The following is a 207,424-nucleotide window of genomic DNA, read 5'->3' on the forward strand; positions in this document are numbered from 1 at the left end:
TACGTTGTTGATGGCATTTGTTGCAGATATGCCGTTTGCACAGGCGTGTGGAATGGGACTCAATTCCTTCTTCTGTACAATCTTCGTAGCTGGCTCTTTCTTCGCTGGTGAGGATGTTAAGACAGGCTATCAGGCAGGTCTTGTTATCGTATTTTTGTCAGGTGTTGTATTCCTGCTTCTTTCCGTAACCGGACTTCGTAAGTACATTGCAGTATCTATGCCGGAGTGCCTGAAGAAAGCAATTCCTGCAGGTATCGGTCTGTTCATCGCAATGATCGGTTTCAAGAATGCAGGTATCATCGAGGACAACCAGTACACATTTGTACAGTTCTACGATTTCCATGGCAGAATCAAGCAGATCGGTACAGAGGTTGACGGCGTGATGGTAACAGGTCTGGATGTATGGCATCAGATTGTACCGGTTGTCGTCGCTTTGCTCGGTGTGCTTATCATTGCAATCCTTGCGAAGAAGGGAATTAAGTCAAACGTGATTATTGGAATCCTTGCATCAGCAGTACTTTATTATCTGTTTATGTGGGAGGTACCTTCTTTTGATATGAGCAATATTTCCCAGTCTTTCAAGGATTTTGCAAAAGTAGGTTTCTTAGGCGTATTTAATGGTGACGCATGGGATGCCGCATTTAACAGTTCGTATGTCGGCGGTGTATTCTCCGGAATTATGCTGATCGTAGCATTCTGTCTCGTAGACATGTTCGATACGATCGGAACCATCTATGGTACAGCCGCATCTGCAAACATGATGGATGAGAATGGTGATCCGATCAGCATGAATGAGTGTATGCTCTGTGACTCAATCGGTACAGTATCCGGTGCTCTGCTCGGTACATCTACATGTACAACATTCGTAGAGTCTGCATCTGGTGTTGGTGCCGGTGGTAGAACAGGATTTACAAGTATTATAACAGCACTTTGCTTCGTATTCTGTTTGTTCTTAAGCCCGCTTGCAAGCGTGATCCCAAGCTGTGCAACTGCACCGGCTCTGATCTATGTAGGTGTTCTTATGGCCAGAAACTTTGCAAAGGTAGATATGGACGATATGCTTTCAGCAGTTCCTGCGTTCCTTGCATTGATCATGATGCCTTTGACATATTCTATCTCAAATGGTATCGGTATCGGTGCAATCGCTTATGTTGTAATCGCTCTGTTCACAGGCAATTACAAGAAGAAGGATATCGTAATTACAGTTATCGCTGCATTGTTTGTATGTAAGTTTATCTTCGTCACGATGTAGCCGGATTGTAAAGCAAATAATATGGAAACAAAAGAGGATCGTACTTGCGGGGTGCGGTCCTTTTTTATTGTATACGGACCGCCACTATACAATGTTCACAATCCAAATTGTGCAAGATGACGAATAACAGGAAGAAAACAGATTAAAATATTGGATAGTATTGCTTGTTGACTAATTTGCTATATGTGTTATACTTCAACTAGAACAGAAAGAGAGATACAGATCCGGAAGGGAGTTGAGAAGTATGGATGCTGAAAAGTTTACAAAGAAGTCATTAGAGGTAATAGAAAGTTGTGAGAAGCTTGCGTATGAGTATAACAATCAGGAACTGACGCAGGCGCATTTAATGTATGCACTTGTGACGGTGGAAGACAGTCTGATTGCGAAGCTGCTTACGAATATGGGAATCAATATGGATGCGTTTACCGGCGAATGTGAGAAACTGGTTGCAAACCGGCCGAAGGTATCGGGCGGACAGTTGTTTACAAGTCCGGAATTTTCCAAGGCATTGATTCAGGCAGAAAAAGAAGCAAAACAGATGGGTGATGACTACATTTCTGTCGAGCACATTTTCTTGGGTCTGCTTGAGAAGGCAGATAAGGATATCAAGCGAGTGATAAATGCGTATGGTATCACAAGAGGTAAATTCCTTGAGGTGCTGGCGAATATCCGTGGCAACCGGAAGGTAGAAAGTGATAATCCAGAGGATACTTACGATGCATTGAATAAATATGGATACAACCTGGTAGAGCGGGCGCGGGAGCAGAAGCTGGATCCGGTCATCGGTCGTGACAATGAGATCCGAAATATTATCCGAATCCTGTCCCGTAAGACAAAGAACAATCCGGTCTTAATCGGTGAACCGGGTGTTGGTAAGACTGCCGCAATCGAAGGACTGGCACAGCGTATCGTGCGTGGCGATGTGCCGGATTCGCTGAAGGATAAAGATATTTTCGCATTGGATATGGGTGCACTGTTAGCGGGTGCCAAGTATCGTGGTGAGTTCGAGGAGCGTCTGAAGGCAGTCCTTGATGAAGTGAAGAATTCCGAAGGTCATCTGATCTTATTTATCGATGAGATTCATACAATCGTCGGAGCTGGTAAGACCGAGGGCTCTATGGATGCGGGCAATATGCTGAAGCCTATGCTTGCGCGTGGTGAGCTGCACTGTATCGGTGCGACAACGCTGGATGAATATCGGAAATACATTGAGAAGGATGCGGCATTGGAACGTCGTTTCCAGCCGGTTATGGTAAATGAGCCGACCGTGGAAGATACGATTTCCATCCTGCGAGGTATCAAGAACCGTTACGAAGTGTTCCACGGTGTCAAGATCAGCGATGGTGCATTGGTCAGTGCGGCAACACTTTCAAATCGTTATATCACAGATCGTTTCCTGCCGGATAAGGCAATCGACCTGGTTGATGAAGCATGTGCGATGATTAAGACAGAACTTGATTCGATGCCTGCCGAATTGGATGAGATTTCCAGAAAGATCATGCAGCGGGAAATTGAGGAAGCAGCACTTAAGAATGAAACAGATCATCTGAGTCAGGATCGTCTGGAGGTACTCCGGAAGGAATTGGAGGAACTGCGGGAACAGTCCAAACAGATGAAGGCAACATGGGAACACGAGAAGCAGGATGTTGAACGTGTACGGAAGCTTAGAGAAGAGTTAGAAGATGTGAATAACCAGATTCAGGTTGCACAGCGCGAGTATAATCTGGAGAAGGCAGCAGAACTGCAATATGGTAAGCTGCCGCAGATCAAGCAGGAGTTGGAACGTCTCGAAGCACAGGTTAGTGAGAAAGACAGAAGCCTGGTGCATGAGTGTGTTACAGAGGAAGAGATTGCGAAGATTGTTGCAAAGTGGACAGGAATTCCAGTTGCAAAGCTGACGGAGAGTGAGCGTAACAAGACCTTGCACCTTGGCGATGAGCTACACAAACGTGTTGTTGGACAGGATGTGGCAGTGCAGTTAGTCAGCGATTCCATCATTCGTTCGAAGGCAGGTATCAAGGATCCGACAAAGCCGATTGGATCGTTCTTATTCCTTGGACCAACTGGTGTAGGTAAGACAGAACTTGCGAAGTCGCTTGCTGCTGCATTGTTTGATAATGAAGCAAACATGGTGCGTATCGATATGAGTGAGTACATGGAGAAGCACAGTGTGGCACGACTGATCGGAGCACCTCCGGGATATGTTGGATACGATGAAGGCGGACAGCTCACAGAGGCAGTCAGACGGAAGCCATATTCCGTAGTCCTTTTTGATGAGGTAGAAAAGGCACATCCGGATGTATTCAATGTACTGTTACAGGTGCTTGATGATGGACGTATCACAGACTCGAAGGGCAAGACCGTCGATTTCAAGAATACGATTCTGATCATGACATCCAACATTGGCTCCGAGTATCTGCTTGAAGGTATTGATGAGAATGGTGAGATCAAGCCAGAGGCATCGGCACAGGTTATGGCAGGCTTGAAGAATCATTTCCGTCCGGAGTTTTTGAACCGTCTGGATGAGATTATCATGTTCAAGCCGCTTGACAAGGCGTCTATCAGTGGTATTGTCAACCTGTTGCTTGCAGATCTGAATAAGCGGATTGCAGATAAGGAGCTGACACTGAAGCTTACCGATGCAGCGATGGATCATGTCATTGAAGCCGGTTACGATCCGCATTACGGAGCACGACCACTCAAGCGTTATCTGCAGAAGAATGTGGAGACACTGGTTGCAAAGAGCATCCTGTCGAATGAGCTTCGTGCAGGCGATACGATTACGCTTGATTATGATGGCAATGCGTTGTATATCAAGAAGTAAGCTATATAGAATTGGAATACCGTCAATATGGGAGCAATCCTGTATTGACGGTATTTTTTTCGCCCGATTACGTGGGAGCATGATTTCGTACAGCAATTCTGCTTAAGTATCAGACTGTGCGCATAGTTGCTCGATGTCAATATTGGAGCAAATGTCAGTATTTGACATATTGCTCCTAAAAGGTTGTTCAGCCTACAAAAAAATGGTAAAATAAGCAAGGCAAAAGTGATGGGAGTTGCACATGAACGATGTTTGTGGAAAACTCTGCGAAAGGAGACAAAACTATGTGGGCAAACGAAAGCGTATTTTATCAGATTTATCCGCTTGGCTTCTGTGGTGCACCATTTGAAAACGATGGAAAATTGGTGTCACGAATCAAGAAGGTGGAGGACTGGATTCCTCACATCCAGAAGCTTGGCGCAAACGCAATATATTTTTCACCGGTATTCGAGAGCGATACACACGGCTACAATACGAGAGATTATACGAAGATCGACTGCCGTCTTGGCACGAACGAGGATTTCAAGGAGGTTGTCGATAAGCTGCATGCAGCAGGAATCAAGGTTGTCTTGGATGGTGTATTTAACCATGTGGGACGCGGCTTCTGGGCATTTCAGGATGTATTGAAAAACCGTTGGGATTCCCCGTACAAAGACTGGTTCCATATCAGCTTCGATGGCAATTCCAACTATAACGACGGACTCTGGTACGAGGGCTGGGAAGGAAACTTTGACCTTGTCAAATTAAACCTTCGGAACGAGGAAGTGATCCAGCACATCTTGTCCTGTGTTAAGGGCTGGATCGATGAGTTCGATATCGACGGTCTCCGTCTGGATGTGGCATATTGCTTAGACCACGATTTTATCCGCAGACTACGCGCACACTGTGACGGACTGAAACAGGATTTCTTCTTATTAGGAGAATTGCTGCACGGCGATTACAATGTATTTGTAAATGATGGCATGCTGCACAGTGCGACAAACTATATGTGCTATAAGGGACTTTACTCAAGCTTCAACTGCATGAACATGTTCGAGATCATTCACAGTCTCCTGCAGCAGTTTGGACCAGAAGAATGGACGCGATACAAAGGAAAGCATTTCCTGTCCTTCGTCGATAATCACGATGTGACAAGAGTCGCAAGCATCCTGACGAATAAGAACCATTTGCCTCTCATTTATGCACTTGCGTTTGGTATGCCGGGTATCCCTTGTGTATACTATGGAAGCGAGTGGGGTGCAGAAGGCAGAAAAGAAGAGGGCGATCCGTCCTTGAGATTGAGCTATGAGAAGCCGGAATGGAACGAACTGACTGACTGGATCAGCAAGCTCGCGGAAGCGAAGAAGCACAGCGAAGCATTGAACTATGGTGGATTCCGTTCGGTTGTACTTACGAATCATCAGTGTATCTTCGAACGTCGTTCGGAGCATGAGCGTGTGCTTGTGGCAATCAATGCAAGCGACCAGCCGTACACGGCGCATTTTGATGCCGGATGCGGAACCGCACAGGATCTGATTACCGGACAGCCACACGACTTCGGTGGTGGCTCTGAACTTCCTCCATATTCCGCAGCATTCTGGAAGATGGAGCACTAATCATCAACAAATAAAAAGTCTCGCATAAACTATACAGAAAGTGTATGTTTGCGAGGCTTTTTTATGGCAGTGAAAATCGTAATCGACGCCGGACATGGCGGATATGACGCCGGTGCTACGTATAATGGAAGAAGAGAGAAGGACGATACGCTGGCACTGGCACTTGCGGTCGGTGAGATATTGGAGGCACAGGGATACGATGTTGTCTACACACGGACGGACGATGTCTACGATTCGCCAGTGCAGAAAGCGCGGATTGGAAATGAAAGCGGTGCAGATTTCTTTGTATCGATTCACCGGAATTCCTCCCCGACACCAAACCAGTACAATGGCGTGCAGACACTGATCTATAACAACGCCGGACTCAAGGCAACAATGGCGGAAAATGTGAACAAAGAATTGGAACAGGTCGGCTACCGGAATATCAACGTGGTGGAGCGACCGGATCTTGCGGTACTCCGACGGACGAGAATGCCTGCAATCCTGGTAGAAGCAGGATTTATCAACAGCGATGTGGATAACAATCTTTTTGATACGAAATTCTCTGAGACAGCAGAGGCAATTGCGCGCGGCATCGATGAGACAATCCGAGATGCCGGATATACGGTTGCGCAGGGAGATATGCGAAGCGATGTTGCACAGGTGAGTGCTCCTGTATCAGAGGAAATGTATATCGCTAAGTCAGAGAACGATGCATCCGGTACGCAGATGGTAAATGAATATTATGGAATTTCACGGACGATTCCAGTATTTGCAGAAGAAACGTCGCAGCAACCAATCGGCTATCAGATACTGGTTGGCATCTACCGGGCGTTTGGAACTGCATCGTATCAGGCAAATCGGTTTATCAATGCAGGATACGACGCAATGGTATATGAGGATGAAGGGCTGTATCAGGTGCGTGTCGGAAATTATGATACGATCGAAGATGCAATTATTGCACAGCGGGAATTGCGCGATCGTGGATATGATACGCTGATTGTGCGGAAAATGTAAATAAAAGTGAAAATGGGTATTGACAACTATAGGTTTACGTGATAAAGTAGCAAATGATGAACTGCCGTAGACAGTAGGTGCCGCGAGGCATAAGCAGGAAAACGCCTACCGAGGAAGAGTCGTGATGAACGAATTTTAACTCTCATACTGCGGTGTGGGAGTTTTTCTTTTAAGTGCAGTTTCCGTTAATATTATAAGGAGGTGCAAGACTTTGGCTAAGATCGAGTTAAAACAGCCTGTCGTTGAGGAAATCAAAGAGAATATTAAGGACGCTAAGTCAGTAGTATTGGTTGATTACCGTGGACTTACAGTTGATCAGGATACACAGCTTCGTAAGTCAATGAGAGAGGCAGATGTCATTTACAAGGTATACAAGAATACCATGGTAAAGCTTGCTATTGCTGGTACAGAGTTCGAGTCTTTGAAGGACGAGCTCGAAGGACCTACAGCCGTTGTTATCTCTAAGACAGATGCGACAGCTCCTGCAAGATTGGCAGCTAATTTCGCTAAGGCGAACCCAGCGCTTGAACTTAAGAGTGGTGTTGTTGAGGGTACTCATTACGACACAGACGGCATTAAGAAAATCGCTACAATTCCTTCCAGAGACGAACTTATCTCTAAGTTCCTTGGAAGCATCCAGTCACCAATTACAAACTTTGCTCGTGTTATTAAGCAGATCGCTGAGAGCAAGGAAGCTTAATTGGAATCGTTGAGATTGGAAATTACAAAACAAATTTAAATTTATAATGGAGGATTATTATTATGACAACTCAGGAAATTATTGAAGTTATCAAAGGTTTATCAGTATTAGAGTTAAATGACCTTGTAAAGGCATGTGAGGAAGAGTTCGGCGTATCTGCAGCAGCAGGCGTTGTAGTTGCAGCAGCAGGTGCAGACGGTGCTGGCGCAGCTGAGGAGAAGGATTCCTTCGACGTAGAGCTTACAGAAGTAGGTCCTAACAAGGTTAAGGTTATCAAGGTTGTTCGTGACTGTACAGGTCTTGGACTTAAGGAAGCTAAGGACGTTGTTGATGGCGCTCCTAAGGTTCTTAAGGAAGGTGCTTCTAAGGAAGAGGCTAACGAGATCAAGGAGAAGCTTGAGGCTGAAGGCGCTAAGGTTACTCTTAAGTAATTTCGACTTAAACATTAAATGTCCGGTTTGGCAGATGCCAAGCCGGATTTTTTATCTAAGAAATGATACAAAGAAATCTTTTTTATTTTTCTGCAATTTTTTTCAAAAAGTGTGTTGACACAAATTTCCAACCATGATAGTATAGTAAAATGTCATTACTATGGATATGTGTGCTATAAATTCGGATAGTAAAGAAAAAACCAAATAAATTCAAGGGGTGAATGCGTCGATGAAAAAGTACAGAATGCGTCCTGTGAAATCGGGAAGAGGTATGCGAATGAGTTTTTCAACTGAGAAGAGAGTTTTGGACATGCCAAACCTCATCGAAGTGCAGAAGAATTCATATCAGTGGTTCCTTGACGAAGGTTTGAGAGAAGTGTTTAAGGATATTTCTCCAATCGTCGATTACACAGGCAATTTGAGTTTGGAACTGGTTGATTATCAGTTGTGTAAGGAAGACATCAAGTATTCTATTGAAGAATGCAAGGAACGTGATGCAACTTATGCAGCTCCAATCAAGGTCAATGTGCATCTTCGTAATGAAGAAACAGGTGAAATTGCACAGCATGATATCTTCATGGGTGATCTTCCACTTATGACAGAGACAGGTACATTCGTAATCAATGGTGCAGAGCGAGTTATCGTCAGCCAGTTGGTTCGTTCTCCTGGTATCTACTATGCAATCGATCACGATAAATTTGGTAAGACCTTGTACTCATCTACAGTGATTCCAAACCGTGGTGCATGGCTGGAGTATGAGACGGATTCCAATGATGTATTTTACGTACATGTTGATAGAAATAGAAAGGTGCCAATCACAGTTTTGATTCGTGCACTTGGCTTTGGAACAAACCAGGAGATCATTGATCTGTTTGGTGAGGAGCCAAAGATTATGGCGAGCTTGGAGAAGGATGTTTCAAACAGTTTTGAGACAGGTGTCATCGAGCTTTATAAGCGACTTCGTCCGGGCGAACCAGAGGAAGTAGAAAATGCGACAAATCTCTTCATGGGTATGTTCTTCGATGCAAGAAGATATGATCTGGCGAAGGTTGGTCGTTATAAGTATAATAAGAAGCTTGCATTAAAGAATCGTATTGCAGGTCATGTTCTGGCAGAGGATGTCATTGATCCAAGTACTGGTGAAGTTTTGTTTGCAGCAGGTACCACTCTTACAAGAGAGGATGCAACTGCAATCCAGAACGCAGCAGTTCCTTTTGTGTACATTCAGACGGAAGAGAAGAATGTAAAGGTACTGTCAAACCTGATGGTAGATCTTTCTGAATATGTAGGTTTCGATCCGAAGGAAGTTGGCATACATGAAGCAGTTTATTATCCGGTATTAGAGAAACTCTTACAGGAGTACGATGACGAGGACGAGTTAAAGGCAGCCATCGAGGCAAATGTAAGCGAGCTTGTACCAAAGCATATTACAAAGGAAGATATCATTGCTTCCATTAACTATAACATTCATCTGGAGTATGGCATCGGTAACGACGATGATATCGACCACCTGGGCAACCGTCGTATCCGTGCAGTCGGTGAATTGCTCCAGAACCAGTACAGAATCGGTCTTTCCCGTATGGAAAGAGTCGTTCGTGAGCGAATGACAACGCAGGATAAGGATACTGTTACCCCGCAGTCTCTGATCAACATCAAGCCTGTTACAGCAGCCGTGAAGGAGTTCTTCGGAAGCTCTCAGTTGTCACAGTTCATGGATCAGAACAACCCACTTTCTGAGCTGACACATAAGAGACGTCTGTCAGCCCTTGGCCCGGGTGGTTTGTCAAGAGATCGTGCCGGATTCGAGGTTCGAGATGTACACTACACACATTATGGTAGAATGTGCCCAATCGAGACACCTGAAGGTCCGAATATCGGTTTGATCAACTCTCTTGCTACGTATGCAAGAATCAATGAGTATGGTTTCGTTGAGGCGCCATACAGAAAGCTGGATAAGTCAGATCCTGCCAATCCGGTTGTTACAGATGAAGTTGTATATCTGACAGCGGACGAAGAGGATAATTATATTGTTGCACAGGCGAATGAGCCATTGGATGAGGACGGTCACTTCAAGAAGAACAACGTATCTGGTCGTTTCAGGGAAGAGACATCTGAGTTCCCGAAGGCAAACGTTGACCTGATGGACGTATCACCAAAGATGGTATTCTCTGTTGCTACATCCATGATTCCTTTCCTGGAGAACGATGATGCAAACCGTGCCCTCATGGGATCCAACATGCAGCGTCAGGCAGTGCCACTTCTTCGTACAGAAGCTCCGGTTGTTGGAACAGGTATGGAAGCAAAGGCAGCTGTTGACTCAGGTGTATGTATTGTTGCAAAACACGATGGTGTTGTTGAGATGTCATCCAGCGAGAAGATCATTGTCAAGTGTGACGATGGTACATTGGATGAGTACCATGTAATCAAGTTTGCCCGAAGCAACCAGGGTAACTGTATGAACCAGCGCCCGATCGTGAAGAAGGGTGATCGTGTAACAAAGGGAATGGTAATCGCTGATGGTGCATCTACATCAAACGGTGAGATTGCACTTGGTAAGAACCCATTGATCGGATTCATGACATGGGAAGGTTACAACTACGAGGATGCCGTTCTTCTGAGTGAGAGACTGGTAAAGGAAGATGTGTATACATCTGTTCATATTGAAGAGTACGAGACAGAAGCAAGAGATACAAAGCTCGGACCAGAAGAGATCACAAAGGAAGTTTCCGGAAACGGTGATAATGCCCTGAAGGATCTGGACGAGAACGGTGTTATCCGTATCGGTGCGGAAGTTCGTGCCGGTGATATCTTAGTTGGTAAGGTAACTCCAAAGGGAGAGACTGAGGCAACAGCCGAGGAGAGACTGCTTCGTGCAATCTTCGGAGAGAAAGCAAAAGAGACAAGAGATACATCACTGAAGGTGCCACATGGTGCTTACGGTGTTGTTATGGATACAAAGATCTTTACGAGAGAAAATGGCGATGAACTGCCACCAGGAGTAAACAAGTCTGTTCGTGTATACATTGCACAGAAGAGAAAAATCTCCGTTGGTGATAAGATGGCTGGTCGTCATGGTAACAAGGGTGTTATCTCGCGTATCCTTCCAGTTGAGGATATGCCATTCCTGCCAAATGGTCGTCCACTTGATATCGTGTTGAACCCATTGGGCGTACCTTCCCGTATGAATATCGGACAGGTGCTTGAGATTCACCTTAGCCTTGCTGCAAAGGTACTTGGATTTAACGTATCTACACCAGTCTTCGATGGTGCAAACGAGCATGATATCATGGATGCTCTGGAGATGGCAAATGATTATGCAAACTCCGATTGGGAGACATTCTATGAGAAGTATAAAGATGATACAGAGAAGGAAGTTATGGATTATCTGTATGAGCACCGTGACCACCGTGAAGAGTGGAAGGGTGTTCCAATCAACCGTACAGGTAAGGTAAAGGTACGTGATGGTAGAACCGGTGAGGAATTTGATTCACCAGTTACAATTGGATTCATGCATTACCTGAAACTGCATCATCTGGTTGATGATAAGATTCATGCACGTTCGACAGGTCCTTACGGAATGGTTACACAGCAGCCACTTGGTGGTAAGGCACAGTTCGGTGGACAGCGTTTTGGTGAGATGGAGGTTTGGGCTCTTGAGGCTTACGGTGCATCTCATACATTGCAGGAGATCCTGACTGTGAAGTCCGATGATGTAACAGGACGTCTGAAGACTTACGAAGCAATCATCAAGGGTGAAAATATCCCGGCTCCTGGTATTCCAGAATCCTTCAAGGTATTGCTTAAGGAGTTCCAGTCACTTGGTCTGGATGTCGGAGTTCTCGATGAGAACGGTGAAGAGGTAGAACTCGGAGAGTCTATGGATACCGGAAATGAGAACGTGAAGAAGTATATGGGCGAAGATCCAGACGACTTCAATGAGGATCTTGGAGAGAACGGATACAGCGGAATTAACGAGGATAACGAATTAGAGTCTTTGAATGATGATTATCTGGACGATGATTTCGACGGTAATTTCGATGATGAATTTTAAGGAAGGAGATTTGTAAGAGATGTTAGCGATGAATAACGAGAAAAATCAAGAGCAGCCTATAAATTTTGATGCCATCAAAATTGGACTTGCATCTCCTGAAAAGATAAGAGAATGGTCTCATGGCGAGGTTACAAAGCCAGAGACAATCAATTATAGAACTTTGAAGCCAGAAAAAGATGGTCTTTTCTGTGAGAGAATCTTTGGACCAAGCAAGGACTGGGAATGTCATTGTGGTAAGTACAAGAAGATTCGTTTTAAGGGCGTTGTCTGTGACCGTTGTGGTGTAGAGGTTACAAAAGCTTCCGTACGTCGTGAGCGTATGGGACATATCGAGCTTGCTGCACCAGTGTCACATATCTGGTACTTCAAGGGAATTCCAAGCCGTATCGGATTGATGCTTGACATTTCTCCAAAGCTTTTGGAGAAGGTACTGTACTTTGCATCTTACATTGTAATTGATCCGGGAGAGACGAATCTGGAATACAGACAGGTGCTCTCTGAGGCAGAATACAGAAAGGCAGAAGAGGACTTCGGCGGAAAGTTCCGTGTTGGAATGGGTGCCGAGGCAATTAAGGAGCTTCTTCAGGCAGTTGATCTGGACAAAGAGGCTGAGACTTTGACAGAGGAGCTGCAGACAGCAACCGGACAGAAGCGTGCACGTGTCATTAAGCGTCTGGAGGTTGTAGAAGCATTCCGTAACTCACATAATAAGCCTGAGTGGATGATTCTGGATGCAATTCCAGTTATCCCACCAGATATCCGTCCAATGGTACAGTTGGATGGTGGTAGATTCGCAACTTCCGATCTGAATGATCTGTATCGTCGAATCATCAACCGTAACAACCGTTTGAAGAGACTGTTGGATCTGAAGGCACCTGACATCATTGTTCGTAATGAGAAGCGTATGCTACAGGAAGCCGTTGATGCATTGATTGATAATGGTAGAAGAGGACGTGCGGTAACTGGTCCTGGTAACCGTGCATTGAAGTCTCTTTCTGATATGTTAAAGGGTAAGCAGGGACGTTTCCGTCAGAACCTTCTTGGTAAGCGTGTTGACTATTCCGGACGTTCCGTTATCGTAGTTGGTCCGGAGCTGAAGATTTATCAGTGTGGACTTCCAAAGGAAATGGCAATCGAGCTGTTCAAGCCTTTCGTAATGAAAGAATTGACAGCACGTGGTATTGCTACAAACGTAAAGGCAGCAAAGAAGAAGGTTGAGTCTTTGGAGCCAGAAGTATGGGATGTATTGGAGGATGTAATCAAAGAGCATCCAGTTATGCTGAACCGTGCCCCGACGCTTCACAGACTTGGTATTCAGGCATTTGAGCCAATCCTGGTAGAAGGTAAGGCAATCAAGCTTCATCCATTGGTATGTACCGCGTTCAACGCCGACTTCGATGGAGACCAGATGGCTGTGCACCTTCCACTTTCTGTAGAGGCACAGTCTGAGTGTAGATTCCTGCTTCTGTCACCAAACAACTTGTTGAAGCCTTCTGATGGTGGTCCGGTAGCCGTTCCTTCTCAGGATATGGTACTTGGTATTTACTATCTGACTATGGAGCGCTATGCAAGTATTTCTGACGAAGAAGCTGCAAATGTAGAGATTAAGAAAGAATATCTTGCTGACGACGAGAAGGGCAATCTGGAGCAGTTGCATACAGATTGTTATGCAGGCGAGTTAGATGCAGATGATTATATCAGAGTTCGTGTCGTTGCAAAGAAGACAAAGGCAGAGACATTCTACAAGAATATTGTAGGAACAGTCAGAAACTTCATGAAGCCGAAGTTCAGCAGCGAGAACCTTGCAATGCTCGCATATGAGAACAAAGAGATTACATTACATCAGAAGATCGAAGTTGTTCGTACTGTTACGACTCCAGATGGCGAGAAGCATACAGGATTCGTTGAGTGTACACTGGGACGTCTGATCTTTAACGAGATTATTCCACAGGATCTTGGATTCGTAGACAGAACAAATCCAGATAATATCCTGGAGCCAGAAATCAACTTCCATGTTGATAAGAAGCAGTTGAAGAAGATCCTTGACAAGTGTATCAATACACACGGCGTTACAAAGACCGCAGAGGTATTGGACGATATCAAGGCAATGGGTTATAAGTACTCAACAAGAGGTGCGATTTCAGTATCTATTTCTGATATGACAGTGCCTGCATCTAAGAAGGATATTCTGGAGCATGCACAGGAAATCGTAGATAAAGAGAATATGCTGTTCGGTCGTGGATATCTGACCGACGAAGAGCGTTATCATGCCGTTGTCAAGACATGGCAGGATGCTGATGACAAGCTTACAAAGGCTCTGTTGGATGGACTTGACAAGTATAACAACATCTACATGATGGCAGATTCCGGTGCCCGTGGTAGTGATAAGCAGATCAAGCAGCTGGCTGGTATGCGTGGACTGATGGCAGATACATCAGGACGTACCATCGAGCTCCCAATCAAGTCAAACTTCCGTGAAGGTCTTGACGTATTGGAGTACTTCATCTCTGCGCATGGTGCTCGTAAGGGACTTTCTGATACAGCCCTTCGTACAGCCGATTCTGGATACCTGACACGTCGTCTGGTAGATGTATCGCAGGATCTGATCATCCGTGATGTTGATTGTAGCGTAGATCGTGAAGAGAAGCCAGGCATGTATGTCGAAGTATTTATGGAAGGTGATCGTGTAGTCGAGAGCCTGAAAGATCGTATCACAGGTCGTTACGCAGCGGAAAGCATTTACGATAAAGATGGTAACATGCTTGTAAAGGTAAATCATATGATCACTCCAAAGCGTGCAGAGAACGTTTTGAAGAATGGTGTAGATAAGGATGGTGTTCCATTTACACTCGAAGGTGAGTCAGAACCAAGAAGAGATGCAAAGATCAAGATTCGTACGATCCTCACATGTCGTTCACACCTTGGCGTATGTTCAAAGTGCTACGGTTCAAACATGGCAACCGGACAGGCGGTTCAGGTTGGTGAGGCAGTCGGAATCATCGCTGCGCAGTCAATCGGTGAGCCTGGTACACAGCTTACAATGAGAACATTCCATACAGGTGGTGTGGCCGGTGGAGATATTACACAGGGTCTTCCTAGAGTTGAGGAGTTGTTCGAGGCAAGAAAGCCAAAGGGACTTGCAATCATCACAGAACTTGGTGGTGTGGTTGAGATCCGTGAGACAAAGAGAAAGCGTGAAGTAGTCATTACAAATCAGGAGACAGGTGAAGCAAAGGCTTACCTTATTCCTTATGGCTCACGTTTGAAGGTACAGGATGGACAGGTACTTGAAGCCGGTGATGAGCTGACAGAGGGTTCTGTAAATCCACATGATATCCTGAAGATCAAGGGTGTACGTGCTGTACAGGATTACATGATCCAGGAAGTACAGAAGGTATACCGTCTGCAGGGTGTTGAGATCAACGATAAGCATATCGAGGTTATCGTTCGTCAGATGCTGAAGAAGATTCGTGTTGAGGAAAGCGGAGATAGCGATTACTTACCAGGAATCAACGTAGATGCACTTGAGTTCACAGAGCTCAACGAGAAGCTGGAAGCAGAAGGCAAGGAACCAGCAAAGGGAACGCAGATTATGCTTGGTATTACCAAGGCTTCTCTTGCTACAAATTCCTTCTTGTCAGCAGCATCCTTCCAGGAGACAACCAAGGTATTGACCGATGCCGCTATCAAGGGCAAGGTTGATCCGTTGATCGGTCTGAAGGAGAACGTCCTGATTGGTAAGCTGATTCCTGCTGGTACAGGTATGAAGCGTTATCGTAATGTGAAGCTTGACACAGGCGATGGAAACATCGATATGTCAGAGGTAACAGGCGAAGAGACAGGTGATTTCGAGGAAGCAGATGCAACCGTAGAAGAAACTGTTAACACAGAAGAGTAATAAAATAAACACACATGGTTGGTGACAGCCATGTGTGTTTTCTTATAAATGACTTTATATTCTAAAAAAATGAAATTTTTTCTTATATTTTGCGGGTTTCCCTGTTGACATCCGACGATTTGAATAATATAATAGTCAAGCATGCGTTTAAGGCATGTGATTTGTGTGTATACTTGTGTATGCATGGTGTAAAATATTTTGAATGGAGGTGAAAACATGCCAACTTTTAACCAGTTAGTTAGAAAGGGAAGACAGACTGTAGAGAAGAAGTCTACTGCACCAGCGCTCTTAAGAAGTTACAACTCACTTAAGAAAAAGCCTACTGATACAGCTTCACCACAGAAGAGAGGTGTTTGTACAGCAGTTAAGACAGCTACTCCTAAGAAGCCTAACTCAGCTCTTAGAAAGATCGCCAGAGTTCGTTTGTCAAACGGAATCGAGGTTACATCTTACATCCCAGGAGAAGGTCACAACCTTCAGGAGCACAGCGTTGTTCTGATCCGTGGTGGTAGAGTAAAGGACTTACCTGGTACAAGATACCATATCATCAGAGGTACTCTTGATACAGCAGGTGTTGCTAAGAGACGTCAGGCACGTTCTAAGTACGGTGCTAAGAGACCGAAGGATGCAAAATAAATCGGTAGATTAGTATTGTAACAGTTCGTATTTCAAGAACTAAAAAGTGCGAAAGTGGGTTATGTTTTCCGTATTATATATTTATAGAAGGAAAGATAGCAATTTCCGCACGAACACATTTCCACAATACTCAAGTACAGCAGGTAACGGTTTGCTGTATCTCTATTGAGGGGAATGTGAGTACCGTTGAATTAATTCGGATTGAAAGATCCAAAAATAATTAAGGAGGGAAGAACCGTGCCACGTAAAGGACATATTGCAAAAAGAGACGTATTAGCGGATCCAATTTACAACAATAAGATCGTTACAAAGCTTATCAACAACATCATGCTTGATGGTAAGAAGGGTGTTGCTCAGAAGATCGTTTACGGTGCTTTTGATCGTATCGCAAACGAGACTGGTAAGGAGGCTTTAGAGGTTTTCGATGCTGCTATGAATAATATCATGCCATCACTCGAAGTTAAGGCCAGACGTATCGGTGGTGCAACATACCAGGTTCCAATCGAAGTAAGACCTGACAGAAGACAGGCTTTAGCGCTTCGTTGGTTGACAACTTACTCACGTGCAAGAAGTGAGAAGACTATGGAAGAAAGACTTGCAAAAGAGCTTATGGATGCAGCAAACAATACAGGCGCATCTGTTAAGAGAAAAGAAGACATGCACAAGATGGCAGAGGCAAACAAGGCATTTGCTCATTACAGATTCTAGTTTTCGGGTGCATATATACTAAAATAAGGAGGAAAAAACCTTGGCTGGAAGAGAATATCCACTTGATAGAACAAGAAACATCGGTATCATGGCACATATTGATGCTGGTAAGACAACTCTTACAGAGAGAATTCTTTACTATACTGGTGTAAACTATAAGATTGGTGAGACTCATGATGGCGCTTCTACCATGGACTGGATGGAGCAGGAGAAAGAGCGTGGTATCACAATCACGTCTGCTGCTACAACATGTCACTGGACATTAGAGGATCATCATAAGAAGAAGCCAGGTGCTTTAGAGCATCGTATCAATATCATCGATACTCCGGGACACGTAGACTTTACTGTTGAGGTAGAGCGTTCACTTCGTGTATTGGACGGAGCTGTTGGTGTATTTGATGCAAAGGCTGGTGTTGAGCCACAGTCAGAGAACGTATGGCGTCAGGCTGACACATACAATGTTCCACGTATGGCATTCATCAATAAGATGGATAAAATGGGTGCAGACTTTTTCATGTCTGTACAGACAATCATTGACCGTCTTGGCAAGAATGCAATTCCTGTACAGATTCCAATCGGACAGGAAGATGATTTCATCGGACTGATCGATCTGTTCGAGATGGATGCATACTATTATAAGAACGATGAGGGTACAGATATCGAGATTACAGATATCCCTGCAGATTTGAAAGAGCTTGCTGATAAGTGGCATGAGAATCTGGTAGAGAAGTGTTGTGAGCTTGATGATGACCTTATGATGCAGTATCTTGAGGGTGAGGAGCCATCTATCGCTGATATGAAGGCTGCACTCCGTAAGGGTACAATCGCAAACGAGGCAGTTCCTGTATTCTGTGGTTCTGCTTACAAGAACAAGGGTGTTCAGAAGATGCTCGATGGCGTTATCGAGTACATGCCTGCTCCTACGGATATCCCTGATATCACAGGTACAGACGAAGATGGTAACGAGGTAACTCGTCCTTCATCTGATGAAGCTCCATTTGCAGCACTTGCATTTAAGATTATGACAGATCCTTTCGTAGGAAAGTTGGCATTCTTCAGAGTATATTCCGGTACATTGAACTCAGGTTCTTATGTACTGAACGCAACAAAGGGTAAGAAGGAGCGTGTAGGACGTATCGTTCAGATGCATGCAAATTCCCGTACAGAGATCGACAAGGTTTACTCTGGTGATATCGCTGCAGCAGTTGGATTCAAGGTTACAACAACCGGTGATACAATCTGTGACGAGCAGCATCCAGTAATCCTTGAGTCTATGGAATTCCCTGAGCCAGTTATTGAGCTTGCTATCGAGCCAAAGACAAAGAATGATCAGGGTAAGATGGGTGAAGCTTTGGCAAAGCTTGCTGAAGAAGATCCTACATTCCGTGCACATACAGATTCAGAGACAGGTCAGACAATCATCGCAGGTATGGGCGAGCTTCACTTGGAAGTTATCGTTGATCGTCTTCTCCGTGAGTTCAAGGTTGAGGCAAACGTTGGTGCACCTCAGGTTGCTTACAAGGAGACATTTACTAAGGCTGTTGATGTAGATAGCAAGTACGCTAAGCAGTCTGGTGGTCGTGGTCAGTATGGTCACTGTAAGGTTAAGTTCGAGCCTATGGATCCAAACGGTGAAGAGCAGTTTATTTTCGAGTCAACTGTTGTCGGTGGTGCTATTCCTAAGGAATACATCCCAGCTGTTGGTGAAGGTATCGAGGAAGCAGCAAAGGCTGGTATCCTTGGCGGATATCCGGTACTTGGTGTTAAGGCAAACGTTTATGATGGTTCTTACCATGAAGTCGATTCTTCAGAGATGGCATTCCACATCGCTGGTTCTATGGCATTCAAGGATGCTATGGCAAAGGGTGGAGCAGTGCTTCTTGAGCCTATCATGAAGGTTGAGGTTACAATGCCTGAGGAGTACCTCGGTGATGTAATCGGTAGCTTGAATGCAAAGCGTGGACAGATCCAGAGTATGGACGATATCGGTGGTGGAAAGATTGTTAAGGCATTGGTTCCACTTGCTGAGATGTTCGGTTACTCTACAGAGCTTCGTTCTTCTACACAGGGTCGTGGTAACTACTCTATGTTCTTCGAGAAGTATGAGCAGTGTCCAAAGAACATTCAGGAGAAGGTTCTTGCAAACAAGAACTCTTAATTCTGCAAAGTATATATTTGTAGGACAATTTTAAAAAATTGCTTGAAAATATCGCTATATTTTAATATAATGATTTTTAGCCGAGTAAACGCCCGGAAAGGGCAAATAAATTGCCCGGAGGGGCTATATTAAGGAGGAAATTATAATGGCAAAGGAAAAGTTTAACAGATCAAAGCCACATTGTAACATTGGTACAATCGGACACGTTGACCACGGTAAAACTACTTTAACAGCTGCAATTACAAAGGTATTGGCTGCTAGAGTTGCTGGTAACACAGCTACAGATTTCGAGAACATCGATAAGGCTCCAGAAGAGAGAGAAAGAGGTATCACTATCTCTACAGCTCACGTTGAGTACGAGACAGAGAAGAGACATTACGCACACGTTGACTGTCCGGGTCATGCTGACTATGTAAAGAACATGATCACTGGTGCTGCACAGATGGATGGTGCTATCCTCGTTGTTGCTGCAACTGATGGTGTTATGGCTCAGACAAAGGAGCACATCCTTCTTTCTCGTCAGGTAGGTGTACCTTACATCGTAGTATTCCTGAACAAGTGTGATATGGTTGACGATGAGGAACTTCTTGAGCTCGTAGAGATGGAAGTTACAGAGCAGCTTGAAGAGTATGGTTTCAATGACTGCCCAATCATCAAGGGTTCTGCTCTTAAGGCTCTTGAAGATCCAATGGGTCCTTGGGGCGACAAGATCATGGAGCTTATGGATACAATTGATTCATACATTCCAGATCCACAGAGAGCTACAGATAAGGACTTCATCATGCCTGTAGAGGACGTATTCACAATCACAGGTCGTGGTACTGTTGCAACTGGTAGAGTTGAGGCTGGTGTTATTCATCTTAACGACGAAGTTGAAATCGTTGGTATCAAGCCAGAGAAACAGAAGACAACTGTAACAGGTATCGAGATGTTCCGTAAGCTCCTTGACGAAGGTCAGGCTGGTGATAACATCGGTGCTCTTCTTCGTGGTATCAAGAGAGAGGATATCGTACGTGGACAGGTTCTTTGTAAGCCAGGTTCAATCACATGTCATACAAAGTTCACAGCTCAGGTTTACGTTCTGACAAAGGACGAGGGTGGTCGTCATACACCATTCTTCAACAACTATCGTCCACAGTTCTACTTCAGAACAACTGATGTAACTGGTGTATGTAACCTTCCAGCTGGTACAGAGATGTGCATGCCTGGTGATAACGTAGAGATGACAATCGAGCTCATCCACCCAATCGCTATGAGCCAGGGTCTTACATTCGCTATCCGTGAGGGTGGTAGAACAGTAGGTTCTGGACGTGTTGCTACTATCATTGAGTAATCTTTGATTTCGTATCATAGAAACTTAAATACAAGCCGCAATTCCTCATTTTATGAGGAGTTGCGGTTTTCTTTTGTTTAGAGAAGATTAACGAACAAAGAAAAAGCCCGTTTCAAGTTCTTCACTCAAAATGGGCTTGTGATACGCGTGTGATACACGTTGTTTTTAAGACATCAAATCCACACCAAATCAATCTTCGGTGTGAGGCCAGTTAATTTTCCATTCAAAATACTCTTCTTTGGTAATTTTACCGGAGGCTAAGTCCTCTTTTTTCCTTTTCCAGGTATTCAGGAAATCATCCAGTAAAGAATAATCAAAACCAACAGCGATATGCTTCTCGGTAGGATTCTTGGGATTTGCAACTTCGTAGAGGGGCATATTGTAGTGCTCATCCAGTTTGAAGAGTGCATACATCACATCCTCGGCTGCGTAGAGGGAAGGCTCGTAAATGGAGCGGTAATTACAGTTCAAGGCTTTTGCCAGCTCCTGTATCATATCTTCCTTGGGTGTGCGGTTGCCGGTTTCGTACTGACGGATTCGCACGTCGGATAAGCCGACTGCTTCGCCAAGCTGTGCCTGTGTTAATTTGCGGAAATTTCTGATTCGTTTTATTCGTTCACCAATAGCCATCGTGTAACTCCTTCCAACTTCAAAAAGTAACATTATAGTTACTAATAGTAAGCGGGAGGTTAGAGTCATGTGCAAACGAGTACATAAGTTTTATCTGAATCAGGACTATAAGCCAAGAGGATTTTACAACGAGCAGAATAATACGGTGAATGTGATTCACTATGATACTAACTGCATCGTAAGTCTGGATTGTGGGAAGTGGGAGAGTGGTCTTCGGACCACGCCCAATTCCCAAGGAAAGATGGATGCAATGGCGATTGAGAACCCGGTGGAGTATGTGAGGTTGATGCTTGACGGAGAGATGCAGGTATGGCTGGATGCATTGGATGATATAAGTGTGTGGTAGCAAGATAAGCAGAAGTAGAGCCGGCTGGTGAAATCCAGTCGCTTTTTTTACGTGCCAGAATGGTATTTCTATACCGTAAAATGACACAGGTGAATTTAGATGTGTCTTCTGCCAGATACGCATTTTGGATATCCGGGGCAAAATGTTGTATCGGTTAGGGAAAAATCCCTAAAACCCTTTGGATATAACATAGGTACTCCACTTTTTGGAGCACCTTTTAGAAAATGACGCCAATAAATGGAGTACATAGAAAATATACAGGGTTTCAGGGGAAAATCCCATGTATTGATGTACGAATGGGGCTGTGGGCACAGAATGCGTATCTGGCGAAGGACTGGGGGAGAAGCGGAGTAATAGTTGGAGAGGTGGTTGAGGAAGGGGAAATTTAGTACTGAGCATAAGGTGGAGCATACATTTTGAAAAATGATATATGCTTAATGTTTGCGTTGATTTTATCAATAAATACGTTTATAATGGTAATGTTAGGAGGATTGTTATATGACGATATCTGAACAAATTAAAATCTTGTGTGTTAGATGTAATGTGAGTGAGGCTGAACTAGCACGCAGATTAGGTAAATCTCCACAAAGTTTTAATGCGAAGATGAAAAGAGAGAGTTTTACCATTGATGATTTAAATGAAATCGCAGATGCGGTTGGTGTCGAGTTTAAACGGAATTTTATATTAACGAATGGAGAAGAAATATAATGAAGTCGAAAAAAGTTAAGGAATTTAGACTGGGAGAATTGTTTTGTGGTCCGGGTGGACTCGCTTATGCTGCAGTTAATTCTCAAATAGCGGATTCAGAGTATAAAATTATACACAAGTGGGCAAATGATTATGATTTAGATACGTGTAAGACATATACTCGGAATATTTGTCCGGATGATCCGGAGTCGGTTATATGTGGTGATGTTCGTAAATTGGATATAGAACCTTTGGGAGATATAGATGCATTAGCTTTTGGATTTCCTTGTAACGATTTTTCTGTTGTAGGAGAACAAAAAGGATTTAATGGTACATTTGGACCGTTGTATTCGTATGGCATAAAAGTGTTAAAAAGATATAAGCCATTATGGTTCTTAGCAGAAAATGTGGGTGGATTAAAAAGTGCAAATGAAGGAAAGGCTTTTGAAAAAATTAAAGAGGATATGATTGAAGCCGGATATAGAATATATCCAAATTTGTATAAATTTGAACAATATGGTGTACCGCAAGCAAGACACAGAATGATTATTGTGGGTATTCGGGCAGATTTGCCGTATGAATTTAAAATACCTAGTCCAGAACCATACAAGAATATAGATGTAACTTGTAAAACTGCACTGGAAGTTCCCCCGATACCTAAGGATGTAGCAAATAACGAATTAACTAAGCAATCTCATCAGGTTGTAGAGCGATTAAAATATATTAAGCCGGGACAGAATGCATTTACTGCTGATATTCCGGAAGAATTGCAATTGAAGGTTAAAGGGGCTAAGATTAGTCAGATATATAAACGATTGGATCCAACCAAACCGGCATACACAGTAACTGGTTCAGGTGGTGGCGGAACACATATATATCATTATGATGAACCAAGAGCTTTAACAAACAGAGAACGAGCTAGATTGCAGACTTTTCCGGATGATTATGTTTTTGAAGGAAGCAAGGAATCAGTAAGAAAGCAAATTGGAATGGCTGTACCTCAAAATGGTGCAAGAGTGATTTTTGAAGCAATTCTTAAAACATTTGCAGGAATTCCGTACGAAAGTATTGATGCATATACCGGAAATGATGATTAGGGGTGATTAAATGCAAGATTATTGGTGGGTTACTCGCCCAAAGAGAAAACTAAATCCTATTCCAGAAGAATTGGCGGCATTTTGTAGCACAGCTCTTGGGAAAAAGTGGACAAGAAATAGAGATTCTCATATTGAGTTTGAAATAGAATTGGAGCAAACAGGAACAAAGCGCGTAGGAGAACGAAGAGATGCTTCTGGTTCTGGCGGAAGAACTCATGCGGCTATGCTGTATAGTTTGGGACTATGGTTTGAAAAGAATGAAACAGTGTTTTTAACACTTGCAGGTGAGGCAATTATGCAGGGAAAATCACTGGTTCCAGTTCTAAAAAAACAGGTGTTAAGATTTCAGTATCCATCTGCATATTCTGCATCTGTTAAGGTTGCTCCACGTTTTAAGATTAGACCTTTTTACTTCTTGCTTAAGTTGCTTTTGGATGAAAGATTATTAGTATTGTCACAAAGGGAAATAGCCCTAATTGTTGCAATTCAAGCAGAAAATGAGTCGGATAAGTGCTATAACGAAGTTGTTGAAAAAGTATTACAGCATCGTTCATATGGGGATGAAATATTTGAAAGCGACTATTTAGAAAAGCATAATGCATCAGAAGGTAATTTGATGGATGTTGCGAACACGATGATGAATTGGCTTGATTATACTCAACTTGTATATCGTGAAAAGGGGACAATTGGGATACCAGATGAAAAGAGGAAAGAGGTTGAAGATTTAGTAGCTAACATGCCGACATTTATCCAGTATCCTGTGGAAAACGATGTATATCAAAGGAAATATGGTGTGGATCCGTGGCATCAGAAGGATACGAGAAACCTTTTAAATACAGTAGCTGTTTCAAGTAAGGTAATAGATAGGAATAGAATTTTACGTGCGTTTTTTAACTACTCTTCTTTAAACCCTGTAAGACGGATTAATGCTGAAGTGGTAGATTATATTTGTAATATATCCGGCACAGACCCAAGGTATACAGAAAGTGTTTTGATTGAGACATATCCAAACGGAGCGGTAGGAGGATATCTGAGTCATTATCGCGATATGGCATTTCAAGGAAGAGACGAAGCAGTCGATTTTGAAAAAGCAACGACTAGCTTGTTTCAAGATATATTTGGATATGAAGCAATTCATTTGGGACAGACAGGATCAAAATCAGCACCAGATGTTCTGTTAATTTCAGATGAGGAAGGTTATCAGGCTATTATAGATAATAAAGCATATAGCAAATACAGTATTAGTGGTGATCATCATAACAGAATGGTGCATAATTACTTGGAAAACATTAGTAGTTATAGTACTTGTACACATCCAATAGGATATTTTACATATATTAGTGGCGGATTTGTGCCACATATTGATAGACAGATTATGGATGAAGTAAATGCATCAGGTATTCACGGTTCCGGTATTACTGTATCCAATTTAATAATGCTTATTGAAGATCATATGGAAAATCCATATTCTCATGCAGAGTTGTGTAGGATATTTGGATTAGATAGACAGATTATGCTATCGGATATACATCATTAAAGATATTTATATTAAGAGCGGAGGTAGAGCTATGGCTAATGCGGGAGATGGTTTTGAGGTTGTATTGTCACAATCACATGTTGCATGGGGAACTTATAGATTTACAAATAGTAGAGAACCGATAAATGGAGAAGGTTATATTCCTATTCCACTTAATAATGCACGTCGGTTGGGATTGTTTAATGGTAATGGAACAAATCATGTTGATATATTGGGAAAAAATTTATTTGAATGTGAATCTGTGGATGGATATTTTCATGGAATTTTGAGGGCACAAGGTTCAAGATCATTAGGAGATATTTATGCAAAACAATTTGCAGGGGACGGAGATTTAAAGGCATTGGGTAGGTGGTATGCACAGATTGGTGCAAGACCAGGCGATAGAATTAGAGTATATTGGATTAGTAAGGTAAAAATTCAAATTGAAAAACTCTGAAAATATTCGGGATAATGTGAGTTTGAAAATAGATTGGTCGGGTGAGTGTATTGGATAATTTGTCACAAGAACAACGACATAAGAATATGAAAAATATACGAAGTCATGATACAAAAATAGAAGTGATATTAAGGCGGGCATTGTGGAACAAGGGTTATCGATATCGGAAGAATTACAAACAGCTTCCGGGGAAACCGGATATTGTATTAACTAAGTATAGGATAGCTATTTTTTGTGATGGCGAATTTTTTCATGGTAAAGATTGGGAGGTTTTAAAACCAAGACTGGAGAAAAGTAATAACAGTGAATTTTGGATTAGTAAGATATCCCGGAACAAGGAAAGGGATGATGAAATTAATAAGAGATTGCTGTTTGAAGGATGGACTGTTATACGGTTTTGGGGCGATGATATAAAGAAGCATGCGGATGAGTGTGTGAGAGTTGTCGAAGAAGTAATATTTGATAATATGTTATTTGACAACAGTAATGATGATTGAAATTTGGAGGAAGCACAAAAGTGCGATGATAATATGAAGAAAATAAAGATATATTCATTTTTTTCTGGATGTGGATTGTTAGATCTAGGAATGGAGAAGGCTGGTTTTGATATTGTAATGGTATCTGAAAAATATTTGCCTTTTTTAAATGCTTATAAATATTCAAGAAAAAAAATGAAAATGGAAGAACCAGAACATGGTTATTTTAATGATGATATAGCTGATTATCTTCAGTCGGATTCGGTGTTAGAGAAATTTGTTAAGAAAGATAGTAAAGATAATATAATTGGTTTTATTGGTGGACCTCCATGTCCGGATTTTTCAACTGCAGGGAAAAATAAAGGAGTAAACGGAGATAATGGGAAATTAACGAAAACATATTTTGACTTAATTTCAAAAATGAAACCAGATTTTTTTGTGTTTGAAAATGTTAAAGGCTTGTGGAAGACCAAGAAACACAGAGAATTTTATGATAAGATGTATCGAAAAATGAAACGAAGAGGGTATTATATTATAGATAAACTTGTTAATTCCTTAGAATATGGCGTTCCTCAAGAGAGAGAAAGAGTCATAATGATAGGAATAAAGTGCACTGGTAAGGCCGAAAAGGAAAAAATCCAGAAATTAGTACAGAATTTTAATTGGGGGGTATCAAAATACAATTCGTTGGAGGTTATTAAGAATATGGAATGGCCTACCACAGATGTGTTTAATGAAAATGAAATTAAAATGGAGCCGGAAGGTATAGATAAGGAACTTACAATTCAGTATTGGTTTGAAAAAAATTGTGTGGAACAACATGCAAACGCAAATGACTTCTTCAAACCGAAAGCAGGATTAAATCGAATGCAGACTATAGATGAAGGGGATGTTTCTAGAAAATCTTATAAGAGATTGCATCGGTGGAGATATTCGCCAACAGCGGCATATGGAAATAACGAAGTACATTTACATCCATATAAAGCAAGAAGATTAAGTGTAGCAGAAGTATTAGCAATACAGTCTGTTCCTAAAGAATTTGAATTGCCTAAAGAAATGTCGTTAACAGATATGTTTAAAACAGTTGGAAATGGAGTACCTGTCTTAATGGCAGAGAAGATAGCTGTTGAATTAAATAAATTACTAAAAGCATATTTTATGTAGAAAGGAAATCAGGAATGGTATATACAGAAGAAAATATCAAAGAAGATTTATTAAACTGTAGTGTCAAGGAATTTTATATGAAATACTTGTTAAGAGCTGATAATTGGTATTTTGAAAAAGTTTTGGGAATTAATGAAAAAGATATTATTCATGCTGTTGATGATTTTAAAATGTTGGTTAGTGATGCTATGGGCATAGGTTTTAACAATGTTGTTATGGTTGGCAGTGCAAAAACTGGTTATAGTTTATCTCCTAAGAAATTCTTAAAATCATTTTCTGATGAGGAAGAATGTAGGTCTGACATTGATATAGCAGTTGTTTCGCCCCAATTGTTTGATTATTTTTGGAAGTTATTTAGAGAGTCATATGACGTTACAAAAGAGGGGCTGTATAGGTATATTTGTAGAGGGATTTATCGTGGGTATATATCAGATATAGACCTGTACAATATAGATAATTGTCGTGTGAAATGGTTGGAATTAAGTAATGAAGCCACAAGACAATTGCAGAGAAAAATGTATTTTAAACATGAAATCCATTATAGAATCTATAGGGATTGGAAAGATATGGAAGAATATCATATTCAAGCTATTGAAAATTTGAAAGGAGTTGCAGGAAATTATGGGAAATAAGTTTACAAGAAATACAATGAAAATAACAGCAATATATAACGGGTTTAAAGATGGAACATTAGTAGTTGACAGAACATATCAGAGAAAAACTGTTTGGGGTGTAAAAGATAATATAAGATTAATAGAAACAATATTGCTTAAATTGATTATTCCAGAGATATTCCTGTGGGATTTTGATACAGATCCAAATAATGGTGCAACAATAACACATATTGTCGATGGACAGCAAAGAATCAATGCTATATTTGATTTTATTGCAGGAAAGTATAAGTTACAAAAAAAGTATTTGACAGACAATGAAATAATAGATGAGTATGGTGATAAATATTTTGAAGATTTAGATGATAATACAAAAAAATCTATATGGTCTTATGAGATGTCTATAATTTATTTAGATAAAGATTTTTCAATTGAAGAAGTAAGAAAGATGTTTTATCGACTTAACTTAACAGATTATAATTTGAATGAACAAGAGAAAAGAAATAGTCTGAATAGTAAATTTGGAACAATTTCAGAAGAATTGGCTAATGAAGAATTTTGGAGCGATTATAAAGTCTTTAGTCCACGAGATGTGAGAAGGATGCAAGACATAGAATATTGTAGCAGTATTTTGATATTAGCCCGCGAAGGTATAATAGATCAGACAAAAAATGAGAGATTGGACCAAGTTTATAAAGAATTTTGTGAGGATTATAAAGACGCAGAATCCGATGTTCAAAAGGTTCATAGGGCAATGGAACTGATTAAAAAAATAACAAATGGAGAGACTAATGGTTTTGTTAATAAAAAAATTCAAATGTATACTTTATTTAGTGTAATGTTTGATTTTGTAGAAAATAACATAGATGTCTCTGAAAGTGTTATTCAGATGTTTTTGACCTTTGAACAATGCTACACTATATTTAAAAACGAATATGATTTGCAAGGAGAAACGGAAGAGGAAAGAAAGGTACTTGAGTATCTTAAAAAGTACAAATTAGCGTCATCAGAAGGTGTAAATAAATTAAGTAATAGAATGATTCGTTTTGAAGTACTTAAAAAAATATTATTACAGTTTGATTCCATTGAATCAAAAGTTTTTGAATTGATAAAACAAAGAATGGAAGAATTAGTTGAATAAAATGTATTTTGAATATTTGAGAATGAAAGGAAGGGAAGCAAATGCCTAATATTTTTGACCTTTCACAATTTGATGAATACAGAGAAGATAACAGAAGAGAAGTAAAAAAAGCAGAGGGCGGTTTGCCAGTTTCTTTGTGGGATACCTATTCTTCCTTTGCGAACTGTTATGGTGGAGTTATTATTCTTGGAGTTAAAGAAAATAAAGATGGTAGTTGGAGAACTACCGGTCTCCGGAATGCATCTAAGCTTCGTAAGGAATTTTGGGATAATATGAACAATCCCAAGAAGGTAAGCATCAATCTCCTGTCAGAAGATGATGTTCAGACTTATGAGGTTGGCGATAATCATGATGTTATAATGGTTATTTATGTGCCGATGGCAAAGCGTGAGCAGAAGCCGGTGTACATTAATAATGATATTTTTAATGGCACATTCCGCAGAAATTATGAGGGCGATTATCATTGTACTAGGTTACAGGTAAAGACGATGCTTCGTGATCAGACTGAGCGCACCATGGACATGGAAGTGCTGGACAAGGTTCCGATGGAAGATTTGAATTATGATACCATTCATGGATATCGTAACAGCCATCGTTCTTTAAAAGAGGGACATCCGTTTGAACGCCTGAGCGATCATGAATATTTGCGAAGTATTGGTGCTGCTGCAATTTCTGAGGAAGATGGACAGTTACATCCTACGGCAGCAGGCATGCTGATGTTTGGGGATGAGTATAACATTGTGCGTCAGTTCCCTGAGTATTTCTTGGATTATAGGGAAGAGTTAGACCCTACCACGCGTTGGAGTGACAGATTGCAATCCAGTTCCGGTGAATGGTCCGGAAATGTGTGCGACTTTTATTTCAGGGTTTATAACAAAATTATTAAAGATGTTAAGGTGCCATTCAAAATGTCCGGTGGCGAGCGTGTTGACGATACGCCGGTACACAAGGCAATTCGTGAGGCATTGGCAAATTGTTTGATTAATGCAGATTATCATGGTTTGCGTGGCGTTGTTATCCGAAAAGAGCCGGATAAGCTAGTTTTGGCAAATCCCGGTTATATCAGAACGGGTAAAAAGCAGATGCGTCTTGGCGGTGAATCCGATCCACGAAACAAGGCTCTTATGAAAATGTTTAATCTTATCAATATCGGTGAACGTGCCGGAAGCGGTGTGCCGAATATCTTTAATGTTTGGGAAGATGAAGGCTGGGAAGAACCGGTGATTGAGGAGAGATTTGATCCGGACAGAACGGTACTGTCGCTTTCTTTCAAAAAAAGCGGCGATAAAAAAACGGCGATAAAAAGCGGCGATAAAAAATCGGCGATAAAGAGCGGCGATAAAAAAGTGACAAAGAAGACACAGATGCAATATGATAAAATTCTTGGCTTTATGGAAGAGGGAAAAGAATATGGCATTTGGGATTTCTGTGAATTGTTAGGCTTAAAAGAAAGTCGAACAAAAGATATTTTGAAAGGTCTTTCCGACTATATTGATATTATTGGCAGTAATCGTGATAGGCGTTACAAGAAAAAGTAAATAGTGACATGAAAATGAAAAAAACATATCATTAAACTTGCATGCTATACATGCAAGTTCGTATGCAAGATACATGCAAGTTTAATGTTTTGTTAAAGACTATGTAGTAAGAATTTGAAACAGCAATCAGATAAGGAGATGAGGTACGTTGAATATTACATTTTTTATTGGCAATGGATTTGATATTAATATTGGGTTAGCTACTCGATATTCACAATTTTATCCGTATTTTATAAAAAATGCGAATGACAATAATATGATCAAGTCTTGGATTAATGGAAAAGAAAAACTCTGGTCTGATTTGGAAGAAAAGTTAGGACAAGAAATAGGCAAAATTCCGGAGGGGGAATTAGATAAATTTTATGATGATAAAGATGAGTTGGATAAGCTATTAATTGAATATTTGGAACAAGAGCAAGCAAAATATGGATTTGAGGCTCCAGAGCCAATAAAAAAAGAATTTTCCAAAAGTATGTTGAATTTTTATAGTGAATTACCGGTGGAGGATGTTGCATCTATTAAAAAAACAATGGATGTGTATAAAGATGAGGATTTTGAATATTCATATATAACGTTTAATTATACTAATATATTAGACAGAATAGTTGGTTTATATGATGGCAAGGCAACTATAATAGCGACTCATCAAGGAAAGGTCTATACAAGAAATAATAAAATAAATCAAATAATTCATATTCATGGAACAACAGATGAAGAAATGATTTTGGGTGTAAACGATGTGGAACAAATAGGAAATGATTTATTAAAAGATGAGGAACTGTTTTTAGATACTTTTATTAAAAGACGAATGAATAATAGCATAGGACAACGAAAGACGGAAAAGGCGACTGAAATTATTAATAAAAGCCATATTGTTTGTGTTTTTGGTATGTCAATCGGAAATACAGATAAAATGTGGTGGGAAGTGTTGGTTGACTGGCTAGTATCAAACGAAAATAATAAGCTGGTAATTTTTTGGAAAGGTTTTGAAGATGCATTAAAGAAAAAATTACCATCAAAAGTGGTACGTTTAAATGAAAGTATTAAGAGAATGGTCTTTGATAAAGGAAGAGGAAAATACGATGAAACTTATTATAAGAAGATAAAAAATAGGATGATGATATCTTATAATTCAAATATTTTTTCCTTGCCAAAACTAAAAGATGAAATGCTAGAATGAAATGTTATCACTAATTAATGAGGGTGTGCATATTTTATCTGCATAGATATTCGAAGAATATCTATGCGCTTGTGATTGTGCAGCAATCGCAAGATGTATACGTAATATAGGGCGTGGGCCCGCGAGACAAACACGCGAAGCGTGGTTGTCATAGGCGGCTGAGTGTATTATATTTTATTTAGTCAAAGCTATGTTTGGCAGGTGAAAACAGCGGAACACATAGGAGGTGTCAGGCAGCATGAGCAAGGCAACGACAAAGTTTGCAATCGCATTTGCGTTTAAGGAGTTATTATTAGAAAAATCAATTGATAAAATAACAATCAACGACATTACGGAAAAATGTGGGATAAACCGGCAGACTTTTTATTATCATTTTCATGATATGTATGAGTTGATTGAATGGATTTGCGAAACAGATGCAGATCATGTCCTCAAACAGAATAAAACATATGATACGTGGCAGGAAGGATTTCTGGCAATATTTCATCTATTGAAAAAGGACGAGCCTTTTGTTGTCAACATCTATCATAATGCTCCGCGAGGATATATTTACCGATATTTGTATAAAGTAACATATCAGCTGATATATGATGTACTCGAAGAAAAAGCGGCAGGTATGGTCGTGCGGGAAGAGGATAAAACATTCATTGCGGATTTTTATAAATATGGGTTTGTTGGTCTGGTGTTAGAATGGATTGACAAGGGAATGAAGGAGGATCCGAAACAGATCATAGAAAGATTGAATGCATTGATTCAGGGATCTTTCGCACATGCATTGAATAATGCAAAACTGAACAAGAGCTGATTACGACAAATCTGCTGGTTTGTCGTATATGGATGCAATGTAAGAGGATTGTCGCTTTCTATGACAGTTCTCTTTTTTTGTGCATAGTAGGAAGAAGATTTTGTGGATATACTGTGTATATGGAAACAAAGAAAAATGTCACAGTTTAAACAAAAAAGGAGTGTGTTTATTATGTATTATTCAGCAGGAACTTATGAAGCATTTGCAAGACCAGAAAAACCGGAGGGTGCTGACCGGAAATCAGCATATATCATTGGAACAGGATTAGCGGGGCTTTCTGCCGCCTTTTATCTGGTGAGGGATGGGCAGGTAAAGGGAGAGCGTATTCATCTCCTTGAGAAGCTGGATCTTGCCGGAGGCAGCTGCGATGGAAGAAAGGATGTCCGAAAAGGCTTCTACATGCGTGGCGGAAGAGAAATGGACAACCATTTTGAATGTATGTGGGATATGTTCCGGGATGTTCCTTCGATAGAGACACCGGGCGTCTCTGTTCTGGATGAGTATTATTGGTTAAACAAGCATGATCCGAATTACTCCCTTTGCAGGGCTTCTGAGAAATGCGGGCAGGATGCACATACAGATAAGAAATTTACACTTGATAAGGATTCAGCCCTGGCATTGTCAAAGTTGTTTATGACACCGGAAAAAGATTTGGAGGATAAGAAAATCAGTGAGATATTGCCGGATTCCTTCTGGGACACGAATTTCTGGCTGTACTGGCAGACCATGTTTGCATTCCAGAGATGGTCATCTGCATTGGAAATGAAACGGTATTTATGCAGATACTGCCATCATATTGATGGACTTCCGGATTTTTCCGCACTCCGCTTTACGAAATACAATCAATACGAGAGCATGATTCTTCCGCTTGTAAAATATCTCGAAAGTCACGGTGTGTCAGTCGAGTATGGCATGGATGTCAAAAATGTTGTCATCAAAGATGAAAATAGTAAAAAAATTGCCACACAGATCGTATATGAGAAGGATGGAAACCCGGGTACAATAGATTTGATCGAGGATGATCTGGTCTTTATAACAAATGGTTGCTGTACAGATACTTCCTGCTATGGAGATCAGAATACAGCGCCGGATTTGAGCCGGATTAAAAACGGTGCAGGCGAATCTTGGGATTTGTGGAAGAATATTGCTGCACAGGCAAAGAATGGCGAGTATGGTAATCCGGATAAATTCTGCGACGATTTTGAAGCAACAAACTGGATGAGTGCAACTGTAGAAACCTCGGATGAAGAGATTATCCAGAAGATTATCAGCATTTGCAAGCGGGATCCGAGAGAGGGAAAGGTAACAACCGGAGGAATTGTGACAGTGAAGGATAGTACCGACAACTGGTATCTTTCGTGGACAATCAATCGTCAGCCGCAGTTTAAAGCACAGGATAAAAATACGGTTTTGATCTGGGTATATGCACTTACAACGAATAAAGAAGGAAATTATGTGAAGAAGGCAATGCGGGATTGTACAGGTGAAGAAGTTTGCCGGGAGTGGCTGTATCACATTGGCGTGCCGACAGATCAGATTGACGATTGGGCAAAAAATCGCTGCAATACAACAACCTGCTTCATGCCATACATCAATGCGTTCTTCCAGCCAAGAAAAGAAAGCGATCGTCCGCTTGTTGTTCCGGAAGGCGCTGTTAATTTTGCATTCCTGGGACAGTTTGCAGAGACACCGAGAGATACTATTTTCACAACAGAATACTCCATCCGTACGGGTATGGAAGCAGTTTACACACTTATGAACGTAGATCGTGGTGTTCCGGAAGTGTGGGGTTCCAAGTACGATGTACGGGAATTGCTGCGGGCCGCATATTATGCAGTTGATAAAAAGCCGATTGATGAACTTCCGCTTTCCCTCAAAGAAAAGATTGTCTTAAAGAAAGTAATAAAAGCTGTGGAAGGAACCGACCTGGAGATTTTGCTAAAGGAAAGTGGATTGCTCCGGTAAGAGAGGTTATTCATCGATATGGATTTAAGCAAAATATCTCAGATAATAATATAAGTAAGAGCAAGGAAAGAGGAAGCATGTGTGATGTTTCCTCTTTTGTGCAATATGCCATTGATTCTGATTATTGTTTGAAGATTATAATTGTTATGGTACAATATATTCGTAAATTCCCATTTAACATTGAAAGAGGGGGTGCAATAAGTAATGAATCAGGTAGAGGTTTTGGATAATGGTGTAGTATTGAATGGCAATTTGCTGACATTTCCACTTTCCTATGAAGATATACGTGCATTATTTGGAGAGGCCAGGATAAATGTTCAAAGTGATAATCATTGTGAATATTTCTATGATGAGCTGGGAATATCGTTTGAGGGGGCAACTGCATATCTTCGGAACTTGAAAAAACAGAAGGCCTATATAGATGATGTCCATAATATCACATCTATGACGCTGTATGTTACAGGGAAAAACGTATTCGCAGAATCAAAGACAGAAAAATGTTATATTGGTGGACTAAAAGTCTTAAATCAAAATATGTCACGCGACAGATTATATCCATATATTCTAGGCTACGGCTATAATTCAGAAATTAAGGATGAGCAGGGGGATATGGTTCGGCAGATTCATATGGATATTGTTCTGAAAGTAGAAGATGAACGAAAGAGAAAAGATATTCCAGTCTATGATGGAGATCAAATTCTATTAGATGTATATATCGGATTCAGACCGGAACGTCCAAAGAGTGATGAGAACTATAATATCACTGTTCCTGATGAACCTTGTCTGATATTCGATACATTTAATTTTAAGCTCGCCGTAATACAGGAACTCATGTACAATCAGGAAGTCTTGAAGCCATATTTTGATATATACGATTATATGATTTTCAAAAAAGCACATTGGAATCTTGAAACAGATAAAAATGTACGCGCCGCGGTAAGCTTCTTTAAGGAATTACCGATTCCGGCAAGTCTTGCAGGGCTGGTCAAAGAAATTAATATGGATGGTTCCGATGAAATCTATATGCAGATTGCACCAGAGTGGGACGGAAGAGACGAAAGATTCGATTTCAGAAAAGTAACAAAAGCGGAGATGGAGCAGTTCCCAAATCTGAAGAAAATGCTCATTTTCGGAAATGAACGTGACGCAGAAAGTCTTAGAAAAGTATGTGCTCCGTTGGGGATTGAAGTGGAACCTATGGCTTGTACGTCTGTTTAGATTAGAAGAGATATATTTATATATTCTTGGCTTTTATTTATATTACTTGAATTAAAAGGTTAACAAATCCCCTACCCCAGCCGATAACATACATATAAAAGCTCAAAAGGAATTGAGCTCAAAAACTTCAAGGATGAAGTAATAAGGTTTTCAGAGGTATAGGGGATTACTATACCTATTTCTGTATTATTTCTTTACCCTTGTAGTGGGCTTATTTCCTATGTGAAAATGCGTAATTTATAGTTGTGATAAAAAGATCGGAGCCTGTATTATGGAAACGCAGGTGAAACAGTATAAATTGGGAGGTGAGACGATGTATACAGGAACGATTCAGAGTCAGGTCAGTCTGCAAATGCTGGATCTGAAATGGCAGAAAAAGAAACAGGATATCAACAGTAAGAAGGATACAGAGGGTATGACGCAGGATGAGATCCTGTTGGACAGTCTGGAACGACAGGCGCAGACGGAGAGGGAGCGTTCTGCGACCAGTGAGCTGTATACGAAGTTGAAAACCGGCGGAACGCTGACGGAAGAGGAAATCGCATATCTGAAAGAACATGATCCGGAAGCACTTGCAGAATATGAGAAAGCACAGACGGAGAAGAAAGCGTATGAAAATGCACTGAAAAATTGCCGGACAAAGGAAGATGTACAGCGACTTAAATTGAATCGTATGGGAAGCTTTGCGGCACAGGCAAAGGAAATCGCAAGCAATCCGTATATTCCAAAGGACAAGAAGGTAGTGCTTATGCAGCGGCTGAATAATGAAGTGTGTATGATCCGTGATGCACATCAGGCGTTTGAGAAGAGTCGGGCATATGAGGAGCTTCCGGAGGAACAAGAGCTGCGCAGGGAGGCGGCAGAGGAATCTGCAGAGAAAATGGAGCATCAAAAGGATACAGAGCAGGCAGAAACGACAGAAGATTCAAAAGTCGACAATAAAAATAAGGCAGATGCAGCGGATGAGGAAGTGGATGAACCGCAATCTGATGTAAAATCGGAAATGTCTGATGTATACGAAACGGTAGAAATTGCAAATGTAGAAACACATGCAAAAATAAAACCGCCGGAATCGCCGAAGACAGCCGGTGATGCAAGCATGGCACGCAGGCAGCAGGAGGCTGCACAGACATTTACAGAGATAACAGAGGAAATTGAACGATTTCTGCGACGCAATCACAGTGGCAGAGGAAGCTTTACAGCACAGGTATGAGGAGGAACCGATATGAACGAAGTTCATATTTAGGATCGGTTCCGACGACCAGCCGCCGAACAGATGTGAGGGGGCATTACATATTAGACGAAGGGAGAGAAAGAAATGGCAAATTTATATGGAGTATCTGCATATCAGCAGACGAACAGCACGTGGAACAACACCCGCACGAATAACACGAAGACAGACCGGAAGAATGCGGAGAAAACAGATGTACAGAAAACAGAGACAGACAGCGTGAAGACAACGACCTTCAACCCAGCCGATACGACGAGTTCTCTCGTCCCTACAACGAAGAACGGATATGGGACGGTGATTGGAGATGTGGAGCTGTCTGACAAAGCGAAGGACTATTACAACAAACTGAAAGCCAAGTTTGGAAATATGGATTTTATACTTGTAAGCAAGGACATGAAATCACAGGTGCAGGCAAATGCGGCGGCATATGGAAATGCGAGCAAGCAGGTTGTTCTGATCGACGATGAGAAAATTGAGAAGATGGCAACGGATGAGTCTTTCCGGAGAAAATATGAAGGAATTATTGCGATGTCACAGGCAAAGCTGCAGGAGGCAAAAAACAGTCTGACAAGCAGCGGTGCCAGTGTAAATAACTTCGGTATGTCTGTTGATGCAAATGGAAAGGCAACCTTCTTTGCAACTGTGGAAAAGGCGGCGAAAAAGAAGGCGGAAAAGAAAGCAGCAGAGAAGAAGGCTGCACAGAAGAAAGCGGAAAAGGCGAAAGATCAGAAGCTTGCTGAGAAAAAAGCAGCAGAAAAGAAGGCCGATGAGAAGCGCGCGGAAGAATCCAAAAATGAGGAAACAACGATTGCAGATGAGAAGGAATACGTGCAGATCACAGCCGGTTCAATGGAAGAGCTGATTGACAAAGTTTCTTCTTATGCATATGAGAACTCCGAGCGAAATGTACTCACAGAAAGCGAAAAGAGCGTTGGACAGAAATTTGATTTTCGGGGATAGAGGTGACCGGTATGAAGATTGAAGATGCGAGAGTACGGTACAACGTACAGATCAAAACCTACTACTCGAAGCAGAAGGAATTGTATGCGCAGAAACAGAAACTCGAAGAGAAGATAAAGACGACCGAGAATGGCGCGGAAGTTTACAAGGATGAGTCGGCGATTCTTGAGCTGCAATACAGTGCGGTTGATGAGAAGAGACAGGAATATCAGGATTACATGGACAAACTGATGGAACAGTGGCGCATGATCTCGGACAAGATAGCAAGCAAACAGCAGTCGGACGCTATGGCAGATCAGGCAAAAGAAATGAACAAGATCATGCTTGTTGCAAGGCGCATTATGCATGGGGACAAGGTTCCGGCGAAAGATGAGAAAAAGCTGATGGAATACGATCCGAAGCTTTATATGATGGCAAAAAATGCAGCGGCGATGCTGGAGATGCGAAAACGCAAAGAACACAAATCGCTGTGGGAGGATGAAGAAGAAAAGGAGCAGATAAGCGCAACCGAAGAAGCAAATAATACGGAAGCATTTGCAGATGGACCGGAGGTCGTGGATGTAGAAACTACAATCAGCAATGCCACAGGGGAGCTTGATGCATCCGGAGAATAAGAGATACATTTATGATGTCAGTGTAAGTAGTTACAGATATAGATGCAGAAAGGGCTTCCCCCAAAGTGGGAAGTCTTTTTTGTTGACAAGATCATATGACTATCGTAGTGTACATAAAAAGAAGCGTCCCCAAGGAGGAGTACAATGGGAAAACGATGGAGCAAATTGCAGAGCAGACTTTATAATCTGATGGATGAAAAAGCGGAATTTCAGATTCATTGCGCTTTGTATGAGATGAATTCAAATGATGGGTATCATGGAAATAAATTGCCGCGGTATTTTATAACGATAGGCAAGGATGTGGTGTTCGATTATCCGAAACAGTTTGATACGACGTTAAAATATGGGTGGAATTCATATCCGTGCGATTGCGTTAATCGGGGATGTTGTTTGAATTGACAAACTAATACTACGGCTGTAATATATAAATATTACAAATGTAGTATTAGGAGGAAAACAGATGAAAAAACAACACTTGATAGCTATGGTGATAAGTATGATATTCCTTTTGACAGGGTGTTTGCACAACAACGGAAAGGGAAATATCAGAATTGAAAGCGAAGAGGAGCAGACTGGTATTTTAGATGAAGGGACTCTGGATCAGTGCTTGCGTGTCTATCAATCCATTTATGATGATGCCAGCAATGATATAACGGATGTTAAAAAACAAACACAGGTTGTGCAGGGGATTGGCTCACTTGGATATGTTGCTATTGATGTGGAAAATAAAGTCGATATGGCATGTGCAGAACAATTGCAGGCGTTTATTCAGAGTAAAAAACAGACAAAGGATGCAGACTGTATTATATTTCGTATTGCAGTGGATCAGAAGTTTTGGGTATATCGTCTTTTGTCACGTGGGGAAAAAGTGACTATTGAGCAACAGTGTATACAATATCATAATCAGCAAATGGAGATTTCAGATTTGCAGGAGTATGATGCAACGGAGTTTTGTTATACGCAGGAGGGATATTTATTTATAGAAGGGTATTGGGTTTCGAATCAGATGTCGGCGTTGCTTGCGGCACCGGAAGAGGAACATATTGCGTTTCGTGTGGAAGCATTAGATGCGGCGTATAAGGCAATGAATGAAGCTTATATAGAACCTATTTCGTATAGTTTGAATAATGTATTTCTTGTAGATTGGGACGCTGAACATTGGGGACAGCTGGATTTCTATGATATCTTTGTCAAATTCTATCAGGAATGTTATCAGAAAGAATGTCCATACAAAAGGAGCGAGGATTTGTCGGTTGGAATGGAATATCAGATTCCACAGGATGAATTCGAAAATGTAATAAGGAAACATTTTCCGATTGAGGTTGAAACATTGCGCAAACTGCTTCGGTATAATTCGGACACACAAACATATCTTTTTCGACCACGGAGTATGGATGAGATAGATTATGCGGAAATTCCGTATTCCGAGGTTGTCGGTTGTGTGCAAAATGCAGATGGTTCAATGACACTTACAGTAAATGCGGTTTTTCCTTTGAAAAATACTTCCCGGTTATTTGCACATATGGTAACAGTAAAAAATGAAAATGGTACAATTCATTATTTGCAAAATCGCATAATAAATAATTCCGAGGGAGAACATTGGTGGCATAGTGATCGTTATACGGATGAGGAATGGCAGGAACGGTATGGGATTTCGGATGAAAACAATATATTTCCAAAGCCGGAAACAGAATTCTCTGGAGTCGTGGCGGTAACTGATGGCGAAGATATGAGAAATGGTGATTTGCTGGTCGCATTTTATGAGTCGGTTCAGGAGGGCGTAGATGCAGATGTAACTGTATATAGTGTGTTGGAGGATGGGCTGCTGACAGGAATTACATTTGTACATCGTAATGGGCAATTACAAACGTATTATGTTGGTATTCGACCAGATGAAAACAAGAGACCGTCGATGATCGGAAGAAATGCATATGATGTCAAATTTATCAATTATACAGAGAAGGGATATTTTATCTATGCTTACAAATATATTCCCGTACATGCGAGTCTGTGTAATTATTGGCGTGTAAAACCACTTTCCGATACGTGTAAGGCATTGACGGAGAAATATGTATCCGGTTTGGATTATCAAAAATACAATTTGCTTTTGATAGATTGGAACACAGAGACGGCAAGTGATATTCTGATGGATGGAATTTTTGAGGATTTATATCATATTGCATATGGCAAGCCATATAGAGAATCTACAGATTGCATTCCGGGCGACCTGTTTGAACGGATTATGACAACATATCTTCCGGTTACCATAGAACAGCTCCGAAATGCATATACCTATGATGCGGAAAAAGATGTGTATTATCAGGATATTGTGTACAATTATCCATATTCACCTTTTGGAGAAGTGGTTGATTATCAATATAATGCAGATGGAACTTTAAGCCTGTATGTAGATGGTGTCTGGCCAGATAAAAATTCTGATTGTGCATTTGTGAATAAGCTGGTTGTACAGACTTTTTCGGATGGAACATTTCGAATCTTATCCAATCACGTAGAGGAAAAGGAGCTGGAGCTTCCTACGATTCGTCCCAGAGATGAAGCATCGACAGAATCGCCAATGTGAGTGTAGATGCGGTTTTACCGTTCGCGTAGTCAGAAGCCTGTATATTGGTTGCAAAGATGTAAGTGTTTGTATCCGAAATCACATATCCGATAAACCATCCGTTCGTATCTTTCTCATCTATCCGTCCGGTTCCGGTTTTTCCATATAGTTTTCCATGTGTAGATGAGGTTATGTAAAGGGAGTTCTTGACGGCATTCATCTGGTCGGTGGAAAAAGGAAGTTCGTTTTTATATAGTCTGGTCAGCAGGAGCACCTGCTCGACTGGAGAAATCTTCAGAGAAGTTTCCATTCCAAATATACTGGATGTATCTTTGGGTGACTGGTTTCCATATTGTAACAGGCGCAGATAATTGCTTTGCATTTCTGTACTGAGACTGGACAGGATTGTGTCGAAGTACCAGTTGACAGAATATTTCATTGCGGAGGAGAGTGTTTGATCCGCTTCCCAGTTGGAAAAAGGATATGACTCATGATTCCACTCTAATTTGGAATTATCAATCGTGATGATTTGCTGATCAAGACCGAACAGGGCACAGTACGGTTTATAGGTGGAATTTGGAGCAATACGCGTGACTGCCTGATCCAGATTGTATATGCTCCATGTGTCTTCGGCAATATCATACAAAACAAAACTTCCAGAGTACGACTGATACTGATCAGATAAATCAAGTGAAGTTATGGAGACCGATTTTGTATCCCACTGGTAATGGAGTGAGTCAGAAGCATGAACGGACAGCCAGGGAGTACCACACAGGATTACAAGAAGTGACAGCAGAAAGGATAAAATGCTGCGCAGTTTCTTCTGAATAGTCAGAGGCGGGTGCTGTTTGATGTTCAAAATCCGACGTTTCATCTGCTTGGCATTTTCACTCAAATTATTTAGCAGGGAAAGGGGCGTGTTAGTTTGCTTATCAACAAAATGGAGCAGGGTTACGCCATATGAAATCTGTTCGTTCGCACCAAGTAACCGTAAGACGGAGGTGTCACAAGCAAGTTCACGCTCCGTATAAAATTCCTTTGTGATAAGCCAAATGAGTGGATGAAACCAATATAAGATTCGTATGATATTCATACAGTAATTGAAAATGGCATCTTTATAATAACAGTGCATAAGCTCGTGCAATAATATATATCGGATTTCTTGTTCTTCAAAGTTGGAGATGTGGTGTAATGGCAGAAAGATGGCAGGACGTAGAATTCCTGTGGAGACAGGTGTGTCGATTATGGATGAAGAATACAGTGGGATGGATTTGCGAAGCTGTAATTCGGAAAGACATGTCATATAGATGTCGTGTATGCGTTTGTCCTGCATAAGGTTTGCCGTGCGGCGCATATGGTGCAGTAATACAAGGGAACGCACAAAAGAGAATAGCATAACGAACATGCCGATTCCCCAGATCACACAAAAAATGGTAGAAATATAGACTGGAAACTGTGTACGCATGGAGATTGCGTAATCATAGATTTGATTTGTGGATGAGGATGTATATTCCGAAGTATTTGTGGTATGGACTGCGTGGCTAAAATGTGCAAGAGGGTGGAACAGATCCTGCATTTTCGTTGATAATGTAGAAAATGAAACTGGCAGAAACGGAACAAGCAGTGAAATCGTAAATGGAATCCAAAGATTAAACTGCATGCGGGGAGTGAGACAATGTTTAAATATTCTCTTCATACATAAAAGTATAAGAACGAAAAGACCGATTGTTATATTGCATATTACGAAGTGAATAAAAAAATTATCCATAGAGATTACTCCTTGTTTTCTTGTTCCAGTAGTGATTTCAGTTCATCGATTTCTGCCTTTGATAAATTTCGATGATCCAAAAAGGTTGAGACCATAGAGGAAAGATTCCCGTTGAAAAATTTGTCCAAGAAAGACTTGCTTTGCTGGCTGATATAGTCCTCTTTCTTTAACAGTGGCGTATAGACAAAGACACGTCCCTGCTTCTCATAGGTAATAATATTTTTTGTTGCCAGCCGTTTAATTAAGGTCTGGATTGTACGTGGATTCCAGTTAGTTGTCTGCAATAGCTGTTCTGTAATCTCATTTGTGCTAATTGGATAATTATGCCATATTATTTGCATAACTTCGTATTCTGCTTCTGTAATCTGTGGCATTTTTTTCATGATAAAGCTCCTAAATCCTACAAGTGTAATAATATCATTATTATATTATAATGAAGAGGGGAAGTCTTGTCAATTTTTCTTTTATTTTATATACTTGAATGATCGGGAATGTAGCTTCTGTCACAAGGAGGAAAAGCAATGATTGAAATACACGAAGCAAAAGAGGCAGATGCAGCCGGGCTGCTTGCCATCTATGCACCATATGTGGAACATACAGCCATTACATTTGAATATGAAGTACCGACGCTGGAAGAATTTACCGAGCGGATCCGGCAGACGAAAACAAAGTATCCATATCTTGTTGCCAAGCAGGATGGAAAGGTGCTTGGGTATGCATATGCCGGGCAGTTTCATGCCAGAGAAGCGTATGCATGGGCGGTTGAGACATCCATCTATGTAGATGAAAGCTGCAAGCATATGGGAATCGGTGGAAAACTGCATGCGGCACTGGAAGAAGCATTGAAAGAACAGGGATTTTTGAACATGAACGCCTGCATCGCCTATGCACCGAAGGAGGACGAATACCTGACGAACAACAGCGTGGAATTCCATGCACATCTTGACTATCGTATGGTCGGACAGTTCTATCAGTGCGGGTATAAATTTGGACGCTGGTATGATATGGTCTGGATGGAGAAGCTGATCGGAGAGCATGGAGCGAATCCGAAAAGACCATTTTAATAAAATGTGAATTGACATAGCCGTACGGCTTATATTATACTAACAACAGTAAAATTAAGTCGAACGGCTTATTTTTATAAAAGAATTTTAAAATTATGCCGTACGGCAAAGAGGAATGATAAATATGAAGATAAGAAGTGTAGAAGAATTAGGCGAAGCGATTCGTACGCGAAGAAAAGAACTGCATTATACACAGGCGTTTCTTGCAGAATTTACGGGGTTCAGTGTCAGCTTTATTTCAGATGTTGAACGTGGGAAAGCGACGGCGGAGATAGGAAAGACATTACAGCTTCTGATGATATTGGGATTGGATCTGTCGGTGGAAAGGAGAGCATGAGTTGCGGAAATTAGAGGTATACATAGAAGAAGATGGGGATTTTGTGCTGGCTGGACAGATACAGGGTGAAACTTGGGAAGATGCAAGATTTATATATGAGAAGTCTTATCTGGAAAATCAAAGTCATCAACCGATTTCAATTAGTTTGCCCTTTCAGGAAGATGCTTTTTCGCCTTTTGAGACACGATGCTATTTTGAAGGGTTACTGCCAGAAGGATATACGAGAAGGTGTGTGGCAGGATGGATGCATGTTGCAGAGGAAGATTATTTGTCTGTGCTTGCGGGACTTGGAAATGAGTGTCTGGGTGCTGTTCGGATTTGTGAGCCGGGTGCAGGTGGATGTAGTCCGTCGTATAAAAAAATATCAAGGGAAGAATTGCTGGAATTTGCCAAAGAAGGGGCTTCAAAATCAGCCCAGTTTCTGGCAAAGGCACATCTATCATTGACTGGTGCGTCCGGAAAAACAGGTTTATATTATGATAACAAAGATGGATGGTATATGCCGTTTGGGACGGCACCAAGTACACATATTGTAAAGCAAAGCCATGTTCGGCTGAGCGGAATCGTTGCAAATGAACAACTATGTCTGCGTACAGCAAAGATATTGGGAATAGATGTACCGGAAAGTTTCATTATATCAGTTGGAACAGGAGAGCATATATTGTTTGCGACAAAACGTTTTGACCGGCTGATGCAGGAAGATAGCCGGGTGATAGATGGTAAAAAAGTTCCGTTCCGGTTGCAACAGGAAGATTTTGCACAGGCACTCGGTGTTCCGGCTTCTCAGAAATATGAGAAGATAGGGGGCTCGTATTTAAAGCGTGTGTTTACATTATTAAGGCAGTATTCAGACAATCCGGTGGAAGATCAATTGAAATTATGGGATATATGTATCTTTAATTATTTAATCGGGAACACGGACAATCATATTAAGAATATTGGATTACTGTATGGTAAGGATCGAAGGACAATCCGGCTTGCTCCGGCATATGACATTGTCTCAACGATGATTTACGAAGAGAGTACAGAACAAATGGCAATGGCAATTGATGGAGAACTGGATATTCGCAAGATTACAAAAGAATCATTTCGCGCAGAGGCAAGGCATATTGGACTCGGAGAGAGAATCGCAATGCGGAGGTTTGAACAAATGCAGAACTCTTTTGAACGTGCACTTGCACAGGCGAAGGAAGAAATACAGGATGCGGGATATCCGGGCGTTGAGGAAATCTATGAGAAGATTTTGAGGAAAAACCAACCAAATCACCACTTAAATCGTCAATAAGATGAAGGGCTATACAAAACTTATAGGCGAGAAAGGAAACATACATATGGAAAATATTCCGGATCAGGAAGAAGTCGAATATCCAATCAAAGAAGATCTCTGGAACACGGAGAGCAATATTGTACGCAACACAGTGAAAAATAATCTACATAAGAATGGATGATGAATGACGCGGGCGTTGCAGAACAGCTTGACTATGAAATACAGGATGTGTATTTTACAGACAAGAACAAGATTGCTCCGAACTATGAACGAAAACCAAAAGAAGGGGACGGGGTAGTCGTGGATAATGATCAGGTGCGGATTACGTACATTAACTCCTATATCATTGACGAGCTTGACAAAAATGCATTTTCAAATAATCCATATTTCTATGTGGAAAATAAGACGGACCATGACTTAAAGATAGAAGTGGAAGGAACCGCGATACTGGATGGGAAGATTGTCCGGGCGCAGATCCCATTTGACGTGACATTCAAGGTATATAATTACACGGAAAGATATGGGGAATATATCAATGATAATGTGTATGGCGTCGCCCATAATAATTCAATAAAAGAGATTTTAGATCCAACCATGAAGCAGTACGACACGCAGATTGTGATGAGAGATATAAATGATTAGAAAGGCGGCTCCGGCAACGTCTGACGGTAAGAAAAGTTGTGCATTATCTCAAATCAATAATCTATTAAAAAACAAAAAAATGAATTTAATACAATGCCAAGATGAAATGCATCAATTTAACCTTGAATTTGTTTGACATACATTTGATAATTATGGTAAAGTTTACCATAAGAAACTAGAGTTTGTTGTAAGCGGGAGAGGTACAATCTATGGAGAAACGAATTCGGGCGTTAAAAGCGATTATATTAGTGGTTGTGATGATTGTAGAATTGTTTGGCGTGGATGCCGTGCGTGTAGTTGCAGAAACAATTAATGTTACGGGGGATACGACGATTTCAACGGAAGACAATCGTGACTATGCTGTGACTGATTGCACGCTGACTGTTTCATCTACCGGAAATATCACCGGAACGGTGTATGGATCTGGTGGAAAAATTGTCAATCAGGGATCCATCAGTAAAATTGAAAGAAACATAGAAGTTGATAATCAGGCGGGAGCCAGCATTCAGGATCTTCAAAGTTCAGTCGGCATTACGAATGCCGGACATATTACATCCGCGACATATAGTTCGACATACACTTTGACAAATAGTGGAACGATAGATACCCTGAATGTTCAAAATCCTGGATATTCTGGCAGCACTGCGACAGTCAACATGAATGCAGGAACGATTTCTTCTTTGAATGTAACAAATTATTCGGGGATGAATCCGGTCATTAACTATGCAGGAGGAACGATTACATCCCTGATTGCCGAAGGAACGAATGGTGCAGATCTTGTCGTATCCGGAAGCCATGAGATAAGTCAGCTAAAGGGCACCGTAAATGTATCGGGCAGCGGTATGCTTACGGTATCAGGGGCATTACAGCTGGAAAAAGGCTATACAGGAGAAAAACTGGGGGTTACAAAGGATACAGCTTTAACTGTAAAGGATGGTTATACTGTACAGGTAAATTATAAGGATCATGTGTACAGTATTTCGTCTGCAACAGAACAGAAAATAAACGGGAATATACATGCGATATTCCGTAGAAATGCATTTATAGAAAGCACCGGTCCATGCAGGCTGCCGGCATCTTCGTTTACCCGTGTGGAGGCGGATGATAAAGCCTGTGCAAAGATATTTCTGTTCAGAGCAATCGATGTAATGCTCCATTTGGCAATCCAGGAAGCCAGATAGCCGATGCCCCAGCAGACAGAACGCGACAGAATGATTTTAAAACCGGTTTTTGCATCGCATAACCGGTTATTTTTCTGCATCAGGACAAGTAACAATGCAAGCGGAAAAAGGAGTGTAATTGTCTCGGTTGACAAGAAATCAAAATATGCGGTGATATTTCCGACAAGCAGGAAGAATAGTCCGGATACCTCCTGTTTCTTCTGATAGAGCAATATTGTAAGGATGCCTGCTATAAGCATGATTAGAAAGCACCAGATGTATTCGAGACTCATAGGAATAAACCAGAACGATACCGACAAAAGCGCAACAGACATAGCCAGGGCACAGATTGTGTGTCCGGATTTCGTCAGCTGCGTAAATAAAACAATAAATAGTACTGCCAGTATAATGGCAAAAAAGATATAAATCTGCCGGATGTTTAATATCGTTAGCAATGGACGTATGAAAATAGTTGAACCATGCCAATACCGGAAATAATCGTAGGTAGGTGTTACGTTGGAGGTTACTGCTGTATAGAGATTCTCATTTTCGTTGTGCGTTTCTGTATAATAATAAGAAGCGGTAAGCGGCGAGGTAACCGGATGAGCCGAATCAAAGTGATATAGGATATTCAGAAGGATCGCATCCGCATAGTGGTCGATGTTAGAGGCAGGATCCTGTTTTACTACACGGTAAAAGACCGGCTTTTCCAGTAGATATTCCGCCGACTCCTGCGTGTGCTTCCGGATGGCAGAACGCGGAATCAGGGAAACAGCGGAAAGTAAAAAAACTTCCAGAAACGTGAGAACAAGAAAAGAAACGATTCCGATGAGAATCGTTCTGCATAATTTCTTGTGAGATTTCAAACTGTTGTTTTGCTTGAAAGAATGTTTCATATCGCCTCTCCGTGAACTTTGATCAGTATGTGTCAAACGGTTGTGATAGGTGCCGGTTAACGGTTGGGAAGATGTGTGGCAGGAAGCGCCTTGTTCAGGTCATCCACCGGCGTCAGAAGACAGGCACAAAACCCTTCGAGTGGCTGAAAACAGCGCACAAAAATCTCTTTGTTTATTTCCGGGCTATAATCGCGGATGTAACGGCTGCTGCCATTGACTGCGACATCGGTATATGCAACCAGCCATTTTTTGTCAGCATTTGGAAATACTGAGAAGAAAGAATGATTCATCATTTCTTCGATCGTTTTTCCTTCGATAACTGCCATCTCGTTGTTACAATAACGGAATACAAAATCAATCCCATGCCCGTCATTGTTAAATATAAGTTCAATAACACAGAAGGCAATCGGCATATTGTCCAGAATCGAAAAACGGTTTCGGATATCGACCACTGTCTCGATGCTGTCCGCAATGCTTTGGTGTAAGGTCGCATTCAGTTTTTTGTGGGCAGCGGCCGTGCGTTTCCTTCCCTGAAATTCGGCACCATCGAGCATATGATAGATGCCATCTGCAATATAATTAATCTGATTTTTGGCAACGACAATCCCTTTGTTTACACAGATAAAATCATGCAGTTCCAATGATTCAAAAAAGTCTTTGATTGTTATATAAGTAAGGAATGTCTGATTATCCATCGTGTGAATACACGTTTTACCATCAACACGTGTCAGATATTTGATATCTTCAATCTGAATATGGTTTTTCTTGAAATATTTTAATATTTTGCTGTCCATTGCAAAACTCCTCAAATTACTTTAATATCTATGATGTGAGTTTAGCAAAGAAAAATGTAGAAGTCAACGAAAGCCCCATAAAACGATGGATTTCAAGAAATTTTGAAAAAACCCAACCGAAGGTGCGCATATATCGTCTATATAATGTAATAAGGAAGAAAGGAATAAACATATGGAACAAATTCAGGAATTGATAACCCGTGTTATAAACGGAGACACGCAGGCATTTGAGGAGATTTATCAGGCAACATACCGGCAGGTGTATTATACGGCGTTCAGCTTTTTGAAGAACGAACAAAATACGCTGGATGTGATGCAGGATACATACATTACGGCACTCACGCATCTGCAACAGCTTGAAAACCCGGAGCGGATTGTGGCATGGTTAAACCGGATTGCCGTGAACAAATGCAAGGATTTTCTGATGAAGAAGATCCCGGAGCCGGTAGAAGAAAACAGCATCGATACAGAATTGCTGGAGGAAAATGACAATTTCCTGCCGGAAAGCTATGTGCTGAATGCCGAAAAACGAAAGATCATTTTGACGATCATGCAGGAAGAGCTGTCAGCAGTGCAGTACCAGACGATTATTTTATATTATTTTGACGGAATGAGCGTACCGGAGATTGCAGCATGCATGGAATGCCCGGAGGGGACAGTCAAATACCGGCTGTCAACCGCGCGGGGGAAAATCCGGAACGGTGTGCAGGATTATGAGGATACAAGCGGAATCAAGCTGTATTCCTCCGGCAGTGTTGCACTGCTTACTGCGATCTTTATAGCAGAGTCACAATCTTTGAATATTCCGAATGTAATAAGCAATATTTTTGCGGGAGCAGCGGGCATTGCCGGAACTGCAGCAGGAGCGAAGGCAGCGGGCATTGCTGGAACTGCAGCAGGAGCGAAGGCAGCGGGTGTAGCCGGAACTGCAGCAGGAGCGAAGGCAGCGGGTGTAGCAGGAAAAGCAGGAATAAAAGGCCTCTTTCAGACGTTAAAGGCAAAGGTGATTGCAGGTGTGACAGCGGCTGCACTTGTTGCCGGAGGTGTGACAGCCGGTATCCTTACACACAACAAAAAACCGGATACAGGCAACCATTACCGTCCGGTAGAGATAACCGTCTGCGATGATGAGTATATAACATTGACAATCAAACGTGTATATGAACAGGGCTATGTTCCAAGCGAGGAAGAAATGCCGATGTATCAGTTGGATCCGGAAGCATGGACGGGGGAAGACTGTCTCATTTATTATACGGTGACAAATAAGACGGATAAACTGGTTTATTATGACCTGCAAATCCGGAGTGTAAACGATGAATGTATGGATTATGACTGGGAAGCAACAAACTGGTGGTACTTAGATCCGGGACGGGAAAATATGGAAATCTGTGCAAATAACTGCAATGGAATCATGCCATACAAGGCAGGCAGAGATCCGATGACCCGGGCAAAAATCGAGCTCGCGGTCTATACCGAAGGAGAACTGGCAGAGCCGATCCTGCAGGATCATAGCGTGCAGGAGATTGATTTTACAGAGGATAAAGAGACGCAGGCGAAGGCTTATACACGGACACCGGCGGAAACGGATCAGGTACTTGTTGACAACGACGAATTGCGTATTACTTATATAGGAGCCGAAGTGCATAATGCACCGGAGAGAAGCTCATTTAATGCTTATCCAATCTTTTATGTTGAAAATAAGACTGATCATGATCTGCTTGTGACAATGAATGGAACATATGCACATTATATAGGCGAATTTGCTTTGTTTGCGGGATGCAGCGGATATATGACAAGAACGAATATAAATGATTGGGATATATCGGATTCAGATGATACAGGAGCGGAGTATCAGGAATTTGCGCAAATGTATCAGGACAAGGCATCATTTGATGTAACGTTTGAAGTATATGATTATACGGCAAGTGGCATTGATTATATTGCTGGTGATATGTATTCTGCAAAGACAGGGCATACAGCTAATCTGCAGGATGCCTTAGCAGCTTCGAAAAAAGAATATCCGGCGAGCTTTGTGCTTGTGGATTATTCAACGCAGCAATAAAGCTACCGGAATAATGAAATAGGTGTAAAATGTCAATATGATGGTTTAAAACTGAGACGATAAACAAAATAAAACATTTTTTGAAAATTAAAGAAAAATGAGAGAGAAAATATGGACAAAAATCAAAAATAAGTGAACGGAAGAGTCAGCAGGAGAAAAAAACAGAAGGAAAATAAAAGAGAAGATGTAGAATTATCTCTTGCTATATTGTTGAAAAGTGTATAAAATACAAAATATCAAAATACTAAACCAAAAAGGATATATGGAAGATTATGAAGAAAGTAGTAAAATTCGGTGGTAGTTCATTGGCAAGTGCGGAACAGTTCAAGAAGGTTGGAGCAATCATTTCAGCCGATGAGAGTCGTGTCTATGTTGTTCCTTCTGCACCGGGAAAGAGATTTCCGGAAGATACGAAGGTAACAGATATGCTTCTCCATGTGTATGAGACAGCAAAAGCAGGAGAAGATATTACGGAAGAGATGAAGGCAATCAAGGCAAGATATGATGAGATTATCACAGGGCTTGCGCTGAAGGATTTCTCGCTGGATAAGGATTTTGAAGAAATCACAAAGAAGCTGATCGAGAATCCACAGGTTGATTATGCAGCGTCCAGAGGAGAATTTTTGAATGGTAAGATTATGGCTGCATATCTTGGTGTTGAATTTATTGATGCCGCAGAGGTGATCTTCTTCAATGCAGAAGGAAATCTCAACAGCTATAAGACAGAGAAGGTTCTTAGTGAGAGATTGTCAAAGGCACCACGTGCAGTTGTTCCCGGATTTTACGGACTTGGCAAAGATGGGAATGTCAAGACATTTTCCCGTGGCGGTTCGGATGTGACAGGATCTATCGTTGCACAGGCAAGTCAGGCAGATGTGTACGAGAACTGGACAGATGTGTCCGGTTTCCTTGTAGCTGATCCACGTATCGTTCCGAATCCAAAGCCGATTAAATATATTACTTACAGAGAGCTTCGTGAGCTTTCTTATATGGGAGCATCCGTCCTTCATGAAGATGCGATTTTCCCTGTCCGTAACTGTGGTATACCAATCAACATCCGTAATACAAATGCACCGGAAGATCCGGGTACATGGATTGTTGAGAGTACATGCCAGAAGCAGGATTATGTAGTGACAGGTATCGCAGGTAAGAAGGATTTCTGTACAATTTTTATCTCCAAGGCAATGATGAATTCCGAGATAGGATTTGGAAGAAAAGTACTTCAGGCTTTTGAAGAAAATGAGATTTCGTTTGAGCATATGCCATCCGGTATCGATACCATGACAATTGTTGTTCATGAGGATGAATTCATGCACAAGGAGCAGCGGGTGGTATCTGCAATCCATCGTCTCGCAAAACCGGATTCAGTTGAAATCGAGTCAGGACTTGCGCTGATCGCAGTCGTTGGACGAGGCATGAAGTCTGCAAGTGGTACTGCCGGTAAGTTATTCAGTGCACTTGCCAAGGATGGAATCAACATCAAGATGATCGATCAGGGGTCTTCTGAGCTGAATATTATTATCGGTGTTAAAAATAAAGACTTCGAGCCGGCAATCAGGGCAATTTATGATACATTTATTGTAGATAAAAAGAAGAACTAATTCTAAAGATATCTGATTTTTAACGAGCAGGCTGGGAATGCCTGCTCGTTGTTGTATATAACTTGGGAGACAAAAGATATGACAGAGCTACAGCGAAGATTGTTTGAATTGCAGGATAAAAAGTATCAGGCGTTCCACTCAAAATTGATACCGAATATTGAACCGGCACATGTGATCGGAATCCGGACACCGGTGTTGCGGAACTTTGCGAAGGCGTTTGCGAAAGAGGATGGTGCGGAAGTATTTCTGCAGGAGCTGCCACATACCTACTATGAAGAAAATAATCTGCACATGATGCTGATCGGTGGCATCAAGGACTATGCGCAGTGCTTATATGAGGTAAAGCGCATGCTGCCATATGTTGACAACTGGGCGACATGCGATTTCCCGGTTCCGAAATGTTTTGCGAAGCATAAGGAGGAACTGCTTCCGGAGATCCACACATTTCTTGCATCCGGGGAGACTTACACGATCCGCTATGGCATAGGACTTTTGATGCGGTTATACTTAGATGAGGATTTTAAGCCAGAATATCCGGTGATGGTTGCGTCGGTCACATCGGAGGAATATTATGTGAATATGATGATCGCGTGGTATTTTGCAACCGCACTTGCCAAGCAGTGGGAGATGTGTATCCCATATATCGAAGAGCGGAGATTATCACCGTGGGTGCACAGAAAGACGATTCAGAAGGCGGTGGAGAGCTACCGGATTACGGATGAGCAAAAGGTGTACTTGAAGACATTCCGGTAAGCGTGTACTATAATAAAAAGTATGGAGGCAGGGAAGATGCAGACAAGAGAAGAAGTCTTAGCGTTTGCGCTGTCCTTTCCGGACACATATCAGGACGCCCCGTTTCATGATGATAACTGGCAGTTGGTACGTGTGAAGGGCAGCAGGAAAGCGTTTATATGGACATATGAACGGAATGGATATATGAATCTGAATGTTAAGGTAGACCCGGAGTGGCGTGATTACTGGCGGGATGCCTTCGAGTCGGTTCTACCGGGGTGGCATCAGAACCGGGAGCATTGGAACACGATTATCTTAGATGGAAGTGTCCCGGACGATGCAGTGCGGGAAATGATTGCAGAGAGTTACCGGCTTGTTACCGATAGCCCGTCGAAGCGGATCTATGAGGCAGTGAAGAAGATTCCGCGTGGAAAGGTAGCAACATACGGACAGGTCGCAGAGCTTGCCGGGGATAAGAAGATGGCGCGTGCAGTCGGAAATGCACTGCACAGGAATCCGGATCCGGAGCATATCCCATGTTATCGCGTGGTAAATGCGAAGGGCGAGCTTGCCGGAGCGTTCGCGTTTGGCGGTGCGAATGTACAGGAGCAACTGCTTGCGGCAGATGGAATTATGGTCGTGGACGGACGCGTGGATCTTGAAACGTATGGAATGAAACTACCGGAGAATTAAAGAATGAAGAATAGGGGGTTGAGGGGGCAATACCAGGAAAGGAGTGGAACAGTTTGAAGAATAAGATAAAGAAGATAGCAGTGGCGCTGTTGGCATTTACCGTCGGGTGCGTAAGTCTGACCGGCTGTAATGTGCGGCAGGATACGATCCGGTTCGGTGCGGCAGGCGTTGGTGGCGGATATTATGCGTTTGCGACGGCATATACACAGCTTGCAAATGCAGAGGATGCGGAAATGAAATTCAATATAAAATCAACGGCCGGTTCGATGGCGAACCTGCGGCTGCTGTCCGAGGGATATGTAGACGTGGCAATTGCGCAGGCCGATCTTGCCACAGCCGCGTATTATGGAACGGATGAAAAAGGGGAATCCTATCAGGGATACCGCGTACTGGCAGGCCTTTATACCGAGGCGTGCCAGATTGTTGTACGCAAGGATTCCGGAATCAAAAGCTTAGATGATCTGCAGGGAAAGATGGTAAGTATCGGTGAAGCAGAGTCCGGAACTGAGCGGAACGCATTGCAGATTTTACAGGTGAGTGGACTTGCTTCTCCGATTACAGAGACGGTCAACCTGACGTATATTGAGGCAGCAGAGAAGCTCAAAAGCGGCGAGATTGACGCGATGTTTTATACAGGCGGTGTGCAGACCAATGTGATTGCGGAGCTTGCAGATAGCTGTGAAATTGCGCTTATTCCGGTCGATGCGAAGACCGTGGATAAGCTGAAGCTTGCATATTCATCGTATGAAACGTGTGAGATTCCGGCGAACACTTACAATGGACAGACAGAGCAGGTGGCAACGGTCGGTGTCAAGGCGCTGTTGCTTGCGAGTGAGAAGATGTCTGATGAGACAGCCGAAAAACTTACAAGGCAGCTTTTTGCACATGCAACAGAAATCGAGTATGCAACTTCATTAAAGGAAATAGCGGATGTAAATGCGGCTGTGGATGGTGTGCAGATTCCGTTCCATCCGGGGGCAAAAGCATATTATGCATCACAGGGCATCTCGGTAGATGCACAGGAAAATTAACAGATAGGAGAACCATTTTACATGGAAATACAAATTGATATGTATCAGACATTGGCACTTTCGGTCGTGGTGCTGATGCTTGGACAATTCTTGAAACAGAAAATAAATTTCCTGGAAAAGTTCTGTATTCCATCTCCGGTGGTCGGCGGATTGATCTTCTCGGTACTGACTTGTATTTTATATAGCACAGGGGTGGTGGAATTTACATTTGATGATACGCTTCGGGAAGTCTGTATGGTATTCTTCTTTACATCGGTGGGATTCCAGGCGAATCTGAAGGTGCTAAAGAGTGGAGGAAAGGCACTTGCAATCTTCCTTGGATTAGTCATTGCCCTGATTTTTATGCAGAATTTACTGGCAGTCGGCGTGTCGCATCTGATCGGGCTTGACTCGCTGGTCGGACTTTGTACCGGCTCCATTCCTATGGTCGGCGGACACGGAACAGCAGGTGCATTTGGCCCGGTGCTTGAGGATTTTAATGTACAGGGGGCAACGACAATCTGTACGGCAGCGGCAACCTTCGGCCTGGTGGCAGGAAGCCTGATCGGTGGACCGATCGGGAAACGTCTGATTGAGAAGAAGCATTTGCTCGATACAATCGTGACAGAGGATGACAGCCTGCTGATCGAGGAAGAAAAGAAGCATGAGAGACATTCGAATATGTATGCCGCAGCTGTGTTTCAGCTGATTCTGGCAGTCGGACTCGGTACGATCATCTCCGAGCTTCTGACGAAGACGGGACTTACATTTCCGATCTATATCGGAGCTATGATCGTCGCGGCGATTGTTCGAAATGTCGGCGAGTATTCCGGAAAATTTGACATCTATATGGGTGAGATCAACAACCTTGGTGGTATCTGTCTGTCGCTTTTCCTTGGAATTGCGATGATCACATTGAAGCTGTGGCAGCTCGCGGAGCTTGCATTACCGCTTATGATCTTGCTCGGGGCACAGCTTCTGCTTATATTCCTGTACACATATTTTGTAGTATTCCGTGTGATGGGAAAGGATTATGACGCGGCAGTGCTTGCGGCCGGAACATGCGGATTCGGTATGGGTGCGACACCGAATGCTATGGCGAACATGCAGGTGCTTTGTGACCGCTATGCGCCATCGGTCAAGGCGTATCTGCTTGTACCGTTGATCGGAAGTTTGTTTGCAGACTTCATTAACAGTCTGGTGATTACGTTGTTCATCAATATTATATAGTGTAGTGAGACGAATATTTGGAAGGAATCCTTATCTTGAAATGAAGATAACGGTTGGAGGAATCGCATGAAGGACAAGAAAGAGAAGAAGGAAAAAACGAAATTCAATCTCGCATTTGATAATCTGGCAATCCCGGAAGTGCATATTGGAGGAAATGCGCATGGTCAAGGAAATGTGGAACATAAGCATCCGGATGCGGACGGAGAGATGGAGGAAGAGGTTGTAACATTTGCGGATGTTGCAATTCCGGAGATCCATATCACAAGATATAAAGAGCTTTCTGATATGATTCACAGTCTGCGCAAGAAGCTCCACGAGAATCCGGAGCCTTCCATGCAGGAAGAAAAGACACAGCATATATTGCAGGAATTTATAAAACGGCATACAACGTTTGAGGTTGTAGATAAAGGCGTGTGGTTTTATGCCGTGAAGAAAGCGGAGAAGGAAAGCGGGAAAGCACCGATTGCGTTCCGGGCGGATATGGATGCGGTATGTGGAAAGGATGGAAAACCGGGACATTACTGCGGACATGATGGGCATAGCAGTATTCTGTGCGGCGTAGCGTTGTATCTTTCAAAGCGGGAAGAATTGCCAGACCGTGATGTGTATCTGATCTTTCAGCCGGGTGAGGAGATTGGCGCGGGCGCGAAGATCTGCAAGGAATTACTTGCGGAAAAGCAGATCGGGGAGATATACGGATTGCACAATATTCCCGGCTATCCGAAGAATCAGGTATTGCTTCGCAAGGGAACATTTGCGTGTGCATCGACCGGGCTTTCGATTCGCATGACCGGAACACCAAGCCATGCGGCATATCCGGAAGCTGGCAGGAATCCGGCTATTCCGATGGCGAAGCTTCTGCTTGAGATCGAGCGGATTACGAAGGAGATGCAAGTGCGGGAGAATTTCGTGCGTATGACTGTGATCGGGGCGGATGTTGGCAGTGCAAATTATGGCGTATCAGCGTTTGAAGGTACGTTGCGGCTTACGGTGCGCGCAGAGAAAGAAGATGCATTTGACACATATGTGAATGAGATTAAAGCTCTGGCTGCGACACTTGCAGAAGAAAATCAGCTTACTATAGCCATAGAGGAAATCGAGCGGTTTCCTGCAACGGAGAATCACGATGCAAATGTAGATAAGCTGCGTGCGTGTGCAGAGAAATTACAATTTCCTGTGACAGAGCTTGCACAGCCGATGCGCTGGTCGGAGGATTTTGGATATTATCTGCAGGAAGTGCCGGGGGCATTCTTCGGTGTAGGCGATGGCGAAGACCATGCACAGCTTCATACAGCGGAGTATGAATTCCCGGATGAGATTATGAAGACCGCGGTTGCAATGCTTGTGGGATTGATATAGGAAAGAAGAATAAAACCATGAATATCGAAGTAAGAGCATATACAGACAATGACATCGAGGCGATGGTGACGATCTGGAACCAGGTTGTCGAAGATGGCGTGGCATTTCCGCAGGAGAAATGTCTGACACCGGAGTCAGGAACAGCATTTTTCGCAGAGCAGACATATTGCGGAGTCGCGGAGGATATGGACACAGGCAGAATCTACGGCATGTATATCCTACATCCAAACAATGTAGGAAGATGCGGACACATCTGCAATGCCAGCTATGCGGTCGACCGGGAATCGAGAGGATTGCATATCGGCGAGAAGCTGGTGTCTGACTGTCTGGCGCAGGGCAAGGCACATGGTTACCGTGTCTTACAGTTCAATGCGGTTGTCGCAAGTAATGTGCATGCACGACATCTGTATGAGCGTCTTGGATTCAAACAGCTCGGCACGATACCGGGTGGCTTCCGCATGAAGGATGGAAGTTATGAAGATATCTGCCCATATTACCATGAGTTGTAAAATGTTAAAAGCATGTAAACTTGGTTGACGAGCCAGGGAAAATGGGGTAGACTACATCTTAGGTCGAGGAAGAACCATGGCGAGATCTGGTTCGGATAGATCTGGCAGTGATAAAGCTGCGAATAGAATAAAAAATTATGGAGGTGAGACTATGGACGGTTGCGATAGTACGAGTCGAGCGATACGCGGTGGAAGACATATGGATATACGAACGCAGTTTGGATATAGTCTCATTTTATTTATGACGATATAACTGCGTTTAGTTTTCTGTTGTCTGAACCACCGTATGAAAGACGGTGGTATTTTTATGCCCCGGAATAAGGAGGTAGAAGACAATGAAGAAATGGATGAAAAGAAAGAATTACACAGCGCAGTCAAAGAAGCATTTGCGGGATAAGAATCTGCAGGAGGCAGCAAAGGTACTCTCCCTGATGGAAGTCGATGATGCGGTCGATGTCCTAGACGAGGTCGATGATGCAACGAAAAAGCAGGTTGTGGATATGCTCCCGGAGGATGCCGGAAATGATATCCAGATGATCCTCTCCTACGAAGAAAACGAGATGGGTAGTCGTATGACGACGAACTATATCGCCATCCGCAGAGGCATAGATATCCGGCAGGCAATGCGCGAGCTGGTTTCACAGGCAGGTGAAAATGATAATATCGGAACGGTCTATGTATTAGACGAATCCGATAAATACTATGGCGCGATTGACCTGAAGGATCTGATCGTCGCCAGAGAAAATGATACATTGGAATCTATCATCAATACGACGTATCCATTTGTGACCGATCATGAGAAAATCGAGGATTGTATTGACGAACTGGTGGATTACGCAGAGGATTCCATTCCGGTTTTATCTGAGACAAAGGAATTACTTGGTGTTATCACCGCACAGGATGTCGTAGAGGCTGTCGATGATGAGATGGGCGAGGATTACGCAAAACTCGCTGGTTTGACAGACGAGGAGGATTTGAGAGAAACTACAAAGGAAAGCATGAAGAAACGATTGCCATGGCTGATCATCTTGTTGTTCCTTGGCATGGGTGTGTCTTCCGTTGTAGGAGCTTTTGAAGCGGTTGTCGCTGTGCTTCCGATTGTGATGTGCTTCCAGTCGTTGATTCTGGATATGGCAGGGAATGTTGGAACACAGTCGCTGGCGGTTACGATTCGTGTATTGATGGATGAGAACCTGACTGGTAAACAGAAACTGCATCTCGTATGGAAGGAGATGAAGGTCGGTTTTGTAAATGGCTTGTTGCTCGGCTCTCTGGCATTTGTATTTATCGGCATTTACATCGCCTGCTTCAAGCACAATGCATGGCTGCATGCATTCCTGATTTCCGGTTGCGTAGGTGTATCACTGATGGTTGCCATGGTGATTTCGAGTCTGGTTGGAACCTTGATTCCGATTTTCTTCCACAAGATCAAGATTGATCCGGCAGTTGCATCCGGGCCACTGATTACAACGGTCAATGACCTTGTAGCAGTCGTAACGTACTATGGACTGGCATGGTTGTTCTTGATCCAGATCATGCAGATTGTTTCGTAGGAAAGCGGTAAGAGAAATGGATTTAGGAGTTTATATGCTTTTATTACAAGACGTCAAATAGTCAAATAAATGAAAAAAATAAAAAGCGAATTGCTTGAAAAATATTTTATGCATGTTAAAATATAGTTCGGTTATGAATTGTTTGATTGCGAACAATTCATAACCGAACTTTTTCTTTTGCAAAATAGGTAAGCGGAGGACAGAGTGTTGGGAAGATACTACTAAAGGAGGGAATTCATGGACGATTGGAAACATGATCATCTGGGAAACCAGATTATTATATTATCAAATCAGGTGAAGCATTATCTGCATCAGGCAGCGGAAGTGGAAGGCATCAGCGGTTCTCAGAGCCGGATTCTGCATTACATTTCCGAATTCAGTAAGAAGACAGAAGTATATCAGAAGGATGTGGAAGAATTCTTCTATCTGCGCCGGTCTACCGTCACCCAGACGTTACAGGCGATGGAGAAGAACGGACTTATCAGGCGCTCCAGCGTTGCCAGAGATGCACGCCTGAAGAAACTGGAACTGACCGAAGCAGGGCAGGCACTCGAAGCACAGATACATACACGTGTGATGCAGATGGAACAGCGGCTGAGAGAAAGCTTAACAGAGGAAGAAATCACACAGTTTTTATCAATTACAGATAAGCTTGGAGCCGAATTGACAAACCTTGGAGCACCAGAAATCAAACAAGCCTGTAAGTAACCAGAAGGTCACTTGGCTTGCTTTCCTATGATTAAGAGAGTGAGCGAGATGATGCAATTTGTAAATGTCCATATTCAATTCTGGAAATATAGATATGTTTGGAACTTAGAAGTACTTGATGTTCTGTAAGTAATCAGCAATGTTTGAACACGATGTTCAAACAAGCCGCCATTGAGCCACGGATGGCGAATTGGCGGCGGTTGCGTGCAGGAGTACTGTGTGAATCAGAACATCTAGCACTTCTTAGTTTCAATACATCATATATTACCAGAATTGAATATAGACATATATACAAATGCATCATGGACGAAATTGAAGCATAAGAAAGGAGACAACATGTTAAAGACGTTAGGAAAACAAATCAAAGAATTCAAAGCCGCGTCCATCGCAACCCCACTGTTTATGCTGCTGGAAGTTCTGATGGAAACACTCGTCCCGTTCCTGATGGCATCCATCATTGACGATGGCGTCAATGTGCCGGGCGGTGACATTCACCATATCTGCGTAGTCGGTGCATGGATGATCGTGGCAGCGGCAGTCGGACTATTTGCGGGACTTATGGGAGGTCGTTACGGTGCGTATGCATCTGCCGGGTTCGCGAAGAATCTGCGGCAGGCGATGTATTATAATATCCAGACATTTTCATTTACAAACATTGACAAGTACAGTACCGCCGGACTGGTGACTCGTATGACGACCGATGTGACGAATGTGCAGAATTCCTATATGATGATCCTGCGTATGGGTATGCGTGCCCCGGCGAGCATGATCTGCGCGATGGCAGCTGCATTTTTAATCAATGCACGAATTGCAAGTATTTACCTGGTTGCAGTTATTTTGCTTGGCATTGTGTTACAGTTCATTATCCGCAAGGCAAATAAATATTTCAATATCGTATTTGAGAAGTACGACGACTTAAATGCCAGCGTGCAGGAGAATGTATCTGCAATCCGAGTCGTTAAGGCATATGTCCGCGAGGAGTATGAGACAAATAAATTCGCACAGGCAAGCGCGAAGCTTTACAACATGTTTGTGCGGGCAGAGAGCATCATCGCCTGCAATATGCCGGTCATGATGTTCACGGTGTATAGCTGTATCCTGTTAATCAGCTGGGTTGGTGCGCACATGATCGTGAGCGATTCGCTTACGACAGGTAATCTGATGAGCCTGCTTGCATACTGCATGAATATCCTGATGAGCCTGATGATGCTTTCGATGGTATTTGTCATGATCAGTATGAGTATGGCGAGTGCGAGACGTATCGCAGAGGTGATCAACGAGGATACGACCTTGAAGAATCCGGAACAGCCAGATATGGAAGTAGCGGACGGAAGCGTGGAGTTCGATCATGTATATTTCCGTTACAAGGAGACGGCGAAGGATTTCGTATTGAAGGATATCAATGTAGCGATTAAATCGGGTGAGACGATTGGCATCATCGGCGGAACCGGTAGCGCGAAGACGAGTCTTGTCAGCCTGATCAGCCGTCTGTATGATGTGTCGAAGGGCAGCGTCAGAGTTGGAGGCAAGGATGTCCGGGAATACGACATGGAGACACTTCGAAATGAAGTCGCCGTTGTGCTGCAGAAGAATACATTGTTCAGCGGAACGATTTACGAGAATCTCCGCTGGGGTGATAAGGATGCTACTGACGAGATGTGCAGACGTGCGTGTGAGCTTGCCTGCGCCGATGAATTCATCGAGAAGATGCCGGATGGCTACAACACATATATCGAGCAGGGTGGTTCGAATGTATCCGGCGGACAAAAGCAGCGTCTGTGTATTGCGCGTGCACTATTGAAGAATCCGAAGATCCTGATCTTAGATGATTCGACGAGTGCGGTTGATACGGCGACGGATGCGAAGATCCGTGCGGCATTTGCAACCGAGATTCCGAACACAACGAAGATTATCATTGCACAGCGTATCTCCAGTGTGGAGCATGCCGACCGGATCATCGTCATGAACGAGGGTGAAATCAACGGTATTGGAACGCATGAAGAGCTGCTTGCCGGAAATGATATTTACCGCGAGGTATATGAGTCACAAAACGGTGCCGGCGCCAATGCAGATTTTGACGAGGAGGCGTCATCAAATAAGGAGGTGAATCAACATGCGTAATCAAAGAGGAAAAGGACCGGAGAATCCGGGCAGACTTCTGAAGCGGTTGATGGGAATGCTCATGAAGCATTATGGCGTGGCGATTATTATCGTTGCAATCTGTATCATCATCAACGTTCTTGCAAATGTACAGGGAACGATGTTCATGCAGCGGTTGATCGACGACTATATCACACCGCTGTTAAAGAGTGAGACGAAGAATTACACACCATTGCTCCATGCAATCGGACGTGTCGCATGCTTCTATGGGATCGGAATTATTGCTTCGTATTCCTATAACCGGATCATGGTTAATGTCACACAGGGAATGCTGAAAACATTCCGTGATTCGATGTTCACGAAGATGGAGCAGCTTCCAATCAAATATTTTGACACCCATGCGCACGGTGATATCATGTCCATGTATACAAATGATACCGATACGCTGAGACAGATGATCAGCCAGTCGATGCCACAGCTTTTCAACAGTGCGATTACGATTATCAGTACGACCGTCTGTATGTTCATGCTGAACATTCCACTTACGGCACTGACATTTTTCATGGTTGGCATCATGTTGGTGCTGACAAGAAAAATCGGTGGTTTATCCGCGAAGCATTTCATTGCGCAGCAGAAAGATATCGGTACGGTCAATGGTTATATCGAGGAGATGATGCAGGGACAGCGCGTAGTCAAGGTGTTCTGTCACGAAGAGGAGAGCAAGGAAGCATTTGACAAGCTGAATGATGCTTTGTGCGAGAGCTCCTACAAGGCGAATAACTATTCGAATATTTTAGGACCGATCAACGCGCAGCTTGGAAATATCAGCTACGTGCTCTGTGCGATCGTCGGTGGTGTACTGGCGATTGGAAATGTCGGCGGATTCACGCTGGGCGGTCTGGCGAGCTTCCTGACGTTCAACAAGAACTTCAACATGCCAATCAACCAGATCAGTATGCAGATCAATGCAATCGTAATGGCACTTGCCGGAGCGGAGCGAATCTTCAATTTGCTGGACGAGGAGCCGGAAGTGGACGAGGGCTATGTCGAGCTTGTGAATGCAAAGCGCGAAAATGGACAGCTTGTGCCAAGTGAGAAGCGTACCGGACTCTGGGCGTGGGCACACAAGCATACAAATGGCGATCCAACCACATATGTGGAGCTGAAAGGTGACGTCGTATTTGACGACGTGGACTTCGGATATACCGATGATAAGATTGTGCTGCACAATGTTTCGATGTTTGCACAGCCGGGACAAAAGCTTGCGTTCGTCGGTTCGACCGGTGCCGGAAAGACGACGATCACGAATCTGATCAATCGGTTCTACGATATTCAGGATGGAAAGATCCGGTATGATGGCATCAATATTAACAAGATCAAGAAAGCGGATCTGCGAAGATCACTTGGTATCGTATTGCAGGATACGCATCTGTTCAGCATGAGCGTGCGGGAGAATATCCGTTATGGACGGCTTGATGCGACAGACGAAGAGGTCGAGGCAGCTGCAAAGCTTGCGAATGCTGATGGGTTTATCCGTCGTCTGCCGCAGGGCTATGATACCGTTCTGACTGGCGACGGCGCAAACTTAAGTCAGGGACAGCGTCAGCTTCTCGCCATTGCGCGGGCGGCAATCGCCGATCCACCGGCGCTTATCTTAGATGAAGCGACAAGCTCGATCGATACACGAACCGAGCGTCTGGTACAGGATGGTATGGACAAGCTGATGCATGGAAGAACGACATTTGTAATTGCACATCGGTTGTCCACGATCCAAAACAGCGACTGTATTATGGTACTTGAACAGGGACGAATCATTGAACGTGGAACACACGAAGAACTGCTCGAAAAGAAGGGAAGATATTACCAGTTGTATACCGGAAATGCAGTGCTGGCGTAGGAGAAATAAGGGAGATAGAAGATGCCATTTAAGATAGTCAGAAATGATATAACGAAGATGCGGTGCGATGCGATCGTGAATACTGCGAATACAAAACCAATTATAGGAAGTGGCTGCGATTATGCGGTCTATAAGGCAGCGGGAAAGCGACGTTTGTCAGAATACCGGGAGAAAAATATCGGTGAGGTCCCGGAGGGAGACGTATTCCTGACACCGGGATTCCGGTTGCCGGCGCATTATATCATCCATGCGGTCAGTCCGCATTATATTGACGGGGCGCATGGCGAGGAAGAAAAGCTGCGGGACTGTTATCGGAAGAGTCTGTCGCTAGCGTGGAAACAGAGCTGCCGGTCCATTGCATTTCCTGTGATTTCAACCGGAAGCTTTGGCTATCCGAAGGAAGAAGGTATCCGCATTGCTGCGGATGAGATTCAGGCATTTTTGCAGAATCATGAGATGCTTATTTATCTTGTTGTATTTGATGCGCAGTCAGCACGATATGGAAAACGATTCGACAAAGACCTGCAGGCATATATTGACGAGAACTATGTCGGTGCAAAACATCATGAAGAATATAGCGTGCAGACGATGGCGCTACGGCGTGACCTGGACGATGCAATCTGTCAGCCAGGTGAGACGAAACAAGACGATGCACCCTGCCAGCCTGGTGAGGCGGAACTGGACGATGAATCGTTCTCGCCTTATGAAGACAATCTGTACGAGGACGATCTGTATGAGGAGGATTCCGACGAAGATTCCGAGGAAGAAAATGAGTTCACAGAACTGCATGAGAGCAAATTAGAAGAGCGCATGAAGCATCTGACGGATTCATTCTCGGAATATCTGCTCTATCTGATCGAAGAGAAAGGCATGACGAATGCGGATGTCTACAAGCGGGCGCTCGTGGATAAGAAAACATTTTCGAAGATAAAAAATCATGCAGAGTATCATCCGCAGAAGATGACCGCGATGTGTCTGTGCATAGGGGCGAAGCTCAATTTGGATGAGACGAGAGATCTGCTTGCGCGTGCAGGATATGCATTGAGCCCGTGCGATAAGACGGACATTATCTTCTCTTATTTCATAGAGAATCAAATCTACGATATGATTGAGTTGGATATCCAATTAGAGGAGCATGGACTTTCGTGCTTGATATGATATATAAGGTCGCTTGTGTGGCGACCTTATTTTTTATGCTTTGTGATATGATTCCTTCAACAACAAACAAAGCAACTGATAAAAACGATTGGCAGATATAAGCATATAGGATTGAATGCATGTATGCTGCATATCAAAAATATCAGAAGGATGAAAATGGAGGTAATCATTATGAAGAATTTGACAGAGCTGGTATTTATTTTAGACAGAAGTGGATCAATGAGCGGGCTTGAGGCGGACACGATAGGCGGATTCAACAGTATGATCGAGAAGCAGAAGAAGGAAGCAGGCGAAGCGCTTGTATCGGTCGTATTATTTGACGACCAGACAGAGGTAATCTATGACCGGGCGGACATCAGGCAGATTCAGCCGATGACAGACGAGCAGTATTTTGTGCGGGGCTGTACGGCATTGTTAGATGCAATCGGTGGTGCAATCAGTCATATCAAGGATGTACGCAAACGTATGCCGGAGTCGGAACGCCCGGAGAAGACAATCTTCATTATCACAACCGATGGGATGGAAAATGCAAGCCACAGATATAATTATGCGAAGATCAAGAAAATAATTGAGAAACGGCAGGCGAAAAACTGGGAATTTATCTTCCTTGGAGCAAACATCGATGCAGTCGCAGAAGCAGGACGCATGGGAATCAGAGCCGGTCGCGCCGTCAATTACCATTGTGATGCTGCCGGAACAGCACTCAATTACAAGGTCTTAAGTCAGACTGTAGCCATGATGCGTAGCTGCGAATCCGCACAGGATATGACAGACTTTCTAGATGAAGAAGATTGCTTCGAGGAGATTGAGGAGGATTATGCAAGGAGGAAATAGTTTGAAATGTCTATAAAAACACTTTCCGTTTTTATGTTTTATATGTTAGAATAAATAAAAAAATGGGGATGTGAGATTATTGATAATTTCTACTGATGTAGATTAAAGCGGTTTGCTAAAAGAAAAAATATCCATAGAAGCGATATCATGTAAGGGAGAGATTTGCATGGCAATATCATCTATCTGGTTGTTAAAGGGGTTCTGCAGAATAAGGCACAAATATAATGAAATGTTTGTGCTTTGTTTTTAATATGATATTTTATATTAATGCACCGCTTTATAAAAAATATGTTGATTTAAAAAACTTATTGCGGTATATTATATCGTATAATAAAGAAAAACGGAGGAGAAACAAATGGGTAAAAATCAAAATTTTCAGGAATTTATGGGGGTATCACCACTTCAAAAGACTTTAAGAAACGAATTGATCCCAACAGAAACAACAAAAAAGAATATTACTCAGCTTGATCTTTTGACTGAGGATGAAATCCGTGCGCAAAATCGAGAGAAGCTGAAAGAGATGATGGATGACTACTACCGGGATGTGATTGATAGCACTTTGCATGCGGGTATAGCTGTTGATTGGAGCTATTTATTTTCGTGTATGCGAAATCATCTAAGGGAGAATTCCAAAGAGTCAAGGCGGGAATTGGAACGAACACAGGATTCTATTCGTTCACAAATCCATAATAAGTTTGCTGAACGAGCGGATTTTAAGGATATGTTTGGAGCATCGATAATAACAAAATTACTTCCGACATATATAAAACAGAATCCAGAATATTCCGAGCGGTATGACGAGAGCATGGAAATTTTGAAACTGTATGGAAAATTCACAACATCGTTGACCGATTACTTTGAGACAAGAAAGAATATCTTTTCTAAAGAGAAAATATCTTCTGCCGTTGGATATCGAATCGTAGAGGAAAATGCTGAGATCTTCTTGCAGAATCAGAATGCTTACGACAGAATCTGTAAGATAGCGGGACTGGATTTACATGGATTGGATAATGAAATAACAGCATATGTTGATGGAAAAACATTAAAAGAAGTATGTTCGGATGAAGGATTTGCAAAGGCTATTACACAAGAAGGGATTGATCGCTACAACGAGGCAATCGGTGCAGTAAATCAATATATGAATCTGTTATGCCAGAAGAATAAGGCATTAAAACCGGGACAATTTAAGATGAAGCGGCTACATAAACAGATTCTTTGCAAAGGAACAACCTCTTTCGATATTCCAAAGAAGTTTGAAAATGATAAACAGGTGTATGACGCAGTTAATTCTTTTACAGAGATAGTAACGAAGAATAATGATTTGAAGCGACTGTTAAATATTACACAGAATGCAAATGATTATGACATGAATAAAATATATGTAGTAGCCGATGCATATAGTATGATTTCACAGTTTATCAGTAAAAAATGGAATCTGATTGAAGAATGCTTGCTGGATTATTATAGCGATAATTTGCCGGGAAAAGGAAATACGAAAGAAAACAAAGTTAAAAAGGCGGTAAAGGAAGAAACGTATCGCAGTGTTTCACAGTTGAATGAACTTATTGAGAAATATTATGTGGAAAAGACCGGACAGTCAGTATGGAAAGTGGAAAGTTATATTTCTAGTCTGGCAGAAACGATTAAGCTGGAATTGTGCCACGAGATAGATAACGATGAGAAAAATAATCTGATTGAAGATGATGAGAAGATATCCGAGATCAAGGAACTGTTGGATATGTACATGGATGTATTTCATATTATAAAAGTGTTCCGGGTGAATGAAGTATTGAATTTCGATGAAACCTTTTATTCGGAGATGGATGAGATATATCAGGATATGCAGGAAATCGTTCCATTACACAATCGTGTTCGAAACTATGTTACACAGAAACCATATAAGCAGGAGAAATATCGTTTATATTTCCACACTCCAACATTGGCAAATGGCTGGTCCAAGAGTAAGGAATATGACAACAACGCAATTATATTGGTGCGAGATGATAAATATTATTTAGGTATTTTGAATGCAAAAAAGAAACCATCGAAAGAAATTATGGCGGGCAAAGAGAATTGTTCAGAACATGCGTATGCAAAGATGAATTATTATTTGTTGCCGGGCGCGAACAAGATGCTTCCAAAGGTATTTTTATCTAAGAAAGGAATACAGGACTATCACCCATCATCATATATTGTTGAAGGATATAATGAAAAGAAACATATTAAAGGTTCCAAGAATTTTGATATCCAGTTTTGTAGGGATTTGATTGACTACTTCAAGGAATGCATTAAAAAACATCCGGATTGGAATAAGTTTAACTTTGAATTTTCTGCGACAGAAACATATGAGGATATCAGTGTCTTTTATCGCGAAGTTGAAAAGCAAGGATATCGCGTAGAGTGGACGTATATCAATAGTGAAGATATTCAGAAACTGGAAGAAGATGGACAGTTGTTTTTATTTCAGATATATAACAAAGATTTTGCTGTGGGAAGTACAGGTAAACCAAATCTTCATACATTGTATCTGAAAAATTTGTTCAGCGAAGAAAATTTGCGGGACATTGTATTAAAACTAAATGGGGAAGCAGAAATATTCTTCCGTAAATCAAGTGTTCAAAAACCGGTGGTTCATAAGTGCGGCAGTATTTTAGTCAATCGTACCTATGAGATTACCGAGAATGGAACAACACGGGTACAATCAATTCCGGAAAGTGAATACATGGAATTATATCGCTACTTTAATAGTGAAAAGCAGATAGAATTATCAGATGAGGCAAAAAAATATTTGGACAAGGTGCAATGTAATAAGGCAAAGACAGATATTGTGAAAGACTACCGATACACCATGGACAAGTTTTTTATTCATCTTCCGATTACGATTAATTTTAAGGTTGATAAGGGTAACAATGTTAATGCCATTGCACAGCAATATATTGCAGAGCAGGAAGATTTGCATGTGATAGGAATCGATCGAGGAGAACGGAATCTGATTTACGTTTCTGTAATTGACATGTATGGAAATATTGTTGAGCAGAAATCCTTTAACCTTGTGGAACAGATATCATCGCAGGGAGTGAAACGATATTACGATTACAAAGAAAAATTACAGAACCGGGAAGAGGAACGGGATAAAGCAAGAAAAAGTTGGAAGACAATCGGTAAAATTAAAGAATTAAAAGAAGGGTATCTGTCGTCAGTCATTCATGAGATTGCACAGATGGTCGTAAAGTATAACGCAATCATTGCAATGGAAGATTTGAATTATGGATTTAAGCGGGGAAGATTCAAAGTAGAGCGCCAGGTATATCAGAAATTTGAAACGATGTTGATCAGTAAGTTGAATTATCTGGCAGATAAATCTCAGGCTGTGGATGAACCGGGAGGTATATTGCGGGGATATCAGATGACTTATGTGCCGGATAATATTAAGAATGTTGGAAGACAATGCGGAATAATCTTTTATGTGCCAGCAGCATATACCTCTAAGATTGATCCGACAACCGGATTTATCAACGCATTTAAGCGGGATGTGGTATCAACAAATGATGCAAAAGAGAATTTCTTGATGAAGTTTGATTCTATTCAGTACGATATAGAAAAAGGCTTATTTAAGTTTTCATTTGATTACAAAAATTTTGCCACACATAAACTTACACTTGCGAAGACAAAATGGGACGTATATACAAATGGAACTCGAATACAAAACATGAAAGTTGAAGGACATTGGCTTTCAATGGAAGTTGAACTTACAACGAAAATGAAAGAGTTGCTGGATGACTCGCATATTCCATATGAAGAAGGACAGAATATATTGGATGCTTTGCGGAAGATGAAAGATATAACAAGTGTTGTAAATGGTATATTGGAAATCTTCTGGTTGACAGTTCAGCTTCGGAATAGCAGGACAGATAATCCGGATTACGACAGAATTATCTCGCCGGTATTGAATCATAAAGGAGAATTTTTTGATTCTGATCAATATAAAGCATATGCGGATGCGCAAAAGGCACCATTACCGATTGATGCTGATGCAAATGGTGCATATTGTATTGCGTTAAAAGGAATGTATACTGCCAATCAGATCAAAGAAAACTGGGTTGAAGGAGAGAAGCTTCCAGCGGAATGCTTGAAGATCGAACATGCAAGTTGGTTAGCATTTATGCAAGGAGAAAGGGGATAGTGGATGGAGGATTTGATCCTGATATCGAATCTAAATGATTTTATATTTTGCCCGGCATCTATATATTTTCATGGGTTGTATGGAGGTGCAGATAAGCTGACGTATCAGTCAGCTTATCAGATAAATGGAACCAAAGCACATGAAAATGTAGATGCGGGTAAATATTCTACAAGAAAAAGTATAATTACCGCGCTGGACGTTTATTCACAGGAATATGGGGTAGTAGGAAAAATCGATATCTATGATAAAGATAAGAAAATGTTGATTGAACGAAAGAAACACATAAGTGTAGTATATGATGGATATGTATTTCAGTTATATGCTCAGTGCTTTTCGTTGCGAGAGATGGGATATGATGTAAAAAGACTACGTATTCACAGTATAGATGACAACAAAAATTATGAGATTGCATGTCCGGAAGACGATGATGATATGATGAAGAAATTTTGTTCGTTAGTTGATAAAATGCGTATATTTGATTTAGAAAAATTTCACCAAACCAATATTGAAAAATGTAAAAAATGCATCTATGAGGAGGCTTGTGATCGTTCATTAATAGAATAGAGGGGGAGATTTTATATTAAGTGCAAATGATTTTAGTAAGAAACAGATTATTTTCCTTTTCACGAAGGAAGGAGAAAAACTTTCATTTTCAAATGATAATGTTGTGGTGAAAGATAAAAATGGAAAGACCAAACACCAATCAACATGTTATCAATTATTTATGATTTGTGTAATTGGAAATATTTCTATTACAAGTGGATTGATTCAAAGAAGTAAAAAATTTGGATTTTCTATATGTCTGATGAGTACAACATTCAAGGTATATGAAGTACTTGGCGCTAGAATGGAAGGAAATACATTGCTACGAACGCATCAATATGCGTATCAGGATAATGAAATTGGAAGAAAAATAGAGCAAAATAAAATTGTGAATCAGAGAAATGCGCTTAAAAAGATTCGCAGCAAAAATGAGTATGTCAAAGAGGGTGTAGGTTTGCTGAATGAGATGGTAGAAAAGTTAGATGCTACACAAGATTATTTGACAATTATGGGTGTAGAAGGAAATGCGGCGAAGGTTTACTTTCCAAGGATGTTTGATTGTGCGAATTGGAATGGCAGGAAACCTAGAATAAAAAGCGATTATTTGAATGTTACTTTGGATATAGGATATACGATGCTTTTTAATATTGTGGATGCAATGCTTCAAGTGTATGGATTTGATACATATTATGGAGTATTTCACAAATGTTTTTATATGAGAAAATCATTGGTGTGTGATTTGATGGAACCAATGCGCCCTATTATTGATTATGCTGTTAGAAAAGCAATTCGGTTAGGACAATGTAAGACTGATGATTTTGGGCTGGATAAAAATCGGTGGTATCTAGAATGGAAGAATAATCCTGCATATATTCGTTTCCTAATGGAGGCGATATTAGAATATAAAGATGCAATATTTCTTTATGTTCAACAATATTATCGTTTCTTTATGAAGATGAAGAGTGTGGAAAATATGCCATTGTTTTTGTATGAATGAGAGGGGGGAGTAGTATGTTTATTGTTAGTTACGATATATCAAACGATAAGTTACGAACAAAGTTTGCAAAGTATCTTTCCAGATTCGGACATAGGTTACAATATTCGGTTTTTCAGATTGACAATAGTTCGAGAATCATTGATAATATTATACAGGATTTAAAAAATAATTTTGAAAAGAAATTCACACAGGAAGACAGTGTGATGATTTTTAAATTATCATCAAGTTGTGAGATTATCCGATTCGGTTATGCAAAGAATGATGAGAAAGACTTTTTCATTATCGAATAAGGGAAATTGCAAACCTTGGTCTTTATAAAGAATTATATTAAGGTTATTCAATGATAATGTACAGAATAAACAAAACAATAATTAAAAATAAGGTATTTAATCAGAAAATTTGTTGATAATGACAAAGTTAGGGATTGAATAACCTTAAATAATTTCTACTATGTAGATATGTAGGCGATGCGCTGGATCGTGCCGATTGAATAACCTTAAATAATTTCTACTATGTAGATGAGACTGGAAAGTAGTTCATCATCTGTGATTGAATAACCTTAAATAATTTCTACTATGTAGATATACAACAGATTATGTAAGTATTACAAGGATTGAATAACCTTAAATAATTTCTACTATGTAGATGAAATCACGGTAACGAACCTTGTGCACGATTGAATAACCTTAAATAATTTCTACTATGTAGATCTGATGCTGACAAAGTGACAACCGATGGATTGAATAACCTTAAATAATTTCTACTATGTAGATGAAACGTCATACTGTGCCTTGTCAGGGATTGAATAACCTTAAATAATTTCTACTATGTAGATGTTACAGAGACGTCGTTGTTATTTGGGATTGAATAACCTTAAATAATTTCTACTATGTAGATTAATTGACTGCCATATAGTCCCTGTTAGATTGAATAACCTTAAATAATTTCTACTATGTAGATACTTCAATGTTCGATAGTAAAGGCGATGATTGAATAACCTTAAATAATTTCTACTATGTAGATCTTTAAATAAATATCTATCTTCCATAGATTGAATAACCTTAAATAATTTCTACTATGTAGATTGAACGCCAGCAATAGTAACACATAGTTGATTGAATAACCTTAAATAATTTCTACTATGTAGATTTTAAAAGAAAAAGGAACATTATGCTTGATTGAATAACCTTAAATAATTTCTACTATGTAGATCTCGTTCCACTATCACAAGCATAAGCGATTGAATAACCTTAAATAATTTCTACTATGTAGATCAAAGGGTAAGTACAACGGTACATCATGGGGATTGAATAACCTTAAATAATTTCTACTATGTAGATAAGTTGGCTTCTTGTGATCCTGCGGAGATTGAATAACCTTAAATAATTTCTACTATGTAGATCTCTCATATAAGGACATGATTATTTCGGATTGAATAACCTTAAATAATTTCTACTATGTAGATTTTACCCAAAAGATACAAACCACTATGATTGAATAACCTTAAATAATTTCTACTATGTAGATGAAATGACATGGATGTGCTTGATTTTGATTGAATAACCTTAAATAATTTCTACTATGTAGATCAAGACAGAAGCCGGTAAATGGGATGGATTGAATAACCTTAAATAATTTCTACTATGTAGATTAAAGAAGGTTCCGAACCCTCCAAAGGGATTGAATAACCTTAAATAATTTCTACTATGTAGATCTAAATATTCCCACGACCATCAAAAAAGATTGAATAACCTTAAATAATTTCTACTATGTAGATGATACACTGCCTGTCACCTTACCGCCACGATTGAATAACCTTAAATAATTTCTACTATGTAGATTCATATAACATAGACATATATATATAAGATTGAATAACCTTAAATAATTTCTACTATGTAGATACCTATAGAAATATCCATCTACAGAATCGCATACATCCCCATCAACTCAGCCAGAAACACCACATTGACAACCGTAAACCATAGAAAATATTTCCCCTTTTTGCCCGGATATTCCCGGGCAATTTGCTTGTAGGAGATCAGGCTTGCCATCGAAGCGATGAGCGTGCCAAGTCCACCGAGGTTGGTGCCGATGATAAGTGCCTTGTAATTCGTTGTAAATCCCGACAGCAAAAGGGCAGTTGGCACGTTGCTGATGATCTGGCTGGCACCGATTGCAATGTATGTTTCCCGTCCGGTAATGATGCTTTCTAGGAAAGATTGGAAAGCTGGGACGCGCTCCATATTTCCGATGAATACGAAGAATCCTATAAATGTGCCGAGCAGTGCGTAGTCCACGTGAAGCAGAGTTTTTCGCGACACAAGCAGGAACAGCACCAGAATGATTACGAACAGGATGCGGATGTCCAGAAGCTTTGCGACATTTAACAGGCATAGCACAAATGCGATGCTGTAAAGGATAATCTTTTTTTTCGGAAGTTTAACTGCATGGTTGTTTCGGTCGATTACGATCGCGTGTTGTTTGATGAAGAACATGGAAATCAGGATTCCAAGCAGCGAAGCAATCGTGTAAGGGAGCATAATTTCCACGAATGTACCGAGGGACATGCCGGATTTGGCATACAGATACAAGTTCTGTGGATTCCCCATCGGCATAAGCATACTTCCGAGGTTTGCAGCGATTGTCTGCATCACAACGACCGGGATGATCAGATGTTCCTTCTCCGACATGGAAAGCACAATGATCGCAAACGGCACAAAGGTAATCAGTGAGACATCGTTTGTGATAAACATGCTGAACACAAATGGAAGCAACACCAGTACAAGAAACAATTGTCTCGTTGTATGAACGTGTGCAAGCAGTGCATTTCCGATCGTGCGGAACAGACCGGTTTCCTTGAATCCAGCAATAACAGCCATTAGGCAGAACAGGAGTGTGATGGAATGCCAGTCGATGTAGGAGATGTATTTTCTGTCCGGATGGACGAGGAACATGGAGAGGATGGCAAGTACGAGGCTTACCATCAGTACGGTTTCTCTTTTTATAAATGCAAGTATTTTCTTCATAATGTATCTCGATTCTGTAAATTTTTTTCCATTATATCACATGTCACTACACGATAGCGTGATGACATGTGCACGCATCAGCGTGCTTCATTATAACATAGAAAAAACACCTTGACACCACAAAATCCATTTGATAAAATGAGCAATGCGGCGGCTGTGCTTGCATAAGCCGGCATATTGCGAAAACACACATGGAGCCGTTAGGCGACATGATATAATCCACACTCGGAAAAGAAAATAGAAGGTTACTATTGGAAACGCACATTCTCTTTGGAATGATAACGAACAACACTGTCTGTTAAAAATTATCATTTTAAGGAGGTTTTTTTATGCCAAAAACAAAGTTTCAAGAGGTTATTTTCACGATTATGATGGTGTTCGTCATGGTGTATGCGATGATCTGCTACAACATTGCACTGAACATCGGAGGAATGAGCAGCGAAGTGTTCCTGTCCGCATTCCATGAGCTTGTCATCATGGGACCGATTGCATTTGTGCTTGATTTCTTTTTTGTCGGTACAATTGCGAAGAAGAAAGCGTTGAAGATCGTGAATCCGGAGAAGGAAAATCCGTTCCATCTCGTTCTTGCAATCTCATTTATCTCAGTCGCATTTATGTGTCCGCTTATGAGTCTGGCAGCAACCATTTTATTTAAGCATGCGGGAAATCAGTTTATTGCCGTCTGGTTACAGACATGTGCATTTAATTTCCCGATGGCACTGTGCTGGCAGATATTTTATGCGGGACCACTCGTGCGTTTTCTGTTCCGCCTGATCTTCCGAGAGAAGCAGAAAGAGGGAAATATGCAGAAAGCATTTGAATAACGTGTTCTATTGGGGGATTTTCCGTATTTCAATATATTTACCCAATAATTTCTGCCCTTTTTTCAAAATCGTTTGGGGGGAATATTGGTATATGTGCATTCTTTACCCAATTGGCTCCAATTTCCAGACTTGTGATTGGGGGATTTCTTGATAATGTGAAAAAATCCCCCAATTTGTTTCAGCATGGTTATCTGCAATTGGAGAATTTTTCTGGGAAATTGAAAATTCCCCCAACTTACCACCGCAAGCCTGTCAAACAGAGTAACAAAAATCTCTATGCTATCCCACAAAAATCCCTATGATTTCTTGTTGCAAAATCCCCTCTGCTCGTGCATAATAGAATACAAATAAATTCTCTTACAAAGCAAGAGAGGGAAAGAGGTAAAAACTATGGGTGACACAAATGATGGAGCAGTCAGAGATGCGAAAAAGCTTGGATTACCGAAGGTTTTGATTTTGGGATTACAGCATATGTTTGCAATGTTCGGTGCAACTATCTTAGTCCCAATTTTAGTGTCCGGGTATTTTGCAGATGCATGTGGGGAGCCATTGACGAGAGGTCTGACTGTATCAGTCACACTTTTCTGTGCAGGCTTTGGTACATTGCTTTTCCATGTATGTTCGAAGTTTAAAGTACCGGCGTTCCTTGGATCTTCGTTTGCATTCTTAGGTGGATTTTCAACCGTTGCCAACCTGGATACCGGTAAATTCGCCGATATGGCAGCAAATGACAAGGTAGCTTATGCCTGCGGTGGCGTGGTAGCAGCCGGTGCATTGTATCTGGTTATGGCTTTGATTATCAAGCTGGTTGGCGTAAACCGCGTGATGCGTTTCCTTCCACCGGTTGTAACCGGACCGATCATTATCTGTATCGGACTTTCGCTTGCACCATCCGCAATCTCAAATGCCAGCACAAACTGGTGGCTTGCGGTAATCGCGTTAGCGGTTATCATCATCTTCAATATCTGGGGGAAAGGCATGTTCAAGATCATCCCGATTTTGATGGGTGTTTTGATTTCTTACGTGGCAGCAGTGATCATGAATGCGGCAGGACTTACGAATCCGGATGGCAGTGCGATCATCGCATTCGAGTCGGTGAAATCCGCAAGCTTCTTCGGTGTACCACAGTTCCAGTTTGCAAAATTCGATCTCACATCGATTCTGGTTATGGCACCAATCGCAATCGCTGCGATGATGGAGCATGTGGGTGATATGTCAGCTATTTCTGCAACCGTTGGCAAGAACTTTATTCAGGACCCGGGTCTGCACCGTACATTAGTTGGTGATGGTCTTGCAACTGCATTCGCAGGAGCAATCGGAGGACCGGCAAACACAACATACGGTGAGAACACAGGTGTATTAGAGCTTTCCAAAGTATACGATCCGATGGTTGTCCGTCTGGCAGCCGTATTTGCAATCGTGCTGTCCTTCATTCCGAAGTTCGCAGCTGTCATTTCCACGATGCCATCAGCGATTATCGGCGGTGTATCCTTCATGCTATATGGTATGATTTCAGCCATCGGTGTGCGGAATGTCGTTGAGAATAAGGTAGATCTGACACGTTCTAGAAACCTGATTATTGCTGGTGTGATCTTCGTCTGTGGACTTGGTTTCTCAAAAGGTATCACATTTACAATCGGGGAGACATCTATCACACTGACAGCACTTGCTATCGCAGCCATTGCAGGCATCCTGTTAAATGCGATTCTGCCTGGAAATGATTACCAGTTTGGTGTAAATCCGGATGGTGACCAGAGCCGTGGTGTCTTTGTGAAGTCTAAGGAATAATAGGATATAAAAAGCCAAAAGTCAGAATTGCGGAAGTTGCGTAGCAACGGAGCAATTCGTATATCAAGTAAGATATTCAATAAGAAAAAGGAGATTACAAAATGGATTTTAAGAATGAGAAAAACATTACGATTTTTGAGCATCCGTTGATTCAGCATAAGATTTCGATTCTGCGTGACAAGAATACGGGAACCAATGAGTTCCGGAAGCTCGTAGAGGAGATTGCGATGCTTGAAGGATTTGAAGCACTTGGTGACCTGCCATTGCAGGATGTGGAGATTGAGACTCCAATCGAGAAATGTATGACTCCGATGATTTCCGGACGTAAGCTCGCTATCGTTCCGATACTTCGTGCTGGCCTTGGCATGGTGCCGGGCGTGCTTGCCCTCGTACCATCTGCAAAGGTTGGACACATCGGTATGTACCGGGATGAGGAGACGCGCATTCCACATGAGTATTACTGCAAGCTTCCGAATCCGATTGATGAGAGAATCATTGTCGTAACCGATCCGATGCTTGCCACCGGTGGCTCCGCCGTGGATGCGATCACACAGATTAAGGAACATGGTGGGAAGAAGATTAAGTTCATGTGTATCATTGCAGCACCGGAAGGTGTACAGAAGCTGCATGAGGCGCATCCGGATGTGCAGATCTATGTGGGTCATCTGGATCGCGAGTTGAATGAGAATGCCTACATCTGTCCTGGACTTGGCGATGCGGGCGACCGTATCTTCGGTACAAAATAACGGAAAAACTGACTATAAGGTCACATAAGGTCAGATATGTAAAAATAATAAAAAACAGTTCAAACTGACGTTGTTAAAAGCATGGAGACTGGGCATTTCAATATATCCAGTTTCTGTGCTTTAATTATATTCATAGTTTTCTTGTATGTACAATCTAAGATGTATATCTGCAAGAATATTAGAAAATTATGAAATAAAAGAACAATCAGGAGGAACAATGATGAGCGAGAACAGATATGAATTGAATAAGAACCTTGCACAGATGTTAAAGGGTGGCGTGATCATGGACGTTACAACACCGGAGCAGGCAAGAATTGCACAGGAGGCAGGTGCGTGTGCAGTTATGGCATTGGAGAGAATTCCGGCAGATATCCGTGCAGCCGGAGGTGTATCCCGTATGAGCGATCCGAAGATGATTAAGGGAATTCAGGAAGCCGTTACAATTCCGGTTATGGCAAAATGCCGTATCGGACATTTTGTAGAGGCACAGATCCTTGAAGCAATCGAGATTGACTATATCGATGAGAGTGAAGTTTTATCACCGGCCGATGATATTTACCATATTGACAAGACGAAGTTTAAGGTACCGTTTGTCTGTGGCGCACGTGATCTTGGCGAGGCACTTCGTCGTATTGAGGAAGGAGCATCTATGATCCGTACAAAGGGTGAGCCGGGAACCGGTGATGTTGTACAGGCCGTTCGTCATATGCGTGCGATGAACTCTGAGATCCGTCGTATTGTAGGTATGGCAGAGGATGAGATCTACGAAGCAGCAAAGCAGCTTCAGGTACCTGTTGAGCTTGTGCGTTACGTCCATGAGAATGGCAAGCTTCCGGTTGTAAACTTCGCAGCCGGCGGTGTTGCAACACCGGCCGATGCAGCACTTATGATGCAGCTTGGTGCAGAAGGTGTATTCGTTGGATCCGGTATCTTCAAGTCCGGAAATCCTGCAAAGCGTGCAGCCGCAATTGTTAAGGCTGTTACAAACTATCAGGATGCAAAGCTGATTGCAGAACTCTCAGAAGATCTTGGCGAGGCTATGGTTGGAATCAATGAGTCCGAGATCGAGATTCTTATGGCAGAAAGAGGAAAGTAAGATGAAGATAGGAATATTGGCATTGCAGGGTGCATTTGCAGAGCACGAAGCATCCCTGGATAAATTACATATTCCACACTTCGAGATCCGTCAGGCAGATGACCTGCAGGATGATATGGATGGATTAATCATTCCGGGCGGTGAAAGTACAGTTATGGGAAAGCTTCTGAAGGAGCTTTCCCTGTATGAGCCACTCAAGGCGAAGATCGAAGTCGGTCTGCCGGTATTCGGTACCTGCGCCGGCTTGCTTCTTCTGGCAAAGGATATTGACGGAGAAGATGCACTTGGCTTCCGGACGATGAATATTATAGCGCGCAGAAATGCTTACGGTAGACAGCTTGGCAGCTTCTTCGCAGAAGAGGACTTCAAGGGAATCGGAACCGTCGGCATGACATTTATCCGTGCGCCATATATCGAGAGCGTTGGGGATGGCGTTGATGTCTTAGCAACGTGCGATGGCAGAATCGTAGCTGCCCGTCAGGGAAAACAGCTTGTCACAGCATTCCACCCGGAACTGACCGAAGAAGTAAAGATTCATCAATATTTTGTGGATATGATTTCGGAAAACTAAGCAAAAATACGAAAGAACCCTTTTTTCAAGGGTTCTTTTTTAATGCCATTTCTCTGATTGTATTTGCCCCTCACATCTAGTATAATTAAGTGATTTTGGATAAAAATCGGATTAAATATTATACAAGGGGGCAAATATGAGCAAAAGAGAAGACATTAAAAAAGTTCTGATTATCGGTTCCGGTCCAATCATCATCGGTCAGGCATGTGAGTTTGACTATTCCGGCACGCAGGCATGTAAAGCTTTAAGACAGCTCGGCTATGAGATCATTCTGGTGAATTCCAATCCTGCAACCATTATGACAGATCCTGGTATTGCGGATGTGACATATATTGAGCCATTGAATGTGACAAGATTGGAGCAGATTATTGCCAAGGAACGTCCAGATGCGATATTACCGAACCTCGGTGGTCAGTCGGGTCTTAATTTGTGTTCCGAGCTTGCAGCTGCAGGCATACTTGACAAATATAACGTGAAGGTCATCGGCGTTCAGGTAGATGCGATCGAACGTGGTGAGGACCGAATTGAATTTAAGAAAACTATGAACAAACTGGGAATCGAGATGGCGCGCAGTGAAGTTGCCTATTCTGTAGAAGAAGCACTTGCGATTGCAGATAAGCTTGGTTACCCAGTTGTTTTGCGTCCAGCCTATACAATGGGCGGTGCCGGTGGCGGACTTGTCTACAATGTAGAAGAGTTGAAGACCGTCTGTGCAAGAGGTCTGCAGGCAAGTTTGGTAGGACAGGTACTCGTTGAGGAGTCAATCCTTGGCTGGGAAGAGCTGGAGCTTGAGGTTGTCCGTGATGCAAAGGGTAACATGATTACGGTCTGCTTCATTGAGAACATTGATCCACTCGGCGTACACACGGGAGATTCCTTCTGTTCTGCACCAATGCTTACAATCTCTGAGGAATGTCAGAAGCGTTTGCAGGAGCAGGCATATAAGATTGTAGACGAAGTACAGGTGATCGGTGGAACAAACGTACAGTTTGCACATGATCCGGTGACAGATCGAATCATTGTAATCGAGATCAACCCTAGAACTTCCCGTTCTTCTGCACTTGCTTCCAAAGCGACAGGATTCCCAATCGCGCTTGTATCAGCGATGCTTGCAGCCGGACTTACATTGGATGAGATTCCTTGCGGCGTGCATGGAACCCTCGACAAATATGTTCCGGGCGGCGATTATGTCGTAATCAAGTTTGCCAGATGGGCATTTGAGAAGTTCAAGGATGCGCAGGACAAGCTTGGTACACAGATGCGTGCTGTTGGTGAAGTTATGAGTATCGGTAAGACTTATAAGGAAGCATTCCAGAAGGCAATCCGAAGCTTGGAGATCGGTCGTTACGGACTTGGCTTTGCGAAGGATTTCCATGATAAGACAAAGGATGAGCTGCTTGCAATGCTGGTAGAGCCAACCAGTGAGAGACAGTTTATCATGTATGAGGCACTTCGTAAGGGCGCGACAGTTGAGGAGTTATACAACCTGACGAAGATCAAGCATTACTTCATTGAGCAGATGAAGGAGCTTGTAGAAGAGGAAGAAGCACTGCTTGCAAAGAAGGGTGAGACACTCGACAAGGATACAATGGAGCAGGCGAAGAAGGATGGTTTCTCAGACCGTTACTTAAGCAAGCTGCTTGAAGTTCCAGAGGACGATATCCGCAATACCCGCCTTGGCTACGGCATTACCGAGAGCTGGGAGCCGGTACATGTAAGTGGAACTGAAGACCGTTCTTATTACTATTCAACTTATAATGCACCAGACCACACAACAATTACGAACAACAAGAAGATCATGATCCTTGGCGGTGGTCCAAACCGTATCGGTCAGGGTATCGAGTTTGACTATTGTTGTGTACATGCAGCCCTTGCATTAAAGGAGCTTGGATTTGAGACAATCATCGTAAACTGTAACCCGGAGACGGTTTCGACAGATTACGATACATCTGATAAATTGTATTTTGAGCCATTGACACTCGAAGATGTACTTTCGATCTACGAGAAGGAGCAGCCGGTGGGCGTCATTGCACAGTTCGGTGGACAGACACCGCTGAATCTGGCAGCAGACTTGAAGAAGAACGGCGTGCGTATCCTTGGTACATCCCCAGAAGTTATCGATATGGCAGAGGATCGTGATCTCTTCCGTGCAATGATGGAGAAGCTTGACATCCCGATGCCAGAAGCTGGCATGGCAACGAATGTTGAGGAAGCACTTGCTGTTGCTGAGAAGATCGGTTATCCGGTTATGGTTCGTCCATCTTATGTCCTTGGCGGACGTGGTATGGAGGTTGTCAGCGAGCCGGAATCTCTGAAGAAATATATGGCAGCCGCTGTTGGTGTGACACCGGACCGTCCAATCCTGATCGACCGTTTCCTGCGCCATGCAACTGAGTGTGAGGCAGATGCGATCGCAGATGGCAAGCATGCATTTGTACCAGCTGTTATGGAGCATATCGAGCTTGCAGGTGTTCACTCCGGTGATTCAGCATGTATTCTTCCATCCAGAGGAATTCCGGAGAAGCTCGTGGAGACGATCAAAGATTACACAAGAAAGATCGCAGAGGAAATGGGTGTCTGTGGTTTGATGAATATGCAGTATGCAATCGAGAACGACAAGGTATATGTACTCGAAGCAAATCCGCGTGCATCCCGTACCGTACCATTGGTATCCAAGGTATGTGGCGTATCTATGGTGAAGATTGCAACACAGATTATGACAAGTGAGTTAACCGGCAAGCCATCTCCGCTTCCAGAGATGAAGGAAGTAAAGCCGAAGTATTACGGCGTGAAGGAAGCCGTATTCCCATTCAACATGTTCCAGGAGGTTGACCCGGTATTAGGACCTGAGATGCGTTCGACCGGCGAGGTACTTGGACTTTCCACGAATGTCGGCGAGGCATTCTACAAGGCACAGGAAGCAACCCAGACAAGACTTCCGAAGGAAGGCACGGTGCTTTTTTCTGTCAGCCGCAAGGATAAGCCAGAGGTTGTAGATATCGCAAAGACATTTGAGAAATGCGGATTCCACATCGTAGCTACTGGTACTACTTATGAACTGTTGATCGCAAATGGTATTAAGGCGGACCGTATCAACAAAATGCAGGAAGGCAGACCGAATATCGTGGATGCTGTGATGAATGGCAAGATCCAGCTCATCATCAACACACCAGCAACACAGGAAGAGAAGGTGTTTGATGACAGTTATGTCCGCAAGACCGCGATCCGTGCAAAGGTTCCATATATGACAACGATGGCAGCCGCACGTGCAACCGCAGAGGGTATCGAAGCAGTCTTAAAATATGGTGAGATCGGTGTTATGTCATTGCAGGAGATTCATAAGGCAATCCAATAATCGACAAAAAAATGCGGTAAAATTCAAATAAAAAATGTATACTTGTATACATGCAAAAAGGAGGGTGTAAATTTCCATTTACATCTTCCTTTTTTTGTAAGTGTGTATTATAATAGCACTTGGTTACTAAATATAGTATTAAAATAAAAAAGAAAATACTATATTTAGTGTTTGAGAAAGTATTATAAAAAGGGAGTCAAATATAAATGGATGCAGTACACACAAACGTAATTAAGAGAAATGGCGAGGAAGTAAATTTTGACCTGGACAAAATCGTCAATGCAATCAATGCTGCAAACAAAGAGGTAGACCGGTTGCATCAGTTGAACGATTATCAGGTGCAGGCAATCGCCGATAACATTGCGAAACAGATCGAGATCATGACACATGCGATTCACGTAGAAGATATTCAGGATATGGTGGAGACCGGAATTATGGAGATGCGTGGATACGAGGTTGCCCAGAAGTATGTGCGTTACCGGTATAAGCGGGAACTTGCCAGAAAATCAAATACGACCGATAACGGAATCCTGGCTCTGATTGATCATATGAATGAGGAAGTCAATCAGGAGAATTCAAATAAGAATCCGGTCATTAATTCAACCCAGCGTGATTATATGGCAGGCGAGGTCAGCAAAGATTTGACGAAGCGTATGCTGCTTCCGAAAGAAATTGTGGAAGCACATGAGCAGGGAATTATCCATTTCCATGATTCGGATTATTTCGCCCAGCGGGAACATAACTGCGACCTGGTAAATCTGGAGGATATGTTGCAGAACGGAACCGTCATCAGCGAGACAATGATTGAGAAGCCGCACAGCTTCTTCACTGCATGTAATGTCACAACACAGATCGTGGCGCAGGTAGCAAGTAACCAGTATGGCGGACAGTCCTTTACACTTTCCCATATCGCACCGTTTGTCGATGTGAGCCGGAAGAAGATCCGCGAGCAGGTAATCGAGGAGCGGAAGATGTGTGGCGAAGCACTTGACGAGGAAGTGATCAGCAAGATTACAGAGAGCCGCCTGCGTGCAGAGGTAAAGAGCGGAATTCAGACGATCCAGTACCAGCTTATCACCCTTATGACCTGTAATGGGCAGGCACCGTTCGTCACGATGTTCATGTATCTCGATGAAGTCCCGGAAGGGCAGACACGGGATGATCTTGCAATGATCATCGAGGAAGTGCTGCAACAGAGAATCCAGGGTGTCAAGAATGAGAAGGGTATCTGGATTACACCTGCATTTCCGAAGCTTATTTATGTGCTTGACAAAGATAATATTACCGAGGATTCCAAGTATTGGTATCTGACCGAGCTCGCTGCGAAATGTACCGCAAAGCGTATGGTGCCGGATTACATTTCTGCGAAGGTGATGCGTGAGCTGAAAAATGGCGATGTCTATCCGTGCATGGGCTGCCGGTCATTTCCGACATCCGAGGACAGCCAGAGAAATCCGGATGGCACAAGAAAATATTACGGACGATTCAATCAGGGTGTTGTCACAATCAACTTGGTTGATGTTGCATGTTCTGCAGAGGGACATATCGACCGGTTCTGGGAGATTCTTGAATCCCGTCTGGAGCTTTGTCACCGGGCACTTCGATGCAGACATGAGCGACTGCTTGGAACGGTATCCGATGTCGCTCCAATCCTGTGGCAGCATGGTGCACTCGCGAGACTCAAGAAGGGCGAAACCATTGATAAATTACTGTTCAATGGATATTCAACAATCTCACTTGGCTATGCAGGACTTTGCGAGATGTGCGTGCGTATGACAGGCAAGACACATACTTCACCAGAGGGCAAGAAGCTTGCACTCGAAGTAATGCAGAAATTAAATGACAAGTGTAAAGAGTGGAAGGAAGCAGAGAACATCAGCTATTCCGTTTATGGTACGCCGATGGAATCTACGACATACAAATTCGCCAAGTGCTTACAGAAGCGGTTTGGTATTATCAAAGGTGTTACTGATAAAAACTACATTACGAACAGCTACCATATCCATGTAACCGAACCGGTCAATGCATTCGACAAGCTGAAATTCGAATCCGAGTTCCAGAAGCTTTCCCCGGGCGGCGCGATCAGCTACGTAGAAGTACCAAACCTGCAGGACAATGTGGAGGCGGTAATCTCTGTAATGAAATTTATCTATGATAACATTTTGTATGCGGAGTTAAATACGAAGAGTGACTACTGCGAGATCTGCGGTTATGACGGCGAGATTAAGATCGTGACCGACGAGAACGGCAAGCTTATCTGGGAGTGCCCGAACTGTGGCAACCGTGACCAGAACAACTTGTTTGTAGCCCGAAGAACCTGTGGCTACATCGGAACACAGTTCTGGAATCAGGGTCGGACGCAGGAGATTAAAGACCGCGTACTTCATCTGTAAAAGAATATGAATAAACAAAGGCAGGAGCAGACGATTTCTTATGTTCCTGCCTTGCTTTTTGCAAAATAGCTCTTGCCTAAGCACCGTCAAGGTGCTAGTATGTATGAGTGATTTTGTTTTACGAATAAAATGTATATAAGTTTGCGCATAATTACTAATTCTAAAGCAGACCATTGAAGCACGCTGGCACTTAATGAGCGACAGCTTCAGCGTCGCGAATTTAGTACCACTGCGTGATGAAGTGAGCGGGAGCGCGTCTGCGTAGAAATAGTAATTATGTGCAAACTTTAGAAAAACTATATGTAAAACAATATGACTCATTAAAAAGACAAAGGAGATAAGAACATGAAGCCGATCAAAGAAGGAAAAGTTCGCGAGATCTACGACAACGGAGACAGCCTGATCATGGTTGCAACAGACCGTATCAGCTGCTTTGATGTAATCCTGAACAATCAGGTAACAAAGAAGGGTACTGTACTGACACAGATGTCAAAATTCTGGTTTGATATGACAGAGGACATCCTTCCAAACCATATGATTTCCGTAGATGTAAAGGATATGCCGGAGTTCTTCCAGCAGCCACAGTTTGATGGAAACAGCATGCTCTGCCGGAAATTGAATATGCTTCCAATCGAGTGTATCGTAAGAGGTTATATCACAGGTAGTGGCTGGGCAAGCTACAAGGAAAACGGTACAGTCTGTGGCATCAAGCTTCCAGAAGGCTTAAAGGAGAGCGACAAGCTGCCTGAGCCAATTTACACACCATCTACCAAGGCTGAGATTGGTGATCATGACGAGAACATCTCTTATGAGCAGAGCGTAGCGCATCTTGAGAAGTATTTCCCAGGCAAGGGAGAAGAATATGCGGCAAAGCTTCGCGATTATACAATTGCCCTGTACAAGAAATGTGCAGAGTACGCACTTTCACGCGGTATCATCATTGCAGATACAAAGTTTGAGTTCGGTCTGGACGAGGAAGGCAATATCGTACTTGGTGATGAGATGCTGACACCGGACAGTTCCAGATTCTGGCCGGCAGAAGGCTATGAGCCGGGACATGGCCAGCCATCCTTTGACAAGCAGTTTGCACGTGACTGGTTAAAGGCAAACGAAGGTCATAACTGGACATTGCCACAGGATATCGTAGATAAGACCATCGACAAATATCTGCAGGCATATAAGCTGTTGACAGGAAAAGATTTATAAGACCCAATAATGAAGCGGCAGGATGAACAGTCTTGCCGCTTTTTTCAGTATAATACTTAGACGTATGGTTGGTGAATTCGTACAATCGAAAAATCATCCATAAAAAATAAAACCGGAAACGTATAATATATAGCAGGGGTTATGAGGGGACAGGTTATATGACAGAACATGAATTTTATACTGCCATAAAAGGTCTTGCAAAAGGAAATAAGGACATGCTCCACGCCATCTACGACGCATATGGACGGCTGATCTATACAATCGTTTATGACATCTTAAAGAATCGGGAGGACGCGGAGGATGTGACATCGGAATTCTTTATCAAGCTGATCCGGGTAGCGGGTACCTATCAGAAGAAGACATCGCATCGGGCATGGTTGATCCGGATTGCAAGAAATATGGCAATCGATCTGCTACGGAAGCGTGGGCATGAATATCTGTTGCACGAGACAGAAGATGCGCCACAGGATCAATTAGAAGAAGGTGGGACGGTGGAGACGGCATCTACCGTCGAAGAACATGTGGTATTGGCAGAGGATATGCGGCAGGCAATTCAGACGCTTTCCGACTGGGAGCGAGAAGTGCTGGATTTGAAGCTGCTTGGAGATCTCAAATTCCGGGAGATCGCAAAGACTTTAGGACAGCCGCTTGGCACGGTGACGTGGCTGTACAATCAGGGAATCAAGAAATTAAGGAGGTGTCTGAGAGAGTATGGAACAACAGAATAAATTAACCGAAGAAGAAAAAGCATATCAGGCACTTCGCACACAGGATATGCAGGACATGCCGGATCTGTGGAGCCGGATTGATACAGGATTTGAAGAGGAAGTAACAAAGCAGCAAGCAGCTCGGAAAAAGAGAAGAACCAGACAGTTTGTACTGGTGGCAGCAGCAATTCTGATTGTGATCATTGCGGTGCCGGTAGGTATCAGTTCGATGCGTAAATCAAATATGAAGGAAATGAAAACAGAAACGACAGCAGATATGCATGTGACAGAGGCTGGCAAGGATGAAATGGCAGATGAGGCAGATAGTGCACTGCCGAACATTGCAGATCAGACAGTGCAGGCAGACAGCGAAATTCAGGAAAGCGCAGATGCGAGCGTGAACCATATGGATGGCAATGGAGCGACGGAGGCACAGACGGATGCGGCGATAGCTGCAAATCAATCCGGAAACCAGGCTTCCGAAGAACGTAATGATGGAAATAATCAGATGAGCTATCAGACAATCACACAGGTGATTCTCACGCAGTATGATGCACAGGGAAAAATCGTTCAGCAGTTTGACAGCGAAGATACAGACGGTGCGATCGACAAGGTACAGTTTTTGCTAGAAACGTATCAGGTACTGGACTGGAAACCGGTGGATATGATAAAATCTGACATGCCATATTACCTGATGGAACTGAAACTGCAGGATGAATCGAGTGTTGCAAATGTTTATTATGAAGCAGAAAATACGGAAGGAAAGACCGTTGCAGATCTTATGACTGAATTACAGAAAATGAAAGAAATAAAAAAATGATGAATTTCATGCAACCTTTTTACCGGATATAGAGTGTTATATATGGAGCAAAAGAGTTCCCGCCGGGTAAAACTATGTCCGGTGCGGGGAGATAATTAAGGAGGACAGAGAATGGACAACAATCAGAACCAACAACCAAATGGCTATGGAATGCCACAGCCGAATATGCAGGCAGGAATGCCGGGACAGACACCACAGCCTGGCTATGGTACACCAGGCCAGACACCACAGCAGGGCTATGGAATGCCGGGGCAGGGAGTGCAGCCGGGTATGCAGGCAGGAATGCCGGGACAGACACCACAGCCTGGCTATGGAATGCCGGGACAGAACGTGCAGCCGGGATACGGCATGCCACAGCAGCCAGCCGGTGGGAATCAGCCGCCAAAGAAAAAGAAAACCGGACTGATCGTCGGCTTGATCATTTTAGCGGTAGTATTGATCGGTGGCGTCATCTTCGCATTTATGAAGTTTGGCAAGAAGGATGGAAAAGGAAGCAGTAAGGATGCAGAAGCGGCGAAGCAGACAGTTGTGGATTTCTGCGAAGGTATGAAGAACCGGGATATGGATGCAATCGTGGATGCATATTATCCGGATCTTCAGTCCAGTGTAGCGGACAATTTCTACACATCGAATGGTGTATCATCCGAAGATGAATTCTGGAATCACTATGATACCGTATTTGGCGGATACTCATTTGCATATACAGCATCTGACGCAGAAAAGGTATCAGATTCCAAGAGACAGAGCACGCTGGATATCGTCAATGCAGCATATAGTTTATCCCTGGATGCGGACACCATGTATGAAGTGGACACAGAGGAGACATACTCTGGTTCCAACGGGAAGATGGTACTGGCTGAGCAGATTTACCTGATTGAAGAAGATGGTAAGTGGTATGTGATCTACGCAGAGTCTACACAGAAGGAAAACACACTTGTAGCGGCTGCACCGGAAGATACAGAGGAAGATACGGAAGAGACAACCGAGGCAGAGGAAGAGACGACCGAAGCAACAACCGAGAGCGCTGCAAGCACAACACCGGTAAATGCAGATGGCTTTGACTGGGAGAATATGCAGTTTACAATGCTTGGAAAACCTTATAACCTTGCGACACTTACCTATGACGATATCTTAGCAATGGGTTATTCCATTGAAGATGATTACCTCGAGGAGGAACTCGAAGACAATCAGTATTCGATGAGCGCCCGTGCAGAGGCTGCCGACGAGTCAGATATGTATATCCGTTTCAAGAACTTTACCGGTGGAGGAACAAAGAAGGTTCCGGATTGTGAGATTCTTGGAATCGAGCTTAGCCGTGATGATTTTGATAACAAGTATGATGCAGCACTTGGAAATGGCATCACTTTTGGCATGACACCGGATGAGGTAAAGGCGGTCATGGGCGAGCCGACCGATAGTTATACGAGCGATACGAGTGATTACATGACACTGACATACGAAGAAAATGATGATGCATACGCAAGCAGCGTGGAATTCACATTCCAGGACGGTGTGCTCACGAAGTTCGATATGGAGAATTACAACTAAAATCGTTTCATGGAGGAATCAAGTTGGAAGACCATGCAGGGATTGCACAACTTGTTGAGATGTATGCATCGATGATCTACCGCATCGCATATACGCGGATGCAGAATGTCGCCGATGCAGAGGATATCACCCAGGAGGTTTTGCTCAAATATCTGAAAGCGGACAAAACCTTCCGGGATGAAGAACATCGAAAGATGTGGCTAATCAGAGTGACAGTAAATACAATTAAATCAAATGTGACAAGTGCGTGGCGAAGACATACGGTTGCCTTAGATGATGTAACAGAACCTTCGTACGAGGCGTCAGACCTGCCGGTATTGAAAGAAAAGGTAGAGAAGCTTCCGGAGCGCTATCGACTGCCAATGTTTCTTTATTACTATGAAGAGCTATCGGTAAAGGAGATTGCGCATGTGACAAAAAGCACGGAGGGAACAGTGAAGTCGCTTTTGAGCAGGGGGAGAAAGATGCTCAGGGACGAATTGAAGGAGGATGGCTATGTCTGAGAACATGAAGAAGATATATCAAGCGTATGCGGATTCGATTGCACCCGCACCGGACATGCAGGAACGCCTGAAACGGCAACTGTATGCGGAAATGCAGGGAGAACGCCCCAGGAAACGAAACTATGGAAGAGGGCAATTCTCCCGGTGGTTGGTTGTAGCCTGTATGCTGTTCCTTGTGAGTGGCGGCTGCCTGATCTATGCGGTAATTGGCACCTCCGGACAGACAGGGAGGGCAGACGGCCGCTGGATCATCGGAGCTGACACAGGCGGAACGCGTCTGCTGGGAGAAAAGAATGTGGCAGATACGGATATTGAACGATATCCGGAGAAAGAAAAGCCATGGATCCTGCAGGAGATGCTGGAACTCGATTCCGTCATAGTGCTCTACAACACGGAAGATGGCAGTGGGGCAGGAAAGCAGATGCGCATGTCGGAGAATGAACTCCGTTCATTGTGCGAATCACTGCAGAGTGCAACAATCTGTGAGGAAGTAACAGCCGGTGCAATAGCAAGCGAGTCAGCAGTCCGCTATCAGGTACTGATACAGTATAAGCCATTTATCAGTTTTACGATTTATGATGGTAAGTATTTACAAATCGGGGACGAAACTACGATTTATAAAATAAAAAATTAAAAAGTACCATAAAAAAGGAATCCTCCTTCGTATCTTATATAGAGGCTTTTGAAAACAAAGATGTATATAAGATCGAAGGAGGATTTTTTATGAGAAAACGAATTTTAGCAATGGCGTTAAGCATCTGTATGGCGGTGGCTGTATGTGGATGCGGAAACAAAAAAGAAGCAGATGAAACGCAGACAGGAAGGACAGACGTAACAGTTACGGGAGAAGATACAGTTTCTTCCGGTGATGTGGCAGAGGAAGATAATGAAATGCAGGTGGACGGAATTATGCAGGAATCTGCAACCAATATGGCGACAGCAGATTGCGAATCCGGCTTTTATGATGACTATCTGCAATGCCCGGATACGGAAGAATGGAATACAAACGAATATTCCTACACAGAGGAAAATCCATGGATGAACGTGCAGACATCACCGCTTTCAACCTTCGCCGCCGATGTCGATACAGCAGGCTATACACAGATCCGAAGTGCAATTCAAAATGGCTACGACATTGATCCGTCGATGGTGCGTATCGAGGAGATGCTTAACTATTTCCATTATGATTATCCGCTCCCGAAAGGCAATGAAAAATTCGCCGTGTATACCGAGTATGCGGATTGTCCGTGGAATAAGGATACAAAGCTTGCCTTAGTTGCCATGAATACGCAGGCAATCGATTTCAAGGAGGCACCGGCGTCAAACCTCGTGTTTCTGATCGACGTGTCCGGTTCGATGTTTGACGATAACAAGTTGCCGCTTGTGCAGCAGGCGCTTACTATGTTAGCAGAGAATCTGACTGAGAAAGACCGGGTATCTATCGTGACGTATGCCGGTTCGGACGAGGTTGTCCTGCAGGGTGTAAGCGGAGACGACTATCATGAAATCTCCTCTGCGATTGAAGGCTTGGAAGCGTATGGAAGTACTAATGGCAGCGCGGGGATTGAGACAGCGTATGCGCTAGCAAAGAAATATTTCATCAAGGGTGGAAATAACCGCGTGATTCTCTGTACTGATGGAGATCTGAATGTCGGGCTGACCAGTGAGGGACAATTGGAGAAGCTGATCACAGAGAAGAAGGATAGCGGTGTATTCTTAAGCACTTTTGGTGTCGGCTATGGCAATTACAAGGACAATAAGCTGGAACTGCTCGCGGACAAAGGAAATGGAAACTACGCGTATATCGATTCGATGTTTGAAGCAAAAAAGGCACTGGTCGATGAGCTTGGTGCCAATATGGTGACTGTGGCAAAGGATGTCAAATTACAGGTGGAATTCAACCCGGAGCAGGTGAAGGGCTACCGGTTGATCGGATATGAAAACCGTGTGATGGCGGCTGAGGATTTCGCGGATGACACAAAAGACGGCGGAGAGATGGGAGCCGGACACAGTGTAACCGCACTTTATGAGATCATCCCGGCTGATTCGGAGATGGAATTGCCGGAGACAGACTTGAAATACGGCGAAACTGCACAGGTTCTAATCTGTGGAACCGAAGATTATACCGATGAATTATTTACCGTCAATATCCGCTACAAAGAGCCGGATGGCGAGGAGAGCAAATTGGAATCCTACCCATGCAAGACAGAAAACTACAACAAAGACGGCTCTGATAACCTGCGCTTTGCAGCCAGCGTCGCCGCCTTCGGAATGCTCTTGAAAGACAGCGAATATTCCGGCAGTGCAGACCTTGGCATGGTGTACACGCTTGCCAGTTATGCAGCCGGATCGGATGAATACAAGAAGGAATATCTAAGTTTGGTGAGAAACTATGGAGAGAAGCAGCCTGGATTCTCCGAGGATATAGTAGAATAATTGACGGTTTCAAATCATATAGAGAAAGATATTACAAACATAATTATATCAACACAGGTGGGAAATAATTAAATATATGCTTTGGGATACATTACTAACATAATAATCATATCAACACCCAGCAGGCATATCGGACAAATGGATTCCAAGAAGGGGCATTTGCGACCGCCGGTACTTAATGAGCACGAAGTGCGAATTTAGTACCGATGCGCGGAGCAACTAAGCGGAAGCGGCCCCGGATTGGAACCATTGTCCGATATGCCTGCGTCCGTTGGAAGAGTCCGTTAGAAATAGGAAAATAAACTTTACGGAATCCAAACCATTTGTTATAATACTTTAAAATGTTAAAGTATTGCGGAGGTAGAAACTCATGGGTATGAATGGAACTATGATGCAGTATTTTCAGTGGGATCTTCCTGCAGATGCATCCCTTTGGAAAGCACTGGCAGAGGATGCGGCAAAATTAAAGACCGCAGGGGTGACGGCAGTCTGGTTACCGCCGGCATATAAAGGCGCACAGGGAAAAGAAGATGTCGGATACGGTGTCTATGACCTGTATGATCTGGGTGAGTTTAATCAGAAGGGCTCTGTCCCGACAAAGTATGGTACGAAAGCAGAATACTTAGCAGCGATCAAGGCACTGCATGATAAGAAAATCCAGGTATATGCAGATATCGTATTGAATCATAGAATTGGTGCAGACGAGGTGGAGCAGGTGTCTGCGGAAGAGTTCAACGCGAACAGCCGGAATCAGATGGTAGGCGATTCCAAGACGATTGGGGCGTGGACGAAGTTTACATTTCCGGGAAGAAAAGGAAAATATTCTGATTTTACATGGAACTGGACACATTTTGATGGCATCGACTGGGATCAGGACAGAGCAGTCAAATCCATCTTCAAGTTTGCGGGAAAAGACTGGGACAAGGAAGTGGATTCTGAGCTTGGAAACTATGATTACCTGATGGGTGCAGATCTGGATTTTAATAATCCGGAGGTAACGGAGGAGCTTACCCGTTGGGGCAAGTGGTATACCGAGCAGACCGGCATTGACGGATACCGGCTTGATGCAGTGAAGCATATCAACAAATATTTCTATAAGGACTGGCTGCGTGCCATGAAAGAAGACGTCGAAAAGGATTTATTTGCAGTCGGCGAGTACTGGCACTGGGATGTCAATGTATTACAGGATTACATAAATGCGAACGAGAGCGAGTTAAGTCTCTTCGATGTGCCGCTCCATTTCAACTTCCATAATTGTTCGAAGGCACATGGCAATTACGATCTGCGCACGATCTTAGATGGTACGCTTGCAAAGGTGAATCCGATGAAGGCAGTAACCTTTGTCGATAACCATGACAGCCAGCCGGGACAGTCATTAGAGTCGTGGGTAGAGGATTGGTTCAAGCCGATGGCATATGCGATCATCCTGCTTCGTCAGGAAGGCTATCCATGTGTATTCTATGGCGATTACAAGGGAATCCCAACGGCGAAGATCAAGTCGAAGAAGCGGGAGCTTGACAAGCTGATGAAGCTTCGTAAGAATCAGGCATATGGCGCACAGCACGATTATTTCGATGATCCAAACTGCATTGGCTGGACACGCGAAGGCGATGAGGAACATAAGAATTCCGGTATGGCGGTTGTGATCTCCGATGGAACCGGCGGCACAAAGCATATGTATATTGGTAAGCAGTTTGCAGGATGCCATTTCGCGGATGCGATGGGAAATGCAAAATACAACATCAAGATTGACGAGGAAGGCTTCGGTGATTTCTATGTAAACCGTGATGCCGTGGCAGTCTGGGTGCACAAAGAGAATAAATAGGATAGCTCAATATGAGTAGGTGATGACATGGAAAAGACAATACGGACACAATTTGTAAAAGAATTTCTCGAAGCTGTACTCACGCTCGAATCGGTAGATGAATGTATGGATTTTTTTGAGGATGTCTGTACGGTGAAGGAAGTACAGTCGATTGCGCAGCGGTTTGCGGTTGCGAAGCTTCTGAAGGATGGAAAGACTTATGCGGAGGTAGCGAACGAGACAGGCGCTTCGACCGCGACGATCAGCCGTGTAAACCGGTCCTTAAATTACGGAAATGCAAGCTACGATAAAGTATTTGCAAGACTCGAAGAGAAAAATAAGGCATAAAAAATTGCTGTCTGGACACATAGCGGTTCAGACAGCATTTTCTTTTTAAGCGTCTGCACAAGCTCTTCCGTACAGACTGATCATGTAGAGTCCGGAAAGACCGACCAAAGCATAGATGACACGTGTGAATGCGGTCGCATCGCCGAAGATGCCGGAAACAAGATTGAAGTCGAAGAAACCAATCAGTCCCCAGTTGATCGCACCGATGATGGCAATTGTAAGAGCCACACAGTTTAATACTTTCATAACAAACCTCCATATACGTTAAAAATACAGAAATGTACTTTCTTACATCTATCATTTCCCGCTTCCGCAAAAATATACATCCGATATCAAAAAAGTGTTTCAAAACCGCAATATTGTTGTTATAATGTTATGTGGTAAAAATATGTTCAAAAATAAAAAGCATACAGGGAAAGGCCACGAAAGTGGAAAGGTACAGTCATGGGCGGTTTTTTTGGAGTTGCGTCAAAAGAGGATTGTGTATTTGATTTGTTTTTTGGAACAGATTATCATTCCCATCTTGGAACGAGACGTGCAGGTATGGCGGTGTATAGTGAGGAACATGGATTTGAAAAAGCAATCCATAAGATTGACAATGCACCATTTCGGACAAAGTTTGATAAAGAAGCAAATACCATGAAAGGTAACTTCGGAATCGGATGTATCTCAGATTATGAGGCACAGCCGATCTTAGTGCGTTCGCATCACGGTACGTTTGCAATTACAACCGTTGGCAAGATCAACAATGCACAGGAAATCATTGATACGATTTTGCAGGGAAGAACACATTTCTTTGAGATGAGTAACGGTGAGATCAATGCGACAGAGCTTGTGGCTGCGATTATCGATCAGAAGGATAATTTCATCGATGGTATCCGCTATGCACAGGAGATCATCGAAGGTTCGATGTCCATGCTGATCCTGACGCCGAAGGGCATCTACCTTGCAAGAGATAAATACGGAAGAACGCCGATCATCGTTGGTAAGAAGGATGGCGCATTCTGTGCAACCTTCGAGAGCTTTGCGTTCTTGAATCTCGGTTATTCGACTTACCGGGAGCTTGGACCGGGCGAGGTTGCCGTGATGACGAGCGATGCATTGAAGACTTTGGTTCTGCCGGGTAAAGAGATGAAGATCTGTACCTTCCTCTGGATCTACTATGGATATCCATCTTCGACTTACGAGGGTGTGAATGTCGAGGAGATGCGGTATCGCTGTGGGCAGCTTCTTGCAAGACGGGATAATGTCAAGCCGGATATCGTTGCGGGTGTTCCAGATTCCGGTACGGCACATGCAGTTGGATATGCAAATGAGTCTGGCATTCCATTTTCCAGACCATTTATCAAATACACGCCGACATGGCCACGTTCGTTCATGCCAACGATTCAGAGTAAGCGTAATCTGATCGCGAAGATGAAGCTGATCCCGATCGAGGAGCTGATCCGGGGTAAGAGCCTGCTGCTGATTGACGATTCCATCGTGCGTGGTACCCAGCTTCGTGAGACGACAGAATATTTGTTTGAGAGTGGTGCGAAGGAAGTGCATATTCGTCCGGCGTGCCCACCGCTTGTATACGGATGTAAATACTTAAACTTCTCCCGTTCAAACTCTGAGATGGAGCTGATCACAAGAAATGTTATCGCAGAGTTAGAAGGCGGGGATGTCAGCGATGAAGTCTTGCAGGAGTACGCAGATTACACATCTGAGAAATACCAGAAGATGGTTGATAAGATCTGCGAGAAGCTGAAGTTTACATCACTCCGGTTCCACCGCTTAGATGATATGCTTGAGGCTGTTGGAATCGAGCCGGAGAAGCTTTGTACATATTGTTGGAATGGAAAGGAATAAGACGATGTTAGGTGATATCGAATCAAAACCATGGGATTACAGAACGCTGCCGAACAAGATGCTGGAGCTCGTCAAGAATGTGGGTGATATGCAGCAGGAAGGCACCGGGTATTTTACAGATAGTGAATCCGAGATGTTGACAATCCTGAATTACTTGAATTACGGGGAGAAAACGAATATCACGGATTCGATGATCGAACAGATTGATCTGGCGATCAAGACAATGGAAGGACGTAAGCTTGCAAATCGTGACGACGATAGTTTCATCAAGCTTGACTTCTAATGAGGACAGAGGAACAAGTGCTTATTGCCATGTTTGAGGCGCTCATCCCGTGGTATGAAGCACATAAACGTGAACTTCCGTGGAGACAGGATAAGGAGCCGTACCATGTGTGGCTGTCAGAGATCATGCTGCAGCAGACGCGTGTGGAGGCAGTCAAGGAATATTACCGGCGATTTCTTACGGCACTTCCGACGATTGCAGATCTGGCGGAGGCACCGGAGGAACAGATCTTAAAGCTCTGGGAAGGACTTGGATATTATAATCGTGTGCGCAACCTGCAGAAGGCGGCGCAGACGATTTGTGCGGAATACACGGGAGTATTTCCATCGGAATACGCACAGATCCGGAGTTTATCCGGTATTGGCGACTACACAGCAGGCGCAATCGCGTCGATCTGCTTTGATGCACCGACACCGGCGGTGGATGGAAATGTATTGCGCGTGTATAGCCGGCTTCTGGCGGATGACGCAAACATTGATCTGCAGACAACGAAGAAGCGCATCACGAGAAAACTGCAGGAGACGTATCCGCAGAAGAATCCGGGAATCGCGACGCAGGCACTGATGGAGCTTGGTGCGACTGTCTGTGTGCCAAATGGTGCACCGCGGTGCGATGTATGTCCGGTAGCGGAGATCTGTCAGGCACGAAAGCAGGACACATGGAGAAATTTGCCCGTCCGCAGTGAGAAGAAGAAACGAAAGATTGTGGATAAGACAGTATTTATCCTGCTTACGGAAGATACCGTGGCACTGCATAAGCGCAGCACAAGCGGACTTCTGGCAGGCATGTGGGAATTCCCGAATGTGGATGCAAAGCTTGACAAGCAGGCGGCGGTAACACAGGTAACCGGCTGGCAGGCAGAACCGTTGGATCTTCTGATGCAGACAAGCTACACACATATATTCAGCCATGTGGAATGGCATATGACAGCGTATTATATCCGATGTCGGAAAACAAATAAAAAATGGAAGTGGGTAACAAAGGAGAGTCTGGACGAGACGTATGCATTACCATCTGCGTTTCGTCCGTTTCGGGAACAGATCGAGAACTTGTAGGTAAAATTAAAAATTAGGAGGAAACATCATGAACGAAGTGAATGATTTAGGATGTTTCCGACGATCTGCCGCCGAACGAATGTGAGGGGGCGATACATATTATAGCAGGAGGATTGCGAATGGAAAAAATCAGGAAGGTATGTGGCATGCTCAGTATCAAGAACTTTTTGCTCCTGACGGTTGCGGGAATCGTCAACGCATTTGGCGTTGTTATATTTTTAGCCCCCGTCAAACTGTATGATAGCGGTATCTCGGGAACTGCTATGCTGGTGTCCCAGCTCACACCGAAATGGATCAGTCTTTCCCTGGTTTTGATTCTCTTAAATATTCCAATCTTCTTACTTGGATTAAAGCGCGAGGGCGTGGTATTTACAATCTATGCGATTTATGCGGTTTTGATCTATTCCATTGTTGCGTGGATCATCACAGATATTCTACCGGTGGATGTGACGATCGTATCCCCGCTTGCCGGAAGTGATTTGTTTCTGTGTGCAATCTTCGGCGGTATTATCTCCGGCTGCGGAAGCGGACTTGCGGTACGGTTTGGCGGCGCGATGGATGGTATCGATATCATAGGCGTTATGTTCGCGAAGAAGCTTGGGTTAAGTCTCGGTTCGTTCGTAATGGCATACAATGTAATCTTATATATCATATGTGGAATTGTGCTTGACAGCTGGATTTTGCCGCTTTATTCGGTTGTGACTTATGCGGCGGCATCCAAAACGATTGACTTCTTCGTGGAGGGCTTCGACCGTTCCAAGGCAGCCTTTATCGTGACAGAACATCCGAAGCATGTGTGCGAGGCACTTTCCGCCGCATTTGAAAACGGTATCACAACGATTGATGCGAAAGGATATTATTCGAATACCGACCGCACGCTGGTGTATTTCATTGTGAACCGGTTTCAGGTCGGCAAGATGCGAAATCTGGTACATAGCATTGATCCGTATGCGTATATCGCAATCAATGATGTGGCAGACATCTTCCCGGCGACAAACCTGAACGACCTGAAGGGTGAAAATAAATTGGATGATACAGGAGATTCCGATGATGCAGAATAAGGAATCCCGTGAAAGAGATAGATGTAAAGGAGTAAAGTCAGCATATGTATTATGTACCGGAAGGAACAACCCGTTGTGGGTATTATGAATGTGAAAGCTGTGGAGAGAAATTCCTGTCTCTGCAGACGATGGAGCATATCAACTGTCCATACTGTGAGGCGGAATTTGATCCGGAGATCGGACCGGATGAGACTATGCAGGTGGCTGAAGACACCGCAAAGCTGATACAGGTATTGGAGGGCGAGGATGTCGAGAAGATGGATGCATTACTCAGTCTTGCCATTACCGGTGGAAATTTCGAGTGGATATAATGTGTGCACAGATGAAGCAATCAGCTAGATTCGCAAGTGAATCAGCAGATAGGAAATGCACGTTCGGGAGGAGACATCTACATGATAGCAGTATTAGGACCGAAAGGGACATTTTGCGATAAGTCCTATGAAGAATATAATAAGAAATATGAGGCAGCACACGGGAAATCATTAGAACCGCTTTATTGTCCGACAATTGACGATGTGTTCGAACAGCTCTGTACGAACGAAGCGTGTGAGTATGCGGTTGTTCCGGTAGAAAATATGCTGGATGGTTATGTGCAGCGGACACTTGACCTGTTGCTGGAGAAAAACGTCTATATCGTCGATGAAAATCAGGTGGCAGTTCAGTTTTCGCTGCTTGCCAATACAGAGAAGATAGAAGATATCCGGAAGATCTATGTGCAGTTCAAGACGAACGGGCAGTGCAGACAGTTCCTGCATACCCTGCATGACGCAGAGATTGTAACGACGAACAGTAACATGGAATCTTATTACAAGATACAGGATGAACCAGGAACAGCGGCAATTGTACCACATCATGTGATACAGGCAGACGATGTGCGCGTGCTTGCAGAAGATGTGACAGATGCAAAAGGCAATCATACCCGTTTTATCATCCTGCGCAAGGGCGTGTTAGACGTGGAAAATCCGGATCTTGAAAAGCAGTTAGAAGAGCTTGTAAGTAACGAGAAAGGGTTGGATGCAGATGCGGATGGCACAGAGAAAGCCGCGGAGCTTACACGGGAGAAAGTACGAATCCCGGTCTATATCATGCCTGCCACCGACCGGCCCGGAATCCTGTTCGATATCCTGCGCCGGTTCTATGACAAACGCATCAACTTGATCTCAATCATGTCCCGTCCGACAAAACAATCGATGGGAACCTACAACTTCTACATCGAGATCGACTGCCTGACCGAGCGGCTCGAAGTTGTTGTCGAGACACTGAGACAAATCCAAGTGTATAACGATATTAAGATACTTGGAGCATACAAGGAACATTAGATAAGCCAGGCATCATATAAGATGAGTGTTTATGGAATCATGGCAAACCTGATGAAATATGGCAGAGCTGCATCCACAGAACAGATTGTAAAGCAGACCGTTGAAGCACGCTGGTACTTAATGAGCGACTGTTTTTTGTCGCGAATTTAGTATCCACTGCGTGCTGAACCGAGCGAGAGCGCGTCTGCGTACAATTGTTCTGCGGATGCAGCTTCTCAGAAGAATAATCAGGTTTGCCATGATTCGGAAACAGAGTAAAAAGGAGGCGAGGCGTACCGGACATACGGTGCGGCAACGATGAATAAGGATTTAACAGTAGGGAAACCGGAGCGTGTATTGTGGAGGTATTGCATTCCGTTACTTGGAAGCGTCATTTTCCAGCAGCTTTACAACATTGCAGACAGTCTGGTCGCAGGAAAATATGTTGGTAAAAATGCACTTGCAGCCGTGGGAAATTCTTATGAGATTACATTGATTTATATGGCGTTTGCATTTGGCTGCAACATGGGGTGTTCCGTCATTGCGGCGCAGTTTTTCGGGGCGAAGAATTACCGGAAGATGAAGACGACCGTCTATACGACGTTTATATATTCGGCGGTGCTGTGTCTGATTCTGACACTGACCGGACTTTTTGCGGGCGGCGCATTGCTGCATCTGATACACACACCGGCAGATATATTTGCAGATTCCAAACTGTATCTGGACGTGTATACCGGCGGACTTGTATTTTTGTTCTTCTATAACATTGCAACCGGTATATTCTCGGCACTCGGAGACTCGAAAACACCGTTTATATTCTTAGCTTTTTCATCGGTATCGAACGTATTTGTAGATATCCTGTTTGTAAAGAGCTTTCATATGGGCGTGGCAGGTGTCGCGTGGGCGACATTTATCTGCCAGGGCGTAAGCTGTATCCTGTCCGTGATCGTTGTGCTGCTCCGGCTGCGTAAGATCAAGGATGAACACGAAGGACATCAGAAGGTGCAGGTATTCTCCGGAGAAATCTTCGGTAAGATGCTGAAGATCGCGATACCAAGTACCCTGCAGCAGGGCTTCGTGTCAATCGGAAATATCATCATCCAGAGTATCATCAACAGCTTCGGCTCAGACGTGATCGCAGGATATGCGGCAGCCGTGAAGCTCAATAACATGGTCATCACGACATTTACGATGCTTGGAAACGGCGTCTCGAATTTTGCGGCACAGAATCTTGGTGCACAGAAGATTGAACGAATCAGTCAGGGCTGCAAGGCAGCACTGAAGCTGATCTTTCTTACATGCGTGCCGGTTGTAATATTGTATCTTATGTGCAGCGGCAGTCTGGTGCAGCTTTTCATGGATGAAAACAGTATCGAGGCGAAGAAGGTCGGTGTTGAATTCATGCATATATTAGCACCATTTTATTTTGTGGTGTCGGTCAAGCTTATTACGGACGGTGTCCTGCGGGGCGTTGGAGCAATGAAGCAGTTTATGGTTACAACATTTCTGGATCTGTTTCTGCGTGTGATCTTAGCCGCGCTTTTCTCAAGGGAATGGGGCAGCACCGGAATCTGGCTTGCATGGCCGGTCGGGTGGACGATCGGAACGACATTATCCGTAATCTTGTACCAGAGTACCGTCAAAAAATTAAAGAGCGCAAATAAAAAGAATGAAATAGAATCGAAAGAGGTGACAGAATGAACGATCAGGAACCAATCAGACAGGTAGCAAGCAGTAAGGAAGAGATTCTTGCGTCACTCAAGGAACATGGATATCGTCTGACAGAGCAGCGCAAGCTGATCGTCGACATTATTGCAAATGAAGAATATACCTGTTGTAAGGAAGTTTATTTTCTGGCGCATAAGCGAGACAACAGCATTGGAATTGCGACCGTGTACCGCATGATCAATACGCTCGAGGAAATCGGTGCGATCAGCCGGAAAAATATACAGAAGAATAATTGTAGTGGCAGATGCTGTGATATGAAGGGCGGCTGTACGGTCGTAACAGAGGAGAGCAAGCAGATTATCCTGACAGAGGAGGATATACAGGAGGCTTTGAAGTATATCATGGAGAAAAACGGATATGCGAATGTGGACGAGATCAAAGCTGTTCTGGTAAATCAGCAATGAGTAAACGAAGAAATTATGATGAGGGTACACATGGGAATCAGCTGCGCGGTGTGCTGTGCGTACTGGTTGGCGCAATCTCGTGGGGATTTTCGGGTGCCTGCGGACAGTTTTTATTTTCGCACTACAACATCAACACGGCATGGCTTTCCTGTATGCGCATGCTTGTCACCGGTGTGATCCTCACAATTGCATATATTATACGCGAACGGAAAGCGGCATTTGATATATTCAAGTCCACCCGGGATTTCTTCGGGATTATCCTGTTTGCGATATTCGGTGTGGGCTTGTGTCAGTATGCATATCTGGAAGCCATTCATCATACGAATGCCGGGATTGCAACGGCATTGCAGTATCTGGCACCTGTAATGGTGCTGATTATTTCCTGTGTGCGCAGACTGCGTCCACCGAAGTTCCGGGAGATTGTAGCGGTGCTTCTGGCGGTCGGCGGTACATTTCTGATCGCAACGCATGGAAATATCCATCAGATGAGTATCTCGAAGGCAGGACTGAAATGGGGCTTGCTTGCGGCATTTGGATTCTGTATGTACACATTGCTTCCGGAGCGGATGCTCAAGAAATGGGGCAGTCAGCCGGTCGTTGGCTATGGCATGCTGATCTGTGGTGTGGTATATAGCTGTATCGTGAAGGTGTGGACGATTCCGGTGCATCTTGATTTTCATGGAGTATTAGCAGTTGCGGCGATGGTATTCATCGGAACCATGATGGCATTTTTGTTGTTCTTACAGGGCGTGCACGATATCGGACCGGTGCGTGCCAGCATGATTTCCAGTGTGGAACCGGTTTCAGCAACACTTTTTTCCGTGTTGTGGCTTGGAACGGTCATGACGACGATGGATCTGGTTGGTATGGCATGTATTTTAGTGATGGTAATTATATTGTCCGTGAAGGAGTAACAGAAGCGTATAGGAATTCCCGGAATGTATAGATAAAAAAACATTTACAATCACGCGGGGAATAGGGTATTATAAAATTAATGTATTGGTTCGGGATCTACGCATAGAGAGAAAGGGAAAAATATGATATATACAGTTACATTTAACCCGTCGCTGGATTATATTCTGGATTTGACGGAATTCGAACGCAACCAGGTGAATCGTACGACAGGTGAGAAGATTCTGCCGGGCGGCAAGGGCATCAACGTATCCATCGTACTGCAGAATCTCGGTATCGATAACCGGGCAATCTGCTTTACATCGGGATTTACCGGGGAAGCTTTGAAAGCGCTGTTGATGCAGCGTGATATGAACGCGGATTTTATTGATATTGCAAATGGACTGACGCGTATCAATGTCAAGATGCGCTGTGGCGATGAGACAGAGGTAAACGGACAGGGACCGGAGATCAAGAGCGAGGATATCGCAGAGCTCTATGAGAAGCTTGGATATCTGGATCAGGATGATTATCTGGTACTTGCAGGCAGCCTGCCAGACTGTATGTCCAAGACAACGTATATGGATATCATGCAGATGCTGCAATATAATAACAACAAGATTATCGTGGATGCGACCGGAGAACTGCTCACGAATGTTCTTCCGTATCACCCATTTTTGATTAAGCCAAACCGTACCGAGCTTGGAAACCTGTTCGGTGTGGAAGTAACAACGATGGATCAGGCAGAGGTGTATGCGAAGCAGCTGCAGGAGCGTGGCGCGAGAAATGTGCTCGTCTCCATGTCGTATCAGGGTGCAGTCCTTGTGACAGAGGATGGCAGAGTGATTCGCGCAGCCGCACCGAAGGGACAGGTGAAGAACTCTGTCGGTGCCGGTGATTCGATGCTTGCCGGATTCCTGGCAGGTTATATCGAGCGTGACGATTATGAGTATGCGTTGAAGCTTGGTATCTGTGCCGGAAGTGCCAGTGCATTTTCCGAGGAGCTTGCAACGAAAGAAGAGATCGATACGCTGTTTCAGACGCAGATGGCGTAATAACAACACAGTATAAATGCATGTAGGACAGTTGATTTACAGTCAGCTGTCCTGTTTTTTATGCCGGTAATTTGGGCATATTACATGGTATGTGACTTTTGACGGAATTTGATTGGAAAATTGACTGAAAATTGGAGAAAAATGAAAGAAAATGATTGACAATGACGGAAAATGGCGTTACCATATAGAAAAGTTGAACGAAAATGAAACAAAATGAACGATTTTGACGGAAAGGAGAAACATGTTAGGAGAAGAAAGACAGCAGGCGATACTTGCAGCAGTAGAACAAAGACACAGCGTTTCCGTACAGGAACTGATGCAGCTTCTTGATATTTCCGAGTCCACGATCCGGCGGGATCTGAACGCACTGGATAAGGAAGGCAGACTGGTGAAGGTACATGGCGGTGCGATGGCAATCGGCGGAAGCTTCCATGTGAAGGACGATGCGGTGGAATACCGGAAGGAGATCAACCGGGAAGAAAAGATTGAGATTGCCAGATATGCGGCAGCATTGATCAAGGATCAGGATGTGGTGTATATGGATGCCGGAACGACAACCGAGCTGATGATTGACTATATCACAGCGAAGAATGTGATATTCGTCACAAACTCATTTGCACATGCAAAGCATTTGTCACAGAAAGGCTATACGACATATATCCTTGGCGGTGAGTTCAAGCCGGTCACAGAAGCGATCGTTGGAGAAGAAGCAATTATCTCCTTGGATAAATATAACTTCACGAAAGGCTTCTGGGGTGCGAACGGCGTGACGAAGGGCAACGGATTTACAACACCGGATGTCAAAGAAGCAATGGTGAAGAAGAAATCCATGCAGAAGACGAAGGAGCGCTATGTGCTGTGTGACAGCAGCAAATTCGGCGAGATTTGTTCGATAAGTTTTGCGGAATTCAAGTCTGCAAGGATAATTACAACGAAGATTGAAAATAATGAGTACAGAGGAATAAAGAATATCACGGAGGTGAGCGTATGATTTACACTGTTTCATTTAATCCGTCTCTCGACTATGTGCAGGATCTGGATTGTGTGAATCTTGGATATGTCAACCGTACCAGCGGCGAGAAGATTCTGCCGGGTGGAAAAGGAATCAATGTATCCATGGTATTGAAGAATCTTGGATTTGAGAATCAGGCACTTGGATTTACGGCCGGATTTACCGGAGAGGTTTTGAAATCCATGTTGAAGGCAAAAGGTGTGGAAAGCGATTTTATTGAGTTAGATGCAGGCATGACACGAATCAATGTCAAGATCCGCGCGAAGGAGGAAACCGAGATCAACGGACAGGGACCGAAGATTTCCGCGGATGCATTGGAACTGTTATATCAGAAGTTAGAGACCTTGCAGGAGGGCGATATCCTTGTTCTGGCAGGTTCGATTCCGGAGAGCTTGCCGCAGTCCGCGTATATGGATATCATGAAGCGTCTGCAGGACAAGAAGTTGAAGATCGTTGTAGATGCGACAAGAGATCTTCTGGTGAATGTGCTTCCATATAAGCCGTTTATGATCAAACCGAATAATTTCGAACTCGGCGAGATCTTCGGAGTGGAGATCAAAGACAAAGACGATGTATGCAAATATGCGAAGAAGTTGCAGGAGCAGGGAGCCAGAAATGTGCTTGTATCCATGGCAGGGGATGGCGCGGTATTACTTGCGGAGGACGGAAGTGAGTACCGGGCAGAGGCTCCAAAGGGCACAGTGAAAAATTCCGTCGGTGCCGGAGATTCGATGGTCGCCGGATTTATTGCCGGATATCTGATTACAGATGGCGGAGCAGATGCTTATAGAAACGCATTTGAAATGGGTGTATGTACCGGAAGTGCGAGTGCATTTTCGGAAGAGCTTGCAACGAAGGAAGAAGTCGAAGGCTTGTATGTAAAGACCTTCGGCAAAAAATGATAAAGGAGGGGTTGCGTATGCAAATTACAGATTTGTTAGACAAGAAGAGCATTTACCTTGGCGCTAAGGTAAGCTCAAAGGAAGAGACATTGGATCGCGCAGTTGCTTTGATGGCAGAAAGCGGTAAGATTGCCGATGTGGAAACATACAAGAAAGGTGTGTATGCACGAGAGGAAGAAGGAACAACCGGAATCGGAGAAGGAATCGCGATTCCGCATTGTAAGTCCGCTGCGGTGAAGCAGGCAGGACTTGCAGCGATGGTGATTCCGGATGGTGTGGATTTCGATTCGTTGGATGGCGAGCCGGTACATCTGCTGTTCCTGATCGCAGCACCGGATACCGCAGACAATGTACATCTCGATGTACTGAGCAAATTATCCGTGCTTCTTATGGACGAGGATTTCACGAATGCATTGAAATCCGCGAAGACAGTAGATGAATTCTTAAGTATCATTGACAAGGCGGAAAATGGTGATGCCAAGCAGGAAGAGATTCCGACTATCTCAGAAGCAACAAAGAAGATTTTAGCAGTAACGGGATGCCCGACCGGAATCGCACATACTTATATGGCTGCCGAAGCATTGGAGAAGAAAGCAAAGGAGCTGGGCTACGCAATCAAGGTAGAAACCAGAGGTTCCGGCGGAGCCAAGAATGTATTGACTGCAGAAGAAATCAAAGAAGCAGATGCGATCATCGTAGCTGCAGATACGCAGGTGCCGATGGATCGTTTCCACGGCAAGAAGGTGATCATCTGCAAGGTGGCAGATGGTATCAATAAGGCAGAACAATTACTGACACGAGCAGCCGAAGGCAAAGCAGCTGTCTATGAAGCAGGCGGTGATGCAGCCGAAAGCAAAGAGACCGAGGGCAAAGAAAGTGTCGGACACCAGATTTATAAGCATCTGATGAACGGTGTATCGCATATGTTACCATTTGTCGTTGGCGGTGGTATTCTGATCGCGCTTGCATTCCTGATTGATGGATTGCTCGTTGACTTAAACCACGTTCCGCAGTATCTGATTGACAAGTATGGTTCTGTTGCGGATGTAAAGAGTAACTTCGGCACATTGACGCCGGTTGCTTATTTCTTGAAGGCTCAGGTTGGTGGCGTGGCATTTAGTTTTATGCTGCCGATTCTCGCCGGATTTATCGCAATGAGTATCGCGGACCGTCCGGGACTTGCACTTGGCTTCTTAGGTGGTGCCATTGCAGCAAATGGAAAGTCCGGATTCCTCGGCGCACTGGCTGCCGGATTTATAGCAGGCTATGTTGTATTGCTGCTGAAGAAGATTTTCTCGAAGCTTCCTTCTGCACTGGAAGGAATGGTGCCGATCCTGCTGATCCCGGTCTTTGGATTGCTGATTACCGGAGCAGGTATGGTGTATGTGATTGAACCGGTTGTCGGATTTATCAATACAGCTTTGAACAATGGCTTGAAGAACATGAGTGGCGCAAATATTATCCTGCTTGGAGCATTGCTCGGCGCGATGATGGCAGTCGATATGGGTGGCCCGGTCAACAAGGCAGCGTATGTATTCGGTACCGCGCAGATTGCAGCCGGAAATTATGATATCATGGCAGCGGTTATGATCGGAGGTATGGTTCCTCCAATCGCAATTGCAATCGCATCCTTATTGTTCAAGAACAAGTTTACAGAGCAGGAACGCAAGGCAGGTCCTACAAACTTCGTTATGGGACTTTCATTCATCACAGAGGGAGCAATTCCATTCGCCGCAGCCGATCCGTTACATGTCATTCCGGCATGTGTGGTTGGTGCAGGTGTCGCTGGTGGACTTTCCGCAGCGTTTAACTGTACACTGATGGCGCCTCACGGTGGAATCTTCGTATTCCCGGTTGTCGGACACGCCGCAATGTATCTTGTCGCACTGGTAGTCGGAAGTATCATTTCCGCACTCCTGCTCGGAGTATTAAAGAAGAAAGTAGTCGCATAATACAAGGTCATACGATTGAAGAATTTTATACCATATAATTTTTATATAGGATTGTAAAATCCAATATTGTAGATAGAGTTGCGGGACACTACACAATTCTAAAGCAGACCATTGGAACACGCCGGCACTTAATGAACGGCAAACGTGTTTGACGTGAATTTAGTGTCCGCTGCGTGTGGAAGTGAGCGAGAGCGCGTCTGCGTAGAATGTGTAGTGTACGCAACTTGGAAAGAAAACATAGACGTTGGAATAACCATAAAAGAAAAGGAGAATAAAATTATGAGAGAGTTTAGTTATGTAATCACAGATGCACAGGGAATCCACGCAAGACCAGCCGGACAGCTTGTAAAGCTCGCAGCCGCTTATCCATGCAAGGTAACAATCGCAAAGGATGGAAGAAGCGTTGATGCAAAGCGTATCATGGGTGTCATGAGTCTTGGCGCAAAGCAGGGACAGGAAGTGATCTTGCAGGCAGACGGTGAACAGGAAGATGAGGCAATCGCAGCACTCTCCGCATTCATGAACGAGAATCTGTAATTGATGTACGAAGAAAGGGAAGGTCTTATACAGCCGGGTGAGAGTATGCAGGAATTAAAAGGAAAAAGTGTATTTGGCGGAATTGCAATCGGTCGGATCTCCGTATATAACAAGGATGAAAGTACTGTCAAACGTGTAAAGATCGAGGACACAGCCGCAGAAGTAAAGCGATTTGAAGAGGCAAAGGAAACCGCGAAGGAGCAGTTACAGGCACTCTACGAAAAAGCACTGGTGGAAGTCGGAGAAGTCAATGCGATGATATTTGATGTACATCAGATGATGTTGGATGATCTTGATTATGTGGAAGCAATCACACACATGATCGAGAATCAGGGAATCAATGCCGAGTATGCGGTTGCAACGACAGGTGATAATTTCTCGAACATGTTCGCGGCGATGGACGATGATTATATGAAAGCACGTGCCGCGGATGTAAAAGATATTTCCAATCGCGTTGTGAAGATTCTGCAGGGAAAGAAAGATAGTGTATTAGATGGTGACGAACCGGTGATTCTGCTGGCAGATGATCTGGCACCGAGTGAGACGGTGCAGCTTGACAAGTCGAAGGTGCTTGCGTTTGTGACAAGACATGGTTCAACGAATTCCCATACAGCGATTCTGGCGCGGACGATGAATATTCCGGCACTGATCGGTGTTAAATTCGAGGAAAATGTCGACGGCAAATTCGCAATTGTCGATGGTTACAATGGCAATGTCTATGTAGAGCCAACCGATGATGTTGTGAAAGAATACGAGAGTAAGAAGCAGGAAGCCGAAGAGAAGAAACGCTTGCTGCAGGAACTGAAGGGCAAGGAAAATATCACACTCGATGGAAAGAAAATCAAGCTGTACGCGAACATCGGTGGTGTTGCGGATGTGGCATCTGCCCTGCAGAATGATGCAGAGGGCATCGGACTTTTCCGAAGCGAGTTCCTGTATTTAGAGAGCAATACATTTCCAACAGAAGAAGAACAGTTTCAGGCATATAAAACAGTTGCGGAGAATATGGCAGGCAAGAAAGTCATTATCCGTACACTGGATATCGGTGCCGACAAACAGGTGGATTATTTCAATCTGGATAAGGAAGATAACCCGGCAATGGGCTATCGTGCAATCCGTATCTGCCTGACACAGCCGGAAATCTTCAAGACACAGCTTCGCGCGATCTTCCGTGCAAGCTATTATGGAAATATCGGTGTCATGTATCCGATGATCATTTCCGTGGCAGAGGTGCAGAAGATTCATGCAATCGTGGACGAAGTGAAAGCCGAGTTAGATGCACAGGGACTTCCGTATGGAGATGTCGAGCAGGGTATCATGATCGAGACACCGGCCGCAGTTATGATGAGTGCAGAGCTTGCGAAAGAAGTTGATTTCTTCAGCATCGGAACGAACGATCTGACACAGTATACGCTGGCGATTGACCGTCAGAATCCGAAACTGGATGATTTCTACGATTCCCACCATCCTGCAATCTTACGTATGATTCAGATGGTGATCGACAATGGACATAAGGAAGGCTGCTGGGTCGGAATCTGCGGCGAGCTTGGAGCCGATACAACTCTCACAGAAACCTTCCTGAAGATGGGAATTGATGAGCTTTCGGTATCGCCATCCATGATATTCCCGGTAAGGGATAAGATCCGCAGCACGGATACAACCAAATAAAAAGCAATTGTACATTTTAGGGCAATCAACGTAAGCTATATCTTTTGACTCAGAAGCTCATTGCCTGCAAATATTGATAAAATCGCAAGGCGTAAGGACTGATCCATATATGCCTTGCGATTTTTCGTTTGTACAAGTATAGGTATCTGTGGTAGAATGGGCGTGGCAATGCAAATGAATAAAGCGTGCGTAAACCATCACGCTTCGTGTCGCAACATTAAATATGACAAGAAGGTTATAACATGTCAGAAACAGACAAATTACAGGAAAAACAAAAACTCCCAATCGGATTTATGGATTCGGGGCTTGGCGGATTAAGCGTCCTGCGCGAAGCCATAAAATTGATGCCGAAGGAAGATTTTATATATTATGGAGATTCCCTGCATGCACCCTATGGTGTAAAGCCGCAGGCGGAAATCCGGGATTTGACATTTGCAGTGGTAGAAAAACTGCTGGATATGGGAATCAAAGGATTAGCAGTTGCCTGCAACACAGCGACAAGCGCAGCCGTACGTTTGCTGCGAAATACATATCCGGAGCTTCCAATCGTGGGAATCGAACCAGCCGTGAAACCAGCCGTGACGGAAAGTCATGGAGGCAGAATCTTAGTGATGGCAACCCCGATGACACTCAAACAGGAGAAGTTTCAGAACCTTTTGGCAAAGTATCGGGAGCAGGCAGATATCGTTCCAGTCCAGTGTGACGGATTGATGGAGTTCGTCGAGCATGGCGATCTGGATGGACAGGAATTGGACGATTATTTCGCAGAAAAGCTATCACCAGTCCTGACCGACGACACAGAATCCATCGTTCTTGGCTGTACGCACTATCCGTTCCTGAAAAAAGAACTCCGCCATTTCCTTGGGGACCGTGACATCCATCTGATCGATGGCAGCCTTGGAACCTCCCGCGAACTCATGCGCCGCCTCAAAGTACAAGGCCTGCTGCGCACTGACGACCACAAAGGCAAGGTGCGGATTATGAATTCATCCGGAAGGCAGGAACTAATAGACTTGAGTCTAAAGTTACTGAATTTGCCTGACTACGAATGAGATTATATAGGGATAAGGTCGTAGATATCCCATCAAAAATGTATATGGATTTGGACACGATTGCCAATTCTTAAGCAGACCGTTGAAGCACGCTGGTACTTAATGAACGGCAAACTTGTTTGTCGTGAATTTAGTACCACTGCGTGATGAACCGAGCGGAAGCGTGTCTGCGAAGAATGGCAATCGCGTCCAAATCTGGATAGATGATAGGAGCATTCAAAATGAACATCGTAACCGTCGATGAAATCACAAAAGCATATGGCGAGCGCAAGCTCTTTGATAAAGCGTCCTTCTTTTTACAGGAAGGCGAAAAAGCCGGAATCATCGGAATTAACGGCACAGGCAAATCCACCCTTCTGAAGATCATTGCAGGCATAGAGAAACCAGATTCTGGAAACGTGATACTGGCAAATCATTATACAGTACAATATCTGCCACAGACACCGGAATTTGAACCGACAGATACCGTGCTGCAGGCAGTGGTGCGGGGACATGCCACAGAGGAAAACCACTGGACGGTCGAGAGCGAAGCCAAAACGATGATGACGAAGCTTGGCATTACGGATTTTGAAGAGACATGTGGACACTTATCCGGTGGACAGCGCAAACGTCTGGCGCTCGTATCGGCATTACTAGCGAAAGCAGATATATTACTGTTGGACGAGCCGACCAACCATCTGGACAGTGAGATGTCAACCTGGTTAGAGGACGAACTGCGCGCATACAAAGGCTCGATCATTATGGTAACCCATGACCGATATTTCCTTGACAGCGTGGCGAACCGGATCATCGAAGTGGATAAAGGACAGATCTATTCGTATGCAACAAACTATTCTGGATTTTTGGAGGGAAAGACGCTCCGTGAGGATATCTTAGATGCACAGGAACGCAAACGGCAGTCGATTCTGCGTGTGGAGCTTGAATGGGTAAAGCGTGGAGCCAGAGCGCGTTCAACAAAACAGAAGGCAAGACTGGAACGCTACGAGGAGATGAAAGGCAAATCCGCACCAGTGAAGGATGCACAGGTAGAGATCGGTTCTGTTTCCTCACGTCTTGGACGGACAACGGTGGAGCTTGACCATATTGAAAAAAGTTTTGACGGAAAGACGATCATTCATGATTTTACATATCATTTCTTAAAGGATGACCGGATTGGAATCGTTGGTCGAAATGGCTGTGGCAAGAGTACGCTGCTTAAGATCATGCAGGGGATTTTAGAGCCAGACAGCGGAAGTGTTGTGATTGGTCCGACAGTGAAAATTGGCTATTTCGCACAGGAAATCCAGCTTGGCAAGGATATGGACCCGAACCAGCGTGTGATCGATTACATCCGCGATGTGGCGGAATATGTAGAGACAGACGAAGGAAAGATTACTGCGGCAAGACTGCTGGAGCGGTTCTTGTTCCGTGGCGAAGACCAGTATGGCCTGATCGGAAAATTATCGGGTGGTGAGCGCAGACGGTTGTATCTGTGCAAGGTTTTGATGTCTGCACCGAATGTCCTTATATTGGATGAGCCGACGAATGATCTGGACATCACGACACTTACGATATTGGAAGATTATCTGGATTCGTTCCAGGGAATCGTTGTTGCAGTCAGCCATGACCGCTATTTCTTAGATCGTGTAGTACGCCGCATCTTCGCATTCCGCCCGGACGGAACACTCTGGCAGAGCGAGGGTGGTTACACCGATTACGAGACACGGGTTCTGTATGAACAACAGGCGGCAGAGAAATCTGCGGGAGCGAAGACAGAGACGGCTGAATCGAAGACAGGAAAGTCGGATAACTGGAAAGAAAAACCGCGCACGAAGAAGCTGAAGCTTTCGTATCAGGAACAGCGGGAATATGATACGATTGAAGATGATATTGCGACATTGGAGCAGAGGATAGAAGAGAATAAAATTGCAATGGAAAAAAATGCCAGCAATTCCTCCGAACTGCAACGGCTCTATGAAGAGCAGGAACAACTCGAACAAACGCTGGCTGAAAAGATGGACCGGTGGATGTATCTGGAAGATCTGGTTGCACAGATTGCTGCGCAATCATAGCTGTTACGATTCGTATTCTTCCAGATCCGGAGATTCACAGCTTGTATGTAAATCCCGGTACTTCTTCGGTGTGAGTCCATATAACTCCTGGAAAGAGCTTGTAAAATGGCTCTGGGAGGAGAAGTTTAAGTACTCTGAAATTTCAGAGATGGAATAATTACTATATTGCAACAGATGTGCCGCAGTTTTCAAACGCTCGGTCTTGATGTAAGCGGAGATGGACACATCCATTTCCTTTTTGAACAAACGGGAGAGATACGTCGGATTCATATTCAGGTATTCTGCGATGCTTTCTAAGCGAAGCTCCTGTTGCAGGTTTGCCTGAATATAGTCGACACATTTGACAATCTGCTTGGAATAGATACCTTTGCTGCGGTTGTCCTGCATTGCTTTTGTATAGCTCATGATCATTTCAGTCTGAATCTTGTCAACTTCTTCCTTTTTCTTGCACACGTCCATGCGCTGGATAAATATGTCGCTCATGCTGTAAGCAATCTCGCGTGGAAGACCATACTGTGCACAGAAGCGGCTTGTCATGGCTGCAAGGATTACAAAGTGATACTTGGCATTCTGTAATGGATCGGCAGATAACACACCATTTTTGTCATTACCGGTTGTGTAGCCTTTGTGTTCCTCGTATTCTTTATGACGGGCTTTTACCTCCTCCATGTTGCCATTGGCGATTGCTTTGTAGATGCCAAATTCTTTCTCGTAGTCCAGATGGCGGCTTTGCTCCTGTTGTTGTTGGAATAATTTCATGTTTACTTCTTTGTCAATATTCATAGATACTCCTTCTAAAAATCTTAATAATTCTCTCTTTTTAAATTTTTTTATAGTATATCATAATAGTGCAAAAAAAGACATATATTTGATATAAAAAACCAAAAAAAATCTGTATTATACAACCATAGACTTCAAGAGATACATTTCTACAAAAGATAACTCGTGTAGAGACGAATCGACAAAAGAGGAAGGAAGTCTTATGAGATTGGTATAAAGCATGAGAATGCTTTATATATATAGAATCCCCCCAAGATTCATATTAGTGTCACAAGACACACATTTCTCCTTCGCGTTATTTGATAACGCAGCTGGCGGTCAACTATCCCCAAGTTGACCGCTTTTGCATTTTCAGGATTTCTTTTACTTACATTCGTTTGAGATTTCATCTGCGATTTTACTGATGATAGAGACAACACGATCCTGGTCGATGGTCGAATACTGCTCGTAGGCATGGTAACAGCCCTGTACTAAAATCGTGATAAGAATATTGGCGCGGAGATCGGTGCGGTATTTTGGACATTTCTCGTATAATGCATTTTTGAGGGAGGTTTCCAGTCCTTCGGTGAGTGCGCTGACACGAGAGCCGGAAAAGACAATCCGGAAATTATGCCCCTGATCGATCGCTTTCTGGAACAACTGCTTTGTGACCTCACCGGTATGGGTAAGGATATTTTCCGGGTAAGGGAGTTCCTTTAACATCTCCTGAATCATGGACTGTTCAATACGTTCGGACAGGTCGTACATATCCCGGTAGTGCAGGTAGAAGGTCTGTTTGCTGATCTGGGCACGTTCTGTCAGCTCCTTGACGGTAATTTTCTCCAAAGGATATTTCTCCCGAAGTTCGATGAATGCCTGAAAAATATTCTGTCTTGTTTTCTGTATGCGTAAATCCATATCCGGTTCCTCCAGTTGTATAATATGCTTGCTTGACGATATAGAAAGATGCGTCAATTACTTTACTTGATTATAATATTATACAAAAGTAAAATTGGGTACGTCAAGATGAAAAATCAAAGATAAATCGAGGGAGAAAAAGGTTTTCATTTTTCATGAAATTTGGTATGATAAAAAGGATAAAATAATGGAGATACTATGCGATGACGAAGAAACAACGAGCCGCTATAATTATAGAGCGTTTGCGGGAAGCATACCCGGATGCCACATGTACTTTGGAGTATGATGAAGCGTGGAAGCTTCTGGTCGAGGTCCGGCTTGCTGCACAGTGTACGGATGCCAGAGTGAATATTGTCGTGCAGGATCTGTATGCGAAATATCCGACAGTGGCAGCACTTGCTGAGGCGAAGCCAGAGGATGTGGAGGCAATCGTGCGTCCGTGTGGACTTGGAAGAAGCAAGGCGAAGGATATTTGCGCATGCATGAAGGTGTTGCACGAGAAATATCAGGACAATGTACCGGATGATTTTGACGCGTTGCTGGCACTTCCGGGCGTAGGAAGAAAGAGTGCAAACCTGATCATGGGCGATGTGTTCGGTAAACCTGCGATCGTGACGGATACACATTGTATTCGTCTGGTGAACCGGATGGGACTTGTGGATGGCGAGAAAGATCCGAAGAAGGTCGAGATGGCATTGTGGAAGATCATCCCACCGGAAGAGGGCAGTGATTTATGTCACCGGTTGGTATATCATGGCAGAGATGTGTGCAGTGCGCGCACGAAGCCGCATTGTGATGTGTGCTGTCTGCAGGATATTTGTAAGAAATGTGGCGTTAAATAGACAGGAGGCTATACATGGCAGTCAAATATAGAGAGTTTAAATTTCATTCACATGCAGATAAGCTAGAGATTCATGCGATGACAGTTGCGCCGGAAGCAAAGATCATCGGTGTGGTGCAGATTCTGCATGGAATGTGTGAACACAAGGAACGGTATTATGATTTTATGAAGTATCTGGCAGAGAAAGGGTATCTGTGTGTGATCCATGACCATCGTGGACATGGCAGCAGCGTCGTGAGTGACGCAGATCTTGGGTACTTCTACGATGCTGGATATGATGGCTTGATCGAAGATGCACATCAGGTGACAGAACTGATTAAAGAGAGTGTCGGAGATGTGCCATATATTCTGCTTGGACACAGTATGGGTTCTCTCGTAGCCCGCTGTTATCTGAAGCGGTATGACGATGAGATCGACAAGGCAGTGATCGTCGGAAGCCCATCAATGCGGCGTGGCATTGCCCCGGGACTGCGGTTATTGAAGATTCTCCGTGGATGCAAGGGCAGGCGCAAGCACTCAAAGCTTATGGATCACATTATGATGAATTCGAGCTATGAGAGACGGTTTAAGAAGGAGAAATTACAGCATGCGTGGATCAATTCTGATCGCGATGCGGTAGAAAAATACAACAACGACCGGTATTGCAATTTCACATTTACATTAGATGGCTATGAGAATCTGGTCTATCTTCTGCAGGAGACATACAATAAGGATGGCTGGCAGATGAAGCATAAGGATCTGCCAATCAAGTTCTTCTCCGGCAAGGATGATCCATGTGCGATCAGTCCAAGTGATTTTGGAAAAGCAATTCATTTTATGAAGGATCTTGGATATACGGATGTCCGGGGCGCGATGTACAAGGGTATGCGTCATGAGATTTTGAATGAAAAAGGCAGAAAACGGGTATATCAAGACATATATGATTTTATAAAAAATTAAACGGTAAGAGTGGAACTATGAAAGTCAGAATGGCAGTTGAACAACCAAATAAGGACGCATTTATCGAGCAGGTGATGCGCAAATATCATTTTTCCACAGAAGAAAAAGAAGCGTTGCAGCAGGTATATGAGAAGGTTCGCATTTACATGGCACCGTATGCAATCTATCGGATCAACACACGGATGCGGGGCGTTCCGCTTCTCGATGCAGAACAGTCGGCGCTTGTGGCGATGACACTTGGCGAAGGTGTGGACCGTCTGCAGGAATATTATGAGCGGGAGCATGCGTTATCGGAAAGCTATATGGTTGAGTGTGTAGCAAATGAGCTGCTTTTGCAGATGTATGCGGATTTCAATCAGAGCTATCCGAAATTCCATCGCCGCTATGTGAAGCGGTATGTATTTGTCGGAGAGGAAATTCCTCTGGATGGGATGCAGGCACTCCTTATGGAAGTGTACGGCAGACAGCCGGCAGACATCGGACAGGAAAATGATATCACGGCAAATGAATATGGCGTGTTACAGCCATCAAAAAGCGTGGTGTTTTTTGCCCTACTATCCGATAATCCAGGGCAGCAGTGTCAGGGAATCTGTATGAACTGCGGGAATCTGGAATGTGAGAACCGTATGCAGGAGGCAAGGCAGATACAGGTGCGCATGGAAACACAGGAGATGGCGGCTGCTGTGGAACCGGAACAGAAGTTAAATTACGGATATCAGAGAATATTTGGACAAAAGTGAGGAACGGGAATTGGAGAAACAAAAGAAACGCTATATTATGGCGCTTGATGCCGGTACAACAAGCAACCGTTGTATCTTATTTGATAAGAGTGGTAAGATCGTGAGTATGGCGCAGAAAGAATTTACACAGATATTTCCGCAGCCAGGCTGGGTGGAGCATGACGCAAATGAAATCTGGTCGACGCAGCTGGGTGTGGCAGTGGAGGCGATGTCCAAGATCAATGTGACGGCAGAGGATATCGCAGCTATTGGAATTACGAACCAGCGGGAGACAACGATCATCTGGGATAAGAAGACCGGACAGCCAATCTGCAATGCGATCGTCTGGCAGTGCCGGAGAACCGCAGAATATTGTGAAGCGTTGCTTGGACAGACGATGACGGATGCAGAAGGGAATGTGCGTCCAATCAAAGATATGATCCAGCAAAAGACCGGTCTGATCTTAGATCCGTATTTCTCTTCGACAAAGGTAAAATGGGTGTTAGATCATGTGCCACAGGCAAGGCAGCGCGCGGAAGCCGGAGAGCTGTTGTTCGGAACGGTTGAGACATGGCTCATCTGGAAGCTGACCGGTGGAGCGGTGCATGTGACAGATTATTCCAATGCATCGCGGACGATGATGTTCAATATTCATACGCTCCAGTGGGATGCAGATATCTTAAAACTGTTGGATATTCCAGAATGCATGCTGCCAGAGGTGCGTTCGAACAGTGAAGTCTATGGTTATACATGTACGAATCTGCTGGGCGGCGAAATCCCGATCGCGGGTGCCGCAGGCGATCAGCAGGCAGCGCTGTTTGGACAGAATTGTTTCCATGCTGGCAACGCGAAGAATACATATGGAACCGGATGTTTCCTTCTGATGAATACCGGTGAGACACCGATCCTTTCTAAGCACGGGCTTGTAACGACGATCGGCTGGGGCAGAGAAGGAAAGATCAATTATGCACTCGAAGGTTCGATCTTCGTTGCAGGTGCAGCGATACAGTGGCTGCGTGATGAGATGGAATTTATCCGGGATGCGGCACAGAGTGAGGAACTTGCCACGCAGGTAGATGATACGGCAGGGTGTTATGTTGTTCCGGCATTTACCGGGCTTGGCGCTCCATATTGGGACAGTTACGCGCGTGGTACGATCGTGGGATTGACACGCGGTGTGAATAAAAAACATATCGTGCGTGCAACGCTTGATTCCATTGCCTATCAGGTTGCGGATGTGCTTGCGGCAATGAATCAGGATTCCGGGATTCACCTGCAATCGCTGAATGTGGATGGCGGAGCCAGTGCGAATAACTATCTGATGCAGACGCAGGCAGATATCATACAGGTTCCGGTCAGGCGTCCGGTATGTGTGGAGTCGACAGCGCTCGGAGCGGCATATCTGGCGGGACTGGCTGTTTCCTATTGGAAGGATATGGACGAGATCCGAAGTAACGCACAGATCGAGCGGATATTTGAACCACAGATCACAGAAGAAGAGAAGAATGAGCGTGTGCGCGGCTGGGAAAAGGCTGTGCGGACATCATTTGACTGGGCTAAAGGAGAGTGACAGACATGAATCCAATGAATTTTATGAAAGCAAAAGGACTGTTGACGCAGTTTACAACGAATCATCCGAAGCTTCCGGCATTTTTCAAGGCGGCATCGTCGCAGATTGGTGAAGGTTCAATCATAGAGATCAGTGTGACAACGGCAGAAGGGAAGAATCTCTGTACGAACATGAAGGTGAGACCGGAAGATATGCAGCTTGTTGAAGAGTTGAAGAATCTTTCAAAGTAAAAATAAACGATAGGAGGAACGCGCGATATGGAAGAAAACATAAAAGAAGCAATGACTGCAGCGCATGATAATATGCAGGAGAAGATGCAGGAAAAAGTTGCTGAAGTAAAAAATACGCTGGATAGTCTGGAGGGAACGAGCCGGGCAAACCGGTTCACGGTAACCGGGTATACGATTTATAATGCAGTTTTGCTGGTATGCTATCTTGCGGAGGTAATCAAGGGCAGCCGGACAGGCGGATATTTCGCAATCTTCGCAGCCCTTTCCATCCTGCCGCTCGCTGCAATCTGGATCGAATATAAGCGGAATCCGGCGAGTGAAAATCTGAAACGGATTTTGATTTATTCATATGCAGTATTTTACACCTTTACGATATTTACAACCGTGTCTCCGGTTGCGTTTGTGTATGGTGCACTTGTTAGTTTGTTCGTCATTGTATATGGAGAGAAACGATTGAGCTTTGGCGCAGCGGGAGGAATATTCCTCCTTAACCTGATTCATGTGATTTATATGGCAGCAAATGGCATGATAACGCCGCAGGATCTTCCGAATGTTGAAATCCGGATCGGGTTTACATTGCTGTTCGCGTTGTTTATGGTGATGGCGACAAATGTTATCATCTCGAACAATGAAGCGAAGATGAAGGCTATCACACAGGAGAAGGAGTCTGTATCTGCAATGTTAGAGCAGATACTGGAAATCTCTGAGAATATGATCGGAGATATTCTGACAGTTTCGGAGAAGATGACAACGCTGGAGGATTCGGTTACAAAGACAAAGGCATCCATGGAAGAAGTAACAAATGGAACGAACGATACTGCGGATTCGGTACAGTCCCAGCTTCTTAAGACAGAAGAAATCCAGCAGGTAATCGAGCGTGTGGAACATGTATCCGATACGATCGAGAGCGATATGGATGAGGCGAGCAAGGAGGTTGCACAGGGTAAGAATAAGATTGACGAACTGATCTCACAGGTGGAGACAAGCGATGAGGCGAGCAAGAAGGTGGCAACCGAGCTCGATAAGCTGACGGCATATGCAAGCCAGATGCAGGGAATCGTCGATATCATCGGGAACATCACCGATCAGACAAGCCTTCTTTCCTTGAATGCAAGTATCGAGGCAGCAAGAGTCGGCGAAGCAGGTAAGGGCTTTGCGGTTGTTGCATCTGAGATTTCTGCTCTTGCAGACCAGACCCAGGAAGCAACGGTCAATATCGCCGAACTGATTGGGAATATTTCTGAGGAGCTGACAGAGGTTGTAAATGTTGTCAGCTACCTGATTGATAACAATAAGTTACAGAGCATCGCAGCGACTGAGACTGCATCGAGCTTCGAGACGATTGCAAGCCGGACCCAGGATATCCATCAGTTGACAGAGGAGCTGACCGGACTGGTATCTTCTCTGGCACAGTCGAATGAGGCAATCGTGGATAGTATCCAGACAATCTCGGCAGCAACCGAGGAAGTGACAGCACATTCAAGCGTAACACTTGAGAGCAGCGAGGAGAACAGCTCGATTGTTGTAGAGGTTGGTGATATCGTCGGAGAATTGCAGGCACTTGCAGAACGTCTGAGTGCATTAAGCTAACATGGCTTTGACAAAGGAAAAATAACTGAAAAAAGGTTATTGACATTTTTTCTGAAGTAGAGTAGTATGAGTCTATCAAAAATGAATAGTGACACGAAACCAATGATGTGGAGATAACGTTACATCGTGCACGTACAGAGAATCCGGGAGGCTGAGAACCGGGTCGGACGCAGGGTAGCAAATGGACCACGGAGGGCATAGTCAAAGGAGCATCCGCTCTGAGTATTCTATGACGTTCGCATACGTTAGTTGCAGGGAATATGATAGTATTCTGAAAGAGCATGGGAGGAAACTCTCATGAAACAAGGTGGCACCGCGGGAATTCCGTCCTTGACAAAAGTATATTTTGTCAAGGACTTTTTTATTGCAATGAATAAATTATTGGAACCATGTCACGAAGAAAGGAGTTTGGAGATGATCAGACCAACATTAGAAGAAGCAATGCAGTATCAGAAGGATTACAAGGTTGTTCCGGTGTTAAAGGAAATCTATTCCGATATCCGCACACCGATGCAGGTACTGAAGATACTGAAAAAAGCAAGCAAGCATTGTTATATGTTAGAGAGTGTGGAGAATCAGGAAAACTGGGGACGCTATACATTCCTTGGTTACAAGCCAAAGCTTTGTGTGACATGTATGAACGGAAAGCTGAAAGTCACCGATGTGAACGGAACGGTTATCCGCGAGGAAATGGTACAGCATCCGGAAGCCTGTATCAACGAGATTCTGGCAGATTACAAAAGCCCGAAGATCGAAGGATTCCCGACATTCACCGGTGGACTGGTTGGGTATTTTGCATATGATTACATCAAATACAGTGAACCGAAGCTGAATCTGGATGCGGAAGATGAGGAAGGGTTTAATGATGTAGATCTGATGCTGTTCGATAAGGTGATTGCATTTGACAATGTGAAGCAGAAGCTGCTCATCATCGCGAATGCGAAGACGGATATCTTGACGGAGAATTACATCCATGCGGTGGAAGAAATATCCGAGATCATTGAACTGATCAAGCATGGAGAGGAAGCAGAGGTAGAACCGGCGAAGATGACATCCGAATACAGGAAGCTGTTCGATAAGGAAGACTTCTGCAACATGGTGGAAAAAGCAAAGAATTACATCTACGAAGGAGATATCTTCCAGGTTGTATTATCGAACCGGCTGGAAGCGGATTTCTCCGGAAGCCTGCTGAATACTTACCGGGTACTTCGTACGATCAACCCATCGCCGTATATGTTCTACTTCAGCGGCAATGACATCGAGGTAGCGGGAGCTTCCCCGGAGACATTGGTGAAGTTGGAAAATGGTGTGTTACATACCTTCCCATTGGCGGGAACGAGACCGAGAGGAAAGACGAAGGAAGAAGATCTCAAAAACGAAGAGGAACTTTTAGCAGACGAGAAAGAGCGATCCGAACATAATATGCTCGTTGATCTCGGAAGAAATGATATCGGCAAGATCAGCAAGTTCGGAAGCGTGGAAGTGGAGAAATACATGAGCATCGAGCGGTATTCGCATGTGATGCATATCGGTTCTACGGTACGCGGGGAACTGCGGGACGACTGCTCCGTGACAGATGCGGTCGATGCAATCCTTCCGGCAGGAACCTTGTCTGGCGCACCGAAGATCCGTGCCTGTGAGATTATCAATGAACTTGAGAACAACAAACGCGGCATCTACGGGGGAGCAATCGGATATATTGATTTTACCGGAAACTTAGATACCTGTATCGCGATCCGGATCGCATATAAGAAGAACGGAAAGGTATTCGTACGAAGCGGAGCCGGAATCGTGGCAGACAGTGTGCCGGAGAATGAATATCAGGAATGTATCAACAAGGCAAAGGCTGTGATGAAAGCAATCGAGATCTCACAGGAAATGACAGACTAAGAAAGGAGATGGCAGCATGATATTACTGATTGATAATTACGATAGTTTTTCGTACAACTTGTATCAGCTTATCGGAATGATCCGACCGGACATCAAGGTTATAAGAAATGATGAGATGACGATTGCGGAGATCGAAGCACTGGCACCGGATCACATCATCGTATCACCGGGACCGGGCAGACCAAAGGAGGCCGGAATCTGTGAGGAAGTCATTGATTACTTCAAAGGGAAGATTCCAATCTTCGGGGTGTGTCTGGGACATCAGGCAATCTGCGAGACATTCGGCGGCGAGATCGGATATGCGAAGAAGCTGATGCACGGAAAGATGTCTATCGTTGATCTCGACACCGACAGCGCCATCTTCAAGGGGATGGAACCAAAATTACAGGCAGCCAGATATCATTCACTTGCCGCAGAGGAAGACAAGCTTCCGGCGGAGCTGAAGGTAATCGCCCGCACGGAGGATGGCGAGATCATGGCAGTGGAGCACCGGGACTACCCGGTATACGGCGTACAGTTCCACCCGGAGTCAATCCTGACCCCCGATGGAAGGAAAATTATGGAGCGGTTTTTGAGTATGAAATAAGGAGGACAAAGCGATGATAAAAGAAGCGATCAGCAAAGCAATGAATAAAGAGAATCTGACAAGAGAGGAAGCCCTTCAGGTTATGAAGGAGATCATGAGCGGCGAGGCAGAACAGTCACAGGTCGCAGCATTTCTGGTAGCTCTGCATATGAAGGGGGAGACAGCCGAGGAGATTTCTGCCTGTGCCGAAGGTATGCGAAGCTTCGCAACGAAGCTCGACCGTGGCGATATGAATGTGATCGATATTGTCGGAACCGGTGGAGACCGTTCGAATACATTTAATATTTCGACTACTGCAGCAATCGTAACTGCAGCGGCAGGTGTGGCAGTTGCCAAGCACGGAAACCGAGCCGCTTCGAGCAAATGCGGAACCGCCGATTGCCTTGAGACACTCGGTGTCAATCTGATGCTTGAGCCGGAGAAGAATGCGAAGGTGCTGAAGGATACAAACCTGTGCTTCCTGTTCGCGCAGAAATATCATCCGGCAATGCGCTATGTCGGACCGGTAAGAAAGGCAATCGGTGTTCCGACTGTGTTTAATATTCTGGGACCACTGACAAATCCTGCTTATAATACATACCAGCTGCTCGGCGTGTACAGCGAGGAGCTGCTTGACACGGTAGCGAATGCGTTGAAGGATCTTGGCTTAAAACATGCGATGGTTGTCTATGGCAAGGATTGCTTAGATGAGATTTCCATGAGTGCGGATACTGAGGTTTGCGAGCTTGCCGATGGTAAAGTCACGAAGTACACGATCACGCCGGAACAGTTCGGATTCACACGATGCAGGAAGGAAGACTTGGTTGGAGGAACACCGGAAGAAAATGCAGCACTGGTGAAGGAAATCCTCGAAGGAAAGGTAACAGGTGCAAAGCTTGATGCCGTGCTGATTAACGCGGGTGCAGCCATCCATGTTGCGAAAAATGTGAGCATGGAGGAAGGTATCAAAGAGGCACGTGAGATGATCACAAGTGGCAAGGCGCTTGCAACTATGGAACAGTTTATCGCCGAAACGAATGCAGCATAAGGGAGTTAGAGCATGATATTAGATGAGATAGCAGAAAAGACACGGGCGCGTGTGGAAGAAGATAAAAAACAAATACCATTTTTCCATATGCGGAATGAAGCGGAGCGGCTGGCAGCGGAATTGCCGAAAGGAAACCGTCCGAAGTTATTTCCATTTTATCAGACTCTGAAGAGTCCGGGAATCTCGTTCATCTGTGAGGTGAAGAAGGCGTCTCCGTCGAAGGGTGTGATCGCAGAGGAATTCCCGTATCTGGAGATCGCGAAGGAGTATGAGATAGCCGGCGCATCCGCAATCTCGTGCCTGACGGAACCGTATTATTTTCAGGGAAAGGACATGTACTTAAAAGAGATTACCCAGCATGTGACAATTCCGGTATTGCGGAAGGATTTTACGATTGATCCGTATATGATCTATCAGGCACGGACGCTTGGCGCATCGGCAATCCTGCTGATCTGTTCTCTTCTTTCCCAGTCGGAGTTAGAAGAGTATCAGGCGATTGCAACGGAACTTGGTATGTCGGCGTTAGTTGAGGCACACGATGAGCAGGAAGTGGAGATGGCACTTCGTGCAGAGGCATCGATTATCGGTGTGAACAACCGGGATCTGAAGACATTTACGGTGGATATCAACAATTCCGCAAGGTATCGGAAGATGGTGCCAAAGGAAGTCGCATTTGTCTCGGAGAGCGGAATCAAGACGGCTGAGGATATTGCGAAGCTTCTGAAAAATGGTACGGATGCAGTGCTGATCGGTGAGACGCTGATGCGCAGTGAGAACAAGAAGCAGGCATTAGATGAATTGCGGGGAATATAGGCACGTGTCCTGGAATCGAATTGGCGTGCGAAGCAGGAGAAAGATGAACAGGCTGGAAGGAAAGTAAAATGCAGAAGATAAAATTATGCGGCATGATGAAGCCGTGCGATATCGAATATGCGAATCGGGTCAAACCGGATTTTGTCGGATTCATATTTGCGAATACAAGACGGAAGATCAGTGCCGCGCAGGCGAAGCAATTCCGGGAAGCATTGGATGCGGAGATTCCGGCAGTCGGTGTGTTCGTGAATGAAGATATTTCCGTGATCACATCGCTCGTGCAGAATGGATGTATCGACTTGATCCAGCTGCATGGTGAGGAAGATGCGGATTATATCAGACGTCTGCGAGAGGTATGTGACGTGCCGGTTATAAAGGCGGTCAAGGTGCAGACAGTCGAACAGATACGGCAGGCAGCGGCACTTCCGGTTGATTACCTGCTGTTAGATACCTACCGCAAGGGTGTACTTGGCGGAACCGGAGAGGCATTTGACTGGGAACTGCTGCGGGAGGCAAAGATAGTAGCCGGAGATACCGCAGAAGGAGAGTTGTTCGGAAAGCCGTATTTCTTAGCGGGCGGACTTCATGCGGGGAACCTGCGGGAGGCAGCAGCACTTGGAAGCTACGGGCTGGATGTAAGCTCCGGAATCGAGACAGACGGAAGCAAGGACTTTACCAAGATGGTCGAAGTTATGGAACTGGTGAGAAAATTTTAGATGTGAAGGAAATATAGTAATAACAAAAGTGTAGATATGAATATGTTCTATGTATGATATATCCAACGCTTATACATCTATATGCATATGTTTGAAACTTTTAGAAATGCTTGATGTTTCAGAAATATTAGCAATGTTTGAACACGATGTTCAAACAAGCCGCCACTGAGCCACGGATGGCGAATTGGCGGCGGTTGCGTAAAATTTGAATAATGTATATTGGAACATCTAGCATTTCTTAGTTTCAAAGCATCGCATATAGATGTATAAGCGTTGGATATGGACTGCATACATGGAACATATTGATAGTCATATTTCTAAGGAGGATAAGACATGTCGAAAGGAAGATTTGGAATTCATGGCGGTCAGTATGTGCCGGAAACGATCATGAACGCCGTCAATGAATTGGAAGCAACCTATAATAAATACAAGGATGATCCGGAATTTAACCGGGAACTGACCGAGCTGTATAATGAGTACGCAGGCAGACCGAGCAGACTTTATTATGCAGAGCGCATGAGCAAGGACCTGGGTGGAGCTAAGATCTACCTGAAGCGTGAGGACTTAAACCACACCGGTTCCCACAAAATCAACAATGTACTTGGACAGATGCTTCTGGCAAAGCGTATGGGTAAGACACGTGTGATCGCAGAGACCGGTGCCGGTCAGCATGGCGTTGCAACAGCGACCGTTGCAGCCATGATGGGCATGGAGTGTGAAATCTTCATGGGTAAGGAAGATACGATCCGTCAGGCATTGAATGTATACCGGATGCGTCTGCTTGGCGCGAAGGTACATGCAGTGGAAAGCGGAACCGGTACTCTGAAAGATGCGGTCTCCGAGACATTCCGTGAGTGGACAAGCCGGATTGACGATACGCATTATGTGCTTGGTTCGGTTATGGGACCATATCCATTTCCGACGATCGTGCGTGATTTCCAGTCGGTAATCAGCCGCGAGATTAAGCAGCAGATCATGGAGAAGGAAGGCAGACTTCCGGATGCCGTGCTTGCCTGTGTCGGTGGTGGTTCCAATGCGATCGGTGCATTCTACCATTTTATTGAGGATAAGAGCGTGCGTCTGATCGGTTGTGAGGCAGCCGGACGAGGCATAGATACATTCGAGACAGCAGCAACCTTAAATACCGGACGTCTTGGAATCTTCCACGGCATGAAATCTTATTTCTGTCAGGATGAATACGGACAGATTGCCCCGGTTTATTCGATTTCCGCAGGTCTAGACTATCCGGGCATCGGACCGGAGCATGCATACCTGCATGACATCGGCAGAGCGGAATATGTGGCAATCACAGACGATGAGGCGGTTGATGCATTTGAATATCTCTCGAAAATCGAGGGAATTATCCCAGCCATTGAGAGTGCGCATGCGGTTGCTTACGCAATGAAGCTTGCACCACAGATGGACAAGGATCAGATTATGGTTATCAATATTTCCGGACGCGGCGATAAGGACGTAGCAGCGATCGCCCGTTACAGAGGGGAGGATCTTCATGAGTAATATAGCAAAAGCATTTGAGCATGGAAAAGCGTTTATTCCGTTTATCACGTGTGGATATCCGGATTTGGAAACAACAGAGAAAATCGTGTATGCAATGGTTGATGCAGGGGCAGACCTGATCGAGCTTGGAATCCCATTTTCAGACCCGACGGCAGAAGGCCCGGTTATTCAGGAGGCAAATATCCGTGCGTTGGCCGGTGCGGATAAGGTGACGACAGACAAGGTGTTCGATCTGGTGCGCAGGCTGCGCCAGAAGGTCACGATTCCGATGGTATTTATGACTTACGCGAATGTTGTATTCTCTTATGGTTCAGAGAGATTTATCTCGACCTGTAAGGAAATCGGCATCGATGGATTGATCCTGCCGGATATCCCATATGAGGAAAAAGAAGAGTTTGATCCGATCTGCAAGCAGTATGGTCTGGATCTTGTATCCTTGATCGCGCCGACTTCACACGAACGGATCAGCATGATCGCGAAGGAAGCAAATGGATTCGTCTACTGTGTTTCTTCGCTCGGTGTAACCGGAACAAGAACCGAGATTACAACCAATGTCGGCGAGATGGTAGCCCTTGTGAAGAAAGCGAAGGACATTCCTTGCGCAATCGGATTCGGAATCTCAACGCCGGAGCAGGCAAAGAAGATGGCTACCTCCGCAGATGGCGTCATTGTCGGAAGTGCGATCGTGAAGATCATCGCAAAATACGGACGCGAGGCTGCACAGCCGGTGTTTGAGTATGTAAAGAGCATGAAGGATGCGATCTCGTAGAGGGGAATTATTGATGCATCTCGGAGGAATTATTGATAGTTTCCGGGATGGTTGATGTTGGAGAAATTATTGATTTGGGTGTGAATCCGGAAATTGAATTGTAAAAACCCACAGGATGGGCGTAATCTACTGAAAAAAGAGGATTGCGCCCATTTTTGCATGTTGAAAATGAATTCATGAGCCAGATATGGGTGTAAGGAGGAGAAATCCGGATGCTACGCCCACGTGGTGGGTTTTCGGACGAAAATGTGGTTGAAAAAGCCCAGGTTAAAAATCTGATAACAAATGGGAATCTGGTAACAACATATAAGAATTTATGGAAATGGCTGTTGGAACTGGATGGAATTATGGTGATTTATGTGCAAATTACAAGTTATGTGCAATCCGCCTATAATACATAAAATATGAATGTAATTTTATATGTATGCGTGATAAAATAGAGAGCGAGAACTTTAATTTTCTGTTACTTATAAAGATGTGAGAAATTTAGTTTTAGCAGACGGACAAAATTGAATTCTAAATGGCAAGAAATATTCCTTTAATAGGCGTATCATTTAACCATACAGAAGAAAGGAAGTGAATGCATGGAATGGCTGACTGCAATCAGAAAATCTATTGATTATATAGAGGAACATTTGAATGATAACATCAGTGCGCAGGATGTGGCAGAGCAAGTGTATGTATCCCCTCTGCATTTTCAAAGAGGTTTTTTGATTATGACCGGATATTCTATATCAGAGTATATTCGTAATCGTAAGCTATACATGGCGGCGCTTGAGCTGAAAAAGGCGAATAGGAAAGTAATAGACGTGGCATTTGATTATGGATATGACACACCGGACAGCTTTACGAAAGCGTTTACCAGATTTCATGGGATTTCTCCTGTGCAGGTAAAACAGGGCGGCGATATAAGAACCTTTCTTCCGTTGAGTGTAAAAATTACAGTTCAAGGAGGAGATAAAATGGACTACAAGATTACAAAAATGTTTGGATTTAAGGTGATAGGCTTTGCGAAAGAGTTTTCCTTTGATACGGCATATGAGGAAATTCCGAAATATTGGGATGAAATCTGTGAAAAATATGCGGCTAATGTATATGCAGGTAATCCACCTGCAAATCCATATGAAAAGGCATTCGTGGAAAATTGTATAGGAGAATATGGCATTTGTATTGATGACGGAAAAGCAGCTGATAAGGGAAAATTTACATATCTGGTTGCAGGTAAATATGCCGGTGGAGAAGTTCCGGAAGGAATGATGCTATATGAGTTTGAACAGGGGGAATGGGCGGTGTTTGACTGCGTAGGAGCAATCCCGGAGGCACTTCAATCACTAAATACCAGAATATTTAAAGAATGGTTACCGGGTAACGCTGATTATGAGATAAGCGGAAATGCGAATGTGGAATGGTATGACTGTGTAAATGGAGAAAACACAGATGCTGATTACCACAGTGCTATCTGGATTCCGGTAAAAAGAAAATAATTCAGAATCTAACACAAAAGCGAGGAAAAACATGAACATCACAGTATATTTAGGAGCCTTTGAAGGAAAGGATGCGAGCCTGAAGCAGGCAGTGCGGGAGCTTGGAACGTGGATTGGTGCGAGCGGAAATGCGCTGGTATATGGCGGATCAAAATCCGGATTGATGGGGGAAATTGCAGAGAGCGTCCTACAGGCTGGCGGCACGGTGACAGGCGTGGAACCGAAATTTTTCATGGATGCGGAATTGCAATATGACAACTTGACGGAACTTATAGTCACAAAGGATATGACGGAGCGGAAAACGAAGATGATCGAACTGGGGGATGCATTTATCGCATTTCCGGGCGGCACAGGAACGCTTGAAGAGATTTCGGAAGTGATATCGAAGGTGTCGCTGAAGCAGTTGGACGCGCCATGCATCTTGTATAATCTGAATGGATATTATGACAGCTTGAAAGCACTGCTTGCGCATATGATCGAGATGGGACTCTCGACACCAGAGCGGCAGCAGGGTATCTATTTTGCGGATTCCCTGGAGGAAATCAAGCAGATAATAAACAGATATTGAGATGTTGGGTCAGGTAATAAAGATGCCATAGGATAGATGCTATACGCTATGTACATGTATATCTGCTTGTTAATACTTGAAAAAATATAGTTTTATATAGGGTTTCCTGTGGGATTTTGAACATTCTTAGGTTTGCTATAATTTGTTGAATGTGTTACAATTATTCTTGTGATTAAGCAATTTGTTGTACAAATTTCACATAATGTATGAATTTTGTATACGAGCAGGAATTGTGTGATTGAAAGGAGAATGAATTATGGCAGTAAATCGTTTTGTATTGAATGGAATTTCTTATCATGGACATGGCGCGATTAATGAGATTCCTGGTATTGTGAAGTCAAAGGGATTTAAGAAGGCATTTGTAGCGTCTGATCCGGATCTGGTGAAGTTTGGCGTGACAGCGAAGGTGACCGATCTACTGAAGGAAAATAGCATAGAATATGAGTTATATTCTGATATCAAGCCGAATCCGACGATTGAGAATGTATTGCATGGTGTCGATGCGTATAAGGCTTCGGAAGCTGATTTTATGATCACCATTGGCGGTGGTTCATCCATGGATACAGGAAAAGCAATCGGTATTATTATCAACAATCCGGAATTTGCAGATGTTCGTTCTCTGGAGGGCGTTGCACCGACGAAGAAGCGGACGGTATTTACGATTGCGGTACCTACAACCGGTGGTACGGGTGCAGAGTCAACGATCAATTACGTAATTACGGATGTAGAGAAGAAGCGTAAGTTTGTATGTGTGGATCCGAACGATATCCCGGATGTTGCAGTGGTAGACCCGGATATGATGGCATCGATGCCGAAGGGACTGACTGCATCAACTGGAATGGATGCACTTACACATGCAATTGAAGGTTATACAACCGCAGGCGCATGGGAGCTGTCAGATTGTCTGGATTTAGAGGCAATCAAACTGATTGCAGCGAACTTGAGAAAAGCCGTAGAGAACGATCCGGACGGACGTGAGGGCATGGCGCTTGCACAGTATGTAACAGCGATGGCATATTCGAATGTAGGACTTGGAATTGCACATTCTATGGCACATACACTTGGTGCGGTATATGATACACCACATGGTGTAGCCTGTGCGATGATGCTTCCAATCGTCATGGAGTTCAACAAAGAATATACAGGAGAAAAGTACAAATCCATAGCAGAAGCATTTGGAATTGATACGACAGGCATGGATCAGGCAACTTACAGACAGGCTGCAATCGATGCGGTTCAGCAGTTGTCTATCGATGTTGGAATTCCGACAAAGCTGGAGAAGCTGAAGGAAGAAGATCTTCCGTTCTTGTGTGAATCTGCTGCAGCGGATGCGTGTGCACCGGGCAACCCTAGACCGGCAAGCTTAGAGCAGTTTGAGGAGATGTTCCGTAAGCTGATGTAAGTAGAGCAGTTTGAGGAGCTATTCTGTAAGCGGATATAAATGGTTGTGTGATGATTGCTAATTAAATTAAAACATAGCTACACAACGAAACTATAAAAATGAATTTCTAAATCATAAGAGGAGTCTTCATCTTGGTGATGTTATTTATCACAAGATGTTGGCTCCTTTTTGCGCAAAAAGTATTCCCATTTTTACAATGCTATGATAAAATAAGTTAGATGAAACTAACTTAAAAGAAAAACAAAATTACAACCACCAGACGGGCACAAATAAAAGTAGTATATGAAGCAGAATAGAAGGGGAGAGAAACCATGAAGGTAACAACGTTAGATACACAGGTGGCAGAGCAGATCGGGCACGCGTTTGGATATTATGACTATGGAGAGGAAGTCGGAATGGGCGCATTTTACCGCAGCAAGGATGCGGTCGCAACGTATATTGCCGGGTATGTTCGGATGGCATTTGAAGGCGGTATGCTCTATGCGACAAGCGAGCGGGGCGAGGGTTATATTGCTTATAAGGTGCCGGGACAGAAATTGAAGCTTAGAGCAGGCATGCAGCTTGTAAAAGCATTGTTTCATTCAATGAGCCTAAAAGAATTGATTCGGATGGGACAGGGAGTTTCCAAGGGAGGAACGTCGCTGCAGGATCGGATGAAAAAAGAGAAGAAACCTTATATATTTGTCGGCATGGTCTGTGTGCCGGAACAATATCAGGGACAGGGTTACATGCGGAAGGTGATGGAGCTTGCCTACGCAGAAGGCAACCGGCTGCAGGTTCCGGTGCTTCTGGAGACAGATGCGAAGTCGAAATGCGACAAATACATGCACCTTGGCATGCAATTAGATGGTGTACGTAATTTAGGAAAATATGGAAAATTATATGATCTGGTCAAATATCCGGATTGATTTATCCAAGATGACCGTGGTATTTCCTGAGATAGTATACGCCGGAAATACCACCCGGAATCCCAATCCAGAGTATCATAGCACCAGATGTCACAAGCCCAAAATCCGGAACTGTCAACGTGCAGGCGACATACAGCAGGACAATGGGAAGAGAGATATGCCCCAAAATGTTATGTGCAATTTTCCATGTCTCTTCGTCCCGTATGGTCCATGGCAGTCGCAACCCTGTGTACCGGTTGTATGGAATTCTTGGACATAGAATACCGGATGCAAGCATGATACAGCTTATAAATGCCATCGCAAATATTTTCTCGCCATTTTCAGAAAACGTTATAACATCAAGTGCTGTCAGACAGGCAACAAGAATCCCGATTATCAAAAATCCAATATTGATAAGTGTGGTCACGCGAAGGGTTCCAATACGTAGGTCATCTGTAGTTTCATTTGTCAATAGAGCAAGATTACGATACAAAATGATGGCTGCGCTGATCATGCACACACCGGTTAACAGGAGAGACACCAGTTCGTTTTTTACAATCAATGCAACCAGCATGGTTAAGAATGTAAGAAATAAAATAGTACCTCTTTTTCTGCCTGCCTGAAGACGATTTCTTTCCTGCTGATTTTTCAGAGCCAGTTGTTCATTCAGGTCCGCTAATTGATCGGCAAGTGCCTGATGATTGTTTGGTTCTGTTTCTATTCCGAGCAGCTGGCTGACCGATACGTCAAGCACGTCTGCAAGACGAATCAGCACATCGGCATCCGGAACAGATAAACCGTTTTCCCATTTGGACACAGTCTGGCGGACAACATGCAGCTTCACAGCCAGCTCTTCCTGATTGAGCCCTTTTTTTTTTCGGAAATGTTTGATATTCTCGTTGATCATTGTTTTACGTCCTTTCTTATGTGGTAAGCATAGCATTATTATACGAAGCGTTTATGGCGGATGCAAGCAATGAAAATTAACATTGGCAAAAAGACGGTGAAAACCAAAAAACAGACTTGACAAGAGGGTTAGTCCAAACTAACATAACAGGTGCTGTGGAGCTCATTTTTTATAACATAACAAATCGTAACAACTGTTATGTTGAGAAACAATAAAAGCTTACCAGAATCAGGTAGAAGCAAGACTAATAAAAGGAAGCGAGGCAATCACATGAACGAAAAAACAAAAGTACAGGTACAGGGAGTTCCGGAGACAATGCTGCAGACATTATATGCGAGAGCGCAGGAGTCAAAGAAGCCGAACCATCATATCTACGACGAGCGGGCAATCGAAGTGGTATCCCGTCTAGATTATGATTTCTCCAAGGCGGAAAGCGACAAGGCGATGAGCTTGGGAGTAATCGCGCGGACGATCGTGCTTGATAAGCTGGTCGGAGATTTTCTGTCTCATTATTCACACGCGGTTGTCCTGAACATTGCATGCGGTATGGATACACGCTGCTATCGGATGGAAGGAAAATACGACCGCTGGTATAACATTGACCTGCCGGAGACGATGGCGGTCCGGAGCCGTTTCTTCGAGGAGCGGGGGTCGATCTTCCAGATCGCAAAATCTGCAATGGACGCAAGCTATATGGATGACATCGAGTATCATGGCGAGCCGGTGCTGGTAATCATTGAGGGCTTGACGATGTATCTGTCCGAGGCGGATGTCAAGCAGATATTCGATATTCTTGACAAGCGGTTTTCGAAAGCAGTCGTGCTTGTAGAAACGATGTCGCCGTTTGTAGTAAAGCATATCAAGGAGAAATCCATCGAGAAGAGTGCGGCGAAGTTTTCATGGGGCGTAAAAAATGGTGCGGCGTTGGAACAGGTAATTCCTCGTTTTAAGAATAAGCGTGATGTAAGTCTGGTTGAGGGGATGAAAGTATTGATGCCGATTTACAAGGTGATCGGGAAAATCCCGGCAGTACGAAATTTCTCAAATAAAATCTGTGTGATGAAGAAATAGTGATATAATAATTTTGTCATGCAAATAAGCAATAAGGAGAATCGATAAATGGAGCTTCGGGTATTACGCTATTTTCTGACCGTGGCGAAGGAGCAGAGCTTCACGAAGGCTGCGGAACAATTACATATCACACAGCCAACGCTGTCAAGACAGCTTGCAGCATTGGAGGAAGAGCTTGGAACCGTGCTGTTCAACCGTGGCGGACGGAATGTTACGTTGACCGACGAGGGAATCCTGCTCAAGCGGCGAGCCCTTGAAATCATCGATCTCGAAGATAAGATCCGGGAGGAATTCAAGGAAAGTCAGGTCGTCGATGGAACAATCACGATTGGATGCGGTGAGTTCGCAGCAGTGGAGCTGCTGGCACAGATCTGCGAGCGGTACCGGGCGAAATATCCGATGGTTCAGATCCGGGTGCATACCGGAACAGCAGATACGATCTATGAGATGATGAATAAAGGACTGGTAGACATCGGGCTTTACATGGAGCCGGTGAATCTGGAAGGACTGGATTATATCCGTTTTCCGGAGAGTGACCACTGGGTTGTAGGCATGCGACCGGACGATCCGCTGGCAGAAAAATCATATATTACGAAAGAGGACTTATTGCCGTTACCGCTGATATTGCCGGAACGGTCGGGCGTACAAAGTGAGCTTGCGAATTGGTTTGGCAAGGACTTTGCGAAGCTGAACATAGCATTTACAAGCAATCTCGGTACAAATGCAGCAATCCTGGCGATGCAGGGGCTTGGTTATCCAATCTCCATTGAAGGCGCCGGCAGATACTGGCGATCTGATCTGCTTGTGCAGAAAAAACTGTATCCGGAAATCACGGCAAGTACTGTGATCGCATGGCGCAGGAACATTCCGTACGCGCAGGCTGTCCTCAAATTCATTGACGAGATCAATGCCTTTCAGGCATAATAAAGCATTCAATGTAAGTATTAGACATAATACAATACAATAATTATAATCAAGGTGTAGGAAGAAAGAGACTACACCTTTTTTAGTAAGTGTTAGTAGTATTGCGGAGCATATAGTGATTAGTGTATGTGTCTGTATTTCATTTCAGAAATATGAATATGTTTGGAACTTAGAAGAACTCGATGTTCTGTAATTATCCAGCAATGTTTGAACACGATGTTCAAACAAGCCGCCACTGAGCCACGGATGGCGAATTGGCGGCGGTTGCGTTCGGTATCTATTTGTATATCAGAACATTTAGTTCTTCTTAGTTACAATACATCTGATATTTCTGAAATGAAATATAGGCAGTACGTAATCACTATATGCCCGCCCAATAGAATTAGGAGGACAAAAAATGAGTAAGAAATTAGTCGCATATTTTAGTGCAAGTGGAATTACAAGAAACGTCGCAAAGATGGTAGCAGAGGCAGCAGGCGCGGACCTGTACGAGATCACGCCGAAGGAAGCCTACACAAAGGCAGACTTAAACTGGATGGATAAGAAATCAAGAAGCAGCGTAGAGATGACAGACAAGAAGATTCGACCGGAAATCACAGACACTGACGCGAAGATTTCAGAGTATGACGAGATATTCCTTGGATTCCCAATCTGGTGGTACGTAGCACCAACGATCATCAACACATTCCTGGAGAAGTATGATTTTACAGGCAAGAAGATCGTGCTGTTCGCAACATCCGGCGGAAGCGGATTCGGAAATACCGTAAAGGAATTGCAGCCATCCGCACCGGGCGCACAGTTTGTCGAGGGTAAGCTGCTCAACCATGCAAATAAGAAGGAAATCGAAGAACTGGTAACAGAATTTTAGGAAGGATAAGAACATGGCAAAGATTACACAGACAGCAGGCAGAAATGCACTCGGAAAATTTGCTCCGCAGTTTGCACATTTTAACGATGATGTATTATTTGGAGAGAACTGGAACAACGAGGATATTGATGTCAAGACACGAAGCATCATTACCGTAGTCGCACTTATGGCACAGGGGATCACGGATTCTTCTCTGAAATTTCATTTACAGAATGCGAAAGCACATGGTGTGACACAGAAGGAAATCGCTGCGATCATCACCCATGTAGCATTTTATGCCGGATGGCCAAATGGATGGGCCGTATTCAATCTGGCAAAGGAAGTCTGGGATGTGGATGAAGGCGACCTGCCTTATGAAGATCCGGCGATGCGTGCGCATGCAAAGAAAATGGTATTTCCAATCGGACAGCCAAACGATGCATTTGCACAGTATTTTATCGGACAGAGTTATCTGGCACCGGTATCCACCAGTCAGGTTGGAATCTTCAATGTCACATTTGAGCCGGGCTGCAGGAACAACTGGCATATCCATCATGCAAAGAGCGGTGGCGGACAGATTCTTGTATGCGTAGCCGGACGTGGATATTATCAGGAAGAGGGCAAAGAAGCCATCGAGCTGAAACCGGGCGACTGCATCAACATTCCGGCAGAGGTTAAGCATTGGCATGGCGCTGCACCGGATAGCTGGTTCAGCCATCTGGCAGTGGAAGTACCGGGCGAGGAGACATCCAATGAGTGGTGCGAGCCGGTAACAGATGAGGAATATGGTAAGTTGAAATAAAAACATTTGGGATTGCAGGAGGGTTTATACATGGAGTACGCAAAACTTGGAAATACCGATATTGAAGTATCGAAGCTTTGCATCGGATGCATGAGCTTCGGAAAAGCAGGTACAATGCATGACTGGACACTGGATGCGCAGGAAAGCGAGAAGGTGATCAAGCATGCGTTGAAGCTTGGTATCAATTTCTTTGATACTGCAAACTGTTATTCCGCAGGAACCAGTGAAGAATATCTGGGACAGGCACTGAAAAAGAATGTGGCACGTGATAAGGTTGTGATCGCATCGAAGGTGTATTTCAATGAGGGTAGACTGTCAAAGGCAGCGATTGAGCGGGAAATCGACGGTTCCCTAAAAAGGCTTGGAACCGACTATCTGGATTTGTATATCATTCACCGGTTTGATTTTGATACTCCGATCGAGGAGACGATGGAAGCACTGGATGGTCTTGTAAAGGCTGGAAAGGTGCGTGCAATCGGTGCATCTGCGATGTATGGATATCAGTTTTATAATATGCAGCTTGCCGCAAAAGAGCGGGGACTGACACCGTTTGCTACGATGGAGAATCATTACAATCTTCTTTACCGGGAGGATGAGCGCGAGTTGATTCCAATCTGTAAGCAGATGAATGTTGCGCTGATGCCGTACAGTCCGCTTGCTGCCGGGCATCTGTCAAGACCTGTGTGGAATACAGATTCTCTGCGGAGTCAGACCGACCGTGTTGCACATGGAAAGTATGACCGGATGGAAGAACAGGATATGAAGGTGGTTGCCAGAGTGCATGAGCTCTCAGAAAAACACAATTGCAAGATGTCACAGATTGCTCTTGCATGGCAGTGGGCAAAGGGCGTGACAGCACCAATCGTCGGAGTAACGAAGACTGCATACTTGGATGATGCAGCAGGTGCGCTCGATGTGAAGCTTTCCGCAGAGGACGTGGCTTACCTGGAAGAGATGTATGTGCCACATCCAGTCGTTGGAGCTATCAAAGAAAATCCGGCACAGGGCGTTGTGCTGTTGGATGAGAAAAAGTAATTATTTCCCAACCACCAGCGCAAAATATCCCCAATCCCAGATCGGGGATGCAAAACTATTTTCCAGATATTCGCGGATATCCGCATCTTCATAACCGGTCATGCGCGACAGGATTACGATATAGTCACGGACGGTTTCGTAAGAAAGATGATTTGCTCCTTCGGCAGAGCAGAGAAGAAAAAGGCTCTGCCGGATGGATGCATATTCCATGGCAATCCATTCGAGATGTAACAACATATCGTCGATCGTATCCTCCGGCATAAGCAGGTCGGAGAATATTTCGTTTGCCACATAGTTCCGAAACAGAATATCGTAGGTATGTAATTGCTTATTAAAATCGATAAGTCTCTCATCGTCTGGTACAGTGAATTGTTCTGCGAGCGTAATCAGTGGATTCAAGTACGGCGCGTACAAGCCTTCCCCGATATAATTTACAGATAGATCCTGTAACAGCTCATTGCATTCCATCCATGTGTCCGCAGCCGGAAGTTCTACGTCGTGGATAGCTGCACGAAGCTCTGACAGCGAAGAAAGTGAGAAATATTCAGTTACCTTTGCTATGGTAATCGGAGCGTTTTTTGCCAGTTCAGATAGAATATAAAAGCTTTCTAATAAAGCTTCTTCGATAGAAATATTCATATCCTGAATCAGATCCATGATCGAAGCGCGGATCAAAAAGAGTGCGTCCGGATCAGACACCTGTGGGAAATCCAGCAGCGTATCTCTCCACAGATCAATCACTGCCGGACAGCATGGCATGAGCATCCCTTCCTTGTGGTTGTGAAAGGTATGATATTCCCGCGGGAAGGTTGCACACGTTTCTGAGAGCACAGAATCTCCGTAGGCAGACACCAAGCGGCACAGCTTGGCGTCATCTAAGAAAGGACAGCGATGCATCGCGTCTAATCCGATTACGCGCTGCCCGTCTTTCTTCGTTGTGTAGGCACTTAAATTCTTACGGCATTCCGGTACGGTATCCGGCGGAAGCAGCTTCTTCCAGCGGCGGTTCGTGTCTGCATCGACCGCGATTTTCCATTCTTTACAACAGGTGATCGGACATTTGTCCGCAATACAGGTGAATTTGTTATAATAATCCGGCGTTAACATGTGTGATTTTAATTCTCCGTTTCTGTATTCAAAGCCAATATCGGCTGACTGTCTAACATAGCGAAATCATTATAAATGAAAAATGGATATAGGACAATATGCGGTTGACAATTCCGGAAAGCAGCCATATATTATAATCGGTTTTGTATGTGTCTTATATGCATTTTCAAGAAAAATCTGGTGGTATGCATGATTCTATATGTGTAAAATTGTGCTAAAATAAAAGACACGCATAGAGAATGGAGGAATTATCATGAACGAGAATATGAAAAAAAGAAATGAGGTTCTGGCACAGACCGTTATCAAAGGATTGGAATCCCGGAACATGACCGGTTACTATGCAGCAGATAAGGGAGAAGCTTTGAAGCTGGCACTGGAGATAATCGGCGAGGGCAGCTCCGTTGCGATGGGTGGTTGTCAGAGCGCACACGAGATTGGTCTGGTGGATGCCTTGCAGGCAGGAAATTATAATTACATAGACCGTTCGAATATGACACCGCGTGAGGGACTTCTGGCAGCATATGATGCAGATGTATTCTTGTCGAGCGCCAATGCGATGACGAACGATGGCATCATCGTAAATATCGATGGAAATTCCAACCGCGTATCCTGTATCGCACAAGGCCCGAAGCGGGTGTTATTCATCGTGGGAATGAACAAGGTCTGTTCCGATCTTGATGCGGCGATGAAGCGTGCCAGAAATGTGGCAGCTCCGGCGAACGCCCAGCGGTTTGATGTGAAGACACCGTGCAAGGTCACAGGCAGATGTTCCGATTGTAAATCTCCGGATACACTCTGTTGCCAGTTCCTGATTACAAGGTTCTCACGTCATGAGGGAAGAATCCATGTGATTCTAGTGAACGATACACTTGGATATTAATGCATTTGCCGGAAATTTATGAGAGGAAATTATTATGCAGAAAAATACGTTAGAAGGGAAAGCCAAAACAAAAAACGGGATTAAACGGTTATGTTTTTGTGCCGTGTGTATTTTGCTTGAAGTTATATTTATAGTCTCCATGATAACAAGACTGAACGAATATGCAGAGATTGTAAATCTTCTGACACGTTTGCTTGGAACAATCCTTGTATTGGCATTATATGCGTCAGATCAGACCTCATCCATGAAGATGCCGTGGATTATTCTGATACTGATATTCCCGATCATGGGTGTTGCGTTATATCTGCTGATTGGTTTAAATGGTGGCACACGGAAGATGCGCAAACGGTATGAGAAAATCGACAGCCGCCTTTTCCCATTGATTCCGGCTAACAGAGATAATCTGGAAAGATTACGTTTGCAACTCCCCAAAGCCGGAAGTATCTCCACGTATATACAGAGAAATTCAAGCTATCCGGTGTACCGGAATACAGATATCACATATTATGATGAAGCAATCAAGGGGCTTCATGCGCAGCTTGCAGATCTGGCGAAGGCAGAACATTTTATCTTTATGGAATATCATGCAATCGAGGATGCGGAAGCGTGGCATATGGTACAGGAAGTATTGGAAGACCGCGTAAAGGCGGGAGTGGAAGTCCGCGTATTCTATGATGATATGGGGTCAATTGGATTTATCAATACAGATTTTATTAAAAAGATGGAAAAAGTCGGTATCCGGTGCAGAGTGTTTAATCCATTTACCCCTGGATTAAATATGTTTTTAAATAACCGGGATCATCGTAAGATTACGGTGATTGACGGTAAGGTAGGATTTACCGGAGGGTATAATCTCGCAAATGAGTATTTTAATATGACCCAGCCATACGGTATGTGGAAGGATACAGGTATTCGTTTGGAAGGAGATGCGGTAAAATCCCTGACCGTGACGTTTCTGGAAATGTGGAACGCCGTGAGTGACAAAGATGTGGATGATGTGGATGTTGAGAAATATCTTACTCCGTCCGGCTACCGGGCCAGACAGGCTGGTTTCGTGCAGCCGTATGCAGATATTCCAACCGATGATGAACAGGTTGGAGAGGAAGTTTATATCAGTATCATAAATAAAGCAGAGAAATACTGCTGGTTTATCACACCTTATCTCATTATCACGGATGAGATGACACATGCATTATGTCTGGCAGCAAAGAGGGGCGTGGATGTACGGATTGTCACGCCGGGAATTCCGGATAAGAAGCTGATTTACAACGTTACGCGTTCGTTTTATCACGGATTGGTTAAGCATGGAGTGCGGATCTATGAGTGGACACCGGGATTTTGCCATGCGAAAATGAGTGTGGCAGATGATTGTATGGCAACCTGCGGAACAATCAATCTGGATTACAGGAGCCTGTATCATCATTTTGAGAACGGCTGTTTCATAGTTGACAATCCTGCTGTATTATCTATCCGGCATGATCTGGAGAAAACGATGCAGGAGAGCAGGGAAGTGACAGAAAAATATTGTTCCGGACGCAGTGCGTATCTGCGTCTGGGACAATTATTCATGCGGTTATTTGCAGGACTGTTGTAGAAGTATTTTACAGGAATTTATCCAGTTCTGCTTCCACCTGTTTTTTCTTTTTAATCTTCGGATGGTCGATGATCGTGCCTCTGGCAACCACCATATCTACGTTGCGGAGTGCACGCAGATCATCTAAAGGATTCTTCGCAGTGACAATCAGATCGGCTGCTTTCCCCTTTTCAATCGATCCCGTGATATCGCCGATTCCGGCAAGCTCGGCGCTTCGCGCGGTTGCCGTATAGAGTGCAAATGCATTCGAGATACCCACGTATTTGTGGAAGTAATAAAGCTCGCGCCAGAAATCGTACTGTGTGATCCACGGGCAGCCGACATCATTGCCAAGTACAACCGGAATATCGTTTGCCAGTGCCTTCTTGGAGCAATCCACGATTCCTTCGAATACGACATTGCCGTTATATTGCTCGACTTCGGTCGCATTTGTGATAGAGCGGTCGAAGAGCGCATATGGCAGAGCCGGTGAGATCGTTGTGCAGAGGAATGCACCGCGTTCCTTGAATAATTCGATCATCGCATCATCCATCTTCGCACCGTGCTCGATCGAGTCGACACCATTTTCCAGAGCCACGCGGACACCCTCCGGAGATTCCACATGGGCGGAAACGATATAGCCGTCGGCATGTGCTTTGTCGCAGACGGCACGCACCATATCCGGCGACATCTTCAGCTCGCCCGGGACACCCTTTTCTTTGGCGTCTAACACACCGCCGGTAATCATGAGCTTCACTAAATCAACCTTTTCCTTCTTTGACTGTTCGAGATGCGCAAGTGCTTCCGGGATGGAGGCAGCGGCAATCGCAACCGAACCTGCCATGTGTCCACCCGGAACCGAGATGCCCTCGTTGGCGGCAAGGATACGCGGACCAACCTTTGTTCCGGCAGCAATCTCATCCCGCAGGCGGGTGTCGAAGCTTCCGAGTCCGCCGACCGTCCGGATCGTCGTGACACCACTTAACAGTTCATCCTTCGCAAAGCCGGAAACCATCTTGTAAGCGATGGCACGTGTCAGGGAAGAACACATTATCTTCTTTACGAGTTTTTCATTGTCGCGCTGTTTTTTCTGCGGCTTTCCATTTCCGGCAAGATGCACATGCATGTTGATGAGTCCGGGCATGATATAACGTCCTTGTAAATCTATGGTTTTGTAGCCGGCAAGGTCGGCTGTATCCGGTACGATATCGGTGATCGTGCCATCCTGTACGAGGATGCAAAGACCGGTCTGCACCTGCATGTCTTTGGTTCCATCCAGTATCTTTCCATTTGTAAATGCGTAATTCATAAGCAGCCCTCCGTTCTTAATTCTATGTCCACTATACAATAGTTGGAGATGATCTGGCAATATTCGGAATCGCAGGAATGTCGTACATTTGCTGCGGGATTGAGGTATAAATATAATTGACATGAAAAAGGTTGAATGATAATATAATGTTACAAAGTGCTACCGATAGACGGTTAGCCTTGATAATGTTTAGTTATAAAAATAACCGCTCACAGTTTACCAGGCTGGGCGGTTATTTTTGTGTCTTATCATTGCTCTTAGAACCAACGGCATAACCAAGAGCAAAGCAAGTAATACATAAGCTGATAATGGCTATAAAAAGCTCCGTTGTAAGCATAAGCACAAACCTCCTCGACAGATTTCCCCAAATGGATTTCTATGTAAACACAAGCTATAACTCTTGTGGAGAAGGCTAACCGCCTACCGAATAGGGTAGCACCATAATTATTATATCAAACATATGTTCGAGATGCAATGAAAATATTAAATAAAATTGAGCAATAAAATAATATGGTTCATGGGCAGTAATATGTTGTTAAATATGTTCTTGCAGGTTTATATTTTTTTGATAGAATAAAACATAATAAAGTAGATTTAGCATTTATGAGAAACGGGCGGGAAAGTGTGGAAAGGAGTTAAAATGAGCTTAATTAAAGGGATTCATCACGTATGTCTGAAATGTGCTAACGAAGAGGAATATAAGGAAGTGGTACATTTTTACCACGAGATTTTGGAATTAGAGATTGCCAGAACATGGAGCGAAGGCACTATGTTCCGGTTTGGAAATGCAGTATTGGAAGTGTTCGCAAATGGCAGAGAAAAGGCAGAGACAGGAATCATCCGGCATTTTGCACTTGCAACCGAGGATGTAGATACCTGCGTGGAAAAGCTGAAGGCAGCAGGGTACGAGGTGTTTGTGGAACCAAAGGATATTGTGATTCCATCCGAACCGGAATATAAGGCAAGAATCGCGTTTGGTAGAGGACCGCTTGGAGAAGAAATCGAGTTTTTTCAGGAGCGATAGGAAGGAAAAATATGAGTGATAATCAGAACAACAATCCCAAGGGAATTATAATTGGAATGCTTTGCCTGATCTGGGGACTGGGATCGATTGCAGCGATGCTGTTTTGTTCCAAACTGGAGAATCATACGGGAATTCTCCTTGTGCTGCTTGGACAGTTTTTTCTTGTGATCGGCTTGATCGCCGTAATCTGCAATAGGAAAGCCAAACCATATCCATTTATTGTATTGGTATTTCCGCTTGTCGGGATTGCATTGCTTGTATGTGGAATTTATATCTTGACAAAAGGAGAGATTGCTTTGTCGATGCTGGATCAATATGCACCATACATATTGATCTGGATATTCCCGCTTGCCGGGATAATGATGATAGCAGGTACGCTTGGGAAAATCCGGTACCTGAAGCAGGTATGTACGCAGGAGGTTCAGGCAAAATGCGTCGATATTGAAAGTGCGTCTGCCGCAGGCACACATAGAAGAAAGCATGTAACGATGCCGGTTTACAGTATCTCCTATAACGGAGAAGAGAAGCTTCTTAGAAAAGGCATGTACACCAATCTGAATCATTTTGAGATCGGAGCATATTATAACATCCGGATAAATCCGACGAATCCGGATGAATATCTCGATGAGAATAACAGAAAAGGAAATAACTTGATTTTGATACTTGGTGTTGTACTGCTTGTCGTGACGCTGCCGGCGATCGTATATATGTATATCAATGGGATTTGAGATAAATAAAATAAGATGGAAACCGGTTGTAAGAAATGTTTTATTCAGATGAAATTTACCACCAATAATTAGAATAAAAAATCTATTTTGGTACTTGATTCATAAAAATCAATCTGTTAGAATACACATATAAAAAGGGAGTAGCTTGCCGGTCGCGGTTCACTTCTTCGTCAAGACAGTTATTGAAACATATAACTCGGAAAGTGATGAAATAGCGAGACTTTTACTGTTTACGCGGTAGGAGTCTCTTTTTTTATACCTACTGCAAAATAAAACAAAGAAAGAGAGGTAGAAAGGATGTTCTTGAAGGTTGTTATTTTGTTGGTAGGTTTTTTGTTTCTCGTGAAGGGGGCAGACTGGTTTGTAGAGGGGGCGGCGAGTATCGCGAAGAAGCTTGGAATTCCGCAGCTCATCATCGGTCTGACGATTGTAGCGATGGGAACGAGTATGCCGGAGGCAGCGGTCAGTATCACGGCGGCGCTGCAGAAGAATGCAGGAATCACGATTGGAAATATCGTGGGAAGTAATATCTTAAATATTCTGATCATTCTTGGTGTGACAGCGGTAATCACGAATGTAGCGATCCAGACTTCGACGTTTCGTTATGAGATACCATTTATGATGGTAGTTACGATCATACTGCTGGTATTTGGAATTACCGGCGGGGAAGTGACATTCGTAGAAGGTATTATTTTCTGGGTTTTGTTCCTGTTATATCTTGGTTATCTGTTTGTGATGGCGAAGAAAGGAACCAATGAGGAAGAAGGCGAAACAAAGGATTACCCGATATGGAAATGCATTCTTTTCATGGTGATCGGCGGTGTGCTCGTTGTAAAGGGAAGCGATTTCGCAGTCAGCGGAGCATCTGCAATCGCACGATATTTCGGTATGAGCGAGCGGTTTATCGGACTTACGATTGTAGCACTGGGTACCTCACTTCCGGAGCTTGTGACATCTGTCACAGCAGCGCGGAAAGGAAATGCGGGAATCGCAATCGGAAATATCGTGGGTAGCAATATTTTCAATATCTTGTTCGTAATCGGTACAACTGCACTCATCTGTACAGTGCCATTTGAGAGCAAATTCATCATAGATACGATCATTGCGGTTGTAGTTGGTGCGATCTTGTGGATCGGAACATATAAGCATAAGGAGCTGCGGCGTCCATGCGGCATCTTCATGCTGCTATGTTATGTGGCGTATTTCGTGTATCTGTGTATGATGTAAAGAATGTGTGTTGGGGAAATTCTTTTTGTTTGACTTTTTCTCCCCAATAAAAGTATGTATATAGCAAGCTGGTTTGGGGTATTTTTCGAATTTCGAAAAATACCCCAAATGATAATCGAGAATCTGACAATTTCACTGGGTGAAAAAATCTAAATTCGAAAAATTTCCCCAAACCCACCAATAAAGATGAGAGATAGTTGGGTAAAAAAGTGGTAATCAGCAAAAGTCACCCAACAGCAGTCAACAATATCCCCAAATTCATACAAAAACCACACTGCAACAGTCATCTATATCAACCAATTCATACAAAAACGTACGCCACACGAATAAAAAATAAAAAACATTCGTAAAACCTCTTGACAAACGAGTTAGCCAGAACTAACATATATACGAATAAAACAACAAAAATATTCGCATATAGTAGGGAGGACGCAGAATGTTTATCGAAGGAAAAAATCTGGTAAAGAAATACGGAGAGGGAGAAGCAACGGTGTTCGCGCTCGATCATGCCGAGTTTGGGGTAGAGAAGGGCGAGATCGTCGTAATCTTAGGTCCGAGTGGAAGTGGTAAAAGTACATTGCTGAATATCCTTGGCGGTCTGGATAAGTTGACCGAGGGAAGTATGCTGGTAGACGGAACCAATCTGGAGAAGATGTCTGCCAAAGAGCTGGAGCTGTATCGGAGGGAGAAGCTTGGATTCGTATTCCAGTCCTACAATCTGACGCCGGATCTGACTGTGCGTGAAAATATTGAGATGACAGCAGAGCTTGTGCAGGAGCCGCTCAGTACCGACACACTGATCGAAGAACTGGGACTGAAGAAGTATGAGACACATTTTCCAAAGGAGCTTTCTGGTGGTCAGCAGCAGCGTGTTGCAATCGCGCGGGCAATGGTGAAGAAGCCGGATATCCTTCTCTGTGACGAGTTAACCGGTGCGCTTGATACAAAGTCATCAAAGGATGTATTGCAGCGTGTACAGAAAATGAATGATACATATAAGACGACAGTCGTGATTATTACACACAACCTGAACATCGCCGGAATGGCAGACCGGATCATCAAGATCACGGATGGCAAGGTTGTATCCAATCAGAAGAATGCAGATAAGAAACGAGTAGAGGAGATGGAGTTGTAATATGACGATCAATAAGAGAGCTGGGCGCAGCATAAAGAAAAACATCGCGTTTTATATTATCAGTATCATTCTTACGATGCTGACATCTATGGTGATTGTCGCCGCGGCGTCAACCGGACACACACTGACAAAGGTTGTGGATGATTTTGTGAAGGACTATAAGGCGGAGGATGCGGAGTTTGTCACTTATCAGCCGTTGTCCGATGCAGATATGGAGGAGCTCGAACAGGAATATGATGTGATACTGGAACGCAGCCGGTATAAGGATGTAAATGTGGAAAGTGGGGATTTAAAAGGAGCTACGATCCGTGTATTCCCGATGCCGGAGAAGCTGAACCTCTGTGAGGCGCGGGACGGACACGAACCGGGCGATGGGGAAGCACTTCTGACACAGGATTTTGCGGATGTGCATGATATTAAAGTCGGAGATACAGTTTCTCTTGGGTCATATGATTATAAAGTATCTGCCTACACGACGAAAGCAGATTATATCTATATGCTTGAGAAGCTGTCCGGTTATATTGACAGTGAGAAATTCGCACTTGTTGTGGTCAACCGCAAGGAGTATGACAACATTGATGCAGATGAGACAAGCTATTATTCTATCAAATACAACAAGGATAATTCCAATGAAGTGCGTGAGAAGCTAAATGAGGATTATGTGATTGCAAGCTATATGGCGGCAACCACGAATACGCGAATCTCCATGCCGGTCAACGAGGGCGATGCCGTTACGAATATGGCGACCATGTATGCGCCGGTCATGTTCATCATCATTATCACTCTCGTTGTTATGGTACTTGGAAGAAATATCAGACAGGAACAGTATCTGCTTGGCACATTTCTGGCACTTGGATTTTCCAAGAAGCAGATCATAAGACATTATATGCGGTATGGGGTACTGCCGGGAGTTGTTGGAAGTGTACTTGGCTTGATTGTGTCCATTCCGTTGACCGGGGTACTGTGCAGATTCTATATCGAATATGATTTTGAAAAGCTTATGTATACACCGGCCTACAATGTACCATCGATCGTTATAGCACTGGTTGTACCAACCGTCCTTTACTGTGCGGCTATCGCAATCCAGGCGGCAGAGCTCTTGAAGAAGTCACCGGTCGATCTCTTAAGAAACACAGGAAAAGATACGAAGACAGTTGGCGTGATGAAGAAGAGTCATGCAAAGACACAGACAAAGATGCGGGTGCGGAGCGTGATCGGACATCCGGGAAGAAGCATTGTAACGGCATTTGGTGTGGCTGTCGCTGCATTCTGTATTCTGACAGGATTTATTATGAAAGACAGTCTGGATACGCTGATGCATGGAGGACTTACAAGCTCTATCAAGTACGAATATCTGTACCGGCTGAATTCGTTAGAGGAAGGCACGCCGGAGCAGGGCGAGGCGTTGTTCCAGAATTACTATGAGGTAGAGGGAAACACAGTACAGCTTTTGGCACAGGGAATCAGCAAGGATTCGAAATATTTCCCGGACAAGACGGACGGTGGTGACGCGCTTGATCTGAACAAATATTATCTGACAAGTGCGGCTGCACAGACCTATGGTATAAAGACAGGTGATACGCTTACCTTCAGCAATATTGCAGATCTGAAAGAACATAAGGTAACAATCAGTGGTATCGTGACGGACAACACGCATTGCTATCTGTACACAGGAAGAGAAAATGCAACGGCGCTGGCAGGTGTAGACAGTGACGCCTATAACTGCATTATAAGCAAGGATGCATTGTCACTTGACAAAGACCGCGTGGCAAGTGAGACAACCATGACTGTCACGGCAGACACGATGGAAAATATGATGGGACCGATGCATGCAATCATGGTTATATTTGAGATCGTAGGTGTTGTGCTTGGTGTATTTGTGCTGTATCTGATTATCAACATGATCGTGGCAGAAACAGCAACCAATATCTCGGTTATGAAGGTACTTGGTTTCAGCCAGAAAGAGATTTCAAACCGGGTACTGAATGTCAACCATATTCTGGTATGCATCGGATATTTGATTGGAATCCCGGCTGCATATATGTTTGTCAAGGTCGGTTATTCAGATACAATCGAGAATTATGGTATGCTGTTGTCACCGGTTCTCACAGCCAGAACGTTGGTGATCGGTTTCGTACTTACATGGGTAGTCTATGAGATTTCCCTTCTTCTCCAGAAGAAAAAAATATCAAGGATTGACATGGTGGAAGCTTTGAAGGAAAATAACAGAAACGAGTAGATTTCTTCAGAAGCTTTTTGGGAGGATACAGATGGCAAAACGGGTATTTACGGAGGAAGAACGGGTAGAGTATAGAGAGAAAATGCTGGATGCAGGGTTTGATTTGTTGAAGCAGTATGGAATGACACATATGTCGGTTGCCAAGATCACCGAGGCAGCCGGCATCGGTGTAAGTACGTTTTATAATTTCTTCTCGTCGAAGGAAGAATATGTGTATGAGGTTCTGCAATACCGGAGAAGAAAGATTCCGGAGCTGATCCGGATTGCATTAAATGGCAAGGAAAAGGCTGGTCCGGCAGAGACGCGCACGTATCTGAAGATGATGATTGATGAGCGGTACAGTGTATTTCCAAGTCTGACACCGGAGGATGAGAAGCGGCTGCTGGAGATGCTTCCAGAACAGGTAAGACCGGATCTGCTGAAAGAGACCGAGACAAGTATTCAATTCTTCCGGCATATGGAAGGCATCCGACCGGATGTGAATATTCCACTTGTGGCGAATCTGATCAAGGTCTATGTGCTTGCCGCAGAGGGAAAAGAGATGCTGCACCAGACGGTGTACGAAGTGACGATGGATCGCATGCGGGATCTGATCTTGTATGAGATATTCGGAAGAACGGAATAAAGTTATGAAAAAGGAGCGATCAGCTCCTTTTTTTATGCCCTGAAAATAAGACTGACTTTTCCAGTTTCCCGGTTGTTATATATGAATGACAAAGGAATGAAAGGAAAGGTGCAGTATGAAGAAACAGGCAAGACACAAAAAGAAACAGAGCTACAAAGCGGTAGCGCGTGTACTCGTGACTTTGCTAATATTGTTCACTGGTCTGATCGCATACTATTCAATCCGTGGTGGAGATCGCACATTGCTCATGGTATTTCATTCGGAAAAGCAGGTGGCAGATACTTCAGGCGCATGGAATCTAATTCTTGTTGATCGGGATCATTACATTCCTGCCAATTATCAGGTGGAACTGACCGAATTATCCAATGGGGAAAAGGTGGATTCAAGGATCTATCCGGAGCTACAGCAGATGTTTGATGATGCAAGAGCGGCGGGACTTGCGCTGTTTGTGCGGGAAGGGTATCGGACAACAAAGGAGCAGCAACAGATCATGGACGATCGAATCAAAGAATATGAAAATCAGGGCTGCTCGAAGAAAGAGGCGAAGAAGAAAGCGGAGGAGTATGTTGCGATTCCGGGGACGAGCGAGCATCAGTTAGGACTCAGTGTGGATATCAACGCGGATACATCCAAATGTTCATCGGATGCTGTCTATCAGTGGCTGGATGAAAATGCATATAAGTACGGATTTGTGAAACGCTATCCAGAAGATAAGACAGACATTACATCCATCAACAACGAACCGTGGCATTACCGGTATGTGGGAAAGGATGCAGCAAGAACGATGAAGCAGGAAAATCTGTGTCTGGAAGAATATCTGATAAAATATAAATAAAACTGACTTTTCTGACGCGTATGTTGTTATAGTAAGTGGGGATAGAAAAGAGGTGAGAGCGAGAATGGAGTCTACAAGCGATTTTCTGCTGGTGCACCGGGCGAGAGCCGGGGATGAGGAAGCATGTGAGAGACTGGTCAGGAAATATTATCCAAGCATTTATCAGTACTGTTTGCTGCATATATATGACACCTATGAAGCAGAGGATCTGACACAGGAAGTGTTTGCCAGAGCCTTTGAAAGCTTAGAACGATACAGGGAATATGGCAAAGTAAAAAATTATCTGTACACAATCGCCGGAAATGTAGTGAAAAATTATTATAAGAAGAAAAAGGATATTCCGCTAGAAGAACTGCCAGAGGCGGAATCCGAAAATCGTGTGGACACGGTTGGTATCCGGCTAGATATCGAACAGGCGGTGCGGAAGCTGCCGGATGAGCTACGGGAAGTTGCGATTTTGTCGTTCTTTCAGGAGCTGAAGCAAAGAGAAATCGCAGGATTGCTCCAGATCAAGCTCTCACTGGTGAAATACCGGATTGGACGGGCGAAGGAGCTTTTGATCAAAGAATTGGAGGTGGAAGAATGAAAGCTTACAGACAACGGATACAGGAATATAGAGATTTCGTACAGCAGACATGTATACGGGAAGAAGCGGGGGCATGCACGATAAAGGTGTGTCAGGATATTCTGACAGAACAGGCACTCCAGATGGAATCAAAGAAGACATCGTATTTTGAATTCTTATATGAGCAGTCACGGTTCATCAAAAAAAGATGGTGGGTGTTGCAGGGCGGAGTGCTTCTGTATCTATGGCTGTGGCTGAGCAACAATGCCAACGACATGAAAGAGACAATGCGACTTATGGGAATTTTCGCAACGATGTTTGTGATTTTGATCGTTCCGGAAGTCTGGAAAAACCGAAGAAACGGTGCCGTCGAGGTGGAACAGGCATCGTATTATACGCTTCGCCGGATCTGTGCGGCGAGAGTCCTGTTGTTTGCAGCAGTGGACTTCTTGATTGTCATGATATTTTTGGCGGTAGCATATCGGACAACGGCACTTACCCTGAACAATCTGGTTGTGAACTTCTTACTTCCGGTCAATGTGTCCTGTTGCATCTGCTTCCGCGTGTTGTATAGCAGATGGGAACGGTCAGAATATGTTGCCGTGATGCTATGTCTGCTATGGGTGGCAGTCTGGACGATGATTGTTGTAAATGATGCGGTCTATCAGAGGATTGCATCTCCGGTCTGGAAAGCGATGCTGTTGCTGACATTTGTATATGTTGTGTATTGTGTTCGGAAGTCATTGACTTTCGATGAGAAAATGTTGGAGGATTACACCAATGAAATTAGAGTTTAAGCATGTAACAAAACGATATAGCGAGGTAGCCGCCGTCCGGGAAGTAAACTGTGTTATGGAACAGGGCATCTACGGATTGCTCGGAGTCAATGGCGCAGGGAAAACAACATTGATGCGGATGCTGTGTACGATCATCCAGCCATCGGAAGGAGAGATTCTATGGAATGGCAAGGAAATCTGGAAGCTTGGTAGTGCTTATCGGGAGGTGCTTGGATATCTGCCACAGGAGTTTGGGTATTATCCCGATCTGAATGTGTATGATTATATGATGTACATTTCTTCGATAAAGGGACTAAAGCAAGCATTTGCCAACAGGAGAATAAAACAGCTTTTGGAGCAGGTAGATATGTGGAAGTTCAGAAAACGGAAGATGAAGCATCTGTCTGGCGGTATGGTCCGGCGCGTGGGGATTGCGCAGGCAATGTTGAACGATCCAAAGATTTTAGTGTTAGATGAGCCGACAGCAGGACTTGATCCGAACGAGCGGATACGGTTCCGCAACCTGATCAGTGAGCTGTCCGAGAACCGTCTTGTATTGTTATCTACCCATATCGTGTCGGACATTGAATATATTGCAAATGAAATCATGCTGATGAAGGATGGAATGCTTTGCTATACAGGAACCGCGGAAGAGTTGCTTGCATCCATGCAGGAACGTGTATGGCTGTGTCAGGTGCCGAGAAATATGGTCGAGAACTATATGCGGAAATATCTGGTCGGAAATATCAAAACATCCGAAAATGGTGCAGAGCTTCGGATCATATCGAAGGAGAAGCCGATGGCGGAAGCTGTGCTGACAGAGAAGAATCTGGAAGATGCATTTTTGCTTTATTTCGGGGAAAAATCGGAGGAACGATAGGATGCTTAAATTAGAGTTGAAACGGATTTTTTCAAAGAAGTTAAATGTGCTTGCCGTTGGTCTGATGGTGATATTGGCAGCGGTGTTTAGTGGATTTGCAGCGACCAGCAATCGGTACGTGGATGCGCATGGAGCAGTCAGCACTGGAATGCTGGCAACGAGAAAGCTTGCAGAAAATAAACAGGAGTATGCAGGTCCCCTGACGGAAGCAGAACTCACGAAGATTGTTGCACAGTATAAAGCGGTGATGGCACAATCCGAAGAAAAACAGGATGCGAATTACGGGACGCTGTATCAGCCAATCGATGATATCCTGAATTTCATGATATCCGTGCTGACACCAGATGAGGGATATGATGAGACAGTTTTGGATTCGGTGACGGAGGATTCCGTACAGGTTTTCTATACGTGGTATCAGAAAAATATGAAATGGATGGCAGATCAGTATGGAAAGACTCCTGAACAGAAAGATTATCTGGAGAAGAAATACAGTGAGATTATATTGCCGCTCCAATACGAATCCTATGGTGCATGGGATACGATGATTATGTATGCGGAGACATATTCGATCGTGCTGGCAATTCTGGTTGGATTTATCTGTGCAGGAATATTTGCAGATGATTTTCAGACAAAGGCGGATGCGGTATTTTTTGCTTCGAAGTATGGAAGATCCAAAGCAATTAAAAACAAGATACTGGCAGGCGTCGTTGCGACAACGATGATCTACTGGACAGGAATTGTCCTGTTAAGTGCAATCAGCTTTGGCATTATGGGAACCAGTGGCATGCATACACCGTACCAGATGTCGGAAGCATATAGCATCTACATCATGACATATGGACAATATTACGCACTGACAGTAGCATGCGGTTACATTGCAAGTCTGCTTGCAGCGTCTTTAGCCATGCTGGTAGCGGCGAAGATGCATACGATCAGTGTTGCTGTCTGCATTCCATTTTTTCTGTACTGCTTACTACCATTTATTGGGCGGGTATTGTCCAGCTATACAAAGGTGTTCAACCTGATTCCGACGATCCTTACAAATGTGGAAGCAAGCGTCAGGGTGCCGTTGTTGTATCAGATTGGAACGCATGTGATCCGGCAGGTTCCACTTGTAATGGTGATGTATACCGTTCTTTCCATCGTGCTATTGCCGCTTATTTACCGGAGTTTCCGGCGATATGGGAGAGCGTAGTTGATTTTTATCAAATTACTCTGTATTGCAAGTGATAAGAGGATAAGCATGGGCTTTTCCGGAGATAAATGATGTGGCGGATTGATAAATTCTCGTTTGACATTTTCAAAATCAGCAAATATAATATTCAAACGAACGAGTAGCAAATCTGCGTAAATCCAGTTTTGCTGCTCGTTTTTATTTTTATATGCCATTAAAAAGTGTGTAGCTGATCAGCGTAAGTCCAACTTAGAATGATTAGTACACACTTTTTTTATGAGGAAAAAAGGAGGATTTAGAAAAATGGCAGAAAGTAACAAGATGAAGGATATACCAGTGAATAAGCTCATAATCCGGATGGGTATTCCGATGATCTTATCCATGGCATTGCAGGCAGTCTATAATATTGTAGACAGTGCGTTTGTCGGAAATATGAAGGTGGGAAGCGAAGCTGCGCTGAACGCGTTAACGCTGGTGTTCCCGGTTCAGATGCTCATGGTAGCAGTCGCAATCGGCACCGGTGTTGGCACGAATGCACTTCTGGCGAGGACGCTTGGACAGGAAAATCCACAGAAAGCGGCGAAGGTAGCGGGAAACAGCTTATTCCTTGGAGTGATTATCTATGCAGTCTGTCTGTTGTTCGGCGTGTTCGGTGTGAAAGCATATATTTCCTCACAGACCGGTGATCCGCAGGTCATCTCTATGGGAATTAGCTATCTGCGTATCTGCTGTGTGCTTTCGTTTGGAATTATTTTCTTTTCGTTATTTGAGAAGCTGCTGCAGGCAACGGGACGTTCCCTTTACTCTACGATTGGTCAGGTCGTAGGTGCTGTGGTAAATATCATTCTTGATCCGATCATGATCTATGGAATCGGACCGGTTCCGGAAATGGGAGTCGAGGGTGCAGCTTATGCAACGGTGATCGGACAGATTGCATCGGCAGTGCTATTATTCATCTTCCATAAGAAATTCAACAAGGAATTTGAACAAGGAATTACCTATATGAAACCGGATGGCACGATTATATGCGGGATATATTCCATCGGACTTCCGGCAATCATTGCACAGGCACTTATGTCAATCATGGTGTATGTGATGAACCTGATCCTGAAATTCAACGCAGCCGCCCAGACGGCATACGGACTTTTCTATAAAGTACAGCAGTTTGTGCTTTTCTTGGCGTTCGGACTGCGTGATGCAATTACACCGATCATTGCGTTTGCCTATGGAAGGGGGAGCAAGAAGCGGATCAACGATGGAATCAGATATGGCCTGACGTATACAATTGTTTTGATGGCTGTCGGAATTTTGATTACGGAGCTTTTCCCGGAATCATTTGCCGGATTATTCAATGCAGGGCAGTCGAGAGAATATTTTATAGATGCGATGCGTATTATCTCGATCAGCTTCCTTTTCGCAGGCGTCAACGTCGCGTATCAGGGAATCTATCAGGCGTTAAACGGTGGTATCGAGTCGCTCGTGATTTCGCTGCTTCGGCAGCTTGTAATCATCCTTCCACTCGCGGGTGTATTCTCCATCTTCGTTCGTAACGGGCAGATGGGCGTGTCACTCATCTGGTGGGCATTTCCGATTACAGAGTTTCTTTCGTGTCTGGTCGGCTATGTGCTTTTGAAGAGAATTAAGAAATACAGGGTTGGAGAGATAACGGACGAGAAAAAAGGGTAAAATTCTGGAAAAATAAAAAGTTACTCTCTTAACTTGATGTAAACGTAATTACATAGTATAGTTATGTCCAAATACCAATGACAGCTATCATAATTGGAGATATTTTTGATCGCGATGGAAGCAGATATTTTATTATGGATTCAAAATAATATACGGAATGATGTGTTGACCCCGATTTTCAAGTTTGTTACGACACTTGGAAATGCGGGAATGATCTGGATTGTCCTCTCTGTGGGATTGCTGATCCCGAAGAAGACAAGGCGCGTCGGCGTGCTGGCGTTAGTTTCTCTTTCCTTCTCGGCTTTGATTGATAATGTGATCTTGAAGAACGTCGTTGCGCGGACAAGACCATACGACGTGATCGAAGGACTCACCAGTCTGGTCGGTTCGCAGAAGGATTATTCATTCCCATCCGGACATACCGGAAGTGCCTTTGCAGCGGCGGTTGTGATGTTCCGGGAACTGCCGAAGAAGCTTGGAATTCCGATTTTAGTTTTTGCGTGTCTGATGGGATTATCCCGGTTGTATGTCGGTGTGCATTATCCATCGGATGTACTGGGCGGAGTCCTGATTGGTACTGGCGTCGCACTGCTTACTCATTGGTTCGGTACCGTCTGGATAGAACAAAAGGTATAAAACGAAAGAAGGAATAACGATGTGGATTGCATTTGCATTCGGCTCTGCGCTGTTCGCAGGACTGACCGCAATCTTAGCAAAATGTGGAATTAAGAATACAGATTCCAATGTCGCAACGGCGATCCGGACAATTATAGTCCTGATCTTTTCATGGATTATGGTATTCGTTGTAGGAGCACAAAAAGGGCTTGCAGATATATCCGGAAAGACGTTACTTTTCCTGATCTTCTCCGGTCTGTCGACGGGCGCTTCGTGGCTTTGCTATTTTAAGGCACTGCAGCTTGGTGATGTGAATAAGGTAACACCGATTGATAAATCGAGCACGATTCTTACGATGCTTCTGGCATTTATCCTGTTACGGGAAGCATTGTCTCCACTCAAGGTGGCTGCGATGATTGCGATTGGTGTGGGAACATATCTTATGATTCAGAAGAAGGAAACCGAAGAAAAAAAACAGGATGGCAAATGGCTGATCTATGCGATTGGTTCCGCGGTATTCGCCAGTCTGACTTCGATCCTTGGAAAGGTTGGAATCCAGGATGTCAACTCGAATCTTGGAACGGCGATCCGGACGATTGTGGTACTCATCATGGCATGGGTGGTTGTGTTTGTGACCGGAAAGCAGCATACCGTAAAGCAGATCGACAAATCAAGCTGGATATTCTTAGTGTTATCCGGAATTGAAACCGGTGCTTCGTGGCTTTGTTATTACCGGGCATTACAGACCGGACCGGCAAGCGTGGTTGTACCAATCGATAAGCTTAGTATCTTAGTTACGATTGCATTTTCCTATGTCGTATTTCATGAGAAATTAACGGCAAAGGCGGGTATCGGTCTAGTGTTGATTGTTGCCGGAACGCTGCTGTTGTTGCTCTGGCGAGCTTAATTTTCAGGATATGAAGAAGGCTGCCGAGTTCAGGGGGGAACCTGCGATTCTGAAGCTATGGACAAAGGAGACTGGAACACACCATTAGGGTTTACATGTCAGTTTGGACATAAGTTTAAGGGGAGTCCAAGACTTATTCTTGATAAAAAGGTAGAATCTGTTTCCATGCGGGGGATAATCTGTTGGTTGCAGGTAGTTTGTCAGTTTAAATATTTTTTGCGATAGTCACTCGGCGACATGGAGACGTATTTTCGGAAAACACGGGAAAAATGCCCCGGGGAAGAAAAGCCGAGATCCAGACTGATGGCGGTCAAAGGTTTATCTGTGTAGCGGAGGAGGTGTTTTGCCTCCTCTGTTTTCCGGTTAAGTATAAAATCTGTGAGCGTGATATTACTTTCTGCCTTAAATCGTTTTGAGAGATATGATCTGCTCATATAAAATTCTTTTGCCATGGCTTCCACCGTAATCGTTTCTGACATATGATGGTCAATATAGTTTGCTACATCTGAAACAAGCTGTGATTTTGCCCCTGCTTCCTGTAACTGGTTTACACGCCTGGCAAAGTCTATGAGCATACGATAACGAAGATTGATAATCCTTGAATAATCATTTGATGATTCGCATTTCTGTATGTAGCTGTCACTCAGTGTGAATGCATCATCGGGATTCATGCCACCGTGGATAGCCGAACGTGAAACAAGCGTAGTTGTAGCGATAAAGGTATCCTTTAATTGACGAAGCTGATTGTCGGACATCGTACCAATCTTCAGAGCTGTAGATTTCTCAATCACTCCTGTTAAGGCCATATAATCGCCTTTTCGAACCATATTCATCACATTCTGTTCGAAATCATAAGTGTTGTGGAGTGTTATGCTTTGAGTTGTCTCATCGGAGAAAAACATGTCAGCATCATGCTTGTTCATTGATTCTATAAACTGCTTTTGTATGGCATCGTCAATAAAAACATCATGAAGGAAGCATTTCTCATTGTTCAGTATGTAATTCAAAAGACACAGAAGCTGCATAAGGCTTTCTAATGGTATGTGGGTGATATCCTGCATGGCGATTATAAAATCATCGATATCGTCACCCGGTATGTCCAATTGCATGGCGAGATCTCGTAGTGTTGGCGTGGAGTTTGGAACCTGGCTTGTCGGCCCGATTACAATTTTATAATTATCGGAATTAACAATGCCATAGTAGCAAAAATGTGCGGTCATGAAATAACCGACGTGGTCAGTAATTTTTAAAATGTCTGCCTGGTAGATAGACACAGGATCTTTAACAAGGTTGACTGTGGAGTGATAAAAAATAAGTGTATTGTTTTTATAAATACGTGTCGGAATTCCGAACAGACTGCCGGTGATTGTACCAATATAATCGTAATCAATGGATTGCATGGCTGGCTCCTCCTTATGAATATGGACACAATTATACTATTGTGAACACATATGTGCAAGAAATACGAAAAAAATAGTGATAGAATCCGGAAGGATAAAAAATATAAGAAAGGAACCTATGATTTATGTACACAAAAAATGCAAAAAAGAAAATTGAAAACATGCCATTACAGGAACGAATAGCCTATGGCTACAAAAAAGTAATTATGCTGATGCTTATTTCAGGGCTGCTTTCCATAATAGCGATAGGCGTACTGCTTGCGGATCTTTTGAATTATGTGCAGAAAATCAATGCTTCAGACATAGCAGTGAAAATGTGCAGAGTGAATGTAAATGCTGCTGCAAGAAATATAAGGGAAATGGCGTTGGATGACGATGAAGCTTCTTATGATGACTATGAAAAGACAATAACAAAGCTGCTTGCAGATGTTGATGCCCAGCTAAAAATAATAAAAGAAACCGGGGTTGTCTCAGAAGAAAATTATACAGAATATGCTACAGCATTATCCGATTGGGAAGACATAAGCACATCCATTATAGAGGAAATACGACAGGGACAGAACCAAAAAGGTGTAGAGGATATCCTTACCAAATGTACCCCTGCATTGAATAAATTAGTTGATATTGCTTTGAAATTAGATGATATTACAGACATAGCCAGCGATAAGGCAGTCAGAAATACCGTATTATGTGCTATTTTCGGTGTTGCCTTCATTATATTCTTTATAAGTCTGGCGTGGATAAATTCAAGAAAAACCAGCAAAAAAGTACTTTCGAGCATTTTGGAGCCATTGCATGCCATCGAAGATGTTGCAAAGGAGCTGACAGAAGGAAACTTACACAGCATGTTGGAGTATCGTTCGGAAGATGAAATCGGACGATTGGCACATAGCATGCGTAAATCTATCCGGATCCTGGGCTCTTATGTAGATGATATAGACCGCGCAATGAAGCTGTTTTCAGAGGGAAATTTTGATGTGCAGCCGAATGTGGAGTGGAAGGGAGATTTTGTTGGAATCCTAAATTCCTTTATGGCATTTGAAGAAAGTATGGCGGCTATGGTAAAGGGAATACAGACGGTTTCGGATCAAGTGTCCGGTGGTGCAGAACAGGTGTCATCCGGGGCAACTGAGCTGGCAGATGGAGCAACGAACCAGGCAGCAGCGGTAGAGGAACTGACGGCAACGGTAGAGAATGTTTCGGAACAAGTTCAACAAAACTCACAGGCTGCAAGTAAGATAAGTACAAAGGTAGTGGCACTTGGAGACGATATTTTGGAAAACAATGCCAAGATGCGTGAGATGGTAAAGTCTATGCTTGAAATTAAAGACGCATCCATACAGATAGAAAAAATTATTGAAACCATCAATGATATTGCATCACAGACAAATCTTCTTGCATTAAATGCGTCTATTGAGGCAGCGAGAGCCGGAGAAGCGGGGAAAGGATTTGCGGTTGTTGCCAATCAGGTAAACCAGCTTGCAGATCAGAGTGCACAGGCAGTAAAGGAATCGGCTGCTTTGATCAAAACATCCGTGAATGCGGTTGGAAAAGGGGTTTCATTTGCCGAGGAGACTGCACAGCAGCTGGAGATAATTGCACAAAACTCTAAGATTATTACCGGAGAGGTATCCGATATTGCGGATACGCTTGCAAATCAGACAGTCGAAATACAGCAGATCAATGAAGGAATAGAGCAGATCAATGATGTTGTACAGAGTAATTCTGCAACGTCGGAAGAGTGCGCTGCGGCGAGCATGGAGATGAACGACGAAGCAGATCATTTACGGAATATGATACAGGAAATCAAAGTGGCTGAATTTAATAAATAGGTAGAAGCATGAGTAATATTATATTTAAAGGATAGTTATGTTATGAAAGAACATAAAGATGGAATGCTTTCAAACGTTGATTTTAATAATATAATAGAAATAATCGAAGCATCTAGCCATTCCTTTTGTTTCGTGATAGAATAAGACATTCAATGAAATCGGAGGAATAGATATGAGTAACGAAAGCAAGCGCTGTAAGGTGCACTATACAGGAACATTCAACGATGGAACAAAGTTTGATTCATCTTATGATCGCGGCGAGCCACTCGAGTTTGTATGTGGTGCAGGCATGATGATCAAAGGATTCGATGAAGCAGTGAAGAATATGAATATCGGCGAGATCGTCGATGTACATCTGATGCCGGAAGAAGCTTACGGTATGCCGGATCCGGCGAATATCATCACAGTTGCATTCGAAGATATGCCTGGTTCTGAGAACTTAGAGATTGGCAATCAGGTTTATCTGACAACTCCATATGGACAGCAGTTTCCGGTGAAGGTCGTGGATAAAGACAAGGAGACTATCACCTTTGATGCCAACCATGAGATGGCAGGTAAGGAACTGAATTTCAAGATTGAGCTGCTTTCTGCAGAATAAAGATCATAAAAAGCGTGGACACGAAATGTATCCACGCTTTTTTAATGAAATAACGGGAAAGGTAACGCAAAACGATTGAAAAAGCACGGAAAATATGTTACTGTCATTTCGTTCGCTTTTGCGTTTACTGTGTGGCCTGACTCGATAGCAGCGTGATATTTACGATGCCGCCATGTATATTTGCAAAAAGGAAAACGACTATGGAAACAAATATGGAAACAAATATGGAAAGGGTAGAGGGTAGGTTACATGAATAGAAAACATCCAGAGAAGCGTGGGGCTTTTTCCGGCAAGCTTGGCTATGTGTTATCGGCGGCGGGCGCGTCGGTTGGTCTTGGAAATATATGGAGATTTCCGTATCTGGCAGCAAAATACGGCGGAGGAATTTTCCTGCTCGTCTATATTCTGCTGGCACTGACATTCGGATACACGATGATCGTTGCGGAGTCCGCACTCGGACGTATGACGCAGAAAAGTCCGGTTGGCGCATTCCGTTCCTTCGGTAAGAAGAAATGGATTTCCTTCGGCGGCTGGATCAACGCGATCATTCCAATCCTGATTGTACCGTATTATTCGGTCATCGGCGGCTGGGTAATCAAATACTTGGCAGAATATATCCGTGGAAATGGAACGAAGCTTGCAGAGGACGGATATTTCGGATCATTTATATCAAATGGTGTATCGACGGAGCTTTGCTTTGTGATTTTCTGTCTCATAACACTGGCAATCATTTATGCCGGTGTACAAAACGGAATCGAACGTGTATCTAAGATGATGATGCCGGTTCTTGTTGTACTTTCCGTGGTGATTGCCATTTATTCGGTGACAAGACCGGGAGCCATTGCGGGTGTGAAATATTTCCTGGTTCCGAATGTAAAGAACTTTTCGTGGATGACAGTCGTAGCTGCGATGGGGCAGATGTTTTATTCGCTGTCGATTGCCATGGGTATCCTGATCACATTTGGTTCCTATATGAAGAAGGATACGTCCATCGAGGATGCGACGCGAAATGTAGAAGTGTTTGATACGGCGATTGCAATCATGGCAGGACTTATGATTATTCCGGCGGTGTTTGCATTTTCCGGCGGAGATCCGGATACGCTGCAGGCAGGACCTTCGCTCATGTTTATCACGATTCCGAAGGTGTTTGCGAATATGGGACTTGGAACAGGCGTCGGGATTTTGTTCTTCCTGCTTGTGTTATTTGCAGCCCTGACAAGCTCAATCGCCCTGACGGAAAGTGCTGTTGCGACATTCGAGGATGAGCTTGGCTGGGGACGGAAGAAGTCAACGGTTGTGATCGGATTGATTATGATTGGACTTGGAACGTTATCAAGTCTTGGATATGGTCCACTTGGATTCGTGAAGATACTCGGAATGCAGTTTTTGGACCTGTTTGATTTCCTGACGAATTCCGTGATGATGCCGATTGCTGCGTTTGTGACAAGTCTGCTTGTATCGCGCGTGGTTGGAATCGACAAGATCGAAGAGGAAATCTGCCATGGAGAAAGCAAGTTCCGGAGAAAGAAGATATTTGTCGTGATGATAAAATATCTGTGCCCGATCTTCGCGCTGATCATTCTGCTTAGTTCCGTGGCGAATGCGTTTGGCTGGATATCAATGTAAAAAGAAAATATGATGATGAACGTAGCCAAACAGATGATTGCGGAACATGTTTTCGGGTAAATCAGAGGTAATCGGATATGGAACCAAAACAGGAACATAAATTGATATCCCGTGCAGATATCCTGCTGATCGTCGGAATTATGATTCTGACGATCGCAGGACTTTTTGTGTGGAAGAAGCTGCAAAAGCCGGGGGCATATGTGGATATTTTGATCGATGGAACCTCGGTGAAGACACTGCAGTTAGACAAAGACGCAAGCTATGAGGTAATGCAGGAGGCAGGCGTCAATACGGTCGTTGTGCAGGATGGCAGTGTGACTGTACAGAATGCAGACTGCCCGGACAAAATCTGTGAGAAGCACCAGGCAATCAGCCAGACTGGGGAGACGATCATCTGTCTGCCACACAAACTTGTAGTGGAGATTAAAGAGTAGATGGACATAGACTAGACATGGAAGACGAAAAGAGACAGAACACAGTGAAGGACGCACACGGACAAAAAAATAACCAATCACAATTAAATAATAATCATAAGATTGCGCTCTGCGGAGTCCTGATAGCACTAGCCATGATCTTATCGTATCTGGAAAGCCTGGTGCCAATCCATATGGCGGTACCGGGGGTGAAGCTTGGTCTTGCCAATCTGGTTACGATTATCGCACTGCAGAAACTGGATCTGAAGTCGACGGTTGTAATCTCGGTCGGACGTATCATCCTGTCGAATGTTCTGTTCGGAAATATGGCGGTGTTACTGTACAGTCTGGCCGGTGCGGCATGCAGTATTCTGATCATGACACTGCTTAAAAAATGCCGGGTGTTCGGACTGGTAGGAATCAGTGTTGCAGGCGCAGTCTTCCACAATCTGGGGCAGATCCTGGTCGCGGTCTGCGTGATGGAAAACGTGCGTATTTTTTATTATATGTTCATCCTGTTGATTACCGGAACGGTCGCTGGTGTAGCAATCGGATTGCTTGCTTCGTTTCTGTTAAAAAATATAAGAATATAGTCACAAAAGTTGTGAAATTAAGGACACATTTGTTGATAAAAATCCTCACTTGTATTAGAATAGTAGTAAATATTTTTTAGAGTGGGGTCAGTACGATGAAACTAACTTTTAAAGGAGGCATCCATCCATACGAAGGGAAAGAACTTACGATGGATAAGGATGTAATTGAATATGTCCCAAAGGGAGATATGGTATATCCACTGAGTCAGCATATCGGTGCACCTGCGAAGGCGGTTGTCAAAAAAGGTGACCGTGTTTTGGTAGGGCAGCTGATTGCAGAAGCCGGTGGATTTGTTTCTGCAAACATTCATTCTTCTGTATCCGGAACAGTCAAGGCCGTGGAACCTAGACTGACTGCATCCGGTTCTAAGGTCAATTCGATCGTGATCGAAAATGACAATCAGTTTGAAGAAATTGAATATGTGAAAAATGACAAACCGCTTGCGGAGCTTAACAGGGAGGAAATCCTCGAAGCAATCAAGAACGCAGGCGTTGTCGGCATGGGTGGCGCCGGATTCCCGACGAATGTCAAGCTCTCACCGAAGAATGCAGACGAGATTGATTACATTATCGTGAATGCATCCGAGTGTGAGCCATATCTGACATCGGATTACCGTCGTCTGCTTGATGAGACGGACAAGGTGATCGAGGGCTTGCGTCTTGCACTTGCAATCTTCCCGAAAGCAAAGGGAATCATCGCGGTCGAGGATAACAAGCCAAAGGCAATCCAGAAGTTGAAGGAAGTGCTTGGAAATGATCCGGACATCAAGGTCAATTCCATGAAGACCAAGTATCCGGAGGGAGCAGAACGTCAGCTCATCTATGCGAATACCGGCCGGTATATCAATTCGAAGATGCTTCCGGCAGATGCCGGCTGTATCGTACATAATGTAGATACGGTGTATTCCATCTGTGAAGCTGTACGGCAGGGCAAACCGTTGATTCAGAGACTGGTGACTGTGACCGGTGATGCGATTACAGAACCATGCAACTATCTTGTACAGATAGGTACAAGCTTTGCAGAGCTGATCGAGGCAGCAGGTGGATTCCTGCAGGATCCGGAGAAGATCATTGCCGGTGGTCCGATGATGGGAAAAGCCATCTATGATCTGAATATTCCGGTTACGAAGTCCTCATCGGCAATTCTATGTATGACGAAGGATGAGGTCTCAGAGTATGAGCCGAGTAACTGTATCCGCTGTGGCAGATGTGTGGAGGTTTGTCCGGGCAGAGTGATGCCGAACAAGCTTGCGACACTGGCAGAACAGGGTGATCTGGAGGAGTTCCAGAAGTTAAATGGTATGGAATGCTGTGAGTGTGGCTGTTGTTCGTATGTATGTCCGGCGAAGCGCCATCTGACACAGACGATTGCAGGCACAAGAAAAGCCATCTTGGCGAATCGCAAGAAATAGGAGGTGCGAGAAAGTGGAACAGGAAAATTTGAAATTAAAGGTCTCTGCTTCCCCGCATGTGAGAAGCAAGGCAACGACATCGGATATCATGTTCGATGTTGTGATCGCATTAGTTCCGGCAACGGCATTCGGTCTGTACATATTTGGCTGGTATGCGGCATTGCTGGTCGCAGTTTGTATCGGAAGCTGTGTTGGGTTTGAAGCATTATATCAGAAATGTATGGGCAAGAAGGTAACGGTTGGAGATTTCTCTGCCGTGGTAACCGGACTGCTGCTCGCTCTGAATCTGCCGCCAAATCTTCCAATCTGGATGGCAATTGCTGGTTCTGCATTTGCAATCATCATTGTAAAGCAGCTTTTTGGTGGACTTGGACAGAACTTTATGAACCCGGCACTTGGAGCTAGATGCTTCCTGTTGCTGTCGTTCTCTCGTTATATGACAAACTTCGTATATGACGGTGTGGCAACTGCAACACCACTTGCAACACTGAAGCTTACCGGCATGGTAAACCTGCGTAGCATGTTCCTTGGATATACGGCAGGTACCATTGGTGAGACATCCGTGGTTGCACTGTTGATCGGTGCAATCTATCTGCTTTGCAAGAGGGTAATCAGCCCAAAGATTCCTTTGATTTACATTGGAACTTTTACAATCGCAGTTGCAATCTATGCAGCAACGAAGGATTACAATGTACCGGTTTATGTGGCTGCACATTTGTGTGGTGGCGGCCTGATGCTTGGTGCATGGTTCATGGCAACCGATTATGTGACAAGCCCGATCACTTCCTCAGGAAAAGTAATCTACGCGATCGGACTTGGACTTTTAACATTTGTACTTCGTATCTTCGGAAGCAGTACCGAGGGTGTTTCTTATTCCATCATCATCATGAACCTGTTAGTACCTCTGATCGAGCGTGCAACCGTACCGAAGGCATTTGGCGAGGGTGCCGAGATCAAGGATAAGAAGCAGGCAAAGCTTGCCGTGAAGGAAGCGAAGAAGGAAGCAAAGAAAGCTGCGAAGACAGAGGATACTTGGGACGGTGATGACAAGGAACCAAAGAAGAAAGACAAGATGGATGTCAAGGGCATCGTGGTTGCAATCGTTGCAATCTGTGTGATCACAGTTGTGATGGGTGCAGCACTTGGCGGTGTCTACAGTGTGACGAAGGATCCGATCGAGAAGGCACAGGAACAGGCAAAGAACGATGCCTATGCGGAGGTGCTTCCGGAAGCAACACGTATTATGAGCGTGGAAGAGGATGGCAATGTTGTAAAGCAGATCAATCCACTCCTTGAATCGTATGGATTTGAGGATGTTCATATCGATGATATCTGCGTCGGCGGTGATGATGAGAAGAATGAACTGGTTGGTTATGTAATTCTCATTACAAGTACGGCAGGGTATGGCGGAGATATCCAGATGGCAATCGGAATCAATACCGAGTATCAGATCACAGGTATTTCCTTCCTGACTTTGAACGAGACAGCAGGCCTTGGTATGGAAGCAGATACGGATGAATTTAAATCACAGTTTATTGGTAAGCAGGTAAATAAGTTTGAGTATACAAAGACTGGTTCGACAAAGGACAGTGAAATTGATGCATTGTCCGGTGCGACGATTACCACATCGGCAGTGACAAATGCAGTCAATGCGGCACTTCGTACAATTCGATTCCTGACAACAGGAGGTGCACAGTAATATGGGAAAGATAGCAGAACGTTTAAAGAATGGTATTATCACCGAGAACCCGACCTTTGTCCAGATGCTTGGAATGTGCCCGACACTTGCGGTTACATCCTCAGCAATTAACGGACTTGGCATGGGACTTACAACGATGGTAATCCTGACGATGAGCAACTTCATGATCTCCCTGCTCCGGAAACTGATTCCGGACAAGGTGCGTATTCCGGCATACATCGTTATCATTGCTTCGTTTGTAACAATCGTACAGTTTGTATTGCAGGCATATATTCCAAGCCTGAATGACAGTTTGGGAATCTTCATTCCACTGATCGTTGTAAACTGTATCATCTTAGGTAGAGCGGAAAGCTATGCATCAAAGAATCCGGTAATTCCATCAATCTTTGATGGTATTGGTATGGGACTTGGATTTACAGTCGGACTTACGACAATCGGTATCATCCGTGAGATCCTTGGTTCCGGCAGTATCTTCGGATTCGGCTTTGTAAAGGCTGTTGAGAATTTTGCTGAGAGTCATGCAAGTGAGAAGGTATTCCAGATCTTATCCGATCAGGGATTGTTCCAGCCGGCAAGTATTTTTGTATCGGCACCGGGGGCATTCCTTGTACTGGCATTTATCATTGCATTTATCAACCGTCGTCATATCAAGAAGGCAAAGAAGACGGGCGGGAAGGCAGAGACATGCAGACTGGCAGATTGTGCAAGCTGTGCAAATGCCATGTGTGCAGGCAAAGGAAAGGAGGAGTAGGATATGAATATTATTTTATTAGCGATATCCGCTGCTCTTGTGAATAACGTTATCCTGAGCCAGTTCATGGGTATCTGTCCGTTTTTAGGAGTATCAAAGAAGGTAAGCACCGCAGCCGGTATGGGTGGTGCGGTTATCTTCGTTATGACGATTGCTTCGGCAGTGACAAGTGTGATTTATCATTTCGTGCTTGTGCCGCTTAAACTATCGTATCTGAACACGATCGTGTTTATCTTAGTCATTGCAGCACTGGTACAGTTTGTGGAGATGTTCTTAAAGAAGACGATTCCATCGCTGTATGAGGCACTCGGTGTATACCTGCCACTGATCACAACGAACTGTGCTGTGCTTGGTATCGCACTGAAGAATGTGCAGGATGGATTAAACATCGGGGAATCTATCATCAACGGTATGTTCTCCGCAGTCGGATTTGCAATTGCAATCATCGTAATGGCAGGTATCCGGGAGAAGATTGATAAAAACGATATACCGGAAAGCTTCAAAGGAGCGCCGATCGTGCTGATCACAGCCGGTCTTATGGCAATCGCTTTCCTTGGACTGAATGGTTTGATTTAGAGGAGGCGAAGAAATGGGAGCATCGATTTTGTACGCGGCTGCGGTCATCGGAATTGTCGGAATTTTAGCGGGAATCCTCCTGGGCGTGGCAAGCGAGAAATTTAAAGTAAAAGTAGACGAGAAAGAAATCAAAGTGCGTGAGGCGTTGCCCGGCAACAACTGTGGAGGTTGCGGATATCCGGGCTGTGACGGTCTTGCGGCAGCGATTGCGAAGGGCGAAGCGAAGCCGGATGCCTGTCCGGTCGGTGGCGAAGCCGTAGCGAAGAAAATCGTAGAGATTGTCGGTGGGGAGATCGACAGTGTCAGACATGTGGCACATGTGAAATGTGCCGGAACGTGTGAGAAGGCAAAGGACGCTTACGATTATGTAGGCCCGGAGGACTGTCAGATTGCAGCCAATGCACCGGGCGGCGGATCAAAGGGATGCAGCTTCGGATGTCTTGGGTATGGTTCATGTAAGCGTGCCTGCCAGTTTGATGCAATTTCCATCGTAGATGGTGTGGCAGTTGTGGACAAAGACAAATGTAAGTCCTGCGGACAGTGTGTACTTGCCTGTCCGAGACATATCATCGAGATGGTACCGGAAGATGCCGGTGCAATCGTCGAGTGTAATTCGAAGGAATTTGGTAAAGACGTAAAGGCGGTCTGCAGCGCAGGCTGTATCGGATGTGGTCTGTGTCAGAGAAACTGTCCACAGGGCGCAATCACCGTGAAGGATCACCTTGCAGTCGTTGACTATGCAAAATGTACCGGCTGTGGCACCTGCAAGGAAAAGTGCCCGGTTAAAATAATAAAGTAGACGATATGTGTTAATATAATAAAGTGTATCAAGTTGTACATAATTACAATTCTGACACAGACCGTTGAAGCACGCTGGTACTTAATGAATGGCAAACTTGTTTGCCGTGAATTTAGTACCACTGCGTGATGAACCGAGCGAGAGCGTGTCTGTGTGGAATTCGTAATTATGTACGACTTGTATATCACGATATTAATACATAAGATGGGAGAGAGTATGGGAAGAGATTACGTTATTATCACTGATTCATCGAACGATTTACCAGCCGGCTATGCCGAGGAACAGGGCGTCGTGATTATTCCAATCAGCTTTGAAATCGGCGATGAAGTATTTGATGGAAGAGAAAAAACACTGACAAAGAAAGAGTTCTATGACCGCATGCGTGCGGGACAGGGAACAAAGACAGCAGCGCCGAACATCAACGATATTGAAGAGGAGTTTGAGAAGGCACTGTCCGCAGGAAAAGACGTATTATTTACCTGTCTTTCCTCCGGTATCAGCAGTACGATCAACAACGCGTTTGTATGCAAGGAAGAGATGCAGGAGAAATATCCGGATGCAGAGATCTGTGTCTTCGATTCCATCTGTGCGAGTGGTGGACACGGTCTGTTGATCTACCATGCGATTGAGAACAAGAAAAAGGGCATGTCTGTCACAGAGAACATGCAGGCACTCGAAGAGTTAAAGCACCGTATCGTGCACAAATTCACGGTGGATGATCTCACCTATCTGCAGAGAGGTGGACGAATCTCCAAGACGGCAGCAGTCATCGGTGGTATGATCCAGTTGAAACCGGTTCTGCATGTGGATACAGAGGGAAGACTTGCAGCTGAGAGTAAAGTGCGTGGACGTAAGAAAGCGTTAAACCAGCTGCTTGCAGAGATGGATATCTGTACAGGGAGCTATGCAGACAAGCAGGATGTAGTACTGATCTGTCACGCGGATTGTCCGGAGGATGCGGAGTATGTCCGGGCAAAGGTAGAGGAGAAGTATCATCCAAATAAGATCATCATGAGCGAGGTCGGACCAATCGTCGGAGCACACGTTGGACCGGGAACGATGGTACTTATTTTTGAAGGTGACAAGCGATAAGATTTCGCATATACTAACTATAAAAAGCGAAGGTATGCGATGCGCTTTTTAGAATTAAAAGAAAAAGAAGTTATAAACTGCAAAGATTGCAGGCGGCTCGGCTATGTTGCCGATGTCGAGTTTGATTGTGAGACAGGGAAGATACTTGCAATCATCGTACCGGGACCGGGCAAATTATTTTCCTGCTTTGGTTCGGGAACGGAATATTACATTCGGTATTGCAACATTGTGCGTATCGGACCGGACATTGTTCTGGTCGATATTGATGCCTGCGATATACGGAAAATTCAGGGAGGAAAGGAATAAACATATGAAGTGCCCATTTTGCGGAGATGATAATACGCGTGTGATTGACTCAAGACCAGCAGATGACAACGAGGCAATCCGTAGAAGAAGACAGTGTGATGAATGTGGAAAGCGTTTTACTACGTATGAGAAGGTAGAGACGATTCCTCTGATTGTAATCAAGAAGGATAAGAATCGTGAGACATATGACCGTTCCAAGATTGAGTCAGGAGTGGTACGTTCCTGTCACAAACGTCCGGTATCTGTGGATCAGATCGAGGCATGTGTGGATGAGATCGAGAACAAGATTTTCAATCTCGGCGTGCGTGAAATCGAAAGCGAGAAGATTGGTGAGATTGTAATGGATCAGATTCGTGATCTGGATCAGGTTGCATATGTGCGTTTCGCATCCGTCTACCGTCAGTTCAAGGATGCGGATACGTTTATGAGTGAGTTGAAGAAGCTTCTGGATACAAAGTAGACGGAACTGAAAGGGACGTTATGGATTATATCAAACTGATCGAAGGTGCAGAGGGCGAGATTGTCGAGAAGAAATCCCGTTTTATTGCGCAGATTGCCCCGGTTGAGACAGAAGAAGAGGCGTATGCATTTATCGAGAAGATTAAGAAGAAGCATTACGATGCACGGCATAACTGCTTTGCATTTTCCGTGGGCGCTGAGATGCCGCTGCTCCGGTTCTCGGATGATGGAGAACCACAGGGCACTGCAGGAAAGCCGATGCTGGAGTTGATTCAGAATTCTGGAATCCATGATATCTGTGTGGTTGTGACACGGTATTTTGGCGGTACACTGCTTGGTACGGGCGGACTTGTCCGTGCATATACGCAGGCAACAAAGGAAGCCCTAGAAGCGTGTACGACGAAGTTAATGCAACAGTTGCTTCCTGTTTTGATCCGGACGAATTATACGGATATGGGGAAAATACAATATATCCTGAATACGAGACAGGTTGCGATCATCAACACGGAATTCGCAGAGGATGTGGTCTTTACGGTACATATTCCGGTTGGCGATGCGAAAGCAATCTTAAAAGAGATAACCGATGCGACGAATGCAAGAGCGCAGATCGAAGAACAGGACGAGATCTTTGGATGATCTCGTCCTGTTTTTGTATCATATTAAATGTATGTTCCAATAATTAAAAAATATGAAATCATAGAATATAATTCACGAAGAAATATACGATGGTAATCAGTAAAAGCACCGGGATCCACTTGGCAAGTGTCCGGCTTTTTTTGATAAACACCGAAAGTACAAGCGACAGAAGATAGGCAAGCAGACTGACAAGTGTTACCTGTAACAGAGTTGCAGTTCCGTAGGTGATGCCGTTGCATAGCATGCCGATTCCGTAGATTGGAAGGATGCCAGCCAGAAGTCCCGTGCATAAAATACTATATCTGCGTCTGCCGGAAAGTGCAATGTAGATGCCACGCTCCTGATCCTGTAAGAACAGCATCAGACTGAATAATGAGGCAAACAGGATGAGCAGACAGGTACATTCGAAGATTGGAAGCTGGATACGGTAGGTATTTTCCTTATAATCATAAGCACCATCTGTGACGGACGACATACGGAAGATCGTATCGCTGTCCATGTATGTCTGCATACGGCTTTTTAAATCTTCGGATAACGCTGCATCGTCAATCGTGTCAACTAAGATCTGTGGGGAAGCAACCTTGAAGATATAATGGAAGAATGTCTCGCTGATGGCAGAGGAAAGTGTGCTTGCGCTTGTCTCGTACAAGGAAATCTTCGGTTCTCCGGAGCCTGCAATGTAGCCGGAGAAAAATCCATCTGGCAGGACAAAACCGCATTCTGCATCACCCGCCTGTACATCCCGGATTACATCTGTGGACGCATCTACATAATAAAACTGATAGAGCGAGGCACTAGCATCTAATTCCTCTTTGAACTGTGTCGTATACGCACTGGTATCTTCCAGATATACGGCAACACGGATTTCTGTGGACTGGCTTTTCGCTGGAAGCAATGCATAGATTCCAGTTAAGATGAGCAGGACGCCCAGCATGCACCAATATAGCTTTCGATGTAAAATTCGTTTCCATGCGACAATCAGTCGGTTCATAACAAAACTCCCAAATGTTTAATAAAGTGCGTGGCAGAAAATCTGCATTACATACGTTCCCGGCAGATACGGACGGATCTGCTGTATCACCTTTGGCAGCAGAACATCCGGTAGAAGTCCGCCACCGCAGTAGGCAAGCACCAGCACAACAAATAACAGACAGATATTTGCGGAAAAGGTACTTCTGGAAAAGGTTGCGATTCCGGCGATCAGCAGTGCAATCAAAAGCAGTGCAGGGATGATCGTCAGAAGTCCGTTCAGGTTTGCGTGCCCCATCCAGATGGAGATTCCGATATAGCACGGCAGGAACAGGATATACAGAGCTAAAAATGTATGGATCATGTTTGCTGCCAGTATATGTCCGCGGTTTAGGTGATACAGCTTCATGCATTCGCAGATGCCATTTCCGGTTCCCTGTAAATATGGAATCAGCAGGAATGCAAGAAAACAGAGACTTAATATAATCGCAAATGCGGCATAGTGCTGTGTGAGTGTCACACTTCCTGCATCCTCTGCCTGTATCGTCTTCATATAATTTGTCTTGTTCATGACACGGTCTAGGTATACGAAGTTCACACGGTTGGAAAGCTCACGTATCTGTTCCGGTGTAAATTCGTGGGCACGTGTCGTGTCAAGGCCGCTGTAAATACCAGCCTGAGCAGTTCCGAGCAGTCCGGCGTAGGACATGAACAATTCGTTGATGATATAAGAGGATATGGAGCTGTTGTCGTAAACAACGATATCAAGCGGTACATTTGTACTGTCCATAATTCCAGAGAAAAACTGCTCCGGGACGATGATCAGATACAGGATTTCATGCGAAGCAAGCATGTTATAGCCTTCCTCGACGCTGTTTACCTGTACGAGCTGGACGGTTTCCTCCATTCCTTCTAAATCCTGTAACATACCAATGCCAAGCTGGTTTAGGTCCAGGTTGTCGTCCTGTGGCAGATAGTATCCGATGGAAATCGCAGAAAATACATTTTCCTTATATAGATGTCTGGATAGATAAAATCCTGCGGTTCCAGTCAGGAGAAGCAACAGTAACAATGAGACAAACGTCGATGGCAGATAGTGTAACAGCCGTTTGCAGTTGGCGCGGATGAAATTGAAAAACATATGGATGTGAGACATAAGTTCCTCTTAAATTTAATTTCTTAGCAGATCAATATAATTAGTGCCCTCTGGCAGATGCGACGCATCGAAGAGTGTGCCATTTTTCAGAAGATAGACTGTGTGGCAGAACTGAAAAACGGCTTCCTCATGGGAGGCAATCACAATGGAATTTCCAAGACTTAAATAATAACGCATAAACTGCATGGCATCCTGTTTGGCTGGAAGATCCAGTGCTGCAAATGGCTCATCCATCAGCAGAATCTGTGGTGCATCGAGCAGGGCACACGCGAGACTGAGCCGCTTTTTCATACCACCGGACATATTTTTGACCGGAGTATCCAGAAATGTCTGGATTCCAAGCTGGGCGAGCGGTGGTGCCTGCAATGCCTGCAGGATTTCGGATTTGCGTTTGTTCGTCCACATACGCAGATTATCCACAGGCTTTAGCTCATCATAGAGCGGATTTTCCTGTGGGACATAGCCGATTCTTACATCTGGTGTTCCGGCATATTTTTTTGCAATGCAGGAAAGCAACGTGGATTTCCCGGAGCCGTTGACGCCTAAAATCCCGATGGCACAGCCTTCCGGGACGGGAAAAGACACATCGTTCAGCACCTGTTTTTTTCCGTATGATTTTGAGATATGTTCAATCTGAAACATAATAACTCCTTTGATTGGTTTTCGATTGCGATTTTTGCATCCGTTCAAGTCTTTGGTTCTTTGAATTAAGATAGCATTTTTAGGTAGAATATACAAGTAGAAAGCGCGGATAAGTGGATTTTGTCTATGGACTTTATATTACAAATTTGCTATAATTTTAAACATATATGACATGGCGTATATTTATGCGCAACGGAAACTTGTTAGAACGAAAGACATGGGGTACATACATTATGAATGGAACGAGATTAGCGAAGAAAAATGATCTGGCGATGAAGGTGATGGTTGCTTTTGCAATCGCGAAAATCGTAGTATTGATTATTAATCATAAGACACAGGAGGGATTTGTGCCGCTGCTGGTATTATTTGCATTGTTTGCGGTTGGAAATGTTGTGTTCCAGCTGATCAATGACCGCAGTGAACTGATGAAATTCACATCGGTCACAGCATTTTCTGTGCTGGTACTTGTGTCTGTATTTGTATCCGGCTCGGTGATGGAGGCACTTCCGATCTTTATCGCGATGGGCATGTGTATCATCTATATGGATACGTTCCATATCCGTGTGACATGTGGCGTATCAACACTCGGCATTCTGGTTGAGACGATCATTCAGATCGCAAAGCATGGATTTGCACTATCAGCTACATGGATAGAGATTCTGCTTTTAGCAGCTATTTTCACATTTGGAATTCTGATGGCTTGTAACATTACTTTGCGCGAGCAGGAGACAGACCGTCAGGAAATTGAGTACCATGTTGCATATCAGGAAGAAATCACAGAGAACATGGTCAAGGTCGTTGATAACGGAAATGCGCATATCGAGCAGCTGCAGTCAAAGCTGGATAACTTCCAGGCAGCGACAGCAGAAGTAACGAAGTCTGTTGATGCCATTTCAACCGGCGTTACCGATACGGCAGAGAATATGGAAGTGTCAACAACGATGACACAGCAGATTCAGGATATTATTGATAACCTGATCGACGTCAAGGACAATACCGTACAGTCGACACACCGGGCAATCGAATCTGTAAAGTCCGGTTTAGATATTATTGAAAGTCTGAAGGATAAGTCGGACGATATCAATGTTGCAAATGAAGATGTAACACGTGTATCCGAAGAACTCTGCGAGAAGATCCAGTCTGCAGAGGAGATCACACAGATCATCTATCAGATCTCCAGCCAGACAAATCTGCTTGCGTTAAATGCGAGCATTGAGGCAGCACGTGCCGGAGAACAGGGACGTGGATTTGCCGTAGTTGCAGATGAAATCCGGAAGCTGGCAGATGATACAAGAAGTTCCATCGATAGCATCACACAGCTTCTGAAGGGTGTGACAGATCTTGCCAATCACACATCGGATCTGGTTCGAAGAAGTGTAGAGGCGGTATCTGAGCAGGCAAAATATATTGAGGCGGCAGACGGAAGCTTCCAGACAATTGCAGGTGCGGTTGAGGAGTTATCTGGCGATATGAAGCAGCTTGATAAGCTGTCCGGTAATCTGGATGCGTCGAACAATTCCATTATCGACGGACTGGCAAACCAGCAGGCAGCCAGCGAGGAAATCGCAGCAAATGCGCAGTCATCCGCGAATCTGTGTGAGACAAACTTAAATGAATTAAACGGTGTGATTGATGAGTTAAATGAGATTGCGAAGATTATCGGAAGTCTGCGTGCGGCTGATTTAGAAGAAATCAATAAGATGTTAGATGAGACAACCGTTCAGACTGTATCTCGTGACACAACCGATTATTCAGATTATTTTTCAGAGGATGATGGACAGGAAGCAGAGGCTCCTGCGAGTGCATCCGCAGAGGAAGATGACGCAGAGGAGTCCGAATCCGAAGAGACAGAACCGGCGGAGACAGATTCAACGGAAGAGACAGAACCGGTGGAGACAGATCCAACCGAAGATGCGTCGGAGGAAACATGCGAAGATTCTGAGGATACACAGGCTGGGATAGATGAAGCATATGAATCCTGGGAAGATGCAGAAGACAGCGGAGAAAACAGTGGAATAGAAGAAAACCGGGATGAAGAAGCAACAGAAGAAGATGAAGAGATAAGTGAAGATCCCGAAACGGAAGATGATACAGCATATGACGAGGAAACAGACGAAGAGGACTCTGATCAGGAATAATCAGTAGTCCTCCTCGATGACCTGAAAGTCAAGATAATCAAAATCGATGGATTCGATGAAATTATCCTGCGTGAACCGGGTTCTTGCATGACGAATAAAATCCTGCTGGTTGGATTTTAACCAGATAGGCTTCGCTAAATCAAAGGTGTAGCATAGCTCGTCAAGGGCGGCATACACCTTTTTTGTACGCGTCATGGTATAGTCCTCGATGCAGACGGTATGGTCTTTGACGAGACGGTTATCTTTCATTATTTTTCCCCAGATACGAAACATAGTATCACCTGCCTTGGTAGTATAGAATATGTCACAGAGAATGAAATCATGCCCGGTGTGACAGAATTATTATATCGGGCATAAGACAAAAAAACAAGTTAAGATATCAAGTGATTTAAAATAAAGGAGCAACAATATGAGTTACAAATTGATTACCAAAGATGGAAGTGCCAAGCGTGGCGAATTTACGACACCGCATGGCGTGATCCAGACACCGGTCTTTATGAATGTCGGTACAGCCGCCGCCATCAAGGGTGCGGTATCGACGGAGGATCTGCAGACGATCGGAACGCAGGTGGAATTGTCAAACACCTATCATTTGCATGTGAGACCAGGCGACGAGGTTGTAAAGAAACTCGGCGGTTTGCATAAGTTTATGGTATGGGACAAGCCAATTCTGACCGATTCCGGCGGATTTCAGGTATTCTCACTTGCAGGACTCAGAAAGATTAAAGAAGAGGGTGTAACATTCCATTCGCATGTTGATGGACGTCTCATATTTATGGGACCGGAGGAGAGTATGCAGATTCAGTCAAACCTTGCATCTACGATTGCAATGGCATTCGATGAATGTGCACCGGCCAAGGCAGACCGTTCCTACATCCAGCCATCGGTAGACCGTACAACACGCTGGTTAGAGCGGTGCAAGCGGGAGATGCATAGGCTGAATAGTCTCGAAGATACGATTAACAAGCAGCAGATGCTCTTCGGTATCAATCAGGGAGGCGTTATAGATGATATCCGTATCGAGCATGCGAAGCGGATTGCAGACATGGATTTAGATGGTTATGCAATCGGCGGGCTGGCAGTTGGAGAGACACATGCGGAGATGTATCGGATTATCGAGTCAGTCATTCCGTATCTGCCGGAGAACAAACCAACTTATCTGATGGGGGTTGGTACACCGGCGAATATATTGGAAGCTGTAGAACGCGGAGTTGATTTCTTTGATTGTGTATATCCATCCCGGAATGGCAGACATGGTCATGTCTATACAAACCATGGTAAGCTGAATCTGTTCAATGCAAAATATGAACTGGATGAGCGTCCAATTGAGGAAAGCTGTGGATGCCCGGCGTGCAGGAAGTATTCGAGAGCCTATATCCGCCATCTGCTCAAAGCAAAGGAAATGCTTGGAATGAGATTTTGTGTCTTGCATAATTTATATTTTTATAATAATATGATGAGTGAGATTCGGGAGGCAATCGAGGAACATCGTTATAGTGAATATAAACGACAGAAATTAGAAGGCTTTCAAAATCAAGAATAAATAAAAGGAGTTTTAAGACATGTTATTAACATTACTGGAATCAACAGCAACAACAGCAAAACAGCCAGGTGGATTATTCTGGGTCATCTACATTGTAATCTTAGTCGGATTCATGTGGTTACTGATCATCCGTCCACAGAAGAAGCAGAAGAAGCAGATGGAAGATCTGCACAAGGCAATGGAACCGGGCGACAACATCATGACAACCGGTGGCTTCTATGGCACAATCCTCGATATCGTGGATGATACAACGGTTATCGTAGAGTTCGGTAACAACAAGAACTGCCGTATCCCGATGCATAAGAATGCAATCGCAGAGATCGAAAAAGCAGGTTCCGCAGTCGTAAAGGACGAGGACGAGGATACACCGGTAAAGGACGAGAAAAAGGAAGATAAAAAAGCAGATAAGAAGCTTGGAAAGACAAAGGAATAATTAGGATTTGCCGCTGGAAATGCAGGCACTAGCCATGTTTGCATATTCTACAAAAAAAGACAAAAAAGGTGTAGACGAAATTATGACTTTGTGAGAAAATGTAGTTGATGGTGTTTTGTATGCAAGAAACATCTCTCTATAAAATTTTAATATTGAAAGGAGTTCCACAATGATTTACACGAAGGAAGTTGAAAACATGTGCCCAGTAGCCAAGGGCGCAAAGCATGAGCCAGCTCCTATTCCTGAAGAAGGAAAGTGGGTACACTCAAAGAAGATTGAAGATATCTCTGGTTTTACACATGGTGTTGGCTGGTGCGCACCACAGCAGGGTGCTTGTAAACTTTCACTGAACGTTAAGGATGGCGTAATTGAAGAGGCTTTGGTTGAGACAATCGGTTGTTCCGGTATGACACATTCTGCAGCTATGGCAGCAGAGATTCTGCAGGGTAAGACAATCCTTGAGGCTCTGAACACAGACCTTGTATGTGATGCTATCAATACAGCTATGAGAGAGCTGTTCCTTCAGATTGTTTATGGTCGTACACAGAGTGCTTTCTCTGATGACGGTCTTGCAGTTGGAGCAGGTCTTGAGGATCTTGGTAAGGGCCTTCGTTCTCAGGTTGGTACAATGTACGCAACTAAGGAGAAGGGTGTTCGTTACCTTGAGATGGCTGAGGGCTATGTAACAGGTATCGCACTTGATGCAGACAACGAAGTAATCGGATACCAGTTCGTTTCTCTTGGAAAGATGACAGACTTCATTAAGAAGGGTGATGATCCAAACACAGCATGGGAGAAGGCAAAGGGTCAGTATGGCCGTGTTGCTGATGCAGTGAAGATTATCGATCCTAGACAGGAATAAGAGGAAAGGAGAAACGACAATGGCTTTATTTGAATCATATGAAAGAAGAATTGACCAGATTAACGCTGTATTGAACAGCTATGGTATCAGCTCTATCGAAGAAGCTGAGAAGATTACAAAGGACGCTGGACTTGATGTTTACGATCAGGTTAAGAAGATTCAGCCAATTTGTTTTGAGAATGCTTGCTGGGCTTACACAGTTGGTGCAGCAATCGCAATTAAGAAGGGTTGCAGAAGAGCAGCAGATGCTGCAGCAGCAATCGGTGAAGGACTTCAGTCTTTCTGTATCCCGGGTTCTGTTGCTGATCACCGTAAGGTAGGTCTTGGACATGGTAACCTTGGTAAGATGCTCCTTGAGGAAGAGACAGAGTGCTTCTGTTTCCTTGCAGGACATGAGTCATTCGCAGCTGCTGAGGGTGCAATCGGTATCGCAGAGAAGGCTAACAAGGTACGTCAGAAGCCACTTCGTGTTATCTTGAATGGTCTTGGTAAGGATGCAGCTCAGATTATCTCACGTATCAATGGATTTACATTTGTTGAGACAAAGTACGATTATAAGGCAGCTAAGCTGAACGTAGTATATGAGAAGCCATACTCAACAGGTCTTCGTGCAACTGTTAAGTGTTATGGTGCTGATGATGTTCAGGAAGGTGTTGCAATCATGCATCATGAGAATGTTGGTGTATCTATCACAGGTAACTCAACAAACCCAACACGTTTCCAGCATCCGGTAGCAGGTACATACAAGAAGGAATGTATCGAGCAGGGTAAGAAGTACTTCTCCGTAGCATCTGGTGGTGGTACAGGTCGTACACTTCACCCAGATAACATGGCAGCAGGTCCTGCTTCTTATGGTATGACAGATACTATGGGACGTATGCACAGTGATGCACAGTTCGCAGGTTCTTCATCTGTACCAGCTCACGTAGAGATGATGGGTCTGATCGGTATGGGTAACAACCCTATGGTTGGTGCTACTGTTGCAGTTGCAGTTTCCGTTGAGGAAGCAGCAAAGGCTGGAAAGTTCTAGAGACAATGAGCCGTGCATAACGGATAAAAAAATGGCTGGTCAAGCTTGCTTGAAACCAGTCATTTTTTTATCCGTTTATATAGGGCGAATGCCCGAGACCGACTCGAAGCGAAGCGCAGAGGAGGTTGCACGGCGAATGATTTCCTGTTTATTTTTTATTCTAAGTATTCTCTAAGCCATTCCACAACGTTTGCCGTGTATGTGGATTCGGTTATATCTTGTATATTATTTTCCACAAAATGTAAATCTGGGCTCGCGGGAGAGAAATTAAGCGGAAAAACCCACGACGTGGGCGTAGGCGGAGAAAAGCAAGCAAGAAAAACCAAACCGGAAGCTAATCTAGCAAATATCTGGAAATCAGGGTTGAAATCATATCCATGACAGAAGAAAATTACACATTGTTATTTCCATATATGTATGATAGTGTTAATATGAATGAAAGAATATTGCAACAATCCTTTGTATATTTGGGAGGAGGAAAAATATGTCATTAAAGTTAAAAGATGAAGATTCCACAAAACGCATGAAAGATATGCAGGAAGAATTAAAAGATCCTTCATTGGGGGAGTTCAGCGATTTAGAACAGGATCCATATGTCATTGAATCCAAAAGGACAACTCCAATCGATAAGCCTGTTTATCAACCGGATGGAAAGCTTTCATCTGCAACAGATAGAAATCCATATATTTTGTCAGAGGAAAAACAAGCACGAATCTTTGGAGAAGATTTAGGTGACAAAGAAATAAGAAAAAAGTCCGTCCGTAAGGAAGTGATGATAGTTATGTTTGTCGGGCTGGCTTTGTTGTTCGCGGGACTTGCGGCATATGTACATAATGATCTGTTTTTAAGAAAAGCAGAGACCGTACCAGGTATTGTAACAGAAAAACGTATGCATAGAAATCATGCAACTTGCACCATCTTTGTGGATTATGAAGTAGATGGAAAAACATATAATGAGATATATGTGGGTGATGGACATGATATGCAGATAGGGCAGAAGGTAACGGTATATTATGATCCGGAGAAACCAACCAAAATAACGGATGGAAGGAAAATCCCGACAATGTCTGTCTATCTTGTTATAATAGGAGGGGCTTTGTTCCTGATTGGCGGCTATCTCGTATTCTGGATGAACCAGAATCCTGACAAGGGAATTGAGATTTATAACAGGATATTCAAGAAGCGTGACAAATAAACAGAATCTGTGTGTAATAAAAGAATACATAGATAATTTAAGCCCTCCCCGATATAATATAGTATTTATTATATCGGGGAGGGCTTAGTTATGCCAGAACAGGATGAATTGGGACTTCGGATGGTACCTAGGAGAGAATATTATCCTTCTGACATTGGGTGGAAGCCATGCGTATGGTATGGATAAAGAAAAATCTGATGTGGATATCCGGGAAATTGTGCTGAATACAAAACCGGACATCCTGCTAGGAAATGATTTTGATGCTGTGGTGGATGTACCGACAGATACAACGATTTATTCATTTAATAAGATGCTACAGCTGCTTTCTTCGAACAATCGATTCCTTAATGAAAAATGCATTATTGTACAGAAAATGTACGAAAAATGCAGAAAAATGTAATAGTGATTTTCACACATACATGGTACAATATTGAATAGATGCAGGAATGTGAATTTTGCACCAAAGAAAATATGCGATCTGAGTCGCATAGCAATCAATTAACTTGTTGTTAGGGAGGGTTTTTGTATGTCAGGTTCAACAATTGCTATTATTATCATTATCGTGGCATTGCTGGTCATTTTATTTACCAGTTATGTCAAATCACCACCGGATAAGGCGTATATCATTTCCGGTTTAAGAAAGACACCGAAGATTCTGATTGGTAAAGCAGGCTTGAAGCTTCCGTTCTTCGAGCGGAAGGATGAACTGTTGATCAAGCAGATCAGTATCGATATCAAGACGGACGATTATGTTCCGACACTGGATTTCATCGGTGTTAACATTGATGCAGTTGCGAAAGTTAAGATCCGTACGGATGAAGAAGGTATGCAACTTGCCATGAAGAATTTCCTGAATATGAAGGAACCGCAGATTATGGAAGCACTGGTGGATTCTCTGCAGGGTAATATGCGTGAGATTATCGGTACGATCAGTCTGAAGGAGTTGTGTAACGATCGTAAGTCCTTCGGTGATCAGGTGCAGGAGAAGGCGCAGGTGGATATGAATCGTCTGGGTATTGAGATTATTTCCTGCAACATCCAGCATGTAGAGGATCAGAATGACCTGATTATCGCGCTTGGTCAGGATAACATGGCAGCAATCCAGAAGAATGCAAGTATCGCCAAGGCAAACGCAGACCGTGATGTAGCGATCGCACAGGCACAGGCGAGAAAAGAAGCGAACGATGCAAAGGTATTATCCGATACGGAAATTGCCGTGAAGCAGAATGAGCTTTCTATCAAGAAGGCAGAATTAAAGACAATCGAAGATACGAAGAATGCGGAAGCAGATGCGGCTTACGAGATTCAGAAGGAAGCACAGCGTAAGACAATCGAGGTTACAAAGACCGAGGCAGATATCGCACGTCAGGAGAAGGAAGTTGACCTGAAGAAGAAGGAAGCCGAGGTTATGGAGCAGTCCCTCGATGCGGATATTCGTAAGAAAGCGGAGGCGGACAAGTTCGCAAGACAGCAGCAGGCAGATGCGGAGCTTTACAAGCGTCAGAGAAATGCCGAGGCAGATAAGTTTGAGAAGCAGCAGGAAGCTGAGGCGAAGAAGGCACAGGCAGAGGCAGAGCTTTTCGCAAAGCAGCAGGAGGCAGCAGGTATCCGTGCAGTCGGCGAGGCAGAGGCGAAGGCAATCGAAGCCAAAGGTCTTGCAGAGGCAGAAGCCTTAGAGAAGAAAGCCGAAGCGATGAAGAAGTATGGTCAGGCAGCGATGGTGGAAATGATCGTGAAGGCATTGCCGGAGATGGCAAAGGCAATCGCAGAGCCACTCTCTACAATCGACAAGGTTACGATCATCGACGGCAACGGCGAAGGTTCCGGTGTCGGTTCGATGGGGTCGTATGTGCCACAAGTCCTTGCAAAGACAATGGAGTCTGTGAAGGAAGTAACAGGTATCGATATCGCGGATATTATGCGTGCAAATACATACGATGCAAAGGTTAACAAGAATGTGAACATCACAGGCCTGGATGGAATCAAGGTAGAAGCTCCTGCAGAGGCGGGAACTTCCGCGGATGCAACTGTGGAGTAAGATATTGTGTAAAACAGAAAACTTTTAAGATAAAAGAGGAAAGGTACTTTAACTGGTACCTTTCCTCTTTTATCGATACTATTTCATTCACTGTGAAAGTGAATGAAACTTGATTCACGAAATCTTGCAGTTCTATCACGTAAAAAAGCAGGTAACGGGAATCGAACCCGCCTATCCAGCTTGGGAAGCTGGTGTTCTACCAATGAACTATACCTGCAATAAAATAAATATAGTACAGACAGGCACGAAAGTCAAGCATCGGCTTGCTCGGAAGAATGCAGCCCAAAAGGGTTATTGTAAATCGCGGATTCCTATATTATAATATTCTATTATGCTGAAATCAGATCTGGAAGGAGTAAGGTAAGAAATGCCTTTTAACAATAATACAAAGACAGACATTCAGATAAGAAGATTCACATTTCGGATCGTCATTGTGTTTTTGCTTGCCATCACAGTTGCAACAGGAACCATCACTTTGATCCTGACAAGAAAATCCTCCCAGGAAATGAAATCAAAGGTTGTAAACCTGATACAGGCAAACACCCAATTGCAGATATCAAATCTCAATCAGTATCTGGGAAGAATTGAAGATACCGCAGCATTGCTGTTCTCGGATGATATCTATTGTGAGTATGATGCAACGAAAGAGGGGCAGGATGCATTCGAGAAGATACAGCAGGAGACAGCGATTGAAAAACGTTTGCAGGATATTAATATTCTTCAGAACTTCTCTGATTTTGGAATTGTATACGCAGATGATTCATCGCTTGGTTCAATATCGAATACGACGCTCGAGTTGTTCCCGGATGGTGGACTATATGCGTATCTGGAAGGGCATATTACGGACGAGAGGAAAGAGTCCGGCTGGTTTTTCGATTATGAGCGGTGCTATGACAGGCTGTATTACGTAAAAAGACTGAATGAGCATGCAATCATTGTGGCAGCATTTTATAGCCGGGAACTGAGCCAGTCTTTTACAGATATGGAGGATGTGCCGGGGATGCAGAGCTATCTTGTGGATTCGGCACATTCGATTGTCTATGCTGAATCAGGAGAGATACTTGGACGGAATGCAGAAGAAGTCTGGAACGATCTGCCGGATGGATATAGCAATTACTGGATTATAGGCGACAAGGAAGTTGTAGTAGTTGGAACCTGCAAGAACGACTGGCAGGTAATATGTGTGGCTCCGGAGAACGTGCTATTTGCGGAACAGCTTGGAATCACCCGGTTTGCTATAATTGTATATATTATTATGCTTGTGGTTGCTATGACGGCGGCAGGAATCCTGTATTCACAGGTGGCAGTAAAGGATGGCGTGCTTTCGCAGATCAGGCAGAAAGCAGATTACGATCAGCTGACAAATGTGTTGAATAAGCAATCATTCCGTGATCTGGTAGATACAAAGCTTGCACATGCAGGAGAAGGAACAAAGCATATCTGCATGATGCTGGATATGGATAATTTTAAGCTGGTAAATGATACATATGGGCATCAGGAAGGGGATAAATTTCTTAAGAAATCCGTAGTAATCTTCCGGGAAACTCTTGGAACACAGGCAATCATCGGGCGTATGGGCGGAGATGAGTTTGCGGTGTACATTCCATTTGAGCATGAGGAAGAGACCGTTATACGGGAGGAGGTTGCCCGGAGGCTGGATGCACTTTTGGATGCATTTCATAAGCAGTTTGATACACACTATGAATCGTGCAAAGTCTCACTTTCAGCAGGAATCTGTCTGAGAATTACGGTAGATGGAATAAAACTTGGATTCGAGGAATCTTATCAGATGGCGGACCGTGCGTTATATGTATCAAAAGAAAACGGAAAACATCAATACAATTGGTATGAGGATTGATTGGCAGATATGAGGTACATGGGAAAAATGAAAAATAAATATCGTGGAATCAGCATCTGTCTCATTGTATGTCTGATTTTCTTATCCGGGTGTTCCGGAAATAGCAAACCGGTAGTCTATGAATCCACGACGGAGATTTCCTACTCCTGGTGGGGAAATGATGACCGGCATCGGTACACACTACAGGCATTGGATATATTTACAGAACAAAACCAGGGACAGATAGAGGTGCAGGCAAACTATGGAAGCTGGGGCGGATACGAGAACAAAATGCATATTTATATGCGCTCCCACAATGCACCGGATGTGATGCAGATTAATTATGCGTGGCTGTCGGAATATGCAGACGAAGAAAATGGCTTTTATAACTTGTATGATCTGAAAGACATCATTCATCTGGAGAATTACACTCCGGAGGAGCTTGCTTATGGGGAAATGGACGGAAAACTGTATGCCGTTCCGATTTCATTTAATACACCAATGTTTTATTATAACAAGACGATTTACGCATCGTATGGCCTGGAGATCCCGAAGACGTGGGATGATCTTTTTGCAGCGGCTAAGGTTATGAGCCGGGATGGAATCTACCCGCTTGGAACGACAAAAAAACAACTCTTTCTGATGCTGGTTGCATATCTTGAACAGATAAAGGGAAAGGAGTCCGTGAAAGCAGATGGGTCATTGCAGCTGACAAAAGCAGATATTGCATTTATGCTTGATTTCTATAAGCGTCTGATTGATGAAGATGTGCTGATGCCGATCGACTCCTTTGATCGAAATGCTTTTTCGACAGGAAAGGCAGCGGGAACGCTTGCGTGGATCAGTGATGCAGCAAATTATTGTACACCATTGGAAGAGAACGGTGCGGAGGTTATTGTAGGCGATTATCTGCAGGATGCAGCTGCGAGGAAATTCGGGTGGTGTGTAAAACCAGCTACGATGTATGCCATCAGTGCAACAACGGAGTATCCGGAAGAAGCGGCAAAGCTTCTGGAGTTTCTGCTTAATAGCAGGGATATGGCACAGCTGCAGGGAACCGAAAAAGGTATTCCAATCAGTGACGCGGCAAAGGCAGCGCTGCAGGAAACTCAAAAGCTCAGCGGTTATGAGAAACAGGCAGATGACATGCGTGAAAATTACGCAGACCGGCTGGAGATATTGCAGCCGGTATTGGAGAACGAAAGCGTCTATGATGGTTTTAAGGTCAATGCGGACTATTATATCTATGATAAGCTTTCCGAAGATGAAGTCGTAGAAAAATTATATGAAGCAATTTACTGATATCGGGAAAACAATATAGTGTGATTGCATAGACCATTACAGAAGAATACATAGAAGGAAGGATGAACAAAGTGGCATATAAAAGCGTAGATGAATTAGAGCATTTCCGGTTTGACGACTGTCAGATCAATACATTTGCAGTGACAGAAAATGGTGTGGAGCTTATGGTAGAAGCACTGATTGTGAGAGCGGACAACAGCCAGAATACAAATTATACAGAAAGCTATGCCGGTACGACGAAGATCCGGATAACAGATGGAAAACTGATCCGGTGTGTGCGTGATGGCTACAAGTATTATGATGCAAATGATGTGTTGCAGTCCGAGGTTCCGGATTATGAACTGTCTGTTGCGGAAACGACAGATTTTCCAAAAACCTGTGAAGGGGCATATCTCTTTGAGATGAAGCGGGATGCGGATGGATACGTGCTTGGAATCGAATTTGTGGATCCGGAAGATCAGACGGTAGGTGATTCATATCAGGTCTATGTGACAGGAACGCAGGTGGCTATGCTGTGGGAGCAGTATATGAACCGGGTGCAGTCATAATGCAGGCGCGAATGCCGGCAGGATGAATATTATGGATAAAAATATTGTGTAGGTAAGTCGTTTCGGGTATTGAAAATGTAGAAATTTTTGCGGCTATTTTTGAAAAATGTAGCAAAATTCATAATTGACAATTAAAAAAGTATAAGTATAATATTGGTAGTACCAAAGTGGTGCTACCAATTTGCTTTTTATAGGAGTTAGGGAGTCATTATGAAATACTTACGACAGTTTCTGTTAATCTTGTTTATCTCCTTTTTAGGAGAGTTGTTAAAATACTTCCTGCCATTGCCGATACCGGCAAGCATCTATGGCATGGTGATTTTATTTATCGGGTTGCTCAGTGGAATCATTAAGCTCGATGCAGTGAAGGATGTCGGGAAATTCCTGATCGAGATCATGCCGGTCATGTTCATCCCCGCAGGGGTTGGTCTGATGGCATCATGGGGTACATTGAAACCGGTGTTAGTACCGGTCAGTGTGATCACGGTTGTAGCACTCGTTGCGGTTATGGGTGCAACCGGACGTGTATCCCAATGTGTGATCAAGAAATCCAAAGCAAAAGAAAAGGCAAAGGAGCAGGAGATATGAAAGATTTATTTCAGACATCCATGTTCGCAGGTGTGACACTCAGTCTGCTTGCGTATCTGGCAGGTTTATTATTAAAGAAAAAGTTTAAGCTTGGAATCTTCAATCCATTGCTCATCTCGATAATCCTTACGATCATCGTGCTTGTATGTGCGCATATTGATTACGATACGTACAACAAGGGTGCCGTGTACTTAAGCTGGTTTCTGACACCGGCTACGGTCTGCCTGGCGATTCCGCTGTATGAGCAGTGGCAGTTACTAAAGCGGAATGTCAAAGCGGTGATGCTTGGAATCACAGCAGGTGTACTTACGAGTCTGACGACGGTATTTGTACTGTCGAAGCTCATGGGACTTACCCATCAGGAATATGTCACGATGCTTCCGAAGTCCATTACGACAGCTATTGGTATGGGAGTATCGGAAGAACTTGGCGGTTATGTGACAATCACGGTTGCCGTCATCGTAGTAACAGGTGTGATTGGCAACATCTTAGGCGAGTTCATATGTAAGCTCTTCCGTATTACGGAACCAATCTCCAAGGGACTTGCACTTGGGTCTTCATCCCATGCAATCGGTACAGCCAAGGCAATCGAGATGGGCGAAGTGGAAGGCGCGATGAGCAGTCTGGCAATCGCTGTCACCGGAATCCTGACCGTTGTACTCGCATCCGTCTACGCAAATTTCATGTAAGGAAGGGAAAAGGATATAATTGATAGTTGGACATGGTTAAGAATATGTATATGCATTTGTATGTGACTAACAATTCACAAGCAGACCGTTGAAGCACGCTGGTACTTAATGAACGGCAAACTTGTTTGACGTGAATTTAGTACCACTGCGTGATGAACCGAGCGAGAGCGTGTCTGCGTTGAAATGTTAGTCACATACAAATGTAGTAGAATTTAACCATATGCAATTAGGAATTAGGAGGTGTTCGTTATGATTATTACAATTGGTAGAAAATGTGGCTGCTGCGGAGACGAGATCGGTCATGCGTTGGAACAGATCTATCATATTCCATTTTATGATCGGTCGGTCATCTCAGAGCTTGCAAAAGGATATGGAATGTATGACCGGTATCCGGATTTCTATGGGGAAACCCCGATGGATACATTGATGTACACGATATCCCAGACAGAGAGTGAAAACGTGTTTTATGAGACACCGAAGAAAGCATTGTCCGAAATCTTAGACGGAAAAAACTGTATTATTTTAGGTCGATGTGGTAATTATGTATTCAAGGACCGGAAGGATAAGCTTGCAATCTTCCTGACCGGGGATGATGCGATGCGGATCGAGTCGATTGCGAAGAAGCATGGAATCCCGGAGCGCCAGGCGAAGAAGCTTGTACAGGCAACCGATGAACGCCGGGAGGCATACCACAAATATTATACCGGGGAGACATGGGGCATGGCAGAAAATTATGACCTGTGCCTGAATGTCTCGAAGCTTGGAACGGCAGGTACGATCGCAATGATTGAGCAATATATCAGACAGACTGGATTAGAGTAGGTGATGAGAAAATGGAGAAACAGACAACACAGGAATATGAAAAAGCAATCGCCTATATCATAGACCGGATCAAAGAAGGGTCACTGCAATTAGGCAGCAAGCTTCCACCGGAACGAAGGATTGCCGAGGAACTTGGCATCGGCAGAAATTCCATCCGGGAGGCAATCAGCATCCTGCATGGCATGGGACTGATCGAACGGGTACAGGGTTCCGGCAATTATGTGTCAAAGCATGTCGGCGAGTCTATCCGTCAGTCGCTTACGGTGATGCTGGCACTCGGAACGATTACGAAAGAGGAAATATTTGAATTCCGGCGGGTGATGGAGAAGGCAGTCTGCTCGAATCTGATTGCGAAAGGACTGTCCTATGAATATGAGTCAATCTTAGAGACAAAGCTGGAAGAGATGAAATTGTTCGATGGCAAAGATCTGACCGATGTGGACAAGGAGTTTCACGATACCCTGATTCAGGCAACCGGAAATCATCTGTGGGCAGTCTTGATGGAGGCTGTGACCGACGCATACCGGGATTGGATTAACTACGTGATTGAGCTTGCCGATGAATCGGTGCGGGTGAAGCTGCTGCAATGCCATGCGGACATTTACCAAAATCTCGAACAGAAAAATGAGCCAGCCATGCTTTTGGCGATTGACAGGCATTATGATTTGATAGAACAGATGGTTTAATTATGTTAAAAATGCTAAAATAACAATCTGTTTGGGTTGTTTTTTTATAGAAAAATACGTTTTACTTTCGACAAAAAAAGGTATACACTTTTCCTTGGGTAGAAAGGATAAAACGAGAAAAGGAGATGGTTTTTTTGGAAGATCTTGCAAAAGACCTGATGGAAGAACTGAACTGTGAGACCGTCTTTACGATTCCAATCTTCGGTGGTATCGACGTATCGGAATCTGTGGTCGTAACATGGATTATCATGGCAGTGCTAGTTCTTGTGGCAATCATCCTGACAAGAAACATGAAGATTGATCACATCAGCAAACGTCAGGCAATCGCAGAGACGATTGTTACAAAGCTGACCGGTATGGTGGAGGATATGATCGGACCGGAAGGAAAAGCGTATGTCCCATATCTGACAACTGTATTGTTGTATATTGGTGTATCAAACATCATTGGATTGTTTGGATTCAAGTCCCCAACCAAAGATTTAAATGTCACGATCGCACTTGCGGTTATGAGCATCGTCTTAGTTGAGGCGGCAGGTATTTACCATCTGGGTGTGAAGAAGTGGCTGCATAAGTTCGTAGAACCGATTGCAATCGTTACTCCGATCAATATCTTAGAGGTATTTACACGTCCATTGTCACTGTGCATGCGACTTTTTGGTAACGTGCTTGGTGCATTTGTAATTATGGAACTGATCAAGATGGTTGTTCCGGTTGTTCTGCCGGCAGTCTTTTCTTTGTATTTTGATCTGTTTGATGGATTGTTGCAGGCATATGTATTTGTATTTTTGACATCACTGTATATCAGTGAAGAGATTGAACAATAAACGAAAAGGAGATAATTAGTATGGGTACAATAATCGCAATTGGTGCAGGTATTGCAGTTTTAGGAGCGCTTGGCGCAGGTATTGGTATCGGTATTGCAACCGGTAAGGCAGCAGAGGCAATCGCAAGACAGCCGGAGGCAGAAGGTAAGATCAACAAGACATTGATTCTTGGTTGTGCACTTGCAGAGGCAACCGCTATTTACGGTTTCGTTATCGCACTTATGATCATAGTAATGTTGAAGTAATCACAGGAAAGGCAGGGTGGTAACATGCTCCGAGTAGATTGGAATTTATTACTTACCATAATCAATCTGCTGCTTTTGTTCGTGATGATGCGGATTTTCCTGTTTAAGCCGGTACAGAAGATCATTGCTGCGCGTCAGGCGGAAGCGGACAGACAGTTCAAGGAAGCGGACGAGAGCAAGCAGGCGGCAGAGGAAGCAAGAAAGCAGTATGAGGCAAGTCTTGCAAATGCGGAGGAAACCAAGAAGCAGGTGCTTCAGGAGGCAAGACAGACCGCAGATGCAGAATATAAGCGGATTGTATCAGATGCTGAAAAGACCGCAAAGCAGGTAAAGGAAGATGCAATCACAGATGCAGAGAACCAGAAGGCACAGATACTTAAAAAAGCAGAAAAAGATATTGCAGATATGGTTGTTGATGCAACGGTCAAGATTGTTGGAGAGAAAAAAGGTGCAGACGTGGATAACGCGCTGTACGACAAATTTTTAGATAAAGCAGGTGATGAAACGTGATTCGAGCAGCGAAGGACTATGCAGCGGATTTGAAGCTCGTTGAAAACGCGAAGTCAAATCTGCAGAGCGTAAAGGATATTTTAGAGGCAGTTCCACAGATCGGTGTGGAGTTTGAAGATCCAACCGTGTCGTTAGAGAAGAAGCATCTGGTAATCGACCGGGTGTTCCCGAAGGAGATCCGGAACTTCTTAAAGGTGTTGTGTGACAATGGCGATTTCGGATTGTTAGATGAGATCGAGCAGGCATACATGGAGCTGACGAAGACACCGGAGAAGGTGGAGGCACAGGCAGAACTCACATATGTGACACCACCGACACCGGAGCAGATGGAACGGATCCGGTTGTTCCTTGCGAAGGAATACAACAATCCGGATATCAAGATCGTTGGCAAGGAAGATGCATCCATCAAGAGTGGATTCATCATCCGTGTTGGAAACAAAGAGTACGACTGGAGCGAACAGGGACGTATCGACCAGCTGCAGAAGCATATCAATCAGTCGTTGGCAGGCAAGAAGCTGGCAACCGTCAGTGAGGAGAGCATCATTTCCATCCTGCGTGCCGATATCGCAGATTTTGAGCTGGCAGCAAAGGATAAGGAGATCGGTGTTGTCAACTGGGTTGGTGATGGTATCGCGAACGTCGATGGTATCGACCATGCATTTTACGGAGAGATCGTTCTCTTTGATTGTGGTGTCAAGGGTATGGTACAGGATGTAAGACGGGATGAGATCGGTGTTATTCTGTTTGGCCGTGATACAGAGATCAAGGAAGGCAGCCGTGTCGTTCGTACCGGTAAGATGGCCGGTATCCCGGTTGGAGATGCATTCCTTGGAAGAATCGTAGATGCACTTGGTGCGCCGATTGACGGACAGGGTGACATCGCGCAGGATGGTTACCGTCCAATCGAGAACCCTGCACCAAGTATTGTAGATCGTAAATCCGTATCGGTTCCTATGGAGACCGGTATTTTGTCAATCGATTCGATGTTCCCGATCGGTCGAGGACAGCGTGAGCTGATCATCGGTGACAGACAGACCGGTAAGACTTCGATTGCGATGGATACGATCTTAAACCAGAAGGGTAAAGATGTTGTCTGTGTCTATGTAGCAATCGGACAGAAGGCATCGACAATTGCGAAGTTAGTGAATACATTGAAGAAAAATGATGCGCTGGATTATACGATCGTCGTTGCGGCAACAGCATCCGATCCGGCACCGTTGCAGTATATCGCACCATATGCAGGTACAGCACTTGCAGAGTATTTTATGTATCAGGGCAAGGATGTTCTGATCGTCTATGATGATCTGTCCAAGCATGCGGTTGCCTACCGTGCAATCTCACTTTTGCTGGAGCGTTCACCGGGACGTGAGGCATATCCGGGTGATGTATTCTATCTGCACTCAAGATTGCTGGAGCGTTCTTCCCGTGTGACAGCTGAGGCTGGCGGCGGAAGTATTACCGCACTTCCAATCATTGAGACACAGGCAGGCGATGTGTCTGCATACATCCCGACAAACGTTATTTCTATCACAGATGGACAGATCTATCTGGAAAGTGAGCTGTTCTTCGCAGGTCAGCGTCCAGCCGTCAATGTCGGACTTTCCGTATCCCGTGTCGGTGGTGCGGCGCAGACAAAGGCGATGAAGAAGGCAGCCGGAAGTATCCGTATCGATCTGGCACAGTATCGTGAGATGGAAGTGTTCACACAGTTTTCTTCCGATTTGGATGAGAACACGAAGAAACAGCTGGCACATGGACGTGCGTTGATGGAGCTTTTGAAGCAGCCGCTTGGCCGTCCTTTTACAATGGCAGAGCAGGTTATCACATTGGTTGCTGCCAATGCACATGTATTCAGTGATCTTCCGGTTGAGAAGATCAAGGCATTCCGTCTTGGGCTGCTGGATGATTTTGCAAAGAATCATGCAGATATTATCGGACGTCTGGATTCGTCGAAGGATCTGGCAGACGATGTGAAGGATGCCATTATACAGGCGGCGAATGAATATAAGCAGAGGAGTCTGGAAGACGAAAACGGAGGGAATTAAATGGCGAATGCAAGAGAAATTTCCACACGTATCAAAAGTATCCAGGACACGATGAAAATCACGAAGGCGATGTATATGATGTCTTCTATGAAGCTTCGGAAAGCAAGACAGAAGCTGGAGAATACAGAACCATACTTCTATGGATTGCAGGAGCAGATTGCAGATATTCTGTTACATTTCCCGGATATGAAGCATCTTTACTTCGATAATCGCGGCAAGGATCTGCATGAGACGTCAAAACGACGTGCATTTATCGTCATAACAGGTGATAAGGGTATGGCAGGTGCATACAACCACAATGTGTTAAAAGAGGCACAGAAGATGGTCGATGAGTCGGATTCCTACCGCTTGTTTGTAGTCGGTGAGCTGGGACGACATTTCTTTTCTTCGCAGGGATATACGCTCGAAGAGGGATTCTGCTATTCGGCGAACAACCCTTCTATCCATCGTGCGCGTATGATTACAGAGCGCATCGTGGAGTTATATAAAGAGGAAGAATTTGACGAGGTATATGTTGTCTATACGAAGATGGTAAACAGCATGAAGGAAGAGGTTGAAGTGCAGGAGATTCTGCCACTCAAGACGCATGAGTTTATCAAGAAGGAATTGCTTGAAGATTCCCAGAAGGGATTAGGAAACAGTGACCGTGAGGCTGCGGAGCAATCCGATGACTGGTTTTTGATCTATCCATCTCCGAAGAAGGTTTTGGAGAAATTGGTGTATAACTATGTAACAGGTTTTATGTATGGTGTTCTTGTTGAGGGCTCGGCAAGTGAGGAAAACGCCAGAATGATGGCCATGCAGGCGGCAACGGACAATGCACAGGCAATGTTGCATGAACTTTCAATCGAGTTTAACCGTGTGCGCCAGGCAGCAATCACACAGGAAATCACCGAGGTGATCGGTGGAGCCAAGGCACTCAAGAAGAAAAAGAAGAAACAAGCGAGGTGAACGATCGCATGATGGAAAATAAAGGTAAGATCGTACAGGTATCCGGACCGGTTGTCGATGTCGAGTTTGCAGATGGGAACCTTCCGCGGATTAAGGATGCCTTGTATGTGATGAACAATGGAAAGAAATGCGTCATGGAAGTATCCCAGCATATCGGTGACAATGTTGTGCGCTGTATTATGCTTGCGGCGAGTGAGGGCTTGTGCAGAGATATGGAAGTGACAGCAACCGGATCCGGTATTCAGGTTCCGGTCGGAGAGCAGACATTAGGACGGCTGTTCAATGTACTTGGTGAGACATTGGATGGAAAGGAAAGTCTGGAGAATGGTGAGCATTGGTGTATCCACCGTGAGCCGCCAACATTTGAAGACCAGAGCCCGGTTGTTGAGATGCTGGAAACCGGTATCAAGGTTATTGATCTGCTTGCCCCATATGCAAAGGGTGGTAAGATCGGTCTGTTCGGTGGTGCCGGTGTTGGTAAGACCGTCCTGATTCAGGAGCTGATCCACAATATCGCAACGGAGAGTGGTGGTTATTCCATCTTCACCGGAGTTGGAGAGCGTTCCCGTGAAGGTAACGACCTGTGGAATGAGATGAAGGAATCCGGCGTTCTTGATAAGACAGCGCTGGTGTTTGGACAGATGAATGAGTCACCGGGTGCCCGTATGCGTGTGGCAGAGACGGGACTTACGATGGCGGAATATTTCCGTGATGTAAAGAAGCAGGATGTGTTGTTATTCATTGATAACATCTTCCGTTTTGTACAGGCAGGTTCAGAGGTGTCCGCATTGCTTGGACGTATGCCTTCTGCCGTTGGATACCAGCCAACTCTGGCAAATGATCTGGGTGAACTGCAGGAGCGTATCGCTTCCACAAAGGATGGTTCTGTAACATCGGTACAGGCGGTCTATGTACCAGCCGATGACCTGACAGACCCGGCACCTGCTACAACATTCTCTCACTTGGATGCAACGACTGTATTGTCACGTAAGATCGTAGAGCAGGGTATCTATCCGGCTGTTGATCCATTGGAATCAACCTCCCGTATTCTGGAGGCAGATGTCGTCGGAGAAGAACATTACCGTGTTGCACGTGAGGTGCAGGAGACTTTGCAGAAGTATAAGGAACTGCAGGATATCATCGCCATTCTTGGTATGGAGGAGCTTTCCGACGAGGATAAGCAGACTGTCTACCGTGCGAGAAAGGTACAGCGTTTCCTGTCACAGCCATTCCATGTAGCTGAGAATTTTACGAACGTCAAAGGTGTATTTGTACCGGTCAAGGAGACAATCCGTGGATTCAAGGCAATCTTAGATGGTGAGATGGATGCGTATCCGGAGGCAGCCTTCTTCAATGTCGGTACGATTGAGGATGTAAAGAAGAAAGCAGAAACCCTGTAAAGGATAGAAAGGGGACGGCGTATGAATACATTTTCACTCAAGATCATAGCCTGTGACCGGGTGTTTTATGATGGACCATGTGAAATATTGAAATTCCCCGGCTATGATGGACAGATGGCGATTCTGGCACATCACGAGAAGATGACGACGAATATTGAAGTCGGTGAGCTGCATTTCCGGACACCGGATGGAGAAGAGCATGTGGCAATCTGTTCCGACGGACTTCTGAAGGTAAAGAATAACGAGGTTGTTGTACTTGTCTATTCGGCAGAAAAACCGGAGGAAATCGACGAGTTCCGTGCACAGGCTGCGAAGGAACGTGCCATCGAGCAGATGCAGCAGAAACAGAGTATCATGGAATACCACGTATCCCGTGCTTCGCTTGCGAGAGCAATGGCGAGACTGCAGGGACATGACCGTTACGAAGTGAAGTAAATAAAAGGATGAAAAAACACCCAACTGTTTAGAAGCAGTTGGGTGTTTTTGTCTGTATATTTTTCGTGAAGTGGCATTACTCCCGGTTCTTCAGTGCCTCTTCCATAGGAATCTTCTGAATCTTCTTATACTGCAGGAAACTTAATAACCCGTAACATACAATATCCCAGATCACAACCTGAACATAGATAGATGTTCCGATATGAACATTTTCCAGCCAGATATCAAAAGTCCGGAAGAGATAGACAATCATTGTCTTCAGGATGACTGTTGATAGTGGCAGACTGATTGCTACACTGACAAGGACAGCTATCGCGGTTGAAATAATATAGATTTTCCCGATTTCTCTGTTGTTGTAACCGAGAATCTTCGTCAGGGAAATCGATTCCGCATTTTTCTCCAACACAATCTTAGAGAGCAGGTAGATAACGATGACGAAGATAATAAGGGAAAGATATTTCATCAGAGGCATCATACGTCCCATCGAATCATTCATCTGGTCGCTTAACTTCGAATAGTCCGAAGGCCCCATCGTACTGTAGATGAAACTGTCATCTAAATCATCCAGCGCTTTGTCAGAGAAATATCCTGTGAAATAATCCGCATCTTTCCCGAATGTGTCATTGTAATTATCAATGCTCATAAATACGGAGAAGGCTGCCGGGTAATTGAAGCTGCCGGCAATCCGGAAAGAATATTCTTTATCGCCGTATTTTTCCGTTATTTTAATTGTATCGCCCACTTTGTAATCGTTCAGTTTCATGAACGATTTTGAGATGATTATATCCCCTTTTTCTACAGGCATAGAAACCTGTGTCAGGTACTTTGAATTGTCTGCGATTCCATATACAAGCACTTCCTTTCCGTCATTATCCGCAAGCGCAGTCAGACAGTATTTTTCAGCAGATGAATCGTCAAGCTCTACCGGTGCTTTGAGTGTATATTGATAGTTTGCAATCAGATGGTCAAGCACATTGTCTGTCTGGTCATTTAAGATTGGAAGCATGCTGGCGGAGAAGATAAACAGGATATTTGCCATCAGGATACCAATCGCCATCGTGATATAGTTGGAGCGGTTCTGCAGGATTGTACGAATCCGGAATCTTGTCAAAAACTTGAAGTCCGGAAGCTTTGTCACATGCTTTTTCTTACGTTTTGACAGGTCGTGCCGCAGGAAGTTAAGCGGTGACAATCCAAGCATTGATCGAAGCGCAAGGTAGTTGATTACTAACAGGATTGCAATCGGAATCACAGTCGTAAGCAGAAAGGCGTTTGCATTCCAGACAACCTTGAATACAGGCAGAGAGTAGGAATGGTAATACATGTCCTCCATGAATTTACGAAAACAAGTGTAACCGCCGATATTTCCGATCACTGCGGCTGCAAGGAATACGTACGTTGACGCAGCCATGTAATGCCGGATGATTTCGCCTTTTGTATATCCGGAAGCTCGCAGGGTTCCGATGGCACCGGCTTCTGCTTCAATCGTGCTGAAAGTCATAAGTGCGAAGATGAATGCAAGCAGTGCTATCATGATATAGAGCATCATGACCGTGCTGTTTGTATCGCCATCCATATCTTCCCTTGTAAATGTGATCGCTTTATTGTTCTGCCGCATCAAAAAATCGGTCAGATAATTTCCCTGTGGAGCGAGCTGTTCGGACAATGTGTTCATCAGGTCTGTGCTTACGTCATAAGAAGCCCGGTCATCAAGACTTCTGTCCGAGAAACGATAAGCAAAGCTGTAGGTAAGCTTGCTTTCGGAGAATTCCTTGAAATAATCTGCCGTGACAAACCCCATGGTAAATGTCGTTGCGCTGAACATCGAATCAGAGTTTTTCTCGAACAGACAGCTATAATCCGGGACAGCAACTGTTCCGCAGATTGTTAAATCCTTTCCGTCAAAGGTGAGGGTGTCACCGATTTTGAGATTGTTGTTTTCTGCAAAGAGGCGGTCGATGGCAAGTTCTCCGTTCTTCTCCGGGGCGTGCCCTTCAAAGATCGAATATGTATTTAACGCCTCGCGGTTTTCGTAGAGACGGATGGAATAATTGCTGTTGCCTTCAAAGGTGTAATCAAAATTATAGAAGTATTGTTTGTAGATGGTTGCTTTTGCTGTGTCTGAATCTTCCTGATCAGCGATCTTCTGCAGTTCGGCCACAGAGATTTCACTGTTCGTAGAGAAATGTCCATCCTCTAATTTATATGTCTCGATACCATCGTCGTAGGTGTACATCATGCTCAGCGAAGTAACCAGCATACCACTGACGATTGAAATCATAAATGTCAGAAACAAAAAGATGGATATGTATTTCCCTTTTTCTTTTCTGATATCCCGAAGAATACGTTTACGCAGTGGATTTTTGATTGTTTTATCAGCCATATGCATTCACCTACCAATCTAATTCCATCGCCGGTGTCTTTGTTTCGTTTGTATATTCTTTCCGGATCATACCGTCGCGGAGCTTGATCACACGGTCTGCCATGAGTTTGATGGCATCGTTGTGCGTAACGATGATGATGGTATTTCCGTATTTCCGGTTGACGTCTTCAATCAATTTCAGAATATCCTTGGAGGTATTGTAATCAAGGGCGCCGGTTGGCTCATCGCAGAGCAGCAGATCCGGATTCTTGACGATGGCACGACCGATGGATGTACGCTGCTGCTGACCGCCGGAAAGCTGGCTTGGAATCTTATCCTTATGCTCCCAAAGTCCAAGTGTATGAAGCAGGTCATCGACATCAAGCGGGTTGCTTCCGAGGTAAGCGCCGACCTCGATATTCTCCTTGACGGTCAGGTTCGGGATCAGATTATAGAACTGGAAGACGTAACCTAAGTGTTCACGTCGGTAGAGCGTCATCTGCTTTTCGTTCATGGCAGACATGGCAGCACCGTTGATGATGATCTCTCCCTTATCATAGCTTTCGATGCCGCCGATGATGTTCAACAGGGTAGACTTACCGGAACCGGATGGCCCGAGCAGGACGCAGATCTCGCCTTTTCCGATACCGGTAGAAAGTCCTTTTAAGACTTGTACACGGTTGTCTTTTTCACCATAGAACTTTTCAAGATTGTTGATTTGTAAGAACATGATTTTCCTCCTTTTATGTGACTGCGAATCGTGAAGCAAAACACGAATGCAGGTGATGGTAGCGAGTTGCAGATTATCACATTTCTACGCAGACTCGCTCGCGCTCACTTCCGCACATAGCAGACACTAAACTCACAAAGCACCAATTCTGCGAATTGTTACTCTGTTCGTTAAGTGCTGATGTGCTACAATGGTCTGCTTAAGAACATGTGATAATCTACAACTCTTACCTACCATAATGCTCGTGTTTTGCGATTACGTGATAGGCAGTGAATATAAAACTCCCAAATGCATTAACCTTTTTCTATTCTCATACGTGAAAACATATGAATATATGTTCATATATAAAATAAACGTGTAATACAGGTTTGTCAAGCGTATTTTCGCTTGCTTTGATGGATGTTTTATATATTTGGTTAATTGCCGTGGTTATTATAACGCAAAAAGTTAGTCAAAACAAACCGTTTATGCAGGATTTTTGAGCTGTTGGGAAATTTTCTCATTTGTGGGTGGCTGGTTGGGTAAAAAAGTTTAGAATAGGGAAAAAACTCTAATGGGAGGAGGTAGAGAAGAGAGCTAGTTGGGTAAAAAAGTCCGGAAACGGGAAATTGCTCCAATGGGGAGAGGTAGAAAAGCAAGCTAGTTGGGTAAAAAAGTCCGGAATCGGGGAATTGCTCTAATGGGAGGAGGTAGAGAAGAGAGCTAGTTGGGTAAAAAAGTCCGGAAACAGGAAATTACTCCAATAGGAAGCAGATAGAGAAAAAGAAAGTATGGATTGAGAAACAAATCACTCTGTGATACCATAGGAAAGAAATAGAAACAAACAAGAAAACAACCAAGGTACATATGAAATACAAGAAAACGATAATCGATAATTCTTGGAATAAAATCAGGAGGGAATACAAGTGGAACCGAAAGCAGTCGTGAATTTACGAAAAGGAGAAGGTCGTACCATCAAGGCAGGTGGACTCTGGATCTTCGACAATGAGATAGAGAGCGTGATGGGAAGTGTGGAAGATGGCGATATTGTCATCGTGCGTGATTTCGATGGATATCCAATGGGACGCGGATTCATCAACCGGAAATCCAAAATTACCATTCGAATGCTGACTCGAGACGCAGAGCAGGATATCAACGAAGCATTTCTCCGTATGCGGGTGAAGAATGCCTGGGAATATAGAAAAGCTGTGATGCAGGGTGAAGATCTTACATGTTGTCGTGTGATCTTTGGTGAGGCGGATTTCCTGCCGGGACTCGTGATTGATCGGTTCTCGGATGTGCTGGTGGTGGAATCCCTCGCACTTGGCATTGATTTATATAAGGAACAAATCGTGGATTTGTTGAAAGAGATCATGGCGCAGGATGGTGTCAAGATCCGCGGCGTATACGAGCGGAGTGACGCGAAGGTGCGCAAGAAGGAAGGACTTGCTCCATATAAAGGATGCATCGGTGCGGAGTTTGAGCCGGTCGTTGAGATCGTGGAGAACGGTGTGCATTATAATGTGGATGTAGCAAATGGACAGAAAACAGGATTCTTCCTTGACCAGAAGTACAACCGGCTCGCGATGCAGAAACTGATCAAGGGTCTGACCAGAGGCGTGCAGGAGACACCGTTGCGTGTGCTTGACTGCTTTACACACATGGGAACCTTTGCATTAAATTGTGGCTATGCTGGGGCGAGTGATGTGTTAGGACTTGATATTTCAGAGTTTGCTGTGGAGCAGGCAAGAGAAAATGCGAAGCTCAATCATTTGGAGAAGACTGTACATTTTAAAGAGGCAAATGTATTGGACGAGCTGCCAAAGCTTGCTGAAGCAGGTGAGCAGTTTGACGTTGTAATCTTAGATCCACCGGCGTTTACCAAGTCGCGCGAAGCAACCAAGAATGCAATCAAAGGCTACCGTGAAATCAACCGGAAAGGCTTGCAGCTTGTAAAAAACGGCGGGTATTTTGCAACCTGTTCCTGCTCACATTTCATGACACAGGAATTGTTCACAAAGGTAATCGGTCAGGCAGCAGCGAGCGTGCACAAGCGTCTTCGTCAGGTGGAATTCCGGCAGCAGGCACCGGATCATCCGATTTTGTGGGCGGCGGATGAAAGTTATTATTTAAAGTTTTACATTTTTCAGGTTGTTGAGGAAAAGTAAGAGGTGTAGTAACAAGATGGGAAAGCTGAATGTGTTTTAAGAAGATAAGAGAGTAGATAATCATTATATAAGTGGCTATCTACTCTTTTCGTTTATAGGGTTTCTTTTCATCTGTTTGGTTCAGAAGATAATCAATGCTTGTTTTATAAATCTTGGATAGTTTAATCAGAATATTTGTGGGGATATCATTTTCTCCGGTTTCATATTTCGAATATCCTGTCTGGCTCATATCCAGAAGTTTGGCCAGATATGTTTGTGATATATCATTATCTTCCCTAAGCTCTCTCAACCTGTTTTTAGTAGAAAATTTACGCACAAAATCACCTCGGATGTATTGTACTTTAATCTAAAACAGGTTAAAACGATTTGTAATAAGATTTTAATATGCAATACAAAAGTATAAGAGGAGAGGATAAGTTATTATGAAGAAGAAAATGTTATTGCAACTACATTTGTAACAGTTGTTCTTGTTGCGGGTATAGCATTTATTGTTAATGGCTGTGCGGATAAAAATACGGATAGTTCCCAGACTGCAAACACAGAGACAAGTGCGACTATTACAGATGCAGATACAGCAGAGAAAGAATCCGTTGATATAGTAGATGCTGACACAGCCAAAGCAGATTTTGATACCGTCAAGACGGGGTCTGAAACTGTCAAGGTAGATGATGCTAAGTCTGAGGATAACAACTCAGGCAAAGAGCCAGCAACACAGGCACCTGCTACCATTGAGACACCAACGACTCAGGTTCCTACCACACAGGAACCAAGAACGGAAGAGCCTACAATTGCTCACTAGCACATATGGAAGACAGTTGTAGATAAAAAAGCTTATGATGAACCTATTTATGAGGAGCAGGATGTGTATGAGTGGCACTCTATGTGGACTGATGGCAGTTATGCTGATGAATTCAGAGATAAGGAGGTTATGTTTGTGTGCACTTACAATGATGAAACATGAAATTTTCTTGCAGAGCGATGTTAGGGTATGTCGGATAAGATATTTACATAGAGCGAATGACTTGCCTATTAACAAGGGCGGATCGAATTAGGGAAAAGATGAAATCTTGGTTAGTGTTAAATTTTTTAATATTATATGTATGTTTTTTTTTAATATACATATAATATTAAAGGAATATAAATATACAAAATGTATTTACTTTTACCATGATTGTGTTAAAATGTGTATAAAGGAGGTAAAAAAATGAATAGACATTTTTATCTTTTAACACTTGATATATATGGTATAAAAAATATTGCAAATCCAATTCATTTAGATTTTTATAAGAAGACAATTAAAAGGGATTTTAATCCCGAAAAATATAAGATTAAAGCAATTTATGGGGAAAATGGATCTGGAAAAACGGCAATAATTACTGCAGTTAAACTTCTTAGAAATTTATTGATTGATAAAAATTATTTATCTGACCATGAGACACAAAAATCACTAGTTGAAATTATAAATAAAAAGACAAGGAATGGATATATTGAATGTGAAATATACGTAGATATAGATGAAGATAGAGAAATTTTGGATTATTATATCTCTTTTGAAATAAAAGATGATGGCAGAATTTATATAACAGAAGAAAGATTAAGTCGCAAAAACGGAAATTATTCAAAAAATTCATATTTATGTGTGTTTGAGTCAAAAGATGGGGCATTAGAGAAGTTTGGAAATGATAAGGTGTACGAATTTGTAAAAGAAAAAACTTTGAATTTATTAGATAAACAGTCATTTGCTTCTAGTATACTTACAATGATGAATGATTTTCCGCATGATAAAGATTTAAATAATGATTTTGTAACTGTAATAGAATTGTTCGCATTTGCAATTTCATTAAATGTTTGCATTGACAATGCAGATATTCATACAAATAATCGGTTATATCAAAAAATACAAAGTATAGAAGAAAATAAAAAAGATTCTTTTACAAAGGAAACATTTAATCAACTAAAGAGGGAAATACTTGAAGCTTCTGGAAGAGATATTTTGGTGCCTAAAAATTTATATAGTTCATATGAAGAACAAATCGCAAAACTTAGTATGTTTATTCAGATATTTAAACCAGAGCTCGTAAATATTGAAGTAGATAAAAAAGATTTTGATCAATTTTATAAATGCAATCTGAAAATGATATATGAAAATTATACTTTGGATCAAGAGTTTGAAAGTCGTGGAATAAAAAAAATGATGGATTTATTTTATTATCTTGAAGATGCATGTATGGGAATGATCACATTTATCGATGAATTGGACTCTAATATAAATGATGTATATCTAGATAAAATAATTGAATATTTTATATTATATGGAAAGGGGCAGCTTTGCTTCACTTCTCACAATCTCTCTCCAATGTCTGTGTTGAAGAAGAATAAAAATGCTATAACATTTATTTCCAGTGTTAACACAGTTCATACTTGGGCTAATAACGGTAATTTGAGTCCTGAGAATGCATATAAGAATGGTTTTATTGAGGATTCGCCATTCAATGTTGATGCATCGGATTTTCTTGGAATATTAGGAGGTACTGATGAGTAGGCAAATATTATTTTGCGTGGAATCCAATAATAAGGCTAGAACTGATTATCAGTATATTGAGGAGACATTGAAAAGATTTTATAAAGTGGATAGAAAGATTAGATATAGAGCAATATATTTAGGATCAAAAACGAAATACAATGCGAAAGATAAAGTAAGAGAGATAAATAAAAATATTAAAACATTTATAGGTGAGACAACTGTTATTTATTTTATTGATGTTGATGATTATGATACTTCTTATGACACAAAGAAATTATATGATGATATAGAAATCTATTGTAAAAAACATGGTTATGAGTTCGTTTTTTTTCATAAGGATGTCGAGGATGTTTATTTGGGGAATTCAGTTAAAGATAAGGAAAAAGTAAGTAAGGTTGCTGAGTTTAAAAGAAAAAAAATGATAGAAAATGTAGATGAGTTTATGTTGAGAATGGACTATCATAAAAGACATTGTAGTAATATACTTAAAGTATTGGATAAGTATTGGCAGAGAAAGTAGACAGTAAAACTACATATACAAGAAATGTTCATTTAAACAAATTATCTGATGATACAAGAAGCATCTAAAGGAGAATCGTTATGAATAAACATATAGAAAAAGCAATGGAGCTTCGAAACGAAACTCCAATGGTAAGCAACTGTTCCCAGACGATTATGCGTTGTTATGCTGAGGATATGGGAATTTCAGAAGAAATGGCAGCAGGGCTTGGCTGTAATTTCGGTGGTGGTATGAAATGCGGTGGTATCTGTGGCGCAATCACAGGTGGTTTGATGGTGCTTGGTGCCAAGGGCGTTGAGAATCCAGCAAAGGTAAATGAGTTTCGCAGGAAGATTGCGGAGAATCATGATGGAATGGTGAACTGTGTGGATCTGCTTCGCGCAAATGCGGCGAAGGGTGGCAACAAGAAGGAACATTGTGATAAGATGATTCAGGAAGCAATCACGCTTATAGATGAAATGGTGTAAAAATTTCTTGACGAAATTTATTATGTAACATAGAATGAGATTAATACAGTGAAAAGGAAGAAATCAATGTTCTGGAAGATGACAACATTGCAATTGAAAAAAGGTTACATTTTCGCTCCTAACGGGGATAGTGCGCCTTTTTTCAGGAATAAAGTCTGATTCATCAGAACCATTCTATGTAAATCAAGGTACATTATCTCCTTAACGATAAAATATAAGTTAAGGAGATTTTTTATGTTTAAAATTAAAAAACAAATTTCGAAGTTGTACATGGCGTCCATCTTAGGCAATCTGTCGCTGACGGGCGCGTGGGTCGCAATTCTTGCAGCGAGAGGATACAGTCTGATCAAAATCGGAATTGCAGAAACGGTGTTTCATATTTTCAGTTTGACGTTTGAGATACCATCGGGCGTTTTTGCAGATGTATTTGGACGAAAGCAGATGCTGGTGGTGAGCAGTATTATGCGTGTGATCGGAAGCATCTGCATGATTTGCTCAAAGAATCTGACGATGGTGTGTGTGGCAATCGCGTGTTTTGCAGTTAGCTATAATTTTTCCTCGGGATCTGGGGATGCGCTTGCATATGATTCGCTGAAATTAGTTGGTGAGGAGGTACGGTATGAGCGTTACGCATCCAATCAGTTGATTTTGTATCGGCTCTGCAATGGCATTTCTACATTGTGTGCAGGTTTTGCACTATTTGTTGGATATAAGATTGCGTATGCGTCGGATATTTTGGTGACCGGTATTCAGATTGGCGTGCTGTTGTCACTTCGCGAGATTCATTTGAATCACACAGGCGCGGAGCGGAAACAGGCGGTGTTGCAGTCGGTATGGAAGGAACTCAGAGGTTGTTTCGTGGAGAGTCTGCGTTTTCTGAAAGAGTCGAAGCGGGCAGTGTTTCTGATGACATGTAATTCCTTTGTCGGTGCGGTTGATATTGTATTGCTGTTTTTCTTACAGGCGAAGCTGCCGCAGACGGGTATGCCGGATTCAGCACTTGGAATAGCCTTGTTCATTATGGAGATGGGAGGAATCCTTGGAGCCAAGCTGATCTTGCAGTGTAAGAAGTTACGGTATCGCTGGGTGTTTGTGATAACGTCTGTGCTCGTTTTATGTGGCGTTTTGATTGAACATACAGGCGTCGCGGTACTTATGACGCTGGGCGGATTTGTAGCGGCATGCAGTGATGATGCATTGCAGGTTCGCACAGATGCAATCTTACAGGAAATGTTTCCGTCTGAGCAGCGGGCAACGCTGATATCAATGGAATCTTTTACATTTTCCATGATTATGATTGTGTTGTCGCCGCTTGCAGGAATTGTATTTTCCGTGTGGTAAAAAGAATTGCCGTCGGTTCCTGTTCGGAGCTGGCGGCAATGTGTTGTGAAAATTCAGAAATGTAACATAGATGAAAGAAATAAAATAGAAGATGTTAATTCCGAAACTGCACGCGGCGAAGCCTAGGGAACAGGCGGAGCGGGAACCCGCATTTGACCTTGGAGAAGAGGGAAGAATAAGCGGCAGTTTCGGCATTTTTGATTTCGTGGGATGTGTGATTTATTGTGCCTTTGAAATCTGGATGTAGTATACAATAGATATTATAAAAAAGGGGGATTATTGACTGAACATGCGAAATTCCTGACTG

General features: G+C 43.8%; 191 protein-coding genes, 1 tRNA gene, 1 pseudogene, 1 CRISPR repeat array and 1 other annotated feature (1 of these 195 running past the window's edge). Of the genes and pseudogenes, 172 read left to right on the forward strand and 21 right to left on the reverse strand.

The annotated features are described in order from the left end of the window. From AAAT93_RS03780 to tuf, 12 genes are all read left to right on the forward strand, one after another. Positions 1–1,252 carry the 3' portion of an NCS2 family permease gene (locus AAAT93_RS03780; RefSeq protein WP_227572979.1) on the forward strand. The gene continues 227 nt to the left of window position 1, outside the view, so the window shows 1,252 of its 1,479 coding nt (coding positions 228–1,479); its start codon lies off the left edge, out of view; its stop codon occupies positions 1,250–1,252. A gap of 244 nt (positions 1,253–1,496) precedes the next feature. Continuing rightward, complete coding sequence (gene clpB / locus AAAT93_RS03785; RefSeq protein ID WP_021985300.1) at positions 1,497–4,076, forward strand: ATP-dependent chaperone ClpB; 2,580 nt, start codon at positions 1,497–1,499, stop codon at positions 4,074–4,076. 284 nt (positions 4,077–4,360) lie between these two features. Next, entirely contained in the window at positions 4,361–5,671 is a 1,311-nt protein-coding gene (locus AAAT93_RS03790) for an alpha-amylase family glycosyl hydrolase (protein ID WP_021985299.1), read from the forward strand. A 63-nt stretch (positions 5,672–5,734) separates the two neighbouring features. Continuing rightward, positions 5,735–6,667: an N-acetylmuramoyl-L-alanine amidase gene (locus AAAT93_RS03795; protein ID WP_021985298.1), complete on the forward strand. Its 933-nt coding sequence runs from the start codon at positions 5,735–5,737 to the stop codon at positions 6,665–6,667. Positions 6,668–6,713: 46 nt separating this feature from the next. Then, positions 6,714–6,844, forward strand: a sequence feature (ribosomal protein L10 leader region). A gap of 34 nt (positions 6,845–6,878) precedes the next feature. Next, positions 6,879–7,367, forward strand: a complete 489-nt coding sequence (rplJ, locus tag AAAT93_RS03800) for a 50S ribosomal protein L10 (RefSeq protein WP_021985297.1) — start codon at positions 6,879–6,881, stop codon at positions 7,365–7,367. Between the two features lie 62 nt (positions 7,368–7,429). Next, positions 7,430–7,798, forward strand: a complete 369-nt coding sequence (gene rplL / locus AAAT93_RS03805; protein WP_021985296.1) for a 50S ribosomal protein L7/L12 — start codon at positions 7,430–7,432, stop codon at positions 7,796–7,798. 229 nt (positions 7,799–8,027) lie between these two features. Continuing rightward, complete coding sequence (locus tag AAAT93_RS03810) at positions 8,028–11,849, forward strand: DNA-directed RNA polymerase subunit beta (RefSeq protein WP_117780566.1); 3,822 nt, start codon at positions 8,028–8,030, stop codon at positions 11,847–11,849. A 19-nt stretch (positions 11,850–11,868) separates the two neighbouring features. Next, positions 11,869–15,747, forward strand: coding sequence for a DNA-directed RNA polymerase subunit beta' (gene rpoC / locus AAAT93_RS03815; protein ID WP_021985294.1), 3,879 nt, complete (start codon positions 11,869–11,871; stop codon positions 15,745–15,747). Positions 15,748–15,963: 216 nt separating this feature from the next. Then, positions 15,964–16,383 (forward strand): 30S ribosomal protein S12, encoded by a 420-nt coding sequence (rpsL, locus tag AAAT93_RS03820; protein WP_021985293.1) that lies wholly within the window; start codon positions 15,964–15,966, stop codon positions 16,381–16,383. Between the two features lie 237 nt (positions 16,384–16,620). After that, positions 16,621–17,091, forward strand: a complete 471-nt coding sequence (gene rpsG / locus AAAT93_RS03825) for a 30S ribosomal protein S7 (protein WP_021985292.1) — start codon at positions 16,621–16,623, stop codon at positions 17,089–17,091. A gap of 40 nt (positions 17,092–17,131) precedes the next feature. Then, a complete protein-coding gene (gene fusA / locus AAAT93_RS03830) occupies positions 17,132–19,249 on the forward strand; it encodes an elongation factor G (RefSeq protein WP_021985291.1) in 2,118 nt (705 codons plus the stop codon). A gap of 145 nt (positions 19,250–19,394) precedes the next feature. Then, the gene (gene tuf / locus AAAT93_RS03835) at positions 19,395–20,582 is read left to right on the forward strand and encodes an elongation factor Tu (protein ID WP_118544680.1); all 1,188 of its coding nucleotides are present in this window, start codon (positions 19,395–19,397) and stop codon (positions 20,580–20,582) included. Positions 20,583–20,771: 189 nt separating this feature from the next. Here the strand turns inward: tuf and AAAT93_RS03840 are convergent, their stop codons facing one another. Next, positions 20,772–21,212 (reverse strand): helix-turn-helix domain-containing protein, encoded by a 441-nt coding sequence (locus AAAT93_RS03840; protein ID WP_227572980.1) that lies wholly within the window; start codon positions 21,210–21,212, stop codon positions 20,772–20,774. A 67-nt stretch (positions 21,213–21,279) separates the two neighbouring features. Between AAAT93_RS03840 and AAAT93_RS03845 the strand changes: the two genes are divergently transcribed. From AAAT93_RS03845 to AAAT93_RS03940, 20 genes are all read left to right on the forward strand, one after another. Continuing rightward, a complete protein-coding gene (locus AAAT93_RS03845) occupies positions 21,280–21,558 on the forward strand; it encodes a DUF6061 family protein (protein WP_227572981.1) in 279 nt (92 codons plus the stop codon). A 224-nt stretch (positions 21,559–21,782) separates the two neighbouring features. Continuing rightward, on the forward strand, positions 21,783–21,947 hold the full coding sequence (locus AAAT93_RS03850) for a hypothetical protein (RefSeq protein WP_227572982.1): 165 nt from the start codon (positions 21,783–21,785) through the stop codon (positions 21,945–21,947). Positions 21,948–22,056: 109 nt separating this feature from the next. Further along, a complete protein-coding gene (locus AAAT93_RS03855) occupies positions 22,057–22,266 on the forward strand; it encodes a helix-turn-helix domain-containing protein (RefSeq protein ID WP_227572983.1) in 210 nt (69 codons plus the stop codon). Continuing rightward, the gene (locus AAAT93_RS03860) at positions 22,266–23,342 is read left to right on the forward strand and encodes a DNA cytosine methyltransferase (protein WP_227572984.1); all 1,077 of its coding nucleotides are present in this window, start codon (positions 22,266–22,268) and stop codon (positions 23,340–23,342) included. Before AAAT93_RS03855 ends, AAAT93_RS03860 begins: the two co-directional genes overlap by 1 nt. A 10-nt stretch (positions 23,343–23,352) precedes the next feature. Beyond that, positions 23,353–24,879 (forward strand): restriction endonuclease FokI C-terminal domain-containing protein, encoded by a 1,527-nt coding sequence (locus tag AAAT93_RS03865; protein ID WP_227572985.1) that lies wholly within the window; start codon positions 23,353–23,355, stop codon positions 24,877–24,879. 31 nt (positions 24,880–24,910) lie between these two features. Further along, positions 24,911–25,315: a hypothetical protein gene (locus AAAT93_RS03870; RefSeq protein ID WP_227572986.1), complete on the forward strand. Its 405-nt coding sequence runs from the start codon at positions 24,911–24,913 to the stop codon at positions 25,313–25,315. Between the two features lie 50 nt (positions 25,316–25,365). Next, positions 25,366–25,812 (forward strand): very short patch repair endonuclease, encoded by a 447-nt coding sequence (locus AAAT93_RS03875; protein WP_227573071.1) that lies wholly within the window; start codon positions 25,366–25,368, stop codon positions 25,810–25,812. A 33-nt stretch (positions 25,813–25,845) separates the two neighbouring features. Further along, the gene (locus AAAT93_RS03880) at positions 25,846–26,955 is read left to right on the forward strand and encodes a DNA cytosine methyltransferase (protein ID WP_227572987.1); all 1,110 of its coding nucleotides are present in this window, start codon (positions 25,846–25,848) and stop codon (positions 26,953–26,955) included. Between the two features lie 14 nt (positions 26,956–26,969). Further along, entirely contained in the window at positions 26,970–27,587 is a 618-nt protein-coding gene (locus AAAT93_RS03885; RefSeq protein ID WP_227572988.1) for a hypothetical protein, read from the forward strand. After that, positions 27,577–28,707, forward strand: a complete 1,131-nt coding sequence (locus AAAT93_RS03890; RefSeq protein WP_227572989.1) for a DUF262 domain-containing protein — start codon at positions 27,577–27,579, stop codon at positions 28,705–28,707. The genes AAAT93_RS03885 and AAAT93_RS03890 overlap by 11 nt, the downstream gene beginning before the upstream one ends. Positions 28,708–28,748: 41 nt before the next feature. Beyond that, positions 28,749–30,245 carry an ATP-binding protein gene (locus AAAT93_RS03895; RefSeq protein ID WP_227572990.1) on the forward strand — a complete coding sequence of 499 codons (1,497 nt, stop codon included), beginning with the start codon at positions 28,749–28,751 and terminating at the stop codon, positions 30,243–30,245. Positions 30,246–30,393: 148 nt separating this feature from the next. After that, positions 30,394–31,425 (forward strand): AbiH family protein, encoded by a 1,032-nt coding sequence (locus AAAT93_RS03900; RefSeq protein ID WP_227572991.1) that lies wholly within the window; start codon positions 30,394–30,396, stop codon positions 31,423–31,425. A 238-nt stretch (positions 31,426–31,663) separates the two neighbouring features. Next, on the forward strand, positions 31,664–32,230 hold the full coding sequence (locus AAAT93_RS03905; protein WP_227572992.1) for a TetR/AcrR family transcriptional regulator: 567 nt from the start codon (positions 31,664–31,666) through the stop codon (positions 32,228–32,230). A gap of 171 nt (positions 32,231–32,401) precedes the next feature. Continuing rightward, positions 32,402–34,195: an oleate hydratase gene (locus AAAT93_RS03910; RefSeq protein WP_227572993.1), complete on the forward strand. Its 1,794-nt coding sequence runs from the start codon at positions 32,402–32,404 to the stop codon at positions 34,193–34,195. A 204-nt stretch (positions 34,196–34,399) separates the two neighbouring features. Continuing rightward, a complete protein-coding gene (locus AAAT93_RS03915; protein WP_227572994.1) occupies positions 34,400–35,413 on the forward strand; it encodes a DUF6892 domain-containing protein in 1,014 nt (337 codons plus the stop codon). Positions 35,414–35,684: 271 nt separating this feature from the next. Next, a complete protein-coding gene (locus AAAT93_RS03920) occupies positions 35,685–36,626 on the forward strand; it encodes a hypothetical protein (RefSeq protein ID WP_117780559.1) in 942 nt (313 codons plus the stop codon). 105 nt (positions 36,627–36,731) lie between these two features. Continuing rightward, a complete protein-coding gene (locus AAAT93_RS03925) occupies positions 36,732–37,604 on the forward strand; it encodes a DUF6033 family protein (protein ID WP_118671369.1) in 873 nt (290 codons plus the stop codon). An 11-nt stretch (positions 37,605–37,615) separates the two neighbouring features. Then, on the forward strand, positions 37,616–38,218 hold the full coding sequence (locus AAAT93_RS03930) for a hypothetical protein (protein ID WP_117780557.1): 603 nt from the start codon (positions 37,616–37,618) through the stop codon (positions 38,216–38,218). Positions 38,219–38,362: 144 nt separating this feature from the next. Then, the gene (locus AAAT93_RS03935) at positions 38,363–38,617 is read left to right on the forward strand and encodes a hypothetical protein (protein ID WP_227572995.1); all 255 of its coding nucleotides are present in this window, start codon (positions 38,363–38,365) and stop codon (positions 38,615–38,617) included. Between the two features lie 61 nt (positions 38,618–38,678). Then, a complete protein-coding gene (locus AAAT93_RS03940) occupies positions 38,679–40,799 on the forward strand; it encodes a DUF6070 family protein (RefSeq protein WP_227572996.1) in 2,121 nt (706 codons plus the stop codon). On the opposite strand, the gene AAAT93_RS03945 is transcribed toward AAAT93_RS03940, so the two are convergent. Next, positions 40,753–42,546, reverse strand: a complete 1,794-nt coding sequence (locus AAAT93_RS03945) for a BlaR1 family beta-lactam sensor/signal transducer (protein ID WP_227572997.1) — start codon at positions 42,544–42,546, stop codon at positions 40,753–40,755. The two genes, AAAT93_RS03940 and AAAT93_RS03945, sit on opposite strands and share 47 nt — an antisense overlap. A 5-nt stretch (positions 42,547–42,551) precedes the next feature. Continuing rightward, positions 42,552–42,929 carry a BlaI/MecI/CopY family transcriptional regulator gene (locus AAAT93_RS03950; protein ID WP_227572998.1) on the reverse strand — a complete coding sequence of 126 codons (378 nt, stop codon included), beginning with the start codon at positions 42,927–42,929 and terminating at the stop codon, positions 42,552–42,554. Positions 42,930–43,067: 138 nt separating this feature from the next. Here AAAT93_RS03950 and AAAT93_RS03955 point away from each other — a divergent pair, with 138 nt between their 5' ends. From AAAT93_RS03955 to AAAT93_RS03980, 6 genes are all read left to right on the forward strand, one after another. Further along, positions 43,068–43,610 carry a GNAT family N-acetyltransferase gene (locus AAAT93_RS03955; protein ID WP_227572999.1) on the forward strand — a complete coding sequence of 181 codons (543 nt, stop codon included), beginning with the start codon at positions 43,068–43,070 and terminating at the stop codon, positions 43,608–43,610. 124 nt (positions 43,611–43,734) lie between these two features. Beyond that, positions 43,735–43,947 (forward strand): helix-turn-helix domain-containing protein, encoded by a 213-nt coding sequence (locus tag AAAT93_RS03960; RefSeq protein WP_021986435.1) that lies wholly within the window; start codon positions 43,735–43,737, stop codon positions 43,945–43,947. Between the two features lies 1 nt (position 43,948). After that, positions 43,949–45,232, forward strand: coding sequence for a type II toxin-antitoxin system HipA family toxin (locus AAAT93_RS03965; protein ID WP_227573000.1), 1,284 nt, complete (start codon positions 43,949–43,951; stop codon positions 45,230–45,232). Between the two features lie 159 nt (positions 45,233–45,391). Then, the gene (locus AAAT93_RS03970) at positions 45,392–45,856 is read left to right on the forward strand and encodes a hypothetical protein (protein ID WP_227573001.1); all 465 of its coding nucleotides are present in this window, start codon (positions 45,392–45,394) and stop codon (positions 45,854–45,856) included. Then, positions 45,849–45,992 carry a hypothetical protein gene (locus tag AAAT93_RS03975; RefSeq protein WP_349095471.1) on the forward strand — a complete coding sequence of 48 codons (144 nt, stop codon included), beginning with the start codon at positions 45,849–45,851 and terminating at the stop codon, positions 45,990–45,992. Before AAAT93_RS03970 ends, AAAT93_RS03975 begins: the two co-directional genes overlap by 8 nt. 73 nt (positions 45,993–46,065) lie before the next feature. Then, the gene (locus AAAT93_RS03980; RefSeq protein WP_227573002.1) at positions 46,066–47,037 is read left to right on the forward strand and encodes a hypothetical protein; all 972 of its coding nucleotides are present in this window, start codon (positions 46,066–46,068) and stop codon (positions 47,035–47,037) included. 931 nt (positions 47,038–47,968) lie between these two features. On the opposite strand, the gene AAAT93_RS03985 is transcribed toward AAAT93_RS03980, so the two are convergent. Beyond that, on the reverse strand, positions 47,969–48,706 hold the full coding sequence (locus AAAT93_RS03985; RefSeq protein WP_118734414.1) for a LytTR family transcriptional regulator DNA-binding domain-containing protein: 738 nt from the start codon (positions 48,704–48,706) through the stop codon (positions 47,969–47,971). Positions 48,707–48,878: 172 nt separating this feature from the next. Between AAAT93_RS03985 and AAAT93_RS03990 the strand changes: the two genes are divergently transcribed. The 18 genes from AAAT93_RS03990 to cas2 all read left to right on the forward strand — a co-directional run bounded on the left by AAAT93_RS03990 (position 48,879) and on the right by cas2 (position 72,165). After that, a complete protein-coding gene (locus AAAT93_RS03990; RefSeq protein WP_227573003.1) occupies positions 48,879–50,768 on the forward strand; it encodes an RNA polymerase sigma factor in 1,890 nt (629 codons plus the stop codon). A gap of 272 nt (positions 50,769–51,040) precedes the next feature. Continuing rightward, entirely contained in the window at positions 51,041–52,369 is a 1,329-nt protein-coding gene (locus tag AAAT93_RS03995) for an aspartate kinase (protein WP_178017883.1), read from the forward strand. A 78-nt stretch (positions 52,370–52,447) separates the two neighbouring features. Next, positions 52,448–53,122 carry a DNA alkylation repair protein gene (locus tag AAAT93_RS04000; RefSeq protein WP_227573004.1) on the forward strand — a complete coding sequence of 225 codons (675 nt, stop codon included), beginning with the start codon at positions 52,448–52,450 and terminating at the stop codon, positions 53,120–53,122. 36 nt (positions 53,123–53,158) lie between these two features. Next, positions 53,159–53,794: a methylated-DNA--[protein]-cysteine S-methyltransferase gene (locus AAAT93_RS04005; protein WP_227573005.1), complete on the forward strand. Its 636-nt coding sequence runs from the start codon at positions 53,159–53,161 to the stop codon at positions 53,792–53,794. 53 nt (positions 53,795–53,847) lie between these two features. After that, positions 53,848–54,825, forward strand: a complete 978-nt coding sequence (locus AAAT93_RS04010) for a TAXI family TRAP transporter solute-binding subunit (RefSeq protein ID WP_227573006.1) — start codon at positions 53,848–53,850, stop codon at positions 54,823–54,825. 21 nt (positions 54,826–54,846) lie between these two features. Further along, on the forward strand, positions 54,847–56,034 hold the full coding sequence (gene gltS, locus AAAT93_RS04015) for a sodium/glutamate symporter (RefSeq protein ID WP_021986414.1): 1,188 nt from the start codon (positions 54,847–54,849) through the stop codon (positions 56,032–56,034). A 66-nt stretch (positions 56,035–56,100) separates the two neighbouring features. Beyond that, on the forward strand, positions 56,101–57,393 hold the full coding sequence (locus AAAT93_RS04020; RefSeq protein ID WP_227573007.1) for a M20 metallopeptidase family protein: 1,293 nt from the start codon (positions 56,101–56,103) through the stop codon (positions 57,391–57,393). A 17-nt stretch (positions 57,394–57,410) separates the two neighbouring features. After that, positions 57,411–57,902 carry a GNAT family N-acetyltransferase gene (locus tag AAAT93_RS04025; RefSeq protein WP_227573008.1) on the forward strand — a complete coding sequence of 164 codons (492 nt, stop codon included), beginning with the start codon at positions 57,411–57,413 and terminating at the stop codon, positions 57,900–57,902. A gap of 335 nt (positions 57,903–58,237) precedes the next feature. Next, a complete protein-coding gene (gene mgtE / locus AAAT93_RS04030) occupies positions 58,238–59,455 on the forward strand; it encodes a magnesium transporter (protein WP_118374112.1) in 1,218 nt (405 codons plus the stop codon). A gap of 237 nt (positions 59,456–59,692) precedes the next feature. After that, positions 59,693–60,163, forward strand: coding sequence for a MarR family winged helix-turn-helix transcriptional regulator (locus AAAT93_RS04035; protein WP_118544699.1), 471 nt, complete (start codon positions 59,693–59,695; stop codon positions 60,161–60,163). A gap of 336 nt (positions 60,164–60,499) precedes the next feature. Beyond that, on the forward strand, positions 60,500–62,284 hold the full coding sequence (locus AAAT93_RS04040) for an ABC transporter ATP-binding protein (protein WP_227573009.1): 1,785 nt from the start codon (positions 60,500–60,502) through the stop codon (positions 62,282–62,284). Further along, positions 62,277–64,160 carry an ABC transporter ATP-binding protein gene (locus tag AAAT93_RS04045; RefSeq protein ID WP_118374114.1) on the forward strand — a complete coding sequence of 628 codons (1,884 nt, stop codon included), beginning with the start codon at positions 62,277–62,279 and terminating at the stop codon, positions 64,158–64,160. Before AAAT93_RS04040 ends, AAAT93_RS04045 begins: the two co-directional genes overlap by 8 nt. A 21-nt stretch (positions 64,161–64,181) precedes the next feature. Continuing rightward, entirely contained in the window at positions 64,182–65,318 is a 1,137-nt protein-coding gene (locus AAAT93_RS04050) for a macro domain-containing protein (protein ID WP_227573010.1), read from the forward strand. Positions 65,319–65,486: 168 nt separating this feature from the next. Then, entirely contained in the window at positions 65,487–66,152 is a 666-nt protein-coding gene (locus AAAT93_RS04055) for a vWA domain-containing protein (RefSeq protein WP_227573072.1), read from the forward strand. A gap of 355 nt (positions 66,153–66,507) precedes the next feature. Then, positions 66,508–70,335 carry a type V CRISPR-associated protein Cas12a/Cpf1 gene (gene cas12a / locus AAAT93_RS04060; RefSeq protein ID WP_227573011.1) on the forward strand — a complete coding sequence of 1,276 codons (3,828 nt, stop codon included), beginning with the start codon at positions 66,508–66,510 and terminating at the stop codon, positions 70,333–70,335. Positions 70,336–70,338: 3 nt separating this feature from the next. Further along, positions 70,339–70,899 (forward strand): type V CRISPR-associated protein Cas4, encoded by a 561-nt coding sequence (gene cas4 / locus AAAT93_RS04065; protein ID WP_227573012.1) that lies wholly within the window; start codon positions 70,339–70,341, stop codon positions 70,897–70,899. A gap of 13 nt (positions 70,900–70,912) precedes the next feature. Continuing rightward, positions 70,913–71,875 carry a type V CRISPR-associated endonuclease Cas1 gene (cas1, locus tag AAAT93_RS04070; RefSeq protein WP_227573073.1) on the forward strand — a complete coding sequence of 321 codons (963 nt, stop codon included), beginning with the start codon at positions 70,913–70,915 and terminating at the stop codon, positions 71,873–71,875. 14 nt (positions 71,876–71,889) lie between these two features. Then, the gene (gene cas2 / locus AAAT93_RS04075) at positions 71,890–72,165 is read left to right on the forward strand and encodes a CRISPR-associated endonuclease Cas2 (RefSeq protein ID WP_227573013.1); all 276 of its coding nucleotides are present in this window, start codon (positions 71,890–71,892) and stop codon (positions 72,163–72,165) included. A 132-nt stretch (positions 72,166–72,297) separates the two neighbouring features. Next, positions 72,298–73,779: direct repeats of the CRISPR family, unit length 36 nt; unit sequence GATTGAATAACCTTAAATAATTTCTACTATGTAGAT. Between the two features lie 18 nt (positions 73,780–73,797). Here the strand turns inward: cas2 and AAAT93_RS04080 are convergent. Beyond that, positions 73,798–74,904 (reverse strand): SLC13 family permease, encoded by a 1,107-nt coding sequence (locus tag AAAT93_RS04080; RefSeq protein ID WP_227573014.1) that lies wholly within the window; start codon positions 74,902–74,904, stop codon positions 73,798–73,800. Positions 74,905–75,233: 329 nt separating this feature from the next. Here AAAT93_RS04080 and AAAT93_RS04085 point away from each other — a divergent pair, with 329 nt between their 5' ends. The 16 genes from AAAT93_RS04085 to AAAT93_RS04160 all read left to right on the forward strand — a co-directional run bounded on the left by AAAT93_RS04085 (position 75,234) and on the right by AAAT93_RS04160 (position 95,049). Then, positions 75,234–75,728, forward strand: coding sequence for a DUF2798 domain-containing protein (locus AAAT93_RS04085; protein ID WP_216506084.1), 495 nt, complete (start codon positions 75,234–75,236; stop codon positions 75,726–75,728). Positions 75,729–76,118: 390 nt separating this feature from the next. Further along, positions 76,119–77,516: a uracil-xanthine permease family protein gene (locus tag AAAT93_RS04090; RefSeq protein WP_195541400.1), complete on the forward strand. Its 1,398-nt coding sequence runs from the start codon at positions 76,119–76,121 to the stop codon at positions 77,514–77,516. Between the two features lie 101 nt (positions 77,517–77,617). After that, positions 77,618–78,262 carry a uracil phosphoribosyltransferase gene (gene upp, locus AAAT93_RS04095; protein ID WP_117780539.1) on the forward strand — a complete coding sequence of 215 codons (645 nt, stop codon included), beginning with the start codon at positions 77,618–77,620 and terminating at the stop codon, positions 78,260–78,262. Positions 78,263–78,482: 220 nt separating this feature from the next. Continuing rightward, positions 78,483–79,358 carry a pyridoxal 5'-phosphate synthase lyase subunit PdxS gene (pdxS, locus tag AAAT93_RS04100; RefSeq protein WP_021986400.1) on the forward strand — a complete coding sequence of 292 codons (876 nt, stop codon included), beginning with the start codon at positions 78,483–78,485 and terminating at the stop codon, positions 79,356–79,358. 1 nt (position 79,359) lies between these two features. Beyond that, entirely contained in the window at positions 79,360–79,929 is a 570-nt protein-coding gene (pdxT, locus tag AAAT93_RS04105; RefSeq protein WP_227573015.1) for a pyridoxal 5'-phosphate synthase glutaminase subunit PdxT, read from the forward strand. Positions 79,930–80,065: 136 nt separating this feature from the next. Continuing rightward, entirely contained in the window at positions 80,066–83,284 is a 3,219-nt protein-coding gene (gene carB, locus AAAT93_RS04110) for a carbamoyl-phosphate synthase large subunit (RefSeq protein ID WP_117780536.1), read from the forward strand. Positions 83,285–83,490: 206 nt separating this feature from the next. After that, positions 83,491–85,677 carry an anaerobic ribonucleoside-triphosphate reductase gene (gene nrdD / locus AAAT93_RS04115; RefSeq protein ID WP_021986397.1) on the forward strand — a complete coding sequence of 729 codons (2,187 nt, stop codon included), beginning with the start codon at positions 83,491–83,493 and terminating at the stop codon, positions 85,675–85,677. A 345-nt stretch (positions 85,678–86,022) separates the two neighbouring features. Continuing rightward, a complete protein-coding gene (locus AAAT93_RS04120; RefSeq protein WP_021986396.1) occupies positions 86,023–86,883 on the forward strand; it encodes a phosphoribosylaminoimidazolesuccinocarboxamide synthase in 861 nt (286 codons plus the stop codon). 158 nt (positions 86,884–87,041) lie between these two features. Further along, positions 87,042–87,611, forward strand: a complete 570-nt coding sequence (locus AAAT93_RS04125) for an RNA polymerase sigma factor (RefSeq protein WP_227573016.1) — start codon at positions 87,042–87,044, stop codon at positions 87,609–87,611. Then, entirely contained in the window at positions 87,595–88,410 is an 816-nt protein-coding gene (locus AAAT93_RS04130) for a hypothetical protein (protein WP_227573017.1), read from the forward strand. The genes AAAT93_RS04125 and AAAT93_RS04130 overlap by 17 nt, the downstream gene beginning before the upstream one ends. A 111-nt stretch (positions 88,411–88,521) precedes the next feature. After that, positions 88,522–89,958, forward strand: a complete 1,437-nt coding sequence (locus AAAT93_RS04135) for a hypothetical protein (RefSeq protein WP_021986393.1) — start codon at positions 88,522–88,524, stop codon at positions 89,956–89,958. Positions 89,959–89,981: 23 nt separating this feature from the next. Beyond that, positions 89,982–90,461 carry an RNA polymerase sigma factor gene (locus AAAT93_RS04140; protein WP_227573018.1) on the forward strand — a complete coding sequence of 160 codons (480 nt, stop codon included), beginning with the start codon at positions 89,982–89,984 and terminating at the stop codon, positions 90,459–90,461. Then, entirely contained in the window at positions 90,454–91,095 is a 642-nt protein-coding gene (locus tag AAAT93_RS04145; RefSeq protein ID WP_118544710.1) for a hypothetical protein, read from the forward strand. Before AAAT93_RS04140 ends, AAAT93_RS04145 begins: the two co-directional genes overlap by 8 nt. Positions 91,096–91,184: 89 nt before the next feature. Beyond that, on the forward strand, positions 91,185–92,897 hold the full coding sequence (locus AAAT93_RS04150) for a vWA domain-containing protein (protein WP_227573019.1): 1,713 nt from the start codon (positions 91,185–91,187) through the stop codon (positions 92,895–92,897). Between the two features lie 370 nt (positions 92,898–93,267). Then, positions 93,268–94,722, forward strand: a complete 1,455-nt coding sequence (locus tag AAAT93_RS04155; protein WP_177970029.1) for an alpha-amylase — start codon at positions 93,268–93,270, stop codon at positions 94,720–94,722. Positions 94,723–94,749: 27 nt separating this feature from the next. Further along, the gene (locus AAAT93_RS04160) at positions 94,750–95,049 is read left to right on the forward strand and encodes a YerC/YecD family TrpR-related protein (protein ID WP_021986388.1); all 300 of its coding nucleotides are present in this window, start codon (positions 94,750–94,752) and stop codon (positions 95,047–95,049) included. 45 nt (positions 95,050–95,094) lie between these two features. Here the strand turns inward: AAAT93_RS04160 and AAAT93_RS04165 are convergent, their stop codons facing one another. Beyond that, positions 95,095–95,295: a DUF378 domain-containing protein gene (locus tag AAAT93_RS04165; protein WP_118374179.1), complete on the reverse strand. Its 201-nt coding sequence runs from the start codon at positions 95,293–95,295 to the stop codon at positions 95,095–95,097. A 198-nt stretch (positions 95,296–95,493) separates the two neighbouring features. Here AAAT93_RS04165 and AAAT93_RS04170 point away from each other — a divergent pair, with 198 nt between their 5' ends. The 18 genes from AAAT93_RS04170 (at position 95,494) to AAAT93_RS04255 (ending at position 113,849) form a co-directional block, all read left to right on the forward strand. Beyond that, positions 95,494–96,900, forward strand: coding sequence for an amidophosphoribosyltransferase (locus AAAT93_RS04170; RefSeq protein WP_021986386.1), 1,407 nt, complete (start codon positions 95,494–95,496; stop codon positions 96,898–96,900). Continuing rightward, a complete protein-coding gene (locus AAAT93_RS04175) occupies positions 96,887–97,183 on the forward strand; it encodes a hypothetical protein (RefSeq protein ID WP_118374178.1) in 297 nt (98 codons plus the stop codon). Before AAAT93_RS04170 ends, AAAT93_RS04175 begins: the two co-directional genes overlap by 14 nt. 17 nt (positions 97,184–97,200) lie before the next feature. Next, positions 97,201–98,238, forward strand: a complete 1,038-nt coding sequence (mutY, locus tag AAAT93_RS04180) for an A/G-specific adenine glycosylase (protein WP_227573020.1) — start codon at positions 97,201–97,203, stop codon at positions 98,236–98,238. Positions 98,239–98,357: 119 nt separating this feature from the next. Further along, positions 98,358–99,299: a YitT family protein gene (locus AAAT93_RS04185; protein WP_188331972.1), complete on the forward strand. Its 942-nt coding sequence runs from the start codon at positions 98,358–98,360 to the stop codon at positions 99,297–99,299. A 44-nt stretch (positions 99,300–99,343) separates the two neighbouring features. Next, positions 99,344–99,610: an FYDLN acid domain-containing protein gene (locus AAAT93_RS04190; RefSeq protein ID WP_118544712.1), complete on the forward strand. Its 267-nt coding sequence runs from the start codon at positions 99,344–99,346 to the stop codon at positions 99,608–99,610. A gap of 81 nt (positions 99,611–99,691) precedes the next feature. Then, on the forward strand, positions 99,692–100,618 hold the full coding sequence (locus AAAT93_RS04195) for a prephenate dehydratase (protein ID WP_207738843.1): 927 nt from the start codon (positions 99,692–99,694) through the stop codon (positions 100,616–100,618). 21 nt (positions 100,619–100,639) lie between these two features. Then, positions 100,640–100,768, forward strand: a complete 129-nt coding sequence (locus tag AAAT93_RS04200) for a hypothetical protein (RefSeq protein WP_255669609.1) — start codon at positions 100,640–100,642, stop codon at positions 100,766–100,768. A 147-nt stretch (positions 100,769–100,915) separates the two neighbouring features. Beyond that, positions 100,916–102,298 carry an MATE family efflux transporter gene (locus tag AAAT93_RS04205; RefSeq protein WP_117780524.1) on the forward strand — a complete coding sequence of 461 codons (1,383 nt, stop codon included), beginning with the start codon at positions 100,916–100,918 and terminating at the stop codon, positions 102,296–102,298. Continuing rightward, positions 102,295–102,729, forward strand: coding sequence for a transcriptional repressor (locus tag AAAT93_RS04210; RefSeq protein ID WP_117780523.1), 435 nt, complete (start codon positions 102,295–102,297; stop codon positions 102,727–102,729). The genes AAAT93_RS04205 and AAAT93_RS04210 overlap by 4 nt, the downstream gene beginning before the upstream one ends. Next, a complete protein-coding gene (locus tag AAAT93_RS04215) occupies positions 102,726–103,643 on the forward strand; it encodes a DMT family transporter (protein WP_117780522.1) in 918 nt (305 codons plus the stop codon). Before AAAT93_RS04210 ends, AAAT93_RS04215 begins: the two co-directional genes overlap by 4 nt. Positions 103,644–103,766: 123 nt before the next feature. Further along, complete coding sequence (gene pfkB / locus AAAT93_RS04220) at positions 103,767–104,675, forward strand: 1-phosphofructokinase (protein WP_117780521.1); 909 nt, start codon at positions 103,767–103,769, stop codon at positions 104,673–104,675. Between the two features lie 241 nt (positions 104,676–104,916). Continuing rightward, positions 104,917–105,666, forward strand: a complete 750-nt coding sequence (locus AAAT93_RS04225; RefSeq protein WP_021986376.1) for a DeoR/GlpR family DNA-binding transcription regulator — start codon at positions 104,917–104,919, stop codon at positions 105,664–105,666. Next, entirely contained in the window at positions 105,663–106,589 is a 927-nt protein-coding gene (gene pfkB, locus AAAT93_RS04230; RefSeq protein ID WP_021986375.1) for a 1-phosphofructokinase, read from the forward strand. Before AAAT93_RS04225 ends, pfkB (AAAT93_RS04230) begins: the two co-directional genes overlap by 4 nt. Before the next feature lie 17 nt (positions 106,590–106,606). Then, positions 106,607–108,541, forward strand: coding sequence for a PTS fructose transporter subunit IIABC (locus AAAT93_RS04235; protein ID WP_118734393.1), 1,935 nt, complete (start codon positions 106,607–106,609; stop codon positions 108,539–108,541). Between the two features lie 279 nt (positions 108,542–108,820). Next, the gene (locus AAAT93_RS04240; protein WP_021986373.1) at positions 108,821–109,078 is read left to right on the forward strand and encodes an HPr family phosphocarrier protein; all 258 of its coding nucleotides are present in this window, start codon (positions 108,821–108,823) and stop codon (positions 109,076–109,078) included. Positions 109,079–109,123: 45 nt separating this feature from the next. Continuing rightward, on the forward strand, positions 109,124–110,746 hold the full coding sequence (gene ptsP, locus AAAT93_RS04245; protein WP_117780588.1) for a phosphoenolpyruvate--protein phosphotransferase: 1,623 nt from the start codon (positions 109,124–109,126) through the stop codon (positions 110,744–110,746). A gap of 242 nt (positions 110,747–110,988) precedes the next feature. After that, complete coding sequence (gene murI / locus AAAT93_RS04250; RefSeq protein WP_021986371.1) at positions 110,989–111,798, forward strand: glutamate racemase; 810 nt, start codon at positions 110,989–110,991, stop codon at positions 111,796–111,798. A 221-nt stretch (positions 111,799–112,019) separates the two neighbouring features. Continuing rightward, the gene (locus AAAT93_RS04255) at positions 112,020–113,849 is read left to right on the forward strand and encodes an ABC-F family ATP-binding cassette domain-containing protein (protein WP_021986370.1); all 1,830 of its coding nucleotides are present in this window, start codon (positions 112,020–112,022) and stop codon (positions 113,847–113,849) included. A gap of 3 nt (positions 113,850–113,852) precedes the next feature. On the opposite strand, the gene AAAT93_RS04260 is transcribed toward AAAT93_RS04255, so the two are convergent. Next, positions 113,853–114,632, reverse strand: a complete 780-nt coding sequence (locus AAAT93_RS04260) for an AraC family transcriptional regulator (protein ID WP_021986369.1) — start codon at positions 114,630–114,632, stop codon at positions 113,853–113,855. 360 nt (positions 114,633–114,992) lie between these two features. Beyond that, positions 114,993–115,526, reverse strand: coding sequence for a TetR/AcrR family transcriptional regulator (locus tag AAAT93_RS04265; RefSeq protein WP_021986368.1), 534 nt, complete (start codon positions 115,524–115,526; stop codon positions 114,993–114,995). Between the two features lie 203 nt (positions 115,527–115,729). On the opposite strand from AAAT93_RS04265, the gene AAAT93_RS04270 reads away from it, so the two are divergent. The 18 genes from AAAT93_RS04270 to AAAT93_RS04355 all read left to right on the forward strand — a co-directional run bounded on the left by AAAT93_RS04270 (position 115,730) and on the right by AAAT93_RS04355 (position 133,096). Beyond that, positions 115,730–116,368, forward strand: a complete 639-nt coding sequence (locus AAAT93_RS04270; RefSeq protein ID WP_021986367.1) for an endonuclease III domain-containing protein — start codon at positions 115,730–115,732, stop codon at positions 116,366–116,368. Between the two features lie 14 nt (positions 116,369–116,382). Beyond that, positions 116,383–117,306, forward strand: a complete 924-nt coding sequence (locus AAAT93_RS04275) for an alpha/beta fold hydrolase (RefSeq protein ID WP_118671569.1) — start codon at positions 116,383–116,385, stop codon at positions 117,304–117,306. 17 nt (positions 117,307–117,323) lie between these two features. Continuing rightward, entirely contained in the window at positions 117,324–118,046 is a 723-nt protein-coding gene (locus AAAT93_RS04280; protein ID WP_021986365.1) for a hypothetical protein, read from the forward strand. Further along, positions 118,033–119,595, forward strand: coding sequence for a glycerol kinase GlpK (gene glpK, locus AAAT93_RS04285; protein ID WP_349095479.1), 1,563 nt, complete (start codon positions 118,033–118,035; stop codon positions 119,593–119,595). Before AAAT93_RS04280 ends, glpK begins: the two co-directional genes overlap by 14 nt. Positions 119,596–119,600: 5 nt before the next feature. Next, a complete protein-coding gene (locus AAAT93_RS04290; RefSeq protein ID WP_021986363.1) occupies positions 119,601–119,825 on the forward strand; it encodes a hypothetical protein in 225 nt (74 codons plus the stop codon). Positions 119,826–119,852: 27 nt separating this feature from the next. Beyond that, positions 119,853–121,415 (forward strand): methyl-accepting chemotaxis protein, encoded by a 1,563-nt coding sequence (locus AAAT93_RS04295; RefSeq protein ID WP_227573023.1) that lies wholly within the window; start codon positions 119,853–119,855, stop codon positions 121,413–121,415. 414 nt (positions 121,416–121,829) lie between these two features. Then, entirely contained in the window at positions 121,830–123,305 is a 1,476-nt protein-coding gene (trpE, locus tag AAAT93_RS04300; protein ID WP_227573074.1) for an anthranilate synthase component I, read from the forward strand. A gap of 16 nt (positions 123,306–123,321) precedes the next feature. After that, the gene (locus AAAT93_RS04305; protein ID WP_227573024.1) at positions 123,322–123,891 is read left to right on the forward strand and encodes an anthranilate synthase component II; all 570 of its coding nucleotides are present in this window, start codon (positions 123,322–123,324) and stop codon (positions 123,889–123,891) included. A gap of 13 nt (positions 123,892–123,904) precedes the next feature. Beyond that, positions 123,905–124,918 carry an anthranilate phosphoribosyltransferase gene (gene trpD, locus AAAT93_RS04310; RefSeq protein WP_021986359.1) on the forward strand — a complete coding sequence of 338 codons (1,014 nt, stop codon included), beginning with the start codon at positions 123,905–123,907 and terminating at the stop codon, positions 124,916–124,918. 12 nt (positions 124,919–124,930) lie between these two features. Further along, positions 124,931–125,731, forward strand: a complete 801-nt coding sequence (gene trpC / locus AAAT93_RS04315; protein ID WP_227573025.1) for an indole-3-glycerol phosphate synthase TrpC — start codon at positions 124,931–124,933, stop codon at positions 125,729–125,731. A gap of 68 nt (positions 125,732–125,799) precedes the next feature. After that, positions 125,800–126,447 (forward strand): phosphoribosylanthranilate isomerase, encoded by a 648-nt coding sequence (locus AAAT93_RS04320; protein ID WP_227573026.1) that lies wholly within the window; start codon positions 125,800–125,802, stop codon positions 126,445–126,447. A 333-nt stretch (positions 126,448–126,780) separates the two neighbouring features. After that, a complete protein-coding gene (gene trpB, locus AAAT93_RS04325; protein WP_021986356.1) occupies positions 126,781–127,965 on the forward strand; it encodes a tryptophan synthase subunit beta in 1,185 nt (394 codons plus the stop codon). Further along, positions 127,958–128,734: a tryptophan synthase subunit alpha gene (gene trpA / locus AAAT93_RS04330; protein WP_021986355.1), complete on the forward strand. Its 777-nt coding sequence runs from the start codon at positions 127,958–127,960 to the stop codon at positions 128,732–128,734. The genes trpB and trpA overlap by 8 nt, the downstream gene beginning before the upstream one ends. 212 nt (positions 128,735–128,946) lie before the next feature. Then, entirely contained in the window at positions 128,947–129,135 is a 189-nt protein-coding gene (locus AAAT93_RS04335; protein ID WP_021986354.1) for a hypothetical protein, read from the forward strand. A 183-nt stretch (positions 129,136–129,318) separates the two neighbouring features. After that, positions 129,319–130,218, forward strand: coding sequence for an AraC family transcriptional regulator (locus tag AAAT93_RS04340; protein WP_118671563.1), 900 nt, complete (start codon positions 129,319–129,321; stop codon positions 130,216–130,218). 31 nt (positions 130,219–130,249) lie between these two features. Continuing rightward, the gene (locus AAAT93_RS04345) at positions 130,250–130,786 is read left to right on the forward strand and encodes a TIGR00730 family Rossman fold protein (protein ID WP_227573027.1); all 537 of its coding nucleotides are present in this window, start codon (positions 130,250–130,252) and stop codon (positions 130,784–130,786) included. A 256-nt stretch (positions 130,787–131,042) separates the two neighbouring features. Continuing rightward, positions 131,043–132,188, forward strand: coding sequence for a lactaldehyde reductase (gene fucO, locus AAAT93_RS04350; protein ID WP_177970389.1), 1,146 nt, complete (start codon positions 131,043–131,045; stop codon positions 132,186–132,188). 311 nt (positions 132,189–132,499) lie between these two features. Further along, positions 132,500–133,096, forward strand: coding sequence for an N-acetyltransferase (locus AAAT93_RS04355; RefSeq protein WP_117781616.1), 597 nt, complete (start codon positions 132,500–132,502; stop codon positions 133,094–133,096). 1 nt (position 133,097) lies between these two features. On the opposite strand, the gene AAAT93_RS04360 is transcribed toward AAAT93_RS04355, so the two are convergent. After that, complete coding sequence (locus AAAT93_RS04360) at positions 133,098–133,982, reverse strand: helix-turn-helix domain-containing protein (protein ID WP_227573028.1); 885 nt, start codon at positions 133,980–133,982, stop codon at positions 133,098–133,100. A 270-nt stretch (positions 133,983–134,252) separates the two neighbouring features. Here AAAT93_RS04360 and AAAT93_RS04365 point away from each other — a divergent pair, with 270 nt between their 5' ends. From AAAT93_RS04365 to AAAT93_RS04385, 5 genes are all read left to right on the forward strand, one after another. Then, complete coding sequence (locus AAAT93_RS04365; protein WP_118544732.1) at positions 134,253–135,053, forward strand: class I SAM-dependent methyltransferase; 801 nt, start codon at positions 134,253–134,255, stop codon at positions 135,051–135,053. A gap of 48 nt (positions 135,054–135,101) precedes the next feature. Further along, positions 135,102–135,977 (forward strand): LysR family transcriptional regulator, encoded by an 876-nt coding sequence (locus AAAT93_RS04370; RefSeq protein WP_177969420.1) that lies wholly within the window; start codon positions 135,102–135,104, stop codon positions 135,975–135,977. Positions 135,978–136,374: 397 nt separating this feature from the next. Next, on the forward strand, positions 136,375–136,845 hold the full coding sequence (locus AAAT93_RS04375) for a flavodoxin (protein WP_118671560.1): 471 nt from the start codon (positions 136,375–136,377) through the stop codon (positions 136,843–136,845). A gap of 13 nt (positions 136,846–136,858) precedes the next feature. Further along, on the forward strand, positions 136,859–137,626 hold the full coding sequence (locus AAAT93_RS04380) for a carboxymuconolactone decarboxylase family protein (protein WP_177986643.1): 768 nt from the start codon (positions 136,859–136,861) through the stop codon (positions 137,624–137,626). A 30-nt stretch (positions 137,627–137,656) separates the two neighbouring features. Continuing rightward, entirely contained in the window at positions 137,657–138,661 is a 1,005-nt protein-coding gene (locus tag AAAT93_RS04385) for an aldo/keto reductase (protein WP_227573029.1), read from the forward strand. Here the strand turns inward: AAAT93_RS04385 and fliB are convergent, their stop codons facing one another. Next, on the reverse strand, positions 138,662–139,768 hold the full coding sequence (fliB, locus tag AAAT93_RS04390; protein WP_227573030.1) for a flagellin lysine-N-methylase: 1,107 nt from the start codon (positions 139,766–139,768) through the stop codon (positions 138,662–138,664). It lies immediately after the preceding gene. Between the two features lie 253 nt (positions 139,769–140,021). Between fliB and AAAT93_RS04395 the strand changes: the two genes are divergently transcribed. Further along, positions 140,022–140,648, forward strand: coding sequence for a lactate utilization protein (locus AAAT93_RS04395; protein WP_227573031.1), 627 nt, complete (start codon positions 140,022–140,024; stop codon positions 140,646–140,648). A 34-nt stretch (positions 140,649–140,682) separates the two neighbouring features. Beyond that, positions 140,683–142,242 carry a cardiolipin synthase gene (gene cls, locus AAAT93_RS04400; protein WP_227573032.1) on the forward strand — a complete coding sequence of 520 codons (1,560 nt, stop codon included), beginning with the start codon at positions 140,683–140,685 and terminating at the stop codon, positions 142,240–142,242. Positions 142,243–142,249: 7 nt separating this feature from the next. On the opposite strand, the gene AAAT93_RS04405 is transcribed toward cls, so the two are convergent. Continuing rightward, on the reverse strand, positions 142,250–143,530 hold the full coding sequence (locus AAAT93_RS04405; protein ID WP_227573033.1) for an amidohydrolase family protein: 1,281 nt from the start codon (positions 143,528–143,530) through the stop codon (positions 142,250–142,252). A gap of 640 nt (positions 143,531–144,170) precedes the next feature. Between AAAT93_RS04405 and AAAT93_RS04410 the strand changes: the two genes are divergently transcribed. The 14 genes from AAAT93_RS04410 to AAAT93_RS04475 all read left to right on the forward strand — a co-directional run bounded on the left by AAAT93_RS04410 (position 144,171) and on the right by AAAT93_RS04475 (position 157,946). Further along, entirely contained in the window at positions 144,171–144,554 is a 384-nt protein-coding gene (locus AAAT93_RS04410; protein WP_021986337.1) for a VOC family protein, read from the forward strand. An 11-nt stretch (positions 144,555–144,565) separates the two neighbouring features. Next, complete coding sequence (locus AAAT93_RS04415) at positions 144,566–145,282, forward strand: hypothetical protein (RefSeq protein ID WP_021986336.1); 717 nt, start codon at positions 144,566–144,568, stop codon at positions 145,280–145,282. A gap of 297 nt (positions 145,283–145,579) precedes the next feature. Then, entirely contained in the window at positions 145,580–146,509 is a 930-nt protein-coding gene (locus AAAT93_RS04420; RefSeq protein WP_195541423.1) for a calcium/sodium antiporter, read from the forward strand. Between the two features lie 436 nt (positions 146,510–146,945). Beyond that, positions 146,946–147,644 (forward strand): ABC transporter ATP-binding protein, encoded by a 699-nt coding sequence (locus AAAT93_RS04425; protein WP_195541471.1) that lies wholly within the window; start codon positions 146,946–146,948, stop codon positions 147,642–147,644. Position 147,645: 1 nt separating this feature from the next. Then, positions 147,646–149,883, forward strand: coding sequence for an ABC transporter permease (locus tag AAAT93_RS04430; protein WP_118670507.1), 2,238 nt, complete (start codon positions 147,646–147,648; stop codon positions 149,881–149,883). A 31-nt stretch (positions 149,884–149,914) separates the two neighbouring features. Next, positions 149,915–150,508 (forward strand): TetR/AcrR family transcriptional regulator, encoded by a 594-nt coding sequence (locus AAAT93_RS04435; RefSeq protein WP_021986332.1) that lies wholly within the window; start codon positions 149,915–149,917, stop codon positions 150,506–150,508. A gap of 115 nt (positions 150,509–150,623) precedes the next feature. Next, positions 150,624–151,343, forward strand: coding sequence for a M15 family metallopeptidase (locus AAAT93_RS04440; protein ID WP_227573034.1), 720 nt, complete (start codon positions 150,624–150,626; stop codon positions 151,341–151,343). Positions 151,344–151,407: 64 nt separating this feature from the next. Further along, entirely contained in the window at positions 151,408–151,929 is a 522-nt protein-coding gene (locus AAAT93_RS04445) for an RNA polymerase sigma factor (protein WP_227573035.1), read from the forward strand. After that, entirely contained in the window at positions 151,926–152,705 is a 780-nt protein-coding gene (locus AAAT93_RS04450) for a hypothetical protein (protein WP_117781339.1), read from the forward strand. Before AAAT93_RS04445 ends, AAAT93_RS04450 begins: the two co-directional genes overlap by 4 nt. Beyond that, the gene (locus tag AAAT93_RS04455; protein WP_117781340.1) at positions 152,689–153,564 is read left to right on the forward strand and encodes an ABC transporter ATP-binding protein; all 876 of its coding nucleotides are present in this window, start codon (positions 152,689–152,691) and stop codon (positions 153,562–153,564) included. Before AAAT93_RS04450 ends, AAAT93_RS04455 begins: the two co-directional genes overlap by 17 nt. 1 nt (position 153,565) lies before the next feature. Continuing rightward, positions 153,566–154,759 carry an ABC transporter permease gene (locus tag AAAT93_RS04460; protein WP_195541469.1) on the forward strand — a complete coding sequence of 398 codons (1,194 nt, stop codon included), beginning with the start codon at positions 153,566–153,568 and terminating at the stop codon, positions 154,757–154,759. Between the two features lie 282 nt (positions 154,760–155,041). Next, complete coding sequence (locus AAAT93_RS04465) at positions 155,042–156,424, forward strand: MATE family efflux transporter (protein WP_227573036.1); 1,383 nt, start codon at positions 155,042–155,044, stop codon at positions 156,422–156,424. A 114-nt stretch (positions 156,425–156,538) separates the two neighbouring features. Continuing rightward, entirely contained in the window at positions 156,539–157,060 is a 522-nt protein-coding gene (locus tag AAAT93_RS04470) for a phosphatase PAP2 family protein (RefSeq protein ID WP_227573037.1), read from the forward strand. Between the two features lie 19 nt (positions 157,061–157,079). Beyond that, positions 157,080–157,946: an EamA family transporter gene (locus AAAT93_RS04475; RefSeq protein WP_118544750.1), complete on the forward strand. Its 867-nt coding sequence runs from the start codon at positions 157,080–157,082 to the stop codon at positions 157,944–157,946. A gap of 200 nt (positions 157,947–158,146) precedes the next feature. On the opposite strand, the gene AAAT93_RS04480 is transcribed toward AAAT93_RS04475, so the two are convergent. Then, the gene (locus AAAT93_RS04480) at positions 158,147–159,346 is read right to left on the reverse strand and encodes a helix-turn-helix domain-containing protein (RefSeq protein ID WP_118544751.1); all 1,200 of its coding nucleotides are present in this window, start codon (positions 159,344–159,346) and stop codon (positions 158,147–158,149) included. Between the two features lie 161 nt (positions 159,347–159,507). Between AAAT93_RS04480 and AAAT93_RS04485 the strand changes: the two genes are divergently transcribed. From AAAT93_RS04485 to AAAT93_RS04555, 15 genes and pseudogenes are all read left to right on the forward strand, one after another. Then, entirely contained in the window at positions 159,508–161,178 is a 1,671-nt protein-coding gene (locus AAAT93_RS04485; protein ID WP_330594634.1) for a methyl-accepting chemotaxis protein, read from the forward strand. A gap of 172 nt (positions 161,179–161,350) precedes the next feature. Next, the gene (locus tag AAAT93_RS04490; protein ID WP_118544753.1) at positions 161,351–161,776 is read left to right on the forward strand and encodes an FKBP-type peptidyl-prolyl cis-trans isomerase; all 426 of its coding nucleotides are present in this window, start codon (positions 161,351–161,353) and stop codon (positions 161,774–161,776) included. 249 nt (positions 161,777–162,025) lie between these two features. Then, positions 162,026–163,402, forward strand: a complete 1,377-nt coding sequence (locus AAAT93_RS04495) for a sodium-dependent transporter (protein ID WP_195541466.1) — start codon at positions 162,026–162,028, stop codon at positions 163,400–163,402. A gap of 77 nt (positions 163,403–163,479) precedes the next feature. Then, positions 163,480–163,836 carry a NusG domain II-containing protein gene (locus AAAT93_RS04500; RefSeq protein WP_227573038.1) on the forward strand — a complete coding sequence of 119 codons (357 nt, stop codon included), beginning with the start codon at positions 163,480–163,482 and terminating at the stop codon, positions 163,834–163,836. 17 nt (positions 163,837–163,853) lie between these two features. Next, complete coding sequence (locus tag AAAT93_RS04505; RefSeq protein ID WP_021986314.1) at positions 163,854–164,408, forward strand: Gx transporter family protein; 555 nt, start codon at positions 163,854–163,856, stop codon at positions 164,406–164,408. Between the two features lie 95 nt (positions 164,409–164,503). Further along, on the forward strand, positions 164,504–165,820 hold the full coding sequence (gene rsxC, locus AAAT93_RS04510; RefSeq protein WP_227573039.1) for an electron transport complex subunit RsxC: 1,317 nt from the start codon (positions 164,504–164,506) through the stop codon (positions 165,818–165,820). Between the two features lie 28 nt (positions 165,821–165,848). Further along, positions 165,849–166,772: pseudogene (locus tag AAAT93_RS04515) on the forward strand (RnfABCDGE type electron transport complex subunit D); the annotation flags it as partial. Between the two features lie 120 nt (positions 166,773–166,892). Further along, on the forward strand, positions 166,893–167,519 hold the full coding sequence (locus AAAT93_RS04520; protein WP_227573075.1) for an RnfABCDGE type electron transport complex subunit G: 627 nt from the start codon (positions 166,893–166,895) through the stop codon (positions 167,517–167,519). A gap of 1 nt (position 167,520) precedes the next feature. Beyond that, positions 167,521–168,270, forward strand: coding sequence for an electron transport complex subunit RsxE (gene rsxE, locus AAAT93_RS04525; RefSeq protein ID WP_021986311.1), 750 nt, complete (start codon positions 167,521–167,523; stop codon positions 168,268–168,270). A gap of 3 nt (positions 168,271–168,273) precedes the next feature. Further along, on the forward strand, positions 168,274–168,846 hold the full coding sequence (locus tag AAAT93_RS04530) for an electron transport complex protein RnfA (RefSeq protein WP_118544757.1): 573 nt from the start codon (positions 168,274–168,276) through the stop codon (positions 168,844–168,846). Positions 168,847–168,859: 13 nt separating this feature from the next. Continuing rightward, entirely contained in the window at positions 168,860–169,645 is a 786-nt protein-coding gene (locus AAAT93_RS04535) for an RnfABCDGE type electron transport complex subunit B (RefSeq protein WP_118670511.1), read from the forward strand. A 216-nt stretch (positions 169,646–169,861) separates the two neighbouring features. Further along, positions 169,862–170,737 (forward strand): DegV family protein, encoded by an 876-nt coding sequence (locus AAAT93_RS04540; protein WP_227573040.1) that lies wholly within the window; start codon positions 169,862–169,864, stop codon positions 170,735–170,737. Between the two features lie 39 nt (positions 170,738–170,776). Continuing rightward, positions 170,777–171,043, forward strand: a complete 267-nt coding sequence (locus tag AAAT93_RS04545; RefSeq protein ID WP_021986307.1) for a YlmC/YmxH family sporulation protein — start codon at positions 170,777–170,779, stop codon at positions 171,041–171,043. A gap of 4 nt (positions 171,044–171,047) precedes the next feature. After that, a complete protein-coding gene (nrdR, locus tag AAAT93_RS04550; protein WP_021986306.1) occupies positions 171,048–171,503 on the forward strand; it encodes a transcriptional regulator NrdR in 456 nt (151 codons plus the stop codon). A 20-nt stretch (positions 171,504–171,523) separates the two neighbouring features. Next, on the forward strand, positions 171,524–172,138 hold the full coding sequence (locus tag AAAT93_RS04555; RefSeq protein WP_021986305.1) for a YigZ family protein: 615 nt from the start codon (positions 171,524–171,526) through the stop codon (positions 172,136–172,138). A gap of 58 nt (positions 172,139–172,196) precedes the next feature. On the opposite strand, the gene AAAT93_RS04560 is transcribed toward AAAT93_RS04555, so the two are convergent. Genes AAAT93_RS04560 through AAAT93_RS04570 form a run of 3 tightly spaced genes read right to left on the reverse strand, consistent with a single transcriptional unit; the run spans position 172,197 to position 174,905 of the window. Continuing rightward, complete coding sequence (locus AAAT93_RS04560; RefSeq protein ID WP_227573041.1) at positions 172,197–173,129, reverse strand: ABC transporter permease; 933 nt, start codon at positions 173,127–173,129, stop codon at positions 172,197–172,199. Positions 173,130–173,147: 18 nt separating this feature from the next. Further along, entirely contained in the window at positions 173,148–174,263 is a 1,116-nt protein-coding gene (locus AAAT93_RS04565) for an ABC transporter permease (protein ID WP_196020197.1), read from the reverse strand. 15 nt (positions 174,264–174,278) lie between these two features. Continuing rightward, positions 174,279–174,905, reverse strand: coding sequence for an ATP-binding cassette domain-containing protein (locus tag AAAT93_RS04570; RefSeq protein ID WP_021986302.1), 627 nt, complete (start codon positions 174,903–174,905; stop codon positions 174,279–174,281). 200 nt (positions 174,906–175,105) lie between these two features. Between AAAT93_RS04570 and AAAT93_RS04575 the strand changes: the two genes are divergently transcribed. Further along, positions 175,106–177,043: a methyl-accepting chemotaxis protein gene (locus AAAT93_RS04575; RefSeq protein WP_227573042.1), complete on the forward strand. Its 1,938-nt coding sequence runs from the start codon at positions 175,106–175,108 to the stop codon at positions 177,041–177,043. On the opposite strand, the gene AAAT93_RS04580 is transcribed toward AAAT93_RS04575, so the two are convergent. After that, the gene (locus tag AAAT93_RS04580) at positions 177,044–177,316 is read right to left on the reverse strand and encodes a hypothetical protein (RefSeq protein WP_117781358.1); all 273 of its coding nucleotides are present in this window, start codon (positions 177,314–177,316) and stop codon (positions 177,044–177,046) included. Between the two features lie 136 nt (positions 177,317–177,452). Between AAAT93_RS04580 and tgt the strand changes: the two genes are divergently transcribed. The 7 genes from tgt to AAAT93_RS04615 all read left to right on the forward strand — a co-directional run bounded on the left by tgt (position 177,453) and on the right by AAAT93_RS04615 (position 184,144). Continuing rightward, the gene (gene tgt, locus AAAT93_RS04585) at positions 177,453–178,586 is read left to right on the forward strand and encodes a tRNA guanosine(34) transglycosylase Tgt (RefSeq protein WP_118670517.1); all 1,134 of its coding nucleotides are present in this window, start codon (positions 177,453–177,455) and stop codon (positions 178,584–178,586) included. Between the two features lie 19 nt (positions 178,587–178,605). Then, the gene (gene yajC / locus AAAT93_RS04590; RefSeq protein WP_177981709.1) at positions 178,606–179,019 is read left to right on the forward strand and encodes a preprotein translocase subunit YajC; all 414 of its coding nucleotides are present in this window, start codon (positions 178,606–178,608) and stop codon (positions 179,017–179,019) included. 169 nt (positions 179,020–179,188) lie between these two features. Next, positions 179,189–179,881, forward strand: a complete 693-nt coding sequence (locus AAAT93_RS04595) for an iron-sulfur cluster assembly scaffold protein (protein WP_227573043.1) — start codon at positions 179,189–179,191, stop codon at positions 179,879–179,881. A gap of 19 nt (positions 179,882–179,900) precedes the next feature. After that, positions 179,901–180,911 (forward strand): GGGtGRT protein, encoded by a 1,011-nt coding sequence (locus AAAT93_RS04600; RefSeq protein WP_118374126.1) that lies wholly within the window; start codon positions 179,901–179,903, stop codon positions 180,909–180,911. 484 nt (positions 180,912–181,395) lie between these two features. Then, positions 181,396–182,106, forward strand: coding sequence for a DUF3592 domain-containing protein (locus AAAT93_RS04605; RefSeq protein WP_021986294.1), 711 nt, complete (start codon positions 181,396–181,398; stop codon positions 182,104–182,106). A gap of 103 nt (positions 182,107–182,209) precedes the next feature. Beyond that, a complete protein-coding gene (locus AAAT93_RS04610; RefSeq protein ID WP_118670518.1) occupies positions 182,210–182,506 on the forward strand; it encodes a DNA polymerase beta superfamily protein in 297 nt (98 codons plus the stop codon). A gap of 126 nt (positions 182,507–182,632) precedes the next feature. Further along, a complete protein-coding gene (locus tag AAAT93_RS04615) occupies positions 182,633–184,144 on the forward strand; it encodes a flotillin family protein (protein WP_227573044.1) in 1,512 nt (503 codons plus the stop codon). A gap of 146 nt (positions 184,145–184,290) precedes the next feature. Here the strand turns inward: AAAT93_RS04615 and AAAT93_RS04620 are convergent. Further along, a tRNA-Gly gene (locus tag AAAT93_RS04620) sits at positions 184,291–184,361 on the reverse strand. A gap of 150 nt (positions 184,362–184,511) precedes the next feature. Here AAAT93_RS04620 and AAAT93_RS04625 point away from each other — a divergent pair. From AAAT93_RS04625 to atpC, 14 genes are all read left to right on the forward strand, one after another. Next, positions 184,512–186,002: a GGDEF domain-containing protein gene (locus AAAT93_RS04625; RefSeq protein WP_021986292.1), complete on the forward strand. Its 1,491-nt coding sequence runs from the start codon at positions 184,512–184,514 to the stop codon at positions 186,000–186,002. A 27-nt stretch (positions 186,003–186,029) separates the two neighbouring features. Next, the gene (locus AAAT93_RS04630) at positions 186,030–187,283 is read left to right on the forward strand and encodes an ABC transporter substrate-binding protein (RefSeq protein WP_181985505.1); all 1,254 of its coding nucleotides are present in this window, start codon (positions 186,030–186,032) and stop codon (positions 187,281–187,283) included. 62 nt (positions 187,284–187,345) lie between these two features. Further along, complete coding sequence (locus tag AAAT93_RS04635) at positions 187,346–187,831, forward strand: hypothetical protein (protein ID WP_227573045.1); 486 nt, start codon at positions 187,346–187,348, stop codon at positions 187,829–187,831. A 210-nt stretch (positions 187,832–188,041) separates the two neighbouring features. Next, positions 188,042–188,419 carry a CidA/LrgA family protein gene (locus tag AAAT93_RS04640; RefSeq protein ID WP_021986289.1) on the forward strand — a complete coding sequence of 126 codons (378 nt, stop codon included), beginning with the start codon at positions 188,042–188,044 and terminating at the stop codon, positions 188,417–188,419. Beyond that, the gene (locus AAAT93_RS04645) at positions 188,416–189,108 is read left to right on the forward strand and encodes an LrgB family protein (RefSeq protein ID WP_021986288.1); all 693 of its coding nucleotides are present in this window, start codon (positions 188,416–188,418) and stop codon (positions 189,106–189,108) included. The genes AAAT93_RS04640 and AAAT93_RS04645 overlap by 4 nt, the downstream gene beginning before the upstream one ends. A gap of 249 nt (positions 189,109–189,357) precedes the next feature. After that, entirely contained in the window at positions 189,358–189,930 is a 573-nt protein-coding gene (locus AAAT93_RS04650) for an AAA family ATPase (protein ID WP_021986287.1), read from the forward strand. Between the two features lie 11 nt (positions 189,931–189,941). Beyond that, positions 189,942–190,616, forward strand: coding sequence for a FadR/GntR family transcriptional regulator (locus AAAT93_RS04655; protein ID WP_021986286.1), 675 nt, complete (start codon positions 189,942–189,944; stop codon positions 190,614–190,616). A gap of 134 nt (positions 190,617–190,750) precedes the next feature. Further along, positions 190,751–191,440: a F0F1 ATP synthase subunit A gene (locus tag AAAT93_RS04660; protein WP_021986285.1), complete on the forward strand. Its 690-nt coding sequence runs from the start codon at positions 190,751–190,753 to the stop codon at positions 191,438–191,440. 20 nt (positions 191,441–191,460) lie between these two features. Then, positions 191,461–191,685 carry an ATP synthase F0 subunit C gene (gene atpE, locus AAAT93_RS04665; protein ID WP_021986284.1) on the forward strand — a complete coding sequence of 75 codons (225 nt, stop codon included), beginning with the start codon at positions 191,461–191,463 and terminating at the stop codon, positions 191,683–191,685. A 24-nt stretch (positions 191,686–191,709) separates the two neighbouring features. Beyond that, positions 191,710–192,195, forward strand: a complete 486-nt coding sequence (locus AAAT93_RS04670) for an ATP synthase F0 subunit B (protein WP_118734355.1) — start codon at positions 191,710–191,712, stop codon at positions 192,193–192,195. Continuing rightward, positions 192,192–194,240, forward strand: coding sequence for a F0F1 ATP synthase subunit alpha (atpA, locus tag AAAT93_RS04675; protein ID WP_118544763.1), 2,049 nt, complete (start codon positions 192,192–192,194; stop codon positions 194,238–194,240). The genes AAAT93_RS04670 and atpA overlap by 4 nt, the downstream gene beginning before the upstream one ends. Next, positions 194,241–195,191 carry an ATP synthase F1 subunit gamma gene (gene atpG, locus AAAT93_RS04680; protein WP_118544764.1) on the forward strand — a complete coding sequence of 317 codons (951 nt, stop codon included), beginning with the start codon at positions 194,241–194,243 and terminating at the stop codon, positions 195,189–195,191. A gap of 8 nt (positions 195,192–195,199) precedes the next feature. Then, positions 195,200–196,591, forward strand: coding sequence for a F0F1 ATP synthase subunit beta (atpD, locus tag AAAT93_RS04685; protein WP_021986280.1), 1,392 nt, complete (start codon positions 195,200–195,202; stop codon positions 196,589–196,591). A gap of 21 nt (positions 196,592–196,612) precedes the next feature. Continuing rightward, the gene (gene atpC, locus AAAT93_RS04690) at positions 196,613–197,026 is read left to right on the forward strand and encodes an ATP synthase F1 subunit epsilon (RefSeq protein WP_021986279.1); all 414 of its coding nucleotides are present in this window, start codon (positions 196,613–196,615) and stop codon (positions 197,024–197,026) included. 76 nt (positions 197,027–197,102) lie between these two features. On the opposite strand, the gene AAAT93_RS04695 is transcribed toward atpC, so the two are convergent. Both AAAT93_RS04695 and AAAT93_RS04700 read right to left on the reverse strand, forming a co-directional pair. Continuing rightward, complete coding sequence (locus AAAT93_RS04695; RefSeq protein ID WP_227573046.1) at positions 197,103–199,409, reverse strand: ABC transporter permease; 2,307 nt, start codon at positions 199,407–199,409, stop codon at positions 197,103–197,105. Between the two features lie 10 nt (positions 199,410–199,419). Next, positions 199,420–200,118: an ABC transporter ATP-binding protein gene (locus AAAT93_RS04700; protein ID WP_227573047.1), complete on the reverse strand. Its 699-nt coding sequence runs from the start codon at positions 200,116–200,118 to the stop codon at positions 199,420–199,422. Positions 200,119–201,023: 905 nt separating this feature from the next. On the opposite strand from AAAT93_RS04700, the gene AAAT93_RS04705 reads away from it, so the two are divergent. Beyond that, positions 201,024–202,265: a class I SAM-dependent rRNA methyltransferase gene (locus tag AAAT93_RS04705; protein WP_227573048.1), complete on the forward strand. Its 1,242-nt coding sequence runs from the start codon at positions 201,024–201,026 to the stop codon at positions 202,263–202,265. A gap of 79 nt (positions 202,266–202,344) precedes the next feature. Here the strand turns inward: AAAT93_RS04705 and AAAT93_RS04710 are convergent, their stop codons facing one another. Both AAAT93_RS04710 and AAAT93_RS04715 read right to left on the reverse strand, forming a co-directional pair. Beyond that, complete coding sequence (locus tag AAAT93_RS04710) at positions 202,345–202,581, reverse strand: helix-turn-helix domain-containing protein (protein WP_021986275.1); 237 nt, start codon at positions 202,579–202,581, stop codon at positions 202,345–202,347. A 104-nt stretch (positions 202,582–202,685) separates the two neighbouring features. Then, positions 202,686–202,994, reverse strand: a complete 309-nt coding sequence (locus AAAT93_RS04715) for a hypothetical protein (protein WP_207664333.1) — start codon at positions 202,992–202,994, stop codon at positions 202,686–202,688. A 475-nt stretch (positions 202,995–203,469) separates the two neighbouring features. Between AAAT93_RS04715 and AAAT93_RS04720 the strand changes: the two genes are divergently transcribed. The 5 genes from AAAT93_RS04720 to AAAT93_RS04740 all read left to right on the forward strand — a co-directional run bounded on the left by AAAT93_RS04720 (position 203,470) and on the right by AAAT93_RS04740 (position 207,364). Beyond that, positions 203,470–204,807 carry an AAA family ATPase gene (locus tag AAAT93_RS04720; RefSeq protein ID WP_021986273.1) on the forward strand — a complete coding sequence of 446 codons (1,338 nt, stop codon included), beginning with the start codon at positions 203,470–203,472 and terminating at the stop codon, positions 204,805–204,807. Next, entirely contained in the window at positions 204,800–205,309 is a 510-nt protein-coding gene (locus tag AAAT93_RS04725; protein WP_021986272.1) for a hypothetical protein, read from the forward strand. The genes AAAT93_RS04720 and AAAT93_RS04725 overlap by 8 nt, the downstream gene beginning before the upstream one ends. An 80-nt stretch (positions 205,310–205,389) precedes the next feature. Next, positions 205,390–205,776 carry a C-GCAxxG-C-C family protein gene (locus AAAT93_RS04730; RefSeq protein ID WP_021986271.1) on the forward strand — a complete coding sequence of 129 codons (387 nt, stop codon included), beginning with the start codon at positions 205,390–205,392 and terminating at the stop codon, positions 205,774–205,776. A 234-nt stretch (positions 205,777–206,010) separates the two neighbouring features. Further along, positions 206,011–207,117 (forward strand): MFS transporter, encoded by a 1,107-nt coding sequence (locus AAAT93_RS04735; RefSeq protein ID WP_021986270.1) that lies wholly within the window; start codon positions 206,011–206,013, stop codon positions 207,115–207,117. Positions 207,118–207,208: 91 nt separating this feature from the next. Further along, a complete protein-coding gene (locus AAAT93_RS04740) occupies positions 207,209–207,364 on the forward strand; it encodes a hypothetical protein (RefSeq protein WP_182428781.1) in 156 nt (51 codons plus the stop codon). Positions 207,365–207,424: the final 60 nt, after the last annotated feature.

Source organism: Coprococcus hominis (ex Arizal et al. 2022), from assembly GCF_040094675.1.
GTDB classification, from domain to species: domain Bacteria; phylum Bacillota; class Clostridia; order Lachnospirales; family Lachnospiraceae; genus Coprococcus_C; species Coprococcus_C hominis.

Excerpts from the sequence above, each read along its gene's own strand:
- AAAT93_RS04720 (WP_021986273.1), top strand. The coding sequence starts at position 203,470 with ATGAATAGACATTTTTATCTTTTAACACTTGATATATATGGTATAAAA.
- AAAT93_RS04345 (WP_227573027.1), top strand. The coding sequence starts at position 130,250 with ATGAACATCACAGTATATTTAGGAGCCTTTGAAGGAAAGGATGCGAGC.
- AAAT93_RS04420 (WP_195541423.1), top strand. The coding sequence starts at position 145,580 with ATGTTCTTGAAGGTTGTTATTTTGTTGGTAGGTTTTTTGTTTCTCGTG.
- AAAT93_RS03980 (WP_227573002.1), top strand. The coding sequence starts at position 46,066 with ATGGAGAAACGAATTCGGGCGTTAAAAGCGATTATATTAGTGGTTGTG.
- AAAT93_RS03855 (WP_227572983.1), top strand. The coding sequence starts at position 22,057 with ATGACGATATCTGAACAAATTAAAATCTTGTGTGTTAGATGTAATGTG.
- AAAT93_RS04090 (WP_195541400.1), top strand. The coding sequence starts at position 76,119 with ATGGGTGACACAAATGATGGAGCAGTCAGAGATGCGAAAAAGCTTGGA.
- AAAT93_RS04450 (WP_117781339.1), top strand. The coding sequence starts at position 151,926 with ATGAAAGCTTACAGACAACGGATACAGGAATATAGAGATTTCGTACAG.
- AAAT93_RS04365 (WP_118544732.1), top strand. The coding sequence starts at position 134,253 with ATGAACGAAAAAACAAAAGTACAGGTACAGGGAGTTCCGGAGACAATG.
- AAAT93_RS04200 (WP_255669609.1), top strand. The coding sequence starts at position 100,640 with ATGAGTGTTTATGGAATCATGGCAAACCTGATGAAATATGGCAGAGCT.
- AAAT93_RS04455 (WP_117781340.1), top strand. The coding sequence starts at position 152,689 with ATGAAATTAGAGTTTAAGCATGTAACAAAACGATATAGCGAGGTAGCC.
- pfkB (WP_117780521.1), top strand. The coding sequence starts at position 103,767 with ATGATATATACAGTTACATTTAACCCGTCGCTGGATTATATTCTGGAT.
- AAAT93_RS04440 (WP_227573034.1), top strand. The coding sequence starts at position 150,624 with ATGAAGAAACAGGCAAGACACAAAAAGAAACAGAGCTACAAAGCGGTA.
- AAAT93_RS04555 (WP_021986305.1), top strand. The coding sequence starts at position 171,524 with ATGGATTATATCAAACTGATCGAAGGTGCAGAGGGCGAGATTGTCGAG.
- AAAT93_RS04150 (WP_227573019.1), top strand. The coding sequence starts at position 91,185 with ATGAGAAAACGAATTTTAGCAATGGCGTTAAGCATCTGTATGGCGGTG.
- AAAT93_RS04730 (WP_021986271.1), top strand. The coding sequence starts at position 205,390 with ATGAATAAACATATAGAAAAAGCAATGGAGCTTCGAAACGAAACTCCA.
- AAAT93_RS04715 (WP_207664333.1), bottom strand. The coding sequence starts at position 202,994 with ATGGTAGCAGGTGCCTGTGTTGCTGGCTCTTTGCCTGAGTTGTTATCC.
- carB (WP_117780536.1), top strand. The coding sequence starts at position 80,066 with ATGAGCAAAAGAGAAGACATTAAAAAAGTTCTGATTATCGGTTCCGGT.
- AAAT93_RS04020 (WP_227573007.1), top strand. The coding sequence starts at position 56,101 with ATGAAGGACAAGAAAGAGAAGAAGGAAAAAACGAAATTCAATCTCGCA.
- rsxE (WP_021986311.1), top strand. The coding sequence starts at position 167,521 with ATGGGAAAGATAGCAGAACGTTTAAAGAATGGTATTATCACCGAGAAC.
- AAAT93_RS03910 (WP_227572993.1), top strand. The coding sequence starts at position 32,402 with ATGTATTATTCAGCAGGAACTTATGAAGCATTTGCAAGACCAGAAAAA.
- cls (WP_227573032.1), top strand. The coding sequence starts at position 140,683 with ATGCAGAAAAATACGTTAGAAGGGAAAGCCAAAACAAAAAACGGGATT.
- AAAT93_RS04695 (WP_227573046.1), bottom strand. The coding sequence starts at position 199,409 with ATGGCTGATAAAACAATCAAAAATCCACTGCGTAAACGTATTCTTCGG.
- AAAT93_RS04120 (WP_021986396.1), top strand. The coding sequence starts at position 86,023 with ATGAAGCCGATCAAAGAAGGAAAAGTTCGCGAGATCTACGACAACGGA.
- AAAT93_RS04235 (WP_118734393.1), top strand. The coding sequence starts at position 106,607 with ATGCAAATTACAGATTTGTTAGACAAGAAGAGCATTTACCTTGGCGCT.
- AAAT93_RS03840 (WP_227572980.1), bottom strand. The coding sequence starts at position 21,212 with ATGGCTATTGGTGAACGAATAAAACGAATCAGAAATTTCCGCAAATTA.
- AAAT93_RS04735 (WP_021986270.1), top strand. The coding sequence starts at position 206,011 with ATGTTTAAAATTAAAAAACAAATTTCGAAGTTGTACATGGCGTCCATC.
- AAAT93_RS04395 (WP_227573031.1), top strand. The coding sequence starts at position 140,022 with ATGAACGAGAATATGAAAAAAAGAAATGAGGTTCTGGCACAGACCGTT.
- AAAT93_RS04240 (WP_021986373.1), top strand. The coding sequence starts at position 108,821 with ATGAGAGAGTTTAGTTATGTAATCACAGATGCACAGGGAATCCACGCA.
- upp (WP_117780539.1), top strand. The coding sequence starts at position 77,618 with ATGGATTTTAAGAATGAGAAAAACATTACGATTTTTGAGCATCCGTTG.
- AAAT93_RS04670 (WP_118734355.1), top strand. The coding sequence starts at position 191,710 with ATGCTCCGAGTAGATTGGAATTTATTACTTACCATAATCAATCTGCTG.
- AAAT93_RS04615 (WP_227573044.1), top strand. The coding sequence starts at position 182,633 with ATGTCAGGTTCAACAATTGCTATTATTATCATTATCGTGGCATTGCTG.
- AAAT93_RS04700 (WP_227573047.1), bottom strand. The coding sequence starts at position 200,118 with ATGTTCTTACAAATCAACAATCTTGAAAAGTTCTATGGTGAAAAAGAC.
- tuf (WP_118544680.1), top strand. The coding sequence starts at position 19,395 with ATGGCAAAGGAAAAGTTTAACAGATCAAAGCCACATTGTAACATTGGT.
- pdxS (WP_021986400.1), top strand. The coding sequence starts at position 78,483 with ATGAGCGAGAACAGATATGAATTGAATAAGAACCTTGCACAGATGTTA.
- AAAT93_RS04595 (WP_227573043.1), top strand. The coding sequence starts at position 179,189 with ATGATTTACACGAAGGAAGTTGAAAACATGTGCCCAGTAGCCAAGGGC.
- AAAT93_RS04645 (WP_021986288.1), top strand. The coding sequence starts at position 188,416 with ATGAAAGATTTATTTCAGACATCCATGTTCGCAGGTGTGACACTCAGT.
- AAAT93_RS04635 (WP_227573045.1), top strand. The coding sequence starts at position 187,346 with ATGAACAAAGTGGCATATAAAAGCGTAGATGAATTAGAGCATTTCCGG.
- fucO (WP_177970389.1), top strand. The coding sequence starts at position 131,043 with ATGGCAGTAAATCGTTTTGTATTGAATGGAATTTCTTATCATGGACAT.
- rplL (WP_021985296.1), top strand. The coding sequence starts at position 7,430 with ATGACAACTCAGGAAATTATTGAAGTTATCAAAGGTTTATCAGTATTA.
- AAAT93_RS04640 (WP_021986289.1), top strand. The coding sequence starts at position 188,042 with ATGAAATACTTACGACAGTTTCTGTTAATCTTGTTTATCTCCTTTTTA.
- AAAT93_RS03885 (WP_227572988.1), top strand. The coding sequence starts at position 26,970 with ATGGTATATACAGAAGAAAATATCAAAGAAGATTTATTAAACTGTAGT.
- AAAT93_RS04505 (WP_021986314.1), top strand. The coding sequence starts at position 163,854 with ATGGAAGACGAAAAGAGACAGAACACAGTGAAGGACGCACACGGACAA.
- AAAT93_RS03950 (WP_227572998.1), bottom strand. The coding sequence starts at position 42,929 with ATGAAAAAAATGCCACAGATTACAGAAGCAGAATACGAAGTTATGCAA.
- AAAT93_RS03935 (WP_227572995.1), top strand. The coding sequence starts at position 38,363 with ATGGGAAAACGATGGAGCAAATTGCAGAGCAGACTTTATAATCTGATG.
- AAAT93_RS03995 (WP_178017883.1), top strand. The coding sequence starts at position 51,041 with ATGAAGAAAGTAGTAAAATTCGGTGGTAGTTCATTGGCAAGTGCGGAA.
- AAAT93_RS04560 (WP_227573041.1), bottom strand. The coding sequence starts at position 173,129 with ATGAACCGACTGATTGTCGCATGGAAACGAATTTTACATCGAAAGCTA.
- AAAT93_RS04295 (WP_227573023.1), top strand. The coding sequence starts at position 119,853 with ATGGAAGAAAACATAAAAGAAGCAATGACTGCAGCGCATGATAATATG.
- AAAT93_RS04495 (WP_195541466.1), top strand. The coding sequence starts at position 162,026 with ATGAATAGAAAACATCCAGAGAAGCGTGGGGCTTTTTCCGGCAAGCTT.
- AAAT93_RS04280 (WP_021986365.1), top strand. The coding sequence starts at position 117,324 with ATGAAAGTCAGAATGGCAGTTGAACAACCAAATAAGGACGCATTTATC.
- trpE (WP_227573074.1), top strand. The coding sequence starts at position 121,830 with ATGATCAGACCAACATTAGAAGAAGCAATGCAGTATCAGAAGGATTAC.
- AAAT93_RS04025 (WP_227573008.1), top strand. The coding sequence starts at position 57,411 with ATGAATATCGAAGTAAGAGCATATACAGACAATGACATCGAGGCGATG.
- AAAT93_RS03810 (WP_117780566.1), top strand. The coding sequence starts at position 8,028 with ATGAAAAAGTACAGAATGCGTCCTGTGAAATCGGGAAGAGGTATGCGA.
- AAAT93_RS04260 (WP_021986369.1), bottom strand. The coding sequence starts at position 114,632 with ATGAATATTGACAAAGAAGTAAACATGAAATTATTCCAACAACAACAG.
- AAAT93_RS04485 (WP_330594634.1), top strand. The coding sequence starts at position 159,508 with ATGCCATTACAGGAACGAATAGCCTATGGCTACAAAAAAGTAATTATG.
- trpC (WP_227573025.1), top strand. The coding sequence starts at position 124,931 with ATGATATTAGATGAGATAGCAGAAAAGACACGGGCGCGTGTGGAAGAA.
- AAAT93_RS04225 (WP_021986376.1), top strand. The coding sequence starts at position 104,917 with ATGTTAGGAGAAGAAAGACAGCAGGCGATACTTGCAGCAGTAGAACAA.
- pdxT (WP_227573015.1), top strand. The coding sequence starts at position 79,360 with ATGAAGATAGGAATATTGGCATTGCAGGGTGCATTTGCAGAGCACGAA.
- AAAT93_RS04605 (WP_021986294.1), top strand. The coding sequence starts at position 181,396 with ATGTCATTAAAGTTAAAAGATGAAGATTCCACAAAACGCATGAAAGAT.
- AAAT93_RS03985 (WP_118734414.1), bottom strand. The coding sequence starts at position 48,706 with ATGGACAGCAAAATATTAAAATATTTCAAGAAAAACCATATTCAGATT.
- murI (WP_021986371.1), top strand. The coding sequence starts at position 110,989 with ATGTCAGAAACAGACAAATTACAGGAAAAACAAAAACTCCCAATCGGA.
- AAAT93_RS03790 (WP_021985299.1), top strand. The coding sequence starts at position 4,361 with ATGTGGGCAAACGAAAGCGTATTTTATCAGATTTATCCGCTTGGCTTC.
- AAAT93_RS04210 (WP_117780523.1), top strand. The coding sequence starts at position 102,295 with ATGAACGATCAGGAACCAATCAGACAGGTAGCAAGCAGTAAGGAAGAG.
- AAAT93_RS03915 (WP_227572994.1), top strand. The coding sequence starts at position 34,400 with ATGAATCAGGTAGAGGTTTTGGATAATGGTGTAGTATTGAATGGCAAT.
- trpB (WP_021986356.1), top strand. The coding sequence starts at position 126,781 with ATGTCGAAAGGAAGATTTGGAATTCATGGCGGTCAGTATGTGCCGGAA.
- AAAT93_RS03970 (WP_227573001.1), top strand. The coding sequence starts at position 45,392 with ATGATGAATGACGCGGGCGTTGCAGAACAGCTTGACTATGAAATACAG.
- rsxC (WP_227573039.1), top strand. The coding sequence starts at position 164,504 with ATGAAACTAACTTTTAAAGGAGGCATCCATCCATACGAAGGGAAAGAA.
- AAAT93_RS04040 (WP_227573009.1), top strand. The coding sequence starts at position 60,500 with ATGTTAAAGACGTTAGGAAAACAAATCAAAGAATTCAAAGCCGCGTCC.
- AAAT93_RS03880 (WP_227572987.1), top strand. The coding sequence starts at position 25,846 with ATGAAGAAAATAAAGATATATTCATTTTTTTCTGGATGTGGATTGTTA.
- AAAT93_RS04725 (WP_021986272.1), top strand. The coding sequence starts at position 204,800 with ATGAGTAGGCAAATATTATTTTGCGTGGAATCCAATAATAAGGCTAGA.
- AAAT93_RS03895 (WP_227572990.1), top strand. The coding sequence starts at position 28,749 with ATGCCTAATATTTTTGACCTTTCACAATTTGATGAATACAGAGAAGAT.
- trpA (WP_021986355.1), top strand. The coding sequence starts at position 127,958 with ATGAGTAATATAGCAAAAGCATTTGAGCATGGAAAAGCGTTTATTCCG.
- AAAT93_RS04500 (WP_227573038.1), top strand. The coding sequence starts at position 163,480 with ATGGAACCAAAACAGGAACATAAATTGATATCCCGTGCAGATATCCTG.
- cas4 (WP_227573012.1), top strand. The coding sequence starts at position 70,339 with ATGGAGGATTTGATCCTGATATCGAATCTAAATGATTTTATATTTTGC.
- AAAT93_RS04265 (WP_021986368.1), bottom strand. The coding sequence starts at position 115,526 with ATGGATTTACGCATACAGAAAACAAGACAGAATATTTTTCAGGCATTC.
- AAAT93_RS04355 (WP_117781616.1), top strand. The coding sequence starts at position 132,500 with ATGAAGGTAACAACGTTAGATACACAGGTGGCAGAGCAGATCGGGCAC.
- AAAT93_RS04480 (WP_118544751.1), bottom strand. The coding sequence starts at position 159,346 with ATGCAATCCATTGATTACGATTATATTGGTACAATCACCGGCAGTCTG.
- AAAT93_RS03940 (WP_227572996.1), top strand. The coding sequence starts at position 38,679 with ATGAAAAAACAACACTTGATAGCTATGGTGATAAGTATGATATTCCTT.
- AAAT93_RS03890 (WP_227572989.1), top strand. The coding sequence starts at position 27,577 with ATGGGAAATAAGTTTACAAGAAATACAATGAAAATAACAGCAATATAT.
- fliB (WP_227573030.1), bottom strand. The coding sequence starts at position 139,768 with ATGTTAACGCCGGATTATTATAACAAATTCACCTGTATTGCGGACAAA.
- AAAT93_RS04545 (WP_021986307.1), top strand. The coding sequence starts at position 170,777 with ATGCGCTTTTTAGAATTAAAAGAAAAAGAAGTTATAAACTGCAAAGAT.
- atpE (WP_021986284.1), top strand. The coding sequence starts at position 191,461 with ATGGGTACAATAATCGCAATTGGTGCAGGTATTGCAGTTTTAGGAGCG.
- AAAT93_RS03930 (WP_117780557.1), top strand. The coding sequence starts at position 37,616 with ATGAAGATTGAAGATGCGAGAGTACGGTACAACGTACAGATCAAAACC.
- yajC (WP_177981709.1), top strand. The coding sequence starts at position 178,606 with ATGTTATTAACATTACTGGAATCAACAGCAACAACAGCAAAACAGCCA.
- AAAT93_RS04050 (WP_227573010.1), top strand. The coding sequence starts at position 64,182 with ATGCCATTTAAGATAGTCAGAAATGATATAACGAAGATGCGGTGCGAT.
- AAAT93_RS04565 (WP_196020197.1), bottom strand. The coding sequence starts at position 174,263 with ATGTCTCACATCCATATGTTTTTCAATTTCATCCGCGCCAACTGCAAA.
- atpC (WP_021986279.1), top strand. The coding sequence starts at position 196,613 with ATGAATACATTTTCACTCAAGATCATAGCCTGTGACCGGGTGTTTTAT.
- AAAT93_RS03905 (WP_227572992.1), top strand. The coding sequence starts at position 31,664 with ATGAGCAAGGCAACGACAAAGTTTGCAATCGCATTTGCGTTTAAGGAG.
- AAAT93_RS04000 (WP_227573004.1), top strand. The coding sequence starts at position 52,448 with ATGACAGAGCTACAGCGAAGATTGTTTGAATTGCAGGATAAAAAGTAT.
- AAAT93_RS04255 (WP_021986370.1), top strand. The coding sequence starts at position 112,020 with ATGAACATCGTAACCGTCGATGAAATCACAAAAGCATATGGCGAGCGC.
- AAAT93_RS04370 (WP_177969420.1), top strand. The coding sequence starts at position 135,102 with ATGGAGCTTCGGGTATTACGCTATTTTCTGACCGTGGCGAAGGAGCAG.
- AAAT93_RS04080 (WP_227573014.1), bottom strand. The coding sequence starts at position 74,904 with ATGAAGAAAATACTTGCATTTATAAAAAGAGAAACCGTACTGATGGTA.
- AAAT93_RS04460 (WP_195541469.1), top strand. The coding sequence starts at position 153,566 with ATGCTTAAATTAGAGTTGAAACGGATTTTTTCAAAGAAGTTAAATGTG.
- AAAT93_RS03870 (WP_227572986.1), top strand. The coding sequence starts at position 24,911 with ATGGCTAATGCGGGAGATGGTTTTGAGGTTGTATTGTCACAATCACAT.
- AAAT93_RS04035 (WP_118544699.1), top strand. The coding sequence starts at position 59,693 with ATGGACGATTGGAAACATGATCATCTGGGAAACCAGATTATTATATTA.
- AAAT93_RS04445 (WP_227573035.1), top strand. The coding sequence starts at position 151,408 with ATGGAGTCTACAAGCGATTTTCTGCTGGTGCACCGGGCGAGAGCCGGG.
- AAAT93_RS04520 (WP_227573075.1), top strand. The coding sequence starts at position 166,893 with ATGGATGTCAAGGGCATCGTGGTTGCAATCGTTGCAATCTGTGTGATC.
- AAAT93_RS04305 (WP_227573024.1), top strand. The coding sequence starts at position 123,322 with ATGATATTACTGATTGATAATTACGATAGTTTTTCGTACAACTTGTAT.
- AAAT93_RS04190 (WP_118544712.1), top strand. The coding sequence starts at position 99,344 with ATGTATTATGTACCGGAAGGAACAACCCGTTGTGGGTATTATGAATGT.
- pfkB (WP_021986375.1), top strand. The coding sequence starts at position 105,663 with ATGATTTACACTGTTTCATTTAATCCGTCTCTCGACTATGTGCAGGAT.
- AAAT93_RS04005 (WP_227573005.1), top strand. The coding sequence starts at position 53,159 with ATGCAGACAAGAGAAGAAGTCTTAGCGTTTGCGCTGTCCTTTCCGGAC.
- trpD (WP_021986359.1), top strand. The coding sequence starts at position 123,905 with ATGATAAAAGAAGCGATCAGCAAAGCAATGAATAAAGAGAATCTGACA.
- AAAT93_RS04360 (WP_227573028.1), bottom strand. The coding sequence starts at position 133,982 with ATGATCAACGAGAATATCAAACATTTCCGAAAAAAAAAAGGGCTCAAT.
- AAAT93_RS04630 (WP_181985505.1), top strand. The coding sequence starts at position 186,030 with ATGAAAAATAAATATCGTGGAATCAGCATCTGTCTCATTGTATGTCTG.
- AAAT93_RS04740 (WP_182428781.1), top strand. The coding sequence starts at position 207,209 with ATGTTAATTCCGAAACTGCACGCGGCGAAGCCTAGGGAACAGGCGGAG.
- AAAT93_RS04130 (WP_227573017.1), top strand. The coding sequence starts at position 87,595 with ATGGAACAACAGAATAAATTAACCGAAGAAGAAAAAGCATATCAGGCA.
- AAAT93_RS04165 (WP_118374179.1), bottom strand. The coding sequence starts at position 95,295 with ATGAAAGTATTAAACTGTGTGGCTCTTACAATTGCCATCATCGGTGCG.
- AAAT93_RS04540 (WP_227573040.1), top strand. The coding sequence starts at position 169,862 with ATGGGAAGAGATTACGTTATTATCACTGATTCATCGAACGATTTACCA.
- AAAT93_RS04530 (WP_118544757.1), top strand. The coding sequence starts at position 168,274 with ATGAATATTATTTTATTAGCGATATCCGCTGCTCTTGTGAATAACGTT.
- AAAT93_RS04470 (WP_227573037.1), top strand. The coding sequence starts at position 156,539 with ATGGAAGCAGATATTTTATTATGGATTCAAAATAATATACGGAATGAT.
- cas2 (WP_227573013.1), top strand. The coding sequence starts at position 71,890 with ATGTTTATTGTTAGTTACGATATATCAAACGATAAGTTACGAACAAAG.
- AAAT93_RS04275 (WP_118671569.1), top strand. The coding sequence starts at position 116,383 with ATGGCAGTCAAATATAGAGAGTTTAAATTTCATTCACATGCAGATAAG.
- AAAT93_RS04135 (WP_021986393.1), top strand. The coding sequence starts at position 88,522 with ATGGACAACAATCAGAACCAACAACCAAATGGCTATGGAATGCCACAG.
- AAAT93_RS04415 (WP_021986336.1), top strand. The coding sequence starts at position 144,566 with ATGAGTGATAATCAGAACAACAATCCCAAGGGAATTATAATTGGAATG.
- AAAT93_RS04155 (WP_177970029.1), top strand. The coding sequence starts at position 93,268 with ATGGGTATGAATGGAACTATGATGCAGTATTTTCAGTGGGATCTTCCT.
- tgt (WP_118670517.1), top strand. The coding sequence starts at position 177,453 with ATGAGTTACAAATTGATTACCAAAGATGGAAGTGCCAAGCGTGGCGAA.
- AAAT93_RS04580 (WP_117781358.1), bottom strand. The coding sequence starts at position 177,316 with ATGTTTCGTATCTGGGGAAAAATAATGAAAGATAACCGTCTCGTCAAA.
- AAAT93_RS04425 (WP_195541471.1), top strand. The coding sequence starts at position 146,946 with ATGTTTATCGAAGGAAAAAATCTGGTAAAGAAATACGGAGAGGGAGAA.
- AAAT93_RS04405 (WP_227573033.1), bottom strand. The coding sequence starts at position 143,530 with ATGAATTACGCATTTACAAATGGAAAGATACTGGATGGAACCAAAGAC.
- AAAT93_RS04290 (WP_021986363.1), top strand. The coding sequence starts at position 119,601 with ATGAATCCAATGAATTTTATGAAAGCAAAAGGACTGTTGACGCAGTTT.
- AAAT93_RS04610 (WP_118670518.1), top strand. The coding sequence starts at position 182,210 with ATGAATTGGGACTTCGGATGGTACCTAGGAGAGAATATTATCCTTCTG.
- AAAT93_RS04410 (WP_021986337.1), top strand. The coding sequence starts at position 144,171 with ATGAGCTTAATTAAAGGGATTCATCACGTATGTCTGAAATGTGCTAAC.
- rpsL (WP_021985293.1), top strand. The coding sequence starts at position 15,964 with ATGCCAACTTTTAACCAGTTAGTTAGAAAGGGAAGACAGACTGTAGAG.
- cas12a (WP_227573011.1), top strand. The coding sequence starts at position 66,508 with ATGGGTAAAAATCAAAATTTTCAGGAATTTATGGGGGTATCACCACTT.
- atpD (WP_021986280.1), top strand. The coding sequence starts at position 195,200 with ATGATGGAAAATAAAGGTAAGATCGTACAGGTATCCGGACCGGTTGTC.
- AAAT93_RS04535 (WP_118670511.1), top strand. The coding sequence starts at position 168,860 with ATGGGAGCATCGATTTTGTACGCGGCTGCGGTCATCGGAATTGTCGGA.
- AAAT93_RS04205 (WP_117780524.1), top strand. The coding sequence starts at position 100,916 with ATGAATAAGGATTTAACAGTAGGGAAACCGGAGCGTGTATTGTGGAGG.
- AAAT93_RS04175 (WP_118374178.1), top strand. The coding sequence starts at position 96,887 with ATGGAAAGGAATAAGACGATGTTAGGTGATATCGAATCAAAACCATGG.
- AAAT93_RS04085 (WP_216506084.1), top strand. The coding sequence starts at position 75,234 with ATGCCAAAAACAAAGTTTCAAGAGGTTATTTTCACGATTATGATGGTG.
- AAAT93_RS03920 (WP_117780559.1), top strand. The coding sequence starts at position 35,685 with ATGGAAACGCAGGTGAAACAGTATAAATTGGGAGGTGAGACGATGTAT.
- AAAT93_RS04375 (WP_118671560.1), top strand. The coding sequence starts at position 136,375 with ATGAGTAAGAAATTAGTCGCATATTTTAGTGCAAGTGGAATTACAAGA.
- clpB (WP_021985300.1), top strand. The coding sequence starts at position 1,497 with ATGGATGCTGAAAAGTTTACAAAGAAGTCATTAGAGGTAATAGAAAGT.
- AAAT93_RS04215 (WP_117780522.1), top strand. The coding sequence starts at position 102,726 with ATGAGTAAACGAAGAAATTATGATGAGGGTACACATGGGAATCAGCTG.
- AAAT93_RS04045 (WP_118374114.1), top strand. The coding sequence starts at position 62,277 with ATGCGTAATCAAAGAGGAAAAGGACCGGAGAATCCGGGCAGACTTCTG.
- AAAT93_RS04185 (WP_188331972.1), top strand. The coding sequence starts at position 98,358 with ATGGAAAAAATCAGGAAGGTATGTGGCATGCTCAGTATCAAGAACTTT.
- AAAT93_RS04430 (WP_118670507.1), top strand. The coding sequence starts at position 147,646 with ATGACGATCAATAAGAGAGCTGGGCGCAGCATAAAGAAAAACATCGCG.
- AAAT93_RS03975 (WP_349095471.1), top strand. The coding sequence starts at position 45,849 with ATGATTAGAAAGGCGGCTCCGGCAACGTCTGACGGTAAGAAAAGTTGT.
- AAAT93_RS04160 (WP_021986388.1), top strand. The coding sequence starts at position 94,750 with ATGGAAAAGACAATACGGACACAATTTGTAAAAGAATTTCTCGAAGCT.
- AAAT93_RS04340 (WP_118671563.1), top strand. The coding sequence starts at position 129,319 with ATGGAATGGCTGACTGCAATCAGAAAATCTATTGATTATATAGAGGAA.
- AAAT93_RS04475 (WP_118544750.1), top strand. The coding sequence starts at position 157,080 with ATGTGGATTGCATTTGCATTCGGCTCTGCGCTGTTCGCAGGACTGACC.
- AAAT93_RS04465 (WP_227573036.1), top strand. The coding sequence starts at position 155,042 with ATGGCAGAAAGTAACAAGATGAAGGATATACCAGTGAATAAGCTCATA.
- AAAT93_RS04490 (WP_118544753.1), top strand. The coding sequence starts at position 161,351 with ATGAGTAACGAAAGCAAGCGCTGTAAGGTGCACTATACAGGAACATTC.
- rpoC (WP_021985294.1), top strand. The coding sequence starts at position 11,869 with ATGTTAGCGATGAATAACGAGAAAAATCAAGAGCAGCCTATAAATTTT.
- gltS (WP_021986414.1), top strand. The coding sequence starts at position 54,847 with ATGGAAATACAAATTGATATGTATCAGACATTGGCACTTTCGGTCGTG.
- AAAT93_RS04270 (WP_021986367.1), top strand. The coding sequence starts at position 115,730 with ATGACGAAGAAACAACGAGCCGCTATAATTATAGAGCGTTTGCGGGAA.
- AAAT93_RS03860 (WP_227572984.1), top strand. The coding sequence starts at position 22,266 with ATGAAGTCGAAAAAAGTTAAGGAATTTAGACTGGGAGAATTGTTTTGT.
- AAAT93_RS03960 (WP_021986435.1), top strand. The coding sequence starts at position 43,735 with ATGAAGATAAGAAGTGTAGAAGAATTAGGCGAAGCGATTCGTACGCGA.
- AAAT93_RS04320 (WP_227573026.1), top strand. The coding sequence starts at position 125,800 with ATGCAGAAGATAAAATTATGCGGCATGATGAAGCCGTGCGATATCGAA.
- AAAT93_RS03925 (WP_118671369.1), top strand. The coding sequence starts at position 36,732 with ATGGCAAATTTATATGGAGTATCTGCATATCAGCAGACGAACAGCACG.
- AAAT93_RS04125 (WP_227573016.1), top strand. The coding sequence starts at position 87,042 with ATGACAGAACATGAATTTTATACTGCCATAAAAGGTCTTGCAAAAGGA.
- mgtE (WP_118374112.1), top strand. The coding sequence starts at position 58,238 with ATGAAGAAATGGATGAAAAGAAAGAATTACACAGCGCAGTCAAAGAAG.
- AAAT93_RS03945 (WP_227572997.1), bottom strand. The coding sequence starts at position 42,546 with ATGGATAATTTTTTTATTCACTTCGTAATATGCAATATAACAATCGGT.
- AAAT93_RS03865 (WP_227572985.1), top strand. The coding sequence starts at position 23,353 with ATGCAAGATTATTGGTGGGTTACTCGCCCAAAGAGAAAACTAAATCCT.
- AAAT93_RS04570 (WP_021986302.1), bottom strand. The coding sequence starts at position 174,905 with ATGTTTCAGATTGAACATATCTCAAAATCATACGGAAAAAAACAGGTG.
- atpG (WP_118544764.1), top strand. The coding sequence starts at position 194,241 with ATGGCGAATGCAAGAGAAATTTCCACACGTATCAAAAGTATCCAGGAC.
- AAAT93_RS04650 (WP_021986287.1), top strand. The coding sequence starts at position 189,358 with ATGATTATTACAATTGGTAGAAAATGTGGCTGCTGCGGAGACGAGATC.
- AAAT93_RS04655 (WP_021986286.1), top strand. The coding sequence starts at position 189,942 with ATGGAGAAACAGACAACACAGGAATATGAAAAAGCAATCGCCTATATC.
- nrdR (WP_021986306.1), top strand. The coding sequence starts at position 171,048 with ATGAAGTGCCCATTTTGCGGAGATGATAATACGCGTGTGATTGACTCA.
- AAAT93_RS03795 (WP_021985298.1), top strand. The coding sequence starts at position 5,735 with ATGGCAGTGAAAATCGTAATCGACGCCGGACATGGCGGATATGACGCC.
- AAAT93_RS03850 (WP_227572982.1), top strand. The coding sequence starts at position 21,783 with ATGACGCCAATAAATGGAGTACATAGAAAATATACAGGGTTTCAGGGG.
- ptsP (WP_117780588.1), top strand. The coding sequence starts at position 109,124 with ATGCAGGAATTAAAAGGAAAAAGTGTATTTGGCGGAATTGCAATCGGT.
- AAAT93_RS03845 (WP_227572981.1), top strand. The coding sequence starts at position 21,280 with ATGTGCAAACGAGTACATAAGTTTTATCTGAATCAGGACTATAAGCCA.
- nrdD (WP_021986397.1), top strand. The coding sequence starts at position 83,491 with ATGGATGCAGTACACACAAACGTAATTAAGAGAAATGGCGAGGAAGTA.
- AAAT93_RS04335 (WP_021986354.1), top strand. The coding sequence starts at position 128,947 with ATGCTACGCCCACGTGGTGGGTTTTCGGACGAAAATGTGGTTGAAAAA.
- AAAT93_RS04145 (WP_118544710.1), top strand. The coding sequence starts at position 90,454 with ATGTCTGAGAACATGAAGAAGATATATCAAGCGTATGCGGATTCGATT.
- AAAT93_RS04170 (WP_021986386.1), top strand. The coding sequence starts at position 95,494 with ATGGGCGGTTTTTTTGGAGTTGCGTCAAAAGAGGATTGTGTATTTGAT.
- AAAT93_RS04380 (WP_177986643.1), top strand. The coding sequence starts at position 136,859 with ATGGCAAAGATTACACAGACAGCAGGCAGAAATGCACTCGGAAAATTT.
- AAAT93_RS03955 (WP_227572999.1), top strand. The coding sequence starts at position 43,068 with ATGATTGAAATACACGAAGCAAAAGAGGCAGATGCAGCCGGGCTGCTT.
- AAAT93_RS04195 (WP_207738843.1), top strand. The coding sequence starts at position 99,692 with ATGATAGCAGTATTAGGACCGAAAGGGACATTTTGCGATAAGTCCTAT.
- AAAT93_RS04625 (WP_021986292.1), top strand. The coding sequence starts at position 184,512 with ATGCCTTTTAACAATAATACAAAGACAGACATTCAGATAAGAAGATTC.
- AAAT93_RS04600 (WP_118374126.1), top strand. The coding sequence starts at position 179,901 with ATGGCTTTATTTGAATCATATGAAAGAAGAATTGACCAGATTAACGCT.
- AAAT93_RS04435 (WP_021986332.1), top strand. The coding sequence starts at position 149,915 with ATGGCAAAACGGGTATTTACGGAGGAAGAACGGGTAGAGTATAGAGAG.
- AAAT93_RS03990 (WP_227573003.1), top strand. The coding sequence starts at position 48,879 with ATGGAACAAATTCAGGAATTGATAACCCGTGTTATAAACGGAGACACG.
- AAAT93_RS04385 (WP_227573029.1), top strand. The coding sequence starts at position 137,657 with ATGGAGTACGCAAAACTTGGAAATACCGATATTGAAGTATCGAAGCTT.